At 41.8% G+C, this 169,526-nt stretch carries 153 protein-coding genes, 2 tRNA genes, 3 rRNA genes and 3 pseudogenes; 89 read left to right on the top strand and 72 right to left on the bottom strand.

What is annotated here, in order from left to right:
• Nucleotides 1–741: 741 nt before the first annotated feature.
• Both B9T26_RS06640 and tyrS read right to left on the bottom strand, forming a co-directional pair.
• Nucleotides 742–1,035 (bottom strand): hypothetical protein, encoded by a 294-nt coding sequence (locus B9T26_RS06640; RefSeq protein ID WP_086198942.1) that lies wholly within the window; start codon nt 1,033–1,035, stop codon nt 742–744.
• Nucleotides 1,036–1,565: 530 nt separating this feature from the next.
• Entirely contained in the window at nt 1,566–2,798 is a 1,233-nt protein-coding gene (tyrS, locus tag B9T26_RS06635; RefSeq protein ID WP_171262948.1) for a tyrosine--tRNA ligase, read from the bottom strand.
• A gap of 63 nt (nt 2,799–2,861) precedes the next feature.
• On the opposite strand from tyrS, the gene B9T26_RS06630 reads away from it, so the two are divergent.
• Nucleotides 2,862–3,989 (top strand): anhydro-N-acetylmuramic acid kinase, encoded by a 1,128-nt coding sequence (locus tag B9T26_RS06630; RefSeq protein WP_086198941.1) that lies wholly within the window; start codon nt 2,862–2,864, stop codon nt 3,987–3,989.
• A 93-nt stretch (nt 3,990–4,082) separates the two neighbouring features.
• On the opposite strand, the gene B9T26_RS06625 is transcribed toward B9T26_RS06630, so the two are convergent.
• The 4 genes from B9T26_RS06625 to B9T26_RS06605 form a co-directional block, all read right to left on the bottom strand.
• Entirely contained in the window at nt 4,083–5,372 is a 1,290-nt protein-coding gene (locus tag B9T26_RS06625) for a lytic murein transglycosylase (protein WP_086198940.1), read from the bottom strand.
• A gap of 667 nt (nt 5,373–6,039) precedes the next feature.
• Nucleotides 6,040–7,161, bottom strand: a complete 1,122-nt coding sequence (locus tag B9T26_RS06615; protein WP_086198938.1) for a 5-(carboxyamino)imidazole ribonucleotide synthase — start codon at nt 7,159–7,161, stop codon at nt 6,040–6,042.
• Between the two features lie 27 nt (nt 7,162–7,188).
• Nucleotides 7,189–7,704 carry a 5-(carboxyamino)imidazole ribonucleotide mutase gene (gene purE, locus B9T26_RS06610; RefSeq protein ID WP_086198937.1) on the bottom strand — a complete coding sequence of 172 codons (516 nt, stop codon included), beginning with the start codon at nt 7,702–7,704 and terminating at the stop codon, nt 7,189–7,191.
• 180 nt (nt 7,705–7,884) lie between these two features.
• Nucleotides 7,885–8,223, bottom strand: coding sequence for a DMT family protein (locus B9T26_RS06605; protein ID WP_086198947.1), 339 nt, complete (start codon nt 8,221–8,223; stop codon nt 7,885–7,887).
• A gap of 256 nt (nt 8,224–8,479) precedes the next feature.
• On the opposite strand from B9T26_RS06605, the gene mpl reads away from it, so the two are divergent.
• Nucleotides 8,480–9,844, top strand: coding sequence for a UDP-N-acetylmuramate:L-alanyl-gamma-D-glutamyl-meso-diaminopimelate ligase (gene mpl / locus B9T26_RS06600; RefSeq protein ID WP_086198936.1), 1,365 nt, complete (start codon nt 8,480–8,482; stop codon nt 9,842–9,844).
• A 40-nt stretch (nt 9,845–9,884) separates the two neighbouring features.
• On the opposite strand, the gene B9T26_RS06595 is transcribed toward mpl, so the two are convergent.
• On the bottom strand, nt 9,885–10,358 hold the full coding sequence (locus B9T26_RS06595; protein ID WP_086198935.1) for a BLUF domain-containing protein: 474 nt from the start codon (nt 10,356–10,358) through the stop codon (nt 9,885–9,887).
• 220 nt (nt 10,359–10,578) lie between these two features.
• Between B9T26_RS06595 and B9T26_RS06590 the strand changes: the two genes are divergently transcribed.
• Both B9T26_RS06590 and B9T26_RS06585 read left to right on the top strand, forming a co-directional pair.
• Nucleotides 10,579–10,905 carry a hypothetical protein gene (locus B9T26_RS06590; RefSeq protein WP_086198934.1) on the top strand — a complete coding sequence of 109 codons (327 nt, stop codon included), beginning with the start codon at nt 10,579–10,581 and terminating at the stop codon, nt 10,903–10,905.
• Nucleotides 10,906–11,273: 368 nt separating this feature from the next.
• Entirely contained in the window at nt 11,274–12,356 is a 1,083-nt protein-coding gene (locus tag B9T26_RS06585) for a zinc-dependent alcohol dehydrogenase family protein (RefSeq protein WP_086198933.1), read from the top strand.
• A 55-nt stretch (nt 12,357–12,411) separates the two neighbouring features.
• On the opposite strand, the gene B9T26_RS06580 is transcribed toward B9T26_RS06585, so the two are convergent.
• Together B9T26_RS06580 and B9T26_RS06575 are read right to left on the bottom strand one after the other, a co-directional pair.
• On the bottom strand, nt 12,412–12,696 hold the full coding sequence (locus B9T26_RS06580) for a GNAT family N-acetyltransferase (RefSeq protein ID WP_086198932.1): 285 nt from the start codon (nt 12,694–12,696) through the stop codon (nt 12,412–12,414).
• A 53-nt stretch (nt 12,697–12,749) separates the two neighbouring features.
• The gene (locus tag B9T26_RS06575; protein WP_086198931.1) at nt 12,750–13,034 is read right to left on the bottom strand and encodes a GNAT family N-acetyltransferase; all 285 of its coding nucleotides are present in this window, start codon (nt 13,032–13,034) and stop codon (nt 12,750–12,752) included.
• Nucleotides 13,035–13,206: 172 nt separating this feature from the next.
• On the opposite strand from B9T26_RS06575, the pseudogene B9T26_RS06570 reads away from it, so the two are divergent.
• From B9T26_RS06570 to B9T26_RS06550, 5 genes and pseudogenes are all read left to right on the top strand, one after another.
• Nucleotides 13,207–14,398, top strand: a pseudogene (locus tag B9T26_RS06570) (sugar transporter).
• A 311-nt stretch (nt 14,399–14,709) separates the two neighbouring features.
• Nucleotides 14,710–15,666, top strand: coding sequence for a TerC family protein (locus B9T26_RS06565; RefSeq protein WP_086198930.1), 957 nt, complete (start codon nt 14,710–14,712; stop codon nt 15,664–15,666).
• Between the two features lie 203 nt (nt 15,667–15,869).
• Entirely contained in the window at nt 15,870–17,186 is a 1,317-nt protein-coding gene (gene guaD / locus B9T26_RS06560; RefSeq protein WP_086198929.1) for a guanine deaminase, read from the top strand.
• A gap of 221 nt (nt 17,187–17,407) precedes the next feature.
• A complete protein-coding gene (gene hpt, locus B9T26_RS06555) occupies nt 17,408–17,935 on the top strand; it encodes a hypoxanthine phosphoribosyltransferase (RefSeq protein WP_086198928.1) in 528 nt (175 codons plus the stop codon).
• Between the two features lie 177 nt (nt 17,936–18,112).
• Nucleotides 18,113–18,370, top strand: a complete 258-nt coding sequence (locus B9T26_RS06550; protein ID WP_086198927.1) for a GlsB/YeaQ/YmgE family stress response membrane protein — start codon at nt 18,113–18,115, stop codon at nt 18,368–18,370.
• An 88-nt stretch (nt 18,371–18,458) separates the two neighbouring features.
• On the opposite strand, the gene B9T26_RS06545 is transcribed toward B9T26_RS06550, so the two are convergent.
• Together B9T26_RS06545 and dmeF are read right to left on the bottom strand one after the other, a co-directional pair.
• On the bottom strand, nt 18,459–19,160 hold the full coding sequence (locus B9T26_RS06545) for a DsbC family protein (RefSeq protein WP_086198926.1): 702 nt from the start codon (nt 19,158–19,160) through the stop codon (nt 18,459–18,461).
• Nucleotides 19,161–19,242: 82 nt separating this feature from the next.
• A pseudogene (gene dmeF, locus B9T26_RS06540) lies at nt 19,243–20,240 on the bottom strand (CDF family Co(II)/Ni(II) efflux transporter DmeF).
• A 61-nt stretch (nt 20,241–20,301) separates the two neighbouring features.
• On the opposite strand from dmeF, the gene B9T26_RS06535 reads away from it, so the two are divergent.
• The 3 genes from B9T26_RS06535 (at nt 20,302) to B9T26_RS06525 (ending at nt 23,107) form a co-directional block, all read left to right on the top strand.
• On the top strand, nt 20,302–20,568 hold the full coding sequence (locus B9T26_RS06535) for a metal/formaldehyde-sensitive transcriptional repressor (RefSeq protein WP_086198925.1): 267 nt from the start codon (nt 20,302–20,304) through the stop codon (nt 20,566–20,568).
• 155 nt (nt 20,569–20,723) lie between these two features.
• On the top strand, nt 20,724–21,869 hold the full coding sequence (locus B9T26_RS06530; protein ID WP_086198924.1) for an MFS transporter: 1,146 nt from the start codon (nt 20,724–20,726) through the stop codon (nt 21,867–21,869).
• 1,019 nt (nt 21,870–22,888) lie between these two features.
• Nucleotides 22,889–23,107 (top strand): hypothetical protein, encoded by a 219-nt coding sequence (locus B9T26_RS06525; protein WP_143222994.1) that lies wholly within the window; start codon nt 22,889–22,891, stop codon nt 23,105–23,107.
• Nucleotides 23,108–23,761: 654 nt separating this feature from the next.
• Here B9T26_RS06525 and mnmE read toward each other — a convergent pair.
• From mnmE to rpmH, 5 genes are all read right to left on the bottom strand, one after another.
• Entirely contained in the window at nt 23,762–25,117 is a 1,356-nt protein-coding gene (mnmE, locus tag B9T26_RS06515; protein WP_086198922.1) for a tRNA uridine-5-carboxymethylaminomethyl(34) synthesis GTPase MnmE, read from the bottom strand.
• Nucleotides 25,118–25,216: 99 nt separating this feature from the next.
• A complete protein-coding gene (yidC, locus tag B9T26_RS06510) occupies nt 25,217–26,971 on the bottom strand; it encodes a membrane protein insertase YidC (protein WP_086198921.1) in 1,755 nt (584 codons plus the stop codon).
• A gap of 5 nt (nt 26,972–26,976) precedes the next feature.
• Entirely contained in the window at nt 26,977–27,297 is a 321-nt protein-coding gene (yidD, locus tag B9T26_RS06505; protein ID WP_086198920.1) for a membrane protein insertion efficiency factor YidD, read from the bottom strand.
• Between the two features lie 9 nt (nt 27,298–27,306).
• Nucleotides 27,307–27,696 (bottom strand): ribonuclease P protein component, encoded by a 390-nt coding sequence (gene rnpA, locus B9T26_RS06500; RefSeq protein WP_086198919.1) that lies wholly within the window; start codon nt 27,694–27,696, stop codon nt 27,307–27,309.
• A 30-nt stretch (nt 27,697–27,726) separates the two neighbouring features.
• Nucleotides 27,727–27,861 (bottom strand): 50S ribosomal protein L34, encoded by a 135-nt coding sequence (rpmH, locus tag B9T26_RS06495; protein ID WP_000831329.1) that lies wholly within the window; start codon nt 27,859–27,861, stop codon nt 27,727–27,729.
• Nucleotides 27,862–28,524: 663 nt separating this feature from the next.
• On the opposite strand from rpmH, the gene dnaA reads away from it, so the two are divergent.
• The 5 genes from dnaA (at nt 28,525) to B9T26_RS06470 (ending at nt 35,331) form a co-directional block, all read left to right on the top strand.
• Nucleotides 28,525–29,904, top strand: coding sequence for a chromosomal replication initiator protein DnaA (gene dnaA, locus B9T26_RS06490; RefSeq protein ID WP_086198918.1), 1,380 nt, complete (start codon nt 28,525–28,527; stop codon nt 29,902–29,904).
• A 108-nt stretch (nt 29,905–30,012) separates the two neighbouring features.
• Nucleotides 30,013–31,158 carry a DNA polymerase III subunit beta gene (dnaN, locus tag B9T26_RS06485; RefSeq protein WP_086198917.1) on the top strand — a complete coding sequence of 382 codons (1,146 nt, stop codon included), beginning with the start codon at nt 30,013–30,015 and terminating at the stop codon, nt 31,156–31,158.
• Between the two features lie 27 nt (nt 31,159–31,185).
• Entirely contained in the window at nt 31,186–32,268 is a 1,083-nt protein-coding gene (gene recF / locus B9T26_RS06480) for a DNA replication/repair protein RecF (protein WP_086198916.1), read from the top strand.
• 55 nt (nt 32,269–32,323) lie between these two features.
• On the top strand, nt 32,324–34,792 hold the full coding sequence (gene gyrB / locus B9T26_RS06475) for a DNA topoisomerase (ATP-hydrolyzing) subunit B (RefSeq protein ID WP_086198915.1): 2,469 nt from the start codon (nt 32,324–32,326) through the stop codon (nt 34,790–34,792).
• A 191-nt stretch (nt 34,793–34,983) separates the two neighbouring features.
• Nucleotides 34,984–35,331 carry a hypothetical protein gene (locus tag B9T26_RS06470; protein ID WP_086198914.1) on the top strand — a complete coding sequence of 116 codons (348 nt, stop codon included), beginning with the start codon at nt 34,984–34,986 and terminating at the stop codon, nt 35,329–35,331.
• A gap of 797 nt (nt 35,332–36,128) precedes the next feature.
• Here the strand turns inward: B9T26_RS06470 and B9T26_RS06465 are convergent.
• Together B9T26_RS06465 and abc-f are read right to left on the bottom strand one after the other, a co-directional pair.
• Nucleotides 36,129–36,742: pseudogene (locus B9T26_RS06465) on the bottom strand (alcohol dehydrogenase catalytic domain-containing protein).
• 331 nt (nt 36,743–37,073) lie between these two features.
• A complete protein-coding gene (gene abc-f / locus B9T26_RS06460; protein WP_086198913.1) occupies nt 37,074–39,014 on the bottom strand; it encodes a ribosomal protection-like ABC-F family protein in 1,941 nt (646 codons plus the stop codon).
• Nucleotides 39,015–39,254: 240 nt separating this feature from the next.
• Between abc-f and B9T26_RS06455 the strand changes: the two genes are divergently transcribed.
• From B9T26_RS06455 to erpA, 4 genes are all read left to right on the top strand, one after another.
• Nucleotides 39,255–40,262, top strand: a complete 1,008-nt coding sequence (locus B9T26_RS06455; protein WP_086198912.1) for a putative solute-binding protein — start codon at nt 39,255–39,257, stop codon at nt 40,260–40,262.
• A 234-nt stretch (nt 40,263–40,496) separates the two neighbouring features.
• A complete protein-coding gene (locus tag B9T26_RS06450; RefSeq protein WP_086198911.1) occupies nt 40,497–41,507 on the top strand; it encodes a putative solute-binding protein in 1,011 nt (336 codons plus the stop codon).
• Between the two features lie 239 nt (nt 41,508–41,746).
• Nucleotides 41,747–42,757, top strand: coding sequence for a putative solute-binding protein (locus tag B9T26_RS06445; protein ID WP_086198946.1), 1,011 nt, complete (start codon nt 41,747–41,749; stop codon nt 42,755–42,757).
• A gap of 117 nt (nt 42,758–42,874) precedes the next feature.
• Nucleotides 42,875–43,210: an iron-sulfur cluster insertion protein ErpA gene (gene erpA / locus B9T26_RS06440; RefSeq protein WP_086198910.1), complete on the top strand. Its 336-nt coding sequence runs from the start codon at nt 42,875–42,877 to the stop codon at nt 43,208–43,210.
• Between the two features lie 85 nt (nt 43,211–43,295).
• On the opposite strand, the gene B9T26_RS06435 is transcribed toward erpA, so the two are convergent.
• The 5 genes from B9T26_RS06435 to grpE form a co-directional block, all read right to left on the bottom strand.
• Entirely contained in the window at nt 43,296–43,673 is a 378-nt protein-coding gene (locus B9T26_RS06435; RefSeq protein ID WP_171262950.1) for a hypothetical protein, read from the bottom strand.
• Between the two features lie 119 nt (nt 43,674–43,792).
• Nucleotides 43,793–44,704, bottom strand: a complete 912-nt coding sequence (locus B9T26_RS06430; RefSeq protein ID WP_086198909.1) for a matrixin family metalloprotease — start codon at nt 44,702–44,704, stop codon at nt 43,793–43,795.
• A gap of 167 nt (nt 44,705–44,871) precedes the next feature.
• Nucleotides 44,872–45,315 (bottom strand): hypothetical protein, encoded by a 444-nt coding sequence (locus B9T26_RS06425; RefSeq protein ID WP_086198908.1) that lies wholly within the window; start codon nt 45,313–45,315, stop codon nt 44,872–44,874.
• A 115-nt stretch (nt 45,316–45,430) separates the two neighbouring features.
• Nucleotides 45,431–47,374, bottom strand: a complete 1,944-nt coding sequence (gene dnaK / locus B9T26_RS06420; RefSeq protein ID WP_086198907.1) for a molecular chaperone DnaK — start codon at nt 47,372–47,374, stop codon at nt 45,431–45,433.
• A gap of 122 nt (nt 47,375–47,496) precedes the next feature.
• A complete protein-coding gene (grpE, locus tag B9T26_RS06415; protein WP_086198906.1) occupies nt 47,497–48,045 on the bottom strand; it encodes a nucleotide exchange factor GrpE in 549 nt (182 codons plus the stop codon).
• 942 nt (nt 48,046–48,987) lie between these two features.
• Here grpE and B9T26_RS06410 point away from each other — a divergent pair.
• The gene (locus tag B9T26_RS06410; protein ID WP_086198905.1) at nt 48,988–49,218 is read left to right on the top strand and encodes a hypothetical protein; all 231 of its coding nucleotides are present in this window, start codon (nt 48,988–48,990) and stop codon (nt 49,216–49,218) included.
• A gap of 249 nt (nt 49,219–49,467) precedes the next feature.
• On the opposite strand, the gene B9T26_RS06405 is transcribed toward B9T26_RS06410, so the two are convergent.
• Nucleotides 49,468–50,004, bottom strand: a complete 537-nt coding sequence (locus B9T26_RS06405) for a hypothetical protein (RefSeq protein WP_086198904.1) — start codon at nt 50,002–50,004, stop codon at nt 49,468–49,470.
• A 203-nt stretch (nt 50,005–50,207) separates the two neighbouring features.
• On the opposite strand from B9T26_RS06405, the gene B9T26_RS06400 reads away from it, so the two are divergent.
• Nucleotides 50,208–51,278 (top strand): alpha/beta hydrolase, encoded by a 1,071-nt coding sequence (locus B9T26_RS06400; RefSeq protein WP_086198903.1) that lies wholly within the window; start codon nt 50,208–50,210, stop codon nt 51,276–51,278.
• A gap of 57 nt (nt 51,279–51,335) precedes the next feature.
• On the opposite strand, the gene B9T26_RS06395 is transcribed toward B9T26_RS06400, so the two are convergent.
• The gene (locus B9T26_RS06395) at nt 51,336–52,004 is read right to left on the bottom strand and encodes an acetoacetate decarboxylase family protein (protein WP_086198902.1); all 669 of its coding nucleotides are present in this window, start codon (nt 52,002–52,004) and stop codon (nt 51,336–51,338) included.
• Between the two features lie 102 nt (nt 52,005–52,106).
• On the opposite strand from B9T26_RS06395, the gene B9T26_RS06390 reads away from it, so the two are divergent.
• From B9T26_RS06390 to rrf, 6 genes are all read left to right on the top strand, one after another.
• Nucleotides 52,107–52,676, top strand: a complete 570-nt coding sequence (locus B9T26_RS06390; protein WP_086198901.1) for a peptidylprolyl isomerase — start codon at nt 52,107–52,109, stop codon at nt 52,674–52,676.
• 427 nt (nt 52,677–53,103) lie between these two features.
• Nucleotides 53,104–54,641 (top strand): 16S ribosomal RNA (locus tag B9T26_RS06385).
• A 61-nt stretch (nt 54,642–54,702) separates the two neighbouring features.
• Nucleotides 54,703–54,779 (top strand) — tRNA-Ile (locus B9T26_RS06380).
• Nucleotides 54,780–54,850: 71 nt separating this feature from the next.
• Nucleotides 54,851–54,926, top strand: a tRNA-Ala gene (locus B9T26_RS06375).
• Between the two features lie 471 nt (nt 54,927–55,397).
• Nucleotides 55,398–58,291: ribosomal RNA gene (locus tag B9T26_RS06370) — 23S ribosomal RNA — on the top strand.
• Between the two features lie 203 nt (nt 58,292–58,494).
• A 5S ribosomal RNA gene (gene rrf / locus B9T26_RS06365) occupies nt 58,495–58,609 on the top strand.
• The 16S, 23S and 5S rRNA genes sit together here with 2 tRNA genes alongside, the layout of an rRNA operon.
• Before the next feature lie 157 nt (nt 58,610–58,766).
• Here rrf and B9T26_RS06360 read toward each other — a convergent pair.
• The 5 genes from B9T26_RS06360 to rplM form a co-directional block, all read right to left on the bottom strand.
• Nucleotides 58,767–59,423 carry a hypothetical protein gene (locus B9T26_RS06360; RefSeq protein ID WP_086198900.1) on the bottom strand — a complete coding sequence of 219 codons (657 nt, stop codon included), beginning with the start codon at nt 59,421–59,423 and terminating at the stop codon, nt 58,767–58,769.
• Nucleotides 59,424–59,442: 19 nt separating this feature from the next.
• Nucleotides 59,443–59,874, bottom strand: a complete 432-nt coding sequence (locus tag B9T26_RS06355; RefSeq protein WP_086198899.1) for a ClpXP protease specificity-enhancing factor — start codon at nt 59,872–59,874, stop codon at nt 59,443–59,445.
• A 12-nt stretch (nt 59,875–59,886) separates the two neighbouring features.
• Complete coding sequence (locus tag B9T26_RS06350; protein WP_086198898.1) at nt 59,887–60,537, bottom strand: glutathione S-transferase N-terminal domain-containing protein; 651 nt, start codon at nt 60,535–60,537, stop codon at nt 59,887–59,889.
• Nucleotides 60,538–60,803: 266 nt separating this feature from the next.
• Nucleotides 60,804–61,190 carry a 30S ribosomal protein S9 gene (rpsI, locus tag B9T26_RS06345; RefSeq protein ID WP_086175429.1) on the bottom strand — a complete coding sequence of 129 codons (387 nt, stop codon included), beginning with the start codon at nt 61,188–61,190 and terminating at the stop codon, nt 60,804–60,806.
• A 12-nt stretch (nt 61,191–61,202) separates the two neighbouring features.
• On the bottom strand, nt 61,203–61,631 hold the full coding sequence (rplM, locus tag B9T26_RS06340) for a 50S ribosomal protein L13 (RefSeq protein ID WP_004811299.1): 429 nt from the start codon (nt 61,629–61,631) through the stop codon (nt 61,203–61,205).
• Between the two features lie 697 nt (nt 61,632–62,328).
• Between rplM and pdxA the strand changes: the two genes are divergently transcribed.
• From pdxA to B9T26_RS06320, 3 genes are read left to right on the top strand one after another with little or no spacing between them, the layout of a single operon-like run.
• Nucleotides 62,329–63,306 carry a 4-hydroxythreonine-4-phosphate dehydrogenase PdxA gene (gene pdxA, locus B9T26_RS06330; protein ID WP_413772760.1) on the top strand — a complete coding sequence of 326 codons (978 nt, stop codon included), beginning with the start codon at nt 62,329–62,331 and terminating at the stop codon, nt 63,304–63,306.
• Between the two features lie 33 nt (nt 63,307–63,339).
• Complete coding sequence (gene rsmA, locus B9T26_RS06325; protein ID WP_086198895.1) at nt 63,340–64,152, top strand: 16S rRNA (adenine(1518)-N(6)/adenine(1519)-N(6))-dimethyltransferase RsmA; 813 nt, start codon at nt 63,340–63,342, stop codon at nt 64,150–64,152.
• Between the two features lie 12 nt (nt 64,153–64,164).
• Nucleotides 64,165–64,998: a symmetrical bis(5'-nucleosyl)-tetraphosphatase gene (locus B9T26_RS06320; protein WP_171262949.1), complete on the top strand. Its 834-nt coding sequence runs from the start codon at nt 64,165–64,167 to the stop codon at nt 64,996–64,998.
• 59 nt (nt 64,999–65,057) lie between these two features.
• Here B9T26_RS06320 and B9T26_RS06315 read toward each other — a convergent pair whose 3' ends face one another.
• From B9T26_RS06315 to hflX, 7 genes are all read right to left on the bottom strand, one after another.
• A complete protein-coding gene (locus B9T26_RS06315) occupies nt 65,058–65,507 on the bottom strand; it encodes a DUF2147 domain-containing protein (RefSeq protein ID WP_086198893.1) in 450 nt (149 codons plus the stop codon).
• Between the two features lie 153 nt (nt 65,508–65,660).
• Entirely contained in the window at nt 65,661–66,110 is a 450-nt protein-coding gene (locus tag B9T26_RS06310) for a DUF2147 domain-containing protein (RefSeq protein WP_086198892.1), read from the bottom strand.
• 772 nt (nt 66,111–66,882) lie between these two features.
• Complete coding sequence (locus B9T26_RS06305; protein ID WP_086198891.1) at nt 66,883–67,329, bottom strand: DUF2147 domain-containing protein; 447 nt, start codon at nt 67,327–67,329, stop codon at nt 66,883–66,885.
• 162 nt (nt 67,330–67,491) lie between these two features.
• A complete protein-coding gene (locus B9T26_RS06300) occupies nt 67,492–67,938 on the bottom strand; it encodes a DUF2147 domain-containing protein (RefSeq protein ID WP_086198890.1) in 447 nt (148 codons plus the stop codon).
• An 88-nt stretch (nt 67,939–68,026) separates the two neighbouring features.
• Nucleotides 68,027–68,701, bottom strand: a complete 675-nt coding sequence (locus B9T26_RS06295; protein ID WP_086198889.1) for an LrgB family protein — start codon at nt 68,699–68,701, stop codon at nt 68,027–68,029.
• 9 nt (nt 68,702–68,710) lie between these two features.
• On the bottom strand, nt 68,711–69,082 hold the full coding sequence (locus tag B9T26_RS06290) for a hypothetical protein (RefSeq protein WP_086198888.1): 372 nt from the start codon (nt 69,080–69,082) through the stop codon (nt 68,711–68,713).
• A 44-nt stretch (nt 69,083–69,126) separates the two neighbouring features.
• A complete protein-coding gene (gene hflX, locus B9T26_RS06285) occupies nt 69,127–70,458 on the bottom strand; it encodes a ribosome rescue GTPase HflX (protein ID WP_086198887.1) in 1,332 nt (443 codons plus the stop codon).
• A 380-nt stretch (nt 70,459–70,838) separates the two neighbouring features.
• Between hflX and B9T26_RS06280 the strand changes: the two genes are divergently transcribed.
• The gene (locus B9T26_RS06280) at nt 70,839–71,672 is read left to right on the top strand and encodes a lysophospholipid acyltransferase family protein (RefSeq protein ID WP_086198886.1); all 834 of its coding nucleotides are present in this window, start codon (nt 70,839–70,841) and stop codon (nt 71,670–71,672) included.
• A 4-nt stretch (nt 71,673–71,676) separates the two neighbouring features.
• On the opposite strand, the gene B9T26_RS06275 is transcribed toward B9T26_RS06280, so the two are convergent.
• Complete coding sequence (locus B9T26_RS06275; RefSeq protein WP_086198885.1) at nt 71,677–73,311, bottom strand: phospholipase D family protein; 1,635 nt, start codon at nt 73,309–73,311, stop codon at nt 71,677–71,679.
• Between the two features lie 112 nt (nt 73,312–73,423).
• Here B9T26_RS06275 and B9T26_RS06270 point away from each other — a divergent pair, with 112 nt between their 5' ends.
• On the top strand, nt 73,424–74,434 hold the full coding sequence (locus tag B9T26_RS06270; protein ID WP_086198884.1) for a metallophosphoesterase: 1,011 nt from the start codon (nt 73,424–73,426) through the stop codon (nt 74,432–74,434).
• 87 nt (nt 74,435–74,521) lie between these two features.
• On the top strand, nt 74,522–74,866 hold the full coding sequence (locus B9T26_RS06265) for a hypothetical protein (protein ID WP_086198883.1): 345 nt from the start codon (nt 74,522–74,524) through the stop codon (nt 74,864–74,866).
• 67 nt (nt 74,867–74,933) lie between these two features.
• Here the strand turns inward: B9T26_RS06265 and B9T26_RS06260 are convergent, their stop codons facing one another.
• On the bottom strand, nt 74,934–76,250 hold the full coding sequence (locus B9T26_RS06260) for an MFS transporter (RefSeq protein ID WP_086198882.1): 1,317 nt from the start codon (nt 76,248–76,250) through the stop codon (nt 74,934–74,936).
• Between the two features lie 144 nt (nt 76,251–76,394).
• Nucleotides 76,395–77,036: a PAQR family membrane homeostasis protein TrhA gene (gene trhA, locus B9T26_RS06255; RefSeq protein WP_086198881.1), complete on the bottom strand. Its 642-nt coding sequence runs from the start codon at nt 77,034–77,036 to the stop codon at nt 76,395–76,397.
• Between the two features lie 103 nt (nt 77,037–77,139).
• Between trhA and B9T26_RS06250 the strand changes: the two genes are divergently transcribed.
• Both B9T26_RS06250 and B9T26_RS06245 read left to right on the top strand, forming a co-directional pair.
• On the top strand, nt 77,140–78,363 hold the full coding sequence (locus tag B9T26_RS06250; RefSeq protein ID WP_086198880.1) for a class I SAM-dependent methyltransferase: 1,224 nt from the start codon (nt 77,140–77,142) through the stop codon (nt 78,361–78,363).
• A gap of 9 nt (nt 78,364–78,372) precedes the next feature.
• Nucleotides 78,373–78,795, top strand: a complete 423-nt coding sequence (locus B9T26_RS06245) for a GNAT family N-acetyltransferase (RefSeq protein ID WP_086198879.1) — start codon at nt 78,373–78,375, stop codon at nt 78,793–78,795.
• Between the two features lie 20 nt (nt 78,796–78,815).
• Here the strand turns inward: B9T26_RS06245 and B9T26_RS06240 are convergent, their stop codons facing one another.
• On the bottom strand, nt 78,816–79,727 hold the full coding sequence (locus B9T26_RS06240) for a LysR substrate-binding domain-containing protein (protein WP_086198944.1): 912 nt from the start codon (nt 79,725–79,727) through the stop codon (nt 78,816–78,818).
• Between the two features lie 100 nt (nt 79,728–79,827).
• Between B9T26_RS06240 and B9T26_RS06235 the strand changes: the two genes are divergently transcribed.
• Complete coding sequence (locus tag B9T26_RS06235) at nt 79,828–80,457, top strand: NAD(P)H-dependent oxidoreductase (protein WP_086198878.1); 630 nt, start codon at nt 79,828–79,830, stop codon at nt 80,455–80,457.
• Nucleotides 80,458–80,510: 53 nt separating this feature from the next.
• Here the strand turns inward: B9T26_RS06235 and B9T26_RS06230 are convergent, their stop codons facing one another.
• The 4 genes from B9T26_RS06230 to B9T26_RS06215 all read right to left on the bottom strand — a co-directional run bounded on the left by B9T26_RS06230 (nt 80,511) and on the right by B9T26_RS06215 (nt 85,531).
• Nucleotides 80,511–80,843, bottom strand: a complete 333-nt coding sequence (locus tag B9T26_RS06230) for a hypothetical protein (RefSeq protein WP_086198877.1) — start codon at nt 80,841–80,843, stop codon at nt 80,511–80,513.
• Between the two features lie 157 nt (nt 80,844–81,000).
• Nucleotides 81,001–83,133: a 3-hydroxyacyl-CoA dehydrogenase NAD-binding domain-containing protein gene (locus B9T26_RS06225; RefSeq protein WP_086198876.1), complete on the bottom strand. Its 2,133-nt coding sequence runs from the start codon at nt 83,131–83,133 to the stop codon at nt 81,001–81,003.
• An 11-nt stretch (nt 83,134–83,144) separates the two neighbouring features.
• Nucleotides 83,145–84,350: an acetyl-CoA C-acetyltransferase gene (locus B9T26_RS06220; protein WP_086198875.1), complete on the bottom strand. Its 1,206-nt coding sequence runs from the start codon at nt 84,348–84,350 to the stop codon at nt 83,145–83,147.
• Nucleotides 84,351–84,520: 170 nt separating this feature from the next.
• Complete coding sequence (locus tag B9T26_RS06215; protein WP_086198874.1) at nt 84,521–85,531, bottom strand: AraC family transcriptional regulator; 1,011 nt, start codon at nt 85,529–85,531, stop codon at nt 84,521–84,523.
• Nucleotides 85,532–85,748: 217 nt separating this feature from the next.
• Between B9T26_RS06215 and B9T26_RS06210 the strand changes: the two genes are divergently transcribed.
• From B9T26_RS06210 to B9T26_RS06190, 5 genes are all read left to right on the top strand, one after another.
• A complete protein-coding gene (locus tag B9T26_RS06210) occupies nt 85,749–86,867 on the top strand; it encodes a CaiB/BaiF CoA transferase family protein (protein WP_086198873.1) in 1,119 nt (372 codons plus the stop codon).
• A 121-nt stretch (nt 86,868–86,988) separates the two neighbouring features.
• Complete coding sequence (locus B9T26_RS06205) at nt 86,989–88,269, top strand: carbohydrate porin (protein WP_086198872.1); 1,281 nt, start codon at nt 86,989–86,991, stop codon at nt 88,267–88,269.
• 181 nt (nt 88,270–88,450) lie between these two features.
• Nucleotides 88,451–90,853, top strand: a complete 2,403-nt coding sequence (locus B9T26_RS06200; protein WP_086198871.1) for a glucose/quinate/shikimate family membrane-bound PQQ-dependent dehydrogenase — start codon at nt 88,451–88,453, stop codon at nt 90,851–90,853.
• 253 nt (nt 90,854–91,106) lie between these two features.
• Nucleotides 91,107–92,750, top strand: a complete 1,644-nt coding sequence (locus B9T26_RS06195) for a nitrite/sulfite reductase (protein WP_086198870.1) — start codon at nt 91,107–91,109, stop codon at nt 92,748–92,750.
• Complete coding sequence (locus B9T26_RS06190; protein ID WP_086198869.1) at nt 92,743–93,228, top strand: DUF934 domain-containing protein; 486 nt, start codon at nt 92,743–92,745, stop codon at nt 93,226–93,228. Before B9T26_RS06195 ends, B9T26_RS06190 begins: the two co-directional genes overlap by 8 nt.
• A gap of 74 nt (nt 93,229–93,302) precedes the next feature.
• Here B9T26_RS06190 and B9T26_RS06185 read toward each other — a convergent pair whose 3' ends face one another.
• The 3 genes from B9T26_RS06185 to B9T26_RS06175 all read right to left on the bottom strand — a co-directional run bounded on the left by B9T26_RS06185 (nt 93,303) and on the right by B9T26_RS06175 (nt 95,786).
• Nucleotides 93,303–93,752: a VOC family protein gene (locus B9T26_RS06185; RefSeq protein WP_086175400.1), complete on the bottom strand. Its 450-nt coding sequence runs from the start codon at nt 93,750–93,752 to the stop codon at nt 93,303–93,305.
• Between the two features lie 222 nt (nt 93,753–93,974).
• Nucleotides 93,975–95,150 carry a thiolase family protein gene (locus B9T26_RS06180; protein ID WP_086198868.1) on the bottom strand — a complete coding sequence of 392 codons (1,176 nt, stop codon included), beginning with the start codon at nt 95,148–95,150 and terminating at the stop codon, nt 93,975–93,977.
• Nucleotides 95,151–95,264: 114 nt separating this feature from the next.
• Nucleotides 95,265–95,786, bottom strand: coding sequence for a GspH/FimT family pseudopilin (locus B9T26_RS06175; protein WP_086198867.1), 522 nt, complete (start codon nt 95,784–95,786; stop codon nt 95,265–95,267).
• Between the two features lie 375 nt (nt 95,787–96,161).
• On the opposite strand from B9T26_RS06175, the gene omp38 reads away from it, so the two are divergent.
• Both omp38 and B9T26_RS06165 read left to right on the top strand, forming a co-directional pair.
• Entirely contained in the window at nt 96,162–97,229 is a 1,068-nt protein-coding gene (gene omp38, locus B9T26_RS06170) for an outer membrane protein Omp38 (protein ID WP_086198866.1), read from the top strand.
• Between the two features lie 145 nt (nt 97,230–97,374).
• Nucleotides 97,375–98,202: an alpha/beta fold hydrolase gene (locus B9T26_RS06165; protein WP_086198865.1), complete on the top strand. Its 828-nt coding sequence runs from the start codon at nt 97,375–97,377 to the stop codon at nt 98,200–98,202.
• 56 nt (nt 98,203–98,258) lie between these two features.
• On the opposite strand, the gene B9T26_RS06160 is transcribed toward B9T26_RS06165, so the two are convergent.
• The 3 genes from B9T26_RS06160 to B9T26_RS06150 all read right to left on the bottom strand — a co-directional run bounded on the left by B9T26_RS06160 (nt 98,259) and on the right by B9T26_RS06150 (nt 102,190).
• Nucleotides 98,259–99,719 (bottom strand): amino acid permease, encoded by a 1,461-nt coding sequence (locus B9T26_RS06160; RefSeq protein WP_086198864.1) that lies wholly within the window; start codon nt 99,717–99,719, stop codon nt 98,259–98,261.
• Between the two features lie 9 nt (nt 99,720–99,728).
• Nucleotides 99,729–100,754: a class I SAM-dependent methyltransferase gene (locus B9T26_RS06155; RefSeq protein WP_086198863.1), complete on the bottom strand. Its 1,026-nt coding sequence runs from the start codon at nt 100,752–100,754 to the stop codon at nt 99,729–99,731.
• A gap of 65 nt (nt 100,755–100,819) precedes the next feature.
• On the bottom strand, nt 100,820–102,190 hold the full coding sequence (locus B9T26_RS06150) for a uracil-xanthine permease family protein (protein ID WP_086198862.1): 1,371 nt from the start codon (nt 102,188–102,190) through the stop codon (nt 100,820–100,822).
• A 173-nt stretch (nt 102,191–102,363) separates the two neighbouring features.
• Between B9T26_RS06150 and typA the strand changes: the two genes are divergently transcribed.
• Entirely contained in the window at nt 102,364–104,202 is a 1,839-nt protein-coding gene (gene typA / locus B9T26_RS06145; protein WP_086198861.1) for a translational GTPase TypA, read from the top strand.
• Between the two features lie 219 nt (nt 104,203–104,421).
• Nucleotides 104,422–104,859: a large conductance mechanosensitive channel protein MscL gene (gene mscL, locus B9T26_RS06140; protein ID WP_086198860.1), complete on the top strand. Its 438-nt coding sequence runs from the start codon at nt 104,422–104,424 to the stop codon at nt 104,857–104,859.
• Nucleotides 104,860–105,006: 147 nt separating this feature from the next.
• Here mscL and B9T26_RS06135 read toward each other — a convergent pair whose 3' ends face one another.
• Entirely contained in the window at nt 105,007–105,291 is a 285-nt protein-coding gene (locus tag B9T26_RS06135) for a peptidylprolyl isomerase (RefSeq protein ID WP_086198859.1), read from the bottom strand.
• Nucleotides 105,288–106,142: a bifunctional DNA-formamidopyrimidine glycosylase/DNA-(apurinic or apyrimidinic site) lyase gene (gene mutM / locus B9T26_RS06130; protein ID WP_086198858.1), complete on the bottom strand. Its 855-nt coding sequence runs from the start codon at nt 106,140–106,142 to the stop codon at nt 105,288–105,290. The genes B9T26_RS06135 and mutM overlap by 4 nt, the downstream gene beginning before the upstream one ends.
• A gap of 406 nt (nt 106,143–106,548) precedes the next feature.
• On the opposite strand from mutM, the gene B9T26_RS06125 reads away from it, so the two are divergent.
• From B9T26_RS06125 to B9T26_RS06110, 4 genes are all read left to right on the top strand, one after another.
• Nucleotides 106,549–107,811, top strand: coding sequence for a carbohydrate porin (locus B9T26_RS06125; RefSeq protein ID WP_086198857.1), 1,263 nt, complete (start codon nt 106,549–106,551; stop codon nt 107,809–107,811).
• 22 nt (nt 107,812–107,833) lie between these two features.
• On the top strand, nt 107,834–109,939 hold the full coding sequence (locus tag B9T26_RS06120; protein WP_086198856.1) for a TonB-dependent receptor: 2,106 nt from the start codon (nt 107,834–107,836) through the stop codon (nt 109,937–109,939).
• 10 nt (nt 109,940–109,949) lie between these two features.
• Entirely contained in the window at nt 109,950–111,059 is a 1,110-nt protein-coding gene (locus tag B9T26_RS06115; protein WP_086198855.1) for an NADH:flavin oxidoreductase/NADH oxidase, read from the top strand.
• A 98-nt stretch (nt 111,060–111,157) separates the two neighbouring features.
• A complete protein-coding gene (locus tag B9T26_RS06110) occupies nt 111,158–112,084 on the top strand; it encodes an AEC family transporter (protein ID WP_086198854.1) in 927 nt (308 codons plus the stop codon).
• Between the two features lie 81 nt (nt 112,085–112,165).
• On the opposite strand, the gene B9T26_RS06105 is transcribed toward B9T26_RS06110, so the two are convergent.
• Nucleotides 112,166–112,972: a tetratricopeptide repeat protein gene (locus B9T26_RS06105; protein ID WP_086198853.1), complete on the bottom strand. Its 807-nt coding sequence runs from the start codon at nt 112,970–112,972 to the stop codon at nt 112,166–112,168.
• Nucleotides 112,973–113,326: 354 nt separating this feature from the next.
• Between B9T26_RS06105 and B9T26_RS06100 the strand changes: the two genes are divergently transcribed.
• Nucleotides 113,327–113,572 carry a hypothetical protein gene (locus B9T26_RS06100; RefSeq protein ID WP_086198852.1) on the top strand — a complete coding sequence of 82 codons (246 nt, stop codon included), beginning with the start codon at nt 113,327–113,329 and terminating at the stop codon, nt 113,570–113,572.
• Here B9T26_RS06100 and B9T26_RS06095 read toward each other — a convergent pair.
• The 4 genes from B9T26_RS06095 to B9T26_RS06080 all read right to left on the bottom strand — a co-directional run bounded on the left by B9T26_RS06095 (nt 113,569) and on the right by B9T26_RS06080 (nt 117,763).
• Nucleotides 113,569–113,898 (bottom strand): low molecular weight protein tyrosine phosphatase family protein, encoded by a 330-nt coding sequence (locus B9T26_RS06095; RefSeq protein WP_086198851.1) that lies wholly within the window; start codon nt 113,896–113,898, stop codon nt 113,569–113,571. The genes B9T26_RS06100 and B9T26_RS06095 overlap by 4 nt on opposite strands.
• Nucleotides 113,899–113,952: 54 nt before the next feature.
• Nucleotides 113,953–114,678, bottom strand: coding sequence for a DsbC family protein (locus B9T26_RS06090; protein WP_086198850.1), 726 nt, complete (start codon nt 114,676–114,678; stop codon nt 113,953–113,955).
• A 133-nt stretch (nt 114,679–114,811) separates the two neighbouring features.
• Nucleotides 114,812–115,537, bottom strand: a complete 726-nt coding sequence (locus B9T26_RS06085) for a YgfZ/GcvT domain-containing protein (RefSeq protein WP_086198849.1) — start codon at nt 115,535–115,537, stop codon at nt 114,812–114,814.
• Between the two features lie 126 nt (nt 115,538–115,663).
• The gene (locus tag B9T26_RS06080) at nt 115,664–117,763 is read right to left on the bottom strand and encodes a multicopper oxidase family protein (RefSeq protein ID WP_086198848.1); all 2,100 of its coding nucleotides are present in this window, start codon (nt 117,761–117,763) and stop codon (nt 115,664–115,666) included.
• A 533-nt stretch (nt 117,764–118,296) separates the two neighbouring features.
• Between B9T26_RS06080 and acnD the strand changes: the two genes are divergently transcribed.
• The 19 genes from acnD to B9T26_RS05990 all read left to right on the top strand — a co-directional run bounded on the left by acnD (nt 118,297) and on the right by B9T26_RS05990 (nt 134,521).
• Nucleotides 118,297–120,903, top strand: a complete 2,607-nt coding sequence (gene acnD, locus B9T26_RS06075; RefSeq protein ID WP_086198847.1) for a Fe/S-dependent 2-methylisocitrate dehydratase AcnD — start codon at nt 118,297–118,299, stop codon at nt 120,901–120,903.
• Between the two features lie 78 nt (nt 120,904–120,981).
• Nucleotides 120,982–122,742 (top strand): ATP-dependent nuclease, encoded by a 1,761-nt coding sequence (locus tag B9T26_RS06070; RefSeq protein WP_086198846.1) that lies wholly within the window; start codon nt 120,982–120,984, stop codon nt 122,740–122,742.
• Nucleotides 122,743–123,016: 274 nt separating this feature from the next.
• Nucleotides 123,017–123,166, top strand: a complete 150-nt coding sequence (locus B9T26_RS06065; protein ID WP_086198845.1) for a zinc ribbon-containing protein — start codon at nt 123,017–123,019, stop codon at nt 123,164–123,166.
• A gap of 120 nt (nt 123,167–123,286) precedes the next feature.
• Nucleotides 123,287–123,865, top strand: coding sequence for a DUF4126 domain-containing protein (locus tag B9T26_RS06060; protein ID WP_086198844.1), 579 nt, complete (start codon nt 123,287–123,289; stop codon nt 123,863–123,865).
• Nucleotides 123,866–124,183: 318 nt separating this feature from the next.
• Entirely contained in the window at nt 124,184–124,390 is a 207-nt protein-coding gene (locus B9T26_RS06055; protein WP_086198843.1) for a hypothetical protein, read from the top strand.
• 253 nt (nt 124,391–124,643) lie between these two features.
• Nucleotides 124,644–124,865: a hypothetical protein gene (locus tag B9T26_RS06050; protein ID WP_086198842.1), complete on the top strand. Its 222-nt coding sequence runs from the start codon at nt 124,644–124,646 to the stop codon at nt 124,863–124,865.
• 280 nt (nt 124,866–125,145) lie between these two features.
• The gene (locus tag B9T26_RS06045) at nt 125,146–125,847 is read left to right on the top strand and encodes a DUF1003 domain-containing protein (protein WP_086198841.1); all 702 of its coding nucleotides are present in this window, start codon (nt 125,146–125,148) and stop codon (nt 125,845–125,847) included.
• 565 nt (nt 125,848–126,412) lie between these two features.
• Complete coding sequence (locus B9T26_RS06040; protein WP_413772761.1) at nt 126,413–126,661, top strand: DUF6868 family protein; 249 nt, start codon at nt 126,413–126,415, stop codon at nt 126,659–126,661.
• 120 nt (nt 126,662–126,781) lie between these two features.
• A complete protein-coding gene (locus B9T26_RS06035) occupies nt 126,782–127,495 on the top strand; it encodes an SIMPL domain-containing protein (RefSeq protein ID WP_086198839.1) in 714 nt (237 codons plus the stop codon).
• A 593-nt stretch (nt 127,496–128,088) separates the two neighbouring features.
• Complete coding sequence (locus tag B9T26_RS06030; protein ID WP_086198838.1) at nt 128,089–128,535, top strand: hypothetical protein; 447 nt, start codon at nt 128,089–128,091, stop codon at nt 128,533–128,535.
• 80 nt (nt 128,536–128,615) lie between these two features.
• The gene (locus B9T26_RS06025; RefSeq protein ID WP_086198837.1) at nt 128,616–129,281 is read left to right on the top strand and encodes an RluA family pseudouridine synthase; all 666 of its coding nucleotides are present in this window, start codon (nt 128,616–128,618) and stop codon (nt 129,279–129,281) included.
• A 237-nt stretch (nt 129,282–129,518) separates the two neighbouring features.
• Complete coding sequence (locus B9T26_RS06020; RefSeq protein WP_086198836.1) at nt 129,519–130,472, top strand: DUF4041 domain-containing protein; 954 nt, start codon at nt 129,519–129,521, stop codon at nt 130,470–130,472.
• Between the two features lie 153 nt (nt 130,473–130,625).
• On the top strand, nt 130,626–131,006 hold the full coding sequence (locus B9T26_RS06015; RefSeq protein ID WP_086198835.1) for a ribonuclease E inhibitor RraB: 381 nt from the start codon (nt 130,626–130,628) through the stop codon (nt 131,004–131,006).
• 389 nt (nt 131,007–131,395) lie between these two features.
• Nucleotides 131,396–131,548, top strand: a complete 153-nt coding sequence (locus tag B9T26_RS15645; protein ID WP_171262946.1) for a hypothetical protein — start codon at nt 131,396–131,398, stop codon at nt 131,546–131,548.
• Between the two features lie 219 nt (nt 131,549–131,767).
• Complete coding sequence (locus B9T26_RS06010; protein WP_086198834.1) at nt 131,768–132,244, top strand: SRPBCC family protein; 477 nt, start codon at nt 131,768–131,770, stop codon at nt 132,242–132,244.
• A gap of 9 nt (nt 132,245–132,253) precedes the next feature.
• The gene (locus B9T26_RS06005) at nt 132,254–132,601 is read left to right on the top strand and encodes a DUF488 domain-containing protein (RefSeq protein WP_086198833.1); all 348 of its coding nucleotides are present in this window, start codon (nt 132,254–132,256) and stop codon (nt 132,599–132,601) included.
• Nucleotides 132,602–133,006: 405 nt separating this feature from the next.
• Complete coding sequence (locus B9T26_RS06000; RefSeq protein WP_086198832.1) at nt 133,007–133,348, top strand: zinc ribbon domain-containing protein YjdM; 342 nt, start codon at nt 133,007–133,009, stop codon at nt 133,346–133,348.
• A 236-nt stretch (nt 133,349–133,584) separates the two neighbouring features.
• The gene (locus B9T26_RS05995; protein WP_086198831.1) at nt 133,585–133,944 is read left to right on the top strand and encodes a 5-carboxymethyl-2-hydroxymuconate Delta-isomerase; all 360 of its coding nucleotides are present in this window, start codon (nt 133,585–133,587) and stop codon (nt 133,942–133,944) included.
• 241 nt (nt 133,945–134,185) lie between these two features.
• Nucleotides 134,186–134,521: a YegP family protein gene (locus tag B9T26_RS05990; RefSeq protein WP_086198830.1), complete on the top strand. Its 336-nt coding sequence runs from the start codon at nt 134,186–134,188 to the stop codon at nt 134,519–134,521.
• A gap of 127 nt (nt 134,522–134,648) precedes the next feature.
• Here the strand turns inward: B9T26_RS05990 and B9T26_RS05985 are convergent, their stop codons facing one another.
• Nucleotides 134,649–135,416 carry a hydroxymethylpyrimidine/phosphomethylpyrimidine kinase gene (locus B9T26_RS05985; RefSeq protein WP_086198829.1) on the bottom strand — a complete coding sequence of 256 codons (768 nt, stop codon included), beginning with the start codon at nt 135,414–135,416 and terminating at the stop codon, nt 134,649–134,651.
• A 101-nt stretch (nt 135,417–135,517) separates the two neighbouring features.
• On the opposite strand from B9T26_RS05985, the gene B9T26_RS05980 reads away from it, so the two are divergent.
• Nucleotides 135,518–136,162, top strand: coding sequence for an HAD-IA family hydrolase (locus tag B9T26_RS05980; RefSeq protein ID WP_086198828.1), 645 nt, complete (start codon nt 135,518–135,520; stop codon nt 136,160–136,162).
• Between the two features lie 48 nt (nt 136,163–136,210).
• Entirely contained in the window at nt 136,211–137,461 is a 1,251-nt protein-coding gene (locus B9T26_RS05975) for a hypothetical protein (RefSeq protein WP_086198827.1), read from the top strand.
• A gap of 13 nt (nt 137,462–137,474) precedes the next feature.
• Here the strand turns inward: B9T26_RS05975 and B9T26_RS05970 are convergent, their stop codons facing one another.
• Entirely contained in the window at nt 137,475–137,939 is a 465-nt protein-coding gene (locus B9T26_RS05970; RefSeq protein ID WP_004694947.1) for an Lrp/AsnC ligand binding domain-containing protein, read from the bottom strand.
• A 137-nt stretch (nt 137,940–138,076) separates the two neighbouring features.
• Between B9T26_RS05970 and B9T26_RS05965 the strand changes: the two genes are divergently transcribed.
• From B9T26_RS05965 to B9T26_RS05950, 4 genes are all read left to right on the top strand, one after another.
• Nucleotides 138,077–139,336, top strand: coding sequence for a D-amino acid dehydrogenase (locus B9T26_RS05965; RefSeq protein WP_086198826.1), 1,260 nt, complete (start codon nt 138,077–138,079; stop codon nt 139,334–139,336).
• A 36-nt stretch (nt 139,337–139,372) separates the two neighbouring features.
• Nucleotides 139,373–140,470 (top strand): alanine racemase, encoded by a 1,098-nt coding sequence (alr, locus tag B9T26_RS05960; RefSeq protein WP_086198825.1) that lies wholly within the window; start codon nt 139,373–139,375, stop codon nt 140,468–140,470.
• A 51-nt stretch (nt 140,471–140,521) separates the two neighbouring features.
• Complete coding sequence (locus B9T26_RS05955; protein ID WP_205666406.1) at nt 140,522–140,881, top strand: RidA family protein; 360 nt, start codon at nt 140,522–140,524, stop codon at nt 140,879–140,881.
• A 137-nt stretch (nt 140,882–141,018) separates the two neighbouring features.
• A complete protein-coding gene (locus tag B9T26_RS05950) occupies nt 141,019–142,476 on the top strand; it encodes an amino acid permease (RefSeq protein WP_086198824.1) in 1,458 nt (485 codons plus the stop codon).
• A gap of 65 nt (nt 142,477–142,541) precedes the next feature.
• Here the strand turns inward: B9T26_RS05950 and hemJ are convergent, their stop codons facing one another.
• Nucleotides 142,542–142,994, bottom strand: a complete 453-nt coding sequence (hemJ, locus tag B9T26_RS05945; RefSeq protein WP_086198823.1) for a protoporphyrinogen oxidase HemJ — start codon at nt 142,992–142,994, stop codon at nt 142,542–142,544.
• 70 nt (nt 142,995–143,064) lie between these two features.
• Nucleotides 143,065–144,294, bottom strand: a complete 1,230-nt coding sequence (locus B9T26_RS05940) for a beta-ketoacyl-ACP synthase II (RefSeq protein ID WP_086198822.1) — start codon at nt 144,292–144,294, stop codon at nt 143,065–143,067.
• Nucleotides 144,295–144,575: 281 nt separating this feature from the next.
• Between B9T26_RS05940 and B9T26_RS05935 the strand changes: the two genes are divergently transcribed.
• From B9T26_RS05935 to rimI, 7 genes are all read left to right on the top strand, one after another.
• Nucleotides 144,576–146,000, top strand: a complete 1,425-nt coding sequence (locus tag B9T26_RS05935; RefSeq protein ID WP_086198821.1) for an EcsC family protein — start codon at nt 144,576–144,578, stop codon at nt 145,998–146,000.
• 178 nt (nt 146,001–146,178) lie between these two features.
• Complete coding sequence (gene rpsL, locus B9T26_RS05930) at nt 146,179–146,553, top strand: 30S ribosomal protein S12 (protein WP_004648013.1); 375 nt, start codon at nt 146,179–146,181, stop codon at nt 146,551–146,553.
• 179 nt (nt 146,554–146,732) lie between these two features.
• The gene (gene rpsG, locus B9T26_RS05925; protein WP_004648014.1) at nt 146,733–147,203 is read left to right on the top strand and encodes a 30S ribosomal protein S7; all 471 of its coding nucleotides are present in this window, start codon (nt 146,733–146,735) and stop codon (nt 147,201–147,203) included.
• Between the two features lie 131 nt (nt 147,204–147,334).
• The gene (fusA, locus tag B9T26_RS05920; protein ID WP_086198820.1) at nt 147,335–149,473 is read left to right on the top strand and encodes an elongation factor G; all 2,139 of its coding nucleotides are present in this window, start codon (nt 147,335–147,337) and stop codon (nt 149,471–149,473) included.
• 96 nt (nt 149,474–149,569) lie between these two features.
• Entirely contained in the window at nt 149,570–150,760 is a 1,191-nt protein-coding gene (gene tuf / locus B9T26_RS05915; RefSeq protein WP_086198819.1) for an elongation factor Tu, read from the top strand.
• 481 nt (nt 150,761–151,241) lie between these two features.
• Nucleotides 151,242–152,123 carry a metal-dependent hydrolase gene (locus tag B9T26_RS05910; protein WP_086198818.1) on the top strand — a complete coding sequence of 294 codons (882 nt, stop codon included), beginning with the start codon at nt 151,242–151,244 and terminating at the stop codon, nt 152,121–152,123.
• Nucleotides 152,124–152,229: 106 nt separating this feature from the next.
• On the top strand, nt 152,230–152,691 hold the full coding sequence (gene rimI / locus B9T26_RS05905; RefSeq protein WP_086198817.1) for a ribosomal protein S18-alanine N-acetyltransferase: 462 nt from the start codon (nt 152,230–152,232) through the stop codon (nt 152,689–152,691).
• A gap of 8 nt (nt 152,692–152,699) precedes the next feature.
• Here the strand turns inward: rimI and B9T26_RS05900 are convergent, their stop codons facing one another.
• The 3 genes from B9T26_RS05900 to trxB all read right to left on the bottom strand — a co-directional run bounded on the left by B9T26_RS05900 (nt 152,700) and on the right by trxB (nt 155,340).
• On the bottom strand, nt 152,700–153,515 hold the full coding sequence (locus tag B9T26_RS05900; protein WP_086198816.1) for an arginyltransferase: 816 nt from the start codon (nt 153,513–153,515) through the stop codon (nt 152,700–152,702).
• A 21-nt stretch (nt 153,516–153,536) separates the two neighbouring features.
• A complete protein-coding gene (gene aat, locus B9T26_RS05895) occupies nt 153,537–154,268 on the bottom strand; it encodes a leucyl/phenylalanyl-tRNA--protein transferase (protein WP_086198815.1) in 732 nt (243 codons plus the stop codon).
• Between the two features lie 115 nt (nt 154,269–154,383).
• The gene (trxB, locus tag B9T26_RS05890) at nt 154,384–155,340 is read right to left on the bottom strand and encodes a thioredoxin-disulfide reductase (RefSeq protein WP_086198814.1); all 957 of its coding nucleotides are present in this window, start codon (nt 155,338–155,340) and stop codon (nt 154,384–154,386) included.
• A 286-nt stretch (nt 155,341–155,626) separates the two neighbouring features.
• On the opposite strand from trxB, the gene B9T26_RS05885 reads away from it, so the two are divergent.
• Entirely contained in the window at nt 155,627–158,698 is a 3,072-nt protein-coding gene (locus tag B9T26_RS05885) for a DNA translocase FtsK (protein ID WP_086198813.1), read from the top strand.
• A 365-nt stretch (nt 158,699–159,063) separates the two neighbouring features.
• On the opposite strand, the gene B9T26_RS05880 is transcribed toward B9T26_RS05885, so the two are convergent.
• Nucleotides 159,064–159,951 (bottom strand): LysR family transcriptional regulator, encoded by an 888-nt coding sequence (locus B9T26_RS05880; RefSeq protein ID WP_086198812.1) that lies wholly within the window; start codon nt 159,949–159,951, stop codon nt 159,064–159,066.
• Nucleotides 159,952–160,055: 104 nt separating this feature from the next.
• Between B9T26_RS05880 and B9T26_RS05875 the strand changes: the two genes are divergently transcribed.
• Nucleotides 160,056–160,958, top strand: coding sequence for an AEC family transporter (locus B9T26_RS05875; protein WP_086198811.1), 903 nt, complete (start codon nt 160,056–160,058; stop codon nt 160,956–160,958).
• Nucleotides 160,959–161,017: 59 nt separating this feature from the next.
• Here B9T26_RS05875 and B9T26_RS05870 read toward each other — a convergent pair whose 3' ends face one another.
• The 6 genes from B9T26_RS05870 to B9T26_RS05845 all read right to left on the bottom strand — a co-directional run bounded on the left by B9T26_RS05870 (nt 161,018) and on the right by B9T26_RS05845 (nt 165,552).
• Nucleotides 161,018–161,305: a PA4642 family protein gene (locus B9T26_RS05870; RefSeq protein WP_086198810.1), complete on the bottom strand. Its 288-nt coding sequence runs from the start codon at nt 161,303–161,305 to the stop codon at nt 161,018–161,020.
• Nucleotides 161,306–161,548: 243 nt separating this feature from the next.
• On the bottom strand, nt 161,549–161,821 hold the full coding sequence (minE, locus tag B9T26_RS05865; protein ID WP_086175178.1) for a cell division topological specificity factor MinE: 273 nt from the start codon (nt 161,819–161,821) through the stop codon (nt 161,549–161,551).
• Nucleotides 161,822–161,824: 3 nt separating this feature from the next.
• Nucleotides 161,825–162,637, bottom strand: coding sequence for a septum site-determining protein MinD (gene minD, locus B9T26_RS05860; RefSeq protein ID WP_086175179.1), 813 nt, complete (start codon nt 162,635–162,637; stop codon nt 161,825–161,827).
• Nucleotides 162,638–162,703: 66 nt separating this feature from the next.
• Nucleotides 162,704–163,435 (bottom strand): septum site-determining protein MinC, encoded by a 732-nt coding sequence (gene minC, locus B9T26_RS05855; RefSeq protein WP_086198809.1) that lies wholly within the window; start codon nt 163,433–163,435, stop codon nt 162,704–162,706.
• A 122-nt stretch (nt 163,436–163,557) separates the two neighbouring features.
• Nucleotides 163,558–164,610, bottom strand: a complete 1,053-nt coding sequence (locus tag B9T26_RS05850) for a hypothetical protein (protein WP_086198808.1) — start codon at nt 164,608–164,610, stop codon at nt 163,558–163,560.
• Nucleotides 164,611–164,628: 18 nt separating this feature from the next.
• Nucleotides 164,629–165,552 (bottom strand): acyltransferase, encoded by a 924-nt coding sequence (locus tag B9T26_RS05845; RefSeq protein WP_086198807.1) that lies wholly within the window; start codon nt 165,550–165,552, stop codon nt 164,629–164,631.
• Nucleotides 165,553–165,802: 250 nt separating this feature from the next.
• Between B9T26_RS05845 and B9T26_RS05840 the strand changes: the two genes are divergently transcribed.
• From B9T26_RS05840 to dut, 3 genes are all read left to right on the top strand, one after another.
• The gene (locus tag B9T26_RS05840; protein ID WP_086198806.1) at nt 165,803–166,453 is read left to right on the top strand and encodes an OmpA family protein; all 651 of its coding nucleotides are present in this window, start codon (nt 165,803–165,805) and stop codon (nt 166,451–166,453) included.
• 136 nt (nt 166,454–166,589) lie between these two features.
• Nucleotides 166,590–168,629 carry a UvrD-helicase domain-containing protein gene (locus tag B9T26_RS05835; RefSeq protein WP_086198805.1) on the top strand — a complete coding sequence of 680 codons (2,040 nt, stop codon included), beginning with the start codon at nt 166,590–166,592 and terminating at the stop codon, nt 168,627–168,629.
• Between the two features lie 51 nt (nt 168,630–168,680).
• Nucleotides 168,681–169,133 (top strand): dUTP diphosphatase, encoded by a 453-nt coding sequence (gene dut / locus B9T26_RS05830; RefSeq protein ID WP_086198804.1) that lies wholly within the window; start codon nt 168,681–168,683, stop codon nt 169,131–169,133.
• Nucleotides 169,134–169,526: the final 393 nt, after the last annotated feature.

Below are 169,526 nucleotides of genomic sequence, written 5' to 3'. Positions count from 1 at the left end.
ACTCTTCAGTTTAAAATCAGTAGTACCTTTAAAGGGCACCAATCTTGGCTCATCAATTTTCTGACAAATATTTCTCAAATAAACTTCGAGTCATTTCTACCATCAATCAATGAAAATAATTTCGATCGATCAACCAGTAAAAATCCACACAAGTTGTTCTTCATAATCTCTTAATGATCTTTCTAACACCTCGTCAGTGCTAGAAGCTGGACTGAATAAACTTAACAACTCAACGCTTCGCGTTTCGTTCGTTTCCGTCTATCTCGTCGGTATGGGGTGCATTCTAGAGGATTTCAGAATCATTGCAACCCCCAATTCACTATATTTTTCACGTATGTATCTTTTTTCAACGAAAATCACCAAAAAATCACTTTTTCATCTAAATTTTGAGCGTTTTTATGAAAAAAAACCTGTATTCAGTGCAATTCAATTTAATACCACTATTTTCATTAAGACCTAATAGCTATCAAAAAAGCGCTAAATTTTAATAAGACTGTGTAATTTCAGCTCTGTATCCAGAATCCTCCGAAACTTCCTTATATCAGGTTACATATTTTGCTGTTTGCTATCCGACTTATAGATATAAGGCACGTCAACAAACTCAGTCTGCTGCTTTTAGAGGCTTTTCCTTCTAATTCCAGATTTTAAGTAGCCAAAAACAAGTAAATTATCTTTATTAAGCTTTAGATAAGATAAAAACTTAATTTCAGACCTATATAAAGCTAAATAGGATTTTAAGACTTAAGCTGCATATTTGGGATTGTTACGCCCTAACCAGGGTTGCATGACTTCTTCAATCACTTCTTTCTTGCCACTATAGTCTTCAGCAGCAAATAATAGTTTAGCTCGACGTGGTAAACGTTCTTTGACTAAGGAAAAAAGAAGATAGTGTGAGGCAAGATCTAATTGCTGTAATAAAGCATGAGCCAGCTCAAAGGATTTCCGCTTCTGTTCAGGGGGCTCGTATTCAAATAGAAATCGCAAAATGAAATCAACTTCCTGATCGAAAATATCCTGAGTCTGGTAGTGGTACATAAATGCTGTTCACCCTCTTATTTTAAATTTATAGATCTTCTTTGAGACCTCATACTATCAGCATACTGATAATTTTCTGGATGTCAGTATCTCTCGGGCAATCTTCACGGTATTTGAAGCAAATAAAAAATGTGATTCTTAAATGAGAACATCGAAAGTAAAGGTGAAATTTTAGAAATAAAAAAAGGAAGAGATCTCTCCCAAAATCTCTCCCTCGGAGTTGAATCTTTATGCGATCCATCGTGTCATTATTATAGTTATCTGTAAAAAATTAAAAAAAGTCCCTTGGGGAAGAGACGTAAAATTGTGGAGCTTTTTGTTATACACGTACCCTCTAGATATGTTTTCTACACAATGTCTAGATGGATAAATCTTATACATAAGAAAAAAATATTGCAACCAATTTGGCAAAATTTAAGTATTGTTTTTATAAGCTTTTTTTTGAATTTGATTATTTAAAATATTAATATACGGTATAAAAAATAAAAGCAGGCCAAAGCCTGCTTTTATTTCAATAGCTTAGCATATGCTTAATCAACAAAAGTGACTTTTGCAATTGCTTTTTTGCTGGCTTGAATGATTAAAGTGACGTTCTCTTTCACCGAGAAATTGCCATCAACTGACTCCCAATCTACTTTTACCGCACCACGGCCTACCGCATCTTTTGCCTGAGCGGCATTTTTGGTTAAACCAGCAGCACGCAAGATAGAAGCAATAAAGATTTCACCACCATATTCACCACGTGAAATGGTCACTTCCGGAGTACCTTCTGGAAGTTCACCCTCAGTAATCAGGTTGCCCGCACCTTTATGTGCAGTTGCAGCAGCTTCCGCACCATGGAAACGCTCAACCAGCTCAAGCGCAAGAATTTTCTTCACTTCTTGCGGGTTACGACCTTCAGCCACCTCTTTTAACAGCGCTTGAATTTCTTCAACTGATTTAAAGCTGAGTAAGTCAAAGTAACGTTCAATTAAGGCATCTGGCATAGAAAGTACTTTTTGGTACATCGCGCCCGGTGCATCAAATACTGCAATGTAGTTACCCAAAGATTTAGACATTTTATTCACGCCATCTAAACCTTCAAGAATGGGCACAGTAATGCAGACTTGTGCTTCCTGCTCATAACGACCCTGCAAGGTACGACCCATCAACAAGTTAAAGGTTTGGTCTGTACCACCCAATTCCACGTCAGCTTCGAGTGCTACCGAGTCATAACCTTGCACCAAGGGATACAAAAATTCGTGGATCGCAATCGGTTGATGGCTGTTATAACGCTTGGTGAAGTCGTCACGTTCCAGCATACGCGCCACAGTCTGCTGCGAAGCCAACTGGATTAAATCAGCTGCAGTTTTTTGAGCAAACCACTCAGAGTTGAACACCACTTTAGTTTTTGCTGGATCAAGGATTTTAAATACTTGTTCTTGATAAGTTTTTGCATTTTCCAGCACTTTTTCACGCGACAAAGGCGGACGTGTTGCGCTCTTGCCTGTCGGGTCACCGATCATGGCAGTGTAGTCACCGATCAAGAAATAAACTTCATGGCCCAAATCTTGAAACACTTTCAATTTATTAATTAAAACCGTATGACCTAAGTGCAAATCAGGGGCAGTTGGGTCAAAACCTGCTTTAATTTTCAGTGGTCGATTCTGTTTTAATTTCTTCAGAAGATCTTCTTCAGAAATAATTTCGTGTGTGCCTCGTTGGATGAGGGCAAGTTGTTCTTCAGCCGGCAGGAAATTTGACATCACAAAACCCAAATACATCAGTTATTCAATTTGTGCGATATACTAACACTTTTTCAGCACATTGCAGGCTTAAGAATAATCATGACAGCGATCTATATTGGGGTAATGACCGGCACGAGCATGGATGGTGTCGATATTGTTGCTGCTTCTTTTGATCCTTTACAGCTTCATGCCACCCTCACTCTGCCTTTTGATCCGGACCTACGTGATGAGTTGATGGCCCTCACTTTACCTGGCGATAATGAAATTGATCGTATGGGTAAAGCTGATGTTGCTTTAGCACAGATGATTGGTCATGGTATTAATGAGCTGATTGAAAAGAATCATTTAGATCGCACTCAAATTAAAGCCATTGGTTCGCATGGACAAACCATTCGCCACCGCCCCGAACATGGCTTTACCTTGCAAATTGGTGATCCCAATATCATTACCGAAATGACGCAAATTCCGGTGATTTCAGATTTTCGTCGTCGTGATATGGCTGCTGGCGGACAAGGTGCTCCCTTGGTTCCCGCATTTCATCAAGCCTTGTTCCAGCATGACAGCATTCATCGTGTGATTCTGAATTTGGGCGGAATTGCCAATGTCAGCATGTTGCCTGCAGGCAAACCCGAAGCAGTATTTGGCTTTGATACCGGCCCCGCCAACATTCTCATGGATGCCTGGTGCCACCGTTACACTGGTCAGCCTTACGATGAAAATGGCAACTGGGCAGCATACGGACAACCGATCCGCAGCCTGCTCGACCGCTTGCAAGCCCATGAATTCTTCTCAAAAGAACCGCCTAAAAGTACTGGTCGTGAAGACTTCAACCTTGAATGGTTAGATGAACAGATTCTCGATTGGCGTAATGACCTTGAATATGACGAGTTAGAAGATACGCCTGAAAATATCCAGGCGACTTTAATGAAACTCACCACCCGCGCGATAAAAAAAGCCATCTACCGTTCCGACATGGCAACTGGTGAAGTTTATGTCTGCGGTGGCGGTGCCTATAACTCGAACTTACTTGAACAATTACGCTGGCGTTTACGCAAACACGAATGGACGGTACAAACTACTGCCGATTTAGGTCTAAGCCCAACCTGGGTGGAAGCCACTGCTTTTGCATGGTTGGCGATGCGCTTTGTGAATCAGCAAAGTGGCAACCTGCCTGCAGTAACAGGTGCTGCAGGTTATCGTATTTTAGGTACGATCACTGCTGTATAAGTCCTTAGCCTTAAAAACTTATAAAAAAAGGTCTGCATCGGCAGACCTTTTTTATTTCTATACTTTTATTGCTTCTATACTTTATACAGTCACTTATTTCATCAGTTTTTTGGCATTTTCCTGACGAAAAGCATTCAGAATCTGTTGTCCTGCCCGCCCCGTCGGACTTAGGCCCAAACGAATTTGTTCCTGACGGATGGCTTGACGGGTTTTATCACCAATCAGACCATCTACAGTACCAATGTCATAACCGCGATTGGCCAAGAACTGCTGAATCTCACGACGTTCAGCGCGTGAAGTACCCGCATCATCAGTTGGCCAGGCTTTACTAAAGCCACCCGCCTGACCCTGTAAGCGGTCGGACAAATGAGCAATCGCCAAGGCATAACTTTCCGCCGCATTATAACTATATATAGCATCGAAGTTTTTAAAGACCAGGAATAACGGTCCGTTCTCACCGGCAGGCGCCATTAAACCTGCAGCAGATGAATCACTTAAATTACCTTGAATCAACGGTGAACCATCCGCACGAACCACGCCTTGGCTGACCCAGCTAGTTAAGGCCTTTTTATTACGACGGCTTTCACCGGCAATTGACATACCTTCAGGAACTTTCACTTCAAAACCCCAAGGCATACCGGTTTGCCAGCCGCGTTTCTTCAGGAAGTTTGCAGTTGAAGCCAAAGCATCCGAAGTACTGGACACCAGATCACGACGGCCATCCCCATCAAAATCCACCGCCAGTTCTTCATAAGTTGAAGGCATGAATTGGGTATGACCAAATGCTCCAGCCCACGAGCCTTTCATTTGCTGCTCGCTTAAATCGCCACGCTGCAAAATTCGCATGCTGCTAAAAAATTCACCACGAAAAAAACTTTGACGCCGCCCTTCACAACTTAAAGTGCCCAAAGCCTGTAATAAAGGATAGCTTCCGGCGATATCACCAAAATTACTTTCCACACCCCATACCGCAACCACCGTTTCGGCCGGTACACCGTACGTTGCTGCAACACGATTTAATACCTCACGGTGCTGGGCTAATTTTTGACGTCCCAGCTGTACCCGCTCTTCATCGACCAGGCCAGATAAATAATCCCAGATGGGAGTAGAAAATTCTGGTTGATAATTCAGTTTATCAATCACCGAATAATCCGGCATTAAATTTTGCGTATAACGGTCGTAGGTCGAACTACTTACTCCAGCACTAATCGCTTGAGGACGTAAATTGGCAATACATTGCTGGAAATTATTTTGCGAACTAAAAATTTGATTGGCAGATGGAGTTGAAGTAACTGTGACAGGTTGACCATTAATAATTAGCTCAGCATTGGCTTGAGTCATGGCAAGGAACACTGAACCTAAAACGAAAGCTAAGCGCTGCATAATATCCTTTACGATCTTTGAATTTAAATTATGCTTTTACCATACCACCATCAGTACATCGTTTCTGAATCAAATCGTAAATTTAAATTCATTTTTCTTTATTTTAAATTCATATTTTATTTTTAAATTTAAAAATTTTATCCACAGGCCTTATTTTTATATTTTTTAAATTCAAAACGCAGGGAAATATGAATTTAAATTCATTTCTATAAATTTAAAGTATTATTTTAAATTCAAACACCTTGTGGATAAGTTAATTTCTTTTGTTTTTATAGCTTTAAATAGCCAAAACTTTTAAATTCAAAATCCTGTTTTTAAATTTAAAAGTTTAAATTCATATTTCATAAAATACTTTGAATTCATATTTTTTAAATTCAAATGTATGGGTTTAAATTTAAATTCATAATTATTTGAATTTATTTTTATCTTTTTGAATTTAAAATTTCTGCAACGTTTCACTGTAGTAAAACCCAAATACAGAACCATTCTATTTGCTTGTTTTTTATGCAGTATATTTATAAAGGATTGTATAAATAACATACAATTATTTTTTATTCTGTTCCGATAAACGGCGTACTCACTCAAAAGAGGCGCAATCATGCCCGAAGTGCAGGCATAAAAAAAGCGGTCATTGGCATGACCGCTTTTTTATCATTCAAACTTGGGTTTAAATGGTCATATCTTCGCTAAGTGCCAGTGGATTCGGCAAAATTTTCGCCAATGCACGACATAAAGCAGTCAGTTCAGCACTGTCATTCGGCATCAAGGTGATGTGGCCAATTTTACGACCTTCACGCTCAGTCTTGTTATAAAGGTGCAAATGTGCGCCATTTAAAGCCAAGACATCTTCAGACTTCGGATGTTGACCAATGATATTGATCATGACTGTTGGACGTACCACTTCGGTTGAACCCAAAGGTAAACCGGCAACAGCACGAATGTGGTTTTCAAACTGTGAACAAACCGCACCTTCAATCGACCAGTGACCCGAGTTATGTACACGGGGTGCCATCTCGTTGGCATACAAGCCCTTATCGGTCACAAACAGTTCTAGCGTCAACACACCGACATAATTCAAATGATTGAGCAGGCGAGTGATGTAGTCTTGTGCCACAGGCTGCAAATCAGCACTGTTAGGTGCCGGCACAATTGAATGCGACAAAATGCCGTTGTGGTGGTGGTTTTCCGCCAATGGCCAGGTTTTTACATCACCATTTTGACCGCGTACCGCAATGATCGACACTTCACGTGAGAACGTTACAAAGCTTTCAGCAATGAGTTCACCGGCAGGACCCAGTTCTGCCCAAGCCTGATCAATCTGATCGGTTGAACGAAGAACAAATTGCCCTTTACCGTCATAACCACCACGTGAGGTTTTCAATACGATGGGTAAACCCAGTTCTGCGACAGCAGCCTGCAAGCTCTCAAGTGAAGTAACCGCTTTATAAGGCGCTACTGGAATCGCCAGTTCATCAAACAAGGCTTTTTCAGACAGACGATGCTGGGCAATTGCCAGAGCCTGACGTGGCGGATGTAATTCTTTTTGCTGGGTTAAGAAATCTACATCTGCAAGCGGGGTATTTTCAAACTCAAGACTGAAAACATCTGCACTTTGGATAAAGTCATTTAAACCATTTTCAGCTTGGCTTGAAATGACTTGCCCCAAGGCTGCCGCAGGACAGTCGGTATTGGCTTCAAAGAAAGTGCATTGAATATTCAGCGGTAGAGCAGCTTGCGCCATCATACGGCCGAGTTGACCACCACCAAAAATACCGATGGTTTTATTCATAACGTGTGTCCCGTTTTAAGCTTGGCTTTAGATTTGACCAGGAATATTTTTGCTTGCCACTTTTTCAGTTTGTGCAGCACGGAATTCAGCAACATTTTTGGCAATTTCCGGGCGTGTTAAGCCTAAAATTTGCGCCGCCATAATCGCTGCATTGGTTGCGCCCGCAGGACCAATCGCCAAAGTGCCCACTGCAATACCTGCCGGCATTTGCACGATAGAAAGCAACGAATCTACGCCATTTAAAATGGAAGATTTCACCGGTACACCTAGAACCGGTAAATCGGTTTTTGCTGCACACATGCCTGGAAGATGCGCTGCACCACCAGCACCGGCAATAATCACCTGAATGCCACGCTCACGTGCTGTTTCAGCATATTCAAATAAACGGTCTGGGGTACGGTGTGCAGAAACAACTTCCGCTTCAAATGGTACGCCAAGCTGTTTCAGCATATTGGCAGTGTTTTCCAGAGTTGCCCAGTCAGATTGGGAACCCATGATAATTCCAACAAGAGGTTGAGTGTCTTGTGCAGCAGCCGCATTCATTGCAAATATTCCGTAAACGAATGTAAGGAAGGATAAATCTCGACAAGAGCCAAGCTTTAAATGAATCACAAGCTCAATATTATAGACTGATTTTTCATCTCACCAAAATTTAACAGCTCAAGCAGGCTGATATTTTCAATCTTTTTTATAGAAACAGATAAAAATAGGGCAGTGCTCAGTTTATTGACTACGAAAGACAAAATAAACACATCCCACCAGACACAGACCTGCCCACACATAATCCAGCTTAAAAGGTTGTTTAAACAGAAAAATCATAAAAGGCACAAACACCAGTAAAGTCACCACTTCCTGGGTAATTTTCATTTGTCCCACGGCCCAGCCTTGTTGTGCAAGCAGGCGAGTGGCGGGAATCATAAAGCTATATTCCAGCAGGGCAATCAGCCAGCCAAATAAGATTGCTTGCCAAAGCGGTGCACCATGTAAAAACTTCAAATGACCATACCAGGCCAAGGTCATGAAACAGTTAGAAATAATTAAAAGCAATAAAGGAAAGAACATGGCAAATTGATCTGGTGCTGTTGTGCGTATTTTACGTTTTTCCTGCAAAAAAGCATGTTATTTGCGTACCGTTTTTTACTCCCTAAATACAGCATACAGGCTCAAAATAAAGCACCTGCTGCAATGCCATGAATAGATACAAGAAAGACTATCTTTTCCATAAAACCCTTGATATCGTTGCTTTCAAATTGAATTGATAATGACAACACCACCAACAACAACGTGATGTGTCTAAAAAGCAGTGGAGTTAAAACGCATGCATCTGCATATTTTGGGTATTTGTGGCACCTTTATGGGCTCGCTCGCATTATTAGCACGTGATTTAGGACATAAGGTGACGGGTTCAGATGCAAATGTCTATCCACCGATGTCGACCCAACTGGAAAATGCAGGCATTGGCTTAATGCAGGGCTATGACCGCAGTCATTTACAACCGCATCCAGATTTGGTCATCGTCGGGAATGCGATGAAACGTGGCATTGATGCTGTGGAATATATGCTGAATGAAGGTCTACCGTATATTTCCGGCCCTCAGTTTCTTGCAGATCACGTGTTACAGGGCAAACATGTTCTTGGCGTAGCGGGTACGCATGGTAAAACCACCACAACGACCATGCTGGCTTGGGTGCTGGATCAGGCCGGTTTAAATCCGGGTTTCCTGATTGGCGGCGTACCTTTAGGTTTCACTGAAAGCGCGCGTTTAGGTGGCGGCAAATACTTCTGTGTAGAGGCAGATGAATATGATTCTGCTTTCTTCGACAAACGTTCCAAGTTCGTGCATTACCACCCCAAAACTGCGATTTTAAATAACCTTGAATTTGACCATGCCGATATCTTTGATGATCTGGCTGCGATTCAAAAACAGTTCCACCATTTAGTCCGTACCATTCCGAGTGAAGGCCGCATTATTGCGCCCATCACTGAAACCAATATTGATGAAGTTCTGGACATGGGCTGCTGGACACCTGTGGTTCGCACTTCATTGGATGCCAATGAAAAAGCATCACTTTCTGCGGAACAACTATCCGCTGATGGTTCACACTTTAAAGTGTTAGAAAATGGCGTGGTTAAAGGCATTGTTAAATGGAATATGACCGGGCAGCACAGTGTTGCGAATGCTTTAGCCACCATTGCTGCGGCGGAACATGTGGGTGTTTCTATTGAAACTGCATGTGAAGCATTGTCGAATTTCGGTGGTGTAAAACGCCGTATGGAATTGCTGGATACCGTGAAAGGCATTGAAGTGTATGATGACTTTGCCCATCACCCAACGGCAATTGATACCACACTGGAAGGTGCGCGTAAGCGTCTGGGTGCACGTAAACTTTGGGCAATTATTGAACCGCGTTCCAACACCATGCGTATGGGTAGCCATAAAGATGGTTTAGCCTATTCAGCACGTTTGGCCGATGAAGTGATCTGGTATCAACCGGAAGGGCTGGACTGGGATTTACAACCAGTAATTGAAGCTGCACCGAACAAAGCTGTGGTTGCACGCAGCTTAGATGACATCATTCAAACAGTTGTCTCTGAGGCAGGTGAGGGCGATGCTGTGGTGATTATGTCGAATGGTGGTTTTGGTGGTTTACATCAGAAGCTGATTACTGCTTTAAAAGTATAAAACAAGATGTTTAAAAGCCCACGTCATGTGGGCTTTTTATTTAAAAATAATTTTGATAGCCACGTTTGGTCAGACCCGCTCTGGGTTGAAGCTCATGTTGAGTTTCTTCCATTTTAAGCAATAAATGCAGAAACTTACTCATTTGCTCAGCATGCAACTGATGCGGCTGGAATTGCTCCAAGCCCATTGCTTTGAATAATTTGGTGATCTTGCCATGCTGGTTCACATATTTCATCGACCATTTTTTAAAATGAATCTGCTCAATAGTATGGTCAGGAAAACGCTGAATCTGATGATGGCGAGGATCCTGACTGATATTTGAAAATAAGCTTTCTAGCTGATCTTTTTCACCTTCAAGACACTGAAAATAAATGCCTTCAGCATAATAAAGCACTCCATAAATATCATGTGCCTGATTAAAAGATCGTGCAGTCGCTAAAATGTCACTTAAATCCTGTAATAGATCATTGCGAGATTCAACACGACTACTGGCATAACACAACTGGGTAAGCATAAAAGGCCTATTATTATTCAGATGACTCTGAAATTTCCTAAGTAATACAGCTTAATTTTTAAAGTTCAATTTCAAAATAATACTGATTGTTTTTTAATCGAATGTAATTTTTTTCTTACGAACAGCATAGCTTAAAATAACTTATTTTTTACCATTCGGTGTATTAAAATTGATTTAACCAAATTAAAACAATTAATTACCAAAAATTCGAGGGGAAAGCATGTTAAAAAAACTTTTCATCACGATCGGATTAGTTTGTAGCTATTTATGTCTAATCATCATTTTAAACCGTAGTGGTATTGAAGAAATGTTGAATATCGCAATTTCATCTTTCCTGTTTGGACTCTCTCTTAAATTCTGGGTACAGCATTATTTTTATTTAATGGTGAGTCTGGTTATTTTAGCACTGCCTTTTCTCTGGCTCGAACAGTATAAAATACTCGAAATGATGCTGATGACAGCCTTGCTGGGAGTCACCTTGACCCATATGTTTCAGTCTCGCAAAAAAAAATGCCCATTAAAATCCAAACCTTATAAATCTGTATAAGAGATTTATAAGGTAAATAGAATAGATAAAATCTGTCCGATCTGTCCCATGACATTTTGACAAGCCCGATCAGGTTAATAATATTCCTGTGACCTCACAATTTCAATCTTCCTTCAAAGCAGATCATTCTGTAAGCAAAGCTGTCCAAGTAATGACTTCCTTAATCACTGTTGATAGCTTAGATAGATAAGCTCTGTGTATTTATGCTCAACGCTTCAATGTCCTATTAATACAGCAGAGGCTCTGATCAACTGTTTTCCTCTCATCACTGTTTAATTTTCCTTTATTTAAATGTTTTCCTTAATTTTTTAAAGAGGAAATTTACTCCATAGCATATGCAAGAGAGGGAATAGAAAAGGAATAAGCTGATGACAACAATGAAAGCAATGGTCTATTACGGCGAAAATGATATCCGCTTTGAAGAGCGCCCCATTCCCAAAATTATTAATCCCGATGATGCGGTGGTCCGGGTCACCAAAACCACCATTTGCGGTACTGACTTAGGTATCTGGAAAGGTAAAAACCCTGAAATACAGCAGCGAGCCAAAGAACTGACCGGACAATTTAATGGCCGTATTCTAGGTCATGAAGGCATTGGAGTTATTGAAGAAGTCGGTTCCGCAGTCAGAAATTTCAAAAAAGGCGATCGGGTGATTATTTCCTGCGTCAGCCACTGCGGTATCTGTGAAAACTGTCAAAAACAGCTGTATTCCCACTGCCAAAATGGAGGAGGATGGATTATGGGTTATATGATCGATGGTGCTCATGCAGAATATGTACGCACTCCATTTGCCGATACTTCTTTATATCCCTTACCAGAAGGCTTAAACGAAGATATAGCCGTGTTTTTATCGGATGTACTACCAACTTCACATGAAATTGGCGTGCGTTATGGCAAGGTTAAACCCGGTGACAGTATCGCGATTGTCGGCACAGGCCCGATCGGGATGGGCTGCTTGCTGACTTCACAATTTTATTCACCTGCAACCATTATCGCCATTGATATGGATGATCATCGTCTCGCACTGGCTAAAGAGCTGGGTGCCACCCATACCATTCATTCCGGCAAGGAGAACGCGATCCAACGGGTACTCGATATTACCGAAGGGCGGGGGGTCGATTGTGCGATAGAAGCTGTGGGTGCCGAACCCACCTGGAATATTTGCCAGAACGTGGTGAAAGAAGGCGGACATATCGCCAATGTCGGGGTACATGGCAAGCCTGTTAATTTTGAACTGCAAAAGCTCTGGATCAAAAACCTGACCATCACCACCGGACTGGTAAACACTAATACCACCGGCATGCTCCTTAAAACCTGCTGTTCCGGAAAACTGCCTTTGGAACGCTTAGCCAGCCATCACTTTAAATTTGATGAGTTTGAGAAAGCTTATGATGTGTTTAAACATGCCGCAGATGAAAATGCCATGAAGGTGATTATTGATATTGCCTAATGAGCTCGGATGATAAAAGCCCAATTTTTTTTGGGCTTTTTCAATCTATTAGAATTTAGGCCGCAACATCTGCCAGGCTTTGATCGCGTTTAAACATCACATCCACATAGGAACAGGTGGGTACAATTTTTAATTGTTTTTTACGAGCAAATTCCACTAAAACATCAAGTAATTGACGTGCTGTACCTTGTCCACGTAATGAATCATCTACCCAGGTATGATTGGCAATAATCTGGTGTTCACCGCGCCATATATAGCTAATTTCTGCAATACGTTCTCCTGCATCATTCAGCTGGAAAAATTCACCTTGTTGGCCGTTATCGTCATGTTGAAACTGCATAACTCTCCCTCAATTTTTTGCTTTAACTGTAATCAGAATACTTTAAAAATACATTATTTCAATAGATCATGCAGGGTTAAATCCTGATCAAAAACTGACTTTGCAAAAGGGCAGAGCGGAATAATTTTGACCTGTTTTTCTCGGGCCAACTGCACCACAGCATTCAGTAACTGATGGCCAATGCCTTGTCTACGCAAAGTATCATCCACCAGGGTATGGTCAATAATCAGGATACTGTCACCGGCCCAGGTATAAGTCATTTCAGCTAAATGATGACGATGGTTACCGAGATAAAATTCACCTTTTTTGCCGTCATCCTGATGTTTAATCTCTAACATGATTATGCTCTGCTGAGAATCCAGATACTCAACATGCCATAACTGCTGATGCCAGAGTGTTAAGTTTTTTACTGTTTTTGACCGTACAGGATGTCTTTTTTAACGAGTGCTAAACTTAACAAGCACAAGATTTCCACCTAAACTTTCATGTAAATTCTTACATTATTTTACTATGTCATCATCTTCTTCTGAAATTTCAGCCAATCCTGTCCAGCAATGGATTTGTGTCATCACTTTAGCTTTTGCAGCCTTTATTTTTAATACCACTGAATTTATTCCAGTGGCCTTGCTGAGTGATATTGGCCATAGTTTCAATATGCCTGCCACCGATGTCGGGATCATGATTACCATTTATGCGTGGGTAGTTGCCCCGATCTCCTTACCGATGATGCTGATGACGCGGAATGTCGAACGGCGTTTTTTACTGATTGCGTTATTTGTGGTGTTTATTTTCAGTCATGGCGTATCGTATTTCGCATGGAATTTTAACGTGCTGTTGGCCAGCCGAATCGGGATTGCATTTTCCCATGCGCTGTTCTGGTCGATTACCGCATCCTTAGCCGTTCGTGTTGCACCTAAAGGTAAAGAATTTCAGGCATTGGGTTTGCTGGCAACGGGGGACGGCTTTAGCCATGGTTTTAGGCATCCCGTTTGGCCGCATGATTGGCGAAGCCTATGGCTGGAGAAATACCTTTGCTTTAATTGCACTTGGTGCAGCCGTCATCTGCCTTACCTTAGCTAAAACCCTACCGAAACTGCCCAGTGTCAATTCAGGTTCACTGAAAAGTATTGGTATCTTGTTTAAACGTCCAAGCTTGGTGATGGTGTTTGGATTAACCATTCTCATCATTACTGCACAATTTACCGCTTATAGTTATATCGAACCCTTTACCCTGAATATTGCCCATTTTAGTTCCTCGCAAACTACCAGTTTATTGCTCATCTATGGCGGTGCCGGATTTATTGGTTCTTTTCTGTTTGGTAAATTTGGCAACCGGTATCCAAAACTTGCGATTCCTTTAAGCTGTGCTTTACTCGCCATTTCCATGTTGCTATTACTGCCACTGGCGCAAGGTTTTATTGGCCTGAGTACGCTCAGCTTATTTTGGGGTATGAGCATTATTTGCTTTAGCCTGGCATTGCAAGCCAAAACCCTGAACCTAGCTTCGGATGCCACCGATGTCGCCATGGCGATTTATTCAGGTCTATATAATGTCGGTATTGGAGGTGGCGCATTGCTGGGTGGCATAGTGACTGCGAGTTTTGGTTTAAGCCAGATTGGCATGGCAGGTGGCTTAATTGCCTTGGTGGGTACCCTGTTGGCACTCATTTTAGTGCAGCGCCGTGACTTCATTAAAGTGTAATTAAGCTAGATAAAATTTGCACAATTCATATAAATATGCGATTCTTCAGCCACATTTGGATTAGATCCAAAACAAAATTGAGTTGAACAAGGGGAGTAGCCTCCTCCAAGCGTCCTTAGAAGCAATTCTGGTGGACGTGTCAGAATATCGTCATTACACTTTGCAAAAAGTCGGTATCTGAGCATCTGAAATTACAAAATATTGGTATTCAGATGTAGGCAAGACCTTGATCATGTTGACACAGATGTTTAAATCATCTGGCAACAGGTCAAGGTTTTTTTATGGCCAGTTGTCGGGTGTGGAGATTTTTTATGGAATCCATCGGCAACCCTGGGTTGTATCTGGCATTTTTTGCGATGGTGGCAGTAATGCTCATCGTCGACTTTATTGGCTTCAAACACAAAGAAGATCAACCCGTTAAAATTAGGTCAGCAGCCTATTGGAGCTTTGCCTGGGTCAGTGTGTCCATACTGTTCGCTGGCGGTTTATGGCTGTATTTACAGCAAACAGCGGGTATTGCCTTAGCCAATCAAAAAACCATGGAATATTTTGCCGGTTATCTGTTAGAAAAATCTCTCGCAATTGACAACGTATTTGTCTGGTTGATGATTTTTGCAGCCTTTGCCATTCCTCCGGCATTACAACGTAAAGTGCTGCTGTATGGCGTACTCGGTGCCATTGTTTTACGTACCATCTTTATTTTTATTGGTGCATGGTTCGTTCAAGAATTCTCCTGGATCCTGTATATTTTCGGTGCTTTCCTGGTTTATACCGGCATTAAATTCCTTAAGGGTCATGAAGACAACCCGAATATTGAAGAAATATCCTTACTCAAGTGGTTACGTAAGCATATGCGAATTACGCCGCATCTGGATGGGCATAACTTCTTCGTGCGTCAAAACGGTGTGTTATGGGCAACGCCATTATTTCTGGTTCTGATTTTGGTTGAAGGCTCGGATATCATCTTTGCAGTGGATTCTATTCCGGCTATTTTTGCGGTCACCACTGACCCCTTCATTGTCTTGACCGCCAATCTTATGGCAATCTTAGGTTTGCGTGCCATGTTCTTCTTAATGGCAGGGGCAGCCGCTAAAATGCATTATTTGCCTTATGGCTTAGGCATTATCTTGCTGTTTATTGGTTTTAAAATGTTGATGCTGGATCTATTCCATATGCCAATCTGGATATCACTCAGCTTTATTGTGATTGTACTGACAATTACCGCCTGGTTATCGATTCGATATAACAAGCAGCAACAGCAACTGTAATTTTTAAATAAAATGATCCAGCCTTTCATCCTATAGATGGAAGGCTTTTTTATGCCAGGTATTTTATTTATGGCTGCTTTTTTAAACTCTAAATATCATGCTTAATGTATAGAATAGGGTAGGAGTTAAAACTAATGCGATAGAGTTTAAGCTAAAAATTTCAGGTACAATCAACCGAAAAACGAGAAATTAAAGGTTATTGCATGTCTTCCCTTCAAGCACAACGCGCCGTTCGTGGTCGCTTTCTTGATATTCAACACACCGTTTCCCAAGCCTCCGACATTGCTCCAGCCATACGTTATATTGAAGATGGTTTAATCCTCCTGAATGCGGGAAAAATCAGCTGGTTTGGAACATGGGAAGAGGGAAAAGATCTGCTCAGTGCCGATACGCCATTTGAGCATTATCCAGACAAGCTGATTGTGCCGGGATTCATCGATACCCATATCCATTTCCCGCAAACCGAGATGGTCGGTGCCTATGGCGAACAGCTACTGGAATGGCTGAATAGCTATACTTTCCCTACAGAATTGCAGTTTAAAGACAAAGCTTATGCCGATAAAATCGCGCAATTTTTTGTGCAGCAATTATTGAAAAATGGCACCACCACTGCTTTAGTATTTTGTAGTGTGCATACTGAATCAGTTGATGCCTTATTTGAAGCCGCAGAACAGCAGCAAATGCGTTTAATTGCCGGCAAGGTGATGATGGACCGGCATGCGCCTGATGAACTGTGTGATACAGCAGAAAGTTCTTATCATGACTCTAAGGCACTGATTGAAAAATGGCATGGCAAAGGCCGTAACCTGTATGCCATTACTCCGCGTTTTGCGCCCACATCCACACCGGAACAACTGCAAAAAGCAGGGCAACTGAAAGCTGAATATCCAGATGTCTATGTACACACCCATTTAAGTGAAAACAAGAATGAAATTGCCTGGGTGAAGGAGTTATTTCCAGAACAAAAAGGCTATCTGGATGTTTATCACCACTATGGCTTAACTGGTCAGCGCTCGGTATTCGCGCATTGTGTACATTTGGAAGATGCCGAGTGGGACTGTATGCATGCCACCAACTCAGCAATCGCCTTTTGCCCAACCTCCAACCTGTTCTTGGGCAGTGGTTTATTTCCCTTGAACAAGACCTGGGAAAAACAGGTCAAAGTTGGCTTGGGTACGGATATTGGTGCAGGCACTTCATTTAACCAGCTGCAAACCTTAAATGAAGCCTACAAAGTTCAACAGCTGCAGGGCGATAAACTCTCGGCGTTTGAGTCCCTGTATCATGCAACCTTAGGCGGAGCCAAAGCCTTAAATCTGGACGATAAACTGGGTAATTTTAACTGCGGTAAAGAAGCCGACTTTATTGTACTGGACTTAAAAGCCACAGCATTGCAAGCACTGCGTCAGGAACGCGCCCAAGGCATTGAAGATGCTTTATTTGCCCTGATGACTATGGGTGATGACCGCAATATTCATGCAACCTATATTTACGGAGCGCCGGTATATGTCAAAGCCTAAACCCAAAAAAATATCCCGTAAAAAGATCATCTTGATGATTGGAATTTCAGCGGTGTATACTTTCCTGCTCAAGCGCGATACTGCACAGCTCAAGGCCTGATTACATTTTCAGCGGCAAAAAAGATGCATCTCTCGGGCAGATGTATTAAAATTAAAACATCTTTTGAGGTGTTGCTGGTCAACACCTTTTTTATTTTTGATTTGCTTTTAGGTATCTACCCATGACCGTTCATATGAGCGTAATGATCTCAGCAGAAGAAATTCACGCTAAAGTCAAAGAGCTTGGTGCAAAAATTGATGCTCACTATGCCAATAGTGACAAAGAACTTGTCCTGATTGGTTTACTTCGTGGTTCAGTTATTTTCATGGCTGATTTATGTCGTGCAATTACCAAACCGCACGAACTCGATTTTATGACGGTATCCAGTTACGGTGGTGGTACAGTTTCAACACGTGACGTGAAAATTTTAAAAGACCTCGACGGCGAAATTCGCGGTAAAGATGTACTGATTGTTGAAGATATTATTGACTCAGGCAATACCCTCAGCAAAGTACTGGAAATTTTAAGCACACGTGGTCCTAACTCAATTGAGCTGTGTACTTTAATTAGCAAACCTTCACGCCGTGAAATTGAACTTGAAGTCAAATTCCTGGGGTTTGAAGTCGAAGATAAATTTATTGTCGGTTATGGTCTGGACTATGACCAAAAATATCGCCATATTCCCTTTATTGGTGAAATTGGTCTATAAGACTCGGATCAGATACTTAAGTGGCTTCGGCCACTTTTTTTATCCTCAAAATTTGATAAGGAACAAAAAAACAACAGTTTTTAGCAGGACTCAACTGTTTCCTTTTCTATAAATGATTAATTATAAAAATGAAAGCGTAATGAAAATATATAAACTAACGATAAATGGAGAAGACATATGTGGACACTTATAGTTGCCATCGTAGTGGGTTTTATTGCAGGCTTAATCGCACGTGCTATTCATCCTGGAAATGATAAATCAGGATTTATCGTGACCACATTATTGGGTATTGCCGGTTCTTTATTGGCAACCTACGGCGGACGTTTACTCGGACTCTATGATGAAAACTCGGCCGCAGGCTTTATCGCTTCAGTGATCGGGGCACTCATTATTTTATTCATTTATAACATGGTCACTAAAAAATCACGTGTTTAAATCGTGATTTAAAATGATCAATCTTCCCCAGTAAAAAAGCACCTCCTCGGGTGCTTTTTTTATTACCTGATTAAGAAAAAAATTAGGTTTACAAACCTAGTTCTTTCCACATGAGTTCAATTTCCTGAGCAGGGCGGGCACCCATCACTTTAAATCCATTCGAGAAAATAATGGCCGGTGTGCCATTTAAACCCAGGGATTTTCCTAAAGCCAAATTACGATCCACAGGATTGGCACAAGTTTGTTTACTGGCCGGCTGAATACCTTTCGCAATCAAATTTGACCAAGCCACGGCAGGATCTTTTTCACAGAACACCTGTTTGGAAACGGCCACCGATTGGGTTTTGATTGGATAAATAAAAGTATAGATAGTGACATCATTTAACTTGCTTAGTTCAGTCTCAAGTTTTTTGCAATAAGGGCAATTTGGGTCAGAAAAGATCGCGATCTGGCGTTTACCATTACCTCGCACAGTTTTGACTGCATCCTGCAAAGGCAGTTTTTTCCAGTCGATGCTGTTTTGTTTCAGCATTAAATCCTTGGTCAGATTTTTCTGGTCAGTTAAACGGAACATCGAACCCACCAGGACATGTTGTGCGTCCTCAGCCAAATACACCACCTGACCATCCATCGAACCGCTATAAATTCCTTTCATTTCGGTAGTTTGAATATTTTCAATGTTCAGTTTTGGATGCTGTTTAGTCAGGTTACTTTTCACCGTATCAACATTTGCCAGTGTTAAAGTTGAAATAAAACTGATCAGGGCAAATGCCAATGTTTTTTTAATCATATTTTTTTGCTCATTGCTTCAAAATTTTTCAGGCTGATTCTACTTAAAAATCAGCCAGCAATGCTTAAAATTTTAGCATGCCTTACTTAAAGCACACAGATTTGCTCATCAAGGTTTCACGTGGAACATTGTCATGAGTTATAGTGGATTAATTTCTACCGAGATATGCACAATTTCCTCATGTATAGATAATGCTTTCCGTACCTGATCGGCATTTAGGCTGCTATTGGTGGCTAAAGCCAAAATGCAGGAAAATTTACCTTTACCCACTTTCCAGACATGCAGGTCGGTAATTTCTACACTGGAAAATTCCTCAATGACCTCACGAATTTCTTGCACCACAGGATGATCCATTTCGGCATCCAGTAAAGTTTTTCCAGTTTCTTGAATGAGGCCCCACGACCATTTTGCCACCAGTATAGATCCAATAATCCCCAACAGCGCATCCAGAAAGCTCCAGTCCAGATATTTGGCGGCAAACAGCGCAATAATGGCAAAGACCGAAGTCACTGCATCTGCAACCACATGCATGAAGGCTGCTTTTTGGTTTAAATCATGATGGTGATGGCCGTGTTCATGTTCATGTTCATGTTCATGGTGATGGTGATGGTGATGGTGATGGTGATGGTGATCATCATGCAGCAACCAGGCGCAGATTAAATTAATCACCAAACCTAAAATGGCAATTGGAATGGCCTGGTTATAATGAATGTCTATGGGATTTATTAGTCGTTCTATTGATTGGAACGCCATAAATATCGCCACCACCATCAACAGGATGGCACTGCTATAGCCGGCTAAAATTTCAATTTTCCAGGTACCAAAACTAAAACGGCTATCTTGTGCATAATGTCGGGCAGAACGGTAAGCAAAATAGGCTAGCCCCAATGCCAGCATATGTGAACTCATATGCCAGCCATCCGCCAGCAAGGCCATAGAGTTGTAAATCCAGCCCCCAATCACTTCTAATAGCATCATCGCTGCCGTTAGAATGGTCGCCAGCAAAATGCGTTTTTGTGCCAGTGGATTTCCCTCATCAAACTGATGGGCGTGTGTTCTGGTGAATGGGGCTTTTTGCATCGTCTTAATCTTAGTGTTTAAATATACTCCCCCATAGTATATTTATTTTTGGAGTATTGTATTGGGCCATTTACATCAAGACAAGAAAATTATTAATCGTGTCAAACGCTTACAAGGGCAAATTCATGCCGTAGAGCAGGCTTTGCAACAGCCGGAGAATTCCTGTATCAGTGTTTTACAACAGGTGGCAGCCATTAAAGGTGCAGTAAACGGTTTAATGAATGAATTAATCGAATCGCATTTGCGTCATCACGTGATTGGGGAACAGGCCGACATCAATCAACAGGAACTGGATGAATTTTTAAAATTATTAAAGCGTTACGGCTAAATCTTTACATCTTGTAAATTGACCTTCCAATTAAATCGCAATTAAACTCCTGATATATCTCTTCTACTTTCTCAATACGTGAAATTTAGCTTTAAACTTCGCGTATTTTTGCGACCCTCTAAATGACACATTCTCAATCATGGCGACCTTTTATCATGGTCAGCCTGGCACTGATTATGGGAACGATCGGAACTGCACTGGCTAGTCCGCTGTATCCCATTTACCAGGCACTCTGGGGTTTAATGCCTAGCCAGATCACCTATATTTTTGTCGCTTACATGTTTGGCTGTCTGGCCACCCTGTTATTTCTGGGCCGTCTCAGTAACAGCATCGGTTTTTTACGTAGCCTGCAAATTGGTATGGGTTTTATTATTCTCGGTTTGGGCCTGTCCAGCATTGCTGCAAATACGGTATGGCTGGCTGTCGGCCGTTTTATTATTGGTATTGCCTCCGGTCTGATTAGCACCTCAGCCATGCTCGGACTGGTTTATACCATTCCTGAACGCTATAAGAATAATGCGCCGCAGTTGAGTTCAGTGATTACCGTCATCGGGTTTGGATTGGGACCGTTTATTGGCGGGGTGATAGCCCAATTTTCCGCACATCCCGTGCTAACGCCTTATCTTCCGGTGATATTGGGAGCCATTATCTGTTTAGGCGGTCTGTATGCGATTAAAACCCCGAGCTTTGAATCACAACCATTTTCTATGGCACCTCATCTAGAGTTGCCCGAACCGCAGTATAAATCGTTGTTTTATATTGCCGGGTTTACCGCATTTGCTGCATTTGCTTCATTCAGCCTGTTTGCCTCACTTGCACCTTCCTTTGTGAAAGAAGCCATTCCCTGGCATGGTCCTTTGGTCAGTGGTTCAACAATTGCCAGTATTTTGCTGGTTTCAGCCCTAGTGCAGTTCTTTGCCAAATCACTTCCCTCGGGCAAATGTCTGAATTACGGTTTAATCACCTTAATGATGAGTTATCTATTACTCGGTTTATGTATGACCCAGCACTGGAGTCAGCTGTTCTTTATCAGTGATATTCTGGTTGGCATCGGTCATGGGTTAGGGCTGCTGGGAGCCTTTGGTCTGGTGCATCAGATGACCAATAGCAACAACCGTGCTGCAGTGATCTCCACCTATTTGTTTATTGGTTATCTCGGCACCATTATCCCGATTATTGCGGCAGGCTATCTGTCTGACCATTTTGGCTTGGTAAGCGGTGTTTTGGGTTTTTGTATCGGTGTAGGCTTACTCTGTTTAAGCTTATTGCTTTGGCATAACAAACTTAAACACACAGCATAAAAAAGTCCTCAGTTGAGGGCTTTTTTATTTCATACACATAAATTTACCTGCCATACAAAAAGCTATCGAAATAGGCTTAGAGTGTAATGGATAGAAGTGCTAGTTATACATGCTTGCATTTCTGATTGATTGAGGTGGAAGATGAAAAAGATGAAATTGTTAAAAGTGATTGGTACATGTGCGATAGCCGGTTATTGTTTTAAGAAGGCTACATGTAAGCAGAAAAACCCAAAATCCAATGACTTTCGAGACATTGAGCAACATAACAAGACACAAAATGATACTGTTTAACTGACTAACAGGCCTCACAATTTTGTGAGGTCTTTGATTTTTCAGAGGCATGCTTATGAGCAAACAGCTAAATTTTTTTAATTCATGGGAAGCTAAAATCTATTTTAAAAATGATGATCATTGTCTATCAAAAAATTAAAAAATAACCCAAAGCAAACAAGAAAAAACGATTTCTGCATATTTTATATACTTTGTAATTTGCTTTAAAGTGATAATTTTTTAATCACACTAAAGAGAACGCAGCGTTAATAAAAATAATAAAATGGTCATCAAACTCAAGCCCGCTTAACTAAATCCCCAAGTTAAGTGGGCTTTTTTTAATATTTAATGATTTTGGTAATTTTTTATATAATAAAATGATTTAACTAATAATATTGTTTTAACTTTTGGTATATTTCGCCACTGAAAATTAGTTTATTAGTATACAAAATAGTCAACAGAAACAGCTGTAGTTTCTGAATGGCCTTTCGAGGTTCTAAGTTTTTGCCCTTACATCCATGTTAGGGCATTTTTTTGCCAGGAGCAAAGTGATGCTCCGATTTTGAATCTGCTTATTTGGTTTTCATGGCGCCACTGAAAATGATTGCGTAATGGATAATGAAGAAATCAAGGTGTGTGGTGATTGCTTGAAAGAAAATAGGACGGTCTGAAGGTATAAAATTATTCTGTACATTTGGGATTTTGTATTCCGGTTATAATTGTATTTTGGGTAATCAATGGTGACCAAAATGACCTATCCCAACCCCATAACATATGACGAATTATTTACCAAACTCCACGAAGCTATTGCTAAACGAGAGAATAATCCGGTTCGTTTAAAAGAGCCTTTAGATGCTATCAATAAGGGCGCTATTTTAGAATTGGAAGAATATTGCCGCAAACACGCTTTTAATTTTCAAACACATTTAGAGGGCGAAAATACATTTGTAATTACCGTAGAGTATTAATTTAATCCAGTTTTAAAAAAAATTATTCTGTATTCATGTATTTGATTATGAGTCTGACATATTTGCTTATGTTGAATGCTGAAAGGTAGGGTAATACAAAACCTGGGTAATTTCTCCCTTGCCCAACATGCTTGGCACATAAGATCCCGTCTAGATAACCAACTTGGCGGGGTTGAACGATTTGATTCGTACCACTGATACGAATGTGGATTGGTTCAGTGAATACCTAAACGACATTCATGCATTCAGCAATAAGCAATAAGCATAGATGTTATCTACATAGGCCAAATAATTTGATGTTTGCGTGGACCACCTATTTATCAGTAAGAATGGAATCACAATATTCGAACCATACAGTTTCTTACCAGAGTTACCTACATTGAATAATTCTAGTTTTACGAAAGTGTTTCTCTGAACCATAGAAAGCGTTGAGAAAGCCAAGCCAAATCAATAAGATCAGGATATTGCTGCTGGGCTATTGATATAACTTCAGCTCCATCAATTCAATTTCCTATATTTAGTTGAGGAGGAATCTTGCTTTCTACAGTGATGATGTAAAGACATTAAAAAAGCACTAAGTAATGAATACTTAATGCTATTTAATTCATATTAGAACTTATCGGAATATACTGAAAATATCAGCTTAAATTGAAACTACTTTCCGATACAAAACGATCCGAAGATTTTTCCTAATAAATCATCAGCACTGAAGTCACCGGTAATTTCACCCAAGGCATTCTGGGCAAGTCGCAGTGACTCTGCGACCAACTCACCGGCATGGTAAACCACCAATTGCTCTTTTGCCTCAGCCAAATATGCCTGAGTGCGTTTCATTGCGTCCAAATGGCGGGTACGTGCAATAAAGGTGTCTTCTTCCGGCTGGAAGCCCGCATGCGCTGTAATCGCGTCTATAAGCGACTGAACCCCGGTTTCCTGCTTGGCAGAAACCGTAATATGACGGAAACCTTGGAAATCGCCAATTTCAGCGACTGCACCGGTTAAATCACATTTATTGGCAATCAACATTAAACGACGTGGTTCCAGATGTTCGGCAAAATAGTTTTGTGCCAGTTGCAGCGGATCATCACCCTGGCTTAAGTCATAGACCAGCAGCAACAAATCAGCCTGTTCAATTTCTTTAATCGCACGGCGGATCCCTTCTTTTTCCACCACATCCCCAGTTTCACGCAGGCCTGCAGTATCAGTCAGGGTAATTGGCAAGCCATTTAAAGTGATTTTTTCATGCAGCACATCGCGGGTGGTACCGGCAATATCGGTCACAATGGCACGCTCATTTCCGGCCAGAGTATTCAGCAAGGAAGATTTACCGGCATTGGGTTTACCCGCAATCACCACCTGTAAGCCTTCACGTAATAACTGGCCTTGGCGTGCCGAGGTTTGCACGGCAGCCACAGAACTTTGCACATCTTCCAGCAAGGCCAGAATCTTGCCATCGGCCAAAAAGTCGATTTCTTCTTCGGGGAAATCAATCGCAGCCTCCACGTGTAAACGCAGATGAATCAGTTTTTCTAAAACCGTATTCACTCGGGTCGAGAACGCACCTTGCAAGGAGCGTACTGCAGAACGTGCTGCTGCCTGTGAAGTGGCGTCAATCAGGTCGGCAATGGCTTCGGCCTGTACCAGATCCAGCTTGCCATTTTCAAAGGCACGCATGGAAAACTCACCGGCTTTGGCAGCAGTTGCACCCAGTTCCAGCAAGCGGCCAAGCAGGGCATTTTGAATCACCGGGCCGCCATGACCTTGCAACTCCACCACATCTTCACCGGTAAACGAGTGTGGATTAGGAAAGCAGATAGCTAGACCTTCATCCATCACTTCACCAGCCGCATCATAAAACTGACGAAAACCGGCAAAACGGGCTTTAGGCAGAGCTTTTTGAGTCAAAGCTTCTGCAATGGCATAAGATTTTGGACCCGACAGACGAATTACCCCCACGCCACCACGCCCAGGCGGAGTTGCAATCGCAGCAATCGTAGTAAGGTTTTGCATAAAATTCACCTAAAAAATCCCAAATCACAGCCAAATAAAAATCCGCCTAAGATTACCATCTTAAGCGGATTTATTCAGCTATTCGCAATCAGTCGTTACTTAAACAACGTCGCGTTTTTCTTTTTCTTTCGCCACACCTTTGTTGATCAAGCTTTGCTGCAAGATGGTAATACTGTTGTTGACAATCCAGTACAACACCAAGCCCGCAGGGAAGAACAACATAAATACAGTGAACATGATCGGCATGATTTTAAACACTTTCGCCTGCATCGGATCAGCTGGCTGAGGATTTAAAGACTGCTGAACAAACATGGTGACCCCCATCAATAATGGCAGGATAAACCACGGATCCATTGCAGATAAATCTTGAATCCAGCCTAACCATGGCGCATGACGAAGTTCTACCGACTCCATCAATACCCAGTACAAGGCCAAGAAAATTGGCATTTGTAATAGCAACGGCAAGCAACCAGAAAGTGGATTGACCTGTTCACGCTTATACAGCGCCATCATTTCTTGTGAGAAACGCATGCGGTCTTCACCAAACTCTTCTTTCATGCGTTGCATTTCGGGTGCAATCACACGCATTTTCGCCATAGAGCGGTAGCTCTTAGCCGATAATGGCCAAAGAATCATTTTCACCAACACAGTCAACAGGATAATTGACCAGCCCCAGTTACCCACAATGTTATGGAAGAACTGCAAACCTAAGAACAATAATTTGGCAATTGGCCACAACCAGCCATAATCCACAGTTTGATTCAGGCCTACAGCAAGGTCTTTCAATTCAGACTGTACTTTAGGACCTGAATAGAATGTGGCATCCACTTCCGCAGTTGTACCAGCAGGTACATTCATGGTCGGTGAAGTGAAACCAATAATATTCATTTTATCGGTAGATTGGCGAGATTCCAGTTTGGCACTATAAGGCTGACCATTGGCTTGAGTCAGTTTCAGATCACCCGGAATCCAAGCACTGACAAAATAATGCTGTACCACAGCAACCCAGCCACCTTTGGCTTCAACATTCAATTTTTCTTCATTGAAGTTGTCAAATTTCAGCTTGTTATAATGTTCATCTGGCGTACCCCAAGCCCCACCCAGGAATGTACCGAGGGTGAAAATACCTTGGGAAGATTTACCTGGATCATCCGAGTTATCACGTTTGATTTGACCAAACATCTGACCTTGCCAGTTCTGGCCACTACGGTTCACCACTTTGTGGTTCACAATAATCGGATATTCACCTTGTTTAAAGGTAAATGTTTTAATGATCTCTACACCATCGGCAGTTTTATAGACCATCGGTACTGATAAAACTTTAACCGCTTGACCATCTTTGGTTTTTGCTGCTTTGGCATCCGCCAGGGTATAAGACGCTTTTTCAATCTCATACACCGGACGGCCATTACGGTTACTGTCCGGTCCATTTAAACCAATCAGTCCAGACTGAGCAACATAAGTACGTTTTGCATCGCTTTCCAGCATCACAAACGGAGCATTACTGTCTTTATCTTTATCATGGTTCAATAATTCAATACGAACAATGTCACCACCTTTAGGATTAATCCAAAGATGATAAAGGTCAGTTTGTACTGAAATAAGCTGTTGACTTACAGGTGCAGCGGCATCTGTTGTAGTTTGCTGAGTAGCAATATTCGCTTGAGGCATGTCAGACGCTGTAGTAGCGGTTTGAGCATTAGGCAAATCTGCAGATACTTCATGTGAAACAGCGGCAGTTTCTTGCTGCGGTTTAGTTTCTGCATGACCATAATCTTTTTGCCAAGCCAAAATAAGCAAATATGCGACGACAAACATGGCCCCTAGAATTGCAAACCTGGCCCATTGTTGCATATCTATTATCCCAAGTAGTTAGAGTGATTTCGGTTCAATAAACGATCACGAAAGGGTACAACAACGTGAAGCGTTTGAGAATCTATTTGCTGAAATGAAATAAAACGAATTGCCTTTGGTGGAACAGGATCATAACCCGAGCCCCCCCAAGGATGACAACGACAAATACGTTTGGTAGCTAACCACGCACCACGCACAGCACCATAGCTATGGACTGCTTCCAAAGAATATTGAGAACATGTTGGAATATAACGACAGCGGGGTCCCAATAAAGGACTAATCGCGATCTGATAGAATCGAATCAACCAATGCAGTAAACGTACCATTGGCCTTCTCTACTTTTGTGGGGAGGGAGCTATCTTTTTATGCTTTTTGGCAAGGCGTTGCAATTTCTGCCAAGCAAATTGTAATTGCTGCTGCAATTCCTCATTAGGGATTGCTTCAATACCCATTTTAGGCATGACCACAATATCTAATAAATCTAATTGCTGCTGATGCAGGCGAAAACTTTCACGAGCAAGACGCTTTACTCTATTTCTTTCATGTGCGCGACGCACTTTTTTCTTAGCAACAACAATACCCAAACGGCTTTTAGGCTGTTCGGAATTTTTAGCAAGAAATAAGAAATGGGGTTGATGCACTTTAAAAAGCGCACCATCAAACACACTTTTATAATCGGCAGCACAGCGTATGCGTACATCTGTGCTGAAGCCATAAAGTGTCATAACACCCAAAACCGTAATAGCTTTAACAGATTAAACAGTTAAGCTATGACGACCTTTTGCACGACGGCGAGCTAATACTTGACGACCAGCTTTAGTAGCCATACGAGCACGGAAACCATGAACACGCTTACGCTTTAATTCTGATGGTTGAAATGTACGTTTCATATTGAAACTCCAAAAATGATCTTTCTATGAAGGTTCGCGATTTTAGTGTTCATTCAGTGAGCTGTCAATCAAAAACAAACTTTCTTTCAAAATAAGCATGTTTTTTAAAGATTCATCTCCTAAACGCAATTTTGAAATAATTAAAAGTTGTATCTATTTATACACAGTGTAAATTATTGATTAATAAAACAACATAAGTTATAAACAGAAATATTCACAATATTATCCACAACTTACTGTTGATAAAAATGAATGGTTTAGTTTTTGAATTTAAATTTAAAACTTTTGTAAGTTATCCCCATAAAATCGTGTCCCTATAAATAAATTCAAATTTATAAATTTAAATTTATTATTATTAGGGTGGGCTTTTTCTGTGGAAAAGCACATTTTATTTTTTATAAACATAAATTTATATTGTGGATATCTATGTTTTTATGATTTTATTAAATTGTGGATAACTTTATGATATATTTTATCCACAGCTTGCGGATAAACTTATCCACACCGTGATTTAAATTTAAATTTAATCGGAAATTTACTTTTTTGAGTGATATTTCCTGAATTTTGCCATGACAGATGTGGATAACTTCGATAGAATGGCGACCCGCTTGCTCGGGCTCAAATGTTTTTTGTTATTAACAATGGAATGAATAGGGGTTTCACATGCTTTGGACAGACTGTCTAACTCGTTTGCGACAAGAGCTTTCGGGAAATGTCTTTACCATGTGGATTCGCCCGCTGGTTGCCGAAGAGCTGAACGACACTTTAAGACTATATGCGCCCAATCCTTACTGGACCCGTTATATTCAGGAACACCATCTGGAACTGATCACCATTTTGGCTGAACAGATGTCTGAAGGTCGGGTACGTAAAGTTGAGATTCTGGTCGATTCTCGTCCAGGGGCAATTTTATCTGCCAATGAACAACCAGCAACTACTACAGCAGCCTTGCAATCAGTTCCGGCGCCTGTTTCCAAACCGAAAAAAGAAAAAGATGAAAGCGGCAGTAAAAATAGCCGTAAACGTTTACTTAATCCCTTATTTACTTTTTCACTGTTTGTTGAAGGCCGTTCCAACCAAATGGCCGCGGAAACCTGCCGTAAAGTTTTAACCCAGTTGGGGGCTTCACAGCACAATCCTCTATTTTTATATGGACCGACCGGTCTGGGTAAAACCCACCTCATGCAAGCTGTCGGCAATGCCTTGTTGCAGGCCAAACCCAATGCGCGGGTGATGTATATGACCGCCGAGAGTTTTGTACAGGATTTTGTCAGCTCTTTACAGCAAGGCAAGGTAGAAGAGTTTAAAAAGAATTGCCGCTCGCTTGATCTGTTGTTGGTGGATGATATTCATTTGCTGGCGGGTAAAGAGGCCAGTCTGGTGGAGTTCTTTTATACCTTTAACGCGCTATTGGATGAATCGAAACAGATTATTCTGACTTCGGACCGTTATCCCAAAGAATTGACTGAACTGGATGCGCGTCTGGTATCGCGTTTTTCCTGGGGCTTATCGGTTGGGGTGGAACCACCGGATATTGAAACCCGAATTGAGATTTTGCTGAAAAAAGCCGAAAGCAGCGGGGTGGAATTACCGCGTAACTGTGCCTTGTTTATTGCTCAGCAAGTGGTGGCCAATGTTCGTGAACTGGAAGGTGCACTCAATAAAGTGGTGGCGATTTCCCGTTTTAAAGGCACACCGATTGATCTGGATGTGGTACGTGAATCGTTAAAAGATGTGCTGGCGATTCGTGCCCGGACCATCAGTACTGAAAATATCCAGCGCGTGGTCAGTGAATATTTCCGTATTCCTTTAAAAGAAATTGTCGGCCCTAAACGGACCCGGATTTATGCCCGTCCACGTCAGCTTGCCATGGGCTTGGCACGTGAATTGACTGGCGACAGTTTCCCGGAAATTGGCATGGCATTTGGTGGTCGTGATCACAGTACCGTGATGCATGCCTGTGAAAAAGTCATTAGCCTGCGGGAAGAAGATCCGATCTTCAATGAAGACTATAAAAACCTGCAACGGCTGTTGCAAAGTTGATCCGATTTGATCAAATTCTATTCTTGCAATGCGGCATGTTCTGCCGCATAGTACACTGCTAAAAACACATTTATTTATTTTAATCTTCAGTCGTTAGAGGAATGTACCGTGCGTTTGAAAATCGCGAAAGAAAGCTTACTTAATGTTCTATCACATGTCGTAGGAGCGGTTGAACGTCGCCATACTTTAAACATTCTGTCTAACGTCAAGATTCAAGTGAGCAATGAATCTTTAACCATTACCGGTTCCGATCTGGAAGTGGAATTGGTGGCGAGTACCACGCTGGCTGAAGGTGCTTGCTTGCAGGCTGGTGAAACTACAGTTCCTGCACGTAAACTGATGGATATCTGCAAATCATTGCCTGCTGCTGCATTGATTGACCTGCAAATCACTGAAGATCGCTGTATTTTAAAATCGGGCAATAGCCGTTTTGTGTTGGGTACTTTACCTGCTGAAGATTATCCGCTTTTGAGCACGGAAAATGCTCAAGGCACGCAAGTGACGGTAACGCAACGTGAATTAAAACGCCTGTTTGAAAAGACTGCATTTGCAATGGCGGTACAGGATGTACGTTTTTATTTGACCGGTACCTTGCTTGAAATTGACCAGAATCAGCTTCGTGCAGTCACTACAGATGGTCACCGCCTGGCACTGTGTGAAACCGTTGCACAATCTACTGCAACTCAGCCGATTCAAGCGATTGTGCCACGTAAAGCGGTGGCAGAATTACAGCGTTTGCTCAGCATTGAAGATGAGCAATTGTCTCTGCTGATTGGCCGTGAACTGTTAAATGTCACCATTAGTACCCCAAGTCGCGATAAAGAGCAGGGTGACATCACCGTTCGTTTTACCACCAAACTGATTGATGGAAAATTTCCGGATTACCGTCGTGTGATTCCACGTGGTGGCGATAAAAACGTATTGATTGCGCATGATGTGTTTAAACAGTCATTGCAGCGTGTAGCGATTTTGAGTAATGAAAAATTACGTGGTGTATTCCTGAATTTTGGTGCCGATTCTTTACAGCTGCGTGCCAATAACCCGGAGCAAGATGAAGCGATTGAAGATTTGGCCATTCAATATGCGGATGCACCGATGGAAATGTCATTCAATGCCCAATACTTGTTAGACGTATTGGGAGCTCTGGATGGTGATGATGTCTCTATGACCATGACTGAAGCGAATCAATCGGTATTGGTGCATGATCCGGCACAACAGGATCAGACCTATGTTGTAATGCCAATGCGTGTTTAATTTGACGATTTTAATTCAGATCAAAGCATGTATATCACGCGTTTAAATATAGAGCGTGTTCGAAACCTAAAGGCGGTTGCACTCCATGAGTTGCAGCCGTTTAATGTCTTTTATGGGCAAAATGGTTCAGGCAAAACCTCGATTTTAGAAGCCATTCATTTGCTGGCCACAGGACGTTCTTTTCGTACCCATATCCCTAAAAATTATATTCAGAATGAAACTGGCGACGCGATTGTATTTGCACAATCGGCGACAGAAAAAATTGGCATGCAAAAGCTGCTATCTGGTGAACAGCTGATTAAGGTCAATGGCGATCATATTGCCACCCAAGGGCAGCTGGCTAAAATTCTGCCTTTACAGCATATTGATCCACAAAGTACCGATATTATCGATTATGGCGCCAAGCCACGACGACAACTGATTGACTGGTTGATGTTCCACGTGGAACCGGAGTTTTATCATGCCTGGCAGTACTATTCGCGTGCCTTAAAGCAACGCAACAGCTTGCTGAAATCCCGCCGTAATCTCAGTCTGCAAGATTTGGAACCGTGGAACAAAATGTTGGCTGAATATGGCGAAATGCTGAATTCGCAACGTAGTGGCATTGTGGAACAGTGGAAAGTCTATTTTGAGCAGGATTTGCAGCAGTTGCTGCCCAATCTTGCAGTTGAATTGGAATATAGTCCTGGCTTTCATACCGAACAGGGCCTGCTGCATGACTTGACTGTGCATCACCAGAAAGATGTCGATCGCCGTTATACTGAGTATGGACCCCATCGTGCAGATTTACGTTTAAAAACAGTCATGGGCGATGCCGATGTAGTGCTGTCACGGGGCCAGAAAAAGCTGCTGATTATGGCTTTAAAACTGTCACAGATTGCAATGCTACATGCCTGTAATAAGGAAACTGTGGTATTATTAGATGATCTGACAGCAGAATTAGATTTAACTGCACAGCGACGATTAATTGAACGATTAAGCCAACTTGGTAGTCAGGTTTTTATTACCACTTTAGAGCATGAATCAGTCAAAAAACATTTACATGATTTGTCTATTTCATATCAATTATTCAAAGTTGAAAATGGTCAAGTTCAGGTTGTTGTGCAATAACTTTTTAGATTTTACCCATCTTTGGATAGACCTATATTTTCACTAGGGAGAAACCATGAGTTCAGAAGATCAAGCTGCTTCTCAAACAGAACAAACCAATGAAAAGGCTTATGATTCCTCTAGTATCAAGGTATTACGTGGCCTAGATGCTGTGCGTAAGCGTCCGGGTATGTATATTGGTGATACGGACGATGGCTCAGGCTTACACCACATGGTGTTCGAGGTGGTCGATAATGCCATCGATGAAGCCTTGGCGGGGCACTGTGATGAAATCTTGGTAACCATCCATGAAGATGAGTCGGTCAGCGTATCCGATAATGGGCGTGGTATTCCAACCGATATTCACCCTGAAGAAGGCGTATCTGCTGCGGAAGTCATTTTAACCATTCTGCATGCCGGTGGTAAGTTTGACGATAACAGCTATAAAGTTTCTGGTGGTTTGCACGGTGTAGGTGTCTCTGTAGTAAATGCCTTATCACGTAAACTTGAATTGACTATTCTCAGAGCTGGCCATATTCACCAACAAGAATATAAACATGGTGATCCGGTTTATCCGCTGAAAGTGGTGGGAGATACTGATAAAACCGGTACCACTGTACGTTTCTGGCCAAGTGCTGAAACCTTTAGCCAAACTATTTTTAATGTGGATATTTTAGCGCGCCGTTTGCGTGAGCTTTCATTCTTGAATGCCGGTGTGCGTATTGTGCTACGTGATGAACGTATCAATGCGGAACATGTATTTGATTATGAAGGCGGTTTGTCTGAATTTGTAAAATATATCAATCAAGGCAAAACCCATCTGAATGATATTTTTCATTTTACTGTTCAAGCAGACAATGGCATTGGTGTAGAAGTTGCCTTGCAATGGAACGACACCTACCAGGAAAATGTGCGCTGTTTTACCAATAACATTCCACAAAAAGATGGTGGTACGCATTTAGCCGGTTTCCGTGCAGCCTTGACCCGTGGCTTAAACAGCTATATGGAAAGCGAAAACTTGCTCAAAAAAGAGAAAGTTGCCGTTTCGGGTGATGATGCGCGTGAAGGTTTAACCGCGATTGTTTCAGTCAAAGTGCCTGATCCTAAATTCTCTTCACAAACCAAGGAAAAACTGGTTTCAAGTGAAGTCAAACCTGCTGTAGAGCAGGCGATGAACAAGTCATTCTCAGAATATCTGCTGGAAAATCCACAAGCGGCAAAATCGATTGCCGGTAAAATTATCGACGCGGCACGTGCGCGTGATGCTGCACGTAAAGCGCGTGAAATGACCCGTCGTAAGAGTGCCTTGGATATTGCCGGTTTGCCAGGTAAATTGGCGGATTGCCAGGAAAAAGATCCTGCACTTTCTGAACTTTACCTGGTCGAAGGTGACTCTGCGGGCGGTTCTGCAAAACAGGGCCGTAATCGTAAAATGCAGGCGATTCTGCCATTGAAAGGTAAAATCCTGAATGTGGAACGTGCGCGTTTTGACAAAATGATTTCTTCGCAAGAAGTCGGCACACTGATTACTGCACTGGGCTGTGGTATTGGTCGTGAAGAGTACAATCCGGATAAATTGCGTTATCACAAAATCATTATCATGACCGATGCCGACGTCGATGGTTCGCACATTCGTACGCTACTATTGACTTTCTTCTTCCGTCAAATGCCTGAACTGGTAGAACGTGGTTATATCTATATTGCACAGCCACCGTTATATAAACTGAAAAAAGGCAAGCATGAGCAGTATCTTAAAGATAATGATGCTTTGGAAACTTTCCTGATTTCAAATGCGATTGATGATTTATCCTTGCATATCAGTGCTGAATCTCCTGCAATTACAGGTCAAGCCCTGGCGAAAGTCATTGAAGATTACCAAGTTTCACAGAAAAGTTTGAATCGTTTAACTGTACGCTATCCTGCAAGTTTACTTGATGGTTTACTAGGATTAGAGGCATTCAAACTTGATCAAAATCATGATGAAGATTATGTTAAACAATGGTCTGAACAGTTACGTGCTGCTATTGAAGCATATCAGCCAAGTTTACGTCCTGAAATCACTTTAGAAGTGTTTGAAAAAGAACATGCTGATGGTTCTAAAGTGGCTCATTTCTGGCCACGTGTAACAGTTTACGTGCATAACTTGCCGCACCAGTATTTGCTTGATTCAGGCTTGCTGGCTTCAGGTGAATATAAGCGTTTACTGCAAAACTCGAAGAGCTGGTTTACTTTGCTTGAAGAAGGCGCTTATTTGCAGAAAGGTGATCGCAAAATTAATGTCACTACTTTCCATCAGGTTTGGCAGCATATTTTATCCGACTCACGTCGCGGCATGATGATCCAACGCTATAAAGGTCTGGGTGAGATGAATGCGGAACAGCTGTGGGAAACAACCATGGATCCTGAAAACCGTAACATGCTGCAAGTGACCATTGATGATGCAATTGAAGCAGATCGAATGTTCTCTTGCTTGATGGGTGATGATGTGGAACCACGTCGTGCCTTCATTGAAGAGAACGCACTGAACGCAGATATCGATGCATAATTGATACACAATACATTTAAAAAAGCACCTTTCGGGGTGCTTTTTTTACGAAAATTTTATGCTAATGTCATGTTAACTTGTCAATATAAACAGGACCTGATCGGTGAACTCAGGCCTTATGCCGGGTACTATTTTTAGACTTCATTCTCTCCCTGATCAAGGCCAGCTTACAACAATAAAGAGGTTTATCCATGGATAACCAGCTTGAAGAAGTCCGTAATATATGGACTGATGCATTCTACAACGGTAACTATGAGGTGTTGCGTCATTATGAGCATGATGATTTTAAGGTGGTCTATGAGCAGGATGGCCGCGTAGAAACAAGCTATGTGCGTTATGACCGGATTGCTCATGCCGTACAGAATGGTGTATGGAGACCGCACCGGCCAGAAGTGGAGTTTGAGGAGTATGAGTTTAATCCGGATCAGACAGAATGCCGCGTACTGATTGGCCTTGAACAGGGCAAGCAGCGCCTGCAGGAGTTGTGGCGCTATGATACAGAATGGAAAATTATTGAACTAAGATTCCTGAAAACCTGATCTTTCAGGGAGTTGGATAAAATCATTAAAAATAATTAAATTATATGTGAATAATACTTTTTTAAATCAGTTTAAACCTTGATCAATAGTGTGGATAACTTTTAAGTTATCCATATTTTTATGTGAATAATAAAATAAATATCCAAAATTCTTCTTCGTAGAAATGATCATATTTTTTAAATTTAAAAATTAGTCTGTCTGTGGCTTGTGGATAAGTATTTTTAAATTTAAAATACGATTTTAAATTTAAATTACGGTTTTAAATTTAAAAGAGGTGCTTTAGTTTAATGTCACGATAGGACACTTGAAGTCTCAATATTAGGTATTTTTATAATAAAAATACATAAAAATTAATAACTTATTTAATCTATGTAGTTCTAATAAACAATCGGCGTGGAACATAAGAATTGCACTAGAATTATTGGTGTAGCTAAACTACATAATTATTTTAATAATCAAGTGAAATTTCAAATTATTCTATTTACCTTCCTAATCTGGGTATCTGGGTTTGTACGACCTGCAAGGCTTGCAGTTCAGTCTGCTTATTCATCAGCTGGAGGATCCCTATACGGATTCAAAGGGGGAATGTGTCAGTAATGCTGGATATGGCTAAAAAATCTAAGAATATCGAAGTTAACAGCAGCTGCTTGCTTCCTAGGTGTAGTGACATGCATTGTTTAGCGTTCGCGGATTTAGATTATAAAAAAGCACCTGCTGCAGTGATTTTCCTGCTTCAGTACTGTCTAGGGAGTCAAGATAATCTTGCGACAGTCCTGTTCGCGTTTATCAAAAATACGCTAGCCTTCAGCCGCATTTGCCAGGTTCATGCGGTGGGTAATAATCACCTCAGGGGAAAGATCGCCATTTTCGATAAATTCGAGCAACTGAGGCAGGAACTTATGCACATGGGTTTGCCCCATTTTAAAGGTTAGGCCGTTATCAAAGGCATCGCCGAACAAGAAGCCGTGAATTGAACCTGCATAAACCCCGGGTACACTGACCATACCGCCATACAGATGGCTATAACCAAACAGGGCTGCACCTGAGGAAATCTGTTTTTTGTTGATGATGGCATCACGTCCACTGTTGGTATTTTCACAGGCCGCAGTGAGTTGATTTTCACAGAAAAAGCAGTGACCGTGATGCAATCACAAAGGGAATAATGACCCGATCTCCTTTTTTTACCGAAGTGACTTCAGAACCTATTTCTTCCCCCCACTCCCATAAATTCGTGGCCAAAAATGTCGCCCTGTTCAGTGGCGGGAATTTTCCCATGATAAAGATGCAGATCTGAACCACAAATGGCGTTGGCCGTCACCCTTAAAATGACATTATCTGCTTCCTGAATAACCGGATCAGGAACAGATTCAATTCGTACATCCCGAGTAGCATGATAGCTAAGTGCACGCATGCGGTTTCCCTCTCTAGTTCAACATTAAAACAGACCTCAATAAGGCTGCCGAAAATGACAACGCCCTTTTATTAGAGCCACATGATGTAGGACAAGGCTGTAAATTAATTTATGAAATAGGGAGCTCAACTGTTTAAAAAACAAGCTTACAGGATGCCTGCGTAATTCATGATCAGATGTGTCAAACAGAATAGGTATACAGGAGAGAAAAACAGAGATCACACAACAATTGTGGCTATTGCCCAGAAAACAGGATTTAAATATATCGGTAAAAAAAGAGACCAGTGATGCTGATCACTGGTCTCTGAGTGCTGAAAAGCAGGTTTAGGGCTTAGCTTTCCTGAAAGGATTGCTCCAGACTTTCCAGTTCCATCATGAGTTCTAACATTTGTTCTTCCGCAGTTTCCAGCTGGTTTTTTAACTCAGTCTGCTCATTCATCAGTTTGAGTAAATCATCTTTTCGACTTGCCTCATAAATTGCGGTATCAGCCAGTAATACTTCAATTTCAGCCAAACGTGGTTGAAGCTTGGTAATCTGCGCTTCATTTTTTTCAATATTTTTACGAATCGGACGGCCCAGTTCACGGCGACGCGCAGTTTCCTTACGTTGAGCTTCTTTATCGAGTTTTGAAATTGCCGGTTTTACTTCAACTTGTGACTGAACAGGGGCAGCAGGTTTTTGACCATTTTTCATCATCTCGATACGTGCCTGACGCAACCAATCTGCATAGGCAACCAGATCACCATCAAACTCACGGCATTGACCATTGTGTACCAACAATAATTCATCACAGACGCTGGCAATCAATTGACGCTCATGCGATACCAACACCACAGCACCTTCAAAGTCTTGTAAGGCCATCGTCAGAGCATGACGCATATCCAGATCCAAATGGTTAGTCGGTTCGTCCAGAATCAACACGTTTGGACGTAACCATACAATTAAAGCCAAAGCTAGACGTGCACGTTCCCCGCCAGAGAAGCCCTCACTTGGTGTATCCATACGTTCGCCACTAAAGCCAAAGCTGCCCAGGAATGAACGTAAAGTTGCTTCACTGATTTTTTTGTCCGCAATGCGTGACAATTGCAACATTGGGCTGGCGCTACCATCCAGAGCATCCATTTGATGCTGTGCAAAATAACCAATATTGAGTAATTCTGAATCTTTGCGCGTACCTTTAAGTAGTTTGAGATCACCCACTAAAGATTTGATCAGGGTTGATTTACCTGCACCATTCATCCCGAGTAAACCAATCCGGCTGCTGGGTGTGATTTGCAAATTAACGTTGGTCACAATCAACTTGTCACCATAACCAATATCTGCGTGTTCAAGTTCAAGCAGTGGCGAACTCATTTTAGTCGGTTCACGGAATGAGAAGGTAAATGGTGTATCAACATGTGCTGCAGACAACTCTTGCATACGTTCAAGTTGTTTAATCCGGCTTTGCGCTTGTTTGGCTTTGGTTGCTTGTGCTTTAAAGCGGTCGATATATTTCTGTAAATGTGCCCGTGTTTCAAGCTGCTTTTCATAAGCTTGTTGTTGTTGTGCCAGACGTTCACTACGGGTACGTTCAAATGTGGAATAATTCCCTGTATAGAGAGTAAGTTCCTGATTTTCTATGTGTAATATATGATCGGTAACGGCATCCAGGAAATCACGGTCATGTGAAATTAAAATCAGGGTGCCTTCATAAGCTTTTAACCAGTCTTCCAGCCATAAAATTGCATCTAAATCTAAATGGTTGGTCGGTTCATCCAGTAACAGTAAGTCTGAACGGCTCATCAGGGTACGGGCCAGATTTAAACGCATCCGCCAACCCCCAGAGAAACTTGAAACATCCAGTTGAGACTGATGTTCAAAGAAACCCAGCCCGGCCATCAATTGTGAGGCTTTTGATGGAGCAGAGTAGCCATTAATTTCGTCAAAACGGCCATATAAATGCGCGAGTTCATCATTATCGAGGTCTTCAGGATGTTCCAGTTTGTGCTGGATATCCCAATATTCTTCATCACCTGACAGGACAAAATCGATAGCCTTCATCTCTAGGGCTTTAATTTCCTGCGCCATATGGGCCACAGTCCAAACAGCAGGACGGGTCAAAGAACCACCATCCGATTCCATACCACCCAGCAATGCCGCAAACAGGGTCGATTTTCCTGCGCCATTGACACCGGTTAGGCCAATTTTCCATCCTGGATGTAGCTGCATAGACGCTTTTTGAAATAAAACACGTCCACCGCGACGTATAGAAAGTTGATCTAACTGAATCATTGAAATATCTAAAAGAGAAGAATGATGGGCGTATTCTAAAGGAAGCCACTCAGAAAAGAAAAAGACAGTGCATTATTCTTTCCTATAAAAGCATAATTTTAAGTAGATCAATAAAAATGTGACAAATTGTGCAAAAAAGTGCCTTTCGTCAGAAAGGCCTGAGCAGCTCTATTTTTAGTATAAAAAGAAAATTATAGTGATTTTCTAAGAGAAATAAGCGAAAAAAGAATAAGGTACATCATGAAAAAAAGGACTTTTATTTTATCTACGCTCACGCTTTTGAGTTTTTCCAGTGTGGCGCAGGCAAAACAAAATATCTGTGTATTTGACCTGTTAGGTAAAGCAGGTGAGTCCTATAAATTAATTGAAGAATGGGCTTTGGCCAGTAAAAACTGGGGTGCTGAGGTCAATCTAATGCCGTATCAAGATGAAGCAAAAATAGAAAAAGATTTTAAAGCCGGTGTTTGCGATGCTTTTTACATGACTTCAATGCGCGCCCGTGCCTATAACAAATTTGCGGGGTCTATTGATGCATTAGGTGGTGTTCCCAGTAATCAGATTGCGCAAAAAGCAATTTCTTTTGTACTTGATAAACGCAATAAAAAACGGCTGGTTAGTACAATTGGCAATGAAAAATATGAGGTGGCAGGGATTGGGCAAATTGGAACGGCCTATCTTTTTGTACGTGATAAATCAATTAACACTATAGAGAAGACAAAAGGTAAAAAGTTTGCCATTCTGCATTACGACCAAGCACAAAAAATTACTGTACAGCGTATAGGTGCAGTACCGGTAATGGCCGATATTTCTAATTTTGTGAAAAAATTCAACAATGGTGAAGTCGACATGATTGCTGCACCTGCCTATGCCTTCAAGCCGCTAGAAATTTATAAGGGTTTAGGCTCTACAGGGGCAATGATTAATTTTCCAGTGGTCAACGTGACTGCAGACCTGGTCATTCGTCCCGAGAAATTTCCTGAAGGTTTTGCAGAGCAGTCGCGTAGCTGGTTTGTACAGTTATTACCAAAAAGTTTTGCCATGGTACGCCGCCTAGAAGCAGGCATTCCTGCAAAATATAAAATAAATTTAACCAAGGAAGATCATGACAAGTATCAAAAATTACTGCGGGATGGACGTTTAGATCTGACTAGACAAGGCATTTACGAACCGACCATGATGAGCGTACTTAAAAAAGCCCGTTGTACAGTGGAGCGCACCAACTTTGAGTGTTCATTGAGTGGCGAATAAATCGATTGTTATGTGTTAATTTGTAAAATAGCTCAAATTTCATAAGTTATACGTAAAAATCGTTATTAAATAAGACTATGATTTTTAATGTGAATATCGAAAAATAAAAACCAATTGGCATTTGAGTCGCAATTAATTGGAGTAAATGCTCTATTTTTTTAGAATGAACTTGCTTAATATTTGTGGCGTGAACGGATACTCGTCAAACAACAAGATTCCAAAAGGACAGAAATAATGAAAAAAACAATTTTTGCATTCGCTACATTGGCTGCTGTAGGTCTAGCGAGTACAGCGCAAGCTGCTAAAGTCGATGTATGTGTATTCGATTTACTGGGTAAATCGGGTGAATCTTTTCAAATGGCTCAGGAATGGGCGCTAGCTGCAAAAGGATGGGGCGCGGAAATTAATCTTATTCCACGTCAAGACGAAGCAGTTGCTGATAATGACTTTAAAGCAGGCAAATGTGACGGCGTGTTTATGACTGCAATGCGTGCCCGTCAATATAACAAATTTGTAGGTTCTATTGATGCTTTGGGTGGTGCACCAAGTAATGCTATTGCTCAGCGTGCCATCACTTTTGCTTTGGATAAACGTAATGCACCGAAGATGGTCAGTAATTTAAGCGGTAAAAAATATGAAGTTGCCGGGATTGCACCTTTAGGTTCCGCATTTATTTTTGTGCGTGATAAAAATATTAACTCGATAGAAAAAGCAGCGGGCAAAAAATTTGCTGTGTTGGGTTATGACGATGCACAAAAAATTATGGTACAACGCGTTGGTGCACAAGCAGTGATTTCTGACGTATCTAACTTTGTCGCTAAATTCAATAATGGTCAGGTCGATATGGTGGGTGCACCTGCCTATGCTTATAAACCTTTAGAAATTTATAAAGGTCTAGGTTCAAATGGCGCAATGTTCAATTTCCCGGTACTTCAGGTGACTGCAGATTTTGTTATCCGTCCAGATCAATTCCCTGCAGATTTTGGTCAAAAATCACGTGATTGGTTTGTGAAAAACTTACCAAAAAGTTTTGCCATGATTAATCGTCTGGAAGCCAATATTCCAGCCAAGTTCAAATTAAACTTAACTGCAGACGATAAAACCAAATATCAAAAATTATTGCGTGAAGGCCGTATGGATATGACCAAGCGTGGTATTTATGATGCAGGCATGATGGGTGTTTTGAAAAAGGCACGCTGTTCTGTCGATAAGGCGAATTTTGAATGTTCACTTGGCGGTGAATAACTTTGATTTTAAAAAAGAAAGCCTAGATTTAATCTAGGCTTTTTTGTCGCTTGGATTTTGTCATTTTTGCCATTGTGGTCAGTAAAAAAAGGCGTAATCTTAAAAAATAACAGCAAAATTTTATCAGTCCAACAAAATAATAAGTCTTAAAGACTGGTGATGGATGATGAATAAAAAAGCAAAAACAATTCAATCCCCCGATTGAATAAAATAATGAAACAAGGAAGAAAAAAATCATGATGCCATGGTCTAAAACACTGCTGCTTGGTTTGGGTTTGTGTGCTGTAACCAGTGTTACTCAAGCCAAACAAGTTATTTGCGTATTTGATTTAGTCGGTAAAAGTGGTGATGTTTTCGCCCTGATGAAAGATTATCAATTGGCCGCCAAAAACTGGGGTGCAGATATTGAATTACGCGTGGGACAAAACGAAGCGGTCATCGCTGAAGATTTTAAAGCCGGCAAGTGTGACGGGATTAGTGTGACCGGTATGCGTGGTCGTCAGTTTAATCATTTTACCGGTTCACTTGATGCCATTGGTGCGATTCCAGATTTAAAACTGGCGGTAAAAGTCATGCAGGGCTTAGCCAGTCCAGCCTTTGCCAAACATATGGTAAATAGTAAATATGAAGTGGTGGGTGTAATTCCAGTCGGTGATGCATTTTTAATGGTCAATGACCGTAATATCAATACCGTGGCGAAAGCTGCAGGTAAAAAAATAGCAGTGCTTGATTACGATGAAGCGCAAAAAATTATGGTTCAGCAAGTTGGGGCACAGGCGGTTAGTGCAGATGTCACCAATTTTGGCGCGAAATTTAACAATGGTCAGGTCGATATTATTGGTGCACCTGCTGCCGTGTTTAAACCTTTAGAACTCTATAAGGGCTTAGGAAATAAGGGCGCGATTGTGAATTATCCTATTTTACAGGTGACTGGTAATGTAATTATCCGTCCCGATAAATTTCCGGCAGGGTATGGGCAAAAATCACGTGAATGGGTGAAAAGCCAATTACCGCGTGCCTTTGGTATTTTAGGCAAAATGAAAGCTGATATCCCGCAAAAATACTGGATGCAAATTCCTGAAGCAGATAAGTCTGGCTATCAAAAGCTCATGCGTGAGTCGCGAGTCGATTTAACCAAACGTGGAGTATATGACAGACGTATGATGAAATTGTTATGGCAATTCCGTTGTAAGGAAGATCCAAAGAATTTTGAATGTAGTTTACAAGATGAGAACTACAAACAATCTTGAGAAAAATAGTCTGATTTAACTTTAAATCTGCAAAGACTGACCATATATTGGGTATGATATACTTGATATATGGTCTTTTATATTTCAAGACACCTGAATTGAACAGAGGAATCCGACATGAATGCCCAAGCTCTGGTGCTGACCGACAATGCTGCGAATAAAGTACGCCAATTGCGTGATAGCGAAGGCAACCAAGAATTAATGTTACGCGTTTATGTTACAGGTGGTGGTTGTTCTGGTTTCTCTTATGGCTTTAACTTTGCTGAAAGCATGAATGAAGATGATGCTGAATTTATCAATGGCGACGTGAAAATGCTGGTTGATTCACTGAGCTATCAATATCTGGTTGGTTCAGAAGTGGATTATGTAGAAGGTTTGGAAGGTTCACGTTTTATCGTGCACAATCCCAATGCAACAACAACCTGTGGTTGTGGTTCATCTTTCTCGATTTAAGCAAATTAAAAAAAGCCCTCCTTTTTTGGAGGGCTTTTTATTGCCAGTCAGTGTGCCGGACTAATTTTTTAAACTGATAAAAAAATTAAGCTTGTAGTTTTGCTGCTTCTAAAATATCAAAAATAACAGTAGTCACATCTTGGCTTAAATCACGGTTATTAAAAATTTCATAAGCACTAATGGTGATATCGGTATCACTTGGAAGTAAACGTTGTTCTTCTTCAATCAAATCCTGAATAGGCAACAGCGTCTGTTTGACTTGTAAATGTAGAATATCTTTGAATTCTATATTTTCATCTTCAAGTTCAATCAGTTGCTCATTGAAATAAGGCAACAGAATGGAGTGGAGATAAGGCTGAATCTCAATAATATCAAAAATTTCAATATCACGAGTTTGTTCAATCGTACTGATGTGGTCATTTACTTCAATAACAATATGGTAGTAACTCACATGCATCTCCAGAGATTTTCTGTTGTCATTTCGGGTATTACAATAACATGAAATCAGCTTTATTACCGCTGTATTGCGAGGCATATGCTTATAAAAAGTAAGGGCTTTTTGCATTGTATCCCGGTCATGCTTTAACGCGCTTGTAATAAGGCAATATCTGCGGTGGATAATCTGAAATTTTGCAGATTCTGCTCTTTCATGAGCGGATACATCAGCGCTTGCGGATCCTGATTATGCTTGAGTCCGAGTGCATGGCCAAATTCATGCGCCAGGGTTAAACGTAAATCATCTTGCGACTCAAATTCATAAATATTAATTTGTTGGCCATTAAACGAGCCTTTATCAAATAATCGCGGCTGAAAACGCTGATTAAAGCGTTGTACCGAGCTATCAATTTGTCGATTAAGCTGATTAAGTTCATCGACCTGAAGATTGAGTTGCTGAATTTTTTGGTTATAAATATGGATTTCTTGCTGTAGAACAAAGATTTGCTGTTGTAATTGACTTTGTTGCTGGGTCATCTGCGCGCGTTGTGCAGCCGGGATTCCGCCATTTTGATTAATAATGGCAATATGCTGATTATATTGATTTAATTGTGAATCTAGTTGGTTTTTTTTAGTTTCAAGCTCGGCATTGTTTCGATCTAGTTCATCTTTAAACTGTTTCAGCTGTTGATTTTTATTGGACCACAATTGCTGGCTTTGTTGAATATGCCCTAATTGCTGCCGACGTTGCACCGATTCATTCTGGCGTTGATCGTAAATTAAATGAATGGTCAGACGCGCCTGTGGATCATAGACAAAATAATCTTGACCTGTGCCATCTTTCCAAATGTCAGTGGCTTGTTGACTAATTTGTTTTAACTCATGTTCAGTGAGACCAAAACGCGAATCCACTTCAGCAATCCGGTAACGTAACCGGGTATCGAAAGGATGCTGAATCCGATCCAACAGCTTGTTGTAGCGAATTTGGGGATGATTTCGGGTTTGATAGGTCATGCCGGACAGAAAGATGAGCAAAAGACCCAGTAGCACTAAGCGCATAAAAGCTTAAAGATAATTGTTTTTCTATACTGTATAACAATTAAGCAGAAATAAAAATCAAAAAACCGCGTTTTTGTGCGGTCTTTTTCTTTACACTTTCGAGTACAGTTAAAGCGACAAATTATTTTTTGTCATCGTTAACTTCAGGGAATTTAGCATCTTAAGCTTTATTTTTTTTGTTTTTTAAACTGATCAATTTGTTTTGGCAAATTAGAATGATAGACCAAGATTAAACCTAAAAAATTGAATAAAAAAATAATAAGTTCAATTAAATATTTAACATTATAAGAATTTTCATTTCGATGATTGAAAGCATATAAACTCACTTCATATTTATACACTTGGAAAATAATATAGCTGATTAATCCCAAGCCCAATAATATAAAGCCTTTTCCATAAGGGTAGCGCTGAGGTACCGATAATATCAGCAATACTATTGTTGAAATTAAAAAACCAAAAGCAAAGGCAGCCTCTATACCTAAAGCTTGCAAATAATTAAATGGGGAAAGAAAAACACTAGAGGGTAGTACGATAAACAGATTACCCATCGGGTAGAGCATCATGATTGCAAAGCCAGAAGCAATAAGTAGAAGTTTAATAAAATTCTGCATATTTTTTGTTTTTCAGTGATTTATATAATTATATGTTAGTCAAAATCTATCCTTTTGCCTATAAGATAACCAAAAAAAGACCGCACAAAGTGCGGTCTTTTTTCAAAACGACAAATTATTTTTTGTCATCTTTAACTTCAGTGAACTCAGCATCAACTACGCCGTCGTCCGCTTTTTGTTGTTGACCCGCATCACCTTGGAATGCATTTGGATCAAAACCTTCAGCACCACCTTGAGCGCCTTGGGCTGCTTCATAAGCACGTTGAGTGATCGGCATGATGATGTTTTGAAGCGCTTCAGTTTTCGCTTTGATGTCTTCTACGTCATTTTCTTTGGTAGAAGTTTCAAGCTCAGCTACAGCAGTTTCAATCGCAGTTTTTTCGTCAGCAGTTACTTGCTCGCCAAGATCTTTTACTGCTTTTTGAGCAGAAGATACAAGGGCATCAGCTTCGTTACGCGCTTTCGCTAATTCTTCAAACTTGCGGTCTTCTTCAGCATTCGCTTCAGCATCTTTGATCATCGCTTCAATTTCAGCATCGCTCAAACCAGAGTTTGCTTTAATTTGAATTGATTGTTCTTTACCAGTGCTCTTGTCTTTCGCAGATACTTTCAAGATACCATCAGCGTTGATGTCGAATGATACTTCAATTTGTGGCACACCACGTGGAGCAGGTGGAATGTCGCCCAATTGGAAGTTACCCAACAATTTGTTTTGCTGTGCCATTTTACGTTCACCTTGGTAAACTGAAATGTCTACAGCAGGTTGGTTGTCAGCAGCAGTTGAGAACACTTGAGATTTCTTCGCAGGAATCGTGGTGTTTTTCTCGATGATTGCTGTTAACACGCCGCCCATAGTCTCAATACCTAGAGTCAATGGAGTTACGTCAAGTAAAAGTACGTCAGTTTTGTCACCAGACAATACTGCACCTTGAATCGCAGCACCCATTGCTACAGCTTCGTCCGGGTTCACGTCTTTACGTGGTTCACGACCGAAGAACTCTTGTACTTTTTGTTGTACAAGTGGCATACGAGACTGACCACCTACAAGGATTACGTCAGAGATCTCTGAAGTTGAAAGACCGGCATCTTTAAGCGCAATACGGCAAGGTTCAATGGTACGTTCAACCAGATCAGCAACCAAGCCTTCTAATTTTGCACGCGTTACGTTGATCACCAAGTGTTTAGGACCAGTCGCATCTGCAGTGATGTATGGAAGGTTGATTTCAGTTGCATTTGAAGATGAAAGTTCGATTTTTGCTTTTTCAGCCGCTTCTTTCAAACGTTGTAATGCAAGAGGATCTTGTTTCAAGTTCACGCTTTGTTCTTTCTTGAACTCTTCAACCAGGAATTCAATTAAAGCATTATCGAAGTCTTCACCACCAAGGAAGGTATCACCGTTAGTCGACAATACTTCAATTTGTTGGTCGCCATCCAAGTCAGCAATTTCGATGATTGATACGTCAAAAGTACCACCACCCAAGTCGTAAACCGCGATTTTACGGTCGCCTTCTTTTTTGTCCATACCGAACGCAAGAGCCGCAGCAGTTGGTTCGTTGATGATACGTTTAACATCAAGACCGGCAATTTTACCTGCATCTTTAGTTGCTTGACGTTGGGCATCGTTGAAGTATGCAGGAACGGTAATGACTGCTTCAGTAACTGTTTCACCTAGGTAATCTTCTGCAGTTTTTTTCATCTTTTTCAAGATTTCAGCAGAGATTTGTTGTGGTGCAAGTTTCTTGTCATTTACATCAACCCATGCATCGCCATTGTCTGCCTGGATGATTTTATAAGGGACTAAACCGATATCTTTTTGTACCGCTTGGTCTTGGTACTTACGACCGATCAAACGTTTGATCGCGAATAAAGTGTTTTTAGGATTGGTTACCGCTTGACGTTTAGCAGATTGACCCACCAAAATTTCGCCATCTTTGTACGCAATAATCGATGGAGTTGTACGAGCGCCTTCAGCGTTGTCGATGACTTTAACTTTTTCGCCTTCAAGTACTGCAACACAAGAGTTTGTTGTACCTAAGTCAATACCAATGATTTTAGCCATTTGGATGCTTCCTCAAAATTATTTTTTGCAATGTTTTTGCTTGTTATCCGATATGAGAGCCATTCAAAATTTTTCAAGTTGTTTGCATGAAAAAAATAGAAAAACTCTCGAATTTCTTTACCTTATTGACCCACGAGGACCATAGCTGGACGCAGTAAACGGCCTGAAAGGGCATAACCTTTTTGCAATACCGTACCGATTTCACCAGCTTTAGCATCGGGTGCAATACCGACTGCCTGATGTAAATCTGCATTGAAACCGTTGCTCATATTGACTTCTACAACGTTAAATTTTTCCAGTGTATTAAGCAGGGATTTCAGCGTCAGTTCCACGCCTTCAAGTAATGGCGATTCAATATCACCAGCCGCTTGAATGGCACGTTCTAAATTGTCTACAGTTTCGAGCAACTCTTTCGCAAATTTTTCAATCACTGTTTCTTTATGCTTTTCAGCATCACGTTGAATACGTTCTACACTTTTTTGTGCTTCATAGACCGCATTGGCTGTACGTGCTTTTTCAAGTTTTAAACTTTCTTCCAACTGGGTAATTTGGGCTTGTAAATCTTCAACTGAAACTTCAGCTTGCTCCGTTTCAGCTTGAGTTTCTGCTGTTTGCTGCTCAGCTTGCTCTTGCCCTAGATCTTGAGCGTCTTGATTTTGCTCAGTTGCCATAGATTTACTCCGTTTGAATGGGTTTTTAAACATGTCAGTCCTTTTGGCTTCAGTGCTAACTGCGTTAATCCTGAACTGCCATGAGTGATAATATTCATGATTAATACAAGAGTTCGGGGCAGACGGTAAAAATTCAAGCGAGACAAGCAATTAAATCTGTTTAATTTGATTAAAATTATTAAAAAGCATTACTTTTATAAAATAAAATGCAAAATTGTGAGGGGCTTGCTGCTGAATACAGGGATTGATACTTGCCTAAGCAGAACAGTTCAGATTGAGCCATGTTGTGCAGCTAATCGTCTTTTCATACGCATGCTATTTATAAAGTAGTAAGCGAACGGTTCAAAACGAAGTAGGAAAAAACTTAGATAAAGTAGAGATATACAAGGGTTTGGGAAAGGTCATCGCCAAATGCAAATCCTGAATGTATAACTTAGACTTAAAAACGATCAATATTAAATAAATAATATATTTCACAAAAAAGCTTCAGATGCTTATTATTTAACCCAGATTCTATCGCTGTAGTTTCTTCTTGGTATTTAAGAAATGTGTTTTCTAAGCTTATCCAACCTCTGGATAAGCTTTTTTTTGCCTGCAATTTTCCAAATACAAAAGGAATAGAATTTATGTATTTATTTAGCAATATTTGATAAGGATTTTGATAGAGCCATACAATTTAAATCGTAATCTAAAGGATGGGTAAGGAGTTATATTTCTAACTTTTACATAGGACTAATGATATTAAATACAAAGTGTTAATGTTGAATTTTGCTCTGAAGAAAAAGTAAATGGAAGAGTTTAATATTATAAAAACAGATGAATAATTACATGATTTTTCAAAACTACAACTCAACAGGTGCGCAGTAACAAGAAAAATTTTGAATGATAGGCAGCGCAAACTTGGACTTTGCTTCATAGACTCAACAAACAAGGAAAATATGAATGAAAAAAACGGCTTTATTGTCTTTAACCGTGATTGCTGTTTCATTGACTGCGGTAGGTTGTACTTCTACCGAAACCACACAAAATCCTGAGACTGCTCAAGTTACTACAGGTCTGGGTGTTTCAACTCAGGCACAACTGGGGGGAATTGGTGTCCACGCGGATACTTCAGTTCATGCAGGTGCTACTCACTCTAGTTCTGCTTCTCAAAGTTCACAAGCTGCTCAGTAATCACAGGGCATAGCGACAGGATGAGATGATTTCTTCTTAGACAAAGCTTTCAGCTGATGATTGAACAATAGATGGTAGCTAGGATTTTGCTATCATCTATTTGAGAGATATCGCAAAGTTTCATATTGTGTGGATGGAATCATGATTTTATCAACCCTGTATTGGATTCTAAGCCGGATTGTTGACTCATTAAAAAATGCCCTTTATTAAAGGACAGTGAGGGGAGGAACTTTCAGGGGTTGAATGAGATCATCTATCACGATGATGATGTTCTCGCTGATTTGAATCTCGACGACGGTCATCCCAGCGTTTTTCTTGCGCTTGACGTTGCTGCTGTACTTTAGAGTTAGGTCGTATATTCGCTTTATTGCGTTGCTGTTCTAAACGCTGCCGGTCAACTTCACGTTTTTTACGGTCCCAGTCAGACGGACTTTTACGATTCTGTTCTGCTACTCTTTTACGTTGTTCTATTAAACGCTGTTGTTCATGTCTTCTGCGTTCCCAATCAGATTGTTGTTGCCGGTTCTGTTCCCATTGGCGACGCTCAAGCTCACGTTTTCTACGCTCTAGTTCCAAGCGGTTTTGTTGCTGTTGATATTCCCAGCGTTGACGGTCTCGCTCACGAGCATAGCGATAATCATAACTTGTGCCATAACCCCGATCATAACGAGGGTCATAGCGATCATCATAACGACCATCGTAATAGCCACCATCCTCCGGAAATGCGACACATCCCACCGCTAAAAATGTTGTTGCTAATGAGAGTATGATCAGTCTTTTAGCCATAACATTTATCCTTCTTGTGGTCAGGAGTAGCAAAACACTCCCAAATATACGTGGAAATTGTCAATGACAAGGTATAAAAAGAAGATTAGCGTATGAATGTTTTTACTGTGTATACAGATGACTAGACTTATATAAGATTATGGTCACCTATTGGCTTGATCATGTAGAAAATGTGAAGATTAAAATAAAAGGAAGGTGCGTTTATGGTTGCTTTTAATCGAACTCTACAGGCTGTGTTAGAAAAAGGACAAGGCACAGCTGCACGCACCTTGGATCGCTTGCCTCGCTTTGCACAAAAGTCTCTGGTTAAAATTTTAAGATATCCTCATCAATATCCTGAGCTTGACCCACTTGTGCAGTGCATGATGGCGGCTCAGTTAAAGCGGGGAAATAGTGGTTTTGTCACTGAAGATCTTATTAAAGCCCGTAAAAGTTTTGATTTGCAAATACAATCTATCAAGGGTAAACCCACGCCGGTAAAACGGGTCGAAGATTTACGTTTACCTTTACACAGTGGCACTATCTTTGCGCGACATTACAATCCTGCTCCCAGTAAAAAGCTGCCGATGGTCGTGTTTTATCATGGTGGTGCTTTTGTGATGGGAAGTCTGGATTCGCATGATGAAGTGTGCCGTTTACTTGCTGTGCATGCCAAAGTACAAGTCCTGAGCGTAGATTATCCTTTGGCACCTGAAAATAGTCCAATGAAAATGATCCAGACCTGTGAAGATGCGCTGGCATGGGTTTATCAAAACCGAAGACAGCTGAAAATCTTAAAGAATAGAATCTCGGTAGCAGGGGATAGTGCCGGCGGTAATATCTCCGCGGTGATTGCACAGCGCAGTGCCCATAAAATATATGCACCGCAAGCGCAGTTACTGCTTTATCCGGCTGTAGATTTTAAAAGCCGTCATCCATCCTTTTATGCTTATAAAGACGGCTTGGTGCTTACCGGGGAAGATGTTGATTTTGTGACGCACTATTATGCAAATACCCATCAGGTTGAACTGGATGATCCGCTCATTTCACCCACTTATGGTAAGCATGAAAAATTAGCGCCCGCATTTGTGATTACTGCTGGTCATGATGTATTACATGATGAAGGAGAAATTTACGCTCACAAGTTACGCCATCGCGGCGTGAAGGTGCATTATCAGGAATATACCGATCAAGCCCATGGTTTTGTCAATCTAACGCCCATTTCTTATCGGGCTAAAAAGTATTTTATTGAAATCAGTAAAAATTATAGAAAGTTTTGGGATAAACACGCTTAATTTTTTAAGTCGGGTATTATTGATCTGGATAAAAGTGTTTCACGTGAAACACTTTTTTTATTTCTTCTCAATTTGGGCTTTAGGTAAGGTGAGGCTAAATTCTGGCACATAAAAGCTGTGTAAATAGCGAGCTTTAGAAAAATCAGGGAAAATGTCTTGAGTATTTTTCCAGCTAGCTTGTTTTAATTTACTCAGTTTACCGCGAAATTGTGGAGTGAATTGATAACGTAAACCTTGCCAGGCTTGTTGAATTTTGAGCAGCCGTGCTGGTAAATGATGACTATTAATATAAAAAGTTTGACTATGTTTATATTTCTGCAAACACAAACTCATTTCTTGCTGTTCAAAGCACACATTGCAATACACTACATCATCATTGATTAGCCATTCAAATTGGGCCAGCTGTTTTGGAATTCCCCAAAAATGTTGACCATTGAGCATAGACGCTTCGGTAGAAACATAAATTTTAGGAATGGAAGATAAACGTCTTTTACTGATTAAAGGATGATCCAAGATTAGCAATTCATCATATGGACCTACAGGAGAATCATGATAACGCACCAATATGACCTGTACCACGCGACCAATCGGAGAAGGAGCAATATAAAAAGTCCGATGCTGATCAATAAAGTTTGGCGTTAGCCAGTAATTCAAAATAAACGCGTCACCATGTAAATGCCAGGGCGGATAAAGAGGAAAAGAAGTCGTGTTTAATTCGTCACTCATTGTAATTCTCGTTTTATCTCAAAAAGAGAGGCTGTTATATTTATATTGAAAGATTAATATATAGACATTCACAATTACAACTTGACGTAGAAGAGTAAAGAAATGTTAAAACAAACCTTATTCGCTATCGCGGCTGCTGGTATCAGTTTGCAAGTGATGGCTGCAAATACCCTGGTAGAAATGAAAACTTCAATGGGGAATATAGAAATAGAACTGTTTAATGATAAAGCCCCTATTTCGACAAAAAATTTCGAAGCTTATATAAAAGATAACTTTTATAACGGCACTATTTTTCACCGCGTTATTCCTGGCTTTATGATTCAGGGTGGGGGAATGGATGCCGACATGGTGGAGAAGCAGACTAAAGCGCCGATCCAGAATGAATCTTATAATGGTTTAAAGAATGCACGTGGTACTTTGGCCATGGCTCGAACCAACAATCCTAATTCTGCAACAAGCCAATTCTTTATTAATACAGTAGACAATGACTTTTTAAACAGAAGTCAGATGAATGCGGGTTATGCGGTGTTTGGTAAAGTGACTAAAGGGATGGATGTGGTCGATAAAATCACTCAAGTACCGACTGCAAACTTTGGAATGCATCAAAATGTACCCAAGCAGGCAGTGAAAATTGTCAGTGTGAGCATTAAAGCGGCAGCTGAGAAAAAGTAAGAAAAAATAAAGCAGAAATATTTTATTTGTATTTCTGCTTTAAAATTATATATTTATATCTAGGTTAGAATAAAAATGAACCAAAATAGTGCGTAAAAATACAACACTCAATAAAACAATCAGTTGAAAGCACTTGCGCGTGTACGAAATTGCCCTATAATGAGCTCATCCCGACGCGATACAGCAAACGAACTTAGCTGAACAGGTTAAGTTGTTGAGATGTTATTGCGTTAAATCTTGTCTCTGACGAAGAGCAAGAAGATCATTAAGAGATTATGAAGAACAACTTGTGTGGATTTTTACCGGTTGATCGATCGAAATTATTTTCATTGATTGATGGTAGAAATGACTCGAAGTTTATTTGAGAAATATTTGTCAGAAAATTGATGAGCCAAGATTGGTGCCCTTTAAAGGTACTACTGATTTTAAACTGAAGAGTTTGATCATGGCTCAGATTGAACGCTGGCGGCAGGCTTAACACATGCAAGTCGAGCGGAGTTGTGGTGCTTGCACCATAACTTAGCGGCGGACGGGTGAGTAATGCTTAGGAATCTGCCTATTAGTGGGGGACAACATTTCGAAAGGAATGCTAATACCGCATACGCCCTACGGGGGAAAGCAGGGGATCTTCGGACCTTGTGCTAATAGATGAGCCTAAGTCGGATTAGCTAGTTGGTGGGGTAAAGGCCTACCAAGGCGACGATCTGTAGCGGGTCTGAGAGGATGATCCGCCACACTGGGACTGAGACACGGCCCAGACTCCTACGGGAGGCAGCAGTGGGGAATATTGGACAATGGGGGCAACCCTGATCCAGCCATGCCGCGTGTGTGAAGAAGGCCTTTTGGTTGTAAAGCACTTTAAGCGAGGAGGAGGCTCCTATAGTTAATACCTATAGAGAGTGGACGTTACTCGCAGAATAAGCACCGGCTAACTCTGTGCCAGCAGCCGCGGTAATACAGAGGGTGCAAGCGTTAATCGGATTTACTGGGCGTAAAGCGTGCGTAGGCGGCTTTTTAAGTCGGATGTGAAATCCCTGAGCTTAACTTAGGAATTGCATTCGATACTGGGAAGCTAGAGTATGGGAGAGGATGGTAGAATTCCAGGTGTAGCGGTGAAATGCGTAGAGATCTGGAGGAATACCGATGGCGAAGGCAGCCATCTGGCCTAATACTGACGCTGAGGTACGAAAGCATGGGGAGCAAACAGGATTAGATACCCTGGTAGTCCATGCCGTAAACGATGTCTACTAGCCGTTGGGGCCTTTGAGGCTTTAGTGGCGCAGCTAACGCGATAAGTAGACCGCCTGGGGAGTACGGTCGCAAGACTAAAACTCAAATGAATTGACGGGGGCCCGCACAAGCGGTGGAGCATGTGGTTTAATTCGATGCAACGCGAAGAACCTTACCTGGTCTTGACATAGTAAGAACTTTCCAGAGATGGATTGGTGCCTTCGGGAACTTACATACAGGTGCTGCATGGCTGTCGTCAGCTCGTGTCGTGAGATGTTGGGTTAAGTCCCGCAACGAGCGCAACCCTTTTCCTTATTTGCCAGCGGGTTAAGCCGGGAACTTTAAGGATACTGCCAGTGACAAACTGGAGGAAGGCGGGGACGACGTCAAGTCATCATGGCCCTTACGACCAGGGCTACACACGTGCTACAATGGTCGGTACAAAGGGTTGCTACCTAGCGATAGGATGCTAATCTCAAAAAGCCGATCGTAGTCCGGATTGGAGTCTGCAACTCGACTCCATGAAGTCGGAATCGCTAGTAATCGCGGATCAGAATGCCGCGGTGAATACGTTCCCGGGCCTTGTACACACCGCCCGTCACACCATGGGAGTTTGTTGCACCAGAAGTAGGTAGTCTAACCGCAAGGAGGACGCTTACCACGGTGTGGCCGATGACTGGGGTGAAGTCGTAACAAGGTAGCCGTAGGGGAACCTGCGGCTGGATCACCTCCTTAACGAAAGATTGACGATTGGTAAGAATCCACAACAAGTTGTTCTTCATGACGATGTATCTGAGGGTCTGTAGCTCAGTTGGTTAGAGCACACGCTTGATAAGCGTGGGGTCACAAGTTCAAGTCTTGTCAGACCCACCAAATCTGACTAACGAAGCATTTGCATAAAATGCAGCAAACAGAAAATCAGAACATTGACTTATTGATAAGCTGGGGACTTAGCTTAGTTGGTAGAGCGCCTGCTTTGCACGCAGGAGGTCAGGAGTTCGACTCTCCTAGTCTCCACCAAATTTCAAGACAAGAAAAACAACGTTTTTCCTTGAAATTTAAGCAAGAAGCTACGCTTCGCGCAGGCTTTGATCGAACGAAGCTTGAGTTGAGTGCAAAACACCCAGATAAGTGTTTAGATCCTAGAGATTAACAAGTACAAGCGTTATGATACGCACCACTTGATAATCTCTGTGATTTATCACAGTTTCCTGACCTGACGAAGGCTGGAAAAATCATTAACAGAATATATTTGAGTTGAAATAATTTGTTCATACTCATGACTGACATTAACACTAGCAGTGATTTATTACTGTGATGTGAAGATGAAGGAAATGAGTTACTAGCGAAATTAACTGAATCAAGCGTTTTGGTATATGAATTAAATTGAAGCTGTACGGTGATTAAGTTCACGAAACTCTAACTGTGGCGATTAAATTCGCAACGCAACATCTTCACTTGTAGGAGATGGGCGACTGTTTGGGGTTGTATAGTCAAGTAATTAAGTGCATGTGGTGGATGCCTTGGCAGTCAGAGGCGAAGAAAGACGTAATAGCCTGCGATAAGCTCCGGGGAGGCGGCAAATATCCTGTGATCCGGAGATTTCTGAATGGGGAAACCCACTTACCATAAGGTAGGTATCGCAACATGAATACATAGTGTTGCGAGGCGAACGAGGGGAAGTGAAACATCTCAGTACCCTTAGGAAAAGAAATCAATTGAGATTCCCTCAGTAGCGGCGAGCGAACGGGGAAAAGCCCATTAAGTTATCTAAGCTTTAGTGGAACGCTCTGGGAAGTGCGAACGTAGAGGGTGATATTCCCGTACACGAAAGGGCTTAGATAATGATGTCGAGTAGGGCGGGGCACGTGAAACCTTGTCTGAATATGGGGGGACCATCCTCCAAGGCTAAATACTCCTGACTGACCGATAGTGAACCAGTACCGTGAGGGAAAGGCGAAAAGAACCCCTGTGAGGGGAGTGAAATAGATCCTGAAACCGCATGCATACAAGCAGTGGGAGCCGACTTGTTCGGTGACTGCGTACCTTTTGTATAATGGGTCAGCGACTTACATTCAGTAGCGAGGTTAACCGAATAGGGGAGCCGTAGAGAAATCGAGTCTTAATAGGGCGTTTAGTTGCTGGGTGTAGACCCGAAACCGGGTGATCTATCCATGAGCAGGTTGAAGGTTAGGTAACACTGACTGGAGGACCGAACCCACTGTCGTTGAAAAGCCAGGGGATGACTTGTGGATAGGGGTGAAAGGCTAATCAAACTCGGTGATAGCTGGTTCTCCCCGAAAGCTATTTAGGTAGCGCCTCGGACGAATACCATTGGGGGTAGAGCACTGTTTCGGCTAGGGGGTCATCCCGACTTACCAAACCGATGCAAACTCCGAATACCAATGAGTACTATCCGGGAGACAGACTGCGGGTGCTAACGTCCGTAGTCAAGAGGAAAACAATCCAGACCGCCAGCTAAGGCCCCAAAATTATAGTTAAGTGGGAAACGATGTGGGAAGGCATAGACAGCTAGGAGGTTGGCTTAGAAGCAGCCACCCTTTAAAGAAAGCGTAATAGCTCACTAGTCGAGTCGGCCTGCGCGGAAGATGTAACGGGGCTAAAACTATATGCCGAAGCTGCGGATTTGCAATTTATTGCAAGTGGTAGGGGAGCGTTCTGTAAGCCGATGAAGGTGGATTGAGAAGTCTGCTGGAGGTATCAGAAGTGCGAATGCTGACGTGAGTAACGACAATGCGAGTGAAAAACTCGCACGCTGAAAGACCAAGGGTTCCAGTCCAACGTTAATCGGGGCTGGGTGAGTCGACCCCTAAGGCGAGGCCGAGAGGCGTAGTCGATGGGAAATTGGTTAATATTCCAATACTTCTGTGTAATGCGATGAGAGGACGGAGTAAGTTAAGTCAGCCTGGCGTTGGTTGTCCAGGTGGAAGGATGTAGGCATGTATCTTAGGCAAATCCGGGGTACTCTATGCTGAGATCTGATAGCAAGCTGTACTTGTACAGTGAAGTGGCTGATACTATGCTTCCAGGAAAAGTCTCTAAGCTTCAGTTACACAGGAATCGTACCCGAAACCGACACAGGTGGTCAGGTCGAGTAGACCAAAGCGCTTGAGAGAACTCTGCTGAAGGAACTAGGCAAAATGGTACCGTAACTTCGGGAGAAGGTACGCTGCCGGCGGTGATGGAATTTACTTCCTGAGCGGCTGGCAGCCACAGAAACCAGGCCCCTGCAACTGTTTATTAAAAACATAGCACTCTGCAAACACGAAAGTGGACGTATAGGGTGTGATGCCTGCCCGGTGCTGGAAGGTTAATTGATGGGGTTAGCGTAAGCGAAGCTCTTGATCGAAGCCCCAGTAAACGGCGGCCGTAACTATAACGGTCCTAAGGTAGCGAAATTCCTTGTCGGGTAAGTTCCGACCTGCACGAATGGCATAATGATGGGGGCGCTGTCTCCAGCAGAGACTCAGTGAAATCGAATTCGCCGTGAAGATGCGGTGTACCCGCGGCTAGACGGAAAGACCCCGTGAACCTTTACTGCAGCTTGACATTGAACTTTGATCTTACTTGTGTAGGATAGGTGGGAGGCTTTGAAACCGAGACGCTAGTTTCGGTGGAGCCAATCTTGAAATACCACCCTGGTAATATTGAGGTTCTAACTCTGTCCCGTTATCCGGGACGAGGACCATGTCTGGTGGGTAGTTTGACTGGGGCGGTCTCCTCCTAAAGAGTAACGGAGGAGTACGAAGGTGCGCTCAGCGTGGTCGGAAATCACGCGTAGAGTATAAAGGCAAAAGCGCGCTTAACTGCGAGACCCACAAGTCGAGCAGGTACGAAAGTAGGTCTTAGTGATCCGGTGGTTCTGTATGGAAGGGCCATCGCTCAACGGATAAAAGGTACTCTGGGGATAACAGGCTGATACCGCCCAAGAGTTCATATCGACGGCGGTGTTTGGCACCTCGATGTCGGCTCATCTCATCCTGGGGCTGAAGCAGGTCCCAAGGGTATGGCTGTTCGCCATTTAAAGAGGTACGCGAGCTGGGTTTAGAACGTCGTGAGACAGTTCGGTCCCTATCTACCGTGGGCGTTGGAAATTTGAGAGGATCTGCTCCTAGTACGAGAGGACCAGAGTGGACGAACCTCTGGTGTACCGGTTGTGACGCCAGTCGCATCGCCGGGTAGCTATGTTCGGAAGGGATAACCGCTGAAAGCATCTAAGCGGGAAGCCTACCTCAAGATAAGATTTCCCCGAGACTTTATGTCTCCTAAAGAGCCGTTGAAGACTACGACGTTGATAGGTTGGATGTGGAAGTGCGGTGACGCATGAAGCTGACCAATACTAATTGCTCGTGAGGCTTGACTATACAACACCCAAACAGTTGTTGTACGAACTTCGAAAGAAGTGAGGATCAATTGATTCGATATTCATCAAAACAGCTTGATTCATAAGCTCGTTAGTATGACAATATTCAACTCAGATATACCTGTTAATGTATTCTATTTGGTACGAAGTAAGGCATACATCAAATGATGTAAATAAGACCCGAACAAGTCCATAAACAGTTGTGCTGGCGACAATAGCAAGAGTGAACCACCTGATCCCTTCCCGAACTCAGAAGTGAAACCTCTTAGCGCTGATGGTAGTGTGGGATTACCCATGTGAGAGTAAGTCATCGCCAGCTCATTATTCCAAACACCCCCAACCCGAATAGCATTGCTATGAGAGTTGGGGGTGTTTTTTTATGTCTGAGTTTTATTTTGTGATTAAAAATAACTAACCTGGAAATAAAAAATCGCCATTTTGGCGATTTTTTATTTTAACTCTAACTTTAAATATGCTTAGTTAAACATATGTGTTGCTGCACTATATAAAATCCAAAGAATAATAAGCGCTACAATGGGTTCGAAAACTTTCGACCATGCTGGAACTTTATATTGTACCGCTTCGTGGCTGATGTTTGCTTCGTCATGTGAATGTTGTTGGCTGACCATTTGATTAAACTCCTTCATTGTTGAGTCTAATGATATCTCTTCTTGCTCAATCGGTTTAGAGCCTTTTAATTCTGTTAGCTCGTTTGTTGACCAAACCCAATCGGAAGCTTGACCAGATAGGTGTTCAATTTGTCCTAATATAAGCTCATGTAACCCTCTGATATTTAGGTTTCCAATATCATTAAGCTGTTTTAATTCTGCCAGTTGTAATTTTAATATTTCAGTTACTGTTGGTTCTAATTCATTTTTAGGCAAGCTGGACTGATTTTTTGAAGATGTTGTAAGATGGCGCGCAATTTCTTGAATAAACAGATCATCTGGCGAGGAAATTTCTTGATAAACTTTTTTATCATCAGTTCGCCAAAGTGAAATGAGTTTACCTAGTACCAGCGCATTAATTTCTAATAGCTGAGTTTTTCGATCTTCTCTAGAATAGTGTTCGAGAAGCTGAGGCTTTTGAGTGTTAACCTGCTCAGCAAAATATTGTACTAAATCAAAAGCCATTCACTTACTCCATATTATTTTAGTCTAATAACCGTAGGCTCGGTTTTTTCTTAGGTTGTTCAGTTTCTTCTGAAGTTGTAGTGGATTTTAAAGTATCTTCAGCGATTTGGGTACCTTCATATTCATTTGGATCAAAGAATAAACCTTGCCCATTTTCGCGTGCATAAATGCCCATTACTGCATTTAAGGGTACATAAATGTCACGTGAAACGCCACCAAAACGCGCAGAGAAGGTAATAGCATCGTTACTCATGGTTAACTGATGCACAGCATGAGGCACGATATTTAACACAATCTGACCGTCCTGAATGAATTGTTCCGGTACCATGGTATTGGGCTGAGTCGCATCAACCAGTAAATAAGGGGTAAGGTTGTTGTCACAGATCCATTCATAAATAGCACGTGCTAGATAAGGTCGGGTAGGGGTGAGATTCAATTCTTGTTCAGACATGATGTTGCTCGATTAATTTACTAAAAATTCGCTGTAGCGGTTTTTTTCCTGCATTGTTAAGGACTTGATAAATGCAGGTCGGCTAAAAATTCGTTGACAATATAGATGAATGGGACGGCAATGCTGTTTAGGCAATTCGATGCCCATGGCCTTTAACCGTATAAAAATGGGTGCCAGCATGCAATCTAAAATTGTAAAGTTTTCAGACATAAAAAAGGGAAAATGCTGAAATAATGGCGTAAGTGAAATAAGCGTATCTCTGAGTTGCTTTTGAGCTTTTACTTTCTGTTTTTCATTTAGGGTATCTGGATGACGTAGCATAATATCAGCCAGTTTTAACCAGTCTTGATCAAAACGCCAGATATACTGACGTTGTTCTGCGCGTGGCATCGGAGCATCCGCATAGAGCTTGTTTTGACGATAGCGGTCATCTAGATATTCGGAAATAATGCCACTATTGAAGAGCTTAAGCTCATTCTCAATCATCATAGGAAGCTGGTTATAGGGATTTAGACTGGCGAGATCTTCATCATCTTCATCTACAATAATTAGATTATATTTGATTTGCTTCTCGGCAAGTACATAGCGTATCCAGTGTGAGCGAAAATCATCCGCATGACTGTAAAGCGTGATTCCTTGTGGAGGTGCATTTTCGATTGACATAATCCGAAGCAGTGATAAATGAATAGGATAGGATACTAAAATTGGGCTATAAAATCACGGTTCAATGGTGATGAATGAAATTTATATTTTTTGCTGTGCCCATTTTTAACTTGTAGATGGCTAAGCACTGGTTTTTGTATGATGGCTAATCATTATTGGCTGTGATCTTTTATAGGTATCGATTCGTTTTATTCGTCAGTTCTTTGTAATAGGCAATAAAAAAGCCTTGGATAAACCAAGGCTTTTTGTCCGATTCGGTAAACGAATTAACGTTTAGAGAATTGAGGACGTTTACGAGCTTTACGTAAACCAAGTTTCTTACGTTCAACTTCACGAGCATCACGAGTAACGAAACCAGCTTGACGAAGAGCAGGTTTAACAGATTCGTCAGCAGCGATCAATGCACGAGTAATACCGTGACGGATAGCGCCAGCTTGACCACCGATACCACCACCAGCAACAGTGATGTAAAGGTCAAATTTTTCAGTAGCTTCAAGAAGCTCTAAAGGTTGACGAACAACCATACGAGCAGTTTCACGACCGAAATATTGCTCAAGAGTACGGTTATTGATTACGAGTTTACCTGTACCAGCTGATAAGAAAACACGTGCAGTTGCGGTCTTACGGCGACCTGTACCATAGTTAGTAGCCATGTGCTGTATCCCTTAGATGTCCAAAACTTGTGGCTGTTGAGCAGTATGTGGATGCTCAGTACCAGCGTACACTTTCATTTTTTTGATCATTGCATAACCAAGAGGACCTTTTGGCAACATGCCTTTTACAGCGCGTTGGAAAATTTCTTCTGGTTTGTGAGCAACTAATTTCTCGAAATTAGTTTCACGAATACCACCAGGGAAACCAGTATGGCGATAATATTTCTTATCAAGTGATTTTTTACCAGTCACTTGAACTTGTTCAGCATTGATCACAACGATGTAATCACCAGTGTCAACGTGAGGAGTATAAGAAGTTTTATGCTTACCGCGTAAACGACGAGCGATTTCAGTCGCAAGACGACCTAAAGTTTTGCCAGAAGCATCAACAACGTACCAGTCGTGTTGAACTTCAGCTGGCTTAGCGCTGAGAGTTTTCATTAAACCACTACCTATTATAGTTGGTTTGGACTATGGAAGCTGTCCAAACAAAAGGAGACGCGATTCTAAACGAAAACGTGAAGAATCACAAATGAAAATATAAAATTTCAAGTGGCATATTTTACATGAGAATATCGCTAAAACCTAGAGAAAAGTTTAAAAAATAATCTATAATTTACAGCACGAGAAATTCATAAAAAAATATAAAAAAAGGGGGGCAAATGAATCGCTCAAATGCAGTTTTACAGGTGTTTTTTAATTTTATATATCAGCTTGATTAATTTATTGTTTCTCAGTTTATTTATTGCAGAGCTTAAATACTGCAATTATGACTATGTTTTTGCCATAGTATTTTTTAGCATCGTCACGTTGGTTGTTCCATTTGTGCTCATACTCATCGCATCTTGGATCACGCCAGCTGACTTGGCGAATTTTGCACAAAAATTAAAAAAGTATTGGTTGATCAATGGTGGCATATTTTTGGGCTTTATCTTATTCAGTATTTTACTTAGCTTTATGCAAACCCATACAAAATGCACGCTTTACTTTGGGTAAACAATTAAAATTTTCTGTATGGTTGCGTTCCAGTATATCACTCTGGTTTTTAGGTAACTTGAACACCAAGGGCAGATATGATTACAGCACGTGAAGAAGTTGAATTGATCAAGTGTATAATAGCCTTTCATCGGCCTTATCAATGAATGTCATGCTCCCTTTATATATTACCAGCGGTGAACCAGCAGGAATTGGTCCTGATATCTGTTTAAGTCTAGCCAATCGTCAATTTGAACGACCAATAGTGGTTTTAATTGATGGTGATTTGATAAAACAGCGTGCGCAACAGTTAAAGCTCAATGTTGAATTGGTTGAATATGTTGGCCAAACGGAAGCTGCACCCATTGGACAGCTTTATATTGAGTCCATTCCTTTAAATAGCACTGTTGTTGCAGGGCAGTTAAATACTGACAATGCTGCTTATGTATTAGAACAATTACGTCGTTCGGCCGACTATGCCATGACAGGTAAAAGTGTCGGTGTGGCTACAGCACCAGTACAGAAATCTATTATCAATGAAGCGGGTATTCACTTTAGTGGTCATACCGAATATTACCAGGAATTTGCTGGGGTACCGCGTGTAGTGATGATGCTGGCCACCAAGACTTTACGTGTAGCGCTAGCAACTACCCATTTGGCCTTACGCGATGTACCTGATGCCATTACGCCTGAACGATTGCATCAAGTCATTGATATTCTGATTCATGATTTAAAAACCAAATTTAAGATTGATCATCCGCGTATTTTAGTCTGTGGTCTGAATCCGCATGCCGGTGAGGGTGGCTACTTGGGTATGGAAGAAATTGAAGTGATTAATCCTGTGCTGGAAAGTTACCGTGCACAGGGCATTAATATGAGCCTGAGTTTGCCGGCCGATACTTTATTTACGCCTGAAAATTTAAAAGATGCCGATGCGGTTTTGGCGATGTATCACGATCAGGGCTTACCTGTGTTAAAATCTCAAGGATTTGGTGAAGCCATTAACATTACTTTGGGCTTACCTTTTATTCGTACTTCTGTAGATCATGGCACAGCGCTCTCCCTTGCAGGGACTGGACTGGCAAAAAGTTCAAGCTTGCACGTTGCTGTCGATTTAGCCTTAGATTTGGCTCGCCACTGATTTTTACTCATTACTCACGTTGGAAATGTTTTTATGTATCAAATTAATGCCTTAAACCCAAAAGATGAAGGGCATCACACGCGTAAGCGTTTTGGTCAAAACTTCTTACATGACCAACGTGTCATTGCAAAAATTGTTCGTTCAGTGAATCCGCGCGCCGGTGATAATGTCGTGGAAATTGGACCGGGTCTTGCAGCTTTGACTTCGCCTTTAATTGGTGAATGTGATGCTTTAACTGTAATTGAGCTTGACCGTGATTTGGCTGCTGGCTTGCCGGGTCGTGTACCGCATCCGGAACGTTTAACCATTGTTGAAACCGATGCGCTGAAATACGACTTCACCAATTTATTTGCAGAAGGTCGTCCGCTTCGTGTGGTTGGTAACTTGCCCTATAACATTTCGACACCGCTGTTGTTCCACCTCTTGGAATTTGGTGACAAAGTCAAAGACATGCATTTCATGTTGCAAAAAGAAGTGGTTGACCGTATTACTGCATCACCAAACACAAAAGAATATGGTCGTTTGTCAGTGATGATTCAGTATTACTGCAAACCGACTTTCCTGTTTGAAGTACCACCAGGATCATTCAATCCACCACCTAAAGTCACCTCTGCAGTTTTCCGTTTAGAGCCTTATGCAACCAAGCCGATTGTGGCAAAAAGTGAAAAAGCTTTAGCCCGTCTGGTTTCACATGTATTCACCCAACGTCGTAAAACCTTGCGCAACAGTTTAAAAGGCATGCTGGTTGAAGAAGGTTTTGAAAATGCTGGTGTAGATCCAATGGCACGTCCAGAAACTTTAACGCTGGCTCAATTTGTTGCATTAGCAGATCAAATGGTGGATTAAGTGGCATCGAATATTCGATACAATTATGTGATTGGTGATGTTCAAGGCTGTTTCGAAGCCTTAAAAGCCTTGCTGAAAGAAATCAAGTTTGATCCGGATCAGGATTTTATCTGGTTTGCAGGAGATTTGGTGGCGCGGGGTGAAAACTCGGTTGGCACACTACGCTTTGTCAAAAAACTGGTGGATCGTGGAGTGGCAGCTACAGTACTGGGTAATCATGATTTAACCTTGTTGGCATGTGCACGTGGTTTAAAAGAGCTGCAGGAAAGAGATAAAACCAGCGATGTGATTGATGCTATTGATAGCGATGATTTAATTGACTGGCTGCGTAAACAGCCTTTATGTTTATTTCCGAATGAACAAACCATCTTGACGCATGCCGGTATTCCTTGCCTTTGGTCAGCAGAGCAAACTGCTGCCTTGGCAAAAGAAATAGAAGCGGTTATTTCCCATGATGATTTTGCTGTAGTGGATGCTTTCCTGGCGGAAATGTACGGTAAAAAACCTGACCTTTGGTCAGATGATTTGCAAGGAAATGCGCGCTTGCGTTGTATTACCAATTATCTGACCCGTATGCGTTTAACCAATGCAGAAGGGCAAATGGAATTCTGCTTTAAAGATTCACTGGATGATCCAATGCCTCAAGGCTTTCAGCCATGGTTTGAATTTGAATCCAAAGCGGCGAAAACTCATCAGTTGATTTTTGGACACTGGGCCGCCTTACAGGGTAAGACCATTAACCCTCAGATTCAGAATGTGGATGGTGGCTGTGTTTGGGGACATCAGCTAATTGCTTATCGATTAGAAGATAAACAGTTGTTTAAAGTGGATAATCCTGTGATGTAATCATAGAGATCATCAACAGTAAAAAAGCCACATGATGTGGCTTTTTTGTTTAGAAATGCTTAGTCAAGTCTGATCCAAGTCTGGCTACGTCCTAAAGTTGAAACACCCATATAGGCTCTGAGAGTTAGACGCTTGCCTGTAGCATTGAGTTTAACTTTGGCATCATAGACATTGCCTGCTAAAGGATCAATGACACGGCCTTTTTCATAGTTATTGGTTCCTGCTACATGTTTTAAGCCTTTAATGATTTCCATGCCTAAAATTGGATCGTTGGTATATGGAGCAGGACATTTATTACAGGTTTCACGTGGGGTATAGCCTGGACGAGGGGTGACTTTAATAATTTTCCCGGTAAAGGTATTGTTGGCTTCCTTATTAATTTTAATAATGGCCTTAGCGGCACCGGTCTTATCGTCAATTTGCTGCCAGGTTCCAGAAATATCTTCTGCGAAAACATTTCCACTGAAAAGTGCACCAGCTAAAGTGGCAAGCAATAGATTCTTTTGCATATCAGACCTTCAAATATTCGTTCACTTTTTGTGAAGCTGTAATATTAGAGGTATTATGTGATTAGTCAATATAATGCACGGTCATGTAAAACATCATATTCAAGATTTAAAAAAGCCACTGAAGGAGTGGCTTTTTATAAGAATAAATTTGGATTAATCTAAGCGGAGCCAGGTTTGACTGCGTCCTATTGCAGAGATACCGATGTAGCCGCGTAAAGTTAAACGTTTGCCGTTGGGACTCAGCCGAACTTTGGCACTATAAATTTTGCCAGCAAGAGGGTCGATGACACGGCCTTTTTCATAATTAGTGGTATCTGGCACATGTTTTAAACCGGTAAGTACATCCATGCCTAGAATGGGTTGATTGGTATACGGTGCCGGACAGTTGTTACATGTCTTTTGCGGTGTATAACCTGGGCGAGGTGTCACTTTGACAATTTTACCTGTATATATATCATTTGCATCTTTACGAATTTCGATAATGGCTTTAGGTGAACCGGTTTTATCATCAATTTGTTGCCATGTACCCGATAGATCTTGTGCCAATACATTCCCACTAAAAATTAAACTGGCAAGAGCAGTAAGTAAGATATTTTTTTTCATATAAATTCCTGCGGTTGTGGTGAATAATTTTTCTAATCTATAAAAACCATATTAGGAGTGTTTAGAAATTAGTCAATATAGGGTGTCATGAAAATAAAAAATAATGTGATTTATTTAAATTTTATTGAGTAAAAAAGCCATATAGTGCTGCTTTTTGTCATATTTAGTCGTTTCTAATCCAGGTTTTTGAGTTCGACTCCAGGCAGAAATTCCCACATAACCACGTCATATAAGACGTTTACCATCGGGGGCATTCATCCTTTAAAGCCATATATTTTTTCTGTTCAAGGATCAAGTACACGACCGCTTGCATAATTATTTTCATTAACATGTTATAAATTTTTAATGACATCTCATTCCAATATAGTTTGATCTGTGTAAGGGGGCAGTTGGAACATGTTTCTCGGGGGAATAAGCTGGGCGCGGTGTGAGTTTAATCATTTTTATAGAATAAGATTTATGGGTTTTTTTAATTTAAATCAGAATGTTGGAAAAAATTATTTTATCGTCGATTTGTATCCACGTACCGCTTGTTTATTCAGCAAAAAATTAAAAAACTGCTGAATAGGCTACAAAAAATGCAGTGCTGATTGTTATTTTTTTTATAAATTTTTCTCATTTATATAAGCCAGCAATCCTGATGACTGATTTAAAGCAGGGAGAATTTAAAGTAGGGGGAAGCAATACGAAATTGAGCAGTCGTTGGGATAAAATTTTTAACTGCTCACTCATACCATGCTCAGCATTTATGCTGAGCTGTAATTAACATAAATTAATCTTGTTTAATCCATGTCTGGCTACGGCCAAGTGCAGACACACCGACATAACCGCGTAGCGTGAGACGTTTACCGTTTGCGCTTAACTTTGCTTTGCCGCTATAGATTTTACCGTTCAGTGGATCTAGAACTTTGGCATTTACAAAGTGATTGTCACCGTTCGATTTTAATCCCGTTAAAATATCTAATCCTAAGATCGGTTTATCGGTATAAGGTGCTGGACAATTTACACAGGTTTCTTTCGGGGTATAACCTGGACGTGGGGTGATTTTTACAATTTTTGCCGTATAAGTCCCATTGCTTTCTTGACGCATTTCAAGAATCGCCTTTGACGAGCCTGTTTTATCGTCAATGGTTTTCCATGTTCCGGTAAGATCATTTGCCAATACATTCCCACTGAAAACGACACCAACAAAAGCAGCAAATAATAGATTCTTCTTCATATTAACTCCCAAGTGTGCGGAAAATATTTTTCTTGTCTGTATTAAAGATATAGTTGTCGTTTAAAAATTAGTCAATCTATTGCTTCGTAATAATGGAAAATAATGTGAAGTATTTAAATATCAGTGAATAAAAAAGCCACATAGTGCGGCTTTTTGTCATATTTAGTCGTTTTTAATCCAGGTCTGGCTGCGTCCTAAAGCGGAAACTCCGACATAACCACGCAGGGTTAAACGTTTTCCATTGGCACTTAATTTTGCTTTCATACTGTAAATATGACCAGATAGCGGATCGATAATTTTACCATTCGCATAGTTTGGTCCTTCTACATGTTTTAAGCCTTTCAGGATATCCATTCCCAGAATAGGCTTATTGGTATAGGGTGCAGGGCATTTGACGCAGATTTCTTTGGGAGTATATCCTGGACGAGGGGTTACTTTAACCACTTGTGCGGTATAGGTGCCATTACTTTCCTGACGAATTTCAAGAATGGCTTTGGATGAACCGGTTTTGTCATCAATGTTTTTCCAGGTTCCACTGATATCATTTGCAAAAGCAACACTGGTCAAGGAAGAAAAAACTAGAGTTGCTAAAATTTTCATGTGATTCATTATCAAATTCCTTTTGATAGATTAACGGTCTAACATAATCCAACAGTATATTTTTTAACAATATAAAGCAACTTTAATGCTTCATTAATCACACTTTTTGTAAATAAAGTATAAACGTTGGCAGCCAAATGGCAGTAAATACAGCATTCACAGCCATTCCAAATGCCGCATAGCGTCCAGCCACGCTGCCTCTTTGCCATGCCTGTGCTGTTCCAATGGCATGAGCGGCCAGGCCTAATGCCAGGCCTGATGCCCGTTCATCATTGATATGACGCAGGATCAATGGGGAAAAGGCCGCGCCAATCACACCGGATAAAATCACAATAAGTATGACCATGCTCACCGGAGCGTGTAATAGGGTTGCAATATTGATGGCAATGGGTGTGGTTACGGCACGAGTAGCAAATGCCATAATGCTTGAATCGGTCATATGCAATAAATAGGCAAGTCCCATAGGCAAAGCCACCGCACTGATACTGGCAAAAACCAGAATTCCGAGCATGGCTTTTAGCGGCAGATCATCATAACGCATGGCGGCCAGGGGAATGGCCAATGCAACGGTGACATAGCCCAAGAGACGATTAAAAAGCGGATTGACCTGTGCCATATAGGATTGATAAGGAATGCCGAATACAAACAGCAGTCCAATAATCAAAAACATGCCTATCACAATCACCGGAACTTGTGGCAGGTGTTTGTTAATCGGTTTTGCAACCAGATAGGCGATCAAGGTGATCAAAAAACCAGAGAGTACTGCGAACATATGATTTCCCTATAACCAACGCTTGGACATTTTTGCATAGACCCACAAAGGGATCAGGGTGCTGATAAACATCACCAGCAGGAAAGCCGGGATTTCTTTTCCCATCTGGGTCAGCATAATCAGTGAACCCGCGCTAATTGGTAAAAAGGCAAAGGCACTTTCTTTCATAATCTTGTTATTGGTGTCGACTAAACGCGCCGGTAATTTGTTGAAATTTCTCCAAATAAATAAAGTCACCAATAGGCTGATCAAACCCAGCAGATTACCCAGTTCAGGATGATGAAATTGTGTGCTTAACCATACTGCTCCTTCACGGAAGCAGATGATTAATGCCAGTGTGCCAATCCAGGCTGGCCAGTCGATTGTTCTTATCCAGTCCATTTTTTACCAATAAATATAATTATACTTGTCACGTTTTAACCGATTTATCTTTTTATTTCAAATTCTTCAAGCGGCCGCTTAAATTGTACGGCCTTGTGTCCCAGAATTTCATCGATGGGTAAATGCGCCTGTTTAATCAGCTGTTCCAGCTTTTGCGGTGCCATGATCACATGCAAATGCAGATTGCCCTGATCATCATAATTTTCAGATTGAATCACATTCAAGGCATAGAGTTGGGTACGCAATTTGCCATATGCAGGCTTTAACGCTAATTCGAAGCTTTGAATTTGCCCCATCAAACATTCTTGTACCGCTTGACGAAGCAGGTCTAAACCCTGACCTGAGTGTGCTGATACATATACACGATCAGGCAGGTGCGGTTTGGCATAGACAATTTTGGCATCTTCACCGCTCACATCAATTTTGTTGTAGACGCGCAGTACCGGCACATTAGCGCCAATTTCTTTGAGTACCGATTCTACCGCTTCAATCTGTTCCAGCATATCCGGGCTACTTGAATCAATCACATGGAGCAACAAGGTGGCTTCCAGCGTTTCTTCCAAAGTTGCCTTAAAGGACTCGACTAAAGAATGCGAGAGATTACGCACGAAACCCACGGTATCTGCCAGCACTAAACGTCCAATCCCGTCCCATTCCAAACGGCGCAGCGTGGGGTCCAATGTTGCAAACAGCTGATCTGCCGCATAAACATCGCTCTTGGCCAGAATATTAAACAGGGTGGATTTACCGGCATTGGTATAACCGACTAAAGAGATTGTCGGTACAGCGGCCTTTTGACGAGCTACACGGCCTTGCATACGGGTTTGACGAACTTTATCCAGTTTGGTTTTGAGTTGCCCCATGCGAATACGCAGTAAGCGGCGGTCTGTTTCAAGCAAGGTTTCACCCGGGCCACGTAAGCCAATCCCGCCTTTTTGACTGTCGAGATTACCCCGGCTACGTACTAAGCGTGAAGATAGATGCTGTAACTGCGCCAATTCAACTTGCAGTTTACCTTCATAGGTACGGGCACGTTGCGCGAAAATATCTAAAATCAGTTCGGTACGGTCAACCACACGGCATAGCATAATTTTTTCTAAATTACGTGCTTGAGCCGGTGTCAGAGAATGATCGAAAATGACCAGGTTGGCTTCGAAATCTTGTACGAGAGCGGCAATTTCTTCTGCCTTGCCAGAACCGATAAACAGTTTGGGATCAGGTCTGATACGTTGAGCGGTGATATGTTCTAAAATTTCGGCACCCGCAGATTGGGCCAATAAATGAAATTCTTCTGCATCAAGGTCATCTAACAGTTGTACCGATACACTCACTAGGATTGTTCGTTCACCTCCCTGATGTTGCTCAAAATATTCCACTAACGATAATCTCTACTGAGTTAAAACTTCATTTTAGTTGAAAATGAGCAGGGAGAGGGAAAAATAGCAAAAACTTAATAAAGCATCGTAACAAGATATTCAGCTTATACCCGGCGGTTTTATAAGCAGGAAAATCTCGGATGACCTGATTAAAAGCATCACATCATGCAGGTTTATATCGGTCTGGCTTTTAATTTTCAGAGCAGTATTTAATCTCTTTATTTATGATAAAAATAAATGACTTATTGACTGTATTTGCTGAATTGAGAAAAAGAATAGCCGATTTGGGATTTTATGATCAATGCAAGATTAAAATGAACAGTATAGAATAATAGCAAATAAATGATTAAACGCTGTAACTGGTAATTAGTGATCCCTCTATGAATCAATCCTCTGTAACTGAACATTCTTCGTTAAATGGCTTAGCTAAATTTTTCTTATATAGCAGAAAGTTAGTGGCTGGTTTAGGGGCGATTATTCAAGGATTTTATCTGGTTTATCGTCACCGTTTATATAAAGACCCGAATAACCCGTGTAATACCCGTTATGTACAGCATTTTTGCCGTCAGTTATGTAAGGTTTTTAACCTTGAAATTCAGGTACATGGCGTGATTCCACGTGAACCGGCTTTATGGGTGAGTAATCATGTTTCCTGGCTGGATGTTGCGGTATTGGGTTCAAGTGCCCGGGTGTTTTTTTTAGCCAAAGCTGAAATTGAAAAATGGCCTTTATTGGGAAAACTGGCCAAGGGCGGTGGCACATTATTTATTAAACGTGGTTCTGGTGATTCGATTAAAATTAAAGAGCAAATTACCACATTTTTAAAGCAGGATATTCCGGTATTATTTTTTCCAGAAGCCACCACTTCGGATGGCAGCAAAATTAAAAAAATCTATGGCCGTATTTTAGGTTCTGCCATTGAAGCGAATCGTCCGGTACAAATTTGCCTGATTTGTTATGTGAATCAAGATGGGCAACTGGATACGGTCGCGCCGTTTGTAGGTAATATCAGTTTTGCTGATCATGTTAAAAAAGTGCTGGAAATGCCCAAAGTCACCGCACATTTAATGGCATTGCCGGCGATTGCCGTGCAAGGGCATACTGTTGAAAGCCTAACTCAGGAAGTGCAAAATCAAATGACCGAAGGCCTAGCCCGACTACAGCAAAAGGTGCTCAAGGCTTCACCTCCAACACTTCTGGCCAAGCAGTCATGAAGGCTTACATAAAGCCTTCAACCGGTAACCAGGAAATCATTTTAACCCCAGCTTTTTGCCACCATTTCATCTTGGGTTCTTTCTGATACGTTTTGATGCTGCCATCATGCCGTTTAATTTGCCAGTTGATTTTATTGTTGGCATTTAACACCAGTTTGTAGGCATATTTAGACAGGTTCTGATCCATGGTCTGATGTACTGCTCTGGCCAGGTTCGGGCTGTCCAGCAATACGCCAATTTCCGTATTTAAATAAGCAGAACGTGGGTCGAAATTAAAAGAACCAATAAAAACTTGCTTCTCATCTATGGTCATGAGTTTGGCATGCAGGCTGGAACGACTTAAACCTTTGATGTTGACTTTGGCTTTTTCAGCAATTTCCTTGGTATTGGCATTCAAGTTTTCAGTTTCCGGAATAGACAGAAACTCGTAGAGTTGGACATTATTCTGGAGTAAATCCTTGCGATATTTGCCATAGAATGCATGTACCAAAGCCACGTCATTGGCTTTAAAGGAATTGGTCAGTACCCGCACATTGATATTGTTTTGAGCCAGATCACTCAGCATTTTTTCGCCTTTTTTTTCCGGGACAAAATAAGCAGAAATAATATCGACACTGTGTTCGGGTTTTTCCAAACGGTTAATCAGTTGAAAATTCAGATGTTGTTCTTTTTTGGCCTTTGCCCTGATTTTACTGGGTGAATCACTGACGACTTCTGCTTTGACCCAGTCAAACTGAATACTGTTATTCAGCCAGTTTTCAAAAGCATGCGATCGGTTGGCTAAATCGAGATAATTCTGCACGTTAACGCTTTGCGAATGTTCCTCGAGTTGTTGTTTCAGGCTGTCAAAACGCAAGGAATAATGTTTTGGATTGACAATTTGCTTGACCGGAAATGCGTAATCATCATTCCAGTATTCATCAAAGGAATGAATGATTTCATCTGATGCGGCGCCGACCAGCATCACATCAACATCGGAAAATTGATAATTGTCACTGACGTTATAATACTGGTTACTCATATTGCGACCGCCAATTAATGCAATCTGGTTGTCTGCAATAAAACTTTTGTTATGCATGCGGCGGTTAATGCGTTTTAGATCCAGCACCATGTCCATGGCACGGTAATGTCTAAAACGGTAAGGATTATAAAGGCGCACATCAATATTTTTATGCTGATCGAGGGCCAGATAAATGCCTTCCATCTTTTTGGCATTGTTGTCATCCATCAGCAGACGAACCTTTACGCCTCGGTCAGCTGCTTTAATGATGGAGTTTAGCGCCAGCGCGCCAATTTTATCGTTGTCCCAAATGTAGTATTGTAAATCTAAACTTTTTTCTGCTTTATCAATTAAATGGATACGTGCAGCCAAAGCTTCCAGCGGGTCATATAAAACATGATAACCGGTAAGATTCGGGTTTTGTTCCCTCAACGGCATAATGATTTTAGCCAGCGAGGTCTGTTCTGTTTTGGTGTCAAATGAATATTCAACCGGTTGGGGAATCTGTTTAGGCAGGGTTGAACATGCAGGAATCCCCAGAATCAGGCTACAACTAAGCAATACTGCGGTTTTATAGCTATGAGATCTATATGATTTCGCAGTATTTAAGTGTGTAAGTCGATGAGAAGATTGCGTCATATATTGTAAAACGATACCAAAATTTGGTTTGAGTATAATTGCCAGCTGTGAAAAGATAAATATCGTAATAGATGAATGATGTAATATCAGCGTCAGGATTAGAGAAGGTTATATGTGGGATTCAGACTCAGTCGTTTTTTATTTTTACTTGTGTTTTGCAGTACTTGGCATATGGGGTATTGCGCAGGCCTGGCTGAGTCAAACCCGAACAGAAACCATTCATCCGTTTAAAGCATTTGTGCATTTATTGGCCTTTTATCTGTCCTATTTGCTGTTACCGCTGTTTTTCTTCAGTTTATATGCCGGCTGGAGTGGCTATTACTCTATTCACCAAGCCGTATTTATTTTCTTGCTGAGTTGTGTGCTGATTTATGCGCGCTTTATCGAACCTCAGTATGTCATGGTTAAAACCCTGCAATATCAGCTCAATCCGGAACAAAACCTGCAGCGTCCGGTCAAACTGGCCTTGATTGCCGATTTACATATTGGACTGTTTTCCGGGCATGAACGTCAGCTGAAAATTATTGTCGATAAAATTAATCAGCAGAATCCCGATCTGGTAGTGGTGGCAGGGGACTGGACCTATGAACCTGAAAACAAACTGGCCGATGAGCTGGCCATTTTACAAAACATCAATGCTCCGGTTTATTCGGTGAACGGCAATCATGATGAGCAATATCCAGGGCCACCCATTCAGAATTTATTAAGACATGCCTTAAAGGTCAATAACGTGATTGATATTGAAGGGCAGATTGTCGAGTTTGATGAATTCAGATTGCTCGGTGTGGGTGATTTATGGGCTGGTAAAACGGATATGCGTTATATGCCGGATTTACCGCAAGACAAACCCTGGGTAATTTTATCGCATAATCCGGATACGGTAGATATGGTACCGCAATTACCGACACGTCCGCTGATGCTGTCGGGGCATACCCATGGCGGGCAGGTGGAACTGCCTTGGCTGACCAATTACATCATGAAAAAAGTATCCATTCTTGGACATAAAAAAGGTTTATATGAGCATGAAAATGCCGATGTATTTGTCACTGTAGGTACAGGGCTGGTCGGTGTACCATTTCGTTTTCGGGTACCACCGACGATTGATATTATTGAATTGGTTTAAATCTTGAAGATCGGTTTTTGGAACAATTTTTGACATACCCTACAACAAGATTGCTTTATAACAATGAAAACAGAATAGGAGAAGCGCATGTCTTTTTCAGAAGAGGTCGGTCAGTTTTTTGCTTTAACAGAACCTCAATCGGCACAGCTTGAAGCGGGTTTAATTGCTCTAGAACAGGCTTTTCAACAAGCCGAAAGCGATGTGGTCAATACACCAGAATTTGCCAGCAGGTTTTATCAAAAGTTTCAGCAACTGATCACGGCCTTTGGGATTGATGAAAAGAATGTAGAGGCTTTTTTGGATCACTTATACGCAACAGAAAGATACCGTCAGCTGGTGACTTACGTTGTTCCCAGTTATTACCAGTCTGGTGGTGATCGAAAAGTATTTGAAGAGCTTTATCAACAGATGTTAAGTGATGAACAGATCTGAAGCAGTGAGAAAAAACATATAAAAAAACCAGCGTAAATAACGCTGGTTTTTTTATTTATAAATGAGATTAAACCTGGTTGTTTACATCATCATTTTTGGTTTCACGAATGGCCAGGAAGGCAAGCAGTGAAAGCAGAGAAGCAGCGGTTAAGTAATAACCGACAGCATATAAACCATACGTCGTTGCAAGCTTAGTTGCGATTAATGGTGCAAAAGACGCCCCAAAAATACCTGCAAGGTTAAAGGTTAATGCTGAACCGGTATAACGCACTGAAGTTGGGAAAATTTCAGAAAGTACTGTACCAATTGGGCCATAAGTTAAGCCCATGATCGCCAAACCAACACATAAGAATAAGAACACGATAATAGTGTTGCCAGATTCAAGCATGCTTGAGAACACCAGGCCAAACAATGCTGAAACAATACATACGCCAATGGAAGTAGCTTTACGACCAAATTTTTCCGCAAACACTGCAGAAAGTGGAATGAATGCAGCAAAGCATAATGTGGCAACCAACTGCAGTTCCAGAAATTCAGAACGTGTGTAACCGAGTTTGGTGGTTCCCCAGTTTAATGCAAATACTGTGGTCAAATAGAACACAACGAAGGTACAGATAGCTGCAATTGTACCCAGAATGAGCATACCCCAGTGTTTGGTCAACACTTCTTTAAACGGAATATTTACTTCTTTTTGCTTATCCAATACTTTCTGGAATGCAGGAGTTTCATGAAGTTTCAAACGAATCCATAAACCCATAATCACCAGTAAAGCACTTGAAATAAACGGAATACGCCATCCCCATTGCATAAAGTCCTGTTCAGACATGAATGCGCCAAGGGTAATGAAAGAACCGGTAGCCAGGATAAAGCCGATCGGCGCCCCAAGTTGTGGGAACATGCCGTACCAGGCACGTTTGCCTTCAGGTGCATTTTCAGTGGCCAGAAGAACCGCACCACTCCATTCCCCACCTAACCCCAGTCCTTGACCTAAACGGCAAAGCGCAAGCAATAAGGGTGCAGCAAGCCCCACTTGTGCATACGTTGGAAGTAAACCAATACATACGGTCGAAACACCCATGGTGAGTAATGCCGCGACCAGGGTTGCTTTACGACCAATCCGGTCACCCAAATGTCCAAACAGTGCAGCGCCAATCGGGCGTGCAATAAAGGCAATCGCAAAGGTGGCTAAAGACTGAATGGTTGCAGTGGTTGGATCTGTGCTAGCTGGAAAGAACAGATGTGGAAAAATAATGACTGCTGCTGTTGCGTAAATATAAAAATCGAAGAACTCGATTGTTGTACCTACAAGACTCGCAGTAAGAACGCGGAATTTTGAATTTGTTGCTACTTCTTCTGAAGCTGCAATAGAATCTGATGACGCCATGGATGGACCTTACACTTACTAAAAATAAAAAAACTTAGTTTTAAAAGCGTAATCTTTTTAAAAAAGGCGTAATTTCTTAAAAAAACAACGAACAACCGTCTCTACTCAACTCGCTCAGGGTCACTGAAATGAAGAATGAGAGGGTTAAATCACGTACAGATAGATAGACAGAAATTGTGATCCTGCACCGATCAATACAAAAATATGCCAGATAGCGTGGGTATATCTTACTCTTTTTAAGGCATAAAACAATGCACCAACGGTGTAAGAAAGCCCGCCAATCACTAAATAGGTTAAAGCTTGAGCACTTAAAAAGCGTTGCATATCATCTATTACCAGCAAAGCCATCCATCCCATGGCCAAATAAGCAAGCAGGGAAATTTTTTGGAAACGATGGATGAAAACTAACTTGAATAGTGTACCAATAAGCGCAATCAGCCAAAGTGCAATCAATAAATAATGGGCTTTAGCTGTAGGAATGGCGATGGTCAGGAATGGGGTGTAGGTTCCCGCAATCAGATAATAAATAGCAGTGTGGTCGAGTTTTTTATACCAGCCGCGTCGTTGTGGCGATTCGGCATAATGATACAGGCTCGATGCAGAAAAGAGTAAAATCATGCTTAGCGCATAAACGCATAAGCCGATAAATTGCCCGAGTGGTAAATAACTGCCCTTGATCAGCATAAAAATGCTGGCAATAAGCGCTAATAGTGCGCCAAGTGCATGACTGATCGCATTAATTTTTTCTTCATGTGGATCGTAAGCCTGCAGCTGAGATGTAGTCATTATTTATTTTCTATAATTAAAAAAATACACTTGTATAGTAATGCAGTTTTACCTTTAAAGTAAGAAGTTTTAAACTGTAGCTTCATTTATTCGAGTGATTTGTATGTCTCAACCGGCTTCTCCTTTTATTCAGGAACAAAAATTCTTAGATGCCTTTCAGCAAGCCATTGAAACACATAGTTTTGATCGAATGATTATTAGTCAGTATAAAGGTGAACTTGAGCATTTGGAGAAAATGACCTTACGAGTCATTTCACTGCAAAACCAGCCTGTGCTCAGCTGTCTCTATCGTTACAAGACTCAAGATGTCACTAAAAATTATCCTTTGGCAGAAGCTGTGTCTTTGGTGCAATCGCTGTTGGCTCAATCTAAACAGGCCAATTTGTTTACCGCGAGCGAAGAACTGCAACTGAAAAAAAATAAGAAGAAAGCCCTGCTGAGCAGTAGTAAAAAGGCCAGTGCTACAGTGAATCCGGCAGAGACACAGCAAGGTCATGACCGTGCCAAGCATCGCTATGTCGATCAAGACAGTTACTTTTTACAACCGCTTGGAATTACTGACCATAATGTGCAGATTATTCCGAGCATGGCGCGTAAATGGAAACAGATTAATAAATTTATTGAAATTTTCTCGGGTGCCCTGGAACAGATGAGCCAACATGATCATGCACTGCGTGTAGTTGATTTTGGTTCAGGCAAAGGCTATTTAACCTTTGCTTTATATGATTATCTGGCCAAACACGACCAAACTCCTTTTGTGACCGGGGTCGAGCTGAATCCGAAAATGGTGGAATTTTGTCAGGGCGTTGCACAGCGTTCAGACTTTCAGCAACTGGATTTTTTCCAGGGTGATGTGCGTACCTATCAGCCCGAACATCTGGATGTCATGATTGCATTACATGCCTGTGATGTGGCAACCGACTTTGCCATTCATACCGGTATTCGCTTAAATGCGCAAATGATTATGTGCGCGCCGTGTTGTCATAAAGAATTGCGTCCACAATTAAAAAGCCCTGAAGTGCTGAAACCGATGCTGCAATTCGGCATTCATGCCGGGCAGCAGGCAGAAATGCTGACCGATACCATTCGTGCCTTGCTGCTCAAAGCTTATGGCTATGAAACCAAGGTATTTGAATTTGTGGCACTGGAACATACCAGTAAAAACAAGATGATTCTGGCCACCAAACGCAAGGATTATCAAGTGCCGGATCAGCAGGTTTTGGCGCAGATTCAGGCTTTAAAACAGATGTATGGCATTCAAAAACATTCCCTGGAATTGCTGCTGAATGATCAATGGGATCAGCAGGATATTGGTTGTAAGTGCTGAGGAATGAAAATGAGCCAATTTAAGATTGTTTCGGGATCATGGGCTGTCTTGCAGCCGGAGATTAAGCCGATTCGAGAAGCAGTGTTTATTCAGGAACAACAGATTGCCCCGGAAGATGAATGGGATGCAGAAGATGCCGTATCCCTACAATTTGCGGTTTATGATCAGCATCAGCCCATTGCGACTGCACGATTATTGCAAAATAACAGCATTGGCCGTGTAGCAGTATTGAAGTCACATCGCGGGTTGGGTATCGGTAAATTACTGATGCAAGCCATTATCGAACAAGCAAAATCCGAACAGCGTGAATTTTTAAAGCTGTCATCGCAAGTATATGCCATTCAGTTTTATGCAGGTTTGGGTTTTCAGGTGCAGGGCGAGGAATACCTGGACTGTGGCATTCCACATATTGATATGTATTTGAAACTTTAATCATCTGCTTATCACAGTAGTTAAGCATCAGTCAGATGCTGCTGTAGTGATTGGGCGATCAGATCAATGGTGATACGGATGCGTAAGGGCAAAAAATGCGACTGTTTCCAAACGATTTGAATGGGATAGTCGCTACTTGAATGATCTGCAAGCAAGTGCTTCAACCGTCCTGATTGCAGATAAGGCTGAATCAGCCACGATGGAAGCCAGCTGATTCCGCCCCCCATTAAAGTGTAGTCTAAAATAGCCTGCATATCGTCCATCTGGATGTTGCCACTTGGCCTGTATTTTATGGTTTTCAGATTGGGGTCTTTAAATTGCCAATCTTGAATTTGACCTGCTTTAGCATAGCGAATCAGTTGTTGCTGTGCTAAGTCCGTGAGCGATGACGGGATGCCATGCTGTTCTAAATACTGTGGTGTGGCGCAAAGCCACATTGCATGTTGGCCAATCTTTTTTGCAATTAGCTGGCTGCTGTCGTCCAGATGGCCAATTCGAATAGCAAGATCAAAATTATCTTCAATTAAATCGACCCGCCGATCATTAAAAGACAGTTCTATATTTAATTCAGGATGTTGTTCGGACAAGGTTTTCAGTATCGGCACAATAAATTTTTGACCGAATAAAACAGGCATGGACAGGCGTAATGAGCCTCGAATATGTTGACTGCTGCTGTCCAGCAGATTTTCGGCGGTCAGCAGTTCCTGTACAGCACGCTGGCTGTATTCATAAAATACTGCACCTTCGTCGGTCAAGGTCACATGGCGGGTATTGCGGGTCAGCAGCACAGCGCCCATTTGCTGTTCCAGCTTGGCGACCATTTTACTGACGGCAGAACGGGTGAGATGCAATTTTTCAGCCGCTTGAGTAAAACTGCCTAATTCAACCACAGTCATAAAGGCATTCAGGCTTTTCAGATCCGTAAGGCGCATTTTTGTTTCCAGTATGGAATCAATGTGATGATTTATTATCGCTTTTGCATCTAATTTGGCAATGCTAATCTTGTGCTCAATGAACAGAGTGAGCCAGATCATGAGTCAAATTTTGGTGCTTAAATCCAGTTTTATGCAGAGTCAATCCATGAGCAATCAGCTGATAGATGCCTATTTACAGACGCGTCAGCAGCAGGGTTTTGAAGATCAGGTCATTGAACATGACTTGGCTGCAATGCATTTGCCGGTATTGGACTTGGAACTGTTTCAGGCCCTGCGAGGCGAGGTGAATGAAAAACCTGAGATTAAATGCGCCGTTGCCTTGTCGGATCAATTTATTCAGGAACTTCAGCACTGTGATTTATTGCTGATTGCGGTGCCGATGTATAACTTGAATGTACCGACTCAGCTGAAAAACTGGTTTGATTTGATTGCAAGGGCACGTGTCACTTTTAAATATACTGAAACAGCGCCTGTGGGATTAATTCAAGGGGTTAAAGCAGCGGTCTTTAGTTCAAGAGGTGGTATTCATCAAGGTTTGGCAACCGATGCTGTCACACCCTATTTGACTGCTGTATTGGGGCTGGTCGGTATTGATGATGTCGATTTTATTTATGCAGAAGGTACCGATCTGCAGCCGCATGGCAAAGCCAAAGCAGTGCAGTCTGCCTTGGCGCAAATTGACCGCTATTTAAAGGCTCAAAAAAGTGTGCAAAACGCATCAATTTGAAATGACATTAAAAAAGCGGGTTATAAAGCCCGCCTTGATACGCCGTTAATGCTTTAGTGACCGTGTGCACTTGATGCTTCGGCATGGTCTGTCATATGCGCATGTTCTTCTTCAGTCATGTGCATTTCAGCGGCAGACTGCGAAGTTGCTGCTTCACGTGCTTGCTGTTGCTGCTGAGCTTCAGCCATTTGTTCCTGAGACATTGCAGGCGCATTTTTAAATGCATGCTGTTGAGTATTGTCTTTCTTCTGCTGACTTGGCATATAGTCTGGCTCATTGCTGACTGCCAGCCAGAACAAACCCATGAATAATGCACCCAAAATACAGAAAATAATTAATGCTCTCCAGCCCCAAGGTGATTTTTCAGGAGATGATTGATCTGTCATAACAGCCTACTCAGTCAAAATAAAAAGAATAAATATTTGTTACTTTATAACATATTTTTGTGAATGGTGGGACAGATATTGTCCAAAGCCTGATGTGAAAAAAGGAGCCGAAGCTCCTTTTTAAATTGCTATTTATAGCAGAGTATTGTCATACAGCTTAAATTTTCGTGCCTTGGGCAATCTTGTCCTTTAGCAATTGCGGCGCTTTAAAGCGTACGCCGTATTTCGCTTCTAGAGTATTGGCACGAACCAGGGCTTTTTCTAAACCATATTGATTTAAGAACTGAAGAGCGCCACCGGTCCAAGGGGCAAAACCAATACCAAAAATCGAACCGACATTGCCATCGACAGTCGATTCTAAAACACCTTCTTCTAAGCAGCGTAAAGTATCTAGTGACTGTACAAACAGGAAGCGGTCAATCATTTCCTGTTCGGAAATATCGTTGTCTTTTTGCCATTTGCTTAAGCCATTCCAAAGATGCTTTTTGCCGCCTTCTGGATAGTCATAAAAGCCCGCACCAGCTGCTTTACCTTTGCGGCCAAATTCATGAATCATGCTTTGAATCACATCATCTGCACCTGAGCGTGGCAGGTCTTTGCCTTCCGCTTGCAAGGCTTTACGTGTTTCATTGGCCACATGCTCAGAGAGCGTTAAAGACACTTCATCTTGAATGGCGAGTGGGCCTACAGGCATACCGGCTTTTAGCGCTGCCATTTCAATACGCGCAGGGTGTACCCCTTCTGCCAGCAGGCGCAGTCCTTCCTGTACAAAAGTTCCAAACACGCGACTGGTAAAGAAGCCACGACTGTCATTGACTACAATCGGGGTTTTGCCAATTTGCTGCACATAATCATAGGCTTTGGCCAGTGTTTCAGCTGAGGTATTTTTACCTTTGATGATTTCCACCAGCTGCATTTTATCGACCGGGCTAAAGAAATGCAGGCCAATAAAGTTCTGATCATTTTTAGAGGCTTGAGCCAATCCAGTAATCGGCAGGGTCGAGGTATTGGAGGCCATCACGCCATTGTCCGCCAAATACTGTTCAGCTTCTTGCGTGACCTTTGCTTTCAGCTCGGGATTTTCAAATACCGCTTCAATGATCAGCTCACAACCTTGCAGATCTGCAGCCTCTGCTGTTGGAGTAATAAGATTTAAAACCTGATCCCTTTTCTCGGCAGTTAAACGACCTTGCGATACTTTTTTATCCAGTAGCTTTTGACTATAAGCTTTGCCTTTTTCGGCAGCTTCGAGAGACACATCTTTTAAAACCACTGCAATGCCTTTAGATGCCGTGGCATAGGCAATGCCGGCACCCATCATGCCTGCACCCAGCACCCCAACTTTGCTGGCTTTCCATTTGGCAATATCTTTGGGGCGGCTGGCACCAGATTTAATTGCATTCAACCCCTGCCAGAAGGTCCCGATCATGTTTTTGGAAATCTGACCGGTGGCGAGATAGGTAAAGTAACGCGATTCAATGGTCAGTGCAGTATCGACATCAACCTGAGCACCTTCTACCGCTGCGGACATAATCGCTTCAGGTGCAGGGTAGCAGCCCTTGGTCTTGTCACGTAGCATGGCAGGAGCAATCGCCAGCATTTGTGCTACCGCCGGTGATGATGGCGTACCGCCCGGAATTTTATAGCCTTTTACATCAAATGGTTGCACAGACTGCGGATTGGCTTTGACCCAGGCTATGGCTTTGTCTAAAAGCTCCTGTTCTGAATCGGCTGTGTCTTGAATCAACCCTAAAGATTTGGCTTTATCGACAGCAAATTGCTTGCCTTCCATTAGGAGTGGAAAAGCATTTTGCAGGCCGAGCAGGCGCACCATCCGCACAATGCCACCACCACCTGGAAGTAAACCAAGCGTCACTTCAGGTAGACCGAATTTTGCTTTGGCATCATTTAGAGCAATACGCTGATGACAACACAATGCCAGTTCCCAACCACCGCCAAGCGCCGTGCCATTCAATGCCGCAACGACCGGAATGCCACGGGTTTCGATATAACGCAGCTTGGCTTTCATGTCTTCAATCATGTTGAAGAATTCTGTGGCATGTTCAGGTGTGGCCTGAATCAGTTCATCCAGATCACCACCGGCAAAGAAGGTTTTTTTCGCAGAACGGAAGATGATGCCTGCAATTTTGTCATCGGCTTTTAACTTTTCCACAGTCTCGGTTAAAGCAACGCGGAAATCTGCATTCATGGTGTTGGCAGACTGGTTTGGAGAATCAAGAGTCAAAATAACGATGTTGTCGGCATTTTTCTCAAATTGAATTGCGCTCATTATTCTTCTCCTTAGACCAATTCAATAATGGTTGCGATGCCCATACCGCCACCGACACACAGCGTTGCCAGGCCACGTTTTTTGCCTTGGCGTTCCAGCTCATCGAGTAGTGTGCCCAAAATCATGGCACCGGTTGCACCCAGTGGATGTCCCAGAGCAATCGCACCACCATTGACGTTGACTTTGGCTGGATCAACCTTCAGTTCAGTGATGAAACGCATCACTACTGCTGCAAAAGCTTCGTTCACTTCAAACAGGTCGATGTCATCAATGCTTAAACCGGCTTTTTCCAAGGCTTTACGCGCAGCAGGAGCAGGGCCAGTCAGCATGATGGTCGGATCAGAGCCTACAAGTGCAGTCGATAACACTTTGGCACGTGGTTTTAAGCCTTGTTCTTTGACCGCTTTTTCAGAAGCAATCAAGACCACCGCAGCACCATCAACAATGCCTGATGAATTGCCTGCATGATGTACATGGTTGACTGTGCCCACTTCAGGGTATTTTTGCAGGGCGATGGCATCAAAACCCATTTGTCCCATCATGGCAAAACTTGGATTGAGTTTGCCCAAGCCTTCTGCTGTCGTGGTCGGTTTAATGAATTCGTCTTTATCTAGAATTACCACACCGGCTTTATCTTTTACTGGTACAACTGATTTGTTGAAATAGCCATTGGCTTGTGCCGCGGCGGCTTTCTTTTGTGAATCTGCGGCAAAGGCATCGACATCTGAACGCGTATAACCATCAATGGTGGCAATCAGGTCGGCACCAATGCCTTGCGGAATAAAGTCGCAGGCCATGTTGGTTTCAGGATCTAGTGCCCAGGGACCACCATCTGAACCCATCGGCACACGGGACATGGATTCGACTCCGCCAGCGACCACAACATCTTCCCAGCCTGAGCGGACTTTTTGCGCAGCCAGATTTACGGCTTCCAGACCCGATGCACAGAAGCGGTTAATCTGCACGCCGGCGACATCATTATCCCAACCAGCGGCAATGGCTGCAGTTTTGGCAATATCGGCACCTTGGTCAGCAATAGGCGTGACACAGCCCAGCACGATGTCATCCACTTTGGAAGTATCGAGTTGATGACGGTCTTTCAGTTCATTCAGCAAGGTAGTCAGTAGGCTAATCGGTTTCACTTCATGTAGTGAACCGTCTTTTTTTCCTTTTCCGCGCGGTGTGCGAATGGCATCAATGATGTAAGCCTCGCTCATAGTCTGTCCCTTTTATGCGTTTAAAATTTTTATACTTTTTTGAGTGTAATGATTAATTTTTGAAGTGCAATGATGAGAACGGTTCAGGTCAGATGATGTTTTTGGTCAATAAAAAAAGCCCAGGTCGAAACCTGGGCAAGAGAGTCTTAAAAAAGATTTACTGCTGTTGATCAGTGATAACCGTGCAACTGACGATAGAGACCCGGTGTTACCCCGGTCCATTTTTTGAAGGCACGGTGGAAGGTACTGGTTTCACTAAAGCCAACCTGCTGCGCGACATCTTCCAGGGTCAAGCCAGGATTGAGCAACAGGTGAATGGCCGCATCACGACGCAAGGCATCTTTAACGCCCTGATAGCTTTTACCTTCTGCAGCCAGACGACGACGCAGGGTTTGCGGAGATAGGTACAACATCGATGCCACATCATTCAAGGTTGGCATTTCTTCACCAATCTGGCTCTTCAACACTTCACGGATACGAGAAGTCAGCGAGTTGGTATTTTTGAATTTAACCAGCAACTGTGCAGGCGCTGCTTTGAGGAATTCTTCCAGCGTGTCTTCATTTTGACGAATGGGTAAATCTAAATAATCCGCAGCAAAGGTAATTTCGGTACGAGGCATATCAAACTGCATGACGGGTGCGAAGAACAGCGCATCATATTCCTCAGCGTGATTTGGGCGTGGATAACTAAAATGTACGCGTTCAAGCGGTAAACGACGTTCAATCAGCCAGGAAGCCAAACCGTGCCAGATCATCAGCATACTTTCGGTAATAAAATGGTCGGGATCCATACTTTTTGGAATAAGAGGAACCAGACGTGCTTCGTGTTTGTCACGTTCTAGAGTCACCGACCATTCATCGCCAAACAGTTTGTAGAACTGAGAAGAAAGCTCTAAGGCATCTCCTAGCGTTTTCGCGTGAATAATCAACTGACACATAATGGCAAAAGTGCCCAAACGACGTGGCTGCACATCAAAGCCGACATGTTCGTCCTGGGTCACCATCCATAACATCTTAATAAATCGGGTGTATTGTTCTGGAGAAATACGTGCTTTAGGCTGACGTAAGAGTTCCGCCTCAATTCCCACATGTGACAATAAAGTTTCGACGTCCATTCCTAGACGTTTTACGCCTGTCAGAGCCGCGTTAACGAAGTGGATGCTGATCGTATCGCGACTCATATTAAATCCTTCAGTCTCTTTCTCTTTTATATTCACTTGCAGTTGACCTAAATGACGCTAAAAATGATTTGGATGGCAATTTACAATAGTTGTTTTACCTTATTTACATCTTAAATTGCCGAAATGATCAAGGTAAATGGCTGAACATGACATTGTTTTGTTGGTTTTATATTTCTAAGATGAATAGAAAATTAACATAAAAAGAGTAAAACTGGATATGACAACGGCTTTAAAAGGATTGAAAGTTCTTGATTTTTCTACCTTGCTCCCGGGTCCATTCGCGACTCTATATCTGGCAGACCTGGGTGCAGAAGTGATCCATATTGAATCGCCTACACGTCCAGACTTGATTCGGCTGTTACCGCCTTATGCCAATGGGCAGGCGACGGCACACAGTTATTTAAACCGTAATAAACAGTCTATCGCTTTAAATTTAAAAGATCCGCAGAGTATCGAACTGATTAAACAGAAGATTACTGAATACGATATTGTGGTTGAGCAGTTTAGGCCGGGAGTAATGCAACGGCTGGGCCTGGATTATGCCACGCTTGCAGCACTGAATCCCCGGCTGATCTATTGTTCGATTACCGGTTATGGCCAGACCGGAAGCTATAAAGATAAGGCTGGACATGACATTAACTATTTAGCTTTATCGGGGGTGGCAGGGCATAGCGGTCGGCAGGACAGTGGACCCCCGCCGATGGGCATTCAGATTGCCGATGTTGCAGGTGGTTCCTTGCACGCTGTAATTGGAATTCTGGCTGCGGTGGTGGAGCGCGCACAAAGTGGCTTGGGACAATATATTGATATTTCGATGACTGATTGTGTTGCCACTTTAAATAATATGGCCGCAGCAGCCACATTGGCAGGAAATACCAAACAATATCCACAGCAGTCGCATTTAAATGGCGGCACTTTCTACGATTATTATCAGACACAGGATGGCCGCTATTTATCGATTGGAAGTTTGGAACCACAATTTATGTCGGGACTGGCGCAAATTTTAGACTTACCGCTACTTGGCGAAAAAGGTGCTTCCTTTGACCCACTGGATCAGCAAGTGGTGAAACAAGCCCTGCAGGACAAAATTAAATCTAAAACCTGGCAACAATGGCAAGCGATCTTTGCTCAGCAGGATGTATGTGTAGAACCCGTTTTAACTTTAGATGAAGCCTTACATTCCACGCTGGCACAAGAACGGCAATGGGTGGTTGAAGTCCCGCTAGATGAAACAAGTCAACAGACTGAAACACAGCTGGCTTGTCCAATTAAATTCTCTCGATCTAAGACAAAATATCTATTTATTGGGCAGAGTATAGATACAGGAAAGTGGTAGTTTTAACATATGTTAAAAAATATAAACATAAAAAACAATAAATTAACAATTTATACTTAATGTTACATAAAAAACAGGAGTACCCTATATATATTACAAAATTATATAAAGGCTCTCCCTTATGAAGAAATTAAATAGAACATTTAGTTTTGGTGTGAGCTTAATCTCCCTAAGCTGCGCCATTTCAACACTACATGCAGCAGAAGCTTTTGATGCGCAAAGTCAGTGGATGTTTGGTGACTGGAATGGCAAACGTACCGAGCTCCAAGCAAAAGGTTACGATTTCAGCTTTGGCTATACCGGTGAACTGGCAACATTACTTGATGCAAAACGTTCATCAAGTCATGGCACTGAATATGCCGATCAATTCGCTTTAGGTGCTCACTTAGACTTAGAGAAAATTGCAGGTTGGAAAGACACCGAAGCGCAAATTACCGTGACAGAGCGTAATGGCCGCTCACTCTCTCAAACTTCCGATGCTTTGGCCGGTCATAAAAGTTCAGTACAAGAAGTCTGGGGCCGTGGTCAAACCTGGCGTTTAACTGACTTCTGGATCAAGAAAAAATTCCTGGATCAAAAACTGGATGTGAAAGTCGGTCGTTTTGGTGAAGGTGAAGACTTTAACAGCTTCGACTGCGATTTTCAGAACCTGGCACTTTGTGGTTCACAAGTCGGTAACTGGGTCGGTGATCAGTGGTACAACTGGCCGGTCAGCCAATGGGCTGCACGGGTGAAATACAACCTGACTCCAGACGTGTATGCACAAGTCGGTGCTTATGAATATAACCCTGAAAACTTAGAGCGTGGTAAAGGCTTCAATTTAAGCACCGATGGTTCGCATGGTGCGATTATTCCTGCTGAAGTGGTTTGGACACCGAAACTCGGTGCCGCAAAACTTCCGGGTGAATACCGTGCCGGTTATTACTATAGTACTGCGGATGCAGCTGTCATCGGTAGCATCACAAATGAAAAAGATCATCATCAGGGTGGCTGGGTGGTTGCCAAGCAGCAATTAACGGCCCATAACGGCGATGCGTCTCGTGGCTTGAGTGGTTTTGTAAACTTAACTGTACATGATACTGACACAAATCAAGTCAGCGACATGCAAAATATTGGTTTGGTTTATAAAGGTTTAATGGATTCTCGTCCTCAAGATGAGATTGCGGTTGGTGTAGCTCGTATCAATATCAATGATGATGTCAATGATGCAAACATCGCTAACAATAATGTAGATGTCCGTGGTCTACAGAGCGAAGAATACAATACCGAAATTTATTACGGTATTCATGCCACAAACTGGCTAACCATTCGTCCAAATGTTCAATATATCCACCAGGTTGGTGCATATAAAAATGGTGAAAATGCTTGGGTTGGCGGCATTAAATTCCAAACAGCATTCTAGTTTCTCGATGTCTAGTTTCTAGATGATAAGTACTTGGGTTTTATCATGCGATGCTTGGAGCACACCTCTCTTTATAAAGGCTGATTTAATTCAGATATTTAAAATCTAAAAACTAAAAAAGGTGCTCATATTTAAATATAGGTATGAGCTTTAAAAAGAATCTTAAAAATAGGTGGTCAATATGAGCACTCCCTCTACAGGTTCAGTTCTAAAAACGATTTTGGCTGTAGTTGCCATCATTTTCGGTTTAGTGCTGCTGCTCGGAGGAATATATCTTGCAGTATTGGGTGGGTCTTGGTACTACATCATTGCAGGTTTATTCTTCATCGCTACTGCAATTTTATTGCAAAAATTAAAAAGTTCGGCACTTCTGGTTTACGCGGTGCTGGTATTAGGTACTGTGGTGTGGGGGCTTTGGGAAGTGGGTTCAGACTTCTTTGCGCTTGCACCTCGTCTGGACATTTTAGGTGTCTTTGGTCTTTTATTGCTTATTCCTGCAGCAACTCGCGGATTTGAAAATACCAAAGGCGCAAAACTGGCGCTTACAGGCACATTGGCAATCACCATTGCGGTGATGATCTACTCGGTATTTAATGATCCTCAAGAAATTCGGGGTGAGTTAAGCACCAAACAGCCTGCAACATCGCAGCCCATTCCGGGTGTGGCAGATGCTGACTGGCCGGCTTATGGTCGTACCCAGTCTGGTTTACGTTATTCTCCATTAAAACAAATTAATTCTGAAAACGTAAAAGACTTGAAAGTGGCTTGGGAATATCATACTGGTGAATTCAAAACTGAAAACGATTCCGGTGAAACCACCAATCAGGTCACGCCAATTAAAGTCGGTGACAATATGTACATGTGTACAACTCACCAAAAATTGACTGCACTTGATCCTGCAACAGGTAAGGCCAAATGGACCTATGATCCTAAACTTAAAGCCGATCATACCTATCAGCATTTAACTTGCCGTGGGGTATCTTATTTTGATGTCAACAATACGGTTGGTTTTGAAACCAGTTTAGCTGCAAAGAAAACCACCTCTGCTGAATGTCCTCAAAAAGTGATTCTGCCGGTGAATGACGGTCGTCTGGTTGCGGTGAATCCGCAAACCGGTACGCCATGTTCTGACTTTGGTACCAATGGCGAAGTGGATCTGCAAAAAGATATGCCATTCCCATATCCGGGTGGTTATATCCCAACTTCACCTCCAGTCATTACTGGTACGACTATCATTATTGCGGGTTCGACCACCGATAACTATTCGACCGAAGAGCCTTCTGGTGTCATTCGTGGTTACGATGTGAATAGCGGTGAACTGCTTTGGGTGTTTGATACCGGTGCAGAAGATCCAAATGCGATTCCAGCACCGGGTCAAAAATTTGTGCATAACTCGCCAAACGCATGGGCACCTTTGGCCTATGATGCAAAACTGGATATTGTGTATGTACCAACCGGTGTAGGTACCCCAGATATTTATGGCGGTCACCGCACAGAATTGGATGAACGTTATGCCAACTCAATGCTTGCGCTAAATGCATCTACCGGTAAGTTGGTGTGGAATTTCCAAACCACCCATCATGACTTGTGGGATATGGATGTACCGTCTCAACCGACATTGGCTGATATTAAAGACAAGTCTGGCAATATCGTGCCTGCGATCTATGTATTGACGAAAACAGGGAATGCCTTTGTGCTTGACCGTCGTAACGGTAAAGCAATTGTACCGATTACTGAAAAACCGGTTCCACAAACAGTGAAACGCGGCCCGCAAACCAAAGGCGAACGTTATTCACCTACACAGCCATTCTCTGATTTTGATATGGCGCCGAAAGACAAATTGACAGATAAACAGATGTGGGGCGCAACCATGTTTGACCAAATGATCTGCCGTGTGTCATTCAAAAAACTCAACTATGAAGGCATTTATACACCGCCATCAGAAAACGGTACATTGGTATTCCCAGGCAACTTGGGCGTGTTTGAATGGGGCGGTATGTCGGTCAACCCCGACCGTCAAATTGCAGTGATGAACCCGATTGGCTTGCCATTTGTCACTAAACTGATTCCTGAAGATCCCAACCGTCCTAAAACTGCCAAAGGTGCAGGTACAGAAGCTGGTGTACAGCCAATGTATGGCGTACCTTATGGTGTTGAAATCAGCGCGTTCCTGTCTCCATTTGGTCTACCTTGTAAACAACCAAGTTGGGGCTTTGTCGCGGGTGTCGATTTAAATACCCATGAAGTAGCCTGGAAACGCCGTATCGGTACCATCCGTGACAGTATGCCGGGTATTCCATTGCCTCCATTCAAAATGGGTGTACCAATGCTGGGTGGTTCAATCTCTACTGCGGGTAACTTGATGTTTGTCGGTGCAACCCAGGACAATTACATCCGCGCCATCAATGTCACCAACGGTGATGAGCTTTGGAAAGGTCGTCTTCCTGCAGGTGGCCAGGCAACCCCAATGACTTATGAAGCCAATGGTAAACAGTATGTGGTCATCATGGCTGGTGGTCATGGTTCATTCGGGACCAAAATGGGTGACTCTGTGGTTGCTTATGCCTTACCCGATAAAAAATAAACTGCCTATTTAGGTTAAGTCTAAAAAGTCCGATTCGTCGGGCTTTTTTTTATGAAAATAAATGCTAAAGAATAAACAAAATGAGCAATATCATTAAAAATGAATTAAAAAAGGCTGAAAGGCTCTATATCTGTGAAGCTTGACTACACTTATCAATAAAACCGCTATTAAATATGTAAAAAACGCATTTTGTTGATAGATCAAATCTCGTTATGCTGTGCACCGTTATAATAGAAACTACTAGCTGTACGCCATGTATTTATATACTGATTTTGACCAGCAACTGGTCAATGAACGTGTTGCACAGTTCCGTGACCAAACGGAACGTTATTTAGCAGGTAAATTGACGGAAGATGAATATCGTCCGCTTCGTCTGCAAAACGGCCTTTATGTACAACGTTATGCGCCAATGTTGCGTATTGCAGTACCTTATGGTCTGATGAATTCAAAACAATTGCGTAAAATTGCGGAATTAGCCCAAGACTATGACCGTGGTTATGCACACGTTTCAACACGTCAAAACATTCAGTTTAACTGGCCTGCGCTAGAAAATGTGCCGGACATGCTGCAAGAGCTGGCATCAGTTCAGATGCATGCGATTCAAACTTCAGGTAACTGTATCCGTAATACCACGACTGACCAGTATGCCGGTGTGGTTGCCGGTGAAGTGGCTGACCCACGTCCGACCTGTGAATTGATTCGTCAATGGTCTACATTCCACCCGGAATTTGCCTTCTTGCCACGTAAGTTCAAAATCGCGGTTTCTGCGCTTGAAGAAACTGACCGTGCGGCGACTTCATTCCATGACATCGGTGTATACATCGTGCGTAATGAAGCAGGCGAGATGGGCTATAAAATCAAAGTGGGTGGTGGCTTGGGCCGTACCCCGGTGATCGGCAGCTTTATCCGTGACTTCTTGCCACGTGAAGATTTGATTGCTTATTTAGAAGCAGTACTGCGTGTATATAACTTGCACGGTCGCCGTGACAACAAATACAAAGCTCGTATCAAAATTTTAGTAAAAGCTTTAACACCAGCCGTATTTGCAGAAAAAGTGGAAGCTGAATTTGCACATACAGTAAAAACTTTAAAAATCGATGCAGACACCTTGGCAAAAATGGATGAGAACTTCACGCCATTTGATTATCAAGCTTATGCCGATGAAGACTTTACTGAACAGTTTGCAGCGCATCCGAAGTTCAAGCAGTGGTTCAACATCAACACCAATGCTCATAAAGTACAAGGCTACCGTATTGTTACGATTTCTTTGAAACGTGCCGGTATCGCACCGGGCGACATGACGGTTGAAGAGATGAACTTGATTGCTGATCTTGCAGATAAGTACACCTTCGGTGAGTTCCGTACTACACATGAGCAAAATATTGCACTTGTTGATGTACCGCAAAAAGACCTGTTTGAATTGTGGAAAATTCTCGATCAGCATAACCTTGCACGTGCGCACATTGGTTTCTTGACCGACATCATCTGCTGCCCAGGCGGTGACTTCTGCTCGCTCGCAAATGCGAAATCAATTCCAATTTCAGAAGCGATTTCACGCCGTTTTGATGATCTGGATACCATCTATAACCTAGGCAAACTTGACTTAAATATTTCAGGTTGTATGAATGCCTGTGGTCATCACCATGTCGGTAACATCGGTATTTTGGGTGTAGACAAAAAAGGTGCAGAATTCTACCAAATCACTTTGGGTGGTAATGCGGACCATGATGCCTCAATTGGCGACATCTTGGGGCCATCATTTGCAGCGGAAGTGGTACCTGACATCATCGAAGAAATTTTGAATACCTATCTTGACCTACGTCAGGAAGGCGAAGAATTTATTGATACATACCGCCGTGTCGGCATTCAACCATTTAAGGAGCGTGCATATGCTTAATACCGCACTACAAGTGCTCTCTAAAGATGGCACAATTGCAGACAATACCTACCAGCTTATTGGTGAAGATGGCGTATTGCCACAAGGTGACGTGGTTCTAACTGTTGAACAGTTAGACCAGCTTGCCAATGTGTCAGGCAAAAAAGCACTCTACATCACTGTAGATGCTTCACCTGAAACCCATGAATTTCCGCTTGACCAGTTAGATGCAATTTTTATCGAATTTGCAGGCTTTAACGATGGTCGTGGCTATTCATTTGCTGCATTGTTACGCCGTCAAGGTTTCCAGGGCGAACTGCGTGCAACTGGCGATGTGTTCAAAGACGTGTTGAACTACATGAAGCGTTCAGGTTTCGATACTTTCGTGATTAAAGAAGGTAAAGATATTCAGGAAGCAGCGGCTGGTTTAGGTGACTTTAGCAACCCATACCAAGCTTCAACTGCAGTTGAAAAAGCACATTATCAAACAGGTGCTTGATTGTTTTAAGCCGATGTTAAAAAAAGCCGGATTGATTCCGGCTTTTTTATGCGTGTTTGAATAAAAAATTGAGATCACATTGCTTCTAATTGGCAATTCACCATCCACTTAATCCCGAACTGATCAGTAAAGGCACCATACAGCGCACCCCAAAAAGTTTTGTCTAATGGCATTTCAATTTGTCCATTCACAGATAACGCGTCAAATAAACGTTTTGCTTCTGCTTGTTCATGGGCATTCAGATTAATTGAAATATAGTGATTATTACCTTTGGTGAAAACGGTATTATTTTGTGCACAGAATTGATCATTGGTATCGGATGCCATCAGTTCTGTAAATGCATTAATCGGTAGTGAGACATGAAGGATTAGATTTTTATCTGCTTCAGATAGCGTGACCCCTTCTTGCGCTGGTAACTCTCCATAACGGGTAAGATTGGAAAACTCACCACCAAAAACAGATTTATAAAAGTTAAATGCTGCTTCGGTTTCACCCTGGAAATTCAAATAATGATTGAGTTGCATGATAATCCTTTGTTGTTGTTTTTGATGGTTCTAATTTAGCAGGCTTCAGCTTAAATTTTGATGATGAAAATATAAAAAAGTGTAAGCATAAAAAAATCCCTCAAAAGAGGGATTTTTAGTTCCTTCCGTTATTAAAGGATGAGGAACGATGTTCCGCAAGAGGGGAGGATTTAAAAATAATCCCTCTAAATCTCCCTTTAACAAAGGGAGACTTCAAAACAATTAAAGCAATTCAATCGCCACAGCGGTCGCTTCACCACCACCGATACAGAGTGCCGCAATACCTTTCTTGCCGCCAGTGCGTTTAAGTGCATGAATCAAGGTCAAGATGATACGAGAACCAGTAGAACCCACCGGATGGCCGAGTGCACAAGCACCGCCATTAATGTTTACTTTAGCTGGATCAAGTTTGAAGTCATCCATTGGACACATGGTCACCATGGCAAAAGCTTCGTTAATTTCCCAAAGATCGACATCTTGTGCATCCCAACCGGTTTTATTTAAAACTTTCTGAATGGCACCGACTGGAGCAATGGTAAATTCTGAAGGATGCTGTGAATTTGAAGCATAAGCCACAATTTTTGCAAGCGGCTTCAAGCCTTTCGCAGCAGCTTTTTCACTTGAGGTGAGTACAAGCGCAGAAGCACCATCTGAAATCGAGCTGGCATTGGCAGCCGTAATGGTTCCATCTTTAGCAAATGCAGGACGAAGCGTTGGAATTTTGGCAATGTTCGCATTAAAGGGTTGTTCATCTTTATCAACAACAACATCACCTTTGCGACTCGACACGGTTACAGGCACGATTTCATCGGCAAAGTAACCTTCGTTTACGGCTTTTTGTGCACGTTCTAATGAACGAATCGCAAAGGCATCCATTTGTTCACGGGTATAGCCACGTGTATTTGCCGTGTCTTGTGCAAATGAACCCATTAAGCGGCCTGTTTCGGCATCTTCAAGACCATCAAAGAACATATGATCCTTGATTTCACCATGCCCCATACGGAAGCCACCACGTGCTTTAGGCAGGATATATGGTGCATTGGTCATAGATTCCATACCGCCTGCAACCACAATTTCAGCAGAACCGGCTTTAATCATGTCAGCAGCTTGCATAACCGCTTTCATGCCTGAACCACAAAGTTTATTAATGGTGACTGCACCTGTTGAATCAGGTAGCCCGGCTTTACGCATCGCCTGACGAGCTGGCCCTTGTTTTAAGCCAGCAGGGAGCACGCAGCCCATAATGACTTCTTCGACATCCGTTGCTTGTAATCCTGCACGAGCAATCGCTTCCTTGATGGATGCTGCGCCAAGTTCAGGGGCTGTGACACTGGCTAAGCTACCTTGAAAGCCGCCCATTGCGGTACGTGCGCCATTTACAATTACGATGTCTGTCATTATTTTTTCTCCGAGATTGACTTTTTAGGGAATTATTTTCCAAGCCTAAGCAGTATATTGAAAAATGAGCAGGAATAAAGTGGGATTGTTCTACGTCTTTAGACTGATAAGTTTTTAGCAGATGGATAGGTTTTCGATCCGCATATGTCCCATCGCACTCAGAACCAGTTTCTGGTGATGATCAGAAACGATTGAACAGTAATAAAAACTGCCATTTGAACCTATAGGCAGGCCATTTTCCGCTTGAAAAGTTAAGCTGGGGACATTCAATGTTCCTCTCCAATCTAAATGCCCATATTTCAAATTGGTTGATTCTGTATAGATAATTTTTTCGCCTGTATCAATTTGTCTATTTTTATTGCTATCGAGAAAAATAAGTAAACCAGCAGTCCATTGGTTTGTTTGACAATTCATTTTATTTTGGCTGGGACATATCACTACATTGCTATGATAAATAGATGCTTGCGATTTAGCTAATTGAATCGTTGAAATCAGTTTATTGGTGATAGCGTTGACTTCCTGCTTGGCTTTTATTTCTTGAAAATAAGGTATAGCGATGGTAGCCAGAATGGCAAAAATAGCCAAAGTAACGATTAGCTCAACTAATGTGAAACCATTTTTTGGTTGAAAAGGCATTTAAAATGATCCTGTAATATATTTTTTTTAAATTATTTGTGTTATTAGTGTTTTGTTTTTTAATTGTTTTTTTTGCGAGTAATATTTATTACTCAACTTTTAAGAAAGCTGTTAAAATAATTCGCAAGTGACAATAAGCTATTCATAAGAATAAATTGAGTAAAAAATTACCGAATTACAACGGAAATTGTAAGTAATTTTGTCAATAATTTACTTGATTAAAATTATCAAGCACTTGGAAAAAAAATAAAGTGTTTGTATGATTCACAGTGAATAGCTTAAGAATAAAACTGGGGTAAAAGAAAGCCTATCTCAGAATAGTCAAATTCTAGGCTTTAGCTTGAACAACAATTGTTATCTCTGGAGGATAAATCCATGAAAATGAGTCGTATTGCATTAGCAATGCTCGTTGCTGCACCTTTAGCTGCTGCTAACGCTGGCGTAACTGTTACTCCATTAATGCTTGGTTATACATTCCAAGACACTCAACACAACAACAGCCGTGGCAACTTAACTAATGGTGGTCAAGAGCTTCAAGATGATTTGTTCGTTGGTGCGGCACTAGGTGTTGAATTAACTCCATGGTTAGGTTTCGAAGCTGAATATAACCAAGTTAAAGGTGATGTAGAAGGTCTTGGCGTAGCAGCGGGCTCTGAATACAAGCAAACTCAAATCAATGGTAACTTCTATGCTACTTCTGATTTGATCACTAAAAACTATGACAGCAAAATCAAACCTTACGTATTGTTAGGTGCTGGTCACTATAAATATGATCTTGATAGCGCTGCTGGTCGTGATACTCGTGGCCTTGAAGAAGAAGGTACTCTTGGTAACGCTGGTCTAGGTGCTTTCTGGCGCTTAAACGATGCTTTATCTCTACGTACTGAAGCTCGTGCTACTTATAACATCGACGAAGATTTCTGGAACTATACAGCTTTAGCTGGTCTTAACGTAGTTCTTGGTGGTCACTTGAAACCTGCTGCTCCTGCAGTAGAAGTTGCTCCAGTTGAGCCTGTAGCTCCAGTTCAACCAGCTCCACAAGAGTTGACTGAAGACCTTAACATGGAACTTCGTGTGTTCTTTGATACAAACAAATCAAACATCAAAGACCAATACAAACCAGAAATCGCTAAAGTTGCTGAGAAGTTAGTTGAATATCCAAACGCTACTGCTCGCATCGAAGGTCACACAGATAACACTGGTCCACGTGCATTGAACGAACGTTTATCTTTAGCTCGTGCTAATTCTGTTAAATCTTCACTTGTAAATGAATACAATGTAGATCCAGCTCGTTTGTCTACTCAAGGTTTCGCTTGGGATCAACCGATTGCTGACAACAACACTAAAGAAGGCCGTGCTATGAACCGTCGTGTATTCGCGACTATTTCTGGTAGCCGTACAGTTGTTGCAGAACCTGCTCAACAAGCTCCTGCAGCTCAATAATTTATTATTGAACTGATTTAAAAAAAAGCAGCCGCAAGGCTGCTTTTTTTTGCGTGCTACATAAGCATAACTTGTTTAATACACAGTTTTATTTTGATCTTGTTCTAATAAACACCCATATACACAATAAAAAGAGGGTGAAAAAATGACACAGATGTTAACAACAACAGATGGAACCTCGATTTATTACAAGGATTGGGGCGATGGCCCTGTGGTGGTTTTTTCCCATGGCTGGCCTTTATCGAGTGATGCTTTTGAAGACCAGATGTTATTTCTGGCTGAACATGGTTTTCGGGTTATTGCATTTGACCGACGTGGTCATGGAAGGTCAAGTCAACCTTGGGCGGGGCACAGCATTGATCAATATGCACAAGATCTGCATCAACTCATTGAACACCTTGAATTAACTGAGTTTGCTTTAGTCGGACATTCCACCGGTGGAGCAGTAGTCACCCGTTATACGGCAAAATATGGACAGCAAAAGGTGACTAAACTCGCGCTCATTGCCGCGGTAACACCTCTGATGATTAAGCGGGATGATCATCCAGACGGTTTGGATTTAGACGTATTTGATGAAATGCGTGCCAATTTATTGGCCAACAGAGCCGATTTTTATCTGGATTTTGCTAAATCATTTTATGGCTATGACAAATTATTAAATAAAACCTCAGAAGGAGTGATACAAAATTTCTGGCGTATTGCCATGCAGGGGTCAATCAAGGCACATTACGATTGTATCCATGCTTTTTCAGAAACAGATTTACGTGAAGATTTAACCCAGATTACTGTACCTACTTTGGTGATGTATGGAACAGCAGATGAAATTGTACCGCCAGAAATTTGTAGTCAGCAGGCGGTCAAACTTTTAAAACATGGGGTAGAAGAGCAAATTAAGGGCGCACCGCATGGTTTATGTACCACCCATAAAAATGAAGTCAGCTTTGCCTTGAAAGAATTTTTGGCACACGACTGACGATCATAAAAATAAAAAAACAGCCCAAAGGCTGTTTTTTTATGACAACAGTAGCGTTAGTCCTGATCAGGATTCATGGGCTTAACATCCATGTCTTGATAAGAAACCAACTTGGTTTTGTTTTTCCATTTATAACCCAGCCAAATCACCAAAAATAATGGAATGCTGATATAAGTAGATAACACGCCAAGCCAGTCACCGCTAAGGAAGGCTTGATAATTTTGTCCCAACACTACAATGGTACAAAGAATAAATGCAAACCAAGGCGCAAACGGGAAAAACTTGGCTTTATAAGCCAAATCTTCCAGTTTATAACCCTGTGCCAAATAACCTTTGCGGAAACGGTAGTGTGAAATGGCAATGCCTAGCCAGACAATAAAACCACACATGCCTGACATATTTAACAACCAGTTAAATACTTGCTGCTCACCAATAAAGGTAGTGAGAAAGCAGAGCGCTGCAATCGCAGTGGTTACATACAAGGCGTTCATTGGTACGCCACGCGCATCAAGTTTACCAAAGATTTTTGGTGCACTACCTTTACGTGCCATGTCAAACAGCATACGGGTCGATGAATACATGCCCGAGTTACCCGCAGACAGGATTGCAGTTAAAATCACCGCATTCATTAAACCTGCAGCAAAAGCAAAACCGACTTTTTCATACAGTAAAGTAAAGGGTGACAGGGTGATATTATCGCTCGCAGCCGCCTGTAATAGACGCGGATCATCATAGGCCACTAATGTTCCAATGATGAATATACACACCACATAGAACAATAAAATACGCCAGAAAATCTGCTTAATAGCCACAGGAATAGTCTTTTTAGGATCTTTGGATTCACCTGCAGCCACACCCACCATCTCTGTACCCTGGAAGGAGAACCCGGCAATCATGGCGACACCGATCATGGCCTGTAAGCCACCCACAAAAGGTGCATCACCTTTAGTCCAGTTGGCAAAAGTCACCATGTTTGGCGTCAGCATGATTTTCGCAATCATGGCAATACCAATAATAATAAACACAATGATGGCAATGACTTTAACTAAAGAGAATAAGAATTCGCTTTCACCAAAGCCTTTTACAGAGAGTGAGTTAATAGCAAAAATAACGGCAAGGAAAATGGCACTCCAGTAGAATCCAGGAATATCAGGGAACCAGAATTTCATAATGAACTGAACTGCAACCAGTTCAAATGCAACGGTAATGGCCCAGTTGTACCAATAGTTCCATCCCAATGCGAAGCCAAAACCGCCTTCTACGTATTTTGTACCATAAGTAAAGAAGGCACCTGAAGTCGGGTTGTGGGTTGCAAGCTCACCCAGACTGGTCATCAGGAAATAAATCATGATCCCAATCAGACAGTAAGCCAATAAAGCACCGCCCGGACCGGCATTGGCAATTGTTGCACCAGAAGCCAGGAATAAGCCTGTACCGATAGAACCACCAATGGCGATCATATTCAAATGACGTGCACCCAGCTTACGCTGTAAATGTGCAGATTGAGTTTCGCTCATCGTTGTTCCTTAAGATTTCTTTTCAGTGCTAGCGAACAGCACTTTAAAACCTTGTTGATCTGCTTTGGTGGTACATGCACCAAAGCTTTGTTCAATAAGTAATGGATAATTTAAAAAGCGGTTTGCCACAATCCATAATTCACCACCCGATTTTAAATGACGGCGTGAAGTCTTACACAAGTTTTCACTGGCATCGTAATTGGTCTGAATGCCTTGATGAAATGGGGGATTGCTGACGATGGCATGCAAGAAAAGCGGCGCATCTTCAATGCCAGTAACCGCAGAAATTTCCAGCTGTTCTGGTGAGAGGCTGTTTTTTTCAAAAGTCATGCGGGTAGAAGCCAAGGCAAAAGCATCGACATCCAACGCAAAAATGCGGTTTTTCGGATTCAGTTTCGCCAGATAAGCACTGATCACTCCGGCACCACAACCAAAGTCGGCAATTTTACCTGAAGTGACTTGCGATAAAAACGGTAAAAATACCGCTGTACCAACATCCAGGCGATTCTGGCTAAATACACCAGGCAAGGCGCAAATGCTTAAATCACCTTTAGGCGTTGCAACGGTATAGTGCTGCGCCCAATCTGCCAAAGTTTTTTCTTTCACAGTGGATTCAATGGTGACTTGCCACATTTGGCAATGGCGTGCGCTATCCAGTTTGACGGCTTTACCATAAGGCTGTAGCTGTTTGGCTGCACGCTCAACGCCACCTTTCTTTTCCCCAACCAGGAAAATCGACGCTCCCAACCCCAAGCGGTTGACTACATTATGCAGTAGGTAGTTTAAGAGTTCTTTGGACTTAGGCACAAAAATAATGGCCTGGTCAAAACTGCCTTCAGGAAGCTCTACACCAAAATGTACAGCGGCTTGCTGAGACTGAAAATATTGAAATTCATTATAATTCCATGTCCATAAACATGGAGTGATGTCTTTCTCTAGATTGGAAAGTAAATCATCAGTCGGTGCATTGACTAAAAGCACACGTCCAGAAAGATATTCATGCTGTCGAATGACAACTTCACTTCTTGGATCCATTTTTTATCTCGCCATTGAAAAACTCTGCCCAGACAATGCTGGGCAGAGTTGATGCTGAAATGAAATTATTTCTTCGATTCAGGAAGAATAATATTTAAGAGTAATGCGGCAATACCACCAGTCGCTACACCTGAACTGAAGATGTTACGGAATAATTCTGGAAGATGCTCCAAAATTTGTGGGACTTGTGCAACACCCAAACCCAGTGCCAGAGAAATGGCAATAATCAGTAGGGCACGACGGTCAAGATGAATGCCTGACAGAATATTAATACCTGAGGCAGCCACTGCACCAAACATCACCATGACTGCACCGCCGAGTACTGCTTGAGGCACAGCCTGAATCACGCCAGCAACAGCAGGAAGCAAGCCCAGAATCACCAATAATGCAGCAATCCAGATACCCACATAACGGCTCGCAACCCCAGTAAGCTGAATCACGCCATTATTTTGCGCAAAAACAGAACTTGGGAAAGTGTTGAAGATACCTGCAAGAAATGAGTTGGCACCATTCACCAGCACACCGCCTTTAATACGTTCCATCCATTTTGCACCATCGACAGGCTGGTTGGAAATTTTAGAGGTCGCGGTAATATCGCCAATCGCTTCCAGTGAGGTCACCAAATAAATGAATGCCATTGGAATAAATAAGCTCCAAGAGAAGCTTAAACCAAAATGCATTGGGGTTGGAATTTGTACCAATGGTGCATCTTTCAAGCCGGAAAAATCAAGATGTCCCATGAAACCGGCAAGGGCATAACCAATAATCAGGGCAATCAAAATGGCTGAGCTTTTAACCCAGGTGATACGTACACGGTTCAAGACAATGATAATCGCCAGTACGGTACATGACATGATCAGGTTATCTGCATTGGCAAAGGTTTTATCACCCATGGCCTGATAACCGCCACCCATACTGATTAAACCTTCTTTAATTAAGGTTAAACCAATCAGCAGTACTACAATACCTGTAACAAGCGGAGTAATCAGTCGTTTTACCCACGGTAAAATGCGTGAAACGCCCATTTCAATAAATGAACCTGCAATCACCACACCGAAAATAGACGCCATCACTGCTTCAACCGGCGTACCTGCAGCGACCATCGCTGAACCAATACCGATAATAGGACCGATAAAGTTGAAACTGGTCCCTTGAACAATCAGCAAGCCTGCGCCAAATGGGCCAACTTTTTTACATTGTAGAAAGGTTGCAATCCCCGAGATCACCAAAGACATGGAAAGAATCATGTTGGTGTCTTCTTTTGAAACGCCAAGCGCTAAACAAATCAGCAATCCGGGCGTGACAATTGGGACAATAATCGCAAGTAAATGTTGCAGAGCAGCCAAAAAAGCGATAAATGGTTTAGGTCGATCGTTTAATCCATAGACTAAATCAAGACTATGTTGTTGCTCGGGAGAGTTTTTTAAATCAGACATGTAAGGAAGGTACAGCAGCAATTTGGCGTTATTCTAATCGAGTTACACGCGTTTACAAACCAAAAAAAAGGCGAATAGCCAAAAAAACTTGTAACTGTCAATAAACTGTCACTACTAAAAGTTTAGTTTTTTCTGTATAATTTGCCCTCAAATTTAATACGTATCGAATTTACATGTCAGATATTAAAACTCTCCGTAACATCGCCATTATTGCGCACGTCGATCATGGTAAAACTACTCTTGTAGACAAACTTTTACAGCAATCTGGTGCTCTCGGTGATCGCGCGGGTGAGATCGAGCGTGTCATGGATTCTGGCGCTATTGAGTCTGAACGTGGTATTACCATTCTTGCAAAAAACACTGCAATTAAATGGACTGATGCTCGTACTAACACTGAATACCGCATTAACATCGTGGACACCCCGGGACACGCCGACTTTGGTGGTGAAGTTGAACGTGTAATGTCGATGGTTGACTGCGTACTTCTTCTTGTGGATTCACAAGAAGGTCCAATGCCACAAACTCGTTTCGTAACGCAAAAAGCGTTCGCACGCGGTTTGAAACCAATCGTTATTATCAACAAAGTAGACAAGCCAAGCGCGCGTCCTGACTGGGTAATTGACCAAGTATTCGACTTGTTCGACAACCTTGGCGGTACTGACGAACAGTTAGACTTCCCAGTAGTATATGCTTCAGGTCTTCGTGGTGTAGCGGGTCCTTCTCCAGAAGAACTTGCTGACGACATGACTCCATTGTTCCAAACAATCGTAGACATCGTTGAACCACCAGCAGTTGACGTTGACGGTCCATTCCAAATGCAAGTGTCTTCACTTGACTATAACAGCTTCGTTGGTGTTATCGGTGTTGGTCGTATCCAACGCGGTTCAGTTAAATTGAATACACAAGTGACTGTAATTGACAAAGAAGGCAAAACACGTAACGGTCGTATCTTAAAAATCATGGGTTACCATGGTCTAGATCGCGTTGACGTTGAAGAAGCTTCTGCAGGCGATATCGTTTGTGTAACAGGTATCGATGCGCTTAACATTTCTGACACCATTTGTGATCCGAAAGCAGTTGAAGCACTTCCAGCGCTTTCTGTAGATGAACCTACAGTGACTATGACTTTCCAGGTAAACAACTCACCGTTTGCTGGTAAAGAAGGTAAATTCGTAACTTCACGTAATATCCGTGAACGTCTAGATCGCGAATTGATCCACAACGTAGCATTACGTGTTGAAGATACAGATTCTCCAGACCGTTTTAAAGTATCTGGTCGTGGTGAACTTCACCTTTCAGTTCTTATTGAAAACATGCGTCGTGAAGGTTTCGAAATGGGCGTATCTCGTCCACAAGTAATCTTGAAAGAAGTTGACGGCGAAAAACAAGAACCGTATGAAAACGTTACATTTGACGTTGAAGAACAGCACCAAGGTGCTGTAATGGAACAAATGGGTCACCGTAAAGGCGAAATGACCAATATGGAAGTTGACGGTAAAGGCCGTATCCGTATTGAAGCTACTGTTCCTTCACGTGGCTTGATCGGTTTCCGTTCAGAATTCTTAACGATGACTTCTGGTACAGGTATCATGACGTCTAGCTTCTCGCATTACGGTCCAATGAAACAAGGTACTGTTGCGAAACGTCAAAACGGTGTGTTGATTTCTATGGTTCAAGGTACTTGCCTTGGCTATGCATTGTTCACACTGCAAGACCGTGGTCGTCTATTCGCTAAACCTCAGTTAGAAGTTTACGAAGGTATGATCATTGGTATTAACTCACGTTCTGACGACATGACAGTTAACCCAACTAAAGCGAAACAGTTAACAAACGTACGTGCATCTGGTACTGATGAAGCGTTAACTCTAGTTCCTGCTGTAGAATATACACTTGAACAAGCACTTGAATTCATTGAAGATGATGAGTTAGTTGAAGTAACACCTAAGTCAATTCGTATCCGTAAGCGTTACTTGACTGAAAATGAACGTAAACGTAACCGTTCTGGTAAATAATGATTTAATCAGTTTGAACTGATTTAAATGATTGAAAAAATGCTATCACGTCAGTGGTAGCATTTTTTTGTTTACAATTAGCAATTTAATATATTCAACATACATAATTCCAAGTAAATTAAGGGGGAATTATGACCTGTTATAAATGCATTATCGCAGCATACAGTTCTCAAAATATATGAATAAAGAATAGCTTTACAGATAAACTGGAGAAAAGACATGAGTATTGTTCAAGAATTTAAGGAATTTGCCATTAAAGGCAATATGATGGATTTAGCCATTGGTGTCATCATTGGTGGTGCTTTTGGTAAAATCATTGATTCATTGGTTAAAGACATTATTATGCCTTTAATCACGGTGATCACCGGTGGTGGTGTAGATTTCACACAGAAATTCTTTGTATTAGGAAAGAACCCCGATAATTTACAGTCTTTAGATGCCTTAACTAAGGCGGGTGTAAATGTACTGACTTACGGTAACTTTTTAACAATTTTAATTAACTTCTTAATCTTGGCTTGGGTCGTATTCTTGTTGGTTAAATTTATGAACCGTTTACGTAAACAAGAAGGCCCGGTAGAGGAAACACCAACCACTCCAGCCGATATCGAATTGTTGCGTGAAATTCGTGATGAATTGAAAAAACGTCCTCAGGCGTAATTTTTGATTGAAATAGAAACGGCGCATAGGCGCCGTTTTTTATTGAATCCCTCCCGACCTTCCTTTCTTGCATTTCGTTTTAAAGCAGTGCTTAAAACTCATTCAGGGAGGAGAAGTCCCCCTTTTTCAAAGGAGGATTTAGGGGGATTAAAAATCCATCCGGAACTTAATTTCCAGCAAGTGCCAGCCAAACTGGCTTTTGATCGGGCCATGCAGTTCACGTTCAGGCAGAGTAAATACTGCTTTATCAATTGGACCAACCAGCTGGCCTTTTTTAATGTCGCCGAGTTCGCCGCCTTTTTTGCCAGATGGGCAAGTCGAATGCTGTTTTGCAATTTTGGCAAAGTCAGCGCCGCCTTTAATTTTCTTTTTTAGCTGTTCGCACAGCTCTTTGTCTTTGACCAAAATATGGCGGACAATCGCAGACTTCATGCTTTGCTTCCTTTAATGGCTTTCTGATTGGCTAGTTTAACTTTTTTCAAAGGCTGACACTCTGGACAAAATACCGATGCACGTTGTCCCAGCTTTAAATTTTCCAAAGTGGTTTCACAGTTCACACACATCTCGCCAGCACGGCCGTAAGCCAACAGGGTTTGCTGGAAATAGCCATTTTCCCCCATGGCATTACTATAGTCACGTAAGGTCGAGCCGCCTAGGTCAATAGCCTGTTTTAAGATGCGTTTGATTTCAATCACAAATTGTTCAATTTGTTGAAAGCTGAGACTGGAAGCCGGTTGTGCAGGGTGAATGCCTAAGTTGAATAGGCTTTCAGTGGCATAAATATTACCCACACCGACCACAATATGGTTGTCCATAATCGCAACTTTGGCCCCGACATTTTTCTTTTTAAATTTTTCAGCTAGATATTCGGCATTAAATGCTTCGCTTAACGGCTCTGGGCCTAGGGTATCAATCAGTTTTGTCTGCGAATTTTGATCGAGCCATAAAATGCAGCCAAAACGGCGTGGATCATGATATCTGAGTTCAACATCTTCAAATTGAATAATCAGATGATCATGTTTACGCAATTCCGTATGGGGATCACACAAGCGAAAACTACCGGACATGCCCAAATGCCAAAGCATGCTGTCATGTTCGAATTCAGCCAGAATATATTTAGAGCGACGGGTCAGTTTAACTAATTTTTGCCCGTTGAGTTTTTCAATGTCTTCCGGAATAGGCCAGCGCAGGCGTGATTCCCGAACTTTTACGGAAATTACTGCTTGATCAAGCAAAGGCAATAAACTGGTTTTTGTGGTTTCGACTTCAGGTAATTCGGGCATATTGAATTTTAGTGTGAGTAGATAAAGCTAATATCGGGTTGCAAGTCGCTGAATACAAGTTTTTATTTTGAATTAGATGGGGGGAAACTCTGATTTAACGCATAAAGATGAACCTTGTAAATTGGTTAAAAATATACCAATTAGTCTAATTTAATATTTTTACTTGTAGCCGGTCTGAATATTATTAAATTTTCCGGTTGTAATCTAATATATTGAAAAATATTAATATAATTAATTTTATAAAAACTAATTTTTATTTATTTTATCTTATATATAACTTATTGTTTTGTTTTGGATAAAAAAAACGATGAGATTAATATTTAAAAATTAGGTAATTTTCACGCAATACATAAACATCATTCAGCTTGATTGCTTGTTTAAACCTTCTTCATATTAGAGTTCTTCCATGAATAAATTTAGTCTAGCTTTATTACCAGCCTTGATGTTGGTTGCCATGACCCAAACTCAAGCCGCTGAAGCATTTGACCCTAATGGTCAGTATTTATTGGGCGACTGGAATGGTAAGCGTACCGAACTGGCCGGGCAAGGGGTGAAGTTTGATGCCAATATTGCTGCAGATGCTGCTTATCTGGCAGAGGGTGGCCGTGATGAGGGCAATAGTCCAACTGTAGCGAGCCAGTTATGGTTAGGCTCAAATTTCGATATGGAAAAACTTGCGGGCTGGGATGGCGTGACTATTCGTGCTGCGCTAAGTGCACGTCAAGGGCAAAGTACGACTGCTGATGATTTACAAGGTGAAGTGCCGCAACTTGCAAACGTTCAGGCAAACTTTGGCCGTGGTAATCAAAAAACACGTTTAAGCGAATTGTCGATTGAAAAGAATTTCAAAGAACAAGGTGTGAGCATCAAGGTGGGGCGTTTAGGTCTGGGTATGGACTTTAACGTGATGGCTTGCGATTTCCAAAGCACTGCTTTTTGTGCTGCGCAAATGGGCAAATGGCAAGGCAATATCTGGATGAATACACCGGTTGCACAATGGGGTGGTCGCGTGAAATATCAGGTGACTCCTGAAATTGCGGCACAAGTGGGTGTATATGAATTTAATCCTGAAAATGCTTTGGAACGTCACGGCTGGAACCTGGATACTGACAATGCAGATGGTGTCACCATTCCTGTGGAAGTGATCTGGACGCCTAAATCATTGCTGAATGGCTTACCGGGTAGTTACCGAGTAGGTGCTATGTACAACACAGCCGATGAAGCTAAAAACCAATATGATGTTGCTTATGCAAAAGGCACTGTGGGCGAAGACCGTACCTTTGCAGGCTGGTTGGCTGTAGAGCAGCAATTGACCTCGACAGGTTCGGGTAAACAGGGCTTGCATAGTTTTGCCAACTTTAGCTGGCATGATCGTAGCACCAATAAAGTGGATAATTCACAGCAACTGGGGGTGAAATATATTGGCTTATTCAATTCACAACCGAATGATATTCTTGGTTTAGCTGTAAACCGGGTACATGTAAACGATCGTGTAACAAATCCTGCATTTAATGCCAGTGCGGAATATAATGTGGAATTGAACTATAGCTATAACCCGACCAAGTGGTTGATGATTCGTCCAAATCTACAATACGTGATTAATCCGGGTTCAACCAACAATGTCGATAATGCATTTGTATTAGGCTTAGGATCAAAAATCATCTTCTAATTTAAAAAGCAGGTACTAATCAATGCAAAGTAAATATCTTCGGGTTTCCTTGAATACAAGTTTGCTTTGCTTGACAGCATGTATCTGCCAAAGCTTATATGCACAAACAGGTTCTACGGAACCTGTTTTACTTCCCACAATAAAAATTCAAGCGACCCGTACAGATACGGCATGGCTTGAAACGCCTGCATCGGTCTACCGTGTTGAACAAAAGCAAAATGAAAATAACTTAGGGATCAATCTTTCTGAAACCTTAAAAGGCGTACCGGGTTTACAACTGAATAATCGTGAAAATTACGCTCAGGATTTACAGATTTCCATGCGTGGCTTTGGCGCACGTTCAACTTTTGGGGTTCGTGGTGTTCGTCTCTATGTGGATGGAATTCCAGCGACCATGCCGGATGGGCAAGGGCAAACCTCAAATATCGATTTAAGCAGTCTGAGCCATATTGAAGTATTGGGTGGGCCATTTTCTTCACTCTATGGCAACTCATCTGGCGGGACAATTTTAACGTCCACCAAACAGGGTGAAGGCAAAGATTCCATTGAAGTGGGTTATTCAGGCGGTAGTCATCATAAAAGCCGTGCCGATGTGGTACTGCAAGGCGGTGCAGATCAAACCGGTGAGCCGAGCTATGTGGTCAGTTCATCTTATTTCGATACCGATGGCTACCGTGATCATAGCGCTGCCAATAAAATCTTAAGCAATGCCAAATTGACTTGGGATTTAGAGGATGGTTCCAAAGTCAACTGGATTGTGAATCATGTCGACATCAATGCGGATGATCCGCAAGGCTTAACCCGCCAACAGTGGCAAGCCAATCCTAAACAGGTCAATGATGCAAATAATATCTATGACGTGCGCAAGGAAATTAATCAAACCCAGACCGGGCTGACCTGGTCAAAACCAGTCACTGATCAGCATGAACTGTATGCCATGGCTTATGCAGGGCATCGTGAAGTCACACAATATCAATCGATTCCTCAAGCGCCGCAAAATAATCCGCGCCATGCAGGTGGCGTGATAGATTTTAGCCGAGACTATTACGGTACAGATATCCGTTGGATTGGAAAGAATCTTTTACCAAATACACGCCTAACAGCAGGTCTGGCCTTCGATTATATGGATGAAGACCGTCAGGGTTATGAAAACTTTAATGTCAATGGGCAGTTTGGCGTAAAAGGTAATTTACGCCGTGATGAACAGAATCTTTTATGGAATTTAGACCCTTATCTGCAAGCCTCTTGGGATGTGTTGCCAAGTTGGACTTTGGATGCCGGGCTACGATATAGCAATGTGCATTATGAGTCTAAAGATCACTATATTGTGGCAGGCAATGCTGATGACAGCGGTAAGACCGATTATGACAAGGTTTTACCATCAGCTGCTTTAACCTGGAAAATCAATGACCAGTTCAATGCCTATGCCAGCTATGCTAAAGGCTTTGAAACACCGACCTTTACAGAAATGGCCTATTCTGCAAATGATGGCATGAATTTCAATTTAAAACCTGCCAGTAGTGATAACTATGAACTGGGGATAAAAAGTCAAAATTCTTTAGGCAATTTTACTGCCGCCATTTTCCAGTCCAAAACTAAAGATGACATTGTCTCGGCAGGCACCATCGATGGGCGGGCAACCTATAAAAATGCAGATCAAACTTTGCGCCAAGGTTTAGAGCTGTCCTGGAATAAAAACTTGTGGCAGGATTTAAAGGTTGAAGCCAGTTATAGTTTTATCGATGCCACATTTGACGCAGCGATTCCAGGCAGTACTGTGCAGAAAGGCACCAAGATTCCGGGCATCGCCAAAAATCAGGCTTTTGCCTCTTTAGGCTGGCAACCGGAAACTGGATTTAATGCAGGTATGGATGTGCGCTATATGGATAAAGTCTATGTCGATGATTCAAATAGCGATGCTGCACCAAGCTATAGTATCGTTTCGGCCAATGCAGGTTATGTCTGGAAACAGGCCGATTGGAAAGTGCGTACTTTTGCCCGGGTAGATAATTTATTTGATGAAAACTATGTCGGTTCAGTCATTGTAAATGATGGGAATGGGCGCTTCTTTGAACCAGCGGATGGTATGAACTGGAGCGCAGGTTTAAGTATAACTAAAGCTTTTTAAGAGGGTAACAGTGTCTTTATTATTTCAACCGATTCAATTTGGTTCATTAAAATTAACGAATAAAATCGTGATTGCTCCGATGTGCCAGTATTCGGCAACGGAACAAGGCGAAGTTACCTACTGGCATGAGCAACAATGGGCAAATTATGCCTTGTCTGGTGCAGGCTTATGTATTGTTGAAGCAACCGCAGTGCAAGCCGAAGGGCGGATCAGTTATGCCGATTTGGGTCTGTGGAATGATACACAGCGTGATCAGATGAAAGTGCTGCTGGAAAAGGTCAAAAGCATTTCACCTATGCCTGTTGCAGTGCAGCTTGCGCATGCAGGGCGTAAGGCCTCAACCGATAAACCCTGGGCTGGCCGTGGGCAGTTTGCGCCGGATGATGCCCAAGGCTGGCAGACTGTTTCCGCAAGTGAGGTTCCATTTAATTCAGCCGACCATGTGCCGCATGCATTGACGCAGGATGAAATCCAGCAAGTGATTCAAGACTTTGCTGAATCTGCCAAGCGCGCTGTGGATGCCGGTTTCGATTTAATTGAATTGCATGCAGCTCATGGCTATTTGCTGCATCAATTTATGTCGCCGTTATCGAATCTACGTAGCGATGAGTATGGCGGCAGTTTTGAGAACCGCATTCGCTTAACGCTGGAAGTTTTTCAGGCGATGAAAAATGCGGTACCGGAAGGTTATCCTATAGGCATCCGCATTTCTGCAACAGACTGGATGGAAGGGCAGGACAGCTGGGACGTAGCCTCATCGGTTGGATTATCCAAGGCTCTAGAACAACTCGGTGCGGTATATATTCATGTGTCGAGTGGTGGCTTGCATATAAATCAAAACATCCATCTGGAAGCCAATTATCAGGTTCCTTTTGCCCATGCCATTAAGCAGGCGGTCAACATTCCCGTGATTGCCGTGGGTTTAATTACCGAAGCGATGCAGGCCGAAGGAATTTTGCATTATCAACAGGCCGATGCCATTGCACTGGCGCGTGCTATACTGTTTGACCCACGCTGGCCGTGGCATGCAGCAGCAGAATTGGGCGAAAATATTCAAATCGCACCGCAATATTTGCGTTGTCAGCCGCATCGCCAAAAAGCTCAATTCACAGCTTTTTAATATCTTATCTCTATATTTTGCTTGAATGTTTCACTTGAAGGCTCTGATTGATCAGGGCCTGACCCAGTTATTTCATTGATTGAAAGGACAAATTCAATATGGTCTTTGCGGTCATCGTACCGATCTTTTTTTTATTGGCCTTGGGCTATCTCTCGGTAAAATGGCAACTCTTAAGCAAAGCACAGGTCAATAGCGTTGGTGCTTTTGTCATTAAAATTGCGCTGCCTGCTTTATTTTTCCAATCCTTGGCCGCAAAAGATTTGCATGAAATCTGGTATCCCGAATACTTCTTTGTCTATAGCGGCGTAACTTTTATTTTATATGCTGCGGCATTTTTTATTGTTTCACATTATTTTAAAAATAACCGTTCCCAGTCTGCGGTTTTGTCGCTGGGCGCGGCCATGTCGAATACCGGGCTGATTGGTACCGCAGTATTGACCTTGCTGATGGGGCAAAAGGCGATGACCTATACTTCTTTAGTGGTGATCATTGAAAGTGTACTGCTTATTCCGGCTGTACTGATTTTGGCGGAACTGGGAACTTCGCAAAAAGCCAAGCTTGCACAAATCATCAAGGGTACATTACTGACTTTATTGAAAAATCCCTTATTTATGGGCGTGATGCTGGGGATAGCCTGTGCCGTGTTCCAGATTCATATTCCTAAACAGTTGGATCAGGTTTTGGCTTTATTGGGGCAGACCGCATCGCCTTTGGCTTTATTCTCGATTGGTGGGGGTATGGTGGGATTGACATTAAAATACGTTAATATGCAAAGCTTTTATCTGGTGATTTCCAGCAACCTGCTCATGCCTCTGCTGATGTTTCTGGGTTTAAGTTATTTAACCGATGTCAGTCAGGAAATGGTTTATGCCGGAACCCTGATTGCCGCTTTGCCTATGCCGACCATCTTTGGCATGTTAGGTCAAGCCTATGGTTTAAATGAAAAAACATTAACGCCCTTATTGATGAGCACCATTTTTGGATTTGTTGTGGTGAGCATTTTAATTACCGTCTGGTGGGCTTAAAGTTTTAACTATCTTGATAAAGACCCACAAAATAACAGATATCAAAAAGCCCCGGAATTCGGGGCTTTTGATTGTCAGCTATCAGCTTTTCTTTGCATCTTTAGGCGGATTTTTGGCTTGTTCAGCCATCATTTTATTTACTACAGCTAAAGATTCTTTCGCTTGCGGTATATTTTCTTTGGCTAGCGCTTCAAAAATCTTTTTCGCTTCCGGCAGGTTTTGCGGAACGATTTTACCGTTTGCAAACATGTTACCTACGGCCATTAAAGCAGGAATATAGCCTTTTTGAGCCAGGTCCTGAATGCTCTTTAAGCCTTGCTTAATAGGCTCTTCTTTTTTGGTTTTAAAACCCTGACTGATGTCATATAAAGCTTTGGCATGAATGGCCTGATAATTGTCTTTTTTGATCAGTGGATTTAATTTTTGCAAAGCCAATTTATCTGATGCTGGCGTACCTTCAGAAAACAGTAACACGGCCAAATCTACAGTGGCATCATCAAAACCTTGTTTAGATGCTTTTTCCAAATACTGTTTGGCTTTTTTAATATCCTGCGGTAGACCTAAAGTACCTCCCGCATAATTTTTACCCAATACATAGTTCGCAACAGGGTAGCCTTTGTTTGCGGATTCTTCATACAGTTTAATGGCCTTTTTCTCGTCCTTGGTTGTGCCCTGACCGGTTTGGGTCAGGTAAGCCAGATTATAAAGTGCTTGAGCATTCCCGGTTTTGGCTAATTTATCAAGTTCCTGATAAGCGCCTGTCATATTGTTGGCTTTGACCAGTGCTTCTACTTTAGCAAATGCAGGATCAACCGACTGAGTTGCCATTTCAGCCATCGCAAGATTTGAAGACAAAGCAATAAGACTAGCAAGTATAATTTTTTTCATATTTTTAAAAACCTTTTATAAACATGCACATAATTCCATTTATGTGTTTAAAAATGGATGCGGAACACTTCATACAACATCATAAATTTATTTATGTGAATGTAAATACATGATTTGTGCATTGCAATAAAATTTCATAGATATTTACATAATCACTACTGGCTAAATTTTGGGCCGACGAGCTTAAATTAGCCTTAAGTTATTTGACAGCTTTGTACATGTATTGTTTAGCATCTTAAAATTATAAAACGATAACGCACTGAACCAAATATAAATGCAAAACAGGTAAACGCTACTTTGTTTTTAAGCCAATCTTTGTTTAAATCGCGGCTGAATCAATGTGTGAGTAGATAAATGTTCATTAAAGCAATTAAGCGCGCCTATGATCGGGTCAATCTGGACAGTACGATTGCGGAAGAGGAAAAAATTGACGCTTTGCTGATGAAACTGGGAGCTGAATATTTAGTTAGCAAGGATGACCGTGTCTATGTTTTTGTCAAGGATGGGCAGACTGCAAAATTTGATGCCAAGCATGCGCGTCATTATTCATTTAAAGAATATATCTGCAAAGACATAAACAAGCTGTTTCATGGTTTTTAATCTGGATGAGACAAATAGGGATGCATACTGTGCTGCAATAGCTCAATCAGTTCTGCATCCATATATTGATAATCATCTGGAATATCTAAAACAATCAATTTCTTATGCTTCAGTTCTTTTGAGAATTTTTCTTGAAGCATGTATTTGTGTTTATGTTCCATCACAGCAATGAGATCTGACCAGAGAATATCTTTGGCTGATACTGAATGTCTGGCATTTTTATTTGTTCCTGCTGAGCGGGTATGCAGACCAAAACCGACGGCAAAGATCCGTTCAGCTGTCGGACTGCGCCACTGATTACGGCTGCAAATAAATAGAATATTCAATATTTTTGCATGTCCTATAGATTTTAGAACATTTAAATAGGGTTTAAAAAAACGTTATTGAAGTTCAGGACTATCAATAAACTCTTCTAATTGTTCCAGTTCTGGTACTCCCGCTATGCGCTGGCCTTGTGAGTTAAAGATAGTTGGGGTTAAAGCAATCTTATGCTTTTTTGCTAACTCCATATTTTTATCAATTGGATTTTGGCAAGCAATAGATTGATTTTCTGGTTTTTTATCTTCAATTAAATATTTTTTCCATGTATTGAGCGGTTCCTTAGCACACCATATTTTTTTGGCGGTTGTTAATGCAGTAGGATGAAGATGGGTAAGTGCAAATGGAAATGTATAAATTGTAATGTCATTAACATCTTCTAATTTAGCCTGAAGTGCCTGACAAGCCGGGCAATCCGGGTCTGCAAAAACATATAAGGTTCTCTTGCCGTTTCCTTTCACTTCTTTCATGGCTTGAGAAATTGGAAGTTGTTTGGGGTGAATAGAATAGTGATTCTGATAGACTATTTCTGTGAGATTGGTTTGATTTTTTAAATCAAAAATTTCTCCTTTAATCAGGTATCTGCCTGAAGAATCTATGAGAAAAGATCCCCTTGGATTAGATAAAATATATAGATTTTCAATTGATGACTGATCAATAAACTCCGGTTTCATTTCGCGGGGGAATGATTTCGCCGCATTTTTAATAGTCTCTACATCTGCAAAACTTATCTGACTGTTGATGAGTAATGTGATGGAAAATGGCAATAATTTAAATATTCTTTTCATAATCAATTTAATATTTTTTTAATGGTTTAGGTGATTATAAAGATCAAATAACAGCTTTCAACTCAATATTTAAACAAAAAATAGCCTCCAAAGTTGGAGGCTCATTTATTACAAAATTCTAGAAAATATAAACTTACTGCGGACGCGCCACATCACCATTTAAAGCTTCCGGTAAAGCTAAAACCTGTAAACCAAGTTCTTCAAGTGCCGCAGGTTTTGCAACCACAAGTGCTTTATAACCGCCATCTACAGCAATGCTATTCACCACTTCAACATCATTGTTCAGTTTGCTTGCAGCAGCAGGGGCCTCACCTGTACCTTGTACCAGATGCAACCAGTGTTTTGGTTTGGCCTTAAACCAGAGACGAGCAATAATTTCCTGACCCAAATAACAGCCCTTGTCGTAATGTACGCCTTCACGTTGATGCAAACGCAGTTCTTGCGGCTGGAATTCTTGTGAAGTACTTGCTTCAATCCAGGCCTGACCGGCTTCAATCGCTTGAAGTTGCCAAGCTGAAATATCGGTTTCAGTGGCAGCAAAGTCGGTAGTATCGCCATTTAGCGTAGGGAACACTTGACCGGCTTGTTCCAGTTTCATTTTTGAAAAAGCGCCAAACTTTTTAATGTGTTTGGCCAATTCTTCTGCCTGGTCAGCAGTGACGACAATTTCAAAACTTTCCGGATTGATTTTTTTGAGCCATAAGCCAAACAGGATACGTCCTTTTAAACTACAGATCGCGGTATAGCGAGTCAGGTTTTCTGCTAAGGCTTCGGTATTTAAAGTCACTTGGCCCTGAAGGAATTTTTGTGCATCTACACCATTTAAAGTGAATGATGTAAAAGCAGTCAACGTTGCCATGATTAGCCTCTAGGTATATTTCACAAATCATTAATTGTAGATATTTTGCAGCATGCGGTGCAGATAGGCAAACAAAAAGCCCATATTGCTATGGGCCTGAAATATTAAAAGGGGATGAGCTTAATCTCAGTGATGTGCCGGTGGCGGGGTAGTACAGTCAAACTTGTCACCACAGAGGCGGACAAATTCCATCATGCCTAAGTCTTCATGGTCCAGAATATGACAGTGCTGGACAAAGTCACCTTCAAACTTTTTGTACTTGCTTCTGAGAATCACCCGATAGCCACCTTTCACAAAAATCGTATCCTTGAACTGTCCCTTTAAGCCCCGGTACTGCACGTCATCCAGATCGAGCGGGTTTTGTGGGTCAGCTACAGGTCCACTGACATCCTTGCCGTTCAGATCCAAAATCTTAACAATCTGGAAAGGGTTCACATGAATATGAAAAGGATGCCCAATGCCAATATTATCGCTGGTGAGTTCCCATTCATCTGTCTGTCCAATCTGTAATTGGCGCACGTAATGGCCATTAATCGAGCCAGGCCCGGTAAACAGATCTGCAAAACTGAGTGGAGTTGGATTATTTTCATCATGACGGAAACCAAATTTAACGCCTCCCGGACCAAAGGCAAGGGTAAAGGCATTAAATTGTTTTGGCCTGTTCTCAATTGCCTGATCAACCTCTGCCGTCATCAAGGACTCATGATCGGTAAATGCAGCAAGGTTAAGCTGAGATAATTGGGTTTGAATCTCTTTGCTTAGGCCTATATTTTGTGCCTGGTTTTTCAGGAACTGGGCCGCAGTCTGCTCTTTTGACTTGCTGGCACTGACATTGACCCAGCCAATCAGTTGGGCATTAAAAGGATTGCTTGGGGCAAGTTGCGGCTGTATCAATAGCGGTGCATTGATCTGGTCATCTACATTTAACCGCGTGTCAAAAACACAATATTTATTGGTGGTCGGGAAGCTGAGCATGGCATCCTGACGGTAACCGGGATGGAACACGGAAAGGGTTCTGCTCTGTGCCTGATTCATGGTTAAACCATCTTGAGCAATGGTGTATACGGTTAAACTTTTTAGCTGATCAAAATCGGTTTTTTTGTCAAGCGCCTGATAGGTTGAACAGGCTTTAACGGTTTGTTCGGCCGTGTATTTATTCGAGTCCGGCAGTTCTTTAATGATTAAACCGATGGTATCGCGCACACCGCCATGAATCATGCGCCAGCGGTTAAACTGATTCTGTTCTGCCTTGATCTCGCCTAAAATTTTGCCATTGATCGAGGTGTAATAGTTATTGTCTCCCCAAGAAGAAAATGCAGCAAGCTCATCATAATTTTCCAGCACACCGGGCAGACAGGTACTATTCTCTGGCTGGGTGCATTTTTTATATTGAATTTGCTGGAATAACAGAATGTTTTCATTCTGATCGCTCTTTTTGCCTTTATCTTTCCATAAGATATCCATATCTCCAGTCGCCGTGATTTTACCATTTTTAATTTTCGGTACTCGGGAACCTTCAACAATAAGCGGACCGGCCATACCGCTTGAAACCTGAATCGCAGTTGAGCCATGCAGATGGGCATGATACCAAAAGGTACCGGCGGGATGGTTCGGTTCAATTTTGTACTGATAGTCAAATTTTTCTTGAGGTGCAAATTTCAGGAAAACATTGTCACTGTTGCCTTGTGGACTGACCCAAAGACCATGAGTGTGTATGTTGGTGGTATTAAAACAATGCGGGATGTTTACATCCGTCACCTCATGTGGACAGCTCTCTTCCGATTCAAGTGGGAGCTGGTTATTTAAATTAATCGCAAGTGTTTCACCTTGTTTGACCCGAATTTGCGGGCCGACCAGTTGGTCCTCGACATAATCTCCTGGCTGTTTTTTATTAAATATACCGGGTCTAGTTAAATAACCGCGTAGCAGTACCGGATCCCATTGGTCGGTATTGGGGTTATAGAGCTTATTGGATTTATAGGCCACAATCAGTTCATATTTACCCTTGGCATTTTTTGCTAATAAGGGCGGGTTACTAATCACTGAATTGGATGCTTCAGGATCAGGATGAGAGGGATGTGATGGGTGAGAGGGATGCGATGGCTGAGAAGGATGTGACGGGTTGGATGGATGCGATGGGTTGGATGGATATTGAGCTCCATACCAACTGGATATCAAGACTGCCAAACCCGCAGTGATGATTCCAATAATGGCGATTTGCAACATTTTACTTCACCTTGTTTGATTATTTTTGTGATGAGATTTTTGTTGTTGTCGAACAATATATAAATTCTTAAGCATGGCTTGATTGTATGGGAATATGATTTGCTAAAACAGAAAAAATTTATAAAATATTGATTAAAAATAATGATTTATGTTGAAGTTTTATGTAATTTTTAATGTTTAAATTTTGCGAGAGGAATGTTTAAAAAAACTTAATTTATTAATTGATGACAAGCGCCCATAAGCTCAACATAAATCGAACAGTAGCAGGTTGTTTTTTATTCGCTTATGCGCATCTAATACTAAAGAATGAGGTCTATTTCCTGCTATTTTTCTAAAAAAAGCGCGATTAGAGCAAATATCCCAAAGATTGTGTAACAATATGTTTCTAAAACACCTATTTTTATATCTAAGTTAATGAAATATAAAAGATTTGGGAAATGGGTTTTCGGCAGTGTACTATGCCGTTGAAATGATTGTGACGCGTTAACAACAATTACGTAGTAAAGAAAAATGATTCAAGAGGCAGGTAAGCTATGAACAACAACTATCGTAAACCGCTGCAAGGTACCCAGCTCGAATATTATGACGTACGCCAAGCCGTAGAAGATATTCAGCCAGGCGCATATGCAAAACTTCCTTATACCTCAAAAGTACTTGCCGAGCAGCTGGTACGCCGTTGTGATCCTGCCATTTTGGAACAGTCTTTAGGTCAGTTGATTGAGCGTAAGCAAGATCACGATTTCCCTTGGTATCCTGCCCGTGTGGTGTGTCATGACATCCTGGGGCAAACTGCACTGGTTGACCTTGCAGGCCTGCGTGATGCGATTGCCGATCAGGGTGGTGACCCATCTAAAGTCAATCCGGTTGTCCCGACGCAATTGATTGTCGATCACTCACTGGCAGTAGAATACGGCGGTTTTGATCCGGATGCCTTCGAGAAAAACCGTGCCGTGGAAGACCGTCGTAACGAAGACCGTTTCCACTTTATTGAATGGACCAAAACAGCGTTTGAAAATGTCGATGTGATTCCTGCGGGCAACGGCATCATGCATCAGATCAACCTGGAAAAAATGTCTCCAGTGATTCAAAATCGTGAAGGTGTGGCATTCCCGGATACCTGTGTCGGTACCGATTCACATACCCCACATACCGATGCTTTGGGCGTGATCTCTATTGGTGTAGGTGGTTTAGAGGCTGAAAACGTGATGCTGGGCCGTGCTTCATGGATGCGTCTGCCGGATATTATTGGCGTGGAACTGGTAGGTCAGCGCCAGCCGGGCATTACCGCGACCGATATCGTATTGGCATTAACTGAATTCCTGCGTAAAGAACGTGTTGTTGGCGCGTATCTTGAATTCTTCGGTGAAGGTGCCGACAGCATGTCTGTCGGTGACCGTGCCACCATCTCCAATATGACCCCTGAATATGGCGCGACTGCTGCAATGTTCTCTATTGACCAGAACACCATTGATTATCTGACTTTAACCGGTCGTGAAGCAGATCAGGTGAAACTGGTTGAACAATATGCCAAAGAAATTGGTCTTTGGGCTTCAGACATGAAGCAGGCGGAATATCCGCGCGTTTTACGTTTCGACCTTTCAACCGTAACCCGTAACATTGCCGGCCCGTCAAACCCGCATGCACGTGTCTCTACATCTGATCTGAAAGAAAAAGGTATTGCCGGTGTGGTCGAACACCGTACCGATGGCTTAATGCCAGATGGCGCGGTGATTATTGCGGCGATTACTTCTTGTACCAATACTTCTAACCCGCGTAATACGGTAGCAGCAGGTTTGCTGGCACGTAAGGCAAACGAGTTGGGCCTAACCCGTAAGCCTTGGGTAAAATCATCTTTTGCACCGGGTTCTAAGGCAGCGGCTTTATACCTTGAAGAAGCAGGGGTATTGCACGATTTAGAAAAGCTCGGTTTTGGTATTGTGGCTTATGCATGTACCACCTGTAACGGTATGTCGGGTGCGTTAGATCCGAAAATTCAGCAAGAAATTATTGACCGTGATCTGTATGCCACTGCGGTACTTTCGGGTAACCGTAACTTTGATGGCCGTATCCATCCTTATGCAAAACAGGCTTTTCTGGCATCTCCACCGTTAGTCGTGGCTTATGCGATTGCCGGTACCATCCGTTTTGATATCGAAAAAGATGCGCTTGGAAACGATAAAGATGGTAACCCAATTTATTTAAAAGACATCTGGCCATCGGATGAAGAAATTGATGCGCTGGTAAAAGTTGCGGTAAAACCGGAGCAATTTAAGAAAGTCTACATTCCAATGTTTGATTTGGGTGAGCGTGAAAAAGCGGCAAGCCCACTGTATGACTGGCGTCCGCAAAGTACCTATATCCGCCGTCCGCCTTATTGGGAAGGGGCTTTGGCTGCACCGCGTACCTTGACCAACATGCGTCCATTGGCGATTTTGCCGGATAACATCACCACCGACCATTTATCGCCATCGAATGCGATTATTATGGATTCGGCTGCAGGTGAATATCTGCACAAAATGGGCGTGCCTGAGGAAGACTTTAACTCTTATGCAACGCACCGTGGCGACCATTTGACTGCACAGCGTGCGACTTTAGCGAATCCTAAACTGTTCAATGAAATGGTGGTTCGTGCTGACGGCACCATCAAGCAGGGTTCAAAAGCGCGTGTCGAGCCGGAAGGTGAAGTAATGCGTATGTGGGAAGCGATTGAAACTTACATGAACCGTAAGCAGCCGTTGATTATTATCGCGGGTGCGGACTACGGTCAGGGTTCTAGCCGTGACTGGGCAGCTAAAGGTGTGCGTCTTGCCGGTGTGGAAGCGATTGTGGCCGAAGGTTTTGAGCGTATTCACCGTACTAACCTGGTGGGTATGGGCGTGTTGCCGCTTGAGTTTAAACCGGGTACGAACCGCAAGACTTTAAAGCTAGATGGTACGGAACTGTATAGCGTAGTGGGTAATATTGCGCCACGTTCGACCTTGACCTTGGTGATTGAGCGTGCAACTGAGGATGGTAAAAACCAGATTGTGGAAGTGCCTGTAACGTGTCGTTTGGATACCGAAGAAGAAGTTTCTGTTTATGAGGCGGGCGGTGTATTGCAACGCTTTGCACAGGACTTCTTGGAAGGGAATGTGGCTTGATGATTTAGTCTAAAAGTTGTTGATATTATTGTAAAAAGACCCTACTTTCGAGTGGGGTTTTTATTAATCAGAGAAAAAATGCACAAAATAAGTGAAGTAATAATTAAAAATTTTAAATCATGTATGAATACAACTTTATTACTATCAGAGTTTACTCCTTTGGTTGGGTATAATAATGCGGGTAAGTCAAATTGTCTTTCGGCTATTCAATGGCTCATAAGACGGGTCAGTCTCTCAGATAAAGATTTCTATGATAAGTCGCAGCCGATAGAGGTAATTGCAACAATTGAAGGCATTACTCAGCAATTACTAAATAATTTGCCTCAAAATCAAAGAACATCAATACAAAGTTATGTTGATAGTGAAAAACTTAAAATAAGGCGTTTTCAGGAGCAACCTAATGTAAAAGTGGCGGAAGTTAAACTTTATGTATGGGATGCTAGTATTGCGGATTGGGTTCCAAATCCAACAGGGCTTGATAATGCAATAAATGCTCTATTGCCAGAACCAATAAGAATAGGTGCAATGGAAAATGCTGCTGAAGATGCATCAAAAGCAAAAACGACAACAACAATTGGGAAATTATTAGCAGAATTTTTAGAACCTGTAAAAACAGCTCATGCAGTAGAGTTAAATCAACATTTATCTGAAATTACATCTAGAATTTCTTGTAATGGTAATCAGCGATTCGGAGAGTTGGCAAATATTGATCAGGGGGTTAATGGAAAAGTTAATAATCTGTTCCCTGGGATGAGCGTTAAACTTCATTTTGATACACCTTCAATTGATGATTTAATTAAAGCTGGAACATTAAAAGTTGTAGAAGGACAGGGGGCTGACCGTGATTTTTCTTCTTATGGTCATGGTGCACAACGTTCAATACAAATGGCATTAGTTCAATATTTGGCTGAAATAAAACGACAGAATAATCATCAAACTTCAACTACGTTATTATTAATTGATGAACCAGAACTATATCTACACCCTTTTGCTATTGAGCAGGTAAGAGAAGCATTAATTGAATTATCTCAAAATGGCTATCAAATTGTTATTTCAACACATTCTGCACAAATGATAACAGCTGAAGATGCTGAAAAGACATTATTAATTCGGAAGGATGAAAATAGTGGAACTTATTCAAGAACAAGGTTAGGGGATGCAATTCAAACAGTTGTTCCAAACTCAACTCACCAAATGGAACAGCTATTTAATTTGACTCATTCAACTCAATTACTTTTTGCTGAGAATGTGGTTTTAACCGAAGGGAAAACTGAACTTAGGTTGTTACCATTTTTATTTAAAAAAGTTGTTAACTTGACAATGGGGCAAGAGAAGCATGCTTTGGTAGCACAAAGCGGGGTTAATGATACGCAAAAATCCTTAGCTATTTTAGCTGAAATGGATTTACCTGCTAAAGCAATATGTGATCTTGATTATTGTTTCAATGGTGCAATTACTCATAATTTCCTCTTATCAAATGATAATGATATAGTTAATTTAAAAGCAATTTTTCAAAATATTGCGCCTATTAAAGGTATTTCTTTAAATGTTAATACAGGACTACCTCAAAAAAATTCAACTATTTCAGCTGCAAAAGCCTTTGAAATTTTAGCTTGTGAAACAGATGCAATACCGTTAATCGAATCACTTCATGAAAAAATGAAAGTTCAGGGTATTTGGATTTGGAAAAAAGGTGCTATAGAAGCGCATCTTGGAACTGGTAGTAAAACTGAGAGTGAATGGGCTAGATTTAAGCAAGATGTTACGAATAATGGTTTGAATGTGGCATGCCGCGATTATCAAGGTATTAATGAATTAGTTACATGGTTAAGAAGTTAATATTTAGAAGAAAGCTGAGTTTAATTATTATTGTTTAATTTTGAAAACAAGTCCTATCATGTAGGGCTTTTCTCATTTTAAGAAATGAATTCTTGCGAGTTGACAGGCTGCAAGTTGAAAACTGGATCAACAAATCTCTGTAAAAAAGTCAAAATTTCTATTTGAAATTATTTTTTGCAATTATGCCATCATCAATTGTCGAAATGATCAATAGACAATCATCACGATAGGGGTATACTAGGTTTACCATTTCTAAAACCTATGGAGAACAAAAATGGTTACTGCTGGCTCTAAACCCGGAACAGGCTTCTATTTTTGTGTCAAATGCGGACACCGCACCTACTTAGAAATTGGTACTGATCGTCTACCACCGTGTACCAAATGCCTTGGCAATCAATTTAACAATAAAATTGCGATTGCCTAAGCAGCACCTATAAAACAGTTATCCTCTGTTTTGAACAAAAGCCCTATTCATCCATAGGGCTTTTTTGTTACTTTCATTTTAAAGCACCGCAATAAATTCAAGCCATAAAAGGAAATACGCATGGAAACAATACTCGGTTTATGCATAGGTGTGGGCCTAAGTGCTGCCTGCGGTTTTCGTGTCTTTGTACCCTTACTGGTCATGAGTATTGCATCCCTCATGGGCTGGTTTGAGCCAATGCAAGGCTTTGAATGGCTGGCGCTGCCATCCGTCTGTGTGGCCTTAGGCATTGCAACGCTGAGCGAAATTGCGGCTTATTATATTCCTTGGGTAGACAATGCCCTGGACACGTTGGCAACACCCGCAGCAATGATCGCCGGAACCTTGGCAACCATGGCAGTGAGCAGTGGGGAAATGTCGCAGTTTGCCAGCTGGGCGGCCGCAATTATTGTCGGTGGCGGTACCGCAAGTGCAGTTCAATTAAGTACGGTGGCTGTTCGTGGCGTATCAACTGCAACAACGGGTGGAATAGCCAATCCTGTACTGTCTACAGGGGAATGGATTGGGGCATTTTTACTCTCAATTCTGTCTTTACTTGTACCTGTGCTGGTGGTGATTGTGGTATTGCTGTTGATGGTGTGGGTTGTACGCTGGATACGCCGTAAGAAACAGGACAATATCAATAGTCCAGTGCTATGAGTGTATGGGTTTGCATCAGGTTTAGGTCATTTGAATGGACTGCTCTTTCTTCACAACATTTATTTTTCCTTAACCGTGCCCGACTCATAAGCTTGCAGAAAGCTCTATTTTGATTCTGCCAAACCAATCAAATCGAATTTAGAAATAAGCTGCTGTTTTATATAAAAATAAAAAATATTGCAAAAAGGTGTATATCCCTAAAACTGGTGATTGATTTTTATCCAATAAAGGCATAATTTTAATATGGAATTAAATCCATAGGTTTTATATGGGTTTATTTGTGGTTCAACTTTATAAAAATTATTCGGGGAACTATTAATGATCAAATTTATTGTAAATGAACAACCTACAGCTCAAGGCGTGCACCACATACATAATGCCACACTGGGCTGCGAAGACCTGCCAAAATCGGATGACCAGATTTTAATAGGCTACTTTGCAAATTATGAACTTGCCTATAAACGCGCCAGAATGAACTGGCCGACCGAAAAAGTGGAAGGCTGTAGCAAGTGCTGTATGAAATAATTCAAATCTGAAACCGAAAAGCTCTGCCGGACTGGCGGAGTTTTTTTATGGGGCTGGTGATTGATATAGCCGCACAAGACTAAAATTTTTCAATCATAAATCAGTTTTTTGAATAAATATAAATAGATAGGAATAAATAACGAATAAAAAACGCTCCCCCTGCATCTACGGATTTATTATTGTGGGTTGTTTGAAAAATGCTCAATACACCCTCATTTTAAACACTAGATTCACTGTGTTTAGGGCAATCGAATTGCAACATTATCTTGATCTGAACCACGACTCTGGTGTGGCCAACTATGAAATTGGCAATGAGTTTATTCGGGTTCAATTTAAGAAAAATTCAAAAATTTATACCTATAGCTATGCCAGTGCCGGTTATCAGCATATCGAAAATATGAAACAGCTGGCGCAGTATGGTGATGGCTTAAATGCCTATATCAACCACCATGTGAAACAGCTCTATGTGCGATAAATGGTTGGGAATTTGAAGCTGGTTTTTTCTTTAAATCTTTGTTTATTCATGAATAAACAAAGTCATGGGTTAACTGCTAAAGGCATTAGAGTTTGGCACATTCATCTTAAAAATTGCTGGACGCTTGCTTTAAAATTAGCCATAAAAATATGCAACAGAATTAATCTAAAACTAAGCTTTCCCTGGCAAAATATGATCAGGTGTAAGCGTTCATTTTAGCGCGGACAGCATCATCACATCACCGTATATGGAATCATAACTTAAACAGAGGGTAAGGGGCATGAATGGAAAAACAGAATGTCAAACATGTATGGTCTGCAAGAAAAGCTTTCCTAAAAAAAGCCTTATCCCGATTGGAACAATTCGAAAAGTCATTACAGAGGAAATTTCAAAGGATTTTCCGGATTGGACCGCGCAAGACTACATTTGCCAAGCCGATTTAACCAAATACCGTATGCAGTATGTACAGTCCATTTTAAAATCTGAACAAGGTGAAGTCACTGATCTGGAATATGAAGTGTTGAACAGTATGCAACAGCATGAGCTGATCAGTAAAAATATAGAGAACAAGCTCGATCAGAATTGGACTTTTGGAGAAAAACTGGCCGATAAAATTGCCACTTTTGGCGGTAGCTGGACCTTTCTCATCTGCTTTGGCATTTTCTTGGCGCTGTGGATTTTGGTCAATACTGTGGTAATGGTGAAACATCCGGCAGATCCATATCCCTTTATTTTACTCAATTTAATGTTGTCTTGCTTAGCCGCCATTCAGGCACCCGTAATCATGATGAGCCAAAACCGGCAGGAAGCCAAAGACCGTTTGCGTTCGCAAAATGATTATCAGGTCAACTTGAAAGCTGAACTGGAGATTCGGCATTTACATGAAAAACTCGATCATCTTTTAATGCATCAATGGGATCGCCTGGCTAAAATTCAGGAAATTCAACTGGATTTACTTTCAGAAATGACCAAGAAGAAATAGCTGTCGATGAGCTGAGGTAATTTTCAATACTGCAATGATGGGTATGGAGAAAAAAATTGCAATCTAGATTGCTTTAGCGCAATAAAAAGCAATCTTTTGTCTTAAATTGGGAAATATTTTTATAAATTGGAATTAAGCGGGAAAAAATTCTGAAAATGATTAAAATTAAAACATCTTCGGAAATTAATCCCGCAGCACATTGGCTATTCTATATCTCAAGGGTGATAGGGATCGAAAAGAGTAGCTTGCTGCCAGTTGCGTATAACGTGCGTGCAGTACTTACCCACAAGGTCTTGATTCGGCTTAGGACGCTATAGATTACCAATTTATAGGCACAGGGTTATAACTTACAAAGTTATAATGGTTGAAGTAAACCATAGATGTTTTCCCTCATCCCCTTAAAAATTCTCCAGCAAATACAAGTACTAAAAAATCATTAAAAATCAAAATTATAATATTCAAATTACATTCAAAAAAACCTGATACAAATCAGTTGTTCATTTTGGTTTATTAAATCTGCTAATTTAGAAATCATAAGCAAGCACCTAGGCGGGCAATAAAAATGATAAATGATGATTTTTGGAGTCGTTTTTTTCTTTGTTCCTTACTTATTAATTACATCATCTTAATGATCTGGTTTCTGGTGTTTATTTTTGCCCGTCAATGGATGAAACAGGTGCATGGTAAATGGTTCCAGCTTTCCGATCCCACTTTTGATGCCATTCATTATGCAGGCATGGCAGTATATAAAATTGGCATTTTATTACTGAATGTGGTGCCGTTTCTGGCCCTCTATCTAATCCGCACATCCTGAGCCAAATTGAATGATTTAAAAGGCTGATATGTGACTAGACTATTTTTAAACAGCAGTTTTTAAGCTGATAAAACGCTATAAACCTAATAGAAAAACCAGCAAAAAAAGGAGTTGGGGAGCATGAATCAATTTAAACCTGCACTGATTTTAGGTGTTTTTATTTGTCTGGGGATGATTGTTGCGGGATGGATTCTGGGCAGTAGTGCGGTCAAAATTAAACAGTATGAACGTATCGTTTCGGTCAAAGGTCTATCTGAACGTGAGGTGAAAGCCGATGTCGCAGTATGGCCGATCCGTTTTAGCTCCGCCAGTCAGGATCTGACCCAATTGTACGACACCATGGAAATACAAACCCAGCAAATACAGAATTTCTTGAAAACGGAAGGTTTTGGCGCTGGGGAAATTACCACTGGAGCTCCAGTCACCACCGATAAATATGCACAGCAATATGGCGGCGATGCCAATGTAGCACTGCGTTATACCGCACATCAAACCATTACTGTTTATACTCACAAAATAGATGCGGTACGGGCTGCCCAGAGCCGCTTGGTGGCCTTGGGTAAAAAGGGCATTGCTTTTGGTGGCGATGATTCGGGACAAAGAACCGAATATTTATTTACCAAGTTAAATGATATTAAACCGGCCATGATTGAACAGGCGACTCAAAATGCCCGCACTGTAGCAGAAAAATTTGCCGCAGATTCCAAAAGCCGTTTAGGAAAAATCAAGGCGGCCAATCAGGGCCTGTTTAGTATTGAAGACCGCGACAGTAATACGCCGTATTTAAAGAAAGTCCGGGTGGTGTCTACAGTGGATTATTATCTGGCCGATTAAAAGAGCAGGAATGTACGCTAAAGATTGGAGATAAATTCCATAAATTCTGTTTTTTATGCAATATATAAGCTTTATTTTGACCTAAAAGATAAAAAATTCTGCTAATCATCTATTTAAGGAAAAAAATTCCCAAAAATAATAAAAAATCAAAAATCTTAGGAAATTAATCCCGATCCGCTTTGGCTAACATATATCTCAAGGGTGTGATAAGGGATCGGAAAGAGTAGATTGCTGCCAGTTGCGTACAACGTGAGTGTAGTACTTACCCAAAAGGTCTCGATTCGGCTTAGGACGCTATAGATCATAAGTTTATAGGCTATAAGATCATCACTTACAAAGTGTGATAGTTGAAGTAAACTCCAATGTTTTCCCTAACACCCTAAAAAATTTTTTCCAAACAATAAAAAATAACAATTCTTTTTCTTTTCATTTGTTTAATCTGCATCAAATTTTACCTGGCTGAATGTGCATTGCATCATTAAAAGTATACTTATCAATTGATATAAAATGATTTTCCATCAAAAAACAAAATAGTCGGCTGAAAAAACTCTTGCTAGAATGCAAGTTGATCATTTTAAAATGAGCCAATAACAATGAAAAAATACGAATTGGAAATTCGTCATCCGCAACACTTGAGTGAGCAGGATGCAGAAGCTTTAGGATTATTTGAAAGTACAGAAATATTAAGCCAATTCGATGCAATTAACTGGCGTCGCCAACTGGTTTCGCAACTGGAAATGAATGGGGCCATTACCACGTTTACCGTAACCGATACCGATACCCAGCAAAGCGTGCGCCTTAGTTTAAATGCCTATTCAGCTTCCGATCAGCTGGCATTTAAGCTGGATAGTGATATTGAAATTATCACTCCGCAAAAAAACCTGTTTGGTTTAGTCACCTTAAAAAACAAGGATTATGTAGCCTTTAAACAGCTTAGTCTGGATCAGGCCAGAGCATACCTTAACCATTTTTTAAATGGTCAGCTAGAAACCCTGAAAGACAGCTATAAAACCACACTGGAAAAACCGCATCAGGCATAATTCTGGCCGGGTGTCGCGGCATTGACAGCGGTAGCAGAGATTGTTATTTTGCGCCCATTCTCCCCTATGCCGTATCCGCTATGCCCATTAACGATAACTTCGTGTATATGCCGCCTCAGGAACCGCTTGCTATTGTCTATGAAGATGAAGACTTGGTGGTGATTGAAAAACCGGCCGGGTTGTTGTCGGTTCCGGGGCGTTTGCCTGAACACCATGACAGTGCTTATTTGCGCGTACTGGAACGCTATCCCCATGCTAAAATTACCCACCGTTTAGATATGGCCACTTCGGGCATTTTGATGTTTGCCAAACACCGTGAAGCAGAAGTGGCGGTCAGTAAAATGTTTCAGGCCCGTACCGTCAAAAAAAATTACATTGCGCTGGTTCAAGGCAAGCTTGAAGCTGAGGGCAGTGTCGAAGTGCCGTTAATTACCGATTGGGAAAACCGGCCGCGCCAAATCGTGCATTTTGAATTGGGAAAACCTGCCAAAACCCTGTATCAGGCCTTGGAATATTCGGCAGCAGAAGACATTACTCGGGTATTGCTGACCCCGATTACCGGGCGCTCGCATCAATTGCGGGTGCATATGCAATATATCGGGCATCCGATTACTGGCGACAAGCTCTATCATCCAGAACCCCACCACAGTTCATTAAAGCGTATGGCCTTACATGCCAGTTATCTGTCTTTTAAACAGCCTCTAAGCGGAGCAGATGTTGAAATAATGGCAAAAATACCTTTTTAATCAATATGTTAAAAATTTATTTGTTCAGTGTTCTATAATCTTAATAATAAGTTACATATATGATATGAAGGCTATCTTCTTCTTGTTTGCTAACTGATTTATGATGATGAAAATCTTAGAATAATAAAAAAGTGCGATAAATCGCACACAATATCCCTTTTTCTAGTGATTGAAAAACAAATTAATAATAAATAATGTGTCACATTTCTTTGAAATAATAATTTTGAGATAATAATAATGATTTATCTATATATCCTGACCACCATCATTTTGGTGGGATTGCTTTATCGGGCAATCATACAAATAAGAAAAAAACAGCTCAACCTTGAGTCTTTACAGGTCAATCTGGATCGCACGCGCAATAATCTGGCAGAGCATGAGCAGCAAAACGATGCGCTGCATCATCAATTGAATACCTGTCGTATAGAAATCGGCAATTTAAAAAACAAGCTTGAAAAGCTCAGTCAGTATCAGGATGTTTTGGATATTGAGCATTATGTTGCAGAGCGAAAAAATCAGGTCGAGAGCTTTGTAGAAGCCACTAAAACTGAAGCAGAGTTTCTGCTGAAAAAAATCGAGGCAGAGATTGAAAGTGTTCGACATTATCTGGAAAAACTGGAAAAAAATAGCCGACTTAATCTGGAAGCCCAGGCGAGGGAACAATTAGGTGGTTTTTATAATCAAGCGGTAGAACAAGAAAACTTAGCGGCAATTTCGAAGGCATTGGAAAATAAGATTCATGGTTATGGCATCCAATATTTATATCCTGCACAAACAGTGTTGGATCAGTTAATTGATGGCTATGATGAAATCCATGCCGTGCAGCAGTTAAAAGAAGTACGCCGTAAAATAAAAAATGCCATTGCAGCAAACACGGTGGGACAATGTGATTATGTTGAAGAAAATCGCCGACTTTCGGCTATCGCTCTGGTCACTCATGTGTTTAACAGTAAGGCCGATCTGTATTTATCACAACTGACTCATGACACGATAGGGGAGTTTATTCAGGCACTGCAAGATGACTTTATCCTGATCAATCATAGTGGAACAGCATTTAGTCATGCCCGAATTAATGAATCATTTTTAAAGTTACGTCTGGAAGAGTTAAGGTTTGCAGGCTTGGTTTTAGCATTTAAGGCACAGCAATACGCTGAACAAAGTGAATTGCAAGAACAGATGATAGAAGGCTAGCAACAGCCTATCTATTGAATAAATAAAAATTTTAAAGCAAAGAAATGTTTCATCAGCAAGATTGACGCGGTTAAATTGAGAAACTGAAACAAACTTGAGCTAATCTGTGTAGCATGATATAGCTTGTACATGATTACAATAAGGAAACGCTCCATGACACGCGATTTTGAACAATTTCCAGATGACGAAAACGGCAATGTACTTTGGCAAATGGCTGAAGATGGCGACGACCTGACCGAAGCCCATGAAATTGAATTTTCCATTGCTTTTCAAACTCAAGAGCAGGCAGAAAAATGCGCACTTTATCTGCTGAAAGAAGAACAAAAAATCAGCCTGTTTGAAGATGAAGAAGCCGATACGGTCGAATGGATTATCACGATCTATGTGTATATGGAACCTGAATATTCAGACATTGTCGACCTGGAAGAGTGGTTTGGCAGCATTGCTGAACAGCATGGCGGTGAATACGATGGCTGGGGTTGCATGGCCTATGTTTATGATGACGAAGATTTAGAAGGCGAAATGAGAAGTTAATTCATTTTCTTCATATTTTTACCTTTTTAAAAAAGCCTTAAAAATTCTAATGTTTAGGGCTTTTTAGTGCTTGGATTTTATGAAATCATCATTAATGAATTAAAACTGAACAGGGCATATTTAAAAACCAACTTATCGGATGATCACATTCAATCTGTTTTTAATCTTGTAGATATTTCTGCTTAAATTTCTGATTTAAAAATAAAAAATTTCTTCATTATTTTATCTTTCTTTGAACCCATCATCTTCATTTTATCTGCCCATTTGTTTACTAAACACACTCAAATTGCTTACTAAGCACTGACCCTATAATGAGCGCTCCTTGCTAGATTAATACATAAATTTTAAAAGCAGTTCATCCATACTCGAAGAATCAGAAGGAGCACCGCATGGCAGTCAATAATTATGTGGCTTATCGTCCAGAGGTAGAACAAAAACAGGAAAATGAACAAGAAGATATTCAGTACATTGTAGAGTATATGGCGCAAACCAATACTCAGCCCCGCATAGAACCCAGTCATATTGATGACATGCCAGACTAAAATATTTAGAGAATATTTAGAAATAAATGTTAGATTTAAATGAAGAAATGCCAGCTTAAGTGCATGTATTTTTAATCTGGAGAGGCTCTGAAATTTGCCATGCGGCTTTTAGTCGTAGAAAAGGAAGCCTTGCTTCATATCGTACTAAAGCCATACATAGGCACGGCATAACAACAGTAAACTTAACTTTGAAAAATAAAAATAAGGCGAGATCAGCAAATGAGTGAAACCAATACAGAAACCAATACAGAAAGTAATACAGTAAAACTGCACCGTGTATTTACCGCACCACCAGAACGGGTGTTTAAAGCATTTATTGATCCAGACGCTCTGGTCAAATGGATGGCACCGCATGGTTTTACCGCTAAAGTTCATCATCTGGATGCCAAAGTCGGTGGGACTTACAAAATGTCGTTTAGCAATTTTTCTACCGGTTCTAGTCACTCCTTTGGTGGCAGCTATCATGAAATTATTCCTAACCAGCTGCTACGCTATACCGACCAGTTTGATGACCCGAATTTACCGGGAACCATTGAAGTGATCATTCAATTAAAAGCAGTTTCTGTTGGAACGGAAGTGCATATTACCCAATCTGGCATTCCCGATGTTATTCCTGTTGAAGCATGCTATTTGGGATGGCAGGAATCCTTGCAATTGCTGGCTTTACTGGTCAATGCTGAAATTCCAGATCAGTAGCAGCTTGCAATGCAAATTCAAATCAAACGTGCCTATGCCGAAGTTTTAGCTACAGATGGTAAACGTATTCTGGTCGATCGGCTGTGGCCCAGAGGCATCAAAAAGAAAGATGCCAAAATTGATCTGTGGCCCAAGGACATTACACCCTCGACTGAGCTGCGGAAATGGTATGCACATGATCCCGAACATTGGGAAGAGTTCCAGCAACGCTACAGGACTGAGCTACAGGAACAAGCAGCACTGTTACAGCAAATTAAAGAGATTGCAAAACAGGAAAAAATTAGCCTCATCACCGCGGCAAAAAGTGAAAAATATAACCATGTGATTGTGCTGAAACAGGTTTTAGAGGAAAGCTGAAAAGCATCTGGTGAGCAGATTTATTCCATAATAAGAGGGTCTGTTGACAATTCGTCTATGTTTGCGACTTAGAGTATTTTTTAGATGATACGAGGCGTGAAATACAAAATTTAGTCATTCTAAATGCGTAGTTCACAACGACTTAGCATCAAAAAATACTCTAGTCCCCAGCTGCGCCTTGCGCTGCAAACAAAGCAGTGCTTTGTTCTGGCTCAGGTTGTGGCTAAAATTATTACAGACTTCGTCATGAAATTTAAAAATGGAACCACCATTCTTTGCATTTCATTCCTTGTCTGCTCAATTTTAGCCTACAACGCAAGCCATTTATGAAATGTCAACAGACCCTACGGTTTTAGCAGGCGTGTGGCGGATAAAATGCTATAGTAGCGTCTTTGAGGTTTTTTTATGTCTTTGCCAAATTGCCCCAAATGTAATTCAGAATATACTTATCAAGATGGCAATTTGCTCATTTGCCCAGAATGCTCATACGAATGGAAAGAGGGTGAGAGTGCTGCTGAAGAAGCCACAATAATCAAGGATTCAAATGGCAATGTGTTGGCAGATGGTGACACAGTAACAGTCATTAAGGATTTGAAAATTAAAGGTTCTTCATCTGTTGTTAAAGTTGGGACCAAGGTGAAAAATATTCGCCTGTTAACCGATGCCAGTGATGGTCATGATATTGACTGTAAAATTGACGGTGTTGGAGCAATGAAGTTGAAATCCGAGTATGTGAAAAAAGCTTAATAGTCAGGTTCAAGTTTCAAGTAAAAATGGAAAAGCTCTAGCGACATGCTGGAGCTTTTTTATCAGTTTAACCAATATATTTGGCTTCTATAGCCTAAGCATAGTCTGAGCTGAGCGAGAGTTTTAAATGGGGGAGTGAAGTTGGCTGCACATAACAGGCTAAGTCGAATATTGATCTTTTATCCTCAGCATGGGTTAACATTGAACACTTGTCATTATTTTAAAGAATTTCCCCCATGCCACATATCCATCTTGAATATTCAGACAATGTTAAAAACCTGGAAGCAAAACCTATTTTGCTGGCCATAAACAAAGCTCTGGTTGAGGGTGCTTATGTGGGTGCTGCAAATGAGCTAAAAAGCCGTGCCATTTGCCAGCACGATTTTGTCATTGGTTTAGAAGATACCTCGCAAGCCTATGTGCATGCTAAAGTGTCTTTATTGACCGGCCGTAGTGTAGAATTACAGCAGCAAATTGCTCAAGTGATTCTGCAAACACTCGAACAGCATGTACCTGCCCAAAGCCAAGTGCGTGTGCAGCTTTGTGTGGAAATATTAGAAATGCAGAAAACCACTTATTCTAAAAAAATTATCTAAATTTATTATGATGATCAGGGGACTAAAACTTCTTTATTCTCTTGATCTATATGCTTTGTTCATTCAAGCCAAATTCACTCCATTGCAATATTTTTTAGTTTATATCGAAATAAGTTTTTTGATTACAAAAAAACCAAATTAAAAAAACAAAAAATTATTTATATTTTATAAAACTGTGTGTTTTGAAAAATAAAAAAAGATGAAGTTCTTATAATTTTAAAAATAATAAAGGGGATTCAATATGGCCGGATGGTATGAAATCAGTCAAGTGGACGATGGACAATATCGTTTTGTGTTAAAAGCTGGAAATGGGGAAGTCATTCTCACCAGTGAGTTATATAAGGCAAAAGCCTCTGTACACATTGGTATTGAATCAGTTCAGCGAAATAGTGTAGATGAAAGCCGTTATGAACGCTTAGAAGCGAAAAATGGCAAGCCTTATTTTAAATTAAAAGCTGTCAATCACCAGGTTATTGGGATCAGTCAATTATATTCGAGCGATCAATCCCGTGATAAAGGCATAGAGTCAGTCAAAAACAATGGATCAACCACGAGAATTAAAGAACTGATTGTCTAGTTGTAAATCATCTTCAGCATAAAGCATGTAGTGAAACAGGCTTTATTTTTTGTAGTAACTACAAGTCTATAATTAACCTGAAATCAGCTCATTCAGGGCTGCTCTCAGGTTTTAACTGCTGACTGTTTTAAAAACGCTTAGGAATGCGTTGTCCATTGGCTACAGGAGATTCTGCCTTTTTAAGTACGCCAAATAACCAGGTTTCGGCATGGTTAACAGCCTGTTTTAAATCATCCCCTTGGGCTAAACGACCGGCAATAAAGCTGGCCAATGAGCAACCTGAACCATGATACTCACCTTCAAGACGTGGACAGCGGGTTTCCGAAACCAATTGTCCATCCACATATAAGGCATTGCGGATATAGTCTGGCGTATCTTCATGGCCACCTTTGACTAGAACTGCTTTTGCACCCATTGCAAACAGCTTTGCCGTTGCCTGGTCTATATCTTCCACTCCGGTTAAAGCGCGAAGTTCTACCGTGTTAGGGGTGATGAGGGTAGCTAAGGGAATCAGTTCCACAAAGGCTTTGACCAGTGTAGCCTGATCACCCAAGGAACCTCCGCTATTGGCCACCAGTACCGGGTCGAGGACATATAAATATTCGGGATGTTCACGCAAAAACTCAGCCAGGGCTCCGATATTGTCCGTTGTACCTAACATACCGGATTTAACGCATTTAATTGGTAAGTCACCGACCACTGCATGAGCCTGAGCTAAGAGCAATTCTTTCGAAGTGGCTTCAAAGCCAAACACCTGTTGTGAGTTTTGAATCGTCAGCGCAGTACAGGCAATTGCTGCATGTGCACCACTTTGACCAATCGCTTCAATGTCTGCCTGCAAGCCAGCTCCACCCGATGGATCTAGACCAGAAAAGCAAAGTACAGTAGGGCGCACAATGATGTCCTTAAATCACAAAATTTGCGTTAGTATAGGCAACTTTGAGCCAAGTCTCGATAGTATTTGTGAAGTAAAAATTTAAGTTGAAGGGTCGGTTGGTGATTAAGAATATTTTGATTGATTTAGATGGAACATTAACTGATCCCAAAGTAGGGATTACCACTTCAGCACGTTATGGTCTGGCTAAAGTGGGACATCCGATTGCCGATGATGTCAACATTGACTGGATTATTGGTCCACCTTTACAGGCTTCTTTGGCGAAAATTTTAAATGTTGCGGTGGATGATGTTTTGGCTGAACAGGCTTTAATGGGCTATCGGGAACGTTTTGCAGTCACTGGCTTATATGAAAACCATGTTTTTGAAGATGTGTCAGCAACTTTGCAAACCTTACAGCAAAAGGGTTTCCGTTTGTATTTGGCTACGGCAAAACCTCAAATCTATGCCAAACAGATTTTGGAACATTTTGATTTACTGCAATATTTTAATTACGCCTATGGCAGTGAGCTGAATGGTGAGCGCACCAACAAGGGCGAGCTGATTGCCTATATCCTTGAAAAGGAAAATTTAGACCCTGCTGAATGTGTGATGGTGGGTGATCGTGAACATGATATTTTCGGAGCGCGGAGTAATGGAATAGAAACCATTGCGGTGGAATATGGGTATGGTTCAGATCAGGAATTGACGGAAGCAGCACCAAAAGCACGGATCAAAACCTTTGCCGATGTGCTTCAATTTATTTAGTAAAATCAGTATGATTGCTAAATAATAAAATACTTGACTGTGTGAATAATGATAAAAAAAGTTCTGCTGAGTTTGGCTATATTGGCATTAGGTAGTGGTGGATTGGTTTACTGGCTACAGCAGGATGATGAGTTATCTGCTCAGTCCAAAGCCTTGATAGATGCTGACTATGCCTTTCAAAGTGATCTAAAACAGCATCCATTTTTCTATGTCTGGGGAATGGATGCGAAAGCAGAGGTTGAGCCTGAAACCTTGGGTCGTTTACGCTATTATGAGCAGTGGCAACAGCAGGGCAAGCCATTATCCTCAGTAAATAAAACAACACCTATACAAATACAGCAGTTGCAAAAGCACCCGTTGTCAGCAGAACAAAAACAAGTATTAGATGAACTCAATCAGGTTTTAAAACAAACACCAGAACAAAGTGAATCCTTTATTCGCCAACATCAATCTCAGTTTATTGCAACGCTTGCAACAGAGCAATTTGCAATACAGCGTTATTTGCACTGGTTGAACAGTACGGATTATGTGTCTTTATTGATTCCAGTCGATGGTGCACTGCCAGACTATCGTACTCTTCACTATCTTCATTTATTGCATTTGGTTCAAGTGAGTTTAAAACCTAAAGAGGAGTCAAAGGCAGCGCTTTTACAGTACATCTCGGCTTTGCAAAATATGCAGGGACAAAAGCTCTCTATGGTTGAGAAATATATATTGCAAAACTTTATGTGGCAGAGTCTGGATTTACTCAATCTAAAGGCTCAGCATGCGAGCGTGTATGTATTACCTTTAACTCAGAATGTTTTGAGCTTAAGACAAAGCATGCATTATGAAGTAAGCCAAAGTGCACAAACCTTTCAAAGTCTAGCGCCACCCAAAGGTATGTCTAATTGGCAATACCGTCTGGTTTATCTACCAAACCGTAGTTTAAATCAGCAAGTTGAAGACATTGAGCCTTATATTGCATTGTCTGAACTACCTTATTGGGATTTCTTGCAACAGTATGAGCGTCTTCAGCCTGAGGAGCGCTCTAAATATGTTTTGAAAAATTCGGTGGGAAATATTTTAGCGCAGGTTGCTGTCGTTGACTGGCGACCTTATGCACTTCGTTCTCGAATTTTAGACAATAAAATTCGGGTTTTTAATGCTGTACAAAAGCAGGATGCGCTAGATGAGCTGAATAAAAATAGAGAAGGATATGATTATTATCAAAAAGAGCATCAGCTCTGTTTGAAACATCCATTTCCACAGGAAAATCTTCCAGACTATTTAGCTCAAGATACCTGTATGCCGATCTAAGGCATTGTGCATTTTAGCGAATATCTAAATAGAAACTTTCTTTCACTTCTTCCATCACGATATAACTGTGTGAGGAAGCGGAGGAGGGAAGTTTTTTCAGTAAGTCGCCGAGCAGACGCCGGTAGGCACTCATTTCCTTTAAGCGTGCTTTGACCAGATAATCAAATTCACCTGAAATCAGGTGACATTCCAGAACTTCAGGAATTTCCACCAAATCACGCGCCACCTGATCAAACACATCGCCTGATTTGGCTGAAAGTTTGATTTCTAAAAACACCAGCAAATTGCGGTCGACCAGTTGCGGGTTAAGCCGCGCGTAATAACCCATGATGATGCCATCGCGTTCCAGACGTTTGACCCGCTCCGAACAGGGCGTGGTAGACAGGTTGACTCGAGACGCCAATTCGCTAATCGCAATCCGTCCATCGCGCTGCAAAATATCTAAAATCTGCTGATCTATACGGTCTAATTTACGCATTATGATTTTCCTTTTTTTAGAATTTTTCCGCGACAAAACTATCAAATTACCTAGATTATAGTGCTTAAAACAGTGAAAAAAACTATTAACCTAAAAATATACTAGTTAAATAAACTAGTGTGTGTAAGGGATCAGTCATGCGTGTAATTGTCTTGGGTAGTGGAGTTATCGGTGTTGCAAGTGCGTATTACCTTGCACAACAGGGAGCAAGCGTTACGGTTTTAGACCGTCAAGCTGGTCCTGCTGAAGAAACTAGCTTTGGTAACGCAGGGCAAATCTCTCCAGGCTATTCTACACCGTGGGCTGCACCCGGTATTCCGTTTAAAGCAGTGAAGTGGATGTTCCAACATCATGCTCCGTTAGCGATTAACATCGATGGTAGCATGTGGCAGTTAAACTGGATGGCGCAAATGTTGAAAAACTGCAATCCACAAAGCTATGCCATTAATAAAGAACGTATGACGCGTGTTGCTGAATACAGCCGTGACTGCTTACGTGAACTGCGTAAAGAAACAGGCATTCACTATGAAAACCGTTCTAAAGGAACCTTGCAGGTTTTTCGTAATGAAGCACAGCTTGATGCAGTACAACGCGACATCCAAGTGTTAAAAGAATGTGGCGTCGACTTTGAATTGTTGTTGAAAGATGACTTGGCCAAAGTGGAACCTGCTTTGGAATTTGCCAAAGATAAACTGGTCGGTGGCCTGCATCTGCCGAATGATGAAACCGGCGACTGCTACTTATTTACCAATGCTTTGGCAAACCTTGCAAAAGACATGGGCGTAGAATTTAAATTTAACCAAAACGTTGAAAAACTGGTGGTTGAAGGTGATGACATCAAGGGTGTGGTAGTCGATGGTCAAGTGCTCACCGCAGACCGTTATGTACTTGCTTTTGGCAGTTATTCACGTGACTTCTTAAAACCACTGAATCTGAATTTGCCTGTGTACCCTGTAAAAGGCTATTCACTCACCATTCCAATTGTAGACCCTGCATTTGCACCGCAGTCTACGGTGTTGGATGAAACTTACAAGATTGCGATTACCCGTTTTGATCAGCGTATCCGTGTCGGTGGTATGGCTGAACTGAGTGGTTTCAACCATGGTTTAAATCAAGATCGCCGTGCAACCTTGGAAATGGTGACTCAAGACTTATTCCCAGGTGGAAATCTGGCAGAAGCAACATTCTGGACAGGTCTACGTCCAATGACGCCGGATTCCACTCCGATCATTGGTGCAACGCGTTTCAAAAACTTATTCCTCAATACAGGACATGGAACTTTAGGTTGGACCATGGCCTGCGGTTCAGGCAAGTTGATCAGTGACTTGGTGATGAATCATCAACCGGATATCAGTACTGAAGGTCTATCGATTCAACGTTACCCTTCAGCAGCCTAATCTGTTTTAGGTCATATTGATTCAAGGAAGAACAACATGCCACGTCCAATTACTGCAGTGATTCATCGCCAGTCACTGCAGCATAATTTAAATGTTGCCCGTACCAAAATGCCGAATAGCCAAGTCTATGCGGTGGTGAAAGCCAATGCCTATGGTCATGGTATTGAGCGCGTCTATCAAGCTTTCAAAGCTGCCGATGGTTTTGCGCTGCTCGATTTGGCAGAGGCGAAGCGCATCCGTGCTTTGGGCTGGACTGGTCCGATTCTGTTACTCGAAGGTATTTTCTCAGAGCAGGATCTATTTGACTGCCAAGAGCTGGGTCTAAGCTTCAGTATTCATAGTGAATATCAACTCGAATGGTTAGCGCGTTTTCCTTTAAATGCGCAGTTTGATGTTTATTTAAAAATGAACAGCGGCATGAACCGTTTAGGTTTCCGTCCCGAACAGTACCGTCAAGTATGGCAGCAGCTCTCAAACTTGCCTCAAGTTCAACGTTTGACTCATATGATGCATTTTTCGGATGCTGATGGGGAGCGTTTAGGACGTGACGGCATTGAGCATCAATGCCAGTTATTTGATGCAATTACTCATGATTTACCGGGCGCACGTTCCGTATGTAATAGTGCTGCCATTCTTCGCCATGCAGATTTAAGTTCAGATGTGATTCGTAGCGGCATCATGCTGTACGGTAGTTCTCCCGATTTCCCTGCACATACGGTTGATGACTGGAACCTCCAGCCTGCGATGAGTCTACGCAGTGAAATCATTGCCGTACAACAGCTCAAAGCAGGTGATAGCGTGGGCTATGGCTCCAAGTTCATTGCTGAAACCGATATGCGTGTTGGTATTGTGGCTTGTGGTTATGCCGATGGCTATCAGCGTCTGAGCAAAACCGGAACGCCTATTTTAGTCGATGGACAGCGCAGCCATTTAATCGGTCGCGTCAGTATGGACATGCTGGCGGTAGATTTAACGACTATTCCTGATGCGGGTGTGGGCAGCGAAGTGGTGCTATGGGGGAAATCTTCCCAAGGTGCCGTGCTGAGTATTGATGAGGTTGCAGCAGGTTCAGGCACCATTGGCTATGAGCTGATGTGTGCAGTCACTGCCAGAGTCAATTTTGTTCAAGATTAAGTTCTTGAAAATCAAATTATTTATTCAAATTATTGATACAAGGAAATGTATATGTCAGCTGACAACATTCAAAAATTCAACAGTAATGATGTCATGAGCGCTGTGACGGTATTTAATCAGGTGGTTTATCTTTCTGGACAGGTACCGAAAAATACCGATAATGATATCGCAGGTCAAACCCGTGAAATTTTAGCCACGATTGATGAACTGCTGGCTTTGGCTGGAACCGATAAATCCCGGCTGCTGTCTGCACAGCTTTATATTAAAAATCTCGCTGATTTTTCAACCGTCAATGCCATTTGGATTGACTGGATGAAAGGTTGTACTCCTCCTTCACGTGCCACCATCCAGGCAGATTTAGTCAATCCGGACTGGTTGATTGAAATTGCTGTGACGGCGGCACAGCCTTAATGTAAAAATCTCCCCGTATGGCAGCAAAGCGGTTGCGACTGCTTTGCTGCCTAGCGTGTAAATGTCGCTGGTTGGGATGACTGGCAATGTAAAGCACATGGTTTACACGCAATCGTATGTTAAAAGGATGTTCAGTTATGACCACTACACCACGAGCAGACGATGCCAAGGCATCATCGCATGAACTACAACGAAAACTGTCCAACCGTCACCTGCAACTCATTGCCATTGGTGGCGCGATTGGGACAGGCCTGTTTATGGGCTCAGGCAAAACCATCTCCCTGGCTGGCCCTTCCATTTTATTGATCTATATGATCATCGGTACCATGTTTTTTTTCCTGATGCGCGCATTGGGTGAAATTTTACTCTCCAACCTGCATTACAAATCTTTTATTGATATGGCGCATGACCTGATTGGCCCGGGTGCAGGCTACTATATTGGCTGGTCCTATTGGCTCGGTTGGGTGCTGGTCGGCATCGCGGACCTGGCCGCCATTATCAACTATTTAGGCTTCTGGCTGCCTGAAGGTATGGCCTTTACGCCATCCGGACAGGCCATGATTAGTGTGGCCTGCGTGTTGCTGGTACTCGGCATTAATATGCTCGCCGTACGTCTGTTTGGTGAAATTGAATTCTGGTTTGCCCTTATCAAGATCTTGGCCATTTTAGGGCTGATTGGTATTGGTGGCTTTATGGTGTTTAGCCATTTTCATGCACCAGGTGGTTCGCTTGCCAGCTTTAGCAATGTCTGGTCGCATGGTGGCATGTTCCCGCAAGGCGGCAGCGGTTTCCTGGCCGGTTTCCAGATTGCCTTGTTTGCTTTTGTGGGTGTGGAGCTGATTGGAACCATGGCGGCAGAAACCCAAGACCCTGAAAAGAACTTGCCTAAAGCAATCAACGCCATTCCGACCCGAATTATTTTGTTCTATGTATTGTCACTATTCATCGTGATGTCGGTAACACCGTGGAACCAGATTCCTGCAGATCAAAGTCCATTTGTATCGCTGTTCATGCATGCAGGCATTGGTGCAGCAGCCATTATCATGAACCTGGTGGTGCTGTCATCAGTCATGTCATCCATGAACAGTGGTGTGTTTTCAACATCGCGCATGCTGTTCGGTTTGGCTCGAGAGGGGCAGGCACCACAAAAGCTGGCACAGTTGTCCAAGCGTGCTGTGCCTGCAAAAGGCTTATTGTTCTCTTGTGCCTTTATTATGGCGGGTGCTGCACTACAATATTTTGTGCCGAATACGGTCGAGGCCTTTACTTTAGCAAGTTCGCTGTGCGTGATTTTGTTTATCAGTATCTGGAGCATCATCATGGTGTGCTATATTCGTTACCGTAAACTGCGTCCAGAGCTGCATGCCAAGTCAACCTTTAAAATGCCGGGCGGAATCTGGATGTCGTATGTAGTACTGGTGTTCTTGTTCTTTACTTTGATTATTTTAAGTCTGGAAGCCGATACTTTACGTGCCCTGATGATCAGTCCGATTTGGCTGATTATTTTGGCAGTGACCTATCAGCTGCTGTATAAACCGCGGATGCATAAACGCAATCAGGAAATGCTGAAACGCAATCAGGAAATGTTGAACTAAGTTTCTCTTCGATATGGTTTCTGTCAGATATAAAAAAGCCCTCGATTGAGGGCTTTTTTTGATGCTTAGAACATGGGTTTAACCACCACCAAGATCACCACGGCAAATAAAATCAGTGTTGGCATTTCATTAAAGAAGCGCCAGAACTTGTGTGATTTATAGTGCGGGTTACCGATCAGTTTCTTGCGGTAATAACCACAGACAAAGTGATAAATCACCAGCAAGCCCACCAAGCCAACTTTTAAGTAAAACCATAACGCTTCATGGTAGTGGCGTGTTGCATCACCCCAATCCACCAGAAAGTGCGCCGTAATGAGCGTTGCCACCATCGCTGGCCACATGATGCCACGGTACAATTTGCGTTCCATGACTTCGAAACGTTGATGGCTGACGACATCTTCGCTCATGGCATGGTAAACATATAAACGTGGAAGGTAGAACAATGCCGCGAACCAACAAACGACTGCAATAATATGTAATGCTTTTACCCACAAGAAAGCATCAGAAGGAGCATCCATCCATTCACCCTTTTAAGGGCAGTGTGGCAGAAGTTGATCATCCATGCGTGAATGATCAACAGTTCTTAGCTTAGCCTTCCCATTTTTTGAAAACAAGACAGGCATTTACACCGCCAAAACCAAAACTGTTACTCATCACAGTATTCAATTTTGCGTCACGTTTTTCAAGTACGATATCAAATGGTTTTGCACCTTCATCCAGTTCAGTCACGTTGATGTTTGGTGCAATAAAGTCATTTTGCATCATCAAGACTGAGTAAATGGCTTCATGTACACCCGCAGCACCCAGGCTGTGACCGGTCATAGACTTGGTTGAGCTGATAGGAGGAACCTGACCTTCACCGAATGCACGTTCCATCGCTTTCAGTTCAGTCACGTCACCTGCTGGAGTTGACGTACCATGCGTGTTGACATAGTCAATCTGTTCAACACCATGCTGTTTCGCTTCTTCAAGTGCCATCAGGATACAGCGTGTTGCGCCTTCACCGCTTGGTGCAACCATGTCTGCACCATCAGAGTTAGCTGCATAACCCACGATTTCTGCTAAAATCTTGGCACCACGCGCTTGAGCATGTTCAAGTGATTCAAGCACCACAAAACCGCCACCACCAGCAATCACGAAACCGTCACGGTCAGCTGAATATGGACGAGAGGCTTTTTCAGGGGTGTCATTGTATTTAGAGCAAAGCGCACCCATAGCATCAAACAGCAAGCTTTGAGACCAGTGATCTTCTTCACCGCCGCCTGCCAGCATTAAATCCTGTTTGCCCAATTGAATCAGGTTGTAAGCATAACCAATGGCATCGGCTGAAGTTGCACATGCACTGGTAATCGTATGCGCCACACCTTGTAATTTGAATGCCACACCTACGTTTGCGGTAATGGTATTGGTCATGTTGCGTGGAACAAAGAAGGGACCAACTTTACGCGCACCTTTGGTTTGCAATAATTCGTTCATTTCAATGACCGAGGCAGTTGAACCGCCACCTGAACCGCCCGCAATACCATAGCGTGGGTTACTCGCCAAATCATCAACGCTTAAACCTGCATGCTCCACTGCAGCAAGAGCCGAATTGTAGGCATACATTGCACACACGCCCATGAAGCGTTTCAATTTGCGGTCAATATGGTCAAAATCTTGTTCAGCCGCTGCACTGACATGGCTCTTAAAGTTTAATTCTGCATAAGTCGGGTTAAAACGTGTTCCAGAAACGCCGTTTTGTAAAGAATGAGTGACATCTTCTAAAGAGTTACCAATGCATGAGTTGATACCCATACCAGTGATTACAACACGCTTCATCTACAGATCCCTTATATGGTGATATTTTGAGTAAATGCAGCTGATTCAGGGAGAAAAACTAAAAACCTCAATCCAGCGCATTACTCATGTCTTTCGGTTGCATTCATCATAGCAGAAAGGTTTTTGAATTCTTATGGCAAATATTATGCCTATTTTGACAGTATGTATCTGTAATGTTTAGCCGGAATAATTAACTAAAAGATACACATTAATATTGAGATAAACTTAGACTACACCTAGTATTTATCAATAATTGTAAGAATAGAAGATGAGGGTAAAGAATGACAGATACCAATAATAAACATTCAGGTGGATTCTTCTCAAATGCTTTGGGAGTGGCTAAAAAGATCAGTGCAACAGGAATGAGTGCACTGAATCATGCAGCTGCCGAACGTGCTGGCAAGGCCAATGGAGCCTTGACCAATGGTCATGTTATTGAGGGAAGTTCGCGTTCTCAAAGCGTATTTGAATCCAGGAAATATGATAATCCTCAACAAATGATGCGCGAGTATTTACCCAATGTATCGAGACAATTGCTAGGTCGTCAGTACGGCAAGGTCAGTCGCGTGGCTAATTTTGTTTCACCGGATTTTTCAGACAAGGTATCGGACTATTTTTTTGAACATTTAAATCAATTTACTTCAAATCTAAGTTCTGTAGATGCCGTGCTGGATCAGGCCGGTGCAAAAGATTTACAAGAACTGACTCAAGATGTTGAACGTTCAAAACGGCTGAGCCAGGCTTTGGCTGAACAAAACAAATGGCTTGCCTCTATACAGGGTGCCGTGACGGGTGCTACAGGTGTAGTCGGTTCAGCGATTGATGTACCTTTGTCATTGATCATGTCATTGCGCATGATTTATCAGGTCGGACGTGCTTATGGTTTTGAGCTGAATAAAGACACGGAACAGGATATTGTTCAATTTGTATTTAAACAAATTGATTTGGGACAGATTGCTGAAAAACAGAGTGTACTGATGGCACTAAAAGCGCTGTCCAATATGCTGCAAACACATGACATCGCTCAATTACAAAACATACTGGGCTCCAGTAATGATACTCAGTCACTCAAAAAATGGCTAAGTAATGAAAATGGTGAAATGAAATGGAACTGGTTGAATCATCTGCCAAAAGTTTCATTGATCAGTAAGTTAACCCCGGTTGCAGGGGCGGGCATTGGCGCGGTTTATAGCTGGAAACTGGTTGAGGATGTCAATCAGAAAGCACAGCAAATATTTTCCCATGCCAGAGGTTATTTGCAGCAGCATCAAGGAGCGGAATTATCTCCTATTGCGGCTTATGAGAAATCTTTGGAGTTATTGGCACAGGCAACGCCAAGATTATTAAATCCCTTTACTAAAACTGATCTGAATGCCGAGCTTAAACTTGATCAAGACATACCAGTGGAAGGGCATGGCACGATTGCCAAAGTGACCATTAAGAAAAAAACTGAGGATGTTTTCGCAGACGACGATCGTAAAGGTCAGCGGGTAGAGCAAGGGTTAGGCTACTTGGCTGAACATATGGTGGAGCCACATGAACGGGTTGAACCACAAAAGCCGGCCATAACGCTAGATGAAGCGGAAATAGATGAATATGCTCAGGCAGAGGTTCAAGGAATTGATGCGGGCAGTGAGCAACTTGCTGCTTCCCAATCTGAACAAAATGAAGCACCTAAGCCAACCAAGAAAAAAGTTACAAAATAGAGTGCAAAAAAGCCTGGGGTAAAGTCTTTAAAAACGCAGCGACTGACCTACATATAAGGAAGCGGTCGATATTTGATATGGCCTCGAATATTGACCATTTTTCTATCTTCGCTTACAATTGTGTGCCCTCAAAAAGTGGTATTTTTTTGAGGCTTTTTATTAACGGGAGAATTGCCAAATGGCAACAACAAATCAGTTGATCCGTAAGGGTCGTACGACTTTGATTGAAAAATCAAAAGTTCCTGCGTTGAAGGCTTGTCCACAACGTCGTGGTGTTTGTACACGTGTTTACACAACTACACCTAAAAAACCTAACTCAGCAATGCGTAAAGTTTGCCGTGTTCGCTTAACTTCTGGCTTTGAAGTATCAAGCTACATCGGTGGTGAAGGCCATAACCTACAAGAGCACAGTGTTGTGCTTATCCGTGGTGGTCGTGTTAAAGACTTACCAGGTGTACGTTACCATACCGTTCGTGGTTCTTTAGACTGCGCTGGTGTTAAAGATCGTAACCAGTCTCGTTCTAAATACGGTACTAAACGTCCTAAGAAATAATCTTTTTAGATTAGCTTCTTAAAAACGTAGAACCGCAATCCTTTATCGTCTCGCTTGTCTGATTTCTGCATTTAATTTTGTGAAATTCAAGCGACGTGTAGTAAGGCCAGCGAACAGTACATGACACTTTGTACTCATGCTGGATAAACCTGAAGTGTCATATTTATAGGTGTATTAAAATGCCAAGACGTCGCGTAGTCGCTGCCCGTGAAATCCTTCCGGATCCTAAGTTCGGCAGCCAAACAATCGCTAAATTCATGAACCACGTAATGCAAGATGGTAAAAAATCTATTGCTGAAAGTATCGTTTACGGTGCTTTAGACCGCGTTCAAGAAAAATCTAAAGTAGACCCAGTTGAATTTTTCGAGACTACTCTTGAAAAAGTTCGTCCTATGGTCGAAGTAAAAGCACGCCGTGTTGGTGGTGCTACTTATCAAGTGCCTATGGAAGTACGCCCATCCCGTCGTACTGCCCTAGCTATGCGCTGGTTAGTAGACGCTGCTGCTAAGCGTTCTGAAAAAACAATGGCTTTACGTCTTGCTGGTGAGTTGCTTGATGCAGCTGAAGGTAAGGGTTCAGCGATTAAAAAACGTGAAGATGTGCACCGTATGGCTGAAGCCAACAAAGCCTTCTCTCACTACCGTTTCTAAGCGGATAAAACAGCCCCTATTCAGGAGGGTGGCAAACCAGTTTTCACTGTTTTGTCATCGAATCGCTTTAAGCTGCCTGGCAGCTTAGAGCGTCCTGTTTTAAACAACAAAATTTAGGAATGCAAGAAATCATGGCTCGTCAAACCCCAATTTCTCGTTACCGTAACATTGGTATCTCAGCTCACATCGATGCTGGTAAAACCACGACTTCAGAACGTATCTTGTTCTACACAGGTGTATCTCACAAGCTAGGTGAAGTACATGATGGTGCAGCAACTATGGACTGGATGGAACAAGAGCAAGAGCGCGGTATTACAATTACCTCTGCTGCTACAACTTGTTTCTGGTCTGGTATGGGTAAACAATTCCCAGAACACCGTATTAACGTAATTGACACCCCGGGACACGTAGACTTCACAATCGAAGTTGAACGTTCTATGCGTGTTCTTGACGGTGCGTGTATGGTTTACTGTGCTGTAGGTGGTGTACAACCTCAGTCAGAAACTGTATGGCGTCAAGCAAACAAATACCAAGTGCCTCGTTTGGCATTCGTGAACAAGATGGACCGTACAGGTGCCAACTTCTTCCGCGTTGTTGAACAAATGAAAACCCGTTTGGGCGCTCACCCTGTACCAGTAGTTATCCCAGTTGGTGCTGAAGATAACTTCCAAGGTGTTGTTGACCTTATCGAAATGAAAGCAATCATTTGGGATGATGCATCTCAAGGTATGCAATTCGAATATGGCGATATCCCTGCTGACCTAGTTGATACTGCTGAAGAATGGCGTACTAACATGGTTGAAGCTGCGGCTGAAGCATCTGAAGAATTGATGGACGAATACTTAAACAATGGCGATTTGACTAAAGAACAAATCGTTGCTGGTCTTCGTGCGCAAACTTTGGCTTGTGAAATTCAACCAATGCTTTGTGGTTCTGCGTTCAAAAACAAAGGTGTTCAACGTATGTTGGATGCTGTAATTGAATTCTTGCCATCACCAACTGAAGTTAAAGCAATCGAAGGTATTCTTGACGACAAAGCTGAAACTAAAGCTGTTCGTGAAGCATCTGACGAAGCTCCGTTCTCTGCGTTGGCGTTCAAAATCATGAACGACAAATTCGTAGGTAACTTGACTTTCGTACGTGTTTATTCTGGTGTGCTTAAACAAGGCGACCCAGTATATAACCCAGTGAAATCTAAACGTGAACGTATCGGCCGTATCGTGCAAATGCATGCGAACGAACGTCAAGACGTTGAAGAAATCCGCGCTGGTGATATCGCTGCATGTGTAGGTCTTAAAGACGTTACTACTGGTGATACACTTTGTGATGAGAAAAACATCATTACTCTAGAGCGTATGGAATTCCCTGAGCCAGTAATTTCTTTAGCTGTAGAGCCTAAGACTAAAGCTGACCAAGAAAAAATGTCTATCGCTTTAGGTCGTTTGGCTAAAGAAGATCCATCGTTCCGTGTACGCACAGACGAAGAATCTGGTCAAACAATCATCGCGGGTATGGGTGAGCTTCACCTTGACATCCTTGTTGACCGTATGAAACGTGAATTTAACGTTGAAGCGAACATTGGTAAACCAATGGTTGCTTACCGCGAAACGATTAAAAAATCTGTTGAGCAAGAAGGTAAGTTCGTACGTCAAACTGGTGGTAAAGGTAAATTCGGTCACGTATATGTTCGTTTAGAACCTATGGATGTCGAAGAAGCTGGTAAAGAATACCAATTCGTTGAAGAAGTTGTAGGTGGTGTTGTACCTAAAGAATTCTTCGGCGCGGTTGACAAAGGTATTCAAGAACGTATGAAGAATGGTGTATTGGCTGGTTACCCTGTTGTGGGTATCAAAGCGACACTATTTGATGGTTCTTACCATGATGTCGATTCTGACGAATTATCGTTCAAAATGGCAGGTTCTTATGCCTTCCGTGACGGTTTCATGAAAGCGGATCCTATCCTTCTTGAACCTATCATGAAAGTTGAAGTAGAAACTCCAGAAGACTACATGGGCGATATCATGGGTGACTTAAACCGTCGTCGTGGTATGGTTCAAGGTATGGACGATTTACCTGGTGGTACTAAAGCCATTCGTGCTGAAGTTCCATTGGCTGAGATGTTTGGTTACGCGACTCAAATGCGTTCTATGTCTCAAGGTCGTGCGACTTACTCTATGGAATTTGCTAAATATGCTGAAACTCCACGTAACGTGGCTGAAGGCATCATTTCTAAGTTCCAAACTGGTGGTAAAAAAGGTGACGACGAGTAATCTTTCGATTACTATAAGCCCAAACTAATTCATAGTTAAAAACCAAAATCACTTATGGAGCTAACCCTCCATAAGTAGTTTAATAAGGAAGATCTCATGGCTAAGGCTAAGTTCGAACGTAACAAACCACACGTAAACGTGGGCACAATTGGTCACGTCGACCATGGTAAAACAACTTTAACTGCTGCGATTGCAACTATTTGTGCAAAAACTTACGGCGGTGAAGCGAAAGATTACGCAGCAATTGACTCTGCACCAGAAGAAAAAGCACGTGGTATTACCATTAATACTTCACACGTAGAATACGATTCTCCAACTCGTCACTACGCTCACGTAGACTGCCCGGGTCACGCCGATTATGTTAAAAACATGATCACTGGTGCTGCTCAGATGGACGGCGCGATCCTTGTATGTGCTGCGACTGATGGTCCTATGCCACAGACTCGTGAACACATCCTTCTTTCTCGTCAGGTTGGTGTACCTTACATTCTTGTATTCCTTAACAAGTGTGACCTTGTTGATGACGAAGAATTACTTGAATTGGTAGAAATGGAAGTTCGTGAACTTCTTTCTACTTATGACTTCCCAGGTGATGACACTCCAATCATCCGTGGTTCAGCGCTTGCTGCACTTAATGGTGACCAAGGTCAATATGGCGAATCTGCTGTAATCGAATTGGTTGCTGCACTTGATTCTTACATTCCTGAACCAGAACGTGCGATCGACAAAGCATTCTTGATGCCAATCGAAGACGTATTCTCAATCTCAGGTCGTGGTACAGTAGTAACTGGCCGTGTTGAATCTGGTATCGTGAAAGTAGGCGAAGAAGTTGAAATCGTGGGTATCAAAGACACAGTTAAAACAACTGTAACTGGCGTAGAAATGTTCCGTAAATTGCTTGACGAAGGTCGTGCAGGCGAGAACTGTGGTGTTCTTCTACGTGGTACTAAACGTGAAGACGTTCAACGTGGTCAAGTACTTGCTAAACCAGGTACAATCAAACCGCACACTAAATTCGATGCAGAAGTATACGTACTTTCTAAAGAAGAAGGTGGTCGTCACACTCCATTCCTTAACGGTTACCGTCCACAATTCTATTTCCGTACAACTGACGTAACTGGTGCGATCCAATTACAAGAAGGCGTGGAAATGGTTATGCCTGGTGACAACGTAGAAATGTCAGTAGAATTGATCCACCCAATCGCAATGGACCCAGGTCTACGTTTTGCGATCCGTGAAGGCGGTCGTACAGTTGGTGCTGGTGTAGTTGCTAAAGTAACTGCATAATCGCTGATTGTGTGAAAAAAAAGCGTCCCTTTGGGGCGCTTTTTTTATGCGTGATAATTTTTGTATCTCGATTGTTTAGCTTATAAAGTGATCTCGCTATTGCAATTTACTTTTGTGTCGAAAAATGATTTCATTCATCATTTTTTTGCATTGAATTAAAGCGGTGCTTTATTCTCTTGCGCCAAAAAAAATAATTTCACTTATTAGTCTTTTCTCTTACGTCGAAAAAGCATTGTTATTATTTATTTCCCTTGTGTCGAAATAAAGCAGTGCTTTATTTCCTTACGTCGAAAAATAATTTCACTTATTGTTCTATTCTCTTGCGTCGAAATAAAACAGTGTTTTATTTCTCCTCATGTCCTTAACTGATATTTTCCTGACCTTATCTGCACTTATAGCCAGTTTTTAAACACGTAATATAACAATTAAGAAAAACAAAAGTGAATTTGGCAATTTCTTTGCTAGATAGGAGTAAAGCATCATGAATGCAAAGGTCAATATTAGTAATCGTGCGGGTGCAAGTTTTCCAGTCCGACGGATGAATTTTGATTTTGACAATGTTCCTGAATATTGGATGAATGGTTCAGCAGGCTTGACTCATTTTATGACTGCGCTATCTGCATTATTTCCAGCTGGTGAAAAGTTCTTTATTGATAGTGTGCGTGCTGTTCGCAATCATCCAGCGATTAAAGACAATCAGGCATTACAAAAAGAAATTAGTGCTTTTATTGGGCAAGAAGCCATGCATACTCAAGAGCATGTAGGCTTTAATGCTTCAGCACAAAAATATGGGCATGATGTTGCAAGCTTGGACGCGAAGACCGATACGGTTATCCAAACCACACGTAAACTATTCGCAAAAGTGGCTAAACCATTAGGAATTACCCAAGAAATGGTAGATTTAACCGCTACCACCGCACTGGAACATTTTACCGCCACCATCGCTTCTGAGCTTCTGCGTAATCAGCATATTCAAGACTTGATGACAGACAAGACCATGGCAACCATGTGGGCATGGCATGCGATAGAAGAAAATGAACACAAAGCTGTGGCTTATGATGTTTTTGAAGGTGTTTTTGGGCGAGGCATAAAAGCTTATGCATTACGTACCGGTTCATTAACACTGGCTATGGTCATTTTATTCATTACCCAATCTTATTTTTTAGCACGTTTATTAAATGAAGATAAGCAGTTTAATCTTGAATCGTTAAAAGATATTTATAGCTATGCCTATAGTCCATCTAAAGGCATTATCACTGGCATGGGCAAGGAAATGCTGGCCTATTTTAGACCGGGTTTTCATCCTAATGATTTAGATACAGTCAGTTTGTTGGCAACCTGGAAAGGCAAATTAGGTTTTTAAAAGCAGTTTGGCTCCTTGGGCAATTTCGATTGCCCATTTTTTTACTCGATTTTTTATGCAAACTTCATATAATGCGAAGTTTCTGTTATTTAAAAGATGAACGAAGATGATTCGTTTGATGCAGCATGCGGATGTGCAAACAGTCGCAAACATTGAAAAATTAGTACAAAGCCATCCGTGGACAGTAAAGCAGTTTGAAGAATCAATCGATTCTTATCACAGTACCGTGATTGAACAACAAGGACAGGTGGTCGGTTTTTGTATCTTGCAACCGGTTCTGGATGAAGCCAATTTATTACTGATGGCTATTCATCCCAGTCAGCAAGGCAAAGGTTTGGGTTATCAACTGCTTGAAGCCTCAATTGCCCAGCTGAAGAATAATCCGCTACAAATATTTCTGGAAGTAAGAGAAAGTAATCAGGCTGCCATAGCTTTGTATGAAAAATCTGGTTTTCATCAAATCGATTTACGCAAAAATTATTATCCCAAAGCCGATGGTTCGCGCGAGCATGCCATTATTATGGTGAAATCTTGTAGTGATGATTTTGCACAGCTTTTTAAATCATAAGTACAACATTATTTAATAATTGGGTTATTCCATCCTGAGGGCAGGGTCGTCATGAGGGAATTGCCCAATTGCTGAATTTCTTCCTGATTCAGCAAACGGTTTAAACGTCGCCATTGTCCATCAATCAACAGTTCCAAAGGCACATATTGCGATTTATAGTTCATTTTATCGGAATGCGGAACCCAATAGCCCAAATAGACATAAGGCAAACCTAAAGCTTTGGCATGTTCAATCTGTTTGAGTACAGCAAATACCCCAAGTGAACGTCGATTCTCATCGGGATCAAAAAAAGTATAAACTGCGGAAACCCCATCATCTAAAGGGTCACAGCTTGAAACGCAAATCAACTGGTCATCTTTCCAGAATTCAAGAAAAAAACTGTCGGTACAGCTATGCACCAAAAATTTTTCAAATTGATCGACGCTAGGGGGGAACATATCACCATCTGCATGGCGCTCGAAAATATAGCGTTCATATAAAGCATAATGAACTGGGGTGGCATCTGCAGTACGGATGATTTTAACAGTCAAATCCTGATTGCGTTTCCAGGCTTTTTTCTGTGAACTGTTCATCTGAAAGTCAGCAACAGGCACCCGGCAAGACAAACATTGGCGGCAGAGGTGGCATTCAGGGCGATAAACAAAATCGCCACTGCGACGAAATCCCAGACGTGAAAGTTCAGACAGGCTGACCACATCAATACGATGGGCAGGATCTAAAAAGACCATCCGTGCTGATTTCTGTTCCAGATAACTACAGCTATGCGGCGGCGTAATGTAATACTGTAAATCATTGAGCAGGGACTTTGGGTGATACGAATTCATGGCAAGATCCCTCTTTTATTTTCATTCAATTAACCGCGCTTTTTGCGCTATTGTTTTACTTGAAAATACACCCTCCTGATATTTTTTCCAATCAATAGCAGGCTGTTTTACAACATCTTGTAACGAATTAAGATAGGCTTGGCGAGAAAGTGTACAGGCACCCAGGCTTAAAAGATGATCATTGACCAATTGGCAGTCAATCCAGGGTAGATGATTTTCCTGTCCGATCAGCATTAAAGTATAAAATGCCATTTTTGAGACATCGGTTTGGGTGCTAAACATCGACTCACCAAAACAGCCATGTCCAATAGTCACGCCATATAAACCGCCCACCACTTTGCCTGCCTCCCATACTTCAATGCTATAGCCATAACCGGCTTCAAATAACTGGCAGTATCCATCAATAATATCTTCAGAAATCCAGGTATCTTCAGCATAACTACGCGGTAGAGCACAAGAGCGGATTACCCGTTCAAAGGCCTGGTTGACCGTGATTTGATAATCAAACTTTTTCATATTGCGAATTAAGGATTTACTAGGATGATAATCCTGTGGACGGATAATGCAGCGCGGTTCCGGACACCACCAGCAGATCGGGTCATCTTCGGAAAACCAGGGAAACAGCCCATGGGTATAGGCTTCAAACAGGGTAGAAGGGGAGAGGTCAGCACCTATGCAGATCAGCCCTTGCTGATCGGGATCAGCTTCGATGGGATCGGGAAAAATAAATTCTGAAGGTGCTAATGTATGCATAGGATTTAGCCTGAACTGGAAAATAACCGGCAATGAAAAGTTGGGTATTTTTATCATACAAAAAAAACCGCCCTAGATAGGACGGTTTTTATTGCAAGAAATGGATTTATTGCAATTAGTCAGCTAAGGCATCAAGGTATTTTTCAGCATCCAGTGCTGCCATACAGCCTGAACCTGCCGAAGTAATGGCTTGACGGTAAACACTGTCAGCAATATCACCCGCAGCAAATACACCCGCTACAGAGGCAGCAGTGGCATTACCTGCAGTACCGCTTTGTACTTGAATATAACCATCACGCAGGTTCAATTGACCTTCGAACATGCTGCTATTGGGTTTATGACCAATGGCAACAAATAGGCCAGTAACTTCTACATCTTGCGTAGAGCCATCTTGGGTAGACTGCAGACGAACAGCAGTTACGCCTGACTTGCTGTCACCGAGAACTTCATCGACCTGATGATTCCAGATGATGCTGATTTTGCCTTCTTTCTCTTTTTCGAACAGATGATCTTGCAAGATTTTTTCTGAACGTAATGAATCACGACGGTGAACCAGAGTCACATGCGAAGCAATATTGGAAAGATAAAGTGCTTCTTCAACTGCAGTATTACCACCACCAACAACCATGACTTTCTGGTTTTTATAGAAGAAGCCATCACACGTTGCACATGCACTTACGCCTTGACCCATGAATGCAGCTTCGGATTCAAGACCCAGGTATTGCGCGGTAGCACCGGTCGCAATGATGAGGGCATCACAAGTGAACTCTTCCATATCGCCTTTCAGCACAAATGGGCGAACGCTTAAATCAACTTCGTTGATATGGTCATAGACAATGTCGGTGCCAAAACGTTCCGCATGCGCTTGCATACGTTCCATCAGGGCAGGGCCGGTTAGACCTTCCGGATCACCTGGCCAGTTATCAACTTCGGTTGTGGTGGTCAATTGACCACCGAGCTGTAAACCGGCAATCAGGGTTGGCTTCAAGTTGGCACGTGCAGCATAAACAGCTGCGCTATAACCCGCAGGGCCTGAACCTAGAATAATCAAGCGTGAGTGACGAGCGCTCATTCGCAGCATCCTTTTTTTATTTAGAAATTTGTGGAATTATACGTGAAACTCTATAACAGTTGTGTGAGTTCGATGTCGATATTATTGATCATTCAAATCGATTTGAGCTATATACAAGAACGGCGCTGTACTAGATACTCAATCCAGCGGATTTGTTAGCAGCAGCTACTACATAATATTGCATCTTTTTTCTTTGAACAGGTGCATAATACCGAGTTTATTGTGAAACTATTTTGTCTTAGTTTCTTACAAAAACATGAATGAAAAATTGGTAACAGGACAGTATATGACTGCGGTGTCGAGTGTTTATGCACAGCGCTTAATAAAGACATTATTTTTAGTCTCATTTGGAATTTATTTATTCCTTGCAACAGTGACCTATACGCCTTTTGATCCGGGCTGGATGCATATTTCCAGTGATACCCAGCAGGTGTCAAATGCCAGCGGAGTTGCAGGGGCATGGATCGCAGATTTGCTGTTCGGTTTTCTAGGCTGGGCCAGCTTGCTCATCCCGATTTTTCTATTCGTGGAAGCCATTCAGGTATGGTGGCCTTATAGTTTTCTAAATAAGCCATTCCGCTATGCTGCACAATTCTTTATTTTGCTGGCAACAGCAAGTTTGCTGTATCTGTACTGGCAAGTGCCGGCAGATACCCTGGATAATTCGTCCGGCGGTATCATTGGTTATGAACTGGGGCAAAGCCTTTCGCAGATTTTAACCATTTATGGTGCAACCATTTTTCTGCTGCTGTTCTGGTTCGTTTTATTCACATTCGCGTTTGGCGTGAAGTGGAACAGAACCTGGGACACACTCAAAGCAACACCTGCTTATTTACAAGACTTATTTTATAAAAATGTGCCTGAAGCTGAGTCTGCATTTGATCGCACCACGCCTGAAGTTAAAAAATCACTTGTCGGTAGCAAACTAAAAGCAGCTGCAGAAAAACTCAGCCCGGTCTCCGAACATAAACAAGTAGAATTGTCGCCTATCGTTCGTGATCCGGCAGCAGAACGCCTGTTTGATGATATGGTTGAAAAAGAGCTATATGCGCAGCAACAGTTGGTGGATGATCAAGACGAGGCAGAATTCGAACAGGTTTTAGAAAAAGCCCATCGTCTGGAACAGAATACACAACGTGTAGTGGCAACAGGTGAAGTCTGGCGTGCACTCAACTCAGATGACAACCAGAACCATAATCAAGATATTGATGCCTTGCTCAAAGCGGCTGAAGAATCTGACCACCATACACCACATGAACATTTTCAGGCATTTGTTGATGAGCAGCCACCAGCATTGACTTCCCAGACTGCTAAACAAAATCTGGATTGGGATGATGATGAAATTTTTGATGAATTGCTTGCAGCTGTGCCGAGCGGAAAAATCGCCACGGATGTGCATACCCCATTTAATCACATTGACCCGGAACCTGCTGTAGTAAGCATCTCTGAAGAAAAGATCGTGACGGCGGCATCTGCGAGTATGGCTGCATCACCGCTGCTCAACACTACACCTAAAAATACCGCGTTGGATGACGAGTTTGATGAGCTGGATGATTTGCTGGTAGAGGACTTATTGGTAGAGGACATTGAGCCAGCTGCACCAGTACGTAGCACCAGTAATTATGCCCAATCACCGGCATTTGTACGTGCAGAAATTAATAGCCAGTTGCAGCAACAACCCAGCATTTCAGATGATGAAAAGGCGTTGATCGCGTCAAATAAAGATGTATTCCGTGAAGTTTGGCAGGAAACAGCAGGTAAGCCTGTTGCTGAAGCTGAGCCTGATGAAGATGATTTTGATCTGGATGCGCCTTTAACCGATGCCATGGGGCGGCCGATGTCACGTGCCATGCAAGTGGCACAAAAGCGTCGCGACTTACCTACTTTACCTGGGTTGGAACTGCTGGATAAAGTCGATCCAAACAAGAAAGTGAATTTCACCGCTGAACAGCTGGCACGTTTATCCGAGTTACTTGAAATTAAACTGCAAGAGTTTAATGTCAAAGCGCAAGTGGTTGAAGCACAACCAGGACCCGTGGTGACTCGTTTTGAACTTGATTTGGCACCGGGTGTGAAAGCATCGAAGGTGACAAACATTTCCCGAGATTTGGCCCGTTCTATGTCAATGGCATCGGTACGTGTGGTTGAGGTGATTCCGGGCAAACCGTATATCGGGATTGAAGTACCAAACAGCACCCGTGAAATGGTGCGATTAATCGAGTTATTAACCATTCCTGCTTTCACCGACCCAAATAGCATTCTTTCGATGGCAATGGGTAAGGATATTTCGGGGAATCCGGTGATTGCGGATTTGGGTAAAGCACCGCATATGCTGGTTGCAGGGACAACAGGTTCAGGTAAATCGGTTGCGGTAAACTCAATGATTCTATCGATGCTGTTGAAATATACTCCCGATCAATTGCGTTTAATTTTAATTGACCCGAAACAGCTGGAACTGGCCAATTATAACGATATTCCACATTTGCTTACCCCAGTCGTGACAGACATGAAAGATGCAGTCAATGCATTGAACTGGTGTGTCAATGAAATGGAACGCCGCTATAAGCTAATGTCTTATTTAAAGATTCGTAAACTCAGTGACTACAATCGCAAGGTCGAAGAAGCCATAGCCAATGGTGAGGACCTGATTGATCCAACCTGGAAAGCCAGCGATTCAGTGGTAGGAGAGCGTGCACCACGTTTAACGCCTTTACCATCCATTGTGATTGTGGCTGACGAATTTGCCGACATGATTATGCAGGTGGGTAAAAAAGCTGAAGAAATGATTACTCGTTTAGCACAAAAATCACGTGCTGCCGGTATTCACTTGCTGCTTGCGACCCAACGTCCATCGGTGGATGTGATCACCGGTTTGATTAAAGCCAATATTCCAACCCGTGTGGCTTTACGGGTAAACAGTAAAATTGACTCGCGTACCATTCTGGATGCCGGCGGGGCAGAAGACCTGTTGGGTCATGGTGATATGCTGTTTCTTGGGCCGGGCAAGATTGAACCTGAACGTGTGCATGGCGCATTTATTTCAGATGATGAAGTAAACAATATCTGTGACGCTTGGCGCGAACGTGGTGAGCCTAATTACGTGGATGAAATCTTGACCCCTTATGATGAAGAGCCGACTTCGCGTGGCTTTGAAGATGGTGATGGTGGCTCAGACCGCGATGCACTCTACGACCAATGCGTATCCTTTGTCTTGGAAACACGCAAGGCATCGACTTCATCGCTACAGCGTAAGTTTAGTCTGGGTTATAACCGTGCTGCACGTATTATTGACCAGATGGAAGAAAATGGCATTGTCAGCGGCATGGGTGCCAATGGTAAGCGCGATATTCTGGTTTAATCCCAGATTTAAAAAAGCCTGCTTCATGCAGTAATGCCAGTCAGTTAAGAAATTGATTGGCATTTTCTTTTTTAAATTCATGACTGTAGTTGATATGTGGAAAAGTCATCCGCAACTGTTTGAGGCAGGATTACATTAAAAAATGATTGTTTCTGCGATAAATTTGCTAGTTGATAGTGGCTGACGAGTTTTGCGGATGACATATGCCTTTGGTTACTTTGGGCGAAACCAAAGTAACAAATGAGCTGCAAGATTTTGATTTAAAACGGTAAGACTCCGCCATGACTTACTAAAAAATTAAAAATTTTATTTCGAAACTCCTTAACTGATCAGCATTACTGCTTCATGCAGGCTTTTTTCTTGCTTTATTTATTGAAATAAAACATGTCCTGAGCCAGTTCAATCAAGGCTTTTGTGGCAGGACTCATAAATTTCTTATTCGCTACAGCCAGCCCAATATGGCGCTGGGTATTCGGAGTGAGCGGTCTTTTTACCACATTCGGATGTAATGCTAACAGCTCGGGGGTAATGGCCATATCCGCGACTATAGACACGCCTTCGTTGATATTGACCATATTTAAAATGGTCAGTAGTTGTGACAACTGGTATTTAATGGTGGGCTGAATTTGATGCAGTTTGAATAAAAGTTCTACATGCGTCTGGCTACCGGCTTTGGTTAATATAAATGGATAATCCGCCAATTCTGCAATACTGACTTTAGTTTTGCAGGCAATTGGGTAACTTTTAGGAATAAGGGCAACAAAAATGTCCTGAATCACAGGGAATGTATCCAGCTCTTGTCGTGGTAACACGGCAAAACCGACATCAACCTGTTTAGCCATAATCCACTGCGAAACCTGTTCATCGGTACCTTCATCGACATAAATTTCAATATTGGGGTAGCGTTGCCGATATGCAGTTAATATTTCCGGTAATAAGTGGATGGAGGCAGAGGCTCCAAAAGAACCGATTCTTAAAGTACCTTGATGCACGCCATGTGCAGCCGCAGCTTCCTGCTGCATGCTTTGCGCAGTATTTAAAATACTTTGCGCATGTCGTAGCAACTGTATACCAATCGTGGTCAGTTCAATTTTGTGCTGATTGCGTGAAAATAAACATACCTTCCAATGCTGTTCCAGACTCTTTAGCGCATGTGAAACTGCAGACTGGGTAATGCCGAGTTGTTTTGCAGTTAGGGTAAAACTCTGGTTTTCTGCAACCAGAATAAAAATTTCAAGCTGGCTAAACGTCATGAGCGATATGAGTAAAAACTCATTTTATGATGAGGTTGAATGAGGATTATATTATCAGCCTGATGAAAGTTAAAGTGCAGTTAAGCTGCTGAAAATAGATAATTATGGATATTCTGATCGCCTTATTTCCACTGATCGTCATGATTGCTATGGGTTATCTACTCAAACGCAGTCAGTATCTTGCAACGGATTTTTGGGCTGGGGCAGAAAAATTTAACTACTTCATTCTATTTCCCACCCTTTTGTTTACCAATCTGGCCTATGTAGAGCTGGATCTGGATGCGGTCAAACTGGTGCTGGCGACCTTGTTTATCATCATTATTATTTCCAGTCTGTTACTTTGGTCATTCAAATTATGGCGTTACATTCCTGCAGCGCGCTTTGGCGTTTATATGCAAAGTCATATTCGCTTTAATACCTATATTGGCTTGTCACTAATGACACCATTGTTTGGTCCCAAAGGCATGCAGTTATTTGCCATGATTATAGTGGTCTCGATTCCCTTGGTGAATATTATCTCGGTATTGTCTTTTTCACAGGGACAAGGGGTATCTTTTAAGAATACGCTGCTGTCAGTATTCAAAAATCCCTTAATTTTAGGCTGTATTGTAGGCATGCTGTTTAATTTAAGTGGATTAAAACTATTTATTGGAATTGAAAATGCACTGAAACTATTGGCTGGAACGAGTTTGCCTTTGGGCTTGATTTGTGTGGGGGCGGGCTTGCAGTTTTCAGCTTTAAGTCGTTCTTTACCGCGTCTAGCCATCAATACTGTAGGCCGTTTAGTGCTGATGCCACTTCTAGCATATGCCATTTGTTCTATGATGCCCCTAAGTCAGCTGGAAAGGGCTGTATTGGTTGTATTTTTTTCCTTGCCTACCGCAACGGCATCTTATATGTTGACCAAATTTTGTCAGGGTGACAGTGAACTCATGGCGGGGGTGATTAGCCTGCAAACGCTATGTTTTGCCTTAAGTTTTCCTATGCTGATGTGGTTGTTGTTCTAACTCACATCCAAGAAAATAAAAAGCCTGCAACAAGCAGGCTTTTTATCGAAACGAGGAAATTATGCAAACTTGGCAAGAACTTCCAGAAAACCTTCGCTTTGACGTGGATATTGAACAATCACGTCATGAATGCGTTGACCTTCAGGATTGGTGGCATTGATATCACGGCCGTCGGCAATGAATTGAGTCAATAAACGTTCATAATCATTTGGGCGCATGTGCTTGAACGCATGATAAAGCACGTGAAAATCAGCATTCACGCCTGCAGGAGGAAGCTGGGTTAAATAGGCAAATACACGCTCATCTGACCATTCTTCATTGAACGTTGCTGGCTGAGATAATGCCATCGCAAACTCCTTGGTATACTGATTAAAATAAAAAAGGCAAAATATGAGTGCGCAAGTGACAAGGCATTTTCCATGACTTTGCCAATAGGAAACCTGGCTTCTCGTCTTGCGACTGGGCAAAGCGGAGCCAATGATTTGGCCACTTCGAAGCAAAGCTTCTCGTCTTGCGCCTAAACAAAGCGGTGCTTTGTTTAGGCTCATATTTTGCCTTGATTCAATTTGCTTGACTAATCAAAATTCAGATTATCGCTCTTCAGGCAAATTGATATTCATCTCTAACATTTCAATATTGGCTTCAGAACGTACCGACATTTGAATATGTTGTTCATCAACACCGCGGACATAACGGTTAACCACCTGCATGATTTCTTTTTTCATGAGGTCAATTTTGTCCTGGCTTAAGCGTTTACCTAAACCTTGCTCAGAAGCAACAATTACTTTTAAGCGGTCTTTAGCAGTTTGTGCGCTTGAAGGTTTATCATCGTTGCTGAATAATTTACTCCAGAATCCTGCCATTTCTTACGCTCCAAATAATCGTGCTAACCAACCCTTAGGTTTTACCGCGATGTGACGGTAAGGACGTTCTTCACCCAGGAAGCGCGCGACAAGGTCATCATAAGCCTGACCCGCTGACTCTTCAGTAAACAGAATCACAGGTTTACCTTCGTTCGATGCTTGTAATACGCTTGGACACTCAGGAATGACACCAAGAGTAGGTACACGTAAAATATCTTTAGAAATATCGTCAATCGTTAACATTTCCTGTTTATCAGCACGTTCTGGATTGAATCGTGTAATACACAAATGTTTACGGATGCGACCTTCGTTTTGTTCTACTTTTTTGGTTTTGCTGTCGAGCATTCCAATAATACGGTCAGAGTCACGTACAGAAGAAATTTCCGGATTGGTTACAATGATTGCTTCATCCGCATGATACATCGCCATGATTGCACCACGTTCGATCCCCGCAGGCGAATCACAAATAATGTAATCGAATTCTTGCGAAAGTTCATCCATTACACGTGCAACACCTTCATCAGTCAAGGCATCTTTATCACGGGTTTGTGAAGCAGGTAAAATGTACAGGTTTTCAATATCTTTATCACGAATGAGCGCTTGTTGAAGACGCGCTTCATTATTCAATACATTTACAAAATCATAAACAACGCGACGTTCACAACCCATAATTAAATCTAGGTTACGTAAACCCACGTCAAAATCGATCACAACAGTTTTGTGACCGCGAAGGGCTAAACCTGTTGCAAAAGATGCACTAGTCGTAGTTTTACCTACACCACCTTTGCCTGATGTTACGACAACAATTTTCGCCACCGAATCCACTCCTGTTATGGTTCAAACCCCTTTTTAAATATGGGGCTTTTGGTGTTTATTTATACATTAAAATTCGAGAACTTCAAAGACAAGTTCTTGATGATCATTCAAGTAAATATGGACAGCCTTTTTCAGGACATGCGGGGGAATATCATCCGCCACACAATATGTACCTGCAATGGATACCAATTCTGCTTCCAGAGAATGGCAGAAAATACGTGCTGCACCGTTTCCGCCTGCGCCGGCGATGACTCTACCACGTGCGCTACCATAAATATGTATATTTCCTGAAGCAATAACTTCAGAACCGCTGTTAATACCGGCATTGAGAATAATATCGCCGTGATCCTGAACCAGGCATTGGCCAGTGCGCAAAATTTCATCGTGATAAGAAGTCACATGACTAATGCCCCGAGCTGGTTTTGCTACCACTTCTTCAGCATCTGGAGTTTGGGTGGTATCAAGGTCAGGTTTGCTCTCAACCACTTGTTCTTTCGTGGCTTTAATGCGTTGTAAGGGTTTATTGTCTGCTGGCAGAACAGGAAATTGAATGGCACGGGCTTCAGCGGAAAGAATGCCGTCAATCACACCCAAAGGCTGTAAATCCAGACTGATCAATAACTGAATCAGTGCAATCAATTCTTGTTCTACAGTACTGTCAATAATCACCAGTGTGCCATGAGAAGCAGTTTCTTGAAGCATTTGAGTCAATTGCTGGCGGATTGCGTTGTGATCATTGGTGTCAAAAGTTAATCGGGTAAAATTAACCATTCTGCCTGTAATCCGTATATCAGCCATAATTATTCCTTAAGACTTCTGACTCATTAATTTTATGTCGAAGTTATGTTGTAAATAGAGCAAATCCTAGAACAAATTGCAGCTTTTCTCTAGCAGCGATTTCAATATTTTAAATCTTATGTTCATTCTTTAACTTGATCATGCTGTTCCAGAATTTGTTGCCATTGTTTTATTTTCACTTGCTGGCGAATGGCTTCTAAACTTTCAAAAACTGCCGACTCAACCAGTTTTTCCACATGGGTGTTATTTTCAAATTGTATTTGGCTGATTTTATTTGAAATTTCTAAATATGCCAGATTTTTTTCATTTTTATGATCGTGTGCAAAAGGTTCAATCAGCCCCAGAGTGATATTTTCTCCCAAGCGTTGGCCAATACTCTGGATCTGTTGCTCTATGCGGCCACCGACAATTGGAATCAGGCGTAACAACTGGGTCAGTTCAGGCGTATCTTCAATGGCGCGATTGACAATATCACCGACATTTTCGGCTATCATGATTTTTTGCGCTTGCAGCTCTTTGCCTAAAGATTCTTGCAAAATATCCGCTAGGGCAGTGGCAAACATTTCACGGTGGTGGGCAACCAGATCTTCAATCAGTTTTTTATGTGTGGTACTGGTAGAGAGTTCATGTTTTATGCTGTCTAAAACCGTAATCACGATACGACTGGTGAGTTCCTCTAATACCAGATGGTAATAAAAGTTCGCCCGTTGATACCAACTGGATGGAATGACTTTATAACCATGCTGATGCAGGTTATAGGCGATAGAACCGGCACGTAACAGGCGTAAGAAACGCAGTTGCGGAATAATCGATAGAATTTCGTACCAGTGAATAAAGGGGAAGAAAAACCAGCGCTTATGATGTTGTCCAATAATCGCAATGGCCCAGCGGACCAGCAGTTCAATCACCAGAAAACTGGTAAACCAGCTTTCGGTGATGATGACCCAAGGGCGTAATGCGGTACGGTAAAACTGCAACAGTTCCGGAAGATGAATGAAGTTAAATAGCCAGCCACCAAAATCACTCATCAGGAGTGCATTGCCACTTAAGCAGATCAAATTGATGATGATCAGAACCATCATGAAAATGTCATAGCCCAGTGCAACTTTCCATCCCCAAGTGCCTTTTTTTACAAAAGAAAAGGTCGGGGGCGTGATCTGGTCGTCTTGCTTCATTTTTTTCCTTGCGCGTTGTTAAGCTTTTGTAGCCAAGTCTTGCTGCATGCGTTCAATCAGTTGGTCTTTTTCAGTCCATAGCTCATCAACCCATTGCTGGAATTGTTCACGATATTCGGCATCATCTTCATAATTGCCGCCTAATACCCAGCCTGGAATTTCAATTTTACGCAAATTCACCGCAATGCGATTGACTTCGCCTAACCAGAAATCACCATAACCCGGCGCCCCATCCGGATAAACAATGGTCATATCGACCAAAGCATCAATTTTGTCACCTAAAATATTTAAGGCTAAAGCTAAACCGCCTGCTTTAGGTTTTAATAAATGCTTATAAGGTGACTTTTGTTGGTCGTGTTTTTCTGGGCTAAAGCGAGTGCCTTCTAGATAGTTTAGTAAGGTAAAAGGTTGACTCAGCAGCTGTTCACAGGCTTTACGTGATTCTTCCATGTCACGGGTTTTCAATTCCGGATTTTTGGCAATCTGTTCTTTGGTATGCCGTTTCATCATCGGGAAACCTAAAATTTTAAAGGCTTGTCCCACGAAAGGAATAAAGATCAGTTCCCATTTGGTAAAGAAACGGGTCAGGGGCATGCGGGTTAAACCAAAATATTGATTTACCGTAGTATCTACCCAACTTTGATGGTTGCAGGTCATCAGGTAACGACCTTGCATACTCAGATCTAAGCCTTCATCAATACTGATATCCCACTTTAAGTTGGGCAATACATGGTCAATCAGCCAATTATTGACACTGAGCCAGCTGTTGGTAATCTGAATGTTGGTTTCATCTACTTTACGTGATTTTTTAATTAGTTTAGTCAATCCCAATGCGAGTACAGGTGGACCATGAAAAAAAGTACTTCCGGTAATCACCGATCCGACAGTAAGCCCGCGAGATATTTTTTTTAATATCGGTTGCTTGGTATTTTGAGATGACATAATAAAAAACGGCCCTAAAAAGAAAATCATTGAATGTTTTTTGTCAGTATTTAATATAATTGCAGAATTTGAAATAAAAAAGTCTATTCATACAACTATGAAGAAATTGTGCTTAAGTTACTCGTCACACTCACATAAAATATTACAAAATGTAACGAATGGTTGTATTATTTACAAAAAATCAATGGTATGCCCATTTTTTTTAATTCATTATTCCACCATACGATAAAACACAAGAAGGAGGCATGCAATGCGTGCACTAGTAATTTCAGCAGCTGTAGCAGGGGCATTAGTACTTTCCGGTTGTCAAACTGCAGGTAGTACAGGCGGTATGGAATACGATAAAACAGCAATTGGCGCATTAGTGGGTGCAGCTGCTGGTTATGGTATTTCGAAAGGTAATGCAAATTCTAGCTCGCAAAACAACCGTGCAGCTGCGATTGGTGCAGTTGTAGGTGGTGCTGCTGGTGTTTATCTTGACAATAAAGAGAAAAAACTTCGTCAACAAATGGCGGGTACTGGTGTAGACGTAAACCGTAATCCAGATGGTTCGGTTGGTCTGGTTATGCCAGGTAGCATTACATTTGATACCAACAAATCAAATATCAAACCTAACTTCTACACAACTTTGAATAAAGTTGCGCAAACTTTAACTGAAGATAACAAGAGCGGTATTCTTGTAACGGGTTATACAGACAGCACTGGTAATGATTCTATTAACATTCCATTGTCTCAAGCGCGTGCTCAATCAGTAGCAAGCTACCTGGCTTCTAAAGGCGTTTCAACTTCACGTATTAACGCTCAAGGTCAAGGTTCAGCGAATCCAATCGCATCAAATTCAACCGCTCAAGGCCGTGAACAAAACCGTCGTGTAGAAATCAGCATTTACGCGGTTCAATAATTCTTTATGCGTTAATGATGAATTAAAAAAACCACCTTCGGGTGGTTTTTTTTATGAATGTCAAATTTGTATTTTAGGTTATGCAAGTTTGGTACAGATGACTATAATCGAGCTCCAATCAATACGAGGAAATACTATGTCGTCGGCAAGTCAACTCAATGACAAGCAACTTGAAGCCATGAAATACACTCAAGGACCCTTGTTAGTACTTGCAGGGGCAGGTTCAGGTAAAACCTCGGTTATTACTCGAAAAGTCGCACATCTGGTCAAAAATTGCGGGATTCCGGCACATCGTATTACGGCCATGACCTTTACCAATAAGGCGGCACGTGAGATGAAAGAGCGTGTTGGTAAATTATTGTCTCGTGAAGAAGCCAAAGGGCTGTCTGTATCAACATTCCATACTTTTGGTTTGAATTTGCTGCGACTGGAACTGAAACATACACCATTAAAAAACAATTTTTCTATTTTGGATGCCGATGATTGTAAGCGCATCCTGATGGATTTAATGCACCGCGATAATTTGTCGGGTGCGGAAAGTAAAGAGCTGATTGCCAAGGCAATGAAAATGATTTCGGACTGGAAAAATGACCTGATTCCACCGGAACAAGCTCACACTACTTGTGAAACCGCTGAAGATGTCCAGTTTGCGCATTTGTATCAACTTTATGAACGTAACCTGCGTGCCTATAACGCCGTAGATTTTGACGATCTGATTGTAATGCCAACCCGTTTACTCCAAGAAAATGCTGAAGTACGGGATAAGTGGCAAAATCGGGTGCGTTATCTCTTGGTCGACGAATATCAAGACACCAATACGGCGCAATATATTTTGGTGAAACTGCTGGTGGGCGTGATGGGACAATTCACCGCAGTAGGTGATGATGACCAATCCATTTATGCATGGCGTGGTGCAAAACCAGAAAACATGGCGTTATTAAAAGAGGATTTTCCGAATTTAAAAGTCATTAAGCTAGAGCAAAATTACCGTTCGACCAGCCGTATTTTGAAAGCGGCGAATACGGTCATTGGCAATAACCCGCATATTTTTGATAAAAAACTCTGGTCAGATAAAGGCCATGGTGAGGTAATTCGGGTGATTACCTGCCGTAATGATGATGATGAATCAGAACGCGTGGTCAAGGATCTGATTACCCATAAGCTCATGAATGGGAAAAACTGGAAAGATTACGCGATTTTATATCGGGGTAATTTTCAGGCACGCATTTTGGAAACACAGCTGCGTCAAATGCAGATTCCCTACAAGCTTTCTGGTGGTCAGTCTTTTTTTGCTCGCGCAGAAATTAAAGACATCATGAGTTACTTGCGTTTAATTATTAACCCTGAAGATGACAGTGCATTTTTACGGATTATTAATACCCCTAAACGTGCTATTGGTCCGGTGACATTGGAAAAATTAGGCTTGTTCGCTCAAGAAAATCATTTGTCGCTATTGTCGGCAGCTGGTGATCAGCGCTTGACTATGGTAATTCCGAAAAAAGCCACCACACAATTGGCTGAATTTGCCGATTTTATTGCTAACTTTACCCGTAATCTACTCGACGATGACGAGCCTGTGCCGATTATTCGCCAGATGATGCATGAAGCGGGATATATTGATTATCTTAAAGAAAATGCAGCAACACCGGCACAGGAAAAAACCAAGCTGGATAATATTGAAGTGCTGTATAGCAGTATTCAAAGCCTGATTAACCGTGCTGAAGATGTTGATGACAAGAATATTGAAAGTGTCATTCGTAAAATGGTGCTGCTGGATATGCTCGAGCAGCAGCAGGAAGCAGAAGATACCGACAAAGTCAATTTACTGACTTTACATGCATCGAAAGGTCTGGAATTTCCCTATGTGTATCTGATTGGTCTGGAAGAAGAAATCCTGCCGCATAAAAACTCGATTGCAGCTGATACGGTCGAAGAAGAACGCCGTCTGATGTATGTGGGTATTACCCGGGCACGTCAAGGTCTGACCATTACGTTGGCTGAGCAACGTAAAGCGGGTGGCCAGATGAAACAGATGACACCAAGCCGCTTCCTGGATGAATTGCCGCAGGATGAGCTGGAATGGCTGGGACGCAAGAAAAAATTGGCCGGCAATATTGATCCAAAACTGCAAGCTCAGCATTATCTGGAAAATTTACGTGCGCTGATTAAGCGTTAATTTACGATTTAAACCATGCAACATTTAAACCAAGCAATTAGGAAAAAACAAATGAAAGTTCAGGTGAAAGTACTCGATACACGTTTAGGCAACGAGTGGCCTATGCCAACTTATGCGACTTCGGGTTCAGCAGGTTTGGACTTGCGTGCTTGTGTAGACGAAGCGACTGTCATTGAACCGGGGCAAACGGTATTGGTTAAAACAGGTTTGGCCATTTATATTGAAGACACAAATTTTGCCGGCTTAATTTTACCACGTTCAGGTTTGGGACATAAACATGGGATTGTTCTAGGCAATCTGGTCGGCCTGATTGATTCAGATTATCAAGGTGAATTGATGGTATCGGTTTGGAACCGTAGCCAAACAGCATTTACTTTGCAGCCTGGTGAACGTTTAGCGCAGTACGTACTGGTTCCTGTTATTCAGGCGCAATTTGATATTGTGAATGAATTTGAAGCGACTGAACGTGGTGCAGGCGGTTTTGGCCATACGGGTAAAGGTTAAGCCCTGATTTAGTTTTAAAATTGAGAACCTGATGAACAAGCAGCTACATTTTGTTTATCAGGTTTCATTTTAGAAATAATTTTATTTAAAATATTAATCCCATTGATAATAAAATAAATTGCTTAAAATATTTTTTAGTACTGTATGGATTGAGATGTTTCTTATATTCGATACTAAGATTTTTTATTTTCATTAAGTTTATGTATTTTAAATACAATAGATCTTGTATCTTGGAGCATGTAGTGATTAGCTTCCACTATATGCAAATAGTAGAGTTTGTAATAGACCTAAGACTTCTAGTCTGTGAAAGAGATAAAACCTGCTATTTGCCCTAACCACTTGCACAACTCTGGACGGTAACTAAGCACTTTGATGCTGTATTCACAAGAAAAG

It is taken from the genome of Acinetobacter sp. ANC 4169, assembly GCF_002135355.1.
Taxonomy (GTDB): Bacteria; Pseudomonadota; Gammaproteobacteria; order Pseudomonadales; family Moraxellaceae; genus Acinetobacter.
This window is presented reverse-complemented; position numbering and strand designations above follow the sequence as displayed.

What these genes read in the sequence shown, in the direction of transcription:
- B9T26_RS06640 (WP_086198942.1), bottom strand. Translation starts at nt 1,035, where the DNA reads ATGTACCACTACCAGACTCAGGATATTTTCGATCAGGAAGTTGATTTC.
- tyrS (WP_171262948.1), bottom strand. Translation starts at nt 2,798, where the DNA reads ATGTATTTGGGTTTTGTGATGTCAAATTTCCTGCCGGCTGAAGAACAA.
- B9T26_RS06630 (WP_086198941.1), top strand. Translation starts at nt 2,862, where the DNA reads ATGACAGCGATCTATATTGGGGTAATGACCGGCACGAGCATGGATGGT.
- B9T26_RS06625 (WP_086198940.1), bottom strand. Translation starts at nt 5,372, where the DNA reads ATGCAGCGCTTAGCTTTCGTTTTAGGTTCAGTGTTCCTTGCCATGACT.
- B9T26_RS06615 (WP_086198938.1), bottom strand. Translation starts at nt 7,161, where the DNA reads ATGAATAAAACCATCGGTATTTTTGGTGGTGGTCAACTCGGCCGTATG.
- purE (WP_086198937.1), bottom strand. Translation starts at nt 7,704, where the DNA reads ATGAATGCGGCTGCTGCACAAGACACTCAACCTCTTGTTGGAATTATC.
- B9T26_RS06605 (WP_086198947.1), bottom strand. Translation starts at nt 8,223, where the DNA reads ATGTTCTTTCCTTTATTGCTTTTAATTATTTCTAACTGTTTCATGACC.
- mpl (WP_086198936.1), top strand. Translation starts at nt 8,480, where the DNA reads ATGCATCTGCATATTTTGGGTATTTGTGGCACCTTTATGGGCTCGCTC.
- B9T26_RS06595 (WP_086198935.1), bottom strand. Translation starts at nt 10,358, where the DNA reads ATGCTTACCCAGTTGTGTTATGCCAGTAGTCGTGTTGAATCTCGCAAT.
- B9T26_RS06590 (WP_086198934.1), top strand. Translation starts at nt 10,579, where the DNA reads ATGTTAAAAAAACTTTTCATCACGATCGGATTAGTTTGTAGCTATTTA.
- B9T26_RS06585 (WP_086198933.1), top strand. Translation starts at nt 11,274, where the DNA reads ATGACAACAATGAAAGCAATGGTCTATTACGGCGAAAATGATATCCGC.
- B9T26_RS06580 (WP_086198932.1), bottom strand. Translation starts at nt 12,696, where the DNA reads ATGCAGTTTCAACATGACGATAACGGCCAACAAGGTGAATTTTTCCAG.
- B9T26_RS06575 (WP_086198931.1), bottom strand. Translation starts at nt 13,034, where the DNA reads ATGTTAGAGATTAAACATCAGGATGACGGCAAAAAAGGTGAATTTTAT.
- B9T26_RS06565 (WP_086198930.1), top strand. Translation starts at nt 14,710, where the DNA reads ATGGAATCCATCGGCAACCCTGGGTTGTATCTGGCATTTTTTGCGATG.
- guaD (WP_086198929.1), top strand. Translation starts at nt 15,870, where the DNA reads ATGTCTTCCCTTCAAGCACAACGCGCCGTTCGTGGTCGCTTTCTTGAT.
- hpt (WP_086198928.1), top strand. Translation starts at nt 17,408, where the DNA reads ATGACCGTTCATATGAGCGTAATGATCTCAGCAGAAGAAATTCACGCT.
- B9T26_RS06550 (WP_086198927.1), top strand. Translation starts at nt 18,113, where the DNA reads ATGTGGACACTTATAGTTGCCATCGTAGTGGGTTTTATTGCAGGCTTA.
- B9T26_RS06545 (WP_086198926.1), bottom strand. Translation starts at nt 19,160, where the DNA reads ATGATTAAAAAAACATTGGCATTTGCCCTGATCAGTTTTATTTCAACT.
- B9T26_RS06530 (WP_086198924.1), top strand. Translation starts at nt 20,724, where the DNA reads ATGGTCAGCCTGGCACTGATTATGGGAACGATCGGAACTGCACTGGCT.
- B9T26_RS06525 (WP_143222994.1), top strand. Translation starts at nt 22,889, where the DNA reads ATGACCTATCCCAACCCCATAACATATGACGAATTATTTACCAAACTC.
- mnmE (WP_086198922.1), bottom strand. Translation starts at nt 25,117, where the DNA reads ATGCAAAACCTTACTACGATTGCTGCGATTGCAACTCCGCCTGGGCGT.
- yidC (WP_086198921.1), bottom strand. Translation starts at nt 26,971, where the DNA reads ATGCAACAATGGGCCAGGTTTGCAATTCTAGGGGCCATGTTTGTCGTC.
- yidD (WP_086198920.1), bottom strand. Translation starts at nt 27,297, where the DNA reads ATGGTACGTTTACTGCATTGGTTGATTCGATTCTATCAGATCGCGATT.
- rnpA (WP_086198919.1), bottom strand. Translation starts at nt 27,696, where the DNA reads ATGACACTTTATGGCTTCAGCACAGATGTACGCATACGCTGTGCTGCC.
- rpmH (WP_000831329.1), bottom strand. Translation starts at nt 27,861, where the DNA reads ATGAAACGTACATTTCAACCATCAGAATTAAAGCGTAAGCGTGTTCAT.
- dnaA (WP_086198918.1), top strand. Translation starts at nt 28,525, where the DNA reads ATGCTTTGGACAGACTGTCTAACTCGTTTGCGACAAGAGCTTTCGGGA.
- recF (WP_086198916.1), top strand. Translation starts at nt 31,186, where the DNA reads ATGTATATCACGCGTTTAAATATAGAGCGTGTTCGAAACCTAAAGGCG.
- gyrB (WP_086198915.1), top strand. Translation starts at nt 32,324, where the DNA reads ATGAGTTCAGAAGATCAAGCTGCTTCTCAAACAGAACAAACCAATGAA.
- B9T26_RS06470 (WP_086198914.1), top strand. Translation starts at nt 34,984, where the DNA reads ATGGATAACCAGCTTGAAGAAGTCCGTAATATATGGACTGATGCATTC.
- abc-f (WP_086198913.1), bottom strand. Translation starts at nt 39,014, where the DNA reads ATGATTCAGTTAGATCAACTTTCTATACGTCGCGGTGGACGTGTTTTA.
- B9T26_RS06455 (WP_086198912.1), top strand. Translation starts at nt 39,255, where the DNA reads ATGAAAAAAAGGACTTTTATTTTATCTACGCTCACGCTTTTGAGTTTT.
- B9T26_RS06450 (WP_086198911.1), top strand. Translation starts at nt 40,497, where the DNA reads ATGAAAAAAACAATTTTTGCATTCGCTACATTGGCTGCTGTAGGTCTA.
- B9T26_RS06445 (WP_086198946.1), top strand. Translation starts at nt 41,747, where the DNA reads ATGCCATGGTCTAAAACACTGCTGCTTGGTTTGGGTTTGTGTGCTGTA.
- erpA (WP_086198910.1), top strand. Translation starts at nt 42,875, where the DNA reads ATGAATGCCCAAGCTCTGGTGCTGACCGACAATGCTGCGAATAAAGTA.
- B9T26_RS06430 (WP_086198909.1), bottom strand. Translation starts at nt 44,704, where the DNA reads ATGCGCTTAGTGCTACTGGGTCTTTTGCTCATCTTTCTGTCCGGCATG.
- B9T26_RS06425 (WP_086198908.1), bottom strand. Translation starts at nt 45,315, where the DNA reads ATGCAGAATTTTATTAAACTTCTACTTATTGCTTCTGGCTTTGCAATC.
- dnaK (WP_086198907.1), bottom strand. Translation starts at nt 47,374, where the DNA reads ATGGCTAAAATCATTGGTATTGACTTAGGTACAACAAACTCTTGTGTT.
- grpE (WP_086198906.1), bottom strand. Translation starts at nt 48,045, where the DNA reads ATGGCAACTGAGCAAAATCAAGACGCTCAAGATCTAGGGCAAGAGCAA.
- B9T26_RS06410 (WP_086198905.1), top strand. Translation starts at nt 48,988, where the DNA reads ATGAAAAAAACGGCTTTATTGTCTTTAACCGTGATTGCTGTTTCATTG.
- B9T26_RS06405 (WP_086198904.1), bottom strand. Translation starts at nt 50,004, where the DNA reads ATGGCTAAAAGACTGATCATACTCTCATTAGCAACAACATTTTTAGCG.
- B9T26_RS06400 (WP_086198903.1), top strand. Translation starts at nt 50,208, where the DNA reads ATGGTTGCTTTTAATCGAACTCTACAGGCTGTGTTAGAAAAAGGACAA.
- B9T26_RS06395 (WP_086198902.1), bottom strand. Translation starts at nt 52,004, where the DNA reads ATGAGTGACGAATTAAACACGACTTCTTTTCCTCTTTATCCGCCCTGG.
- B9T26_RS06390 (WP_086198901.1), top strand. Translation starts at nt 52,107, where the DNA reads ATGTTAAAACAAACCTTATTCGCTATCGCGGCTGCTGGTATCAGTTTG.
- B9T26_RS06360 (WP_086198900.1), bottom strand. Translation starts at nt 59,423, where the DNA reads ATGGCTTTTGATTTAGTACAATATTTTGCTGAGCAGGTTAACACTCAA.
- B9T26_RS06355 (WP_086198899.1), bottom strand. Translation starts at nt 59,874, where the DNA reads ATGTCTGAACAAGAATTGAATCTCACCCCTACCCGACCTTATCTAGCA.
- B9T26_RS06350 (WP_086198898.1), bottom strand. Translation starts at nt 60,537, where the DNA reads ATGTCAATCGAAAATGCACCTCCACAAGGAATCACGCTTTACAGTCAT.
- rpsI (WP_086175429.1), bottom strand. Translation starts at nt 61,190, where the DNA reads ATGGCTACTAACTATGGTACAGGTCGCCGTAAGACCGCAACTGCACGT.
- rplM (WP_004811299.1), bottom strand. Translation starts at nt 61,631, where the DNA reads ATGAAAACTCTCAGCGCTAAGCCAGCTGAAGTTCAACACGACTGGTAC.
- pdxA (WP_413772760.1), top strand. Translation starts at nt 62,329, where the DNA reads ATGAATGTCATGCTCCCTTTATATATTACCAGCGGTGAACCAGCAGGA.
- rsmA (WP_086198895.1), top strand. Translation starts at nt 63,340, where the DNA reads ATGTATCAAATTAATGCCTTAAACCCAAAAGATGAAGGGCATCACACG.
- B9T26_RS06315 (WP_086198893.1), bottom strand. Translation starts at nt 65,507, where the DNA reads ATGCAAAAGAATCTATTGCTTGCCACTTTAGCTGGTGCACTTTTCAGT.
- B9T26_RS06310 (WP_086198892.1), bottom strand. Translation starts at nt 66,110, where the DNA reads ATGAAAAAAAATATCTTACTTACTGCTCTTGCCAGTTTAATTTTTAGT.
- B9T26_RS06305 (WP_086198891.1), bottom strand. Translation starts at nt 67,329, where the DNA reads ATGAAGAAGAATCTATTATTTGCTGCTTTTGTTGGTGTCGTTTTCAGT.
- B9T26_RS06300 (WP_086198890.1), bottom strand. Translation starts at nt 67,938, where the DNA reads ATGAATCACATGAAAATTTTAGCAACTCTAGTTTTTTCTTCCTTGACC.
- B9T26_RS06295 (WP_086198889.1), bottom strand. Translation starts at nt 68,701, where the DNA reads ATGTTCGCAGTACTCTCTGGTTTTTTGATCACCTTGATCGCCTATCTG.
- B9T26_RS06290 (WP_086198888.1), bottom strand. Translation starts at nt 69,082, where the DNA reads ATGGACTGGATAAGAACAATCGACTGGCCAGCCTGGATTGGCACACTG.
- B9T26_RS06280 (WP_086198886.1), top strand. Translation starts at nt 70,839, where the DNA reads ATGAATCAATCCTCTGTAACTGAACATTCTTCGTTAAATGGCTTAGCT.
- B9T26_RS06275 (WP_086198885.1), bottom strand. Translation starts at nt 73,311, where the DNA reads ATGACGCAATCTTCTCATCGACTTACACACTTAAATACTGCGAAATCA.
- B9T26_RS06270 (WP_086198884.1), top strand. Translation starts at nt 73,424, where the DNA reads ATGTGGGATTCAGACTCAGTCGTTTTTTATTTTTACTTGTGTTTTGCA.
- B9T26_RS06265 (WP_086198883.1), top strand. Translation starts at nt 74,522, where the DNA reads ATGTCTTTTTCAGAAGAGGTCGGTCAGTTTTTTGCTTTAACAGAACCT.
- B9T26_RS06260 (WP_086198882.1), bottom strand. Translation starts at nt 76,250, where the DNA reads ATGGCGTCATCAGATTCTATTGCAGCTTCAGAAGAAGTAGCAACAAAT.
- trhA (WP_086198881.1), bottom strand. Translation starts at nt 77,036, where the DNA reads ATGACTACATCTCAGCTGCAGGCTTACGATCCACATGAAGAAAAAATT.
- B9T26_RS06250 (WP_086198880.1), top strand. Translation starts at nt 77,140, where the DNA reads ATGTCTCAACCGGCTTCTCCTTTTATTCAGGAACAAAAATTCTTAGAT.
- B9T26_RS06245 (WP_086198879.1), top strand. Translation starts at nt 78,373, where the DNA reads ATGAGCCAATTTAAGATTGTTTCGGGATCATGGGCTGTCTTGCAGCCG.
- B9T26_RS06240 (WP_086198944.1), bottom strand. Translation starts at nt 79,727, where the DNA reads ATGCGCCTTACGGATCTGAAAAGCCTGAATGCCTTTATGACTGTGGTT.
- B9T26_RS06235 (WP_086198878.1), top strand. Translation starts at nt 79,828, where the DNA reads ATGAGTCAAATTTTGGTGCTTAAATCCAGTTTTATGCAGAGTCAATCC.
- B9T26_RS06230 (WP_086198877.1), bottom strand. Translation starts at nt 80,843, where the DNA reads ATGACAGATCAATCATCTCCTGAAAAATCACCTTGGGGCTGGAGAGCA.
- B9T26_RS06225 (WP_086198876.1), bottom strand. Translation starts at nt 83,133, where the DNA reads ATGAGCGCAATTCAATTTGAGAAAAATGCCGACAACATCGTTATTTTG.
- B9T26_RS06220 (WP_086198875.1), bottom strand. Translation starts at nt 84,350, where the DNA reads ATGAGCGAGGCTTACATCATTGATGCCATTCGCACACCGCGCGGAAAA.
- B9T26_RS06215 (WP_086198874.1), bottom strand. Translation starts at nt 85,531, where the DNA reads ATGAGTCGCGATACGATCAGCATCCACTTCGTTAACGCGGCTCTGACA.
- B9T26_RS06210 (WP_086198873.1), top strand. Translation starts at nt 85,749, where the DNA reads ATGACAACGGCTTTAAAAGGATTGAAAGTTCTTGATTTTTCTACCTTG.
- B9T26_RS06205 (WP_086198872.1), top strand. Translation starts at nt 86,989, where the DNA reads ATGAAGAAATTAAATAGAACATTTAGTTTTGGTGTGAGCTTAATCTCC.
- B9T26_RS06200 (WP_086198871.1), top strand. Translation starts at nt 88,451, where the DNA reads ATGAGCACTCCCTCTACAGGTTCAGTTCTAAAAACGATTTTGGCTGTA.
- B9T26_RS06195 (WP_086198870.1), top strand. Translation starts at nt 91,107, where the DNA reads ATGTATTTATATACTGATTTTGACCAGCAACTGGTCAATGAACGTGTT.
- B9T26_RS06190 (WP_086198869.1), top strand. Translation starts at nt 92,743, where the DNA reads ATGCTTAATACCGCACTACAAGTGCTCTCTAAAGATGGCACAATTGCA.
- B9T26_RS06185 (WP_086175400.1), bottom strand. Translation starts at nt 93,752, where the DNA reads ATGCAACTCAATCATTATTTGAATTTCCAGGGTGAAACCGAAGCAGCA.
- B9T26_RS06180 (WP_086198868.1), bottom strand. Translation starts at nt 95,150, where the DNA reads ATGACAGACATCGTAATTGTAAATGGCGCACGTACCGCAATGGGCGGC.
- B9T26_RS06175 (WP_086198867.1), bottom strand. Translation starts at nt 95,786, where the DNA reads ATGCCTTTTCAACCAAAAAATGGTTTCACATTAGTTGAGCTAATCGTT.
- omp38 (WP_086198866.1), top strand. Translation starts at nt 96,162, where the DNA reads ATGAAAATGAGTCGTATTGCATTAGCAATGCTCGTTGCTGCACCTTTA.
- B9T26_RS06165 (WP_086198865.1), top strand. Translation starts at nt 97,375, where the DNA reads ATGACACAGATGTTAACAACAACAGATGGAACCTCGATTTATTACAAG.
- B9T26_RS06160 (WP_086198864.1), bottom strand. Translation starts at nt 99,719, where the DNA reads ATGAGCGAAACTCAATCTGCACATTTACAGCGTAAGCTGGGTGCACGT.
- B9T26_RS06155 (WP_086198863.1), bottom strand. Translation starts at nt 100,754, where the DNA reads ATGGATCCAAGAAGTGAAGTTGTCATTCGACAGCATGAATATCTTTCT.
- B9T26_RS06150 (WP_086198862.1), bottom strand. Translation starts at nt 102,190, where the DNA reads ATGTCTGATTTAAAAAACTCTCCCGAGCAACAACATAGTCTTGATTTA.
- typA (WP_086198861.1), top strand. Translation starts at nt 102,364, where the DNA reads ATGTCAGATATTAAAACTCTCCGTAACATCGCCATTATTGCGCACGTC.
- mscL (WP_086198860.1), top strand. Translation starts at nt 104,422, where the DNA reads ATGAGTATTGTTCAAGAATTTAAGGAATTTGCCATTAAAGGCAATATG.
- B9T26_RS06135 (WP_086198859.1), bottom strand. Translation starts at nt 105,291, where the DNA reads ATGAAGTCTGCGATTGTCCGCCATATTTTGGTCAAAGACAAAGAGCTG.
- mutM (WP_086198858.1), bottom strand. Translation starts at nt 106,142, where the DNA reads ATGCCCGAATTACCTGAAGTCGAAACCACAAAAACCAGTTTATTGCCT.
- B9T26_RS06125 (WP_086198857.1), top strand. Translation starts at nt 106,549, where the DNA reads ATGAATAAATTTAGTCTAGCTTTATTACCAGCCTTGATGTTGGTTGCC.
- B9T26_RS06120 (WP_086198856.1), top strand. Translation starts at nt 107,834, where the DNA reads ATGCAAAGTAAATATCTTCGGGTTTCCTTGAATACAAGTTTGCTTTGC.
- B9T26_RS06110 (WP_086198854.1), top strand. Translation starts at nt 111,158, where the DNA reads ATGGTCTTTGCGGTCATCGTACCGATCTTTTTTTTATTGGCCTTGGGC.
- B9T26_RS06105 (WP_086198853.1), bottom strand. Translation starts at nt 112,972, where the DNA reads ATGAAAAAAATTATACTTGCTAGTCTTATTGCTTTGTCTTCAAATCTT.
- B9T26_RS06100 (WP_086198852.1), top strand. Translation starts at nt 113,327, where the DNA reads ATGTTCATTAAAGCAATTAAGCGCGCCTATGATCGGGTCAATCTGGAC.
- B9T26_RS06090 (WP_086198850.1), bottom strand. Translation starts at nt 114,678, where the DNA reads ATGAAAAGAATATTTAAATTATTGCCATTTTCCATCACATTACTCATC.
- B9T26_RS06085 (WP_086198849.1), bottom strand. Translation starts at nt 115,537, where the DNA reads ATGGCAACGTTGACTGCTTTTACATCATTCACTTTAAATGGTGTAGAT.
- B9T26_RS06080 (WP_086198848.1), bottom strand. Translation starts at nt 117,763, where the DNA reads ATGTTGCAAATCGCCATTATTGGAATCATCACTGCGGGTTTGGCAGTC.
- acnD (WP_086198847.1), top strand. Translation starts at nt 118,297, where the DNA reads ATGAACAACAACTATCGTAAACCGCTGCAAGGTACCCAGCTCGAATAT.
- B9T26_RS06070 (WP_086198846.1), top strand. Translation starts at nt 120,982, where the DNA reads ATGCACAAAATAAGTGAAGTAATAATTAAAAATTTTAAATCATGTATG.
- B9T26_RS06065 (WP_086198845.1), top strand. Translation starts at nt 123,017, where the DNA reads ATGGTTACTGCTGGCTCTAAACCCGGAACAGGCTTCTATTTTTGTGTC.
- B9T26_RS06060 (WP_086198844.1), top strand. Translation starts at nt 123,287, where the DNA reads ATGGAAACAATACTCGGTTTATGCATAGGTGTGGGCCTAAGTGCTGCC.
- B9T26_RS06055 (WP_086198843.1), top strand. Translation starts at nt 124,184, where the DNA reads ATGATCAAATTTATTGTAAATGAACAACCTACAGCTCAAGGCGTGCAC.
- B9T26_RS06045 (WP_086198841.1), top strand. Translation starts at nt 125,146, where the DNA reads ATGAATGGAAAAACAGAATGTCAAACATGTATGGTCTGCAAGAAAAGC.
- B9T26_RS06035 (WP_086198839.1), top strand. Translation starts at nt 126,782, where the DNA reads ATGAATCAATTTAAACCTGCACTGATTTTAGGTGTTTTTATTTGTCTG.
- B9T26_RS06030 (WP_086198838.1), top strand. Translation starts at nt 128,089, where the DNA reads ATGAAAAAATACGAATTGGAAATTCGTCATCCGCAACACTTGAGTGAG.
- B9T26_RS06025 (WP_086198837.1), top strand. Translation starts at nt 128,616, where the DNA reads ATGCCCATTAACGATAACTTCGTGTATATGCCGCCTCAGGAACCGCTT.
- B9T26_RS06020 (WP_086198836.1), top strand. Translation starts at nt 129,519, where the DNA reads ATGATTTATCTATATATCCTGACCACCATCATTTTGGTGGGATTGCTT.
- B9T26_RS06015 (WP_086198835.1), top strand. Translation starts at nt 130,626, where the DNA reads ATGACACGCGATTTTGAACAATTTCCAGATGACGAAAACGGCAATGTA.
- B9T26_RS15645 (WP_171262946.1), top strand. Translation starts at nt 131,396, where the DNA reads ATGGCAGTCAATAATTATGTGGCTTATCGTCCAGAGGTAGAACAAAAA.
- B9T26_RS06010 (WP_086198834.1), top strand. Translation starts at nt 131,768, where the DNA reads ATGAGTGAAACCAATACAGAAACCAATACAGAAAGTAATACAGTAAAA.
- B9T26_RS06005 (WP_086198833.1), top strand. Translation starts at nt 132,254, where the DNA reads ATGCAAATTCAAATCAAACGTGCCTATGCCGAAGTTTTAGCTACAGAT.
- B9T26_RS06000 (WP_086198832.1), top strand. Translation starts at nt 133,007, where the DNA reads ATGTCTTTGCCAAATTGCCCCAAATGTAATTCAGAATATACTTATCAA.
- B9T26_RS05995 (WP_086198831.1), top strand. Translation starts at nt 133,585, where the DNA reads ATGCCACATATCCATCTTGAATATTCAGACAATGTTAAAAACCTGGAA.
- B9T26_RS05990 (WP_086198830.1), top strand. Translation starts at nt 134,186, where the DNA reads ATGGCCGGATGGTATGAAATCAGTCAAGTGGACGATGGACAATATCGT.
- B9T26_RS05975 (WP_086198827.1), top strand. Translation starts at nt 136,211, where the DNA reads ATGATAAAAAAAGTTCTGCTGAGTTTGGCTATATTGGCATTAGGTAGT.
- B9T26_RS05970 (WP_004694947.1), bottom strand. Translation starts at nt 137,939, where the DNA reads ATGCGTAAATTAGACCGTATAGATCAGCAGATTTTAGATATTTTGCAG.
- B9T26_RS05965 (WP_086198826.1), top strand. Translation starts at nt 138,077, where the DNA reads ATGCGTGTAATTGTCTTGGGTAGTGGAGTTATCGGTGTTGCAAGTGCG.
- alr (WP_086198825.1), top strand. Translation starts at nt 139,373, where the DNA reads ATGCCACGTCCAATTACTGCAGTGATTCATCGCCAGTCACTGCAGCAT.
- B9T26_RS05955 (WP_205666406.1), top strand. Translation starts at nt 140,522, where the DNA reads ATGTCAGCTGACAACATTCAAAAATTCAACAGTAATGATGTCATGAGC.
- B9T26_RS05950 (WP_086198824.1), top strand. Translation starts at nt 141,019, where the DNA reads ATGACCACTACACCACGAGCAGACGATGCCAAGGCATCATCGCATGAA.
- hemJ (WP_086198823.1), bottom strand. Translation starts at nt 142,994, where the DNA reads ATGGATGCTCCTTCTGATGCTTTCTTGTGGGTAAAAGCATTACATATT.
- B9T26_RS05940 (WP_086198822.1), bottom strand. Translation starts at nt 144,294, where the DNA reads ATGAAGCGTGTTGTAATCACTGGTATGGGTATCAACTCATGCATTGGT.
- B9T26_RS05935 (WP_086198821.1), top strand. Translation starts at nt 144,576, where the DNA reads ATGACAGATACCAATAATAAACATTCAGGTGGATTCTTCTCAAATGCT.
- rpsL (WP_004648013.1), top strand. Translation starts at nt 146,179, where the DNA reads ATGGCAACAACAAATCAGTTGATCCGTAAGGGTCGTACGACTTTGATT.
- rpsG (WP_004648014.1), top strand. Translation starts at nt 146,733, where the DNA reads ATGCCAAGACGTCGCGTAGTCGCTGCCCGTGAAATCCTTCCGGATCCT.
- fusA (WP_086198820.1), top strand. Translation starts at nt 147,335, where the DNA reads ATGGCTCGTCAAACCCCAATTTCTCGTTACCGTAACATTGGTATCTCA.
- tuf (WP_086198819.1), top strand. Translation starts at nt 149,570, where the DNA reads ATGGCTAAGGCTAAGTTCGAACGTAACAAACCACACGTAAACGTGGGC.
- B9T26_RS05910 (WP_086198818.1), top strand. Translation starts at nt 151,242, where the DNA reads ATGAATGCAAAGGTCAATATTAGTAATCGTGCGGGTGCAAGTTTTCCA.
- rimI (WP_086198817.1), top strand. Translation starts at nt 152,230, where the DNA reads ATGATTCGTTTGATGCAGCATGCGGATGTGCAAACAGTCGCAAACATT.
- B9T26_RS05900 (WP_086198816.1), bottom strand. Translation starts at nt 153,515, where the DNA reads ATGAATTCGTATCACCCAAAGTCCCTGCTCAATGATTTACAGTATTAC.
- aat (WP_086198815.1), bottom strand. Translation starts at nt 154,268, where the DNA reads ATGCATACATTAGCACCTTCAGAATTTATTTTTCCCGATCCCATCGAA.
- trxB (WP_086198814.1), bottom strand. Translation starts at nt 155,340, where the DNA reads ATGAGCGCTCGTCACTCACGCTTGATTATTCTAGGTTCAGGCCCTGCG.
- B9T26_RS05885 (WP_086198813.1), top strand. Translation starts at nt 155,627, where the DNA reads ATGACTGCGGTGTCGAGTGTTTATGCACAGCGCTTAATAAAGACATTA.
- B9T26_RS05880 (WP_086198812.1), bottom strand. Translation starts at nt 159,951, where the DNA reads ATGACGTTTAGCCAGCTTGAAATTTTTATTCTGGTTGCAGAAAACCAG.
- B9T26_RS05875 (WP_086198811.1), top strand. Translation starts at nt 160,056, where the DNA reads ATGGATATTCTGATCGCCTTATTTCCACTGATCGTCATGATTGCTATG.
- B9T26_RS05870 (WP_086198810.1), bottom strand. Translation starts at nt 161,305, where the DNA reads ATGGCATTATCTCAGCCAGCAACGTTCAATGAAGAATGGTCAGATGAG.
- minE (WP_086175178.1), bottom strand. Translation starts at nt 161,821, where the DNA reads ATGGCAGGATTCTGGAGTAAATTATTCAGCAACGATGATAAACCTTCA.
- minC (WP_086198809.1), bottom strand. Translation starts at nt 163,435, where the DNA reads ATGGCTGATATACGGATTACAGGCAGAATGGTTAATTTTACCCGATTA.
- B9T26_RS05850 (WP_086198808.1), bottom strand. Translation starts at nt 164,610, where the DNA reads ATGAAGCAAGACGACCAGATCACGCCCCCGACCTTTTCTTTTGTAAAA.
- B9T26_RS05845 (WP_086198807.1), bottom strand. Translation starts at nt 165,552, where the DNA reads ATGTCATCTCAAAATACCAAGCAACCGATATTAAAAAAAATATCTCGC.
- B9T26_RS05840 (WP_086198806.1), top strand. Translation starts at nt 165,803, where the DNA reads ATGCGTGCACTAGTAATTTCAGCAGCTGTAGCAGGGGCATTAGTACTT.
- B9T26_RS05835 (WP_086198805.1), top strand. Translation starts at nt 166,590, where the DNA reads ATGTCGTCGGCAAGTCAACTCAATGACAAGCAACTTGAAGCCATGAAA.
- dut (WP_086198804.1), top strand. Translation starts at nt 168,681, where the DNA reads ATGAAAGTTCAGGTGAAAGTACTCGATACACGTTTAGGCAACGAGTGG.